Raw genomic sequence first — 173,040 nt, 5'->3', positions numbered from 1 at the left:
CGGGCCACCGGCGCTTCGCCCGGGCCGGGCGCCGGGACGACCTCCGAGTCGGCACCGGCTGAGCAGGCCCCCGCCCAACGCCTGCTGGTCTACTCCGCCTCGCTGCACATGGCCGTCTACCAGGTCGACACCGTCCAGCAGGCCGCCCTCGCTCTCACCGAGCGCCTCGGGGGCTACGCCTCCCGGCGCACCACCCAGCAGCTCACCCTGCGCATCCCGGCCGAGCACTTTCGCCAGGCCCTCGACGAGCTCTCGCGTCTGGGAGAAGTCTCCCACACCCAGTGGCAGGCCCACGACGTCTCCGAGGCCTACCGCGACCTCAACATCCGCCTGCAAAACGCGCTGGAGGTCCACGCCCGTATGAGCGCCATCCTGGAGCGCGCCCAGACCGTCGAGGACACCCTCCGCGTCGAAGCCCAGCTCGCGCGCCTCACCCAGGAGATCGAGCAGCTGCGCTCCCAGATCGAAAACCTCTCCCAGCAGATTGCCCTCTCCACCATCGACATCCACTTCCAGGTGCGTCAGCACGCCGAGCTCCCCGCCGACGACTACCTCTTGCCCTTCTCCTGGCTCAATGAGCTCGGCCTGGAGTCGCTCTTGCGCGCCCCGGAGGCCACGCGATGATCACACCAATGAGACGACTGCTGCACGCCGCTCTGCTGGCCACGGCCCTGAGCACGGTGGCCTGCGCCGACTTCCACATCACCACCCCCGATCAGATGGTGGAGGTCTCCAAAACAAAAGACACCGCCGCCGATTACGTGGCCATGACCCACAACGGCGTGGTCATGCGCGCGCAGACCTTCGAGGTCGGCGAGTCGCGCAGCGCCGATGCGCCCCCGGCGTCGCTGGCGTTCTGGGAGCAGGCGGTGATGGAGCGCATGCGCACCCGCGGCGGCTACGCGCTGCTTTCGACCTCCGAGGTGCAGGCGGCCAGCGGCGAAGAAGGCCTGCGCTTTGAGTTTGGACGCGACCAGAACGGCGCGCCCTACCGCTACACCCTGGCCCTCTTTGTCACCGAGAAGCGCATTCACCTCATCGAAGCCGGCGGCCGCCAGGATCGCTACGAAGAAGCCAGCGCAGCCATCGACGACGCCCTGGCCTCCTACCAGATCAAACGCTAACCCTCCCTGCTCACCACAGCCCTTCACCTCGCCAACCAGGAGTTTTCGATGCGCCCTCATCTCTCCGCAGATCCCACCGCCTCCGTGACCGCCGACACCGTCAAAAAAAGCGGCGTCCCCTGGTTCCTCCTCCTCTCCGGCTGTGGCTGCCTCCTCCTGGTGCTCGTCGTCCTGGCCCTGGCCTGGGCGGGCTACTTCTTCTTCAACACCAACGACATGATGGGCGACCACCACGGCAACCACATGCACTCCGAGCAGGCCGACGACCAACGCGGCGGGCTCCTGGGCACCCTCCTCGCCGCCGTCGAGAACCTGGGCGACGATAACCCCAAAGGCGCCGGCGTCGGCATCAACGAGCAGACCGGCAACACCCCCACCGCCGCCGACGCCTCGACCGCCTCCGACGAGCGCACCCTCGAAGAGCTCTTCGACGCCCTCGACACCCCCATCTCCACCTCGCAGGCCCGCGCCTACATCGCGGCGATGGACGACTGGGCCAACTCCAACGAAGTCCGCCAGATCACCGAACAGCTCGACACCAACCAAAAACTCGAAGAAGACGGCGACGGCGTACTGGCCGGCCTCAAAAAGATGCGCGCCGTCAAGGGCACCCTCGACCGTAGCCAGGCCCTGGGCGTAGCCTTCAACAAGCATATCGACGCCCACGGCGGACGCGCCTTCGAAGAGCGCCTCCTCCAGTTCCGCCTCATCCACCGCGTCACCTCCCTGGGCAACAAACGCAACGCCGGCAAAGAACCCTGGAGCGAGAGCGTCGCCGACGCCCTCCTCAAGGATCACGACGAGCAGCGCCCCGAGTTTTTAAAATTTCGCCAGATCATCGTCGACGCCCACAAAGACGCCGGCTTCGACCCGAGCAAGCTCTCCGAAGAAGAACGCAAGGCCTACTCCGACGCCCTGGCCAACCAGTTCCTGCTCATCACCGGCGCCATCAACCGCGACACCCTCGAGACCTGGAAGGCCCTCTCCACCGAGGAGCGCAAAGAGATTCACGACCAGCTTAACGCCCCCCATCACCTCATCTCCTCGTCGATGGCCGTGGTCACCGGCGGGGAGCGCTCCGGACTCCTTTTCTACGGTTTCTTCGGCCTATGAGCATCCAGCCTGACATCGCGATTTTTCAGGGCCATCGCCCTCCGCTGGGCCCGGCGCAGGTGCGCATCGTCATCGACACCATCCGCGCCTTCACCCACACCCAGGTCGCCTTTGAGCGCGGCGCGCGCCAGATCCTCCTGGTCGCCTCCATCGACCAGGCTCGCCAGCAAGCCCGCGCCCATCCGGACTGGCTCCTGGCCGGGGAACGCGACGCCATCAAGCCGCCGGACTTCGACCTGGGAAACTCCCCGGCGCTCACCGCCCGCGCCGACCTTCAGGGGCGCACGCTGGTCTTAACGACCTCCAACGGCGTGCAGGCCGTGGCCCACGCCGCCCACGACTTTAAGGGTCTTTTGCTCGTCACCGGCCTGGCCAACGCTGGCAGCACCCTTAAGTCCACCCGCCACTACCTGGACGCGCTCAACCTCCCCAACCCCCGCGTCCAGATCCTGGCCAGTCACCCCGAGGGCGACGAAGACCTGGCCACCGCGCAGTGGATCCACGCTCGCCAGGCCAACCTCCCCCACCCCGACGACGAGGAGGCCATCCGCCGGGTCTGGGAGTGCCGCGCCGCCCAGAAATTTGCCGACCCCACGCGCCCCGAGTACCTCTCCGAAGACATCCCCTTCTGCGCGCGCCGCGCCGACGCCCCCTTCGCCATGGTCGTCGAGCGCCAGGGCGCCGATCTCTGGCTTACTCGCCAACCCCTTTAAGCCCGCGCGCCCTGCGTCTGGCCTTGCCACTCATCGCGCAGCATCGAATAGACCACCAGATCGGTCCACCCATCGACCAGACGCTCGGCGCGCCGCAGCACCCCCTCCTCCACAAGCCCCAGGCGCTCGACCACCTTGCGGCTGGCCAGGTTCTCGCGCCCGCAGCGCACCTCAACCCGCTCCAGCCCCTCATCCTCAAACGCCCAGCGCAGCACCTCGGCGGTGGCCCGCGTCATGATGCCCTCCCCACGGTAGGCCGAGCTGAGCCAGTAGCCGATCGAGGTGCTCGCATTGGCGCGGTCGACGCCGTGCACCCCGATCATCCCCGCGATCTGCCCCTCCACGGTGATCGCCGCCTGAAAACCATTGCCCTCGGCCAGCTGCGTGAGGGTGGAGCGAATGTACCCGTCGTAATCATCGACGCTCGTGATGGCGTCAACCCAGGGGAGCCAGCGCCGCAGCTCCTCGCGCTCCCGGTCGACCACCTCGAAAAGCTCCTCTTTGTCACTGACCTGCAGCAATCTCAGCGCCACGCGTTCGTCCAGTCGTCGCTCAAACATCGTTCACCCTCGGGTTTAAATTCATCACCCACGCCTCCGTGGAGCTGACGCATAACAAAGCGAGCTACCGCGTGACAATCTGGCGAGTTGCGGGCAGGCTCCCCCTCGTAACCCCGTCATCCCCTTCGCATCGCCCCGAGCTGTCTTTGCGCCCCCTCCGACTCGCCAGCCTACTCGCCCTTGCCACCCTCCTGACCTTCAGCGCGGGCTGCCTGCCCGTGGCCTGGGTCACCCCTCCCATGCAGATGGAGATCGGCGTGGGCGCCAGCGCCGGGCTCCCCGAGCGCGACGCCCGCATCTCCATGCCCCTGGCCCTCACGGCCAACCCCTTGCAGATGATTCACGGTCAGGGGGCGCGCCGCTTTGATGCGGGCGTGGGCTACAGCGCGCATGTTCTATTTGCCGATCCGCTGGCCGCCCACGGCCCGCATCTTGACTTAAGCTACATCCCCCTTGTGCGCACCGAGGGGGGCGGCACCTTCGGGGGCCGCCGCGCGCTGCGTTTGATCGTGAGCGCGCGGCCCGCCTACCGCTTCGCCGGCGAGGGGGTCGGGCGCGGCCCCTCGCTCGGCCTGCGCCTGACTCTGGAGTCGGCGAGTTTTACGGACGCGGTGAGTTCGGAATGCGAGGCCCGCTCCGATGGGTCCTTCTTCTGCGGCAGCTCCCTGAGCTATGGCGAGGACGCCTACGGGCTTTTTGTGGAGGCGACCCGCGGACTGACGCAGCCGGGCTACAGCGCGATCAGCATCGGGCTGAGCTTTCGTATCCCGGCCAGCGCCGGCGCCGGCGTCATCGGCCAGTTCTAAAGACGATCTCCCCAGCACCCGATCGACCTCCTCGCCGGCGAAACCTCGCGCGATCACCTCCTGATCTCGTGTCGCCACGCTGCAGAGAGACGCGATCACCTCCTGATCGCGCGTCGCCACGCTGCAGAGAGACGCGATCACCTCCTGATCGACCTTTCTCCAGATTAAAATTTGCCCGATCACCTCCTGATCGACCTTCCTTCAATTTAAACCTCGCGCGATCACCTCCTGTTCTCGTGTCGCCACGCTGCAGAGAGACGCGATCACCTCCTGTTCTCGTGTCGCCACGCTGCAGAGAGACGCGATCACCTCCTGATCGCGCGTCGCCACGCTGCAGAGAGACGCGATCACCTCCTGATCGCCCTTTCTTCAGAATAAAAATTGCCCGATCACCTCCTGATCGACCTTCCTTCAGATTAAAAATTGCTCGATCACCTCCTGATCACTCTTCCTTCAATCTCAACCACACGCGATCAGCACCTGATCGCGTGTCGCCACGCTGCAGAGAGACGCGATCAGCGCCTGATCGACCTTCCTTCAATTTAAACCACACGCGATCACCTCCTGATCGACCCTACTTCAATTTAAAATACTCGCGTTCAGGCGCATCCATACTGGCCCACCGCCGATTCGCCCCTTCGAGACAGGCGCCGCCAAAAGTTGGGCGTTGGCGCCCCGTGCCGATCTTCGCCTTGAGTTCACACGACCTTCTTCGGCCCGGGAGTCGACGATGTTCAAGCACGCCCTGCGCCTGCCTTTTCGCCTGCTGGGCATTCCGCTCTACCTCGATCTGACCTTTCTCCTCATCCTGCCCCTCCTGGCCTGGCTCATCGGCAACCAGCTCGTCCCCTTCATCGACCTGGTCGGGCTCCCCATCGATGCCGACGCCCTCGACCAGGGTCTCCTCCCCTACGTACTGGGCCTGATCGCCGCGGTGGCCCTCTTTATCAGCGTCGTCATCCACGAGCTCGGCCACGCCCTCGTCGCCCGACGCTTCGGCGTGGAGACCGAACGCATCACCCTGTGGCTTTTGGGGGGCATGGCCCACTTCAAAAAAATCCCCCGGCAGCGCGGCGCCGAGGCCCTGGTAGCCATCGCCGGCCCCATCACCAGCTTCGCCCTGGCAGCCCTGGGCGCCCTGGCCCTCTTGCTCATCCCCACCGACTGGGGTGCCCTCTACTTTGTGGTGGCCTACACCACCTTCATGAACGTGGCCCTGGCCACCTTCAACCTCATCCCCGCCCTGCCCCTGGACGGCGGGCGCGTGCTGCGCTCGCTGCTGGCCCTGCGCATGGACCGCCCCCGCGCCACCCAGATCGCCGCCACGATCAGCCGCGTGCTCGCCATCATTCTGGGCATCTTCGGGCTTTTGAGCCTCAACATTTTCCTGATCCTCATCGCCGTCTTCGTCTACATCGCCGTGGCCGCCGAGGCCCGCTTTGAGCTCGCCGACGACCTGCTGCGCAACGTCCCGGTGAGCGCCCTGATGAGCTCCCCCATCGAGTCGGTCCCCGCCGAAATGCCCGTCGAAGTGCTCCTCAAACGCATGCTCCGTGACGCGCGCCATGCCTACCCGGTGCACGATGAGAGCGGCTCGTTCCTGGGCCTGATCACTCTCAACAACCTCCAGCGCGCCGCCCCCGAGGACACCATCGCCGAGCATATGAGCGACCTGCCCGAGAGCATCGATCCCGACGCCTCGGCCTCGGAGCTCCTGGAGATGATGTCGCGTCAGGAGTCCCCCCGGGTGCTCGTGCGCCCCTCCGGAGGCCCCTTTCTGGGCATCATCACCCGCACCGACCTCTTCCGCGCCCTGCAACTCTTGACCGGTCGGGCCCCGGCCTCCGAGAGCTGACCTTTCACCGGCGAACTTGCTATCCTCGGCGCCCCGGCGCGCACGCGCCGGGGCCCGGCCTTCCCTGATGTATATGCCTCTCTCCGGATGCTCTTTTTATGGTGTTGCATCGCCTCGTTCTCCTGGCCCTCAGCGCACTCTTGCTGCTGAGCGCCTGCGCCCCCGTCGCCCACCTGGGGCTCGGGCTCACCCTGGGCCGCTTCACCCCCTGACCCACCAGCCCCACAAAAAAAGCCCCGACGCATAAGCGCCGGGGCTTTTTTAATCGCACACGTCACGCACGCTCATCAGGGCGAAGCGGGCTCCACCAACACCTCGACCTCCTGCTTGACGGCGATGGTGATCTCCGAGCCCGGCGCTCCGCCCTCGATCGCCATGCGATTCAGACGCACCACCTCAAACTCGTTATCCTCCACCTCGTGAAGCTCACGCTCCAGCTGCGCCGGCTCCACCACGTAACGCATCGCCCCGCTCACCTGCACATCGTCAAACGCCTCGCCATCAACCCAGGTCTCATCGGCGTCGCCCTCGGCCTGCCACGTCAGCTCCACCGCCTGCTCGCCACCCACGCGCAACCCCGGCTGCGGCGACGTGATCTGGTGGAGTGCGGGCCCGGCCAGGTAAACCCCCTCGACCCGGTCGCCGCCGGCGACGACGTCGACGCGGTAGGCGCGGTGATAGCCGCGGACCTCACCCTCGTACTCCCCATCGTCATCCCGCTCCAGCGTCCACTCCGGCCCCTCGTAGGCCGAGAGCGTCACCACGGCATCGCGCACCGGCACGCCAGCGCGCAGCACCCGGACCTCGACCTCGGTCTCAAAGTCCTGCGCGGTGGCACCGGGCCGCTCGGCCTCGGCCTCGATCTTCACCTGCACGCTCAGCTCGCCAGTGCCGCTGCCCTGGCGCCGCAGGTCCTGAATCTCGCTGGCGCTGATATCATCAAACGCGCTGCTCATCGCCGGGGCGCAGGCCGCGATCGTCGCCACCAGCACCGCCCCACCCACTCGCCACTGAACCTTCTTCGCCTTGCCCATCACTCGTCCTTTTGTTCAGGTTGGTCTTCGACGTCATGCCGCGATAGTAACCCGAGTGCCAACACCGACAAGTCCACGTCCCTTCCCCTCCCCGGGTCGTCCGATGCCCCCTGACCGACTCTACCTCCTCGCCAGCCTCCACCCGACTCCCGACGACGCGCTCGACGCGCACCTAAAGCGCCTGGAAGACGCCCTCGCGCCGCTGGCCGCGCTCGACGCCGGTCCCACCTCTCTCAAAGAGCGCGCTCCCTGGAGCGACACGCCGCTTACCGAGCGCCCCGACACCCCCAACACCCCGCTCACCACCGAGGCCGCGCTGGCCAACGCCCCGCACGCCCACCAGGGCTTCTTCGCGCTTCCTCGCGTGCTCTCCGACGACTCCTGACGCTCCCCCCGGCCCACCCGACCATGACCGCTCCCCGCACCTTCGATCAGTGGCGCGCCCTGCCCGCCCCCTGCGCCCACTTCTTCGCGCAGGCCCGACACGACCCCCTCGGCGCCCTGCTGGCCTCGGCCGACCCCGCCACCTTCCCCCGGGTCTCCCCGGCCCCCGGCGAACCCGCTCCTCCCCTGCAGGGCCTCCCGATCGGCATCAAGGACAACCTCTGCACCGCCGATCTCCCCACCACCGCGGGCTCTCGGCACCTCGAAGGCTTTCAGCCCCCCTTCGACGCCACCTGCGTCGCCCGGCTGCGCAGGGCCGGCGCCTGCATCGTCGCCAAAACCAACCTCGACGAATTCGCCATGGGCGACACCGGCAGGCTCTCGGCCTTCAAACCCACGCGCCACCCCCACAGCGCCGACCACAGCCCGGGCGGCTCCTCCAGCGGGTCGGCCGCCGCGGTGGCCGCCGGCTGGCTTCCGGCCGCCCTGGGCAGCGACACCGGCGGCAGCCTGCGCCTGCCAGCGAGCTTCTGCGGGATCGTCGGCTTTAAACCGACGTATGGGATGCTGAGTCGCCACGGACTCATCGCCCTGGCCTCCAGCCTGGACCACGTGGGCCTGCTCACCCACTCGGTGGCCGACGCCGCGCTCCTCTTTGAGCTTTTGGCCGGCCTCGACCCCCTCGATCCCACCTCGCTGCCCCCCGGCCCGCCCGCGCCGGCCCCCGCGGGCCCCGCGCTCCGACTGGGCATCCCCACCGAGTTCATCGCCCACGCCACGCTGCACCCGAGCATCGCCCGCGCCTTTGAGCAGCTCCTCGACCGGCTGCGTCAGGCCGGCCACACCCTGGTCGACGTCGCCTCCCCACACCTGGAGCTCGCCACCCCCGCCTACATCGCACTCGCCACGGCCGAGGCCGCCTCCAACATGGCCCGCTTCGACGGTCTGCGCTTTGGCCGCCGGGCTCCGATCACCGCCGCCGACACCCCGGCCTCTTTTGACGACCTGGCACGCCAGACCCGCACCCTCTTGCTCGGCCCCGAGGTCCGCCGCCGCATCCTCACCGGCACCTACCTCCTGGCCGGCGACGCGCCCCACCTGCGCCGGGCTCGCCAGGCCCGCGCCCTCATCCACACCGAACTCACCGCCGCGCTCACCCGGGTCGACGCCCTCCTCACCCCGACCTCCCCCGAACTCCCCCCGCGCCAGGACGCCCCCCTGACCCACGATCACCGCCGGGATCGCTTCACCATCCCGGCCAACCTCGCCGGCCTGCCCGCCCTCTCGCTCCCCCTGGGCCACACCGAGCAACGCCTGAGCTTTGGCCTCCAACTCATCGGCGCCCACCGGGGCGACCGCCACCTCCTCGCCATCGCCCGGACGCTCGAAGACCTCATCGATGCCCGGCCTCTCCCCGCCTCGCCAGCCTCCCCCGCGCCAGGACGATGATGACCACCTACGACACCACCCGCTGGCAGGCCGACATCGGCCTGGAGATTCACTGCCAACTCCTCACCCGCACCCGTCTCTTCAGCGCCGGCCCCCTGCCCGCGCGCACCGACCAGGCTCCCAACAGCCTGCTCACCCCCTACGATCTGGGCCTGCCCGGCACCCTCCCGCGCCTCAACGACCAGGCCGTCGATCTGGCCATCCGCGCCGGCATCGCCCTGGGCTGCGAGCTGCAGCCCTGGAGCCGCTTCGACCGCAAACACTACCTCTACCCCGACCTCCCAAAGGGCTATCAGCTCACCCAGCAGAGCCACCCCATCTGCCGCGGCGGCGCGCTGCCCTTTACGCGCCAGGACGGCTCCCCGGCGCGCCTCCCCCTGGAGCGCATCCACCTCGAAGAAGACGCCGGACGCTCCCTCCACGAGCGCCTGCCCGACCACACCCTGGTCGACCTCAACCGCGCCGGCACCCCCCTCATCGAAATCGTCACCGCCCCGGCCCTCCACTGCCCCCTGGATGTGGAGCGCGCCCTGCGCACCCTCCATCGCCTGCTGGTCTGGCTCGAGATCGGCGACGGCAACCTCCAGGAGGGCTCCATGCGCTTTGACGCCAACGTCTCGGTACGCCCGGCCGGCGACCCGGCCCCCGGGGTGCGCTGCGAGCTCAAAAACCTCAACTCCTTTCGCTTCGTGCGCGAGGCCCTCACCCTTGAGATCGATCGCCACATCGACGCTCTCCAGGCTGGCACTCCCCTAACGCCCCAGACCCGCGCCTACGACCCGCGCCGTGGCCAGACCTTTGCGCTGCGCGCCAAAGAAGCCTCGGTGGATTACCGCTACCTCCCCGATCCCGATCTCCCGCCCCTGCACCTCACCCCCAAACGCATCGCCGAGCTGCGCGCCGCCCACCCCGAACACCCCGACGCCCGCGAGCAACGCCTGGCGCGCACCCTGGAGCTCAGCGCCGACCTCGCCAGCACGATCTGCGACTCCCCCTCCCGCGCCGACTTCTTTGAAGACGCGCTCGCTCAACGCCCCCCCGAGCTCCCCGACGAGCGGCTCCCGGCCTTTGCCACCATCCTGGCCAACCTCCTGGTGCAGAGCCTGCTCGCTTGCCTGGCACCCGAGCGCGGCCTGAGTCGGGTGCGCGATCTCCAGATCACCCCGGCCCAGCTCACCAGCATCGCCGCCCTGCAGCTTCACCAGACCCTGAGCGCCACCGGCGCCGACACCCTGGCAAAAGAGGTCGCCGCCACCGGGCACGACCCTTTCGCCGTTGTCGAGCGCCTGGGTTTGCGGCAATGTCGCGACCCCGAAGCGCTACGCGCCCTGGTCGACCGCGTACTCGCCAGCCACCCCGACCAGGTGCAGGCCTACCGCGATGGGAAAACAAAACTTTTGGGCTTCTTTGTGGGCCAGGCCATGAACGCCGCCCCCCAGAAACCCGACCCTCAACTGCTGACCACCATCCTCCGGGAGCGACTCCATGACTGATGCCATCGCCTCCAACGTCGTGCCTCTGAAATGGGAGGGCGACCGTGCCTCCGGAACCCTCCGGATGCTCGACCAGCGCCGCCTCCCCACCGAGGAATACTGGCAGACGCTCCACAGCGCCGAAGAGGTCGCCAGGGGCATCCGCGACATGGTCATCCGCGGGGCCCCGGCCATCGGCATCGCCGCGGCCTTTGGCATGGCCCTGGGGATGCGCGCCTTTGACGGCGAACACACCAGCCGCGCCCTCGAGCTGCGCCGCCTCCACGACCTGCTCGCCAGCACACGTCCCACCGCCGTCAACCTCTTCTGGGCCCTGGAGCGCTGCCGCCAGGTGGCCGAGCGCCTCGAAGACGCCGACAACGCCGCGCTCACCGACGCCCTCTTCGACGAGGCCGAGCGCATCTTCCAGGACGACCGCGATAACAACCTGCGCCTGGGCAACTTCGGCGCCGCTCTCTTCGAGGGCCCCACCCGCATCCTGACCCACTGCAACACCGGCGCGCTGGCCACCGGGGGCTACGGCACCGCGCTGGGGGTGATCCGGGCGCTGCACGCCCAGGGCAAACTCACCCACGTCTGGGTCGATGAGACCCGCCCCTACCTGCAGGGCGCGCGCCTCACCGCCTGGGAATGCGTCCAGGAGGGCATCGACGCCACCCTCATCACCGACTCCATGGCCGCCCACTTCATGAAGCTCGGCCAGGTCGACGCGGTCATCGTCGGCACCGACCGCATCGCCCGAAACGGCGACGTCGCCAACAAGATCGGCACCTACATGCTGGCCGTGCTCTGCAAGCACCACAACATCCCCTTCTACGTAGCCACCCCCCTCTCCACCATCGACCTCTCCACGGCGAGCGGCGACGACATCGAGATCGAGCAACGCGATCCCGCCGAAGTCTCGCATATCGGGGAGCGTCAGATGGCCCCTGAGGGCGTCGGCGTGGCCCACCCCGCCTTTGATGTGACCCCGGCCAACCTGGTCACCGCCATCATCACCGAGGCCGGCGTGGTTCACCCGCCCTACACCCGCTCGCTCCCCACCCTCTTCTGAGCCAGGCGATTCCCCGCCAGGCCTGCGGACACAAAAAAAGCTCCCCTTTCGGGGAGCTTTTTTACTTTCGCGCGGCCTCAACCTGCCCACGCCAGGCGCCCTCGCTCAGTGCAGGTACTCCGAGCGCCGCGCCCGAAACGCCGCCAGCCCCAGCGCCCCGAGCAACCACCCCAGGCTGGGAGCACCGTCCACCGGCGCCTGCGCGCACCCGCTCTCTTCCGGCACCTCGCTCCCATCATCGTCGATGCGCTCGCCATCGGTGGTATCTCCGCCCCCGCCGTTGTCGTCGCCTCCGGGAGTACCCGGCACGGGCGCCTCGCAGTTCAAGACCACATCGCCATCGCCGGCCACCGCCTGAAAGTCGCTGCCCGGCAAAAAGGCCGCCATCATCACGTTGACCTCGCCAGCCTCCACGCCTCCCAACGCGCCGGCGCTCTCGGTATCACAGCTGGTGAACACGCGATCAAACCCGCGCCCCACCCAGCTGGATCCGGGCACGCGCTCCTCGCCAACCCCGCTCATCGGTGACCAGCGCTGCCCCTCCACCCGCGTCTCAAAAAAGAGCGCGTCGGCCCAGGGCTCAGCCTCGGCGCTGAGCTCCACCTCCACCTCCACCCAGGTCGCCGCGATCTCCTCCGAGCACGAACCGTCGGCCATCACGGTCAGCTCCCCGCTCTCGGGCTCCGAGAGCTTCAGCGTCCCCAGGCTCTGCGGCAAGGGCGCTTCCTCGACCACATCAAACACGAACTCCGGCAACTCCGAGAGATCGCACTCCGCGCCCGGCGCCAGGCGATAGCTCTCCCCGGGGGTGAGCTCCCCGTTGAAGTACACGTAAAACCAGCGTTCCTCACGACCGGGCAACGCCACCGATTGCACCGCAATCGGCACCTCTTCGCCGCTGTTCACATTAAAGAGCTGCAGGTTAGTCGGGGCCGTCCCATCGTAGCTGGCCGCGTACACCCCGGCGCTGATGTTGGCCGGCACCGTGGCCCCGGCCAGCGAAAATCCCTGCTCCCCTCCCGGACACGCCACCGAACAGGCCCAGGCTGCCCCTCCCACCAACATCATCCCCGTGCCGACCATCGCGGCACATACCACCAGGCGTTTGCGCATCACCGCACTCCTTCGCTTCATTCACATGTTTGTCAGAACGCTTGTCACGGCGACGCTACCCGATCTCCCCGCTGCACTTCAACGCCGGCCCCTAGTTCATCCCCACCAGGGGCTCGCCATCGTAGCTGCAGAACTCGCAGCGCCCCGAGTACTGCACCCCGCAGCGCGTGCAGACCTTGCGCCGCACGCCAAACCCGGTGGGCGGAAACGCGGTCAGACGCACGTTGAGTTCGGGCATCATCAAGGTGTCATCCACCTCGCAGCGCACCTGACCGGCCTGGCCATAACGCCCACAACGCCGACAGCGCATCAGGGGCACCGTCGGCGCAATCTCCGCCCGCTCCGGCGACTCCAGAGGCACCAGGGGATGACCATCCTCCGGACAGGTTTGCTCCTCGCCATGCGCCTCATAACCGCACGTGCGACAGACCCGAAAGCGCGCGTTCACCGACCCCCGACTCGCCGGCAGCCGACTCAACGCCAACCCGTCGACCGGGCAATAGGCCGCCCCGGCCTCGTAACGCCGCCCACAACGCGCGCAGCTGCACCGCCCCCGGGCCCGCTCCGCCGACGCCTCCCCCCGCTCCAGGGCCTGACCATCGTAAGGACAGCGCTCAAAGATCGCCGGAAAGGTGCGCTGACACCCCGGACACACCCGCACCTCGCTGGCCAGCCCCACCAGCAGCTCCCCGGAGTGTCCCTCCGTCGTCGCGACCTCCCCCCTCACCCCTTCGCTGACGCTTCGCCAGGCGACCTCCCCCGTAGCCCGCGCCCCCTCGCCAGGCTCCGGGCTCGCCGCCAGCGCCTGTGCCACCTCCTGAGCCTGCGCGCCCTGACGGCGCGCGCGCGCCAGCCGCCAGGCCCACCACAGCGACAACGCCCCCAGCACGCCGCTGAGCAGCGCCGCCCACCCCCAGCCGGGCAGCGCGCTCAGCAGCCCCACCAGCAGCATTCCCGGGCTTGCTCCCTCTTCACCCATGATCGCCTCGCCACACCGAATCAACCGACCGCCTTACACCACCTCTTGAATATAACAACCAGGGCGCGCTCGAAAAAAACCCGGCAACTTCCGACACATAGCCCTTCTACATTATACCATTTGTTACAACATCCGGTGCACCTCCCCGTTGTGATCCCTTTGCATTTGCGCCAACATACCCCCAGACACCTTGTCTAACATCTTGCCCCCTGGAAGTTCGCTCGACGCTACGCGCAGGAGAGATCCAATGATGACGCGACGTTCCGCATTGACTTTATGCTGTTCTCTGATGCTCACCCTCGGCGCAGTCGCTTGCTCCGACGACCCCAAAGGCGGTCCCGACGAGGGTGATACCTCGCTCCCGGACTCGGGCGGCCCCGACGATTCGGGAGATCCCGGCGACACCAACGATGGCGGCCCCGACACCAACGATGGCGGTGGCGAGGTCCCCGATGGCGGCGACGGGGGCGACACCCCCGACGGGGGCGACGAACCGACCAACCCCACCGAACCCGTCGAAGACCCGGATCTCTTTGCCTGCGCTGGCGAGTACCAGCTGATCTGCGACGAGGTCTGCACCAGCCCCAAGGTAGACCCGGATAACTGCGGTGGATGCGGCAACGTCTGCGGCGAAAACGAAGCCTGCTCCGGCGGCTTCTGCATGCAAGAGTGCCGCCCCGGCGAAAACATCTGCGATCGCGCCTGCGTCGACTTCCAGACCGATAACAACCACTGCGGCGGATGCGGTATCGCATGCGGCGAAGGCGAAGGCTGCGTCGAAAGCGCCTGCGTCCCCGCCCTCACCTTTGAAGAGCCCGACTTCTGTGCTGGTGGAGGCCCCCCGATCCGCTTCGATGAAGTTGACGGTGATCTCTGCGCCGGCGACGTCGCCGAAGAGACCTTCCGCTGGGCCATGTGCTCCTGCAGCGACTCCCGCTTCACCGCCGGCCTGACCACCGACGCCTTCGACAGCCGCGAAGGCCCCTACCTGCCCGGCTCCCTGGGCGGAAGCGTCGGCTCCAACGGCGACTTCAACACCAACAGCTTCGTCGACGTCGGCGGCTCGGTCTGGTTGGGACCCAACGGCTCCATGGGCTTTAACGCCGCACAAAACACCATCCGCGGCGAGCTGCACGTGGGCGGACCGAACGCCTCCAGCTCCGCGCTCACCACCGTCAACGAAAGCGCCTTCATCGCCCACTCGATCGGGGGCTCCATCGCCATCGACAAGCGCCTGACCATCCCCCAATCCGGCATCATCGGCGGCGGCGTCTCCTACAACGATCTCGTCCGCGCCCCCGTCTCGGTCCCCGACCCCTGTGGCTGCACCGAAGATGAGCGCGTGCCGGTCGAAGCGCTGGTCGCCCAACGCTCTACCTTCAACGACAACGACGTCATCGGCCTGCAGCCCAACGCACTGATGGGCAGCAACTACAACCGCCTGGAGCTCCCCTGCGGTCAGTACTACCTCGACGGCATCAGCGTCGGCGGTGAGCTGGTCATCTACGCCACCGGCCGCACCGCCCTCTTCATCGGCGGCGATGTCGACGCCGGCCGCCTGGTGATCAAAGCCGCCCCCGACGCCGAACTCGACGTCTTTATCGACGGCGCCATCAACGCCAGCGGCATGGAGCTGGGCTCGGCCAACTACCCGGCCAACACCCGCTTCTACATCAGCGGAGAGCGTCTCCAGATCACCAGCGATGTGCTCGTCGGCGGCTTCATCTACGCCTACCCGGGCCGCATCCAGATCGTCGATAACGTCGAGATCTTCGGGGGCCTCTTCGCCAACGAGATTCAAATCACCGCCCCGGTCGCCATCCACTACGACCGCCAGGTCCTGCGCTCCGGCGATGTTTGCGAGATCCCCGTCGTAGATCCCGACCCCGACCCCGATCCCGCCGACCCGGATCCCGACGCCGGCGACACCGGCACCCCCGGCGACGTTGACCCGCAGCCGGATGCCGACACCGACCCCGAGCCCGAGCCGGTCTGCTCCAGCCTCGACGACGCCTGCTCCGAGAGCAGCGACTGCTGCGCTCCGCTCACCTGTGAGCAGGGCTTCTGCGGCGCGGCCGTCTGCAACAACGTCGGCGAGTCCTGCGTCTACAGCAGCGACTGCTGCAGCGGCCTCTGCGCGCGCAACAGCGGTGGCGGCGTCTGCATCGTGCCCTGACGCTCAACGCAGCGCCTGAAGGCGCTGCGTTAAACTCAAGCCGCGCCCCTTCGGGGGCGCGGCTTTTTTACTCTGGGCCCACTCTCCGCGCGGCCCCGGGTCCGCGCGGCCCCGGGCTTTCCCCCTCGTGCAGAACCCGAGCGCCTGGAGCATCTGACCTCTCCGGAGCGCCACGCCCCACTACGCCCGTCCCTTCCTTCCGTGCTAGCATCCCCCTCCCACGCCCGACCGCCGCCCTCCCACCCGGCAACCCCTCCTCAGGATCCCGGCGATGACGCCTTCCCAGCCCCCGGCCGCCCACCTCCTCCACCTCGCCAGGCCCCTGAGCGCCCTGATGCTCGGCCTGGCCACGCTCTGCGCCTGCGAGCGCGCTCCCCAACCTCCCGCCGCGCCTCCCGAAGCAGCCCGCGCGGCCACCGCCTCCTTTCTGATGAGCACCCACCACGCCTGCGCCCTGGCCGACGACGGCCAGCTCTGGTGCGCCGGCGCCAACGACGCCGGACAGCTCGGCGACAACACCACCCAAACCCGCGGCGAACTCCGCCCGGTCGAGGGCCTCAACCACGTGGTGGGCGTGGCCCTCTCCCCCCTCCACGCCACCTGCGCCTGGGAAGAAGAGGGCGCCCTCTGGTGCTGGGGCGGCAACGAGAGCTCGCTGCTGGGCCCCGGCGTTGAGCAGGATCACAGCCCCTTGCCCCTCAAAATCCAGGGCCTCCCGCCCGTCACGCAGGTGACCCTGGGCGCCTACCACGCCTGCGCCCTGACCACCGACGCGCAGGTCTACTGCTGGGGCGAAAACCGCCGCGGACAGCTCGGCCGGGGCCAACCCTCCTTGCCCGATCCGACCCCGACCGCGGTCCCCGGCCTCACCGACGTTCGCGCCCTCAGCGCCGGGCTGGAGCACACCTGCGCGCTCACGAACCGGGGCGCCATCCATTGCTGGGGTCATAACCGCCACCACGCCCTGGGGCTCGGCCCGCAGAGCCCGAATCTGGTCAGCGCCCCCACCGAGCTCCCCCTCTCCGAACCCGCCCACGCGCTGGCCGCCGCCGGCTACCACACCTGCGCGGCCACCGGGGCCCAGCGCGCCCTGGTCTGCTGGGGCGACAACAGCTTCGGTCAGCTCGGCTTAGGCGACCGCCTCACCCGCGCCGAGCCCTCCCCGGTCCCCGGCGCCTTCGGGCTGGCCGAGCTCGCCACCTCCGGCGCCATCACCTGCTTTCGCGACATCGAAGCCCGGGTCTACTGCGCCGGCGGCTCGCCAGACGCTCCTGTAGAGCCTACAGCGAGCTTCCAGCTCGCTGCGGGCCTCTCCTCCACCCGCGCCATAGGCGCGGCCATGGGAGGCGTCTGCGGCATTCATGGCGACCACGAGATCGTCTGCCGTAAACTCGACCTCGCCACCGAGGAGTAAGCGCCGCGCCACCGGCTCCCCACGCTTGTCATCGACCCCGGGGCTCCAACCTTTCTAGCCCACCCCCGCGCGTTGCTACCCCGGAGCTCGATCATGCGAAATACACTCGCCACACTTTTGCTTCTCACTCTGGTCGCCCCCGGCGGCTGCGCCTCCTCCTCCCGGGCCGATCGCCCACCGGCCCCTCCCCCGCCCTACACAGACCCCTGGGAGGGCCACCAGGAACCCGACGTGGAGCCAGACCCCGCCGAGCAGCCCCCCGAACCCGAAGAAGACACCCCCATCGAAGTCGAACCCCTGGAGCTCCCCCGCGCTCCGCTTTGAACTGAGCCCCCAAGACCTAACCCGCAGGCCCGCTGATGTCCCCCTCCCCCCGCTCCCGGCTCGCCCTCCCCGGCCGCCTCCCCCTCTCCCTGACGCTGACCCTCGCTCTGGCCCTGGCCAGCTCGGCCCTCGGCGGCTGCGCCGCCACCGCCTCCGAGCGCCCCGCCACCCAACAGGCCGCCGAGCAGCCCTCCCCTCCCAAACGACGCCGCTTCTACGACCCCTGGGGCCAGCCCCAGGAAGAAAACACCCCCGACGACACCATCGTCGAACCCGAGTTCGAAGAGCCCAGCGATCTCTAAAGCCCTTGCCGGCTCACCCCTCCACGCCAAACTCCTTCATCCGCCTCCAGAGCGTGGTGCGGCTGATGCCCAGCGCCTCGGCCGCGTCTTCCCGGCTGCCTCCGGCGGCCCGCAACGCCGCCACGATCCGCTGCCGCTCGCTTCGCTCGCCATTGCCCTCCTCCTCCCGCTCTCCCCGTCCGGCCCGCGGCCCCTCCCCCCGCAGCTCCGGAGGCAGGTCTTCATAGGCCAGCGCCTCCCCCTCGCCGACCACAAAGGCGTACTCAATCACGTTGCGAAGCTCCCGGATGTTCCCCGGCCACGCGTAGCCCAACAACGCCTGGTAGGCCTCCGCGCTGATCGCCTCAATGCGCCGCGGCATCCCCGCTCGCTCGTTGAACTTCTCGATAAAATGCCACACCAGAAGCTCCACATCCCCCTGACGCTCGACCAAGGGCGGCAAAAAAATCGGCACCACCCGCACCCGATACATCAAATCCTCCCGAAAGCGCCCCTCCTCCACCTCGCGGCGCAACGCCTTATTGGTCGCCGAGATCAGCCGCACGTCCACCTTCACCGCGTCGGTGCCCCCCACCGGCACAAAGCGCTGCTCCTGAAGCACCCGCAACAGCCGCGCCTGCACCTCCAGCGGAATCTCGGCGATCTCGTCGAGAAACACGCTCCCCCCGTCGGCCAGAGCAAACAACCCGCGCCGATCCCGTACCGCCCCGGTAAACGCCCCGCGCACATGCCCGAAGAGCTCGCTGGCCAGCAGCTCCGAGCTAAAACTGGCGCAGTTCACCGCCCGAAACGCGTTCTTTTGACGCGGCGATAACTCGTGAATCGCCCGGGCCACCAACTCCTTGCCCGTCCCGGTCTCCCCCCGCACCAGCACGCTCACGTTGGCCCGCGCCACCCGCTCCAGGAGCCGAAAGAGCGCCTCCATCTGCGGCGCTCCGCTGATCATCCCGTGAAAGTTCTGCCCTCGCCGCTGTGGTCTTCGGATCATAAGATGTCTCCGCCTGGTTTCAGCCCTGTTGCAGCCGTTGCATTGCGTTTCGTTTCAACATTTAAACAATTTCGAAACAATAGTGGAACAAAAAACCGTCTCGCCCCCCTTCCCGAAACGAAGAGAATCGCGTTTCCCCCCCATTTTACGGGCTCAGACAACTTTTTCGAAACGTTGGCACGGCTCTAGCAATCCTACCCTGCGAAATCGCCTGATAGTGCCGGCGAACCCTGTTTCTAACTCGGAGGACATCCCATGAGCACGAACCTCAAAATTCAGCCCTTCTACGATGCCCGCACCTACACCCTGACCTACGTCGTCTACGATCCCCAGACCCGCGACGCGGTGCTCATCGATCCGGTCCTCGACTACGAACCGCACGCCTCGGCCATGTGGACTGAGTCGGCCGACCGCGCCGTGAATTTCCTCAAGGAGCACAAGCTCAACCTGCACTACATCCTGGAAACTCACGCCCACGCCGACCACCTCTCCGGGGCCCAGCACGTCAAGGTTCACTATCCCAAGGCTCGCCTGGCCATCGGCGCCCGCATCACCGAGGTTCAGACGATCTTTAAGCAGGTCTACAACCTGCCGGAGAGCTTTCCCACCGATGGCAGCCAGTTTGATCTCCTCCTCGAAGAGGGCGAAGTGCTGGAGGCCGGCTCCATCAAAATCGAGACGATCTACACCCCGGGACACACCCCGGCCTGCTCCACCTTCCACATCGACGACGCCGTCTTCACCGGCGACACCATCTTCATGCCCGACTTTGGCACCGGACGCTGCGACTTCCCCGGAGGCTCCAGCCAGGCGATGTACGACTCCATCACCAACAAGCTCTACAGCCTCCCCGATGAGACCCGCGTCTTTGTCGGACATGATTACCAGCCCGGCGGCCGCGACGTGGCCTTCATGACCACCATCGCCGAACAAAAAGCGAGCAACGTGCAGCTTCCCCAGGGTCGCAGCGAAAAAGAGTTCGTCGAGATGCGCGACGGACGCGATAAGACCCTGGCCGCGCCCAAGCTCCTCTTGCAGAGCCTGCAGGTCAACATCGACGCCGGCTCCCTTCCCCAGCCCGAGGCCAACGAAAAGCGTTACCTGCGCATCCCGGTTAACGTCTTCCGTCCGGCCTCCACCCCCGACGCCGACCTGACCCTCGAGGAGGTCTAATCCCATGCTTGTCGAATTCACACCCGTGAGCGCCGCCCTGGGCGGCATTATTATCGGCCTGGCGGCCACCCTGCTTCTGGCCACCGAAGGACGCATCGCCGGCATCAGCGGCATCGTCGCCGGACTCTTCAAAGGCGGTTCCGATAAACTCGGTCCCCTTCCCTGGCAGGCCTTCTTTGTCGCCGGCATGGTCGGCGGCGGCATCCTGCTTCGCTTTGTCGCCCCCGACCTCGTCACCACCGGCGTAGAACTCAGCGCCGCCTGGCTCATCCCCGCCGGCCTCATCGTCGGCATCGGCACCCGGGTGGGTAACGGCTGCACCAGCGGGCACGGCGTCTGCGGGCTCTCCCGCTTCTCGGCCCGCTCCCTGGTCGCCACCCTCTCGTTTATGACGGCGGCCATGATCACCGTCTTCATCACCCGTACCTTAGCCGTTGGAGCTTTCGGATGATTCGCCATATCGCTATCGCCCTCTCCGGGCTCCTCTTTGCCATCGGTCTGGGCGTCTCGCAGATGACGCGCCCCGAAAAAGTCCTGGGCTTCCTGGATGTCTTTGGAAACTGGGACCCCTCCCTGGCCTTCGTCATGGGCGGCGCGGTGCTGGTCTACACCATCAGCTACCCCCTGATCTCCAAGCGCCACCGTCCCCTCTTTGCGCCGCGCTTCTACCTGCCCACGCGCAAAGACATCGACAAGCGCCTGGTCATCGGCGGCGCCCTCTTCGGCATCGGCTGGGGTCTGGGCGGCTTCTGCCCCGGCCCGGCCCTGACCACCGCTTCCAGCGGGCTTACCTCGGCCCTGATCTTTGTGCCGGCCATGCTGGTGGGCATCCTCTTCGCCGATAAGTTCCTCAAGCCCAAGACCGCCTGAGCGTCAACGCACTCCCGCTCCGGCTCCCCTTGAAAAGCCCGCGACCTTCTCCAGGTCGCGGGCTTTTTTTGTGCCCTTCTCCGGCCCCTGGCATATGCCTTGCTCTATCCATAAAATCCCGGGCGCCCGGCGCCCCTGATCTATGAATGCTCTGCTCCCATCTCTTGGAGGATTTCGATGAACGCATACCCTCGTGTCTGGCCCCTCTTACCCCTGAGCCTGGCCCTGCTCATCGCCTGTGGCGAGTCTGAACCCACCCTGGTGTCCTACGAGGACGAGGGGGAGGTCTGCCTCAACCGCAGCCTCCAGGCCGACGACGCCCCCCTCCAGGAGGGGGCCCCCTTAAGCGTGCGGGTGGAATTGCCGGTCTGCCTCTCCTCCAGTTGCACCAGCGCCCCCGTGACATCCTGCGAACTTAGCCTTGAGGACCACACCATCACCCTGAGTTCCCACGCCTCCTACCTGGACACCAGCCAACCCCTGGGAAGCTGCACCGCCGACTGCGGTCTGCTCTTCGCCGAATGCGAGCTCCCCGCGCTCGCAGCCGGTCAGTACACCCTGATCCACGGCGAACACACCTACACCTTTGCGATCCCCTCCGAGCCCGTGGGCTGCCTGGAGCCCACGGCCGACTGAGCCCGGCTCCCCTCATCTTTCTGAGTCCGCTCCCCACTTTTCTGAACCATGCTGATTTAGGAGTTCACGATGCGCCCCCTTTCCACGACCCTTCTTGCCCTGCTCTCCCTCCCCCTGATGGCCGCGGCCTGTGGCAACGACGACGCCTCCCCCGAAGACGTCCGCTACGAGAACCAGGGCCAGGTCTGCCTGCACCTGGCCGAAGACGCGCAGAACACCAGCGCCATCGAGATCCCCTCGATCAGCGTCACGATCCCGATCTGCCTCTCGTCGAGCTGCTCGCTCAACCCCGAGGCCAGCTGCACCGCCAGCGTCGAGGGCACGACCATCACCCTGAGCTCCGAGGCCTCCTTCCTCGACTACAGCGTCACCGACCGCGCATGCACCGAGGACTGCGGCCAGCTCCAGGCCCGCTGCGCGATCCCCGCGCTGGAGGCCGGCGAGTACACCGTGATCCATGGCGAGGAAACGTTCACCCTGGAGGTGAATCCTGCCGAAGAACCCACCACCTGCCATGGCGCGCGCTTCCAGTGATCGCGCGCCCCGCGCTTAAGCGGGGGTGAACTAAAAAAACGCGTCCGCGCTTAAGCGCTGGACGCGTTTTTTTGGGCGAGCCCCTCGCCACCCCACCGCCAACTTGAGCCCCTTACCTCCACTTCTGGACGTCCAGAACACCCACTTAAGCCTTCGACCGCCCACTCTCTCGTCTGCAGAAACCCCACTTGAGCCCCTTACCAGCACTTCTGGACGTCCAGAACACCCACTTAAGCCTTCGACCGCCCACTCTCTCGTCTGCAGAAACCCCACTTGAGCCCCTTACCAGCACTTCTGGACGTCCAGAACACCCACTTGAGCCCCTTACCAGCACTTCTGGACGTCCAGAACACCCACTTGAGCCTTCGACCGCCCGCTCTGTCGTCGGCAGAAACCCCACTTGAGCCCCTTACCTACCCTTCTGGACATCCAGAACACCCACTTGAGCCCCTTACCTACACTTCTGGACATCCAGAACACCCACTTGAGCCCCTTACCTACACTTCTGGACGTCCAGAAACACCACTTGAGCCCCTTACCTCCACTTCTGGACGTCCAGAATGCTCAGCGCTTCCGCGTGGAGGCGGTGTTCGAGAGCATGATCAGCACCTCGGAGTCTTCGGGCTCAATGCGCTCGGTATGCGACTGCTCCACCATCAGGAACTCGCTGGAGCGCTCCTGCGGAAGGTAGCCGGTCAGCGCCGCCGGAATGGTGTAGCTCCCGGTGTTGCGCACCTCACAGATGATCGTGCGGTGGGTGCCATCGCTGCCGCGGGCGTCCACGTCGATGCGCACCACCGAGGCGCCCTCCGCCGGCGTCCAGCGCACCTGTAGATCCTCGCCAGGCACCAGCGCGTCGTGCTCAAAATCATCGGCCACCAGCGTCTGCATCGTGCGGTCAAAGCCCGGGAACGCAAACTCCCCCTCGCTCCCCGGCGACATCACCCGCAGCTCGGCCCCCTGATCAAAGAGGAACTGCCCGCCCAGCCCCTGGGGCGGGTGATAGCAGGAGCCCTGACCGCTCGGCGCCGTAAACGCCGCCGGATTCATGCCGTTGAGCCCGAAGAGCGTGATCGGTCCGGCGTCGTAATACGTGGTCTCGGGCACCTCGCTCCAGTACTCCCCGTACACCCGACAACGCTCCCCCTCGTCGACCGTCTCCCGGGGCAGGCGCCCGGCGCTCTCGCTGAAGCTGGAGCACACCAGCACCCCGCGCATCTCCGAGCTCAGCTCCTCCCCCACATAGGACTGCAGATCCTGGGTGAACACGAGCAACGTGGGCACGCTCTCGCACTCCCCGCTCTCTTTGTTCACGCGATGCCCCGACGGGCAGGGCCAGGGCTCCTCCCCGGCGTCGGGGTCGGCGTCGGCATCGACCTCGGCGTCGGCGTCGGGTTCAGCGCCCCCGTCGGCATCCTCCCCATCCACATCGGGGGCATCAGCATCGAGGTCCCCCAGATCCGCGGCGTCTTCCGGGCCCCCGTCGGTGGTGTCGGTATCAGGAGCATTCACATCGGAGTCGGTCCCCTCGGCCACGGTGTCCGTACCACAGCCACCGGCCCACAGGGCCCCACCACAGAGAAGGGCCATCCACCACATCTTGTCTCGCATCGCTTACTCCGCTTGCCAGAGAGTCTCTGGGTCGTCCGTCAACAAGGCGCTCAGAGTGCTTTGAGCCGCCCAAAAGTCAAGCCCCCTGCCGGGGGTCCGCCACTCACCTAACCTCTTGTCAAAGAAGCCGATCCCGGGAATCGGCGGCCAGTGCAGGGGCCTTGAGCGGCCTGGTGGCGCGGCTGGCCCCGGGGCTCGCTTCGTGGCAGGTTGGGCGCGTTTGCCCGCCCCGGCCATTCTCCCCCGGAGTCGCTCCGATGCCCCACCTTTCGCTCCTCTCCCCTCGAACCTTCGCGCTGACCCTGAGCGCCGCGCTCCTGCTGAGCGCCCCGGCGCTGGCCACCGCCGCGACCAACACGCAGTGCCAGACCCTCGACGACATGCCCGCGGCCAGCACCTTTGCGCCCCTTGTAGAGCGCCTGCCCGCCGAGCACCCGGCCGGCCCGGTCCTCGAATCCTGGGAGGCCCGCCGCCACCAGGCGCTCCAGGCCTGCACCCGGGGAGAGCAGCCCCTGGACGACGCGGCCTTTAAAACCCTGAAGCAGCGGGCCGACTTCTTCCGCGAGGCCACCGCCGCCAGCCAGCGCCTGGACCACTACAGGGAGCGCCGCGCCGAGCTCATCGATCAGGCTCTGGCCGAGGCCGAGATCTCAAAGCCCACCCATCAGCGCCTCCAAGACCGACTCCGCGCCTGCATGGAACACGCCTACCAGGAGCTGCCCACCGGGGAGGGCGGCGCGCCGCAGTACCACGCCTGGAACACCCCGATTGAGCGCTGCCTGAGCACCCTGGACCTGGAGCTGCGCGACCTCGCCAGCGCCGAGGAGGGAAGCTCCTGGGGGACCTTCTTGCTCTTGCTCCTGGTCATGCTCGGGCTCTCGGGGGGCGGCATCGCGCTGGCCCTGCTCAAGACCCGCAACGCCGAGCCCGGCGACACCCCGCCCGCCGCCGACGGCTGAGGCGCGCCCCCCCAACTCGCCCTTTCTTCAGGGGGACTTTCGCGGCATCATTCTGCGCGAAGCGACCACAGAGCCCGATCCCTGAAGGCGCCCCTTATCCCGTAGAGGCGCCCTCCCGGCCTTTTTGTCTCCCCGGAGGAGCCCCATGCCCCGTACCCCTGCCCTTATCCCCCTGGCGCTCCTGATGCTGGGCGTCGCCTGCTCGGAGCCCGACGCCACCGAAACCCCGGATGGCGGCACGCTCGACGCCGACGCCGAGGCCGACGTCGGCCCCCTGCCCACCGCGCGCACCACCGACTGCGACGCCTTGATGCCCTCGTACTGCGCGCTCCCCTGGCCCTCGAACCTCTACCTCAAAGAGGACGCCGCTCAACAGACCGGCTACGCGCTGGACTTCGGCGATTCCAGCCTCCCCAAAAGCCGCCAGGACCATATCGCCCCCGACGCCTACCGCCGCCTCGACGGCTACGGGCCGGGCTCCCCGATCATCACCCTCTTCCCCGACATCGACGTCTCGCAGATGGCCGGCGAAGACTCCATTGAGCGCTCCCTCGAGGATGAGGATCGCCAGATCTTCTTGCTGCGCGTCGCCGACCAGGGCGTGGAGCACGTACCCTACTGGGCCGAGCTCGACTCCCAGGCGCCCTCCAGTGACAAGCAGGTCCTCTACATCCGGCCGGCGGTGATCCTGGAGCTCGACAGCCGCTACATCGTGGCCATGCGCAACCTCACCACCACCGGGGGCCAGCCCATCGCGCCCTCGGCGGCGTTTGAGGCCTACCGCAGCGGCCAGGCCGCCGACGATCCGGAGCTGGCCTGGCGTCAGGAGCGCTTCGACGAGATCTTCGCCCTGCTCCAAGACCAGGGCGTGGCCCCCGAGGAGCTCACCCTGGCCTGGGACTTCCACACCTCCAGCTCCCAGGCCCTCCACGGCCCGGCCCGCTCCATGGTGAGCGACGCGCTCCACGCCATCGAAGAGACGCCGGTCGAATTCACCATCGACATCCTCACCGTCAACACCCCGGAGGAGCACCCCCACATCGCGCTCGACATCCTGGGCACCTTCACCGTCCCCAGCTTCGTGACGCGCTCGGAGCGCGCCCCGGCCGAGGGCTACCTGCTCAACCGCAACGACGATGGCACCATCTCGCAGCAGGGCACCCATCAATCGACCTTCTGGCTGCGCATCCCCCACTCCGCCCTCGATGGCACGCCCCACGGGCTGGTCAAGTACGGCCACGGCATGCTCGGCAGCGGCGAAGAGGTGACCTACGGCTCCAATCACGTGGCCAAAATTGCCCACGAGAAGCACCTGATCTTTTTTGCCACCACCTTCGCCGGCTTCTCCCAGCGCGATATCCCCCTGGCCGGCTATGCCCTGCAACACGCCACCTACTTTGAAGAGCTCGTCGATCGGATGCACCAGGGCCTGGTCGACTACGCCGTGCTCACCCGGGCGATGCGCGACGGGCTCACCGAGATCGCCGAGCTGGCCGACTACAATCTCCAGGTCAACCCCGAGGAGCTCTACTACATGGGCATCAGCCAGGGCGGGATCTACGGGGTGAGCTTTCTGGCGCTGACCCCCGACGTGGAGCGCGCCCACCTGGGCGTGCCCGGCGCCAACTACGCCATGCTCCTGGAGCGCTCGGCGAACTTTGCCACCTACTTCACCTTCTTAAAGCTGGGCTACCCCGATCGCGTGGACCAGGAGCTGGCCATCGCGGCCATCCAGCTGCTCTGGGACAGCGTCGATCCCATCAGCTACCTGCGCCACATCGACCAGGAGCCCTTCTATCCCGGCGACAAGCGCGCGCTCTTTGCCCCGGCCAAAGGCGACTACCAGGTGGCCGTGGTCACCAACGAGATCGCCGCTCGCACCGACATCGGGATTCCCCTGATGCGCCCCTACGACAGTGAGCGTGAGCCCTGGGGAGTGCCCACCGCCGAGTATCCCCGGGCGGGCTCCGGCGTGGTGCTCTACGATTTCGGCAACCCCTGGCCGGCCCCGGGCCCGCAGCCTCCCGAAGACGAGCTGGGCGACCCCCACACGCTGCCTCGGCGCTTGACCGAGCACCAGGAGCAGATGGTCCACTTCTGGCGCACCGGCGAGATCATCGACGTCTGCCAGGGAGGCCCCTGCGTGTTCGGGAGAGATTGAGGGCGTGTTCGGGAGAGATTGAGGGCGCCCCCGGGCGCAAAACCCGCAACACCCCCGGGGCGCCCGGCGCCCGGGGGGGCTCTGAGGGCCGGAGTCTCCTCCGGCCCTCGGGCGCTTTGAGGCGCCGGCGAACTCGCGCGGCACCCCGGGGCGCGCCCCGCCCCGGCTTGGGACAACTCCCATGGTGCGCACCTTTTGGAGTGCCATGCCCGGCTCGCCACCCGATCAACGCCCCGGAGCGTGCGGGCCCGACGCACCCTGTGCCGATCCGAGTCCCCCAGCCGAGGCCTCCCATGAACATTCTTCTGGCCACCGACCTCTCCCTCGAAGCCGAAGGCGCCGCGCGCTGGGCGCTCGCACTTCGAGACCGCATTCATCAGGCCGACCATCAGGCCACGCTCCGCGCGCTCTACGTCTCGGAGCCCTCCTGGCACGCCATGAAAGGGGAGGCCCAGGTCACCGACATGCCCGGCCTCAACTACCAGACCACCCACGAGGTGCGAGACTGGCTCAAAGGGGTCGACGACGACACCGCGGACGTCGACATCGTCGTCCGCGAGGGCAACCCCTCACGCGAGATCACCGAGTACTGCAAGCAGAACCCGGTCGACTGGTTGATCACCGGCACCAGCGGCGCCGGCGCCTTCGGCCGCGCGTTGCTCGGCTCCACCTCGCTCAAACTCGCCCACCGCGCCCCGACCCGCACCGTGCTGGTCAAACCCGATCACCAGAGCCTCCCGGATCACCCGCGCATGGCGGTGGCCGTCGACTTCTTCCCGGGCTCCCAGTCCGCGCTCTTCAGCGCCGCGCAGCTGGCCCACCTCAACGAGGGAACGCTGGAGCTGGTCCACGTCCTGCAAGACCACCCCACGCCCACCCTCAACACCGGCCTGGTCAATTACCTGGCGCCTCGCGACATGGAGGAGTTGAGCGCCCGCACCCGGGACAGCCTCAACGCGCTCTGCGCCCAGGTCCAGGCGCTCTACGCCGGGCTCAAGGTCGAGGCCCACGTCTTCTCGGGGCGCGCGGCCCCCACCCTGATTCACTTCTGCGAACACAACGCCATCGACCTTGTGGTGCTGGCCAAACGCTCGCGCTCCGCGCTCCAGGACCGCGCCCTGGGCTCGGTCGCCGGCGCCGTGGCCCGCAAGCATCCCACCACCGTGATGCTGGTGCCCATCGACGAGGAGAGCGAGGACTGAGCCTCAGACCTCCTCGGGCTCCCGGGCTCGCCCCGGGCCGGGCGCCGCGATGCGGCGCGGGGTGGCCATCTCCAGGGTGACCTCCAGCGCCAGCCCCTGACGCTCGGGCTCCGGGGCCGGCGCCCCCGCCGGCATCAGGCGCTCGCCATGCTCCTCCCACCACCGGCGCGCCCGATGCTCGTCCCAGGCCTGGGCCGCCCCGCATCGCTCCAGCGCCTGGCGAAACTCAGCCATGGTCTGCGGCCGCTCACCGACCTTGCGACTCAACGCGCGCATCACCAGAGCTTCGAGATCGGCGTCGATGGCACGTCCCACCTGCGAGAGCGGCGGCGGGTCGTCCTGGACCTGCTTGAGCATCAGTTTCACCGGCGAGTCCTCCTCGTAGGGGTTGCGCCCGGTCAGGAGCACGTAGGCCACCGCGCCCAGCGCGAAGACATCCACCCGCACGTCATCAGCCCCCTGCCCCAGAATCACTTCCGGCGCCATAAAGCCCGGCGAGCCCTGCAGAATGTCGCGTCCGGTAAGCTGCACCTCCTTCGGGGCGTGAATGTCTTTGACCAGCCCGAAGTCGAGCACCTTCACAAAATCGCCGAGCCCGCCCCGCATCCCCACCACCACGTTGCCCGGCTTGATGTCGCGGTGAATCAACCCCACCTCGTGCGCTTCCTGCAGGGCGCCGCAGATCTGCCGCAGCAAAAAGATCACTCGCCCCTCATCCAGCGGACCGGCGTACGTGCTCAGCTCGGCCAACGTCACACCTTCCAGGTACTCCATCGCGTAATAAAACACGCCCTCGGTGGTGCGCCCGTAGTCGTAGATCGTGATGGTGTTGGGGTGGGTCAGCCGGCAGGTCAACTGGACCTCGCGCTCAAAACGACGCACCGACTCCCGGTCGTAGAGCTCGGGGCGCAGCAACTTCACCGCCGTGGGGCGCTGCAACATCGCGTGATGCGCCCGGTACACGGTGCCCACCCCGCCCTCCCCGATCTTCTGCTCCAGGGTGTACTGCCCCAGCCGGCGGGCCGCGTCGACCATCGCCTCAAAGCGGCGTCGGTACGAACGGGAGGTGCGCACGCCCACCAGCACCGCCAGCCCCAGCGCCAGTAGGGTCAGCGCCAGGGTGATGTTGCGCTGACGCTCGATCACAGCGGTGAAGTCACTGCGGGGCACCACCGTGGCAATCGTCAGCTCGCGCGGCCCCAGCCGGACCGGCCGAAACCCCGCCCAGTAGCGCTCGCCAGCGGTGTCGACCTCCACCAGCTCCGCCCGGCTCCCGGCGTCTCGCCAGGCTCGCAGCGCCTCGCCAAGCGGCCACAACCCCAGCGCATCGATCGACTTGAGCACGTCGGCCCGAATGGCCTCCGGGGCTTCGTAGCGCCCCCGGGCCGGCAGTCCCATCACGGTCTCATCGCCGGCGAGCACCGCCACAAAGCCGTGCTCAGTCGGACGCACCCCGGTGGTGAACGCCGAGATGTCGGTAAGCCTCACATCCAGGGCCACCACCCGGGCCGGGCCTTCGGGCGACGCAAAGCGCAGCGAGGCGGTGATGCCCGGCTCTTCGGTGGTGTAAAAGGTGTAGGGCTCGGTCCACTGAATCTGGCGCGGGGGCGCAGACATCGCGCCGACGTACCAGGGCCGCTTTCGGGTGTCGTAGTCCAGCGCCTCCTCCCAGCGCTCCACTACCTGAGCGCGGGCATCCCAGCGCGTCCAGCGCACCTGCTCGCCCCAGCGGGCGCGGTCCACCTGGCGGTTTACCCAGCCCTCGCCCTGCTCCAGCAGCAGGTACTCGCGCCCCTGATTGTCGGCGTAGAGCAGTGAGGTGACCTGGGGCAGGCGACGCAGCACCGGCACCAGGCGCGCGTTCATCGCCTCCAGGTTGCCCTCTTCCAGGCTCAGGTCCCCGGAGCTGCCCCAGTCGGCGACCACGTCGAGCTGGGTGGCCACCGGCTCAAAGAAACGGGCGAGTTCGGCATCGGCTCGGGTGACCGCCTGCGCGATGGCCTGCTCCGAGAGCTCCTCGACGGCCCGGTAGGACCCGACCAGAAACACCGCCGCGACCGCGCCGGCAGTGAGCAGAGTAAGGAGCACCAGGTTGCGCACCAGCTGGTGGCGCAACGTGGTGTCGTGTGGACCTCCCGGACTGCTCTCCCTTCCGAACATCGTACTCCCGGGGGCGTCGCCGGCCTCCCGACTACACCCGCTTCAAGCCTTCTTCCCACAACTCCAGATGTTGATTGCGGCGCTGCTGACTCATCGCCGGGCTAAAGCGTTTCGCCTCGCGCCAGGTCTCCCGGATCTCGTCGAAACCACTGAAGAGCCCCACGCCCAGCCCGGCCAGAAGCGCGGCGCCCAGCGCCGTGGTGTCGGTCATCTGTGGGCGCACGATTTCGCGGTTCAAGAAGTCGGCCTGCATCTGCATCAACAAATCGTTGGCGCTGGCGCCACCATCGACCCGCAGCACTTTGAGCTCTTCGCCCAGGTCTTGCTCCATGGCCTTGAGCAAGTCCACGTTTTGAAGCGCGATGGCCTCCAACGCCGCCCGGGCGATATGCGCGCGCGTGGTCCCACGGGTCAGCCCCCACAACACACCGCGAGCCCCGGGGTTCCAGTAGGGCGCGCCCAGCCCGGCCAGGCTCGGGATCAGCACCACGCCCTCGCTGGACTCGACCTGCCCGGCAAGCTCCTCGATCTCGGCGGCAGTCTTAAAGAAGCCCAGCCCATCGCGCAGCCACTGCACCAGGGCCCCGGCGATAAAGGCGCTTCCCTCCAGCGCGTAGGTCATCTTCTGGTCGATCTTCCAGGCCGCCGTCGAGAGCAGCCGATGCCGACTCATCACCGGCGTATCCCCGGTGTTCATCAACAAAAACGCCCCGGTCCCATAGGTACACTTGGCCTCGCCCGGCGAGTAGCAGACCTGACCGAAGAGCGCCGCTTGCTGGTCGCCGGCCATCCCGCAGATCGGGGTCCCATCGGCCAGCCCTTCGATTCCCTGCACTTCGCCCAGGACCTCGGCGTTGCCCACGATGGTCGGCAACATCGACTCGGGTACCCGAAAGAGCTCCAGAAGCTCCGGATCCCACTCCCCGGTGTGCAGGTTCATCAGCAGGGTACGCGAGGCGTTGGACACGTCGCTGGCGTGCACCTTACCCCCGGTGAGGCGCCAGAGCAGGAAGCTGTCGATCGTGCCAAAGCGCAGCTCCCCTTGCTCGGCACGCCGACGCGCGCCCGGCACGTGGTCGAGGATCCACTCGATCTTGGTGCCCGAGAAGTAGGGGTCGAGAATCAGCCCGGTGCGCTCGCGAACCATCGGCTCATGACCATCGTCGGCCAGCTGCTGGATGCGCCCGCGGGTGCGCCGATCCTGCCAGACAATGGCGTTATGAATGGCCTCCCCGGTGCGCGCATCCCAGACCACGGTGGTTTCGCGCTGGTTGGTGATGCCCACCGCCGCGATCTCCTCGGGCTTGATGCCGGCCTGGGCCACTGCCCGTCGGATCGTGCTCCGGGTCGAGTTCCAGATCGCCTCCGGGTCGTGCTCCACCCACGAGGGCTTCGGAAAGATCTGCTCAAACTCTTCATTCACCTGCCCCACCACTTTGAGCCGATCATCGAGAATAATGACCGTCGTGCCCGTGGTGCCCTGATCGATCGCACAGATATAGCGCGCCATGCTCTCCCTCGAGTTGGTGGCCTGAATGACTCACACCGCTTTTGATGTCCTTCGATATACCAGAACCGGCCCCGGACTGACCACGCCGGCGATGACCCGACACAAAAAACACGCCCCGAAAGCCCACCTGGGGCTCCCGGGACGTGCGCAGGTCCTGGATGCGGCGAGCTGCCGCTCCAATGAGGAGAACTTACTTCGCGTCGGCGATCTCGAAGTTCTCCGGATGTTTATCGCGCTGACCGCGCAGGTGAATCGTCTTGCCAAACGTCTTTTCCAGATCCTGCACCGTCTTGCGCTCGGCGCTGAGCATGTAGGAGACCACGTCGGCGTTGGCCTCCACATAGATGTCTTTATGGCTAAAGGTGCGGGCCTCTCGCCGAATCTCGCGCACGATCTCAGCGCTGACCGTCTCCGGCGACTTCACATGCCCCAGCCCCTTGCAGCGCTCGCAGGGGTCGCACATGTACTGGACCAGCGACTCACGCACGCGTTTGCGGGTCATCTCCACCAGCCCGAACTCCGAGATGGCCAGCGAGTTGGTGGTCACGCGGTCTTTTTTAAGCGCGGCCTCCAGCGTGCGATAGACCCGCTCCCGGTTGCGGGCATCTTCCATATCGATGAAATCGATGATGATGATCCCACCGATGTTGCGCAGACGCAGCTGGTAGACGACCTCTTCGGCCGCCTCCAGGTTGGTGCGCAAAATCGTCTCTTCGAGATCGCTGCCGGAACCCACAAATTTGCCGGTGTTCACATCCACGGCGGTCAGCGCCTCGGTCTTATCAAAGACCAGGCTTCCCCCGCTGGGAAGCGGCACTTCCCGCGCGAGCGCCCGGTCGATCTCGACCTCAATGCCGTAGGCATCGAAGATGGGCTCATCGGCGGTGTACATCTCAATATTATCGGCAAACGAAGGCATGTAGTGCTTCGTAAACCCGCTCACCCGCTTGTAGGCCTCTTCATCGTCGACGATGAGCTTGCCCACATCGGTGGTAAAGAGGTCGCGCGCGGCGCGCAGCAAGAGGTCGGGCTCCTCGTTGAGCAGGTAGGGCGCCTTAACCTGATTGGACTTGTCCAGGATGTCGGTCCACAGCTTGACCAGCAGCTGCATATCCCGCACCAGCTTATCCTCGCTGATGCCCTCGCTGACGGTACGCACGATAAACCCGGTGCCCGGCGGTCGGTTCTCTTCGACGAGCTTGCGCAGGCGCTTGCGCTCCTTCTCCGACTCGATGCGGCGGCTGATGCCCACATGCGAGACCGTGGGCATGAACACCACGTAGCGCCCCGGCAACGAGATATGCCCGGTCAGGCGCGCGCCCTTGGTGCCCATCGGCTCCTTGGCCACCTGCACCAGGACCTCCTGCCCCTCCTTGATGCAGTCGGAGATGTTGATCTTGCGGCTGATCTTGCCCCGGGAAGGCGGCGGCCACTGGTCGCCGTCCTCTTCCAGCAGGTTGATGTCTTTCTCAAAGTTGTAGAAATCGCTCACATGTAAGAACCCGGCCTTCTCCTGGGCCACGTCCACAAACGCCGCCTGCATCCCGGGCAGCACGCGCAACACCTTACCTTTGTAGATGTTGCCGGCCACGCCCCGGTCGCGGCGGCGTTCCATGTAGATTTCGCTCAACAGCCCGTCCTCGATCAGCGCCACGCGCGTCTCCGAACGGGTCGAGTTGACCACCAGAATGTTGGACATATCACCTCATCGCGAACCTCGGGGACCTTCCATGACCAGGTCGCCGTCCGGGGGCACACGCTTCAAAGACCTGCGCCACCTGCGTCACAACCTCCCGCGCAGTGCCACTGCCCGGTTCAGACCTCGCCACCTATAAAAAGGCCGGCGCCTGCCACCGTGCGCAACGCTGCTCAGACACCGCTCAGGGCACCCAAAGGCTCATCTCTACTGGGTTGAAAAATGCTCGAATGCTCAAAAAATCGCTCTCGCTCCTGGAGGCTCCACCGCCTGGCCAAGCCCGGGAGGCTCGCCGCAGAGAACGCCTCTCCGGGCGTATCTAACGCGTTCAAAACGTGGGTGTTCACACTGGCTACTCGATCCGTACCGCTCGCCATCACGGGGGGCCGCACGGTCTCGGCAGCGCGCTTAGCTCTTCGCTCAAAGCTATATCACAGGCCCAGATCGCCGACTAGCTGCGATCCTTATGCCCTAAGTTTTTGCCACCTCTGGAGCAACGCTTAACCACTCGGTCGACGCCCTCCCCGCTTCGCCCCGCCAGTTCCGGCCTTTGTGCAGATGGCACGGCTTCTGCATTGCCCTCCCACACCTGACACGGAGCGGCGAATGTTCCCCAACACTCCAGAGCGCTCCCAGGTTCGCGCCGGGCGCCCCGCCATCACGGGGCGCCCGCGCACCTTTCTCGCCATCCTGGCCCTGCCGGTGTTGACAAGCGCCGGCCAACTCTTTACACACTGGTCCATCGTCTTCGCGAATACTTCGCCGCTCGGCGGTGTTCACCTCCCGAACACCCCGAAGCTGCCTGTGGTCTATCGCGCTCGTTGACGATCTGCCTGCGCTTCACCCCTCCGCGCATCTGCGTCGCCCTCCCCGGGCCACGTCCAGGCCCGCGCCCATCCCCGCTCTACTTCTCACCACCCCGGCACCATCCTCGCCACGCGCCATAACTGCCGGTCTGCCGACCTCCGGGTCCATGCCCTTGCCTGCGGCGCCTGAGCCCCCTGCCCCTGTTCTCAACGTCTGAACCTACCTCATCTTTTTCAAACCTCCCCTCAAGGAGCACCCCCAAATGAACCTCAAAGAACTCAAGGAGAAGAAGATCGGCCAGCTTACGCAGATGGCCAAAGAAGCCGGCATCGACGGCGCCGGTAACCTGCGTAAGCAAGAGCTCATCTTCGCGCTTCTTCAGGCTCAGGCCGAACAAGACGGCTCGATCTCCGGCGAAGGCGTCCTGGAAATCCTCCCCGATGGCTTCGGCTTTCTGCGCGCGCCGGACTACAACTACCTCCCGGGCCCCGACGATATCTACGTCTCGCCAAGCCAGATTCGCCGCTTTAACCTGCGCACCGGCGACACCGTCAGCGGCCAGATTCGCCCGCCCAAAGAGAGCGAGCGCTACTTCGCGCTGCTCAAGGTCGAGCAGGTCAACTTCCAGGATCCGGAGCACGCCCGCGAGAAGATCCTCTTCGACAACCTCACCCCGCTCTACCCGGAGGAGCGCCTGCAGATGGAGACGGCCAAAGACGGCTTCTCCACCCGCATCATCGACCTGCTCACCCCCATCGGCAAAGGTCAGCGCGCCCTGATCGTCGCCCCCCCGCGTACCGGTAAGACCGTCCTGATGCAGGACATCGCCAACGCCATCGGCGACAACCACCCCGACGTGGTTCTCATCGTGCTGCTCATCGACGAGCGTCCCGAAGAGGTCACCGACATGCAGCGCTCGGTGCGCGGCGAGGTTGTGTCGTCGACCTTCGACGAGCCGGCCCAGCGCCACGTGCAGGTCGCCGAGATGGTCATCGAGAAGGCCAAGCGCCTGGTCGAACACAAGCGCGACGTCGTCATCCTCCTCGACTCCATCACCCGTCTGGCCCGCGCCTACAACACGGTGGTGCCCCCCTCCGGCAAGATCCTCTCCGGTGGTGTCGACTCCAACGCCCTGCACAAGCCCAAGCGCTTCTTCGGCGCGGCCCGTAACATCGAAGAGGGCGGCAGCCTCACCATCATCGCCACCGCGCTTATCGACACCGGTAGCCGCATGGACGAGGTCATCTTCGAAGAGTTCAAGGGCACCGGTAACTCCGAGCTGCACCTGGACCGCAAGCTCATGGAAAAGCGCATCTTCCCCTGCCTGGACATCAACCGCTCGGGCACGCGCAAAGAAGAGCTGCTCATGGAAGACAGCCAGCTCAACCGCGTCTGGATTCTGCGCCAGCTCCTGCACCCGCTCAACGTGGTCGACTCGATGGAGTTCCTCATCGACAAGCTCGGCAAGACCGACTCCAACGCCGACTTCCTCCAGTCGATGAGTGGCTGATTCTGGCTTCGGGCCGGCCGGGCCCCACCGCTCGGCCGGCCCTGTTACGCTCCTCCTCTTTCCCTGTTGACCGTCGGGCTGTGAGCCGATCCCATGTTCGAAAAACTTAAGGAAGTCGAGGCGCGCTACCACCAGCTCAACAGCCAGCTTGCCGATCCCCAGGTCGCCTCCGACCCCAACACGTTTCGCAAGCTGGCCAAAGAGCACGCGCTGCTCCAGGAAGTCGTCACCACCTTCCAGCGCTACAAAAGCGTCGAAGGCGAAATCGCCGAAAACCGCGATCTCCTCTCCGAAGACGATGACGACGCCATCCGGCAGATGGCAAAAGACGAGCTGGAGCGGCTGAACCCCGAGCTCGACGCGCTGGCGCTGACGCTTAAGCGCCTGCTCCTGCCTCGCGATCCCCTCGACGATAAAAACACCTACCTGGAGATCCGCGCCGGCACCGGCGGGGAAGAGGCCGCGCTCTTTGCGGCCGACCTCTTTCGGATGTACGCCCGCTACGCCGAGCGCATGGGCTGGAAGATCGAGATCGTCTCCACCAACGAGACCGACCGCGGGGGATTTCGCGAGGTCATCGCGTTGATCGAGGGCGACAGTGTCTACAGTCGACTCAAATTTGAGGCCGGCACCCACCGCGTGCAACGCGTGCCCGATACCGAGAGCCAGGGCCGCATTCACACCTCCGCGGTCACCGTGGCCGTCCTCCCCGAGGCCGACGACGTAGAGATCAACATCAGCGACAACGATCTCAAGATCGACGTCTACCGCTCCTCCGGCCCGGGCGGCCAGTCCGTCAACACCACCGACTCGGCCGTGCGCATCACCCACCTGCCCACCGGCCTGGTGGTGACCTGTCAGGACGAAAAGAGCCAGCATAAAAACCGCGCCAAGGCCCTGCGGGTGCTCCAGGCTCGGCTGCTGGAACGGGAGCGCGAGGAGCAACGCCAGGAGATCGAAGCCGAGCGACGCGGTCAGGTGGGCTCCGGGGACCGCTCTGAGCGCATCCGCACCTACAATTTCCCGCAATCGCGCATCACCGATCACCGCATCGGGTTTACCACCCACCGGCTCGACGAAGTCCTGGGGGGCAACGTCGATGAGCTCATCGACCCGCTCATCGCGCATCACCAGGCCGAGGCCTTGCAAAACCTCAACTGAGCCCGACCGGCGCCGCTCCAGGCGCCGCTCCCCCGAGACTACTTCAGGCGCAGTTTCAACCGCCCCATCTTGCCATCTTGCGCCTCGACCTGACCGGCCCACCTCACCCAGAGCTGCTCGGCGGCGGCCTGCGCTGCCTGATTGTCCACGGCGGCCTGAGGCCGGCGCACGTCAAGCACCAGCGGAAAGCTGGCCTCGTCGACCTCGTTGCCCAGGCAGAGCCCGCCACCGCGCGCGCCGCTGACGTTGTGCGTGATATTGACGTCTTCGATCACCACCCGGAAGGGAAGTTCGTAGCCCGGCTCTGTCACCCGGCGCGCGAGCTCAAGATCCGGGGCCGTGATGGCCAGCACCCCGCCTCCGTTCTCACCGGCGCGGTTTTTAAAGATGCCGCAGCCCAACATCACCTTCAGGCTCCCGTTGATCGCGGCGATGCCCCCTCCGGACCCCGTGGCCAGGTTGGCACTCACAACCACGCCATCGAGCTTCGCCTGCCCGCCTCCGCGTACCAACACGCCGCCGCCATGCCCGGCCCCCGCCCGGTTCTGACTGCACTCCCCCCCCTCCATCTTGAGCACCGCCCGGCCCACCACCGCCAGGCCGCCACCGTGGTCGGTGGCCAGGTTGTTGACCACGGACACACCACTGATCTTGACCAGGGCCGCTTTCCCGTCGCGGCCGATGGCCACCAGGCCACCACCGAGCTGCGCGCGATTCTCATACATCAGACCGCGCCCCTCTCCGGTGCATCTTAAGATCAGGCGAGCCCCCATCACCGCGATGGCGCCGCCGGCCCCGCGGGCGTCGTTGCCCTCCAAGATGGTGTCGGTCACCCGGGCCAGCCCCCCATCAATCGCCAGTGCCCCGCCCCACCCCTGGGTCGCCTCCCGGTCTTCGGGGCCCCCAACAGCACCGAGCGCCCGGTTGCGTTGCATCATGCAGCGCTCCACCACCAGCGGCCGCGAGAGATCTTCGGCCCAGATCGCGCCACCTCGACCGGCGCGATTGCTATCGAAGATACTGGCCACGACCCGCACCACGCTGCGCGCGATGCGCAGCGCTCCGCCACGTCGGACCGAGGCGTTCCCCTTCCAAATGCACCCCGAAAAGTACACGTCACGCCCGGGGATATCGTCCCCGGCGTCGCTGACTTTAACCGCCCCCCGGGAGAAACCCTCAAACGCACAGTTGACCACGGCCAGCGCCCGACTCCCGGCGATCTCCATGCCCCGCTGAGCCACCCCCTCTCGCCCCACCAGATAACAACCGACGATCCCCTGGGTCTGTCCCGCACGCACCCGCAACGCGCAGGGCGCCTCGCCAGGCGCCAGAAGGGTCACGCGCTCCGGATGATCGGGCAAGGTCTGTGCGCGCAACCACGCCAGACGCTCATCAATGCTCTCGATCCCCGGAGTGCAATCATTCACCAGCACCACACGGTCTGGAAGCTCCACCGCCTCCTGATAGACCCCGGGGCATACCCGGACCACGACCTCTTTTTTTTCGGCGAGCACCTGCTGAAACGCCCGCCGGGTGCCCTCTTGAATCGTTCGAAATGGCCGTTCCCGGCTGCCGTCAGACGCCTGCCCTGGCGCTGCCTCAAACGCCGCGTCCACATACACCACCGGCGCCAACTCCAGACCCGACGGCACATAAAATTCATGCTGGCGAGCACTCTCACGCACCCGTTCACGCTCGGCCTGCTCAAGCTCCTGCCGATGCTTTCGGCCCTGCTCCCCCTGCACAAAAGCCATCACGGACTCCTGTGCCCCTTCTTCCGCCATCATCACCTCCGGCGGCGGCGCACCAAAGTCGAGAGGCTCGCTGACCTCAATCTCCTCGGCAGATGCCCCCTGCTCCGCTCGCCTGGCGACCTCAGTCATCGCCGGCGTCAGGTGCACCTGACGCCCGAGCCCCTCCACGCGACGCTCCATGTCTTCGTGTTCACGAGCGCGCTGTCGGGCAACATCTCGAAAGATGACCCCGACTCCCAGACAGAGCATCCCGCCGAAGAACAAGAGCGCCGCGTGGCCGATCGACTCCCTGCCAACGCACTCACGCCAGTCGCCTGCCTGCATCTGGAGGTAATCCCCACCAAAGTTGGTCACAACCTCCGGAAGAATCCCCTGGCTGCCCAGCCCGCACACGAGCACCGGAACCAGCCCGGCGGCCATCAAGAGCGCGCCCAGGATCAGAAAACGCCGCATCCATGCTCGCGCTCTGTGTTCTGCCTGATTCATCGCCGCCTCGTGCTCATGATCATCACCACCGCCGCCTGGCCAGCACCCATCCGGCCAGGATCATCATGACCACGCCGTGCATCCCCAGCATCACCAGACGCCCGGCGCCGACAAACACATCGCGCAACGGTGCGCCAAACGCCTCCAGCGCACCGTAGGCCGTGGCCATCGGCACCCACCCGACGGCCCAATCAGCGCCGGGAGAAAGCGCCATCAGAGCCGCCACTCCCCCCACCGCAACCAGCGCGCGGCGGGTCGTTCCAGTCCCGAGCGCCGCCATAACGCCCAGCCCCACCCCACTCCACGCGGTGGCCAGAAGCGTCAGGGCCAGCCACCCCACCGCCGCCCCCGCTCCACCGCCGAGCTGCACCACCGCCCCCACTCCGGCTACGCCCACCACAGCCACAGGAATCACCGCCCGCACCCTGGCTACGACCATCGCCCCGGCATGCACCCCCAACGACAACTCGCGCATCAATCGCCCCCGCTCCACCGCCTCACAGGCCAACGCGGCCGCCCACACGTACACCCCCACAGCAAGGCCCACCCACAGATGCGCCGGCTCCGCGACGAACCGGCCCCCGATCAGGGCGGCCACCGGCGCGACCAGCACACGCCCCAACAGCCCCCACCCCCGACTCAGGGTGCCCTCCAACTCCCGGTCGGCCAGCACTGCCACCTCATAGGCCTCGGGCCACCATCTCCCGATCATAACGCCTCCCCGGCACACGTCCGCCACCGGGCTGCATTCCCCCAGAACCCCATTCCCTCAGGTCCCGGCACACACACGTGCTCGGTCGCCTCCACCAGCGCCACCGCCGCATCCTCGTCCATGCATACCACCGCCGCCACGCCCCCACGCACCAGCCCGCGCATCACCTCGAGTTTAGCCCCGGAGTCGGCGCCGGCGATCTCCACCAGCCATCCCCGCGCTCCCAGCAACATCGCCTCGCCAAGCGTCACCTTCCACCGCGCGACCTCATCCAGCTCTCGCACCTTCGCCTCACGCACCTCGGCCAGCCCCAGCTCCTGAATCACGGCCTCGATCCGCGCCCCCCGCGCCTCCACATCCAGCGCGCGCAGCCCCAGCTCCGCCGCGTAGCCCAGCAGCCGTGCCACCTTCATCCCTCCGTACACACACTCCCCCTCGGGAACATACCCCACCGCACCCTCCAGCCCGTCCAGGCCACAGGCCCCGCTTGCCGCCTTTTTTCGCCCCAGAAGGGTCATCATCAACGCGCGACGAGCCTCACTCCTCCCCTGCGGCACGACCACCAGCACGCCCGACTCCGCGCGCAGAGTCACCCCCGCCCACACCTCGTTGCGCCCCACACGCACCGCGAGTTTCTCTGCCCAGATCGCCATGCTACCCTCACGCCTTCGCCAGCCCCGGCGAGCGCCTCTCACAAAACGTTACCACCACACCATGCCTGCCATGACCTCACGCGACCAGATCTTTCGTAACATTCACAGCGCCATCACCTCCTGGGAAGCGACCACCGATCCTCTCAGCTGGCCTGCCACGCGCTTTGCCTCCCTGGCGCGCGAGCTCTTCGCCTACCAGTATCAGACCAACGCCGCCTACCGCACCCTCTGCACCAACCGCGGCGTAGCGCCGGCCGACGACCTCGATCTCAACCTCATCCCGGCCGTCCCCACCGATGCGTTCAAGGTGCTCGACCTCTTCCACGGTCCCTCGATCGCGCGCACCTTTCGCACCAGCGGCACCACCCAGGGGCAGCGGGGTCAGCACCACTTTGCGACCCTGGAGCTCTATCGCGCCTCCCTCCACCCAACCTTTGAGCGCTTCTGCAACCCCTCCCAACAAGCGCTGCGCCTGATCGTCCTGGCCCCCTCGCCAGACGATCTCCCCGATAGCAGCCTCTCCTTTATGCTCGGCGAGCTGATGGAGCGCTGGGGCAGCCCCGAGAGCACCTTTGTGATCGGGCTTCGGGACAACGCCTGGCACCTGGATCTGGCAGCTCTGGAACACGCGCTCGACCAGGCCGAGCAAGACGACACCCCTACCATGCTGCTGGGCACAGCCTTTGGTTACGTGGAGCTGCTCGACCGCACCACCCGTTCCTGGCGTCTCCCCCCGGGCTCTCGCCTCATGGAAACCGGCGGCTTCAAAGGGCGCTCGCGCACCCTGGACAAAGCAGATCTCTACGGACTTTTCGAAGAGCGCCTCGGGGTGCCGGCCCAACGCTGCATCAGCGAGTACTCGATGACTGAGCTCTCCAGCCAGACCTACACCGACGCCCTCAACGGCCCCGACGCCACCGGTCGCCTGGCCGCGCCGCCCTGGCTGCAACTCTCCGTGGTCGACCCGCTCACGCTGCAGCCCCTGACCGCCCCCGGCGCAACCGGCCTGATTCGCTTCATCGATCTGGCAAACCTCGACAGCGTGCTGGCCATCCAGACCTCCGACCGAGGCACCCTCTACCCGGACGGCACGCTCGAATTGCTGGGTCGCGCTCCCGAAGCCGAACTCCGCGGCTGCAGCCTGACCATCGAAGAGATCGCCGAAGGGCTCGACCCGCGCTAACCCACCTCCGACACCTCCACCACGCGAGCCCACCCCAAAAGGTTGGCTCGCCCGTCATGCCACCATGCAAGAGGCGGCGCCTGCATCTGCCCGGCCGGCGCCACCCGCGTGGCGCCCAGCCTGACGACCTCTTCCAGCAGGTCCTCCCGACCTGCCCACGCGCCACCCAACGCCACGCCCTGCACCTGCCCTCGCGGCTGCACCACCGCGGGTGCCAGGTCAGCGATCCCCTCAACCCGATGCACACTCACGGCGTGCGGTCCACGCTCGCCACCCTCAAAGGCCTCGCGCGCCAGGCGCACATACCCCACGCCTTCGCTATAGACCTCTCCCTGCATCTGGGCCAACGCCAGCCCCTGCGCGCGGGCGGCCTCCTGAACCTCGTCCATCTTCCCCGCCCCCAGGCGCGCTTCCTCCGCGGCGATACATCCGGCCAGCGCCTTGCCAAAGGCCCGCCAGCGCGCCTCCTCACCCACCACCACGATCGCTCGCACCGAGAAGCAACCGGACTGCCGCCACATCACCACGTCGCGCGCAAAGCGGCGAGCTTCCTCCTGAAGATCGACCTCCACTCCATCGACCAGCACTCCAAAACTCACCCGATGCCCGTAGCCCACCACCCGCGCCCCGGGTGCCAGGCGACCGATCTCGTGGAGCGTCGCATCACTGCCACTGACCACCACCACCTCGGCCTCCCCCCAGCGCTCTCCCTGGAGCACCTCCCAGCCCGCCAGTTCACACACCTTGCGGCCAAAACACGCCCCGCGCCTCGATAAGCGCACCCCCTGTTTCACCCCGATCATCTCCCCCAGCAGCACAGGCCCCACGCCGGCCCCCGGTAACATCGGCCAGATATGGCTGACCATCTTCGGCCACACCACTCGCTGCCCCGGCCCCACCGCCGCCAACTCCCGCTCCAGGCGCCCGGCGGCTTGCTCCACATCCCAACTCTGAAGGTGCAGAGCCAGGCCTTCACGCGCCATCGCCTCCGGCCACCCATCGGCGACCATCGCCTCGACCAGCCCGCGCTCCTCCCGCGCGAACCTCTCGACCACCCGACGCCCCACCTCCACATCCACTCGCCACGACTTACTCACGGTGCCACCTCCGCGGCAGCACTCACCTCACCCGCTTCCGACGGGCCTCCGGCCCAGGCCTCGCCCAACCACAGCCTCACCTCCGCCCGATCGGCGCGCCCCTGCTCTCCGGCACGCACGCTGAGCGCCTCGACCGGTGTCAGCCAGCGCGCCAAATCCTCACGCCCCTTCTCTTCAAAGATGCCCCGAAGCGCCCCTAACTCCACATACACTCCGCCGCCTTCCACACCTTCGAGAAGCGCATCCACACCGCGACGGGCCAGCCCCTCGCCCAGCGGTTGCGCGCTGCGCTCCCAGCGATTGGCATGATCAAAAGCCACCACGCTATCGACCAACAACACATGATCATCGCCCAGGATCAACGCCCACTTCAGCTCGCCATCCTCCAGCCAGGCGTACTGGATCATATGCCGAATCACCTGACGCTGGAGCTTCCCCCGACTGATCTGCGTAAGCGAATTGAGCATATCCTCCACCGGCCGACGCTCCTTAATCGGCAGGAGCACCGCATCACGTGTGGTCTTCAACCGCACCAGCGACGCCCAGGCCTCCACGCCCTCCTGCTCAAAAAACGCATTCTCCAGGCCATACACCACCACCATCGCCTGTCCGGCGAGCTGACCGATCGCGTCGTTCATCACATCCACACGAAGATCTTCTTCGAGGGCTTTGACCCAGCGCTCCCACCCCTGACGATCTTCAGAAGAGAGCGCCCCGAGCACAAACCTCACAACCTCTCCCGGGTCTCCCGAGAGCCGCGCCACCCCCAGCACTCCCGGACGCACCAGCCCGCCCACCATGGGCAACTCCCCCTCGGCTCGACCAAAATCGATCATCCCCGACGCCAGCCCGGGCGCTCCCGGCGTGGCAACCTCCAACTCCACCCGCTCGCGAGTCTCATCCAGACCGCCGCGCACATGCACCCACCCCAGCTCCCGGGCCAGGCGCTGTGCCAACACCCCGGCATGCCCCTCCCCGCCCAACCCTCGGGCGAGCGCTCCCGCAGCGATCATCGCCGAGAGCCGACGCTCCGCACTGCTGGCCAGAAACTCCCGATGCGCCCCCACTTCCAGCGCCTGCGTCCCGAGCGCCATCACGATCTCATCAAGGCCCCGGGCTCCCTCTCCCGCGCCCTCGGCGTCGATAAACCACCCCACCGCCCACCGCCGCCTGTCGATCACCGACCAGCCCCGAAACCTCCCGGCATCATCGTACCAGCGCGCTCCCCGGGCTTTCTCGTGATCCTGCTCTTTCGCCTCCAGCCCCCAGATCGCCCCGGGATCGGGCACCCTTCCCCCCTCCTGACGCCAGCCCGCGACCACCAGCTGCCCGTGCGCCACATACGCCACCGCCGGCAACTCTTCCCCCGCCCCCACCACCTGCCAGATCTCCCCGAGTTCCCCGGCATCCTCGGCGAATCCGCCCTCCTCCACCACCCCTTCCAGGCGTACCTTGACACCCTCCAGCATGGTCTCCAACCAGGTGAGTTTCTCCGCAAATACCACCGCCTGGGCACTCTGCGGCACCACCTTCCCCAGCGCCAGCGCCCCTGCCTCCCCCACCGGAGGCGCCTCCGGTGCGCACCCATCACAGCCACCGAGCATCGCCAGAATCACCATCAGAAGCGCCCCCAGACGCCACCGCCAGACCTTTGCCGCTCGCTCGCTCATCTGCCGCCCTTCAATCGCTCTTGGGACCATCTTGCTTTCAGACTATACTACAGCGGCCAACAACCCGACTACCGGACAACTCCCTTTTACCCCGCGAGCCTCCTGTGAAGAGCACCCTGATCGAGCTGCCCCCTGACTCCCAGGGCCTCGACGAGGACAGCATCGACTTCATTCGTGCCAGCTCCGTCGAAGAGCTCGCCAGACGTACTTCCATCAACTCCCAGGCGGTACTCAACCGCGTCCTCCTCCCGGGAAAACGCTTCGGCTCCTACCACATCCTGGGCTTTGTGGCCGCCGGCGGCATGGGCGAAATCTACGCCGCACAACGCCTCAAAGACGACGGCTCACGCTCCAGGCCCGTCGCCCTCAAAGTCATCACCGCCGAGTTCGCTAACGATTGGCGCATCATCGAGCGCTTCAAGCGCGAAGCCCGCATCTCCAGAGCCATCCGCTCCAAACACGTGGTGCGCGTCTACGAATTCGGGGAATCTCCCGACGGTCACGCCTTCCTCTCCATGGAGCTTCTGACCGGCGAGGAACTCTTCGACAGGCTTCACCGCAATAAAGCGCTGCCCACCGAGGAGCTTGCACACCTGGCGCTCCAGATCCTCAAGGGACTTCACCAGATCCACCTCTCGGGCTTCGTCCACCGCGACATCAAACCCGAAAACATCTTCCTGGCCCGCGCCGAAGATGGCTCCGAAGCCGTTAAAATTCTCGACTTCGGCATCGCCAAACGCGCCGATCAGAAGTCCGATCCCCTCTTAAGCGTCGTCGGCCAGATCTACGGCACCCCCCAATATCTCGCCCCCGAACAGGCCATAAATCCCGACGTCGACCACCGCGCCGATCTCTACTCCCTGGGCGTCGTCCTCTACGAATGCGTCACCGGCAGCCTCCCCTTCGACGGGGACTCCTCCTACGCCCTGATCCTCGCCCACCAGAACCAGGCGCCCCCGCCGCTGCCCTCTTCGGTGGATCCGGAGTTCGCGGCCATCATCACCCGGGCCCTGGCCAAAGACCCCGACAAACGCTTCCAAACGGCCCTGGAAATGGGCCAGACCATCAAGCGCTGGCTCGACGACAATCAGTGGTCTCGCCGGCACGCTCCCCCCCAAGACCCCGCCCCGATCATCGACACCTCCATGGATGATCTTCTCTCCACCTCCCCGCGCTCTCCCAACACCGACGAGATGATTCCTCCGGCCATCTCGCCACCTCGGCCCCACCAGAACACACCGCGCCCCGCCGCGGTGGCCGCCCAGCCGAGCGCCGCGGCCCCCGACTCCGCCGACCTCATCATCGCTCCCCCTCCTGAAGACTCCACCGAGCTGCGTTCCCCCAACGCCGCCGCCCCACTCTCCGCGGCCGACGCTCAAAAAGCCCAGATCGTCACCGGCATTGCCCTGGGACTGATCATCCTGGCCATCGGCTGGGCACTGCTCACCTGGTCGTGATCAGCGCCGTGTCGCAAAGGTCGCACTCCCGCCCGGCGCCACAAACACCTCCGAACGGTAGAACTTGAGCTCCTCAATCGAATCCTTGATATCGTCCAGCGCCCGGTGGCTCTGTTCCTTGCGCGGAGGCATCGCCACGCCGGCGGGATACCACCGGCGTACCACCTCCTTGACCGACGACACATCGATGATCCGATAGTGGAGAAAGGCCTCCAGCTGCGGCATGTACTCCGCCAGGAAGCGCCGATCTTGCCAGATCGAGTTCCCGCACAGCGGCGCCGAACCTCGCGCACAATGCTCCTGCACAAACGCCAACGTCTGCGCCTCGGCCTGCGCCAGACTCACCTTCGAGGCCTTGACCGCCGCGGTCAGCCCAGACCTTCCGTGATGCTCGGTGTTCCACGCATCCATCGCATCGAGCACCTTATCGGGATGATGCACCACCAGGCTGGGCCCCTCGGCCACAATCTGAAGCTGCGAGTCCGTCACGATCGTCGCGATCTCCAGAATCGTGCACGTCTTCGGGTCCAGCCCGGTCATCTCCAGGTCAATCCACACCAGGTTTCGATCGCTCGCCATGCATCCTGCTTTTGTAAAATTTGAGTCTCGTTCGCCGCCACAGCGACCACCGCCAGGCATCCGCCGCACTGCCTACCAGTCGCCGCACTCCCAACGCAACCTTCGCCCATTCCCTGGGGCTTCTCCTTACTCTACACTTAGTAACACCAACGCCGTCCCCCCCTCGTCCCCGGAAGCCCCATGACCATCACCCTGGCAAATTTCCTTCTCAACCGCCCCCTGGGTCGCGGGGGCATGGGCGAAGTCTGGCACGCGACTCATGTCCCCACGGGCACCGAACTGGCGATAAAGATTATCACCAGCAAACGCGCCGTCGACCCCCACTTCCTCCAGGGATTCCACCGGGAGGTACGCGCCGTCGCTCGCCTGGCTCACCCCGGCATCATCCGGGTCTTTGACACCGCCATCATCACCGAAGAGGAGGCCCGCCAGGCCCCCGAACTCCTCACCCTGGATTCCCCCTACCTGGTCATGGAACTGGCCGGCGGCTCGCTGCGCGATCTCTCCGTTCGCTCGCTACGCTTCTCCCAGCAACGCGCCATCCTCCTCAACATCCTCGAAGCCCTCAGCCACGCCCACGCCCGGGGAGTGATCCATCGCGACCTCAAACCCGAAAACGTCCTGATGGTGCATGGCCCCGACGGACCCACGCTGAAACTCTCCGACTTCGGCCTGGCCCATGCTCTCGACGAGCGTCCCACCCCGGAACAAACCTCACGAGTAGCCGGAACGCCCCGCTTCATGGCCCCCGAACAGATCCTCGCGCAGTGGTACCACCAGGGCCCCTGGACCGATCTTTACGCCCTGGGCTGCCTGGCCTTCTGGCTCGCCAGCGGCAGCCCCCCCTACTCCGGGACCACCACCGAAGAGATCCTCCACGCCCACCTCCACCGCCCGCTGCCGCCCCTGGAGACCGACATCGATCTCCCGGCCCCCTTCGGTGCCTGGATCGGGCGCCTCCTCGCCAAGCACCACGACGATCGCTACCAGTTTGCCGCCGACGCCGCGTTCGACCTCCGCCAGCTCACACCCCACTCCGAGTCCCCCGCCGACGCCACCCACGTCCCCCCGCTGCCTCCACTCCCCATCGCCTCCTCACACACAGCCGCCGAGGACGAAGCCTCCCGCACCCTCCTCATCAGCCCCCACCCTCCCCACACCTTCACCAGACCCGCCACGCCCAAAACCCCGGCCTCCTCCACCCACACCCACGGCCCCCCCTTCCCCCAGACCTGGGAATCTCCCCTCGATCGCATCGCCCTGGCCCCCGACCACCTCCGCGGAACCGGACTGGGCCTCTTTGGCCTGCGCCCCATCCCCATGGTCGACCGCATCCCCTGGCGCGACGCCCTCTGGCGCTCTCTTCGTCAGGTCCACACCCAGCGCACTCCCCGCGCCGTCTTGCTCGAGGGCCCTTCCGGCGTGGGCAAAACCCGCCAGGCATCCTGGCTCTGCCAGCGGGCCCACGAACGCGGCGTCGCACACAGCGCTCTGGCTCCGCACAGCCCCATCGCCTCCCAGACCCAGGGCCTGACCGCCCTGCTCAACGACCTTCTCCAGACCCACAACCTCCCCCACGAACAACGCCTGGCACACCTGCGCGATCTTCTCAGCCGCTCCGGCCCCCTCGCTCCCGACGACCTCCTCGACTGCATCGAGCTCGCTCATCTCACAAACCCAAACCTTCACCCCGAAGCTTCCCGGGCCACCCCGCAGCAACGCTACGCGCTGATCGCCCGCGTGCTCAAACGCCTCCACCCGCATCGCCCCCTGATCCTACACCTGGATGATGTGCACTACGGTCTGGACTCCCTGGCCCTGGCCCTCTTCCTCCTCGACCTCCCCGAAAACCTCGCCCCGGCTGTCCTCATCGTCGCCACCGCCAGACCCGATCTCATCATCACTCGCCAGGCCGAAGCCGAACTCCTGAACCGACTCAAACATCACCCGGCCACCACGCACCTCCCCGTCGACCCTCTCAAAGATGAGGACCACCGCACCCTGGTAAAACACCTCCTGGGCCTGCACTCCGAACTCGTCGATGACCTGGTCGAACGCACCCGCGGCAACCCCCTCTTCGCCGTCCAACTCGTCGGCGATTGGGTCGCCCGCGATATCCTCGCCCCCTCGCCAGAAGGCTTTAACCTCCGCGCAGGCGCCCGCGCACCCCTGCCCGACTCCATCGACACCCTGCTACGCGATCGCATCTCCTTGCTGATCGACAGCATCACGTCTTCCTCCCATCAAGCTCGCCACGCCCTCTTTGCTCTAGAGATCGCCGCCGCGCTGGGACAGGACATCGACCTCCGCGAATGGACCGCCGCCTGCCGCCTGGCCAACGTCGCCATCCCCCATAACCTCCTGGAAACCCTCACCCTGGCCAGACTCGCCAACACCGAAGATCACCGCTGGCGCTTCCTCCACGGCGCCCTGCGTGAATCCCTGCAACGGCTGGCCTCCGAACACCAGCGCTGGAACGACCACCACCGCCACTGCGCCCGCGCACTGCAAAACCTCTACCCCGATCTCCCCCCCGAGGTCGCCGCCCGCGTCGGCCACCACCTCTTCGCCGCTCACCAGTTCGAAGACTGCCTCGATCCCCTCCTGCTCGCCGCCGACCACTTCCGCCTCACCAACGACTTCAAACGCGCCATCCAACTCTTCGAACAGTACCGCCAGGCCCTCGATCACCTCTCCACTCCCCTGAATCACCCCCGACGCCTCCACCTGGCTACCCACCTGGCCCGCACCCTGGCCAAACAGGGCCGCACCGATGAAGCCATGGCCCTCATCGATGCGCTGCCCCCCTGCGACGACCCCACCCTCGACGCCCAACGCCTCTTTGCCGCCGGAGTCATCGCCCGATCCCGGGGCGATATCCTCCATGGCCTGAGCCTGGCCACAGCCTGCCTCGAACGCCTCCGCCCCCTGATCCACGCCGCCTCCTCGCCCGACCCCGCGCTGACCCACGACTACGCCAAAGCCCTCCAGCTCTTCGCAGATCTTCACTACTCCCGGGCCAACCTCGACACCGCCGCCAGTGCCTACCGCGACTCCCTCTCCTGGACCCGCAAAGCAAACGCCCCCTCCGATATGGCCTCCGCCTGGCTGGGCCTGGGCGCCATCTCCCTGGCCCGCGAGAACCCCGAACAGGCCGCCTCCGATATCGAGCAGGCCCGACACCTCTACCTCAAGGCTCAAAACCTCTACGGCGTCGCACACTGCGACAACGCACTGGGCGAAGCCCATCGCCTCCTCAAAAATGCCCCCCGCGCCTTACACTTCTACCAGCGCGCCCTGGAAGCGCTTCAACGCCTGGGCGTCTCACAGACCGGCGCCATCCGCTTTAACATCGGCCTCTGCCTGGCCTCTCAAAACGACCTCCCCGGCGCGCAACCTCACTTCGAAGACGCCCTACGCGCAATGCTCGCCGCAAACTCCACCGGCTACCAGGGGGTCGCACACACCGCCCTGGCCGCCTGCGCCGCCCATACCCCCGACTGGAACGCCTTCGATCACCACCTCCAGCAGGCATCACAGACCCTGGAATCCTCCGGCATGGTCAACCTCGACACCGCCACCCTGGCCGAGATCGCCCTGGATCAATGCCTGCTCCACCGCCAAACCACTCGCGCACGCCAGGCCGGCAACATCGCCCTTGACCAACTCCAACGCCTCAACCTCCTTGAGCGCCTCGACGCCCTGCGCCTTAAAATCCCCCCCTCCCCCTGACCTCAGAATCCCGGAAAGTCCGACAACACCCGATCACGAACCTCAATCGTGCGTTCCGGCCACATCACGTCCGCAACCTCCCAGAACTGATGGTGTGTCAAACGACGCCGACGCATCTCCAACTGCAACGTTCCTCCCAGATAGAGACGTACCGTCGCAAAACTCTCCCCGAATCCGTGGTCCGAGAAATAATACACCCCCACCCGATACCTCACCCCGTGCTCCGGCTGATCCAGGTTGATATTCTCCGGTCCCCACCCATCCACCTTATCAATATCCAACCCCGGATTATCGCGAAGGTCTCCAGGCACACCCCAGTCCGGAGTCTTGTTCTGCCAGAAACAGTCCCACGGATCAGTATTCCACCGCGCCCCGGGCCCATCTCTTAATAAATGCAGATCCACATCGCTCCCGCTGCGATCAGTGCGCGAGGAGTCACTGGGCGTATCCCAGACCAGCTGCACGTGAATATCCCGATCCGTGCGCGTATCCACCACCATCCGCGCCGGTTCACACGAACGCGTCCCCTCGGCATCGATCACATGCAGCTCCACCACATATCGCCCCACAAGCTCCAGATAGAGCTGACGCCAGGCCTCATCCCCCACCTCTGCTAACTGCACCTGCGTATCACCAGGGCGCTCCACCAGCGTCCACTCATACGCCACCACCGCCTGCCCATCATCGGCGCGACTGCCTTCCCCACTCAGCCCGATCGTCTCCAGCGGGCGTCCCACCATCTGCCCCTGCGGCGCAGCCTGAGCCTGCCCTTCCACTCCCTGCGCATGAATCACCGCGGTAGGACACACCGGCGGCGCCCCCTCGCCAACCAGCGCCAACTCCCGCTCCGGCACCAGCAAATCATTACTCTCCAGCACCAGCCGCCCCCGATACGGTCGCGACTCCGTCGGCAAAAAACTCACCCCCAACAACATCGTCTCCCCGGCCGCAAGCACGTGCTCCTGCCCCTCTTCAGCCGCCTGCTGCGACATCCGGAATCCACCATCCCCCTCCAGCGAAGACACCCTCACCCGCGTCTCCACCTCCCGACTGCAATTCCTCAGCCGTACCTCTCGCTCCACCTGCTGCCCACGCGCCACCATCCCGAACCGCACCCCTTCGGCCGGCTCAACCTCCAGACAGGGAAGATCAGTGTTCGCCAGCAGATGAATCTCGTGCACCTCCTTCTGCGGATCATTCGTTCTTACCCGCATCACCCCCTGCACGGCCTCATCGGTCAACGCCTGGTAGCTCACCTGCACCAGAATCGACTCTCCGGGCATCAACTCGCCAGGAAGACCATCGAGAAACTCTGGATAATCCACATCAAATGGACCCTCCAGCTCGATCCCGAACAACGCCAGACGCGTCCGCCCGACGTTGATCAGCTCCGCCTCACGAACCTCAACATCCCCCGGAGCCACGTCCTCAAAAATCAAACGCTCGGGCGCCTCCAACATCGGCTGCCCATCAAACTCATAGGGACTCATATCCCAGGGCTCAAAAAAGTCGCTATACGAGAGCACCGGCTCATCTTCCGGACAGCCGGCAACCGCCAGCGCCAACACCCCCATCATCACAACGTGCCAGATTCTCTGCTCAAACATCGCTCTCTCCGCGATTCTTGATGATTTCGGCCCCGCGACACATCCCTCCCTCGGAGTTGCACCGCGCGCGAACGAACACATTCCAAAATTCAATGCAACGAACGTTCCTACACACACCACACGCACCAGCCTTCCCGCCTCAACCTTCGTTTAGTAAGCTCTTATACCACATTGATACCCCAAGGGATAAATCATGCCACACCCCGGGCCTTCCCCCATCTTCACGATCGCCTTCCTGACCCTGGCCCTCACCCCCCTGCTCCACGGCTGCACCCCCTCCTACTCCAACCAACGCGACGACTCCGCCTCAAACCTCGCGCTGCTCCAACTCAACGTCTCCCCGGACACCGCCGAGATCTTCCTCAATGACGATTACCACGGCATCGTTAACCGCTGGCAGGACCATACCCTCTCGCTGACGCCAGGGAACTACCGCCTCGAACTCCGCGCTCCGAACCACATCCCCCAACGCTTCGATCTTCAACTTCCTCCAGACCAGCTCACTCGTCTGACGCTGACCCTGGAACCCCTGCTCCACAACCCCGATGAACCCGCCGCTCCCACCCAGAGCCCTCTTGAGCTTCCTCCCGGACAACCCCGCGCCCCACAGCTCCCATGACCTCTTCCGCTCTCGACGCCAGCATTCGCTCCCTGCCCGCTCTGACTCAGGCCCTGAACGACCCGGCGACCTCGCTGGTCATCCTGCGACCCGATGGCCACTGGCACCTTGAGCGCTCCGGCACTCTGACCTTCCAGGATACGCCGCTCCCTCCGGCCACCGTAAACGCCATCCTCAGCCACCTTCACACCGCCGGCCCCACCGCCTGTCTGAAACGCTGGTGGCTCGAACCCCTCCAGGGGGCGGCGCTCCCCCTGGCAATCTTCAAACCCCGCGCCGATCTCACCCGAAATCCCCTCTCCAAACACACGCTAGAACTTCTCCGCCCCCGCCTCTCCACGCCCATCAACGGCCTGATCTTTTGCCCTCACCAGGCCCCCCGTCAGAGCCTCCTCCTGTGGCTGGCCACCCAACTCCCCCATGAGCTCACCCTCTACATCTCTGCAGTCCCCCCCATCGCCCCCTCCAGCGTCCCCCTGATCCACCTCTTCCCTCCCGAAGACCACCGCAGCCGCTGCCGACTCGCAGACATTGCAACCCGCGCCACCACCCTGCTCTGGGACGCCCCTCTCACCCCCGAAGACCTCCCACTGCTCTTCTCCCCCCTGGCCCCTCGTCAGCGCTGGCTCGCCGCCGATATCGATCTTCTCCCCGATCACCTCCTCCAGGCGATCCTTCCCCACATCAGCATTCAGCTCGGCCTGCACACCGATCGCCAGATCGCCACCCTCTCTTACCTGACCCTACGCACCCCCAGAGGCTGGAAAACCCTGCTCGACACCGAAAACCGTGACTCCAGCAGCCCTTTTCTCTCACGCGCCACGGAAGACCCCACCATCCCTCTTCCCCACGTCAATCAGCCCTCCCCCCACCGCCAGCGCAACGCCCCGACCATCCCACTCCAGAGCGGAGAAATCGCTCTCGATACCATCTTGCCCGAACCCCTCGATCGCCGGCAAACCCTCCAAAACTATCGCCCGCCTCCACCGGACCTCCACGGCGAACGCGTCGACCGCGCCCTGGCGAACCTCCACGCCGAGGCGGATATCGACGCCATCGAGATCCCCCGGATCGAACTCGACCAACTCCGCCAAACCGTCGAAGTTGACTCGGATGAGGCCCTGAAATCCCTGCGAGATCTCCGCGCCCAGAGCCTCCTTAAAACGCGCCCCCCCTCCGACGATACGCCGAACGAAACCACCAACGAACTCCGTGTCCCCAACGCCATCGCACGCCTGCACCGCGACCGCTCCGATGACAACGACCAGACCTAGGTGCAAACACGCTCCACGCGCACGCCCAGACGCCCCTCAACCTCCACAAGCTCACCGCGGGCAACCTCCTGGTCGCCCACCAGAAGCCGCACCGGCCCTCCCACCGCAGCCTCCGTCTCAACCACCTGCCCCGGCACCAGCCGGGAAAGCTCCCCCACCGTCAACTTCACTCGCCCCACCTCAACCACAACCTCAACCTCCGCCCCCTCAACTGCCGTAGCCTGCGTCATCTGCTCCTCCTCTTCGCTCTCAATAGCCTCAGCACGAATCGCGCCGCCTTCTTCACCTGAGGCAGCCAACGCCTCGTTGATCACCAGTTGCCAGCACCCGCTCGTTCCAACCTGCAGCCGCCCCCCAAACCCGACGGTGGCCCCTGCTCGCAGCTCCGCCCCAACCCCCTCCCCATTGACCTCGCCACACAACACCACATCGCCCACCCCCAGACCGCGCACCTCCCCCAGCGAAAGCCTCACACTGCCCGCTGTCAGCCTGCCCCACACCGGCCATACCGCCGCCCCCTCTGGCACCTCCCGGCTCCGCGGCAACTGCCCCTCCACTCGCCTCACCAGCGTCCACGGTAAGACCACCCGAATTAACCCGCGCCCCCGCGTCCACCCCACCTCCAACACCCACTCCACATAGGGCGGCCGCGACGCCCGCATCAGCTCAACCTTCGCGCGCCCGGGCAGCGGATTCACCCCCCAGCTCACCTGCGGCCAACCACAGCGCTCCAGTGCACCGCCCATCACCTCCCCGATCGCACAACATACCGCGCCGTGCGCCTCATCTCCCCCCAGATCCCCCAACCCCAACGCCCGCAACCAGGCTCGACCCAACTCCGGGTTCACCCACACCAGACCTCGCTCCCAGCCCGGCATCACTCGCCACCAGGTCGACACCCCTCCCGCAAACGCTCCCGCCTCCTCCTCCCAATGCACTCCCACCCGACTGCTCCCCCGTACCTGCCAGCCCTTCCCGAAGACGCCCTCCAGCCCCTGCAACACCTCCTGCCTTAGACGCTCGCCACCGGTGATACGGACCAGGCCCCGAAGCGCTTCGGCATCCCCCTGAGTCACTGACGCCAGTTTCATCCGAGACCAGACCCGCACCACACGCTCCCTCATCACCGGAGCCGGCACATCGATCGCAGGGCGCGTCTTCGCATCAAACGCCGGCATCACCGCCGTCTCCTCCTCCCCCTCGGCACCTCCCTTCTCATGCCGTGGCTTCGCTTCACGACCGCCTCCGACCGCCTCCACGCGCAACGTCTTCGCTTCACGACCGCCTCCGACCGCCTCCACGCGCAGCGTCTTCGCCTCCAATGTCCTCGAAACCACCACCGTCGGCTCCAACGCCTCGGCCTCTCGGGCTCGATGCTCCTCTCGTAGCTCCTGAAACCATCCGGGCAACTCCAACAACTGCGTCTTCTCATCCACCCCAAACCTCGCTCATCCAGACCCTGGATCCAATCATCCCAACCGACTCCGCTCTCCCAGCCTGCCTATTCGCCTCAACACACCACCGCCACGCCATTCAACTTCACCCCTCGCTCCCCGGCCGCCCGCACCATCTCCCCCTTCCAGCGCAACAAATCCCGGGCCAAACCCTCATCACTGGCACGCATCCTCACCGAAAACCCGTCATGCTCCCGAAGCAACCTCACCTTCAACATCCCTCGCCCCGGCACCTCCAACTCCAGAAACATCACCCGTCGCCCCTGCGCGTCCTCCCCCACCTGGGCCGCTCGCACCATCTGCTCCACCACCTCCCCCAACTCCGGCCCCCCACCACCACCCGCCGCCAACTCATTCACGCCGCCCCCCGGGCGCTCTGGCCCCCTCACCACCTCCGACACCGCAGGCCCCTCCACCGCCTCTTCCAATCGCCGAACATCTTCAGCCTCACTCTCCCCTCCCTCCTTCTCTTCCCCCGCCATCGCCCCCGGCTCGGGCTCCTCCCCACGCTTGAGCCGCTCCCCGTCGGATGCTCCGGCCCATCCCTCCTCCCCTCGCTGGACCGCCCCCTCTTCCAGAGCACGCCCGTAATAATCCCCCTCCAGACGCTCATCACCCGACTCTTCTCCCCCCCTTAGCAACGCCTCAAACACCCCGCCCCCCTCCTCCAACGACACCCCTCCCGCACCGGAAGCCTCCCCTCCCACACCACCCATTGCGCCCACGTTGGATTCGATCTTCATCGCGCTCACCCGCCAGAGTCGTCCCCTTGCCCACACAAGAACTTCACTCCTCCTGTTATCGAGCGTTTTCGACACTCTTTGCGTCCCCTCCCCCTTTTTCCCCGACCTTTCTTTCAAAAAAAAGCGGCGCCCGAAGGCGCCGCCCTGAAAACAGGTGAGACATCAAGATCTTAAAGAAGGTTGATCACAAGCCCGCTCAACACCTTCGGATAAAAGAAAGTCGACTTCTGCGGCATCTTCCCACCCGAGAGACAAACCCGATTCACCTGCTCCACCGGGGTGGCGTTCATAAACACCACCATCTGATGACCCGGCTCATCGAGCGCCGCCCGCGCCTCGGCCCATCCCTTCACATAGCCCAGATTCGACTTGGCCTCCTGCGCCGCGCGGTCGATCCCCAGCATCCGATCGAAGATCGCCTCATGCAGCACCGCAACATCCAGGCGTCGCACCTCCTCGGGGGTCTCCTCATCAAAGACCGGCGAGTCCACCCCACCCACATACTGCACCAGCAGCAGGCTGCCGCCGACCATCCCCACCACAAAACTCGGATACTCCCCTCCCGCCGCCTCCAGACGCTCACGCAACGCGTCCAGATCATCAAGCAGCCCCCGGCTCAGCTCTTCAACCCGGTAAACCCCGGCCTCCTCCAACTGCGCCCGGAGCTTCTCCCCATCAAACCCCGCCACCGAGTGCACCACCCGATGCGTCGGAAACACCTGCAACCCCGGATCGTGCATATTGACCAGAAACCCCATCACATACTCATAGGGCGCGTCTCCATCGGGCTCCTCGGCCACCTGCCGGCGAAACTCCCGATACGCCAGCGCCGTCTCGTAGCGATGATGCCCATCCGCAATCAGCAGCGGACGCTCCTTTAATCCGGCCTGCACCGCCTGCTGCACCGCCTCATCGCGCACCGCCCAGAGCTGATGTCGAATCCCATCCTCCGTGCGAATATCCAGCGCCGCGGCCTCCCCCTCGATCGCCCCGTAAAGCGGCCGATCCACATCCCCTTCTTCATCATCATACAGAAAAAAGATCTGACTCAGGTTCGCATCGGTGGCCTTCATCAACTCCAGCCGATCGGCCTTAGGCCCCTTGAGCGTTCGCTCATGCGGCAGCACCACCCGCTCCTCATAATCCGCCAGCCGCACCAACGCCATAAACCCCTGACGCCGATACACCTGACCGGCCTCATCCTCAAACTCCTGCACATGAACGTAGATCGCCGGCTCCGGCTCCACGATCATCACCCCCTGCGCCAACCAGTCGAACATGTAGCGCCGGGCCCGCGTATAGCGATTGTTCTCCGGGCTATCACTCGCCTGCCGACGGTTCAGATCAAGCCGCACCACATTCTGCGGGTGACGCTGGTAGAGTTCCTCCAACATCGCCTCGTCGATCACATCATAGGGCGGCGCCACCACCTGCGAGGCCTCCTCCCCATGCATCGACTCCCAGCTGTACCGCACACCCCGAAACGCTTTTACTTCCGCCATCGCCTCTACCGTCCTCGCTACAGTTCGTCTGGACACCCCGATCTCGCGCAACCAAGCGCCCTTCGCTACCTCGCCACTAACACACCCCCTCCCACCCCGTCGACACCCGCTGCCCCCCCCCACGCTCTCCCAGGTGCCAGGCCTTCGATCACATCCTCCACGTCCCGGGGCCACCCAACGAAAAAAGACCGGCCCTCCCGGGCCGATCTCTATCTCTCCTCCGCTCGCCAGCCACGTCAGGTCACGTCACACACCGACGCCCTCCCAATCAATAGGGCCAGACGACCGGCTGCGCATCAGACACCGCATCCTCCCCCGCCACTCCCACACCCAGCTGCCCCTGAGAGTTATCTCCCCAGCACCACAGGCTCTTATCGTCGAGCTTCACCCCACAGATATGCTGCGCCCCGGAAGCCACAACTTCCCAGCTCTCCTCCCCCACCGGCGCCGGATACACCATCTCCCCTACCAGGGTCGGGTCATAGCCCAGCTGACCCCGGGCGTTATCTCCCCAGCAATGCAGCGCGCCGTCTACGGTCAATCCACAGGTGAACGTACGGCCGCTGACCACCGATACCAGCGAAGTCGCGCCTGGCGCTCGCGGAGAAGGAGAGACCTCACGACGCGTCTCACCGGTCCCGAGCTTATACATCGCCCCATCACCCCAGCAGTAGACGTCATCATCCGCATCCAGGTCCACAACGCCACAGGCGTGACTGCTGCCAGCCGAAAGCGACAACGCACTCAGCGCCCCCTCATACGCCCGAGGCTCGTAAACATCCGTGTTATTCGCCCCCGTAACGCCGGCATCCGTACGCCCCCAGCAGTAAAGCGCCCCCTCCGCCGTGAGCGCGCAGCTAAATCCCTCCCCGGCACTCACATCCAGCCAGCCCGTCACGCCCGCAACCTCCACCGGCGCCGGCTCCGCAAGCACATCCTCTCCATTCCCCACCCCCACAGCCCCCCGGGCGTTATCTCCCCAGCAGTAGAGCGCTCCTCCCTGCCGAATCCCACAACTATGCGTAGCTCCCGCACTCACCTTGAGCCAGTCACGGGCCTCCCCCACCTGCTCCGGAGCCGCCACAAGCTCTTCGGCCTCCGCACCCAGCCCCAGCGCTCCGCTCGGTGAACTCCCCCAGCAATAAAGCGCTCCATCCTCGGCGATCGCACACGCATGCATCCCTCCGGCGTCCACCTCCGCCCAACGCCCCGCCACAACCACAGGCTCCAGCCGGCTCACCGCACCGCCATCACCGAGTTGCCCGGCTTCTCCGGCACCAAAACATACCAGATGCCCATCCTGCAGCACCGCACAGCTAAAGCCCTCCCCACCACTTACCTGCGCCCACTCCGGAGGATGAACCTCAAAGGAGCGCTCCGCCACAACCGTCTCCCCCGAACTCACCTCAAATCGATACGCTCCGTACGCCAGCCCCTCCAGCGCAAATGCCTCCCCTTCCGCGCACGTCACCGCTTCCACCGCCCCTCCATCCAGCGAAAGCCCACACGCGATCTCGCAAGACTCCTCACAGCTGACCACCACCTCACTCACGCTGCGAAAATAGGTCTTCCCTTCCGGAATCCCCGCCACCTCCACACCGAGCTCGCCACCCCCGACATCCCCACTGTCCTCTCCGCCGTCATCTTCCCCTCCCACATCACCGCCATCTTCCCCTCCCACATCACCGGCATCCTCCCCTCCCACATCCTCATTCACCCCCACATCATCTCGCCCATCCCCATCCCCATCGCCGCCACAACCCAACACCCCACACAACCCCAACGAAAGTCCCAACGCCATCATCCAACTACGCTTCGCCATCATTTCGCCTCCCAAATGGGTTCATCGCCACGACCACATAATTCCACTGCCCATCTTATCCCGGTCTTCCATCCACCACACAAGTTTTGATTCGTAACCGCACCGCGCCCCCCTCTCCAGGACGCCTGCCTAAAACCCCGCCACGCTCACCCGGCCCCCGTACACCCGCCGATCGCTTACCTGGCACCCGTGCACTCCCTCCCGAGACTCCCCGCCCCTTGCACTCCCCGAATCCTCCCCTATGGTCAACGCCCCCTTCCGTGGTCAACTTACTCCTCAACACCGACTGCGGCACCCACTCTGAGGTACACCATGGCGCAACAGCTCCAGTTCTACTGGCCCCCCTTCACCCGCAATATCAAGATCACGCTGCTGGCGCTCTTTGTGCTCTGGTTTGCCTCGGTCATGATCGCCCCCCTGGCATCCTTCGTCGATCACTACATGCTCATCTCCCGCCAGGCGGTCCTGAATCAGGGGCAGGTATGGACGCTGCTCACCTACGCCCTCTGGCATGCCGACTTCACACACCTGCTCTTCAACGGCTTCGTGCTCTGGATGTTCGGCGCGGAACTCGACCAGAGCTGGTCCTCCCGGCGCTGGTGGACCTTTAACCTCTTCTGCGCGCTGGGCGGCGGGGTGACGATCCTGCTCAGCCAGATCCTCTTCTCCACCAACTTCCCCACCCTGGGTTACTCCGGCGCGGTTATGGGGGTGGTGGCCGCCTACGCCTGGCGCCACTGGAACGAGCGCCTCTACCTGCTATTCTTTCCGGTCACCGGCAAGACCATGCTGCTGATCTTCATCGCCCTGGACATCCTCTTTGTCCTCACCGGCCGCGAAGCCATCTCGATCGCCGGACACCTGGGCGGCATGGCCACCGGCCTGATCCTGGCCACCGGCCTGTGGCGTCCCTCCCGCATCAAACGGGCGTTCATACGTCGCCGTCAGCGCCGAAACCTCAAGCTCCTACGCTCCCGCGACCCGGACCCAAAAAAGTCCGATCGCTCGCATCTAAACTGACCCGAATGCTCCCCAGTGAGCGCTCCACCACCCGCTAAAAACGCGCTACATCCTTTGACGATGCCTCGGGAATCTTCGCTGAACCTCACTCCTTCTTCCCTCTAACCCGGGCCCGGCCCTGCCTCGCTGCGCGCTCGACAAATCCCGGTACTATCAGTAGAACTCTGCAACTTCGCGACGCGCCCGCGCCCCCGCGCACGCCGGCCCGCACTTTAGAAAAGGATGGCACTATGAAAATCACTCGTGACTTTATCCACCGCATGCCCAAAACCGACCTGCACGTCCACCTCGACGGCAGTATGCGGCTCTCCACCATCCTTGAGTTGGCCGAAAAAGAAGGCATCGCTCTGCCGGGCAACCCTCAGTCCGAAGACGAACTGGCCCGGGCGATCAACATCGGCGCCATCTGCGAAGACCTCACCGACTACCTCAAAGCTTTCGACGTCACCTTAAGCGTCATGCAGACCGAGGAGTCCCTCTACCGCGCGGCCTTTGAACTGGGCGAAGACGCCGCCCGCGAAAACGTCAAATACATGGAGGTGCGCTACTCACCGCTCCTCCATACCCGCAACGGGCTCTCCTACCCGGTCATCGTCGAAGCGGTCGCCGAGGGCCTGCGCGAAGCCAAGCGGCGCTACGGTTTGATGAGCGGACAGATCATCTGCGGCATCCGACACATGACCCCGGAGAGCTCGCTGCGCATGGCCGAACTCTGTGTGGCCTTCAAAAACCGCGGCGTCGTCGGCTTTGACCTCGCCGGCGCCGAAGCCGACAACCCGGCCAAGGACTACCGCGAGGCCTTCTACCTGATCCGCAACAACAACGTGAACCTCACCATTCACGCCGGCGAAGCCTACGGCCCGGAATCCGTCCACCAGGCCATTCATATGGGCGGCGCCCACCGCATCGGTCACGGCACCCGCCTTCGCGAAGACGGCGACCTGCTCAACTTCGTCAACGATCTGCGCATCCCGCTGGAAGTCTGCCTGACCAGCAACGTGCAGACCCGCGCGGCCAAGAGCTTTGAATCCCACCCGCTGCCCTTCTACATGAGCTACGGCCTGCGCTGCACGATCAACACCGACAACCGCCTGATCACCGATACCACCATGACCGACGAGTACTGGCGCGCGGTCCAGCACTACGATCTCAACATCGGTGACCTGCGCAAACTGATGATCGACGGCTTTAAATCGGCGTTCATGCCCTACCGCAAAAAGCGCACCGTCACCGCCCAGGCCTGCGCCGAATTCGACGCCCTGGTCCGCGACTTCGAAACCACCTCGGGCGAAAAGGCCATCACCGATCCTCGCGTCGCCCAGGAAATCGCCTTCCAAAAAGCCAGCGCCGACGCCCGCACCCCCACCATCTACCCGATCCAGCCCGAGGATCAGCGCGCCGAAGCCCCCGACACCGACGCTCCGAGCGAAACCGACACCGAGCAGCCCACTCCGGCCGAATAACACCTGTCTTCAGCGCCCTGGCGCTTGCATCTAACCCACCGTCGGGCAGCGGCCGTCGAAGAGCCCGGCGCTTTTCCTACACGGGAGAGCCATGACCCCTTCGACCCCCTTTCAGTCGCTGATCCTCGCCGCCGGCATGGGCACGCGCATGCGCTCGGACACCATCAAGGTGCTCCACCCTCTCCTGGGCACGCCGCTCCTCGGTCACGTCACCCAGGCGGCGTTGGCCGCCGGCTCCAGGCAGATCATCCCCATTCTGGGGCATCAGCGCGAACGGGTCGAAGCCTGGCTCAACGCCCAACCCTACGCCGATCAGATCCGCGTGGCCGTGCAGAACGAGCAACTCGGCACGGCCCACGCGGTCGCCTGCGCCCTGGACGCCCTGGACCCCGACCTCCCCTACACGCTCATTCTCTCGGGCGATGTTCCCAACCTCGACGCCCAAACTCTGCGCGACTTCATCAACGCTGCGGCCGCGTCGGGTTGCGACCTCGCGGTGATGACCGCGATCCTCAAAGATCCGGCCTCCTACGGTCGCATCATCCGCTCGACCAACGGGCACTTAAGCGCCATCGTCGAGTACAAAGACGCCTCCGAAGATCAGCGCCTCATCACCGAGATCAACGCCGGCATCTACCTGGCCCGCACCTCCTTCTTGCGTGAAGCCATCCCGGCCATCATGGAAGCCGGCACCAACAACGCCCAAAACGAGTACTACCTGACCGATCTGGTAGCCCTGGCCGCCCGCAAAGAGCAAGCCCGGGCCTGGCCGGTGCCCACCCCGGAGCTTATCCAGGGGGTCAACGACCGCCTCGATCTAGCCCGCGCTACCGCCTACGTGCGCACCCGCACCCTGGAGCGCTGGATGAAGGCCGGTGTCACCCTCATCGACCCGGCGCGCACCCTCATCGAGCCCACCGCCACGCTGGAACCCGACGTGGTGCTGGAGCCCGACGTCTCCATCTGCGGAACCTCCCACATCGCCTCCGGCGCCTACATTGAGCAGGGCTGCCGCATCACCGACAGCCACATCGGCCCCGGCGCGCGCCTGCTCGCTCACTGCTACCTCAATCAGGCCCGGGTTGAGGCCGACGCCAGCATCGGCCCCTTTGCGCACCTTCGCCCCGGCGCCGACATCGGCCCCGGATGCAAGGTTGGCAACTTTGTCGAAATCAAAAAATCCCGCATGGAAGAAGGCGCCAAAGCCAGCCACCTGACCTACCTGGGCGACGCACAGGTGGGCGCCGGCGCCAACGTCGGAGCCGGCACCATCACCTGCAACTACGACGGCAAAAACAAGCACCGCACCACCATCGGACCCGGCGCGTTCATCGGCTCCAACACCGCGCTGGTTGCACCGATCTCGATCGGCGCCGGCGCCTACGTAGGCGCCGGCTCCACACTCACCGAAGACGTCCCTGACCGCGCCCTGGGCGTGGCCCGCGGCCGCCAGCGCAACATCGAAGGCTGGGCCGAACCTGATCCCGAATAACCGCCAGCGCCCCCTTCGGATCGGCTCTCCCCGGGGAACAAATCTCCAAACAGTCCCCGTTGCTTTTCTCAGGTGCCCGCACCGCGTCTTTCGTTGCCCTGCCGACTGGAACTGACGCCATCGCCGCTTAGGTTCAATCCTGGCATTGCATGCCTGCCGCGGGCACCTCTCAGAGAAATGCGCCCCGCAGTTTGAGTTAACTCGGCCATTCCTCTATCTTTTTAAGGTCGCATCGCCGGCGAGTTCTGGACCCAGTTAGCGCAAGGAGATTTGGCTATGGCTATCACCCCTCGGACGATCCTCACCAGCGCGGCGCCAGCCACCGTCGCTGTCGTCTCGCTCTACGTTTTTACCGTCCTGGGAACTGCCGCATACCACTCGGCAAAATCCTCCGACCTTAACCGGGCCGACCTCTCGCCGGACCAGACCATCGCGTCCAACGCCTCCTGCGATGTGGTCTTCGATCACTTTGGCAACGATCAGCATAACTGGTCTGAGAACGCCTGGATCCACTACGCCCTCTGCTTTGAGCAGCAGGCCCAATCCAGCAGCGTCGTCGAGATTACTCAGGAAGCGCTCACCCACTACCCACGCTCCGAAGTCCTCTTCAACATCCAGGGCTACCACCTCATTGAGCAAGGGCTCTACGGCCAGGCCATCGACACCCTGCAACGCGGCCTCCAAAACGTGCAGGTTCAGCGAACCGGAACCATGGCCAACAACCTGGCCTGGGCGAGCCTCTGGGACCAGCGCGCCATCCCCCTCAAGGATGCTCGAAGCCTCTACCTGCGTTCCCTCTCGCTGAGCCCCAACACCTGCGAGACCCTCCACACGGGCCTCTTCGTGGAGTACGCTATCGCCCAGAAGGCTCATGGTCTGGACCGTTTCGAAGCCCTCAAGCGCTTTGCCGATCTGCGCCAGCAGTACAATGGCTGCCTCAACCGGATGAACCATGCTGATGAGCACACCGCCCTGGAAATTGCGGGGGCCACGGTGCTCTTCGAAAGCATCGATTCCGGCAACCCGGATAACGTCTCCGCGTTGACCCGCCAGAGTGTCGCCAAACTCTCCGACCACTTCCGCGGCGAAACCATTGACGAGATCTGCCGCCAGGCCATGCCCATGGCTGACATGCATCATCAGTGTGTGGAGACGGTCACCTCCGCAGCCCACACCAACCGCCTGATGAAGCAAAACCACGTTGAGCGAAATCAGAAGGCGCAGCGCCAGATCGAAGTGCTCAATCAAAATGGGCAGAACATCCGCGTGATTCGCTCGCCCCATTCCGAGCCCCGTCCCATGGGCTTCGAATGCAACCATGGCATCCGATAATCACGCCGTCGCCCATCGCGGGCACTTCATAAGATAAAAGAAAGGCCGCCCTACAGGGCGGCCTTTTTTTTATGCGCGACCGACGATCGCTCGCCTGGCACCAGATCCTCACGATCGCACGCCTGGCACCAGGGCCACACCAGACTACGCTTCGAACGACAGCCCCATCCCCTGCCCTCCCTTGCTCACAACATCACCGGCACCACGGTCCTGACGCCGGAACACCACCTCGCCATTCACCCAGGTCATCACCGGCCACCCTGTCAGATCGCGCCCGGCATAAGGACTCCACCCGCAACGCGTACGCTGATCATGATCGTACACCCGTCGCATCATCCGCGGGTCGATGAGCACCAGATCGGCATAGGCCCCCGCCTCCACTCGCCCCCGATCGAGGATGCCGTGCACCGCCGCCGGCCCCTCGCACATCCACCGCACCACATCTTCATAACGGCACAACCCTCGAAATGCGGCATCCAGCATCAGCGGCAGGCTCAACTCCACCCCCGGCACCCCGCTGGGCGCCTGCCCGTAGGGATGAGCCTTCTCTTCGGGCGTATGCGGCGCATGGTCGGTGGCAATCATGGCGATCTCCCCATGCTCAAGGGCCTCCCACATCGCCTCACGATCCTCGACCTGACGAAGAGGCGGATTCATCTGCACGCGTGTGCCCCACAGCTCGTAATCGTGCACATCCAGAAACAGATGGTGCGGGCAGACTTCGCCGGTGATCCGGGCGCCACGCCCCTCGGTCAGTGCGCCCTCCTGGGCTTCCCGCAGCGCAGCGAGCTCCGCGCGCGTCGACACATGAAGCACATGAAGACGCCTGCCGTAGTGACGTGCCAGATCGCCGGCCTGCGCCACCGCCCGCGCGGCCGTCTCGGCGTCGCGAATCTCCGAGTGCACGCTCGGCTCTTCGTGCCCGGCAAAGAGCGCCTTGCGCTCCCGCATCCGACGCTCATCCTCGGCATGCACGCTGATCCGCCCCTCGTACACCTCAAAGATCCGCTCCAGGTCTTCGGTGCGATACACCAGCAGATCTCCGGTGGAATCGGCCATAAAGATCTTTAACCCGGCCACCGCCTCTTCGTCGCGCGAGGCCACGATCTCCTCCAGATTATCCGGCCCTGCCCCAAAGAAGAGCCCCACATTGCAGCGGGACTTCGCCAGCGCCCGCCTCCGCTTCTCACGAAGCCGGGCCACCGTGGTCGTTGCCGGCCTGGTGTTGGGCATCTCGATCACGCTGGTCACCCCACCGCTGACCGCCGCCGCGCTCCCGCTCTCCCAGTCCTCTTTATGCGTGGGCCCCGGCTCACGAAAATGAACATGGGCGTCGATCACCCCCGGCCACAACCACAACCCCTGCCCGCCAACCTCCTCGGCCGCACCCACATCCCCCACATCCCCCACCCGGGCAATACGCTCGCCATCGATCAGCACATCGGCCTCTCGACGCTCGCCATCACCAAAAACCATCACGTCTCGAATCACCCAGCGCGTCATCTCACCCCCTCCGGCTCATGCATCATCGCTCAAAAGCGCCTCACCCATGGTCTCCCACCAGGCGCTGGCCTCCCGAGGCTCCCCGAGCAAATACCCCTGCCCCAGCGCCACCCCCAAAGACTCCAGCACCTCCAGATCATCAAAGGTTTCAATCCCTTCGGCGATCAGCTCCGCCCCGCTTCGTATCGCCAACTCCTGGAGGTAGTGCGCCAGCGCCCGCTTGCGCTCGCTTCGGGCAATGCCGCGGGTCAGCTCCAGATCCATCTTGATGTAGTCTGGCTCCAGCTCGGCCAGAAGACGCAGGTTCGCCGCTCCGGTGCCCACATCATCTAGCGCAAACCGATACCCCTCCTCTCTCAAGGTACGCACCGTAGGCATGATCCTTACAAACTGCTCGTAGGTGATCTGCTCGGTCACCTCAAAAACCAGTTGCTCCGGCCGCATCCCGGACTCCCCCCACCCCTGCAGCAACGCTTTCAACTCCGGATTCGACGCATAAAAGGTCGGCGGAAGGCAATTCAAAAAGAGCCGCCCCTCCTCCCCGATCGGCGGGCGACGCTCCACGGAGAGCATCCGGCAGGCCTGATCAAGCTCCCCCTCCAGCTCCGCCCGAGACGCCGCCACAAAGAGATGCACTCCCAAACGCTGGGCCTCTCCGCCATCGGCGCGACTCAGCGCCTCGTACCCCTCCACACGCCGGTCCTTCAGACGCACCACCGGCTGATACAACGTCCTGATCTTCCGCTGCGCGATCAGATGCCCTACCACCCGGCTGCGGCGACGCTGCTGATCATGGTAGGCCTCCTGCGCCTCGCCCCGCGCCCGACGAATCGCCCGATAGACCTGTCGCCGGGGATCCACCGACGCATTGGGCAACACCATGGCGCTTCCCAGCGCGACCCGCTCCAACGCCTGTTCCATCACCATCTGGCCCCGTTCAAACCCGCCGAGCAGCTCCGTGCTCAGCCGCGCCATCTCCCGCTCCCCCAGAAATGCATCCCCCATCACAAACACGACCACCGTATCGCCGCCCTCTCCCTCCAGGCAGACCACATCCCGCTCCCCCTTCGCCCGCTCCACGGCCTCAAATAGCCTCCCCATAAACCCATCAAACGCTCCCGCCCCCTGCTGACGCTCCCACCCCTCAAGCTGCGTGGTATCGATCAGCCACAACCCGGAGCATCGCCGCTCGGCCACCGCACAGCTCACCTGCCCTATCACCTGGCTGAGCACCCCCGGGGTACTCCACGCCTGGGAGGCATCTTCCTCGCGCACCGCCTCCGAAAGCTCCTCCAGAGCCTGCTGCTCCATGCCACCAAAGGGATCGTCTTCCCACATCAACCCAACTCCCGCTGCGCATCCACCCGTCACCCCCGGCCTGCAGGGACCACCTCGGCGACGCTAAGAACCACACCCTTCCCTGTCAAACCGCGCCCGCGCGCCACGCCACCTCCTTGTCACATTTGGCGCGCTCGGCTACCTTCCCCCTGCAAACATACCGCCCCTTTTTCCTTCGCTTTCTCCATCCCAGGGTGCTCCCCCATGACCAACTCCTTTGTGGTCCCCCGCGTCCCCTCGGTCGACGCTGTCGCCGTCGAAGAACGCGCCGCCAGGTTCAAAACGCGCAGCATCAAAAAAGACGCCAAGATCAAAGGCCTTAAGCTCGCCGCCTCCATGATCGACCTGACCACCCTGGAGGGCATGGACACCCCGGGCAAAGTCCAGATGCTCTGCCAGAAGGCCCGCTCCCCGCTGGCCGGCTCCGACTGCCCTCAGGTCGCCGCGGTCTGCGTCTACCCGACCATGGTCCCCATCGCCAAACGCGAGCTCCAGGGCACCGCCATCAAAGTCGCCTCCGTGGCCACGTACTTCCCCAGCGGACAGGCCTCCCTGAAAGAACGCACCGATGAGGTCCGCCGCGCCGTCGAAGCCGGCGCCGACGAGATCGACATGGTCATCAGCCGCGGCGACTTCCTGGCCGGCCACTACCATAAGATCGACGAAGAAATCCGCGCCATCCGACAGGCCTGCGGCCCGGCCCACCTCAAGGTCATCCTGGAAACCGGCGAGTTGCAGACCTATGACAACGTGCGCCTGGCCAGCCAGATCGCCATTGATGCTGGCGCGCACTTTATCAAAACCTCCACCGGAAAAGTCTCCCCCGGCGCCACCATGCCGGTGACCCTGGTGATGCTGGAGACCATCCGCGATCACTTCATCAAAACCGGAAAAATGGTCGGCATGAAGCCCGCCGGCGGCATCCGCGAAGCCAAACAGGCCCTGCACTACCTGGCCATGGTCAAGGAAACCCTGGGCGACGCCTGGCTCTCTCCGGACTGGTTCCGCTTTGGCGCCTCCTCGCTGCTCAACAGCGTGCTCATGCAACTCGAAAAGCAGCGCACCGGCCGCTACCACTCCGATCGCTACTTAAGCCTGAGCTGAGACCGCTCCCTTTGATTTGCTTCGCCCTGACTGCGAAGTCCCCGACCTTTTGCTCTGCCTGACACGCCACGGAGAACGATCTTATGGGTAAGACGGCCAACACCTCAGTGCGCGACCTCCTCTTTGGTGACCTCTGGGATTACGCCCCGGCGCCAGAGTCGCGCGACCATCTCACCATCAAAGAGCGCTACGGCCACTTCATCAACGGCACCTTTGTCGAAGGCGAAAACCACTTCGACTCCATCAACCCGGCCACCGAAGAAAAACTCTTCGAAGTCGCCGCCGCTGATGAGGCCACCGTCGATACCGCGGTCAACGCCGCGCGCAACGCCTACGACAAGCACTGGAAGACGATGCCCGGCGCCGAACGCGCCAAGTACATCTACCGCATCGCCCGCATGATCCAGGAGAAGGCCCGCGCCCTGGCCGTCGCCGAAACCCTCGACGGCGGCAAACCCATCCGCGAGTCCCGCGACATCGACATCCCCCTGGCCGCCGCCCACTTCTTCTACTACGCGGGCTGGGCCGATAAACTCGATTACGCCCTGCCCGGCGCCCGCCCCTCCTCCCTCGGCGTGGCCGGCCAGATCATCCCCTGGAACTTCCCCCTCTTGATGGCCGCCTGGAAGATCGCCCCGGCCCTGGCCGCCGGCAACACCATCGTCATCAAGCCCGCCGAAACCACGCCCCTGACCGCGATGATGCTCGCCGAAATCATCCAGGAGGCCGACCTGCCCCCCGGCGTGGTGAACTTCGTCAACGGCGCCGGTCAAACCGGGGCCGCCATCGTCAACCACCCCGACGTCGATAAGATCGCCTTCACCGGTTCCACCGGCGTCGGCAAAATCATCCAGCGCTCCCTGGCCGGCTCCCGCAAACGACTCACCCTGGAGCTCGGCGGCAAAGGCGCCAACATCATCTTCGACGACGCCTCCATCGATCAGGCCGTCGAGGGCATCATCAACGGCATCTTCTTCAACCAGGGGCACGTCTGCTGCGCAGGCAGCCGCCTCCTCGTTCAGGAAAACATCGCCGACGAGGTCCTGCAGAAGCTGCGTCACCGGGTCTCCACCCTCATCGTCGGCGACCCGATGGATAAAAACACCGACGTCGGCGCCATCAACTCCCGCGAGCAGCTCTCCCGCATCCAGGAGCTGGTCGCCGCCGGCGAGCAAGAGGGCGCCCAGATCTTCCAGCCCTCCTGCGCTCTTCCCGAAAAGGGCTTCTTCTTCCGCCCCACCGTCTTCACCGAAGTCACCCCCTCCCACCGCATCGCCCGCGAGGAGATCTTCGGCCCGGTCTTAAGCGTGCTCACCTTCCGCACCCCGGAGGAGGCCATCGAAAAGGCCAACAACACCCCCTACGGCCTGGCCTGCGGCATCTGGACCGACAAAGGCTCGCGTCTCTTCCGCGTGGCCAACGCCCTGAAGTCCGGCATCGTCTGGGGCAACACCTACAACCGCTTCGACCCGACCAGCCCCTTCGGCGGCTACAAAGAGAGCGGCTTCGGCCGTGAAGGTGGTCTCCACGGGCTTCTCCCCTACCTGGAGGTGCGCTAATGGCCCCATCGAACTCCCCCCGTCTGCGCGTCCTCAAGACCTTTAAGCTCTACATCGGCGGCGCGTTCCCCCGTACCGAGAGCGGACGTTTTCTCCAAGAACACAACCCGAAGGGGCAGCTTGTGGCCAACTTCTGCCGCGCCTCGCGCAAAGACCTGAGAAACTCGGTGGTCGCCGCCCGTAAAGCCCAGGCCGGCTGGGCCGGACGCACCCCCTTTAATCGCGCCCAGATCCTTTACCGTATGGCCGAAGTGCTCGAATCGCGCCGGGAGAGCTTTGAGCACGCCCTCACGGAACGTGCCGGCATCAAGGGCGCAGCCGCCCAGGCCCAGGTCAACGCCGCCATCGATCGCCTCGTCTGGTACGCCGGCTGGGCCGATAAGTTCATCCAGATCATGGGCACCACCAACCCGGTGGCCTCTCCGCACTTCAACATCACCAGCCCCGAGCCCACCGGCGTGGTCACGGCCTTTGCCCCGCGCAATGCTCCCCTCCTGGGATTGATCACCGCCATCGCCCCGATCATCGTCTCGGGCAACGCGCTGGTGCTCGTCGTCGAAAATGACCACCCCTCCATCGCCATCGATCTGGCCGAGGTCCTCCACTGCAGCGACCTCCCCGGCGGCGTGGTCAACATCCTCACCGGCCAGCGCGACGAGCTCATCGAACACGCCGCCAAGCACATGGACATCGACGCCATCGCCGCCTTTGACGCCACCGACGACGAGCGCAGGCTCATCGCCGTGGAGGCCGCCGAAAGCGTCAAGCGTACCCACTTCTTCGAGACGCCCGCGGCGGATAACTGGGCCGATGTGAGCGCGCAGAGCCCCTACCACATCCTCCCCTTCGTCGAGTTCAAAACCGCCTGGCACCCCATCGAAAGCTCGGCGGCCACCAGCGCAAAATACTGAGCGCACACCTGGCACCGCCTCCATCCCGGTGCCAGGCCACCGCACACGGGCACCGCTCCTACAAAAACGCCTCCGCAGAACTGCGGAGGCGTTTTTGTATTCGCATCCTCACTGCCCGACCGGTGCCAGGCCTGCGAGCTTCACTGCCCGACCGGTGCCAGGCCTGCGAGCTTCACTGCCCCTCGACGATCACCCGAACACCGCCCAGGCCCGCCGCACCTTCTCGGCAATCTCATGTGCCGAGGGCTTACCCCGGTAGCTCGACTCCCCCAGCGGACTGCCAATCCAGGGCAACACCGTGCGCGCGGCCACGATCGAAGCCTCGCTATAGCGCTCATGCTCCTCATCGGCCCCGGTCGACTTGAGCACATCCACCAGAAACTGCCCCAGCACATGCAGCGTCAGCCTCGGCGCGAGCTTCGCCGCAAACACAGCAGCCTGCGGCGCGTAGCGATCCCCTTCGACCACCATCGCCAGCAAACCACTGGCCATCTCGCTCATCTCCTGACGCGCGGCCAGGGCGCCGGCCACCAGCTTCGCCTCGCTGTTCTTGCCAGCCAGCGTGCGCCGCACCACAGGCTCGACCCGCTCCAGGCTCGCAGCAATCCCGGCGAGCAACGCATCGAGACGCTCCCCAACCTCCCCGGCCTCTTTCTCGTCAAACGCCAGCAGCTCCAGCACCTCCTCGCCGCATAGGAGAGCCTGCTCCTCACCACCGAGCAACGCCTCCGCCCGGGTGAAGGCCTCCGGAAACCTCTGCCTCATCTTCCGCTCAAAAAGCGGCGCCGGCGAGGTGTCCAGGTAACTGGCCAGCACCCGCGCTGCCGACGCGACCGGCGCCGGCGCCACATGATCACAGACCAGCTCATACTTGCGCAGCTCGGCATCATAACGCTGCCGTAAACGCTCGGCCTGCTGCGGCAAAGGCGCCACCATCCACCTCCCGAAGAGCGGCGCCAGCGCAGCCAGCGCGTCGGTCATCGTGGCCTCTAATTCCGCAGGCACTCGACCGCAGCGCAGCGCCTCGGCCACCACCGGATGCTCCACCACACAGAGCACCACCCGCACATCGCGACCGGCCTCCGCACCGCCGGAGCCCAGGATATCGATCAACGCCGCACTCGCCACCGCATCCAACGCCCCCCTTCCCAGCACCGCGTCGACCGCCTCCATCAACGCACGCGCATCCGCCTCGTACTTCACCTCGACCTCTCCCATTGGACTCATCTTCACCGCTCGTCTCTTCTCGTCCTCGCCTCTGGATGCGGCGCCAGGCGTCCATCACGCACCGAAAGGTCGCTCTCTTCATAAAAATCTACGGCCATTTACGCAACATCGTCCCACCGATTGCGACAACAGAGAGCACCAGAGCGCCGACTCAACCCGCGCTCTCACGCCAGGGGCGCCTTCGCCGTACGCCCTTTATCCCAATCGCTCCCGCGCCAGCGCGCGTTGCCTCTCCCGAGGATATCCAATGCCACAAGCCCTCTCCGCTGACCGACTCCCCCTCCGCCCCACCGCCGCACCGAACCCGCTGCGACGGCGCTGGCGACTGACCCTGGATCGCCTCCGCTGCCTCACCGCCCGCCTTCACCCCGAGGGCCCGGATTGCCCGCACCGCCTGGACCACCTGGCCCTGGACGGCCCTCGTCGCCAGGCTTCTCTCCCCGCACTCGTCCTGCGCCACGCGGCCTCCCTGGATCCCACCGACCGCCTCCTCCTGGCCGGCCTGACCACCGCCTGCCTCGACCTCTACATTATCGAGGGCATGCGACGCGGTGCCCCGGTCATGCGCAGAGTCATCGACGACCGCCTCCTCGAACTCGCCGACTGGGAACACGATCTTCCCCTGCACCCGGGCCAACTTCTGGCCACACGCGCCCTGCGCTGCCCCGATCACGCACTATGGCTAACCACTCGCCCCATTCGCATCGACGCCAGCCTCATCGACGATCTGCTCTCGGCCCTCTGGCGCGCCTTCGCCCGAACCCCGCACCCGGGCTGGCGCCCCTTTATGCGCGATCAGGGCGCCCACATCCTCCTGAGCTACCTCGATGCATCTCCGGCCCCCGACGCGCCCCACACCCCGATCGTCGCGGCGGACTGGGCCGCGCTGGAGCAGGCCTTCCACCGCCTGGAAGCCTCCCTTTTCAACCGCCACCTTCCCGCGGATGCACTCGCGCCCCTGGGACACAGGCGCCTGGCGCGCATCATCGACCAGGCCCCGGGCCCCCTCCTCATGATTCAACCCCACCTCGGCGCTGGCGAGCGCTCTCCCTGGCTGCGCGCGCGCCGCTGCCACCCCGACCACCTCGACCCCGACGCGCTCGATGCCCTGCTCGACGCCGGGCTTGCCCCCCACGACCAGGGCGCCCTGATCGTGGAGGCCCGCGACGATCTCGGATACCGCCGCAACATCACCGCCGATGACCTGCGTGCGCTCACCGCCGCCTGCCTCACCCTCTGCGCCCGCGCGCCCTTCCTCACCACCACCGGCCCGGAGGCATTCACGCCCCACCGACGTCACGCGGCCTGAGTCCCAAACCTATCGCGTGTACGCGCACCGAAACCCCACATCGGTGCGCCGCGCATCAGTCTTCTGCTCCACCCGCGCCGTAGCTCGAAGCTCAAAAGGATGGCTCACCCAGCTCCCTCCCCGCACCTCCCCACGGAGGGGATCGCCACCGGCAACCCACTCCGCCACATTCCCGGCCATCTCCCACACCCCGACCGGACTCACGCCCTGCTCCAGACGCCCCACCGGCGCCGTCCACGCGTATCCATCCAGCGCCCCGGCCACCGGACCGCCCACAACATCACGCTCCCCCCAGTTCGCAACGCCACTCTCCCAGTGATCGCCCCAGGGGAAGATCCCTCCCTCCGCCCCCCGCGCCGCCCGCTCCCACTGATCGTGGGTTGGCAACCCGCCGCCCCGCCACTCGCAATACGCCTGCGCCTGGGCGCGCGTCACACACACCACCGGATGCGACGTCTCCTTCAGCACTCGCGGCACCCGCAGGCTGATCTGCAGTCCCCGCGGCGTCCACACCTCACACCCCTGATAATCAATCGCCTCACACGCCCCCTCTTCCACGCACGCCTGATACGCCCCGACACTCACCTCCAGACGGTCGATCGCGTACGCCTCCACCGCCACGGTCCGCTCGGGATACTCCCCTTTGAGCAACACCTCCTGCTCACAACGCTCGGGCTCATCACGCTCGATCTTATGGCAACTCAACATCATAAAGGACTGCGCCTGCTCGCTGAGCCCGCGCACGTAGGGCCCGCCCTCCACCTCGACCGGCCCCTGCTCCACCCCCGCCACCGCATCCCCCTCTCCCCCCAAATCCCGGGCCCGCTCAACATGCAACCAGCTCACCCACGCCAGCGCCACCGCACATACCGCCGCCGAGCCCCAGACCACGCCCGAGACCTGCCAGCGCGTCGCTTCCCCCCCACCCTGTACCGTACTGACCTCCTCGACCGGCAGCTCACGCTCCGGCCGCGGGCGCTCCCGAGCATCGATCGCCCGCATCCCCTCCATCACCGTGCGCCCCTCCTCCTGCGCACCTCCCCAGCGTTCGGGCTCCTCTCCCCCTTTGACCAGCGTCCCCGCCATCCCCGCCCGCTCCACCACCTCCGGGGTCAACGCCGACATGCCCTCGCGCACCGTCTCCGCCGGGCGCACCCGGTAACCACAACGCTGACAAAAGGGCGCCCGGGCATCCTGCTCCGCCCCACACTCCGGACAACTGATCTGACTAACTTCGCTCATCGGCTCATCGCTTGCGCCCCTGTGGGCGACCGTCTACCATACCGCCCGGCTCTCCCGGACCTGATTTAATCCCCTGATTCCCCGGACAGAGCCCTCTTTCGTTGTAAAACGTGTCTGTAGCCCGCGGCAACCGCCGCCTCTGCTTATCAGGAGCCCCCATGCGACTCCCGCTTCGTGCCCTCGCCATCGCCCTGGCCCTCGGTCTGGCCTCCGTAGCCTGCGACAGCAAGCCCCCCGCCGACCAGAACCCCGAGCAGGCTGCCGAAGAGGCTCCCACCGAAGGCACGCAGGAGGAGACTCCCGAAGCCAACGAAGAGAGCGAGGAAAGCGCCCAGGCCGACGCCGAAGGACAGTGGGTCCGCAGCGATCTCTACTCGGTGCGCTTCCGCGTGCCCACCGACTGGGACATCCGCCGCACCGAAGAGGCCGTCTCCGCCACCGCCCCCGACGGCTCCACCACCGTGCTGCTGGCCGGCTCCGAGTCCGACAACACCATCCAGGCCGCCCTCAACGATCTCAAAACCGAAGTCGAATTCAAAGACATCAACTTCGATAACAGCGGCCTGACCACCATCAACGGCCTGCCCGGTACCCGCGGCACCGGCTCGGCCGTCATCGTCGAAGACGACGGCGACCGCGAAATCCAGTTCCTGGGCTACGCCGTGCGCGTGGGCACCCAGAACGTCACCATGATGATCTTCAGCGACGCCGCGATGTACGAAGCCCAGAAAGACATGATCGACGGCATCGCCCAGACCCTGACACGTCTCTAATCACACCGCCGGTGACCTGTGCGCCGGCACTTTCTTGTCCCTAAAAGGCATACCCCCATGTCCGAACTTTTTGCCCGCATCAAAGACGATCTCAAAAGCGCCATGAAAGCCCGTCAGACCGAGCGTCTGAGCACCCTGCGCATGCTGCAGTCCAGCCTCAAAAACAAAGAGATCGACCTGAAACGCCCCCTGACCGACGACGAGATCATGGACATCGTCACCACCGAGGTCAAAAAGCGCCGCCAGTCCGCCGAGGCCTTCGAGTCCGGTGGCCGCCCCGAACTCGCCGAAAAAGAACTCCGGGAAATCGACACCCTCCAGGAGTACCTCCCCGAGCAGCTCTCCGATGAGGAGGCCGCCGCCATCGTCCAGGAGGCCATCGACCAGCTCGGCGCCGAATCCCGCAAAGATATGGGTAAGGTCATGGGCGTGGTCATCCCGCGCCTCAAAGGCGTCTACGACACCACCAAAGTCAAAGACCTGGTGCTCGCCCGCCTGAGCTGAGCCCCGACGCTTCTGCCGAGCGTCCCCCGCCCGAGTGCCGCTGCGCGCTCGGGCGTTTTTTTTGCCCGGACTGCGCTCGTTGCGATGTCCGAACGCCTGGCACCCGCACACGCTTGCAGCTCCTCACCTCACCAGCCTCCCGCACACACAAAAAAACGCCCGGTGACCACCAGGGTCCCGGGCGCAGTACTTAAAACCACGGTGAAGACCGCTCCCCCAGCATGCCCTTAATGCATGCCGTCATCCCCGTACTCCGGCGTGCGAAAGTTCACGTCATCCAACAGCCCAAAAATCTCCGACGTGCACTTCAACCCGCTCGACGGAAACTGAACCCCGTTGTCGCCAAAACGCGCCAGAAACAAAATCGGATCCGCTCCCCGCGTATACCCCAGCTGCACCAGGGTCGACTCCGGGATGAACTCATCGCGAGAGATGTGGATCCGCTCCCCCAGCACATAGAGTCCCTCGGGCTTCAGCGGCGTGAGTGTGGAGACATAAGAAGGGTCTCGAATCAGATACCCCTTCTCATGAAAACTCCAGCGGTTATGCGCGTTTGCCGCCGGCAACAGGAGCAGTGGGGGGCCCTGCTGAGAGTGGTTATGAAAATAAACCAGCAGATTCTCCCGAACCCACTGCTCCTTACCCGGCAGTGCCTCGGTGGTGCGATACAACCCGCAGGGGGGTAGGCTCAGATGCATCAGTAATATTCTCGCTCAGAGTCGGTGGGGATAGCGCCTTAGCGCCCGCCGCGCTTGTTCACCAGCGACTTGGCCATGCGCTGGACCTGGTGAGAGACGTTCCGGTTGCGCGTCAGATCGCGAAGATCTTTGGTGCGCAGATGATTCAAAAAACTCATCACGTCGCTCAGCGGCGTCTTCGGATTCATGGTCAGGCTGACCATCACATCGTAATGCCGCGTCCAGTCGCGGTTCATTGCGATGTATTTAATGACACCCTCGGGGATCGATTTATTCGAGGCCAGCTGCCGGATGTCCGCCGGACGCAGACGCGGGGAGCGAATCGCCGCCATGTGCACCAACTTATTGGAGTCCCGCACCAGGATGTTGATCGCCTCCCGACTGCCCACAGACGACAGGCGGATCTTCTGGGCCAGATTCATCTGCCCGATCTGGCTGAAGAGACTGCCCTTGCGGCGACGCTCCTCCACAACCTCCTCGTCTTCATCCCCACCACCGATCTCGCGCTGAAGGCGCTCACGCTCCGAACGCGTCAGGCTCGGATCGTCGAGCTTTGAGAGCATCTCTTCTTCGCCCCGCGTGCGGACCCGCTCCTTCTCCAGCACCCCGGCAAACGCAGCATCATCCAGCCCCCCCTCCGCATCAAGCGCCTCTCCGCTCCGCAGCGCCTCGGCCAGACCGGGCAGCCCTCCGAGCTCGACCCCGTTGCGCTGCGCCAGATCGATGAGCTTATCCACCGTCGCCATTCGCGCGTGCGAGTTGGTGTAAAGCGCCTCAATGATCCCCGGCGTGCGCAGCACACGCACCTGGTTGTTGGCGATCACATCACACACGTCGGCACTGGCCTGGCCGGCCAGCTGTACAACCGTGCGGTCATCGGTGCCCTTATTCAGCACCACCGCCTGCATCACCGCCGCCTCCTGCCGCAGCTCAGCAATCCAGTCGAGCACCCCGGCCGGCTGCTCAGTCTGCAACGCCGGCACCAACACCGCCTCGGGCATCCCTCCCAGGGCATCTGCAACCGCCTGCGCCAACGCCGCATCGAAATGCAGCTGATACAACACCCGCACGAGCTGCTCGGGCGGCGCCGGCACCATCCCGCGCGCGGCCATCATCTTCATCGGCGCCGGAGCCTGAGGCCCCACATGCATCCTCAAATTCGGCGCAAAACTCTCAATCGCCAGGGGCTGGCGTTCAAACTCCTCACTCATGGAGCGTCCCGTTCATTAGAAGGTCTGTGCGTGATCACCGGGTGGCATCTCCCACCTTAGGTGCGCCCTCTACCTTTGGCAACGTGCCATCATTGCTGCCCGGGGTGTCAGGCCTTGGTACGCACCGGTGCCTGGCCTTCGTACGCAGCAACACGCGTCACGGAGCCCACGCGTCACGGTGCCTGGCCTTCGTACACCTCGCGGGCCTCCTCACGGTGACAGCGTGCTCTTCTTCGCCCGCCGCCTTCGCAACCACCCCAGTATCCCGACCACGCCCACCCACCCCGCAGCCCCCTCGCCACGGCTCCCGGCGACGGCACAACCGCCGCCCTCAGCCCCGGCCCCCTCATCGCCCGATCCGGTGCCAGGCGACCGATCCGACGCATCTCCCAGGCGCAGCTGATACTCCCTCAAACTCTCATCGGTCGGAATGTAGGTCAGCGCTACAAACGCGCCCTGCCGATCTCGCACCAGCCCCAACACCAGCCCCGGCGCCAACCGATCCCAGAAACTGACCGCTAGCCGGCGACCATCCTCAGCCGAAAGCAACTCAAAGATCCGCGGCCCCTCCCTCGATATCCGAAACACCCCGAGCTGCTCGCCAGCGACCCAGCCGCGCGCCACATCATCAAGCTGACGCACTCGACCGTCGAGCTCCGCCTCGTTGTCAAACACCCGATCGAACACCACCTCGTCGCCCTGCAAACGCGTCACCCCGCTCTGCCCCTGACCGCGAACCCTCCAAAAAACCGCGATCGAGCCGTCCGCCAGCGCGCGCACCGGCCCCACCACCTCGCGCTCCTCCCACCCCGAAATCCGGGGGACCACCGCCTGCCATCCGCCAGCGCCATCGTAGCGATGAAGGCGACGCGTTCCCTGCTGCGTCGCGACAGCCGTCACGAGAAAGCCCCCCTGAGGATCAGCATCAACCCGCTCCACCAACTCCCCGAGCGCCTCCAGGGGCCGCTCCCCCACCGCGCGAAGTGCGCCGCTCTCCGCATCGATCGCGTGCAACTGTGCGCTGGAACGCACACTCCCTCCCACCGACTCCCGAGCCCGCGTCAGCGCCACCACCAGCCCGCTGCGGGGCTCAAAGGCCACCGACGCCAGCGTCGCCTCCCAGGCCCCCACATACGCCCCGATCTCTTCCGGAGCATCCAGAAGCTCGCGATCTTCAACCGCCCACAACTCCTCACCCGACCGCGCGATCCGAGCCACAAACCCGGCGGGCAGATCCGGCGGAAGATCGCGGCGCTCCCCCCGCACCACAAACCCTCCCCCGGGCATCACCACCGCATCCGCACAACTTGAGGGCGCCCCGGCACGTCGGAAACGATAACTCAACGCCTCCTGCGGATCGGCCACCACCACCACACAGCGCGCGTCTGCTCCCTCCCCTTCGGTCATCACCAGCAGCGTGGTGCCCTCCCCGTCCTCGCGCACCTGCGCCAGTCGGGGATCGACGCCCTGCGGCGAGTCCCACACGCGGTAGCTGCTGGCCAGGATCGACTGTGCTGCCACCTCGCCAGACAGGCACAGCGCCCCGACGACCAGCCCCAGCAGACACACCCCATACCCGACTCCCGCACCACCCCTTTTTGCTCTCCACGCACCCATACTCGCCTTCCCAAACAAAAAAAGCCCGCTGCACCACACGCAGCGAGCTTCTCAAATGCGTCTCCGGTCTTCACGCCGGAGGCGACTCACTGGCGATAATGCGCCACCCATCCGTCCTTCGACTCAAAGACCCGAATGCAGGTGATCGTCTTATCCTCGCAAAGATCAAACCAGTGCCAGGTCCCACTGGGCACCACCAGAAGATCGCCCGGGTGCACCTCCACGTCAAAGACCCTGTCGTCTTCGCCGTGAATCGTGAACACACCGCTGCCATCGACCACAAAGCGCACTTCATCTTCGCTATGCTCATGCTCTTTGTCGAACTTCGCCAAAAGCGCTTCCAGATTGGGCGTCTCGGGCGTCAGCGCGATCACGTCCGCCGACTGATAACCACCGCGCTCTTTAAGCGCTGCGATCTCTTCAGCAAACACCTTCAGAATGCGCTCCTGCTCGGTCTCGGCCTGGATCGCCCGAGCCTCATCACTATGCAACCGGGAGATATCCCAGCGCTCATAGCCCAGCCCGTACCCCTTCACAAAGGCATCGATCTCGGCCGCGTCTCTCAACACTTCATCCGTCCCACGTACTCGCAACTCGGCCATGGCCGTCCTCCTCGTTCAATTCACCGCCCCGCAACCCACGGGGCCACACGAAGCCCCAAAGGGCCACGCCGGGTTAGTCCTACCTCACAGCCGGGTTTTACCCGCAGCGAGCCTTCCACCGCAAGATCTGCGCTCCAACACGTCGGTCAAGCACGCGCTTCTCGCGCTCCTACAAAAAAACGCGCCGCTGGCCAACCTCCAACAGCACGCTTTCCCGGAACCGCGCGACGCTTCTATCCACGGCTCACAATCGGAAGATCAGAAACTCCAGAATCCGCTGCATATCTTCCCCCAGATCGCTCTGCGCCTTGTTATGAAACGAGGTAAAGACCACCGTCCCGTAATTCGGCTGCTCCCGACGGCTGACCAGCAGCGGCGAGTCCTCCACAACCGCCCCCGCAGAAGGAGGATTGGTGCACTGCGAACCAGCACACTTCGTCACATCCGCGCTAAAGTGCACCACCGACCCCGGCCCCGCCGAGCGTGCCACCACCCAGGCGATATCACTCTCACCAAAGCGAATGCTCGCGCTGGTATCGCTGAGCAAGGTCTGCATCTCACTTGATTCCACGGTCGCATTGAGCTGCTGAGGCGCAAACCCCACCCGAGCTCCATCAAAGGTGGTGCCCTCAAACTCAATCATCCCCTCAAACACCTCGCTGATAAAGGGATGCGCCCAGTCCGAGGCGTAAATGCTATTTCCGTTGGCGACAAACTGACGCAGGTTCTGCGCAATCAACCCCATATTCGCCCCCCGACTCTGAAGATCGTACCAGAGCGTACCGCACTCAATGAACAGAATGCGGAAGTAATTAAGCTGCGCCGCATTCTCCAAAAAATGCTGCGCCCGCTCCACGCCCGCACCTCCCAACGTGCTGGCATCTCGCCCCATCAACTCGTAGCTCAAGTTCAGCTCACCCAGGATCTCACGTACATTATCATACTGCCCCTGCAACACCGCGATCCGCACCGAACTACCGTCGACGCAGAGCTTATCAGCATCTGCCGTCAGATCGGTGGTTTCCCCCTCGTACACAGTCACCGCCGACGTCCTGGAAAACGACCCCGAGCTGACCACGATGCTGTGCGAGCCCGCCGGCACCGCGTCAAACTCAAAAGTGCCACTGCTGTCCGTGCGCGTGCTCATCTCAAAGGGCTGCCCCTCGCAGTCAACCCCGCTGATCGTGGCATTAGCCGCCGCCAGCACCTGACCATTGGTCGCGCAAACACGCGCGATCACATGGCCCGGCCCACAGTCTTCCGGCGGCTCCACAGACGCATCGGCATCAGGGGTACTGCCACCATCGGGAGAGGACCCCACATCTTCCGGCTCGCTGCCATCGGGTTGATCACCACCATCCGGACGCCCCCCTGTATCCGACGGCTGCCCGGCATCATCATGCTCGCCAGGCCCCTCATCACCCGCGGCCAGGCAGAGACCCGTCACCGGATTGTAGCGCAACCCTTCCGCGCACGGCCCAACCCCCTCTTCAACAACATCCTCGGCACATCCGGCCACCAGCCCTCCCACCACGACCAGGCAGAGCACCCACCATTTCATTGCATGTACAGGAGTCATCGCTTCCTCAGGTCTATCCCGCATCCGAGCCCCGCATAGGAGTGTCGTTGTTGCACCTACATCGGGCCCGACGCAGCAGCACGCGCGCTGATTTTTTCTTAAAACAAGTCGAGCTACGCAGCTTAGCAGCTCGTCGCTGCCGGCGCAAAGCTCCAGCATCCTGAACCACTTATCCCTCCCACCTTACCGAACGGTAAGTTCTACTTGAAACCTCTCGCCAGCGACCGCACCATGCTCTTCTGCCCGGATCGACACCTTCACTCCGCGGACCACCCCAGGCTTCGAGCTCCCGATGTCTCCCAACACCTCCTTCCTTTTCGCGCTCTGTGGGCTGCTCGCCAGCGCCCCTCTCCTCTCCTGCTCTGCGGACTCCCAGGTCTGCGCGCCCGACGACGTCGCCTGCCTGCTCGATCTCACCCCAGTCTGCACCTCTCCCTCCGCCTGGTCGCCTGGCACCGCGATCTTCGAAGACGTCTCCGAACTTGCCGGCACTCAAGAAGCCGGCGCCATCGGCACCCGTCTCTCCGTGGCAGACGTCAATCACGACGGCCTGCCCGACATCATCGCCCGACGCCCCGGTGGCGGCGCCGATGACTTTTCCGAAAACGGGACCCGCCACACCTGGCTGTTGATCAATCAGGGCGATGGAACTTTCGAGGATCGCACCGAATCCTCCGGACTGCTCACTCCCCGCCAGCTCACGTCGCTCACCCGCCCGGTGGAAACCGTGGTCTTTGGTGACATTAACAACGACGGAAACCTCGACGCCGTCACCGCGTTTACCAACACCACCGCGCCCCTCTCCCCCGAAGGCGCCGAGGTACTGCTCGGTGACGGTCAGGGCGGCTTTATCCTGGCCGAGCCCTCACCCGCGCTCCAACGCGCCGGACTTCCCGCCGTGCGCGGCGGCTTAAGCCTCACCGACGTAAACCGCGACGGAAACCTCGACCTCTGGGTCGCCAATGGCGCCGCCGGGGCCAACGGGCCACTCGCCGACCAGCTTCTCCTGGGAAATGGTCAGGGAACCTTTACCGAAGTCACCGCCACCGCCGGACTCCTCACCGAGCCCTGGTCCTCCATCGCCACCCTCAACCAGGCCCGCGCCCACTCCAACGCCTGGTCCGGCGCCGCCTGTGACCTAAATGGCGACGGCACCCCCGAACTCCTGGCGGCATCCTACGGCCGCGCCCCCAACCACCTCTGGCGTGGCGAGTTCGATGGCCAACAGACCACCTACACCAACCACTCCCTTGCCTCCGGATACGCCTTCGATCAGCGCATCGACTGGAGCGACAACGAATCAGCCCGCTGCTTCTGCAAGCTCAACCCCACTGCCGACGACTGCGCGGGCGTGCCCGCTCCCCGCGTACGTTGCCAATCCCCCGACGACGTCCTGCGCTGGAATCACGCCCAGGACCGTGAACCCTTCCGCCTGGGTGGAAACAGCGGCACAACCCTCTGTGCCGACCTCAACAACGATGGCTACCTCGATCTCCTCACCACCGAAATCGTCCACTGGGATGTCGGCGCCTCCTCCGATCCTTCCGAGATTCTCTACAACGCCGCCGATGCCGAACTCGTCTTCGCGCGCCCCGGTCCCGGGGCGACCGGCCTCGATCGCCCCCGCGAGACCACCTTCGACGACGGCGACATCACCGCCGCCACTCTGGACTTCGATAACGACGGACGTCTCGACATCCTCATCGCCTCCACCGACTACCCGCACACCCGCGCCCACCTCTACCACCAGAAGCCTGACGGAACCTTTGAGCGCGTGAGCCCCTCCGACGGCATCGACCTCACCAGCGCTCACGGCGTCGCCACCGCCGACTTCAACCGCGACGGCGCCCTGGATCTTGTGATCGGCCACTCCCGAAATCGCTGCTCCGCAGGCGACCACTGTCAGGACTCCGCCCACATTCGCGTCTTTCAAAACAGACTTCCCCCAAACAACTGGCTTCAGCTTCAACTCGAAGGGGCGCCCGGCACCAACCACAACGCCATCGGCGCCCACATCACCGTCAAAACTCCCGCCCTCCACCAGCTCAGCGAAATCCAGGGCGGCCACGGCCACTTCGGTATGCAGAACGACCTGACCCAACATTTCGGCCTGGGCGATGCCTGCCAGGCCGAGGTGACCATTCGCTGGCCCGACCTTGACTTGACCCCCCAGACATTCACCCTGCCCGCCGGCTACCGCTACCTCATTCAACAGGGCGCCTCCCCCCGGGTCATTGAATAGTCCCTCGCCTTCGAACACCTGGCACCAGCACTCCAATGCAGACACTCACCACACGCCAAAAGCCGATCGAGCACCAGCGCTCGAGGGCGTGCGGACGTCTGGCACTGAGACTCGGCACTGAGACTCGTTCGGACATCTGGCACCGAAACTCACTCGGGCACCGAACACCGAAACTCACTCGAGCACCGGGCACCAGCGCTCGAGGGCGTTCGGACGTCTGGCACTGAGACTCGGCACTGAGACTCGTTCGGACATCTGGCACCGAAACTCACTCGAGCGCCTGGCACCAGCGCTCAAGTGCGTGCGGACATCTGGCACTGAGACTCGGCACTGAGACTCGTTCGGACATCTGGCACCGAAACTCACTCGGGCACCGAACACCGACACTCACTCGAGCACCGGGCACCAGCGCTCAAGTGGAACCAGCGCTCGAGGGCGTTCGGACGTCTGGCACTGAGACTCGGCACTGAGACTCGTTCGGACATCTGGCACCGAAACTCACTCGCCCCCCCTGCCTCACGTCGACCTCACCCAGATCCCTTCAAACGAATCCCCCTCCACAAACCCTTTGAGCTGCGGATAATCCGGCCCCGGCCCGGCCTCCTTCCACTCCGATAACTTCCTCCCGGCATCGGCCGCCGCGGCTCGCACCAGCTCCCTCAACCCGACGCTACGCTTGCGATCGTTTCGACACACCAGCATGGAGCCCCCGGGCTTGAGCGCCTCAAAGCACTCCGCCAACAAGGCCTGATAGTCCTTGCGCACCGACCAAAACGCCCCACTACCGGCCGCCGCAGTGGGAGGATCGACAATAATGCCGTCAAACACCTCGCCATCATCCACCGCCCGGCGAAGGTAATCGCGCGCATCCACGGCCTCGTTTTGATGCCCCTCCAGCCCAAATCCGTTGAGCTCCAGATTCTCATCAAGCCAACGCAGATAGCGCTTGGAAAGATCCACATTGACCGTCTTTGCTCCGGCCCGCGCCAGTGCCACACTGAACGCCCCGGTATGACAAAAAAGGTTCAGCCAGCGCTGCCCTGGTCTCGCACGCCGCTCGGCCTCCAGACGATTGGCCCGCTGATCGGCAAAGAAGCCCACGTCAATCCCCTCCCAGGGCTCGGCCCAGTACTTAAGCCCCGACTCCTTGACCACCAGCCGCCCCCCGGCCTTGAGATACCCACCTCCGCGACGCACAACCTGAGCCTGAGGCAATTTCCCCTCGGCCTCACGCACGTCTCGCACATGCTCCACCGCCAGAATCATAACGTCCGGATCATGCGCCCCCAGCGCTTCATACACCGCCGGCGCCAGCCCCTCCCCACAACGCGCGGTCAGCGTCACCCGCATCGCCGGACCGAGCTGATCCACCAGCACCCCGGGCAGCCCGTCGGCCTCCCCGTGCACCACCCGAAACACATCGGTGCTCCCGATCTCGCGATACAGCTCCCCGCGTTTGGCCACTGCCTCATCCACACGCAGCGCGATCTCCTCATCGATCTTCTGGGCGGCCTCGGCCTCATTGCCCCAGTACCGAGCCACCACCTCACCGGTCCCATCGACTACCGCATACACCCCCGACGGCCCCCGGGGCCCCACCAGCCGAACCGGCGCGCCGGGCTCCATGCCTTCAATCGACCCGGTGTGTTTATCGCGCAGCACCCAGGGATGCTTACCCGCTTCCAAAAACTCCAGACTCCGGGCCGAAACCTCCAGCTTGCGCACCTGCGATGTACTCTTAACCCCCTTCTGGAACGCCTGAGGGGTCGGACACACCGGAATCGAAGGCCGCCAGGAGCGCAAACTCGGCCAACTATTCGCAAAATCCTCCCCACCGTAGAGCGCTCCCAGACGCAGGCGCACGCCTCCATCCACCGCAAAACCACCACGCGCCACATCCCCCAGAGCCGGATATCCCCCCTGCGCCAGCGCCTCCAGCACGCCTTCATAGATCCCGCGCTCCGGCGCCTTCTCAAACGCCACACTGAGCTGCACCTCGGCGATCCCCTCCCAGGTCATCGTCACCGCGTAACTGACCTTCGCCCCCTCGGCTTCCCAGACACCGGTAGCGTGCAAAGGCCGACGCACAATCGCCACCCAGGTCGACTGCACATCTCCGGCGGCCAACGCCCCGGCCAGCGCCTCGGCCCGGGCCTGACCGGTGGCCAGCAACCAGGGCCCGCCCGCGCCGGCAGGCGCCTCCCACACCGGGGTAAAGCCCTCGCGAGCAATCCCCAGCATGTCGGCCAAAAACAGCACCGGATCCATCGGGTCCTCAGGGTCAATACTCCCCTTCAAACCCACCGGCTTCTCCACGACAACCCAACCGTCGCCCCACAGCAGCGCCTCGGCCTCCGGCAAGCCGTACACCTCCTCGCCAGCGCCCACCTCAACCTCCACTTCGGCCTCATACGGCAACACCTGGTCGGGCTTAAAAAGGCTGGCGCCGTCCACCTTGACCGCCCCCTGCGCAAAGAGCTCCTCCACCTCTTTGGCACTCCCCTGCGGCCAGGCCCGCTGCACATAGGCCCGCGCCGTAGTGCTCTGCTCCTCTCCCTCCAGGGGCACCCGAAACTTCAACTCTTGTCCCATCGCCTGACCTCGAACCCTTCACCGGAATTCCAACCAAACCCACACCGACGCACAAAACGCACGAGCGCTCAGCGCGCCATACTCCTCGTAAGCGCCTCCAACGACAAGCGCCCTTAAACCATCATCCCCCATCACCGCACCATCGCCTGGCACCGCACCATCGCCTGGCACATGCACCATCGCCTGGCACCGCACCATCGCCTGGCACCGCACCATCGCCTGGCACCGCACCATCGCCTGGTACCGCACCATCGCCTGGTACCGCACCATCGCCCGGCATCTGCACCTTCGCCTGACACCGCACCATCGCCTGGCACCGCACCATCGCCTGGCACCGCACCATCGCCTGGCATCTGCACCTTCGCCTGACACATGCACCTTCGCCTGGCACCGCACCATCGCCTGGCACCGCACTGGTGCCCCCGACACTCTCGACACTATCTTTTAAACGGCCCCTTCTTCGGACTCGACGAAACGCCTCCGAAGACAGCTCGGCTCTGCGCACGCACTGCATTACACTACCCCGGCCATTCGCCGGCCCGATCGCTCTCTCGCTCCCGACACCAAGTCCCCGGATGCCAGCGTCGCTCGCCATACAGCTCAACACCTCCTGCTCCTCCCGCCCACGCCCCGGCCTTGCCCATGACTCCAGAAGAAAAACGCATCCTTCGCTGGCGCCCCATCGCCCTCTTTATCGCCGCGTTTATTGGCCTCAACGCCTTCGGCGTACTCGGCTACCTGACCCGCCTCAACACCTACCTGGTGCTGATCCTCTCCCAGGTCCTGGTCGTCATGGGCATTGCGATTCTCTACCGTCGCACCCTGGCCCGCGACGCCTCCGGCTGGCCTTCGCTCTCCCCTCGTGGCCTCTCACCGCTGGCCATCGTCTTGACGGTGCTCGCCGCCGTGACTCTTGGCTTTTTCTCCAACGCTCTGGGCGCCCTGATCGTCGAGGTGTTCCCCGGCATGCGTGAACTCGCCGAAAGCTACCAGGAATCCGTCAAAGACCTCCTGCTCACAGATGACCTCCTCTCCCAGATCCTCGGCGCGATCTCCGTCGCGCTCATCGCCCCCATCTGCGAAGAGTACCTCTTTCGCGGCACCATCCTCCCGGAACTCGCCCGCACCCGCCGGGCCCGAAACGCCATCATCCTCAACGGCCTTCTCTTCGGTGCCATGCACGCAAACCCCATGGCCTTTGTGCCCCTGTCCATCGTAGGCATCTTTTTAGCCCACCTGACCCTGAGCAGCGGCGGCCTCTTCCTTGCCATCCTCGCGCATGCCGCACTCAACACCGCCAACGGCGTCGTCCTCCCCCGCGTAGCCGAGGTCATCGAAGCAGCCCCCGAAGACGCCGACATCTGGAGCACCCTCAAAGCACTGGCGATTCTCACCCCCATCGCCACCTTCTTCTGGTGGACGCTCTCCAGAGAACTGCGTCGACTCAAAAACTCGCCACCGTCACAATCCCACTAGAAATCGTCGCGGGCTTCATCAACCGCCGCGCGAACCTCATCGAGTTCCAGCCACTCCACGTAACGCGAGACCAGAAAGTCATCGGCCAGAACATCGCTGAGCCGCTTTACCCCCCCCGTCCAGCGCCGCGCTCCGCACAACCACAGCGGCGCGCCCTCCTGCTCCTCGCACAACCCCAAATCTACGAGTTCGGCATACGCGTAGCGCGGCTCCATCTCGCCGGCCGCATCCACCACCCCCAGATAGGGGAACGCACGCTCGTCATACGCCTCCCGATCCCCAAATACGATGCGGCAGGTCTTCAGCCACCGGTATTGCACATACTCATCGGTCGGCCGCATGGCCACCTGCGCGATCTTCGCCAGACGCTGTGCCGCGTCATCGCGCACCTCAGGCTCCGGCGAGTTCATCAAGCGGCACATCGAAAAAAGCGCCCCCTGACGAAGATCGACATCGTAATCAGGTAACCCCGCGGCTTCATGCACCCGCCAGTCCTCCGGCTGCCCGACAAGTGCCAGACGCCCCAACGCCGCACTCATCTCCAGGATCACCTCCACCTCCGGGTTCCCCTCCAGCTGCCGATCGATCATCTCCAACACATCTCGCCCCTGCCCCGGCGAGAGCTGCCGGACCATCTTCAGACATCGGCGAGGCAGTTGCCCGACCTGACGCGCCGCACACCCCCGAAGCCAGGTATAGAAGCGCTCACTTTCTGGCCGGCGACGCTCCTCACGCATCTCATCGACCACACCGGCCACCACACCCTGATGCTCGCCCTTCTCCACCTCGTCCCAGAACCCATCCATCTCGCGCACAAGCTGCGCCGGCGCCTCCAATCCCCCGCCCAGATACCCCCGCACCAGACACGTCCAGGGCGCACGCTCACTGCGACGACTCACCACATCCCCCAGTGCCGCCCACAGCTCGTCCTCCGGCGCAGCGTGCTCCAGCCCCCACTCACAGAGCGCTTCACCAAGCGCACGCGGTCCGTACGTCACCGCCCGCGCACGCTCGCCCCCTTCGAGCGCACCAACATCAATCGCCCCGAGATCCCACCCCTCATACTCCAACTCCGCCTCACGGTCCTGCCGCTCCGCAGGCGAGAGCTCCGCCAGCGGATCAACCTCCTCGCCCTGCTGAGGCACCACCCACAGCGCCCATCCGAGCACAGCAAACACCGCTGAAAGTGCAAGTCCTCCCCAGAGCCCCGGATCAAGCTCCCCCTCCCTGCCAGGCGCTTCGCCCGGAGCAGGAATCACCAACTTCGCCATCGATGCGTCCTCTCCCTTGTCCTCGTCTGCGACCCCTTAAGAGCCGAGCGGCCATCCTATCGACTGCGCCCCGGACTGTCGACCAGGCGTCCCTTCCAACGCGTTCGTACACCTGGCACCCGCGTTCGCACACCCCGCGTTCGCACATCTGGCACCCACGCAACCATCCCCCGGTACGCCCTTCTTTTCTTGCCCCTTTCTCCCCACACCTCTACCATTAAAACCTCTCATCTTTCTCTTAAACCGCCATCCAACGTTCGCCGTACGGATACTCATGGCCTCTTCGAAGTCGGCGCCCGATGCTCCCGGGACTTCGCAACACGCGATCCTTGACCTCGACGCCCTCCGTGGATGGCGCGAGCACCGAGATCCCGCGCTAAATCAACCTCATGAACTCCCGGCACTGGCCTACCTGCATCAACTTGACTCCCGGGAAGTCATCCAACGAACCTACCCTGTCCATGGTCTCAGCATCCTGGTCGGCCGCTTCCACTCTCAACATACCCCGGTAGACCTCCTCCTGGACGGTCTCCAGGATCATCAGACGTACCGCCTCGGCTCACCGCACGCCCAACTGGAACGCTCCCCCTCCGGCACCTGGACCCTGCAGGCCCTGAGCACCCAGGCCCCGACGCAACTCAATCAAAGCCGTCTCGCCCCCCTCGATACGCCTCAAGAGTTGCAGCGCAGCGACGTCATCACCTTCGGGGTCACCTCCTTTCGCTTTGAACCCTTGAACCTCTCGCTCGACGCACACCAACACTCCCTGCAGACGCTCCTATCCAGATGCCCGCACCCCGCGCTCTTCCTCGCTCGCGCGGGCGCTCCCTGCGGCCCATTCATCGCTCTCGATCCCAAACACCCACTCACCCTGGGGCGCTCCTATCCCCCACCCGGCACCCTCCCCCGCTCCGAGCAGTGGCCTGCTATCCCCGAGCCCTTCTGGGACCTGAGCGGGCTGCCCGACGTCGAACGAAAATTCATCGCCTTTCAACATGCCCGCTTCTCACTCATTCGCGAGCGCTGGCACATCGAACCTCTCTCCACGCGCCAGCGCACCTACGTCAACCGCATCCCCATCCATGCCCCAGCCGCACTGGAGTCCGGCGACGAAATCGGCCTGGGCTCGGCCCTTCTACATCTACAACTCCCCGATCAGCCCTCCTGGCCTCGACGTAGCATCACCCCGCCGAGCCCCCTGGACTGGAGCGAGGGCAGACCTCCCAGCGAAGAGTTCTAACCCATGTGCTCCCATCCCGACCCTCTCCTGGCCAAGCTGCCCTCGGAGCCCGACGCCCCCACCGCCGAGCTCCGACTCAACGCCGAGGAGCACCCCTACCTCCTCTGGTCTGGCCCCTCCGACTGGCACGCGAACGTCTGCGAAGCCTTCGCACCGGCCGCACACCCTCTTCCCTCCTCGTCCCCATACTCCCTACGCCTTCTCCTGCCGAACCCCCGACTTCGTCCCTTCGACACCTGGGCCTGGCGCAACCTCCCGGTTGCCAAAGCCGTCGACGCCCTGCTGAACCTCGCCAGCACCATTGGGCGGCTCCACCAACGGGGGTGGACCCTCCAAAGCCTGCACACCTGCGAACTCCTCCTCGACCCGGAACACGGCAACATCCACCTGGCCGCCGCCCCGCGCCTGATTCCCATGCCTCGCCATCCAGGCAACGAAGCTGTCTGGAGAGACATCCGCATCTTTGCAGAACTCGCCTACGAAAACTTCCTGGGACACGAATACCCCGGCGGTCACCACCTGGTCACTCTGCTCCAGGACCGCAACGCCCTGCGCGAAGTTGGCCTCACACACCCCGCGCTTCCCCAACTTCTTGCCGGCTGCGTCACCCCCTACGGAGATCTGGCCTACCACCACGCCGACGAACTCCTCGAAGGCCTCCAACACCTGCGCGCCGAACTCACCACCGCCCTGCACCTGGAAGTCGCCTCTCGCTCCACCCAGGGCAACTACCTCTTTCGCCAGAACAACCAGGACAGCTGCGGACATCTCCTCATCGACACCGTCTGCGACGCCCGCACTCAACGCCTGGGCTTCTTCTGCGTCGCCGATGGCATTGGAGGCATCCAGGATGGCGCCGCGGCCAGCACCGAAGCCGTCCGCGCCTCTTGCGCCGCGTTCCTGCGCGCCTGGGAACACTACCCCGCCCACACCCTCCTTAACGCCCCCAACTCCGTGGCACGCGCCATCGCCCGGATCACCAGCCAACGCCTGGCCCTCTATGGCGAATTCTCTCCCAACCACAACCGCGGCGGCACAACCTTCACCGGACTCCTGATCGCCGGACAGCGCGCCGGACTCTGCCATGTGGGCGACTCCCGCGCCTGGTTGCTGCGGGAAAACACCCTTTTCCAACTCTCCGAGGACCACACCCTGGCCAACATCTTTAAAAAGCTCGATCACACCCCCTCCCCCACCGAACGCGACGCCTCCAACCGCACCATTGCCCGCTTCCTGAGTACCGGCACCGAACTCGACGCCGGCCGCATCGACGCCTTCCACCCCGACCTCCCCGACCTCCTGAATCAACCCGATCTGCACACCTCGGGACTGCTCATCCGTTCCGGTGACCTCCTCATTCTGACCACCGACGGAGCCCACGGCGAGCTCTCATACGAACTTTTACAATCCCTGGCCTGTACACATCGCGACGCGCCTCAGGAACTCTGCGACGCCATCGTCAACAACGCCCTGAACCGCGTCGGCAAAGACAACATCACCGCCCTGGCGATCCGAGTCCGCTGATACAGGCAATTTTTTTACTTGCCCGCGAGCAACCCGCTCTTAGCTTGCCTGTACTTTAGAACAGCAGGCCCTTGTCCCGGGAGCTCGTATGCGTGGGGAAACCACCCGTCGCCCGGCCACCGATCGTACACCACCGATCGATGCGCTGGTCGATCGATACCATCTTGTACGCCAGACCACCGAAGAGCTCTGCGCGCCGATCTCTGTCGAGGCTCAACTCGTTCAGTCCATGCCCGAGGCAAGCCCCACGAAATGGCACCGCGCTCACACATCCTGGTTCTTTGAAACCTTTATCCTGACCCCGCACCTGCCCGATTATCGCCCCTTCGACGAGCGATTCTCCCTCCTGTTTAACTCCTACTACAAAGGCGTCGGTCCCTACGTTCCACGCCAGCAACGTGGCACCCTCGCTCATCCCAGCTGCGAAACCATCTCGACCTACCGGCGCCACATCGACGCGGCACTCACCACCCTTGTCGAACGCCATCCCCAACGCGCCGCGCAGGCCGCGGCACTCATTGAAATCGGTCTGGAACACGAACGCCAACATCAAGAACTCATCCTCACCGACATCAAACATGCGCTGGGCACCCACCCCCTTCAACCGACCTATCTCCCGCAATCCCCGCCGACGTCCCGGGAGCATCTCACGCCCCTGCGCTGGCTCAACTACAGCGGCGGTGTCTATCGCATCGGCCACGGTGACCACTCCGACGCTTTCGCCTTTGATAACGAGAGCCCCCGCCACAGCGTCTTTCTGGAACCCTTCTCTCTGGCTGACCGCCTGACCACCAACGGAGAGTTCCTCAAGTTCATGGAGGACGGCGGCTACCAATCCCCTCACTGGTGGCCCGTACTGGGGTGGGACACCCGGGAACGCGAAGGTTGGCAAGCCCCGCTCTACTGGCAAGCTCATCCCGACGGCTGGCGTACCTATACCCTGGGCGGCCCGCGCCCGCTCAACCTTCATGAACCCGTGTCTCACCTGAGCTACTTCGAAGCCGCCGCCTACGCTCAGTGGGCCGGAGCTCGCCTGCCCACCGAGGCCGAGTGGGAGGTCGCCGCCGCGGCGCTCCCCATAAAAGGCAATCTGCTCGACAGCGGCCTCTATCATCCCCAACCGGCGTCAAATCACGCCTCCGCATCCATGTCCCAGCTCTTCGGCGACCTCTGGGAGTGGACCTCCAGCCCATACACCCCTTACCCGGGCTTCGAACCCTGGGAGGGCATCCTGGGCGAATACAACGCCAAATTCATGTGCAACCAGTTCGTACTTCGCGGGGGCTCCTGCTGCACCGCCGCCGATCACCTGCGTCACACCTACCGCAACTTCTTTCCCCCCGAGGCACGCTGGCAATATTCCGGCCTGCGTCTGGCACGCTGATCCCAATCGCTCAGAGCTACCCTGCTGCGAATACATTCTTTCTGTGAGTCTTTCATGACCCTGGACACGACCCCTATTCCCGAGCCCAATGGGCAGTTTCTTGCCGATGTCATCGACGGGTTAAATCGCCCGCACAAGCAGCTCCCCTGCAAATACCTCTACGATGACCGCGGATCTCAACTCTTCAACGCCATCTGCGAACTCCCCGAATACTATCCAACCCGCGTCGAACTCGCCCTCACCGAGCGCTTTGCCCCCGAGATCGCCCAGCGCGTGGGAGAAAGGGCCAACCTTATTGAGCTAGGCTCCGGTAGCGGCCTCAAAACCCGCACCCTGCTCACTCACCTTGAAGACCCATCGGCCTACATCCCGGTCGACATCTCGCCACACGAACTCAAGCGCTGTGTGCGCGCAATCTCCGAGAGATTCCCCGAGCTTCACGTCGAGCCCGTCGTCGCCGACTACACCTCCGACTGGTCTCTTCCCAGGCTCCCGCGTAGCGCTCGCTCCCTCTTCTATTTTCCCGGCTCCACCATCGGAAACTTCGAGCCGCGCGCCGCACAGACCTTCCTCACCCAACAGGCAGCGCTGGCCGGCGAGCAAGGCGCCCTCCTCATCGGAGTCGATCTCAAAAAAGATCGCGCCATCCTGGAAGCCGCCTACAACGACCGTGCTGGCGTCACCGCAGAGTTCAACCTCAATATATTGCGTCGTATCAACCGCGAGCTCGGCGCAGACTTCGCCCTCCATAACTTCCGCCACCAGGCCGTCTACAATGACCGTGCCGGCCGCATCGAGATGCACCTCATCAGCGAACGTGAGCAACACATCTCACTCGCGCACCACACCATCGCACTGAAGCCCGGCGAATCCATTGTGACGGAGCACTCCTACAAATACGCCATCAACGAATTTGCCGATCTCGCGGAAAACTCAAACTGGCGTACTCGCGCATTCTGGGCCGACCCTCAGGGGCTCTTCAGTCTCTGGTATCTTGAGACCAGCGAACTCCACTGAGAAAGCCTCTACCCCGCATACTCCGGCCGCTTCTCGCGGCCTTCACCAAACGCATCGGGCATCCCACGGGGCCAGAACACACTGTCATTCGGATATTCATCTATTCTACGCTCTCGCCAGCTGCCCCCATGACGTATCGGCCAGAGCCCTCGCCGCAAGGGCGTCGCTCCCTCTTCAGGCAACGCCAGCAACCGATACTCCATCTCCGGGCTTACAAAACGCTGCTCAATGACCTGTTCCCAGATCGCGGTCTGCAATGTGGCAACATCATGAGGCCTCACAACGTGGTCGCCATCTGCCGGGCCCGTGGGCTCCCGCGTGGCGTCGGCCACATACGTCGCCACCCACTGGCCCTGCTCCTGACGCCACTTCACCGAGAGCCCACGCGACTCCTCCACCGCCGGCTCCACGCGCATCCGCCACTCCATCGCCTTGCCACCGAGTTCCCGAGCCCCCTCCACCCACACCCCGGGCCCCACCTCGCCAGTGGCGTACACCCTCAACACAACTCCCTCCCGCCCCGCACTCTCACTCATAAAGAAACTCAGCTCAAAACGAGTCTCCTCCCGTTTCGGATCAAGCACCATCAGCGCCATCTGCACCGCATCCCCCTGAGCCTGCGGCACATCCAACGACAAGAGCACACGAAAAATCGCATCCCAGGCGTGCTCGCGAAACCCGTCATCCACCACCTCCCAGGCCTCGAACACCACCACATCGTCCTGCCCCTCCATCCCCAGGGGCCACATCTGGCGAGCAGGCACCGCGGTCCAATCCATCCAGGGAGCACGCGTCGACTCCAACCCCAGCAAACCTCCCTTCAACCGCCCCGACGAACGCGGAGCATCCGAAGGCGTCGCGCAGGCAACGGCTCCCAGGGCCAGCCCACCGAACAACATCCACCTCAACCAGTCCCGAAAATGCTGACCATCCATCGCACTACTCCTCACTTCCGAAATCATAGGCCAGACTTACCCCTGCTACCTGACGACGATACGACTCCCCCACACCAAACTCCTGCGCATAAAGATGGTAGCGCACTTCCACCTCCCAGCGACGTCCCACTCGCCGAGCAAGCGCGACCCCGAGCGCATTGCGATTCTCATCATCCAGCACAAAAGTCTCGTCGATCAGCACCGGATCTTCGTAACGGGTGCGCTGCACCTCGGCCCGCAGCGATACGAAGAGCTCCCAGGGCCCCGGCACGGTCAACTCCAGCTCCGCCTGATGCCGATTCAACGCCTGTCCATACGAATTGGAACGGTTGCGCTGATACGCGTATCCCAGCTCAGCGATCCACCACCAACGATGCGTCAGTCCCAGTCGGACCACATCAAACACATCCCGACGCCTCTCTCCGTCCCCCCAATCCAATGTCCGCGTTGCATCCAGTACCAGCGGCGCAACCTCAAATCCTCGCCAGCTCCGCATCCAGCTGGCATCCAGCAACAGATCGTCGCGCGCCCGCAGCGCCCCTCCCACCTGCACGACAGCCCCCTGGCTGCTCACCTCCGGCTGCGGCTTGAACCCGAAGAAGCGAAACCCACCGCCAACCCGCCCCTGAAATGGACCACCGGTATAACTGAGCTGAACCTGCGTCCCCCCGCGGGTGTAATCGCGCAGACTGACCCTTTCACTGCGATCTTTGACATCCCCCATCACTCGGAGCGCAACCCCCGAATCCCACCAGCGCGATGCCATAAGAAGTCCGGCACTTACAAAGGCATCGGCATCTCGCTCCCCAAAAAACACCTTGCCGCCATGCTGCATGCGCCCCAGCACCCGCCCCCGCACACCAACCGGCGCCTCCAACTCCAACTCCCCATAATAGCGCATCAGCCCATCCGCCTCCCCCCCATCCCCTTCCCGTCGATACGGGTTATCATCCAGCTCCCCGCTCGCACGCACCTTCCCCTCCCAGCGCACCTCCTGAGCCTGAGCAGGCTGCACAACAGTCACAGTCAACACGAGCATCCATAATAACCCGCGCATCCCCCGGTTTGAGTTCGCCCATGGCGAGCACTCCTTGATGGCAACCACCCTCAACTCATCCTATGCTGGCTCCGTAAGACCTTTACCGGATACCTTCCTCGCTTCAGATTTCGCTTCTCAGACCCCAGACGACCATGTTCCCTGGCGCTTTTCAACGCTCCCTCGTCATGTTCCTTTTCTTCGGCGCGCTTTTTGTCCTGGTGGGCTGCCCCCGGCAGATCCCTCCCCCCGACAACGCCCTCGAAGACCCGTCGGAGCTTCGCGCCGCGATTGAACAGCGTCACGCTCATATCGATGACGCACGCTTCAAAGAAGTCACCCTGGAGTACTTCGGAGATGGCGAACGCGTCCGCGTACGCCAGCTTATCCTCGTGCAAAAGCCGGCCAGTCTGCGCGTACAAACACGCCTGCCAGGCTCTGATGAGATCCTCAACCTCCTGGTTAGCGATGGCACGACTTTCGCCATGCACCAGCGTGATACCAATGACTTTTATACCGGCGCCCCCACCCGCGAGAACATCAACCGCCTGCTCCCGGTAGATCTCTCCGGCGCCGACGTCGTCCGGGTGATGCTCGGAGGCGCTCCCTGGGACCGCTTCAACAGCGAACCCGGCACCGACACCCTCGCCTGGGATCGACGCCGGGGCCTCTATCAACTGAGCCGCCAGACCACCTCCGGCGGTACCCTCTCCCTCTTTGTTCGACACACCGATTTTGCCGTCATCGAAGTCCTCGAACAGGACGCCGAAGAACGCGCCCTCTACCACTACACCACCGATGGGTGGCGTGACCTGGGCGGGCTCGCCCTCCCCGCATTTCGCCGCTTCGTCTGGCCGGACCGTAATCTTGACTTCTCACTGGATGTACGTGAGACTCAACTTAACATTTCGCTGCAACAACGCCTGTTTATGCTTGCGCCGCCCGCCGGAAGTCGCATCATCGAAGTCAATGGCTGAGCCCCTTACCACCAGGCTCCGCCCACCGTTGCGACACCGCCTTCTCCCCTCCTGAGGCCGCGCCCCTCCTCCGCTACCAGGACAGCGTTCTCAATGATTGACGACGCCCAGCTTATCCCCCAGCTGCTGGCCGCGGGCCTGGTCGACCAGGCCCGTCTTCAACGCGGCCTGCGCCTCGCCCAACAAGAGGCTGCTTCCCTCTACGACGTCTTAATCTTCCACGGGCTTGTTGAAGAAAGCTCCGTGGTAGAGATCGCCTCCAGCCTCCTGAATGTCCCCTGCGTCCACCTGGAAAACACCGCGATCAGCCTGGAGATGGCCCATCAAGTCCCCCTTGCCATTGCTCGCCACAGTCGCACCCTGCCGCTGAGATTCATCGAAGACGGTGATAACCGGGTTCTCCTCCTGGCGATGGCCGACCCCATCGATGTGATGGCCATGGACGAGATCGCCAGTCATACCGGCGTCAATATTCGACCGGTGCTCGTGGGACCGGCAGACCTGCGTCGCGCCATCGAAGAGCTCTACGCTCGCGCCGACGCACAAGAAGACCCCCTGCCCAAACCCACCACCGTCGAGCATCACAGCGGACTCTTTGCCGCCTTCGATCAGCCTGAAAGCTCCCCGGTCATCGACGACGCGATCCTCGAATTGGACGCCCCCATAGTCCCGCCTCCCAACGCCGGCGCCGACGACAGCTGGGCAGCCTTTTTCGATAACGCTCAAGATCTGGGCGCGGAGGAAAGCTCGGTGATCTCACAGGAGATGCGAGACCGGCCGCCCACCGACGTCTTTGAAGTCGTCGACGACGATCTCGAAGAACTCGATATCGAGGCCGGGTTCGACTTTGGCGTCGAACCTCTGCCCTCCCTCCTCGAAGAGTCCGTAGGCACCTCCCTGGGCCACGCCCTGCCACTTGAGGAATGGGAACTCGACGAGGACTTCGACTCTCCGGCCCCGAGGACTCCCGATTCCGACCTCTCCCGGCCTCCGACAGGCTTCACCCAGGACGAAGCAAACCGCACTCAGATGGGGCTGGGACTCCGCGGCCTGGGACTCAACTTTAACGCCCCCGCCGACGACGACGAGGAAATGCCCCTGCGCACCCTCGACGTAGAGTTACTCTCCATTGAAGAAGAACTCGACGCCCCGGAAGACGAAGCGATTCCTCCACTCCCCGACAGCGAAGTCGAAGAAAACGACCGCGATGACCAGGCCGCCGGGGATGAATGTGACGCACAGGCCGTCGAGTCCCCGGACCAACGTCCCTCGTTATCTCTCCAGGAGAAGCTCTCACAGAAGCAGCCCATCTCTCAAAGCATCCGCGACGCACTCCAAAAGCACGCCCCCGATAAAAAAGACAACGCCCCCACAAACGCCTCCTCCTCACCCCAGAAGCCCGACGAACGTGACGCCAGCAACACGCTGGGACGCATTCAAGTCAAACGCATCGCCGTACCCCGCTTTGGCGGCGCCATCGAAAAACGCAGCGACCTGAGCACCACCCCCGTCGAAGACCAGGACTCCGACGGCCTGAGCATCCCCGACGATATCGACGCTGCCATCCTTGCCCGAGCAGCCCTCAAGTTGCTCGTCGAGCACAACCTGGTCAGCGCGGAAGACGTCCAGGCACTCATAAACAGACTTCGCAGCTAACGCCTGCTTTCCGCCCGCCGCCCCCGTGGAATGCCTGCTTGCCAGCAGACGTTTTGTGGCTGTGACCTGCCTTGACGCCATCCCGGCTCAATCTTAACTTTCACGATGACGCCCACAGGCGTACCCCATACCACTATCGACGATCCCCGGTGGTTTTTCTCAGGAGCATCTATGATCGGCATTACCCCCCTGGCCGCAGAAAAAGCACGCAAAATGATGTTGGACAACAACCTCTCTCCGGAGTCCTCCAATGGCATCCGCATCGGTGTAAAATCCGGCGGCTGCTCCGGGCTCAACTACGTGCTCGACATCGTCGACAGCCCCTCCGACAACGATCGCGTCTTTGAACGCAACGGCGTCAAGGTCTACTGCGACCCGCGCAGCTACCTCTACCTCAACGGTACCGAGATCGACTTCGAAGACTCGGTGATGGGCGGAGGGTTCAAGTTCAACAACCCCAACGCCCGCCGCTCCTGCGGCTGCGGCACAAGTTTCGCGGTCTGATCGAACGCCTGGCACCCGGACTCGGCTGCACATCCCTGATCGAACGCCTGGCACCTGAACTCGGCTGCACATCCCTGATCGAACGCCTGGCACCTGAACTCGGCGTCTCGACACGATCACCCAATCGAGTCATGTTTAAGAGCGCAGCCTCCGGGCTGCGCTCTTTTCGTTTCTCCTGATGAGCCCTCCCGATGCGCCGCGTTCTTCCTCTTCTCCAGCGCCCCCTCGTCTATCGTAGCGCGATCGGACTCTATGTCCTGATCATGATCAGCCTGATCACCGCCTCGGTCGCGATCGGGAACCGCGATGTGCGTTCCGCGCTCTACCTCACCGGTTCATCCACCTGGCAGCCCCATCAACCCCAGGCCTTACGCGCGCTTTTCTTCGACGCGGCCGTCGGCACCAATCTGGCGCCCGACCACTTTGAAGTGCACTGGAACACCCCGAACGCTCCCCCCCTGGCTAAGGGCGAAGCCGGCCCCGGCTACTTTATTCACCTGAACATTCCCCCGATCGATCGCCTGGCACCCGAACAACATGACTCCGAACAACACGAGGTCTGCGCCCTGGCAAAGCGCGATACCTTTCCCGATATGAGAGCCTGCTGGGAGGTCGACCTTCTCCCACCGGCAGAGACCCTCGACGAAGCACTAAATCGAGCCATCGGTACGACGACCTCCCGTGACCCAAACCAGCACACTCGCCACCCCGTACTTCAAGACGACAATCCCGCCTCCGAGCTCGTATTGCAGCTGGGTCCGGCCGACGGAGAACTCGTGCGCAGCCTGCCCGACCGCATCTGGCTCCGCGTGCTCGAACGCTCGTCCGGGGCCCCGGTGCAGGCCCGCATCGAACTCACGCGAGTACGCGGCCTGGCTCAGGGCCCGCTGACAACATCCCTGACCACCGATCCTCTCGGGCTGGCCAGCCTCGATCTGACCGTCCTCACCGAACTCGAACTCACCGCTCGCCTCTACCACCTCGATGAGGAGCTCTCCCCCGAGGCTTCTCCCCGGGAACCCGCAACCTTTACGCTCCGCCTGACCACCGTCCCCGCCCAGCTCTCCCTCGCTCTGCCCAAACCCTACATCGTCGCCGGAGAGCCCCTGGAAGGCCTGGTCCACACCATCCGTCCCGGCGCCCCCTTTATGGCCGACCTCTTCGAGGGCACCTCGATGATCGCGGCCAATGCCTACGGAACTTCACAGAGTCGCGGTGGCTTCTCCCTTCCCACCCCTCCGACCGATCAAATCGGCCCCCTGGCCCGCGTCCAGGTCTACTCGAGCTTCTTCAATCCCGGAGACGCCTGGGACGTCGCTCACGTCCTGGTACTCGACGACAACAGCTCACAAACCCTCTTCCGCACCACCTTAGCCCTGCTCCAACATCTCCAAGAACTCGAGCCTAATGCTCACTGGGCCCCTCTCATCGCTCGCCTTCAGGAGCCCTCCTACCGCAAATTCCAGAGCCTTGACCGCCTCCGCCCGCTGCTCACCTATGCGCTGAGCCGACTTCCACGGGACTTCTACGCTCCCCAGCCGCTGCTCAACACCCGGCAGCAAGACCGCCAGGCCCTGCAGCTCTGGAAAGATGAGCTTCAACAAGACCTCTACCGCATGATGCTCCTGGTCTTCGGCTTGGGCCTGCTGATCGTCTGCTACTTCGTGCTGCTCGGCGTACGCCGCCACCGCCATGAAAGTCGTCTACTGGCGGAAGTCGAGCTGGAACTCGAGGGCCCGATCCACACCAACCGCGCCGCCAAACTCGAAGACCTCGTCACCATGATTCAGGTCATCATTGTCCTGGCCACCGCCGCCCTCTTCGGCCTTGGAATCATCCTGGTCGTCAGCTATCTATGAGCCACACAGGGCCTTGAGGAGCGCACGCTTCACGCGTCAGTCTCCCCCCCTTGGCGCTCCCCCTGAAGTAGCCTTTTTTCCCTCCCATGTTGCAGGATCTCCGATGCCCAAGACGCCCGAAGATACCCCCCAGTTGAGTTTCGCTGACCTGGCCCAACACACCAACCTGGACGGCAAAACCCTCTACTTGGTCGACGGCTCCTCGTACATTTACCGGGCATTCTACGCGATCCGTAACCTCTCCAACTCCTCCGGGATGCCAACCAACGCCATCTACGGATTCACCCAGATGCTCAAAAAGCTCATCGAAGACGAGGACCCAGACCTCATCGCGGTGACCTTCGACGCCTTTGACGCCGACGAGCACACCTTCCGCAAAAAGCTCTACGACGACTACAAAGCCAACCGCAGCGCAATGCCCGACGAACTGCGCATTCAGATCCCCTACTTCCGAAAAGTCGTCGAAGCACTCAACATCCCCATCATGGAGCAGGCCGGCGTGGAGGCCGATGACCTCATCGCCACGGCCACCCTTCAGGCACGCGACATCGGCCTCGGGGTGTGCATCATCAGCGCCGACAAAGATCTGATGCAGCTCCTGGGCGATGGCGTCACCATGCTCGATACCATGCGCGGACGCCGCTACTCGCCAGATGACGTCATGGAGCGCTTTGCCGTCACCCCCGACCGCGTCAAGTACGTGCTGGCCCTGGCCGGGGATACCTCCGACAACATTCCGGGCGTGCCCGGCATTGGCGAAAAAACCGGGGGCAAACTCATCGCCGAATTCGGCGACCTGGAGACTCTCCTGGCCAATATCGACAAGGTCTCCGGTAAAAAACGCAAAGAAAACCTCACCGAATTCGCCGATCAGGCGCGCCTGAGCCTGGAGCTAGTGACGCTGCGCGAAGACTGCCCCATCATCTTCGACACCGAGCACCTGCACCTCTCCCCACCCAACTTCCAGGCCCTCACCGAACTCTTCCACGAGCTGGAATTTGAGAGCGTCCTCCAAGACCTCAACCGCTGGTTCAAGGCCCGGGGCTGGCTGGACGACCGCACCATCGAAGATCTCAAAGACAGCCTGCGCGACGAAGAAATCACCCGCACCGACGAAGAGCGCAAAGATTACAGCGCCATCTATACCCTCGAAGCACTCGACGCCCTCCTCGCCGACATTAAAGCCGCCGGCCGGGTTGCCTTTGACCTCGAAACCACCAGCGTTGATCCGCTCCAGGCTCGCATCGTCGGGATGTCCTTTGCCTACAAACCCAACCACGGCGTCTATATACCGGTCGCCCACACCTACGAAGGCGCCCCCGAACAACTCAGCCTGAAGGTCGTGCTAGAACGTGTGGCTCCGCTCCTCGAAGACCCCGACTTCCCGAAGATCGGCCAGCACTACAAATACGAATGGCTGGTACTTAAACGCCACGGCGTGGCCTTCCGGGGCGTGACCTTCGACACCATGCTCATGAGCTACGTGCTCGATCCGGGTAAAAACTCCCACGGACTCGACACCATCGCCTTCGACTTCCTGCACCACCGTAACATCAAGTTCACTGATGTCGCCGGGCGCGGGAAAAATCAGCTCACCTTTGACCAGGTCCCCCTCGAAAAGGCCACGCCCTACGCCAGCGAAGACGCCGACATCACTCTGATGGCCTGCGACGTCCTCCTGAAACAGCTCCAGGAAGAGCCTAAGCTGCTTGAACTCCACAACTCGCTCGAGATTCCCCTCTCCCGGGTACTCGGCATCATGGAGCTCAACGGCGTGAAGGTCGACTGCGACATCCTTCGCCTGCTCAGCCAGGAGTTCGAGGTTGAACTCGAGAAACTTCAAGACGAAATCAACGTCCTCGCCGGAGGGGAGGTCAACCCGAACAGCCCGACGCAACTGCGAGAAGTTCTGTTTGAGCGCCTGGAACTCCCGGTTAAAAAACGAACCAAGACCGGCCCCTCCACCGATCAGAGCGTGCTGGAGCAGCTCTCCGAGCTTCACCCGCTACCGCGCCTTATCCTCGAGTACCGCTCCTTTTCTAAACTCAAGGGCACCTATGTGGATGCGCTGCCGGAACTGATCCACGAAGAAACCGGGCGCATTCATACCGACTTTAACCAGGCCGTGGCCGCCACCGGACGTCTGTCTTCTTCAAACCCCAACCTGCAAAACATCCCCATCCGCACCGACCGTGGACGTGAAATCCGACGCGCCTTCATCGCCGACGAGGGGCACCTACTCCTGGCCGCGGACTACTCCCAGATCGAGCTGCGAATCATGGCTCACCTCTCCGGCGATCCCGTCCTTCTCGAGGCCTACCACAACGGTCAGGACATCCACGCCCTGACCGCCTCCCAGATCTTTGACGTCGCACTCGACACGGTCACCTCCGAGCAGCGGCGAGCCGGCAAGACGATCAACTTCGGCGTGATGTACGGCATGGGACCTCGACGACTGGCCCGTGACCTGGACATCTCCATGCCCGAGGCCAAGAGCTACATCGACAACTATTTTGAACGCTACAAAGGGGTGGCTGCCTACTTCGAAAAACTCGTGGCAGACGCCGTGGAGACCGGCTACGCCCTGACGATGTTCGGGCGTAAACGCCTGCTACCCACCCTGGAAAACAAGGGCGCGGGACGCGCCTTTGCCGAACGAGCCGCCATCAACACCCCCATCCAGGGCACCGCCGCCGATATCATCAAGCTGGCCATGATCGACATTCAAAAGCGCATCGAAAAGGAGCACTGGCCGGCGCGCATGCTCCTACAGGTGCACGATGAGCTGATCTTCGAGATTGCTGAAGACGCCATGGCGGAACTCCGCCCGAAAATCTGCTCCATGATGGAAGATATCGTCTCGCTGAACGCTCCCCTGATCGTCGAAAGCGGCGTAGGCAAAAACTGGCTTGATGCCAAATAACCTGCGCACACGATCAGGCATGTCGAGCACCCGGGCGAATGTTTTCTCGTGCCATGGGTTGGATGCCTGGAAGCATCACCCGGTCGGGGCATCCAACCCGGCGCTTGCCAGACACGTCTTCTGAAACAGCCGTCATTCCTCGTATCGGTACCGGGTGTCAGACGACCGATCGGCGGTACCGGGTGCCAGACGACCGATCGGCGGTACCGGGTGCCAGACGACCGATCGGCAGACTCGCCACCTGATCTTCGCAAACAGGTGCCTGGCGAGCGATCGTCTGGCCACCTGCCTACCCGCGCATTCTCTTTCAATGTGTCTTTTCAACCCTAACCAGTGGAGTACCCTGCCATGGCCAAAAACCCCAAACTCTCCGTAGGCGACAACGCCCCCGACTTCACGCTCCCCTCCGATACCGAAGGTGAGGTGAGCCTCTCGGCTCTCCAGGGCCAGAAGTTCGTCCTGTACTTCTACCCCAAAGATATGACCCCGGGTTGCACCAAGCAGGCCTGCGACTTCCGCGATAACCTGGATGCCTTCGCCCAGAAGGGCTACGCCGTCTACGGCGTCTCGCCAGACCCGGTCGAGCGCCACGCGAAGTTTCGCGAGAAGCACGACCTGAACTTCCCGCTGCTCGCCGACACCGATCACCAGGTGGCCGAGGCCTTCGGCGTCTGGCGCGAGAAGACCAACTACGGGCGCACCTACGAGGGACTGGTGCGCTCAACCTTCTTTGTCGATGCCGATGGTAAGATTGAGGCTATTCACGACAACGTGCGCGCGACCGGTCACGTCGGCCGACTGATTCGTGACCTCTAAAGCCTCCTCCCGATGCGCCGGACGCCTGCGTCCGGCGCATCGGCCGGACCATCTTGAACAAGCATCAGCTGAGACGTTCTGTGAACGGTCGCCTGGCACCCCGGCTTGCCGCGGCCGTTCTACGAACGGTTGCCTGGCACCCGAGAGCCCCTGGGAGCGTAGCGCATCACTTTTGCGCGATGTGAACAGAAGGCTCTCGCCAGTGGTTGACCCTCCTGCGACGATGGTCCATGGTGGCCGCCCCCTCGCGCCGGCCCGTCGACGCGACCATCTCTTGTGTTTCTGGCAACCAAGCATCAATCCATGTCCATTCAGATCGTTTTCCTTGGGACGGGCAGCGGCAAGCCTATGCCGCAGCGAAATGTCTCCTCGGTCGCCCTCTTTCGAGAGGGCGAACTCTTTTTATTCGACTGCGGAGAAGCCACGCAGCTGCAGCTAACCCGATCGGGACTGCGGCCCGGGGCGATTCGAGCGATCTTCTTGAGCCACTTCCACGGCGACCATGTCAACGGCCTGCCCGGGCTCATCGGTTCGCTCACGCTCAATCAACGCGAAGAGGCGCTCGACATTTACGGACCGCGAGGGCTGCGACGCTGGTTCAAAACGCTGCACGAGCTCCATATCCTCCGCCCGGGATTCCGCGTACGCCTGCACGAGGTCGCCGGCCCGGGTAAGGTCTTTGAAGGCGACGGATTTCATGTCGCCACTCAAGCGCTGAACCACCGCGTGGAGACCTGGGGCTATACCCTGATTGAAGATCAACGCCCCGGTCGTTTTGACCTCGAACAGGCCCGTGAACTCGGCATCCCCTCCGGCCCACTCTTTGGTCGACTTCAGCGAGGGGAAACCATCACCCTGAGCGACGGTCGCCAGATCACCCCCTCACAGGTCCTGGGACCGGCACGCCCCGGGTTAAAGATCGCCTACTGCTGCGACACCATCCCCTGTGAAGGGGCGCTTGAACTGGCCCGCGATGCCGATCTGGTCATTCATGAAGCCACCTACGTTGCCGGCGAGGAACGTAGTGCCCATCAAAGAGGCCACTCCACCTCCGCAGACGCTGCGCGCTGCGCGCGCGAAGCAGGGGCTCAGCGGCTGATTTTGACGCATATCTCTCAAAAGCACCTCGACCTCCACGAAGTACTCCGAGGAGCTCGTTCGATCTTCCCCAACACCGAGATCGCCAGAGACCTGGCCGAATTCAGCGTTGAGCGAAAGGATCAGTAAGCCCAGAGCACGCCTCACATCGCCTGGCACCGACACACAGCCTCGGTTCGAACGCCTGGCACCAGAACTCGCACGGCCTCAGTCCGAACACCTGGCACCCAGACGCAGCCTCAGTTCGAACACCTGGCACCCAGACGCAGCCTCAGTTCGAACGCCTGGCACCAGGACACGGCACCGAGACACGTAGCCTCGGTCCGAACGCCTGGCACCAGGACACGCGCGGCCCCATCTCATCCATACGAAAAAGCCCGGGCTTATTAGCCCGGGCTTTTTCGTGTGATGCAGCAGCCTGACGCACGTCAGGCCACCTGCCTTATTTGGGCTCGCGATAAACGAACACGCTCTCGGTGGTCGACAAGCCGGACTCATCACGGGTGACCAGCGAAATGCGATTCATCCCTTCAAAGAGCGGCACACTGGCATCAAAGCTGACCTCGTCGCTATCGACGCGCTCATAATTGAGTTTGCGCGTCTGCACATCGCGCGGCCCGCCCTGGCGTTGAACCACCATATAGTAGTCCTGAATCAGGGACTCATCACGGATTATGCCCTTGAGCTGCACGTTCGCGCTGGTGGTGAGCATCTGCTCGGGGGCCAGCGACACCAGCGGCTTCTGGAAACGATACCAGCTCGTCACATTTGCCTCCTCAGCGGCCTGTCCCTGCCCCGTGGTCACATCGGAGCGCTCCACCCACACGCCACGCTCCCCAAGTGCAACCTTCACCCAGTCTCCGCTGCGCGCGACGATCGGCAGCTCCGCGCCGGCGGCCAGCTGCGCCACCTGGGCGCTTCGAACATCGGCGCCCACGCGGGCCACCGCCCCTTGCTCGCCTACCAAAGCCACCCCGGAGGCACGCTCCACGTTCGCTCCTTCCTCCACAATCGGAATTTCGAGGAACTTCTGAACGAACTCGCGATAGGCCATGTCGTAGACATCGATCTCCAGCTTCGCGCTCCCGCTCTCGGGCACCCGACGCACTCGGAACTCAAAGTCGATCTGAGTCGAGCCCTGAGCCTCCAGATCGTTGACGGTGCCCCGACCGCGATTCAGGTAAATCGCGTCTCCAGAGAGATTCTTGAGATAAAGCATCACCTCTTCACTCGACACCGCACCAACGTTATCGAGATGCATGCGCAACGTCACCTCTTCGTCGACCTGGAGCAGGCCATCGTCGTTTCCACCGAGAATCTCATACGAGAACGCAAACTGCGGGCGATCCTGACTGGCCACCTGAAGATCGAAGTGATGCTCCCCGGTAAACTCGCGCTCATCATCGCTGACCACAAATTCAATGCGATCATGTCGGCTGACGCTGTCTTTGGGCACCTCCATGGTGACTGCCCATTCTCGGGATTCTCCGGGCTCCACCTTGCCGAAGATGAACTCGCGATGGCGCAGCAGAAGATTGTCGGAACGCGTCAGCGCCTTGACCCGGTACAGCGGCTCGGTGCCCCGGTTGGTAAGCACCGCGGTAAGTTCAACGCTATCGCCAGCCGCCACCGGTCCCGGCTTCGATGCCTGAACCGTTAACTCGTAATCGGCCGTCGCCGGCGACTGCCCATCACTCCAGTCGACTCCCAGCTTGTCCAACTCGCCCTTGATCGAGACCAGCTCGCTATCAAAGACCGTCTGCAACTCGCCCTGAAGCTTATCCAACAGCACCTGACGCCGATATTCTTCGCCCGCTGCAACAAGCAGGCGCTGAGCCAGGCGAATCTCAAAGTCTTCGCGAAACTCATCCGGATTGACGAAGGTCTCCTCGTCCTGCTCCGAGGCCTCTTCATCCAGATAGCGAATCTGGCGCACCACACCACCGGCATCGGGCTGCGTCGAGGGGTTGGCCAGCGACATCGCCAGGTCGCTCTCGCGCTGCATCGACTGCGAGAGGAACATATTGACCGAGTCCGGCGTCACCACCACCGGGATGGTGCGCAGGTCGGGAACAATCCCCTCGTTCTGAATCGAAATGCCCCCCGGCGTCAGGTACTGCGCCACGGTGAGCTTGAGCGCCGAGCTATCCGGAAACTCGTAGAGAATCTGCACGGTGCCCTTACCAAAGGTCGTATCCCCGAGCACCACCGCCCGATCGTTCTTCTGAAGCGCTCCACTGACAATCTCGCTGGCCGAGGCACTCCCGCCGTTCACCAACACGATGATGGGATACTTCGACTCGGTCCCGGCGCGGTTGGCCGATTTGGTCTCGCGCAGCTTATTGCCTACGCCCACCGTGCTCACAATGGTGCCTTCTTCCAGAAAGAGGTCGCTCACCCGAATCGACTGCTCCAACAGCCCGCCCGGGTTGTCGCGCATATCCAGCACCAGGCCCTGCAGCCCGCCCATCTGCTCCTTGAGAAGCGCCAGGTGGTTACGCACGTCACTGTACGTGTTGGCCTGAAAGTTCTTGATGCGCAGGTAGCCCACTTTATCGGCCAGCGCCTTGGAATCGACGCTTTCAATCTTAATGACCGCCCGGGTCACCGTGAACTGGCGCGGCTCCGGCCAGTTGGCGCGTTGAATCCAGAGATCGACATCGGTCCCCGGCTCTCCCCGCAGCAGATTCACCGCTTCGTTGAGATTCATGTTAATGGTCGACTCCTCGCCGATACGCACAATGGTATCCTGAGCCTTGATCCCGCGCTGAGAGGCCGGCGTGCCATCGATCGGGCTGATCACGGTAAGCTGACCGTCGCGTATGGAGATCACAATCCCCAGACCTCCAAAGCGCCCGCCCGTCTGGGTCTGCATCTCTTCGTAATACGTGGGCGGGAGCAGGTTGCTGTGCGGATCGAGGGTCGAGAGCAGCCCGTTGATCGCCGCGTACTCAATCTCCTCATTCTTGCGCTCGGGATCCTCGGGCAGGTTCTGCTCGACAAACAAAAAGATCTCGCGCAGGCGCAGGCTCATCTCCCAGAGACTCTCCATGCCGCTGACCGCGAACTCGCGGCGCTTATCCGCGACCTGAATCTCAACCGTCTCCGGCGTGGTCTCCGAATCGGTGACCTGAGCGCTGAGCACAAACTCCGGAATTTGATTCTGCACCGCCTCTAACGAAGCGATGAGCATCCCGGCCGGCTCAATGCGCTCGGGCTCCACGTAGTTATCTTTAAGCTGCAAGAGCACGCGGTTGAGAATGCGCAGGGACGAGAGCTGATAGGCCCCCTCCTCCCCTTCCTGAGCTGAGACCGTGGCATGGCGCAGATCGAACTGCACGCCCCGCTCCCCCAGCTGCACACTCAATGCAAAAGCAACCGCCACGGCGACCGCCGCTACCACGTAACGGCCCTGTCGTTTCAAAAAACTCATGAATTTCCTGGTCGTCTCCGCTCACGAGAGTCGTGAGCAGGTCACGTTCAAACTCGATAGCCCCGATCATAGGTCAGCGGCGAGTGTGCCGACAACCGCCGAGACCGCCCCCCTGTGGCTCTGCCTTTGTGGTCGCTCGCCGGTGGGATACCCATCAAAGATGGTCCCCTTTCGTCGTGATTCAACGTCAGGCAAGCACCCTACCATTCCCGCGCGAATTGTCCCACATTTTCGCCCCCGCGAATCACCCCCACCCCCACCGCCCACTTCCCCCAGCCGTCCCGGGTGCCAGGCCACCAAACATCCCCCTCGTTACCACGCCCGGGTGCCAGACCACCGAACATCGGGTGTCAGGCCGCCGAACATCGTCCACACCATGGAGCACCGGGTGCCAGGCCTCCGCGCATCACCCTTGCCACTGCGCCACGAAGGGGCCATCATAATCGCGTTTTAGCCCACTGATTCTGCCTGTTCTTCGAGTCTTATCCATGGCCCTGATGCCCGTTGCCGGCGATATCGTCGACGATGTCTTCCGCGTCGAAGAAGAGATCGATAGTGGGAACTTTGGCGCTGTCTACAAAGTGCGCGACCTGCTGGAGCACCGCACGCTGGCGCTTAAAGTCCTGAAACCCGGGCCCCATGATGAGAACGAGCTTCGCCAGCGCTTTGAGCGCGAAGCCAGCCTCATCTATAGCCTGCGCCATCCTCACGTGGTGCAGGTCTATTACTACGGCCAGACCCAGTCGGGCCTGCCCTACATGGCGATGGAGTACCTCCAGGGCACCGATCTGCGCTCCCTGCTCGCGCACCACGGGGGGCTCTCCGAGGCCCTGGCGCGTCGGATCACCATCGAGGCCCTGGCCGCCCTCCACGCCGCCCACGCCACCGACATCGTCCACCGCGATTTGAAACCGGCCAACATCTTTCTGGTCAACGACGGCGATCGCGGGCACGTCAAGGTGCTCGACTTTGGCTTTGCCAAGGCGCTTGATGGAGACACCAACTTCGAGATCACCAATGCCGGCACCCTGGTCGGCACCCCGGCGTATATGTCACCGGAGCTGGTGCATAAGAAAAACGTCGGCCCCCAGGCCGATATCTACGCTCTGGGGCTGATTCTGGCCGAGATGCTCACCGGCGAAAAAGTCGTCGACATCGCCAACGTCTACGACACCATCGTTTATCAGGGCTCAAAGAAAGACATTAAACTGCCCCGCGAACTCAAGCATTCGATCTTTGCTCCGATCATCGAAAAAGCCATCGCCAAAGACCTCGACCGACGCTACGTCAGCGCCATCGAGATGATCGATGCCCTGCGCGCCCTCCAAATCGAAGGCGTCGGCGGCTACACAGATGATGTCCCCCTGACCAGCGCCCCCCCGGCGCTGGGGAACGCCGATCCCGCAGCACACACACGCCCCCGCTCCGACGGACGCCCCACGCTGATCGAGGTCGAACAAGAACTGGCCGACGCCTCCACCCACCATCTGATGTTCGATCATGAGCCCACCATCGACTTACCGCGCGATCGGGAAGCTCCTCGTCATCACGCGACCGCCCAGATGCCGGCCATCTCACGCTCAACCGCGGAACAGCTGCCGGCGGCCACCCGCTCGATTACCGCGACCATGGCCACAGCGCTTCCAGACCCTCCGGCCGAGAAAGAGCGCCCGGCCTGGGTCGATGTGCTCTCCGGAATCCTCGTGGGTGGTATAGCGCTGGCCGCGATCATCTACTGGCTGGGATGATCCTGCCATCTCCGCAAGGATTCAACGATCGCTGGCCTGACACCTGGCACCGATCGCAATCTCTCAGCGCAGATTCAACGTTCGAGCACCTGGCACCGGTTCGCAGGATGATCCTGCCATCTCCGCAAGGATTCAACGATCGCTCGCCTGACACCTGGCACCGATCGCAATCTCTCAGCGCAGATTCAACGTTCGAGCACCTGGCACTGGTTCGCAACATCTCCATCGCGAATTCAACGTTCGGGCACCTGGCACCCGACTTGAGATGAGCCGGTGATACGATACTCTCGGTGGTCTGGCACTCCCACACTAGCCTCGCTGCCAGGACCACAGTCCTCCAGGGTGGGGGGCGCTCCCATGAACCTCATTGCAAAGGTTGCCGGCGTGGAAATTTGTGCTCAACCCCTACCAGATACGCGCTCATGGCGCCCAGCTCGTCTCCTGCTGGCAGCGTCTCTCAGTCTCATGATGTGCCTGCTGAGTGCTGCCCCTGCTCGGGCCCAGTCGTCTCAGGATCAGATCAGCGCGCAGGGACGAAACGCTCAGTTCATGATTGTCGTCGACGACTCCGGCTCCATGCGCATTCGCACGCAAGAGGGACCGGCTGCCGATCCAGAGCGCCTGGCAATTTTTGCGACCCGCTCACTCCTGAGCATGCTCGACGACGGCGACGAAGTCAGCGTGATGAGGCTCAATGGCCCACGCGACGGCGAGTCGCCGATGGCCATCGCACCGCTGGCGGAGAACCGCGAGCGCCTCAACCGAATGCTCGCCAACGACGGGCCAATCGCCGCCTACCCCGGAAAACTCACCCCCTGCGGCACGGCCCTGGAGGCTCTTCAACAAGAACTTAATCGCGCTCGTCGACCGGGCGTAGCCCAGGTGGTGCTCTTTCTGACCGACGGCGAATGCAACGACACCCGGCTCAACCCCGAGCGCTACCTCCAGGGCATCGACGCCCATAAAGACAGCCTCTTCCAATTTTACCTCCTGCGCTGGCGCGGCCGGATCTACTCGCAGTACCTGGTCGACCTCGCTCGCCAGAGCGGTGGCAGCGTCAGCGAGGTAGGCTCAGATGACCCGACAGACCTGCTGGGCCCCTTTGCCAACGCCCTCTCACGCTCCCAGGGCTATCGCGCTCACCTGCTGGGACCGGCCCAAAACACGCTCCCGGCCCACCGTGGCGCGCGACGGATGCGCCTGCTCGCCGTGGCCCCCGACCAGGGCCAACCCCTGCACCTGCAACTTGAGGCCGATGGCACCTCCCCAGAACTGCTGAGCCTCCCACGAAGTGGGCTGCATCAATACGAAGACGGCAAGCGCTACCGCTATGTGTCGCTCACCTACCGACCGGACGAATCTCCGGTAAAGGTCCGCGTCACCGGCGGCGGACAACACTGGCGAGTTGTGGCCCTTCCCGACTACCGCCTCTTTGTAAACACCCGGGTACAGCAGGGGCGCTGCGGTCAGGCCGGCGAAGATACGAACTTTGTCGAGGTCGGCGCTGCCATCTGCGTAACCCTCTCGCTGGTCAACGAAGACGGCCAGGCCGTCAGCGCCGACGTAGCCCCCCGCGGCACCGCGGCCGCAGTGAGTTACCAGGCTCCCGGGCAAAGCGAACGCCAACTGCCGGCGACGCACACCCCACAGGCCGCGATCTTCCAATTCGAGCGCGTCAACCTGGGGGAAGGTGACCATATCCTCTCGCCACGCATCACATTGCCCTCCTCCGAAGGCCCTCCGATCACCCTGCGCGGACCGGCGCGCACCCTCCAGGTGTCCACTCGCCGGGTCAGCGCGACGCCGGCCAGCTTTGAATTCGGCGATCTATTGCCTGGCACCGATCACTTCTTCGAGGTGACGATCGACGGCAACTTCCCGGCCACCCGCGCGCGCCTTGTCGCCGCGCGCCCCGACGCGCTTCCCGAATGCGTGAGCTTTGCCCTGAGCGGCGTGGCGATGGGCCAGGCCCAGACAATCTCACCCGGGCAAACCTACACTCTGGAGGCGCGCATCGCTCCCTACTGCGCTCCGCTCACCCTTCGACGCGACCTCGACAACGCGCTGCGTCTGGAGTTTGACCGCGGCGCCCACTCCATCCCGATCCCCACGCTGGTGATGCCGGTACGCGGCAAACTCATCAGCGAGCTGGCCGCTCCGGCAAAGTTGACCACCACCCTGGTCGGCGGGCAACAGCGGGATCTGCGTGTAAGTCTCAAGGGCAATCACCGGCGCCCCCTCATCTTCGACGCAGTGATACTCCCCGAAGAGGAACGCCCGGACTGGCCCGATGCCCACCTGGATGTCACCTTCCTTGATGCCGATGGCAACGAAGTCCTCCCCGGCGATCAGGGCCAGCTCACCACCGAGGTGGTTCGCTCGCCAGGCACCGATTCACAGCCTCTGCTGAGCCTGCGGATACGCGCCGGGGCCTGCTGTGAGGCCGGCACCTACCTCAGCGAGATCGCGCTGGTGCCACGCAGCGGGGCCACCGCCCCGCTGCGCCTCCCGCTGGAAGTGACCGTGGAGCCGGCCGGGCTATGGCGCTGCTGGGGCACGACCCTGGCCCGTGGCCTGGCACTGCTCCTGATCCTGGTACTGCTGGCGTACCTGGTTAACATGTGGCGCTCCAGCCACTTCATCGACCGCGACCGCCTGGCCGATCGCCTGGTCCCCCTCTACTGGAGCGACTATGGCGAGACCCGTCCCCAGACCCGTTCGGCTCAGGATGTGCGACGCATGGTACGAAAAAGCCTGGGATTTTGGCCGCGTGCCCGCGCCTGGCTCAAGGCCAACCCCCTGGTCTTCGGCCTTCCCGGACACGACTACTACGAGACGGCCGAGCTGGTCCTCGACGCCACACGGAACGTCCACCGCAGCCGCCTACGCCTGAACCACGAGCGCGAGTGTATCGCGACGCTGCGCGCAAATCCGCGCCGCGGCCTGGCAAAAATTTACGCCACAGCCCAGGGCGGCATCTCGTTCTACGCGATACCGGCCGAGGGCAACCGCATCGGCGTCTTTGAACTTCAGCGTGAGTTTGACGACTTCGGCGCCCCCGACGAGGCGTTTGAGCCCTCCCTCATCGCTCTTCGTCGGCGCAGCGAACTCATCGCGATGCACACCGACCGCGAGCCCGATACCATGGCCGGGTGGCGGGTGGGTTGATCGGGTGCCAGGCCACCGATCGCCTCAGCACCCGCGTTACTGGGGTAAGCGGGTGCCAGGTCTCCGCGCGCAGACGAACCGGCGCCAGGTCACCGCAGACGCACCGGTGCCAGGTCACCGATCGCACACGCCCCGGCGGCGCACGCAGGTGCCAGGTCTCCGCGCGCAGACGAACCGGCATCGCGCAGGTGCCAGGTCTCCGCACAGCCCCTCCTGAGTTTGAGTGTCAGAGATCGAGTGCCAGGCGTGCGCACGCCTGGCACTCGATCTTTTGCCCTAGAGCGGGCCGTTGGCGTGACGGCGCGGCAACGTCCACTCACGCTTGTTCAACAGCACCCGAAGATGCCGGTAGAGACGGCGACGTGTCTCACAGGGCTCGATCACAGCATCGATATAACCGCGTTGCGCGGCGATATCGGGGTTGAGAAAACGCTCCTCATAGTCGGCTCGCAGTTCGGCCGCTCGACCTTCCGGATCTTCGGCCGCAGCGAGTTCACGACGATTGAGCACTTCCACGGCCCCGCTGGCGCCCATGACCGCGATCTCCGCACGGGGCCAGGCCAAGTTCACATCACCGCCCACATGCTGCGAACTCATCACAATGTAGGCCCCACCGTAAGCCTTGCGCAGAATCACGGCCAACTTGGGCACGGTGGCCTCGCAGTAGGCGTAGAGAAGTTTAGCTCCGTGATCGATGACCCCGCCGTACTCCTGCTCTCGCCCCGGCAAAAAGCCCGGCACATCCACCAGGCTCACCAGCGGAATCCCAAAGGCATTGCAGGTACGTATAAAGCGCGCCGCCTTGCGACTGGCATCAATATCGAGAACGCCGGCTTTGACCAGGGGTTGGTTCGCGATGATCCCGATCACGTGTCCCCCCAACCGACCCAGCCCCACCACCACATTGCGGGCCCAGCCGGCCTGAACCTCCATAAAGGAGTCGCGGTCCACCACCAGCTCCACCACCGCACGCACATCATAAGGTTTGCGAGGATCACCCGGGACGATCGTGCCAAGGGCCGCGTCCATACGTTCAACATCATCTGTCGGAGCGACAAAGGGCGGCTCCTCCCGATGGTTCGAAGGCAGATAGCTCAGCAGACGACGCACCTGGGCGATGGCTTCTTCATCATTGCCCCAGCGAAAATGACTCACCCCAGTACGCTCGGCATGGGTACGAGCACCTCCGAGTTCCTCGACGGTCACATCTTCAAAGGTCACCGTTTTAACGACCTTCGGCCCCGTCAGAAACATAAAGCTCGACCGATCCACCATACCCACAAAATCGGTGAGCGCCGGCGAGTAAACCGCACCACCAGCGCAAGGCCCGGCGATCACGCTGATCTGGGGGATAACGCCGGAGGCCGCCACATTGCGCCGAAAGATCTCGCCATAGCCCCCCAACGCATCCACGCCCTCCTGAATGCGCGCACCACCAGAGTCGTTGATGCCCACAAAGGGCGCTCCCGCGCGCAGCGCCAGATCTTGCAAGCGCGCGATCTTCTGGGCATGGGCCTGTCCCAGACTCCCCCCCAGCACCGTGCGGTCCTGAGCGTAAGCAAAGACCGGCCGCCCCTCTACCAGACCGCTGGCCGTAACGACCCCGTCGCCGGGGATGCGACGCTTCTCCAGACCGAACCCCTCGGCGCGGTGGGTGACCTCCGCGCCAATCACCTCCAGAGTCCCCGGATCAAACAGACGCTCCAGCCGAGCCAGGGCGATGCTGACTTTCGTGCGGGCCGCCAGCACACGCTCGGTGCCGGACCTTTGCTCTTGCGGCGTCTCCGCATCGGTGCCAGGCGTTCGCGCAGATCGCGGAGGTGACGCAGTATCGGTGCCAGGCGTTCGACGGACGCTCACGGAAGTCGACGTGACGGCCTCCAACCTCAACATCTCTTGAGTCTCACTCATACCTGCTCCTTCATCGGCATCGCGTTACCGAGGTTTCCGGCACTCCAGCGAATCAGCTCCTGGCCACGACGCACGGTCTCTCCGGCGTTCACGCAGATCTCCTCGACCACCGCCTCATGCGGCGCGTAGAGGGTGTTCTCCATTTTCATCGCCTCTACCACCACCAGCGGATCCCCCCGACGTACCTGCTGACCGGGGCGAACGCTGACCTCAAGGACCACCCCGGTCATGGGGCAGAAGAGAGTAGCTTCCCCTGACTCCCCTTCTCCCGTGCCCGGTGGCGCCAGAACATCCGCCGCCAGCACCACATCAGCGGCCGAACTCACCCGAACTTCTCGCGATCGCTCACCTGGCACCCGAACGATGCGCGACGCGACTCCCCGCGATCGCTCACCTGGCACCGCGTCGAACTCCAACGTGTGCTCCACACCCTCCAGGCGAACGCACACCCCGCCCTCTGGCGATCGCCCCACCAGCTCCAGTTCGACCACGCGGCCCGAATCAAGCTCGGCCACCCAACGCGCCCGACCGCTCTCACGCAACTGCACAAGACGCTGCGATCTGCCATCGATCTCAACCACATACTGTGTCATGCGCTGCTCCTGCTCATGGTTCAAATACGTTGTTCATCACAAACGCCTCAAGCGTCCCAGACGCCTTGCTCAACGTCACAATCACCGCAGAACTCAGGCCTTCCAGGAACTCAACGAACGCGTGGCCGACGGGCTCTTTGATGTTGACGAGGTCTGCTCCCAGAGACCTCGATGGCGAAGAAGCGCCGCGATCGCAGCCACACCCTCATCATCGAGCATCCCGCCAGACAAAGGCTCGGTGCCAGGTGTGCGTACGGCGTTCCCCCCTGCTCCGGTGCCAGACCCTCGATCGTATCCTTTCCCCTTGGGCAGGCCGGCAACGCGTTCCCGTCCGGGCGCTCGGATGAGATCTTCGGGAAGTGCCCTGGCGATGGAGACCACCGCCCCCTCCTGGAGTTTCAGCTCCACCGCCGGAGTCTTGATATCGAGCTCCAGACGACGCTCCTCCGCCTTGCCGCAGAGCCGAACCCGCGCCTCGAAGCATGTACGGTCGCCTGGCACCGCAACGGGCCTGGGACTCACCGACACGACCTCGATTTCGGCCGCTGCCAGCTGCAACCCAACTCCCAGCGCCTTGGACACTGCCTCCTTAATCGTCCACAGCGCGGTCTCACGTTGCCCCGAAGCCAGCTCTCCCACGCCCAGAGCGCGTTCTTGTTCGGTGAAGTACGCGCGACCAAAGGCTTCTGAGCGCGCCTCGAGCGGCTCCATGTCAACACCAATCCGCTCTCCGCTGCCCGGCATCGTAACCACAGCCAGGGCGCGGCCCGACGCGTGGGTCAGACTCAACGCCGGTAGCGACCAGGCCCGGGAAGCATCCCGCCAGCACAGCTGAGGCTCCCCATCGTCGGTCTTATGCACAAAGACCTCCTCCAGACCTACCCGCTCGCCATAAAAGCAGAGCGCATATCGTCTGAGCAGCTCTCGGGCGGCCACCCGGGCGGCAAGCCACTCCCCGCGGCGCTGCTCGCTGCGAAGTCGATCTCGAGCCTCGCGCTCAGACGCCGTCAGCACCGCCTCCTCCGACTGCCCCGCACGGCTCAGCAGCACACCGGCCATCTCAGCGCTCAGACCCACCTCCAGAAAACGGGCCTCGCCCCCGGGTGCCAGGCGATCAGACGAAGCGAGCGGCGAGTGCGCGATCATCTCGACTTTCTCCATCACCTGGAGTCTGCGTCCGTCTTCCCCACGCACCTCCACATCAAAAGCGATGGTATCCGCCGAAGCATCGGCGCGTCTCTTCGCCCGCACCGTCAGCAGCTCCCCCGGCTGCGAGGTCCCCAGGGTGACGCTTCGCCCGATTCCCAGCGGCAAAAAGGTGCGCTGATGATGCAAGAGCCCCCACAGCCCCACCGACTGCATGGCGAGCTCACGGACCAGCGGCTCGCTTACCCAGCGCTGAACCTTCGCGCCGGTCATGAGCCTGTGCGGAGTCAAACGCCCAAAAGCAACGATGGCATCGTCATGATGAAGCCCCCCCGATTCCAGAAGTTGAAAACTCCCCGTATGAAAAAATCGCCGGTAAATCGCGTCGCGATCGGGTGCCTGGCACCAGCGCGGAGCATCTCCCCCCACCCCACCACACTCACCCACCGGCGATGGCATCTCGGGCGCCGCGCCGCAAATCACCCGGGCCCGAAAATGCTCCTGACGAATCATCCGCCCGGTGCGGGCCTCGCGCTCCGAGCGCACGACCACCTCGACTTCCACGCGCCCCGCCTCGCGCGCAACCACTCGGGCCACTGCCATTGCCCGAATGGGCTCGGAGTGAGCTAACTTCAACGCGCGCTCAAATCGCACATCTCGCAACTCCGCCACCGGCTCGCCGCTCAGCTCCATGGCTGCTGCGCTCATCAGCTCGTAGCCCATCACCCCCGGCACAAGTTCACTGCCCTGATAGCGATGATCCCGGAGAAAGAGATCGCGCTGCGGATCGAAGATGCGCTCAACGCTCACCTCGTCCCTCGACTTCGCCACCACCCGATCCACCAGCGCATAGCTCGTCACGGTGCCAGGCGATCGATCGCGGAGCATCGGCGTCACGGTGCCAGGCGATCGATCGCGGGGCATCGGCGTCACGGTGCCAGGCGATCGATCCTTGTGCTCCCCACCCAGCGCTCCCAACTCGCCGGCCACCACAAACTCCCCGGTAAGCCCTCGGGCCAGCGATTCGCCCACCATCGGCGCCCCCACCGCTGGGGGTAAAAACTCCACCCCCCTGGCTTCCAGAATCGTGCGCATCGACCCTTCCACTGCCATCCCGACCTCATCCCAGGCAGTCCAGTCGATGGCCAGGGCCTGCACCGGGCGTCCGCTCTGACGCGCAAAGGCGTTGATGCGCATCACCTGCCGGGCCAGGGCGTCGTTGGCCGCGGCATAGTCGGTCTGCCCGGCATTACCAAAGCGACCGGCCACACTGGTGAACGCCACATAATGGCGAAGCCCCCGATCGCGCAGCGCGCGCCAGAGATTTACGCCTCCCAATGCTTTGCCCCGAAAGACGCGATCGAAGGCGGCGACATCCTTGGCGCCGAGCAACCGGCTGTCCTCGACTCCGGCGCCGTGAATCACACCGGTCACCGGCCCCAGCTCCTGCTCAACCTGGCCGATCAACGCCTGCACACCGGCGGCTTCGGCCACATCACAGCTGAAATACTGCGCTCGTGCTCCAACCTGACGCATCCGGCCGAGATTACGAGCGATCTCCTGCTGCGCCACCAGCCCGCGCAACTCCCGCCGCACGGCCACCGGCGTCACACGCTTGCCGGCGGCCTTGAGCTCCGCTTTGACTCGTACCGCCTCTTGCTTGAGATCGACACTGAGCGGATCGGGATGATCAAGCGGCGTGCGCCCCACCAACGCCAGGGCACAACCAAAGCGGCGCGCCAGATCAACGCAGACCTCGGCCGTAATTCCACGCGCTCCTCCGGTGACCAGAATCACCGAGTCGGCATCAGGCCCGCGACAACTCCCACTCGGCGCGCGCACATCTTCGGGCTCCAATACCACCGGGCGATGGCGCATCCCTTCGGCCAGTCCCACCTCCACCCGATCACTGCCACCAACCAACTCTTCGAGCACCCGCGTTGCCATCCCTTCATCAAGCGCTCCGGGCGCATCGACGACCTTGACCTGGGCCCATTCCCACTCTTTGGCCAGGGCTTTGGTAAATCCGCTGACCGCCCCCCCGGCCACACTCGGCGAGTCTCCCGGGCTAAGCCCAAAACACCCGCCCATCAAGGTGAGGCTGACAAAGGCGGGGCGCACATCCGTCACGGTGCCAGACGACCGATCCTCGTGAAGCGCGGCAAAAGCCCGGGCCACATGGAATGTGTGTCGCGCGGCCCAATACACCTCGGCAGCCTCATCATCGCCGCTGCCGACTCCCAACAGATTGATCACCGCATCGACCTCACGCGCAGCAAAGAGACGCAAGATCTCATCTTCATCCCCCAGATTGACGCCCTTCTCATCCAGCGGTCCACGCTGACGATCGCTGGCCAGGCGTACCACTCGGGCGCCGGCCCGCTCCAACAGGCGCCGCAACAACTCCGCCACCAGCACCGGACCTCCCACCAGCGCCACACCTCGTCCGGCGAGCTCTCGCCGTATCCCCAGGACATCGGTCGCAGGCGCCGCAGAAGCTTCGATGGCAACGGGCCTCATGGCGAAACTCGAAGCCGACGTCGCCTGCAGCCCGGCTGCAGACGCCACCGCTTCGGCTCGAAGCGCTGGCACCCGGGTCTGCGTCTGCCCCGGACCCCGCGGAGGATCCATCGGGCGAGCCGGCCGAAGACGGAGCACGCGATCTTCAAGCGCGAGTTCAAAATGCTCCATCTCGCTGACTTCGCTCAGCCAGGCCCGATAGCGCGCGGGCGCAAACACCCGCGCCTCACAACGTGCGCGGTAGCGAAAGAGCGCCAGCGCCAGCTGGCTCCCAAAGCCCGCCGCCAACCTCAACGCATAATCCACCGGGTAGCTCCCGCCCTGGCTCAGACGAAGATCCCCAAGCTCCGGGTCGGGCTCGGCAAAATTCGCGATCGGCGGCACCTGCTGGCGCTGCAAAACCTTCATCGCCAGCACATCTTCAATACCAGCCGCCATCGCATGGCCGGTAAACCCCTTGGTGTTGGCGATCACCACCTGATTGGCGCGCTCGCCAAAGGTCTGGCGCAACGCGGCGATCTCGGCCGCCGCGCTCCCTCCTCGCGCCGGCGTGTACGTCTCATGCGAGATAAAAACGGTGCGATCGGCGATCTCCTCCCGCTTCAGCTCAAAGCGCCCCTCGACCTCTTTTACCAGCGCCGCCACCTCACCGGCGATATGATCCACGTCGAGGCGAGTGGGGTGATACGCGCTGTTCACGAAACGAGTGGCCAGCACATCGGCCACCGGTTCGATGCCCCGGGCCTCGGCCTGTCCGGCCTCTTCGACCACCAGTGCCAGCGCGCCCATCCCGATGATCATACCGTGACGACGCCGATCAAAGGGAAGCGCCGCGCGGGCCACATCATCCTCAGTCGTCGCCGCACCGGTCGCCAGAAAACCACTGCCCACCCACTCCATCAGCGTATCACCGCTGGCGTCATCGGCCGCCAAAATCAGTACACGCCTACACCGCCCGGCACGAATCCAGTCCTGAGCCATGGCCACTGCGGTAGTCGTCGAGGCGCAGGCATTATTGATTTTGGTGTTCGGCCCGCGCGCGCCCACAAACTCGGCAAAACGCGAATTGGCAATCCCCAACACCCGAAGCAAAAAGCGGTGATTGAAGCGATAATCGTGCTCCCGCTGCGCTCGCAACTCCTCAATAAGCGCATCCTGCCCGGCAAAGGCCGACGCAAAAATCACCCCGGTCTCCCGGCCGACCGCCTTGGGCAGCGCCCAGCCAATGGTCACCCGCTTGCCCGTGGTCGTCTCGCGATAGCGGGGCACCAGGGGAAGCCCGGCATCACGCAGCGCCTCAAACCCGGCGGCAAACGCCAGTTGGCTCGTACGATCGAGCGACGCTCTCAAACGCTCGGGCACTCCCCACTCGCCAAGGTCGAACTCTCCCCCGACCCCGGCCAGCTTAATCACCTCCTCCAGTTCGGTGACCGGGCGCATCTCACCGCCGCCGCCCTCGTGCTTCTGAAGGCGCACGATGTGATTGTCGACCATCGCCTGGCGGGCCTTCTGGGGCACCTGCCCGATCATATTGTCGCCCGCCAGCAGCTCGTCTAGCGCCCGGGAACGAAAGATGGCTCCGGCCCCGGGAAGCCCGGCTGCACAGCCGGTAATTTCCACGTCGGCAGCGATGGCGTGGCGATGAGGCGTGTAAGGCCGCATATCGCTCAGTGACACGCGCGGTATCTGCTCGCCAGGCACTGCCGCATCAGCCCTCTCAGCCTCCGTTCGCTCACCTGGCACCGGGGCATCCCGAAGCTCCTCATCAGAACCGGTCGACTCCGATCGCTCGCCTGGCACCCTCCCCTCGCTCAGACGCGCCTCCACGTAATCCCCCATCCGACCCAACGTCGGATACTCCGAGAGCCGAAAGCTCTCATCGCGCGCCAGACCATAGAGCTCGCGTACCCGCGCCATGATCTCGGCCTGCTTCACCGTATCGACGCCAAGGTCCGCCTCCAGCTCAAAATCCTGCTCGATCTCCTCGGGCTCATAACCCGTCTGCTCGCACAGCACGCGTAAGAGCTCCGCATCGATCGAGGCTCGATCCACACTACCGGCCCCCTCTGCCTCCACTCGCTCACCTGGCACCGGGGCATCCCGAAGTTGATCCGCAGCACAGGCCGCCTCCACTCGCTCGCCTGGCACCCCGCCCTCACTCAGACGCGCCTCCACGTAATCCCCCATCCGACCCAACGTCGGATACTCCGAGAGCCGAAAGCTCTCATCGCGCGCCAGACCATAGAGCTCGCGTACCCGCGCCATGATCTCGGCCTGCTTCACCGTATCGACGCCAAGGTCCGCCTCCAGCTCAAAATCCTGCTCGATCTCCTCGGGCTCATAACCCGTCTGCTCGCACAGCACGCGTAAGAGCTCCGCATCGATCGAGGCTCGATCCACACTACCGGCCCCCTCTGCCTCCACTCGCTCACCTGGCACCGGGGCATCCCGAAGTTGATCCGCAGCACAGGCCGCCTCCACTCGCTCACCTGGCACCGGGGCATCCCGAAGTTGATCCGCAGCACAGGCCGCCTCCACTCGCTCGCCTGGCACCCCGCCCTCACTCAGACGCGCCTCCACGTAATCCCCCATCCGACCCAACGTCGGATACTCCGAGAGCCGAAAGCTCTCATCGCGCGCCAGACCATAGAGCTCGCGTACCCGCGCCATGATCTCGGCCTGCTTCACCGTATCGACGCCAAGGTCCGCCTCCAGCTCAAAATCCTGCTCGATCTCCTCGGGCTCATAACCCGTCTGCTCGCACAGCACACGCAAGAGCTCCGCATCGATCGAGGCTCGATCCACACTACCGCCCCCCTCTGCCTCCACTCGCTCACCTGGCACCGGGGCATCCCGAAGTTGGTCCGCAGCACAGGCCGACTCCGATCGCTCGCCTGGCACCGGCACAACCCGAAGTTGATCCGCAGCACCGGCCGCCTCCACTCGCTCACCTGGCACCGGCACAGCAACCACCGCTCGCTCGCCTGACACCCACACAGCAGCCAGCTCCTGGTCACACTCCGGGCGCCACACTCCGGATGCCCACATCGTCGCCAGCGCCTCGTACAACGAGGCGACATCGCCCTTCTTCGGATGATTCGTATGCACCGCCAGGTGCTCTCTCCCCTCCAGAATGCTGCTCACAAACGACGTCTGCGCGCGCTTGGGCCCCACCTCCACAAAGACCCGCGCGCCGGCTGCGTACATCGTCTCCACAACCTTGATGTACTCCACCGGCGCGGCCACCTGTTCGGCCAAAAGATCGCGAATCGCGTCCTCCGCACCTGGCCCCTCTGGATAAAACCCTCCGGTCACGTTGGTCAAAATCGGCGTCGCTGGCGCATTCACCTCAATCGTCGCCAGATGCCGGCGTAAGGGACCACTGGCCGCGGCCACAACCTCGGAGTGAAAGGCATGACTCACCGGGAGCAACGGAGCCTGGTAACCCATCGCCTCAAAGGTCTCCACCGCCCGGCGCACCGGCTCCCGGAGGCCGGCAATGATCGTCTGAGTGGGACAGTTGATATTGGCGCACACCACGTAGCCATCAATGCCGTCGAGCACCGGCTGCACCACCTCGACCGCCGCGTTGATCCCGGCCATCAGCCCGGTATCGCCGTTCATCGGCGTAACCCGCGCCATCTCGGTGCCACGCGCCGCGACCGTGCGCAGCGCATCTCCAAAACTCATGATACCGGCGGCCACACACGCCCCGTACTCACCAAGACTATGCCCGGCCACAACGTGCGGAGCAATGCCCAGTCGCCCGAGCAAACGGTACAGCGCAATATCCGCCGTAAGCACCGCGGGCTGAGTGATCTCGGTCTGCGTCAGCGCTTCAAACGCAGCTTTTTGAGCCGCCGCATCCCCCAGCGGCCCGGGATCGATCACATCGCTGAGCCGCCGCCCGATCACGGGCATCATCACCTCATCGGCCTCCTCGAACGTGCGGCGCACCACATCGAAACGCGACTTTAACTCCGAGAGCATCCCCAGATACTGCGTCCCCTGCCCCGGAAAGAGCATCCCCACCTTACCCGCCAGAACCCGCTCTCCGAGCACAATCCCCTGATGGGCCAGCACCCTCCAGCCTTTGTCACGCTCCGCAGCGTTTCGGGCACGCTCCAGACGAGCGCGAAGCTCATCAACGCCCTCAAACGCAATGGCCAGGCGCACTTCCTTCTCCGCCCCCCGGACCGGCTGCCGAAGCCCCGCCCCCTGCTCGCGTACCGGCAAGAGCCAGGGCGTCAGCGCCCCGATGCCACCGCGCTCCAGATGTTCCTGCGCCCGGGTGATCTCTTCCTCCAACTCACGCTTCGACGCCGCCCACAGCCCCAGCACCCCTTCGCCTGGCGGCACCGCTTCCCTGGCACCGCCACGCTCCTCCAGCGCACCACAAGCGCTCGCCCCCCTGGCACCGCCACGCTCCTCCAGCGCGACGACCTCCCCACCGACCGCCAACATCACCGCTTCGCCCGGACCTCCGACTTCACTCCCGTGCTCCCGGCTCGCGATCGAACGCCTGGCACCCGGTCCGCCCGCGCCCCCTTCAAACTCCTCGAGCACCACATGAAAATTCGTTCCGCCGAAACCGAACGCGCTCACCCCCGCGCGACGTGCCTGCCCCTCATACACCTCCCAGGGCTGCGCCTCGGTCTGCACCCGCACCCGCGAGCCCTCCAGCTCCAACGCCGAGTTCACCTCCTCGACCCCCAGCGTCGGTGGCAGCACACGGTGCTTGAGCGCCATCGCCACCTTGATCACTCCGGCCGCCCCGGCCGCTGACTTCAGGTGCCCGATCATCGACTTGACGCTCCCCAGCGCCACGGTCTCGGCAGCCCACTCACCGCCGTCGGCATCCAACACCGCCCTCAAACTCGCCACCTCCGCCGGATCCCCCACCGGCGTGCTGGTCCCATGCGCCTCGATCAGGCTCACCGAACGCGGCCCCACCCCGGCATCGTGATACGCCCGCTCCAGCGCCCGGCGCTGACCCGCGGGGTTGGGCGCGGTAATCGCCTTGCCTTTCCCATCGCTGGAACCCCCGACCCCGCGGATCACCGCATAAATCTGATCGCCATCGGCGACCGCATCACTCAGGCGCTTAAGCACCACGATGCCCGCCCCTTCCCCCATCACAAACCCGTTGGCCCCGGCGTCAAAAGGTCGCGACCCATCCGGCGAAAGCGCACCGATCTTGGAAAACTTCACAAAACTGGTCGGCCCCATCGAGCGATCCGCGCCCCCGCAGACCACCATGTCGTACTCTTTGGCGCGAAGCCCCCTCACCGCCGCCTCGATCGCCGCCAGACTCGACGCACACGCCGCGTCCGTCACAAAATTTGGCCCCCGCAGATCAAAGACCTGCGCCACTCGCCCGGCAATCACATTGGCCAGCTCGCCCGGCATCGAATCTTCGCTCACCTCACCAAGCGTCGCCTTAAAACGCGCCTCCACTTCCTCCAGCAGGCGCTCCCGCTCAGCAGCCCCCATCGCGGCACTGGAAAGCTCCATCAACGCGCCACGCAGCGCCTGATCCATCTTCGGATACAGAATCCGCAGCGTTGATTCGTCCCGCAGATCACCTCCCAACGCATTCCCCAGAATCACCGCGCACCGATCGCGATCAAAGGTGCGCTCCAGATACCCGGCATCTTCCAACGCATCATGCACCGCCTCCAGGCACAGCAACTGCGTCGGATCCACACTGGCCACAACCTTCGGAGGCATCCGATAACGGCGCCGATCGAACTCAAACCCCTCAACCCACCCGCCAATTTTACTGTACGTTTTGTCCGGCACCCCCGGATCTTCATCGAAATATAGCGCCGGATCCCACCTGTCAGCCGGCACCTCTTTGATGGCCGACACCCCAAACAAAATGTTCTCCCAGAACTTCATCGCACTCAGCGCCCCCGGCATTTTTGCGCCAATGCCAATGATCGCCACGGCGCGCTCGCCATCAATCGCCTCAACCTTCGTCGAATGCCGCATCCCTGCTCCTTCGCTCGTGGTCATAGTCCGCTCCTGACTCGCCGGTGCCATCGCCTGGCACCCCATCGCGATATCCGCCCGTTCACCTGGCACCCCATCATCGAGCACCTCCACCCGATCGCCTGGCACCCGCACCAACCTCTCGACGTCCCAACTCCGACGAAGACGCGCCTCCACCCAGCGCCTCGCCCCCTCCGTAACCTCCTCATGCAACTGCGCGATCGTCTGCGCCTGGCACAGCACCACCCCCTGACCGCAATGAAAAAGCCCCGCCTCAAGCTGCTCCTCCCGGCTCAACGTCTCAAAACGAGCTCCCACCCCGGCCACCACCTCGGCGATGCGCTGTGACTTCGCCGCAGCGCGCAACCCTCCCAGATTGTCGCGCTCATACAGATGCTTGCGCTCCCCCAGCTTGATCCCCTCAGCCAGCCGCTCCACTTCACGCCCTAACACCCACCGGGCTGCCGGACTCATCAACACCCGCGTCGGAGTGTTCACCGTCTCCCCCATGATCACGGTGCCAGGCGAGTGATCGGCCATCTCCTGATACGTCGCGCTCACCGCCCCACTCTCCACCGCCTCCCGACACATCAGATACGCCGTCCCCATCTGCACCCCTACCGCCACCCCGCGGCGATGCAACCCGAAGAGCATCGCCGCCGCGGCCGCCGCGCTCGCGGCACCGCTGATCCCCCCGGCGACCACCACGGCAAACGCGTCGGCCGCCTCCCCTCCGGCAAGCGCCTCTTCCATGGCGATCACCCCCAGCTGCCACAACGCCAGCGATCCCAGCGTTCCCACATGCCCCCCGGCCTCCGCGCCTTCCCAGATAAAGCGACGATGCCCCTGCCGAAGCGCCGCCGCCAACACCCCGGGCGTGGGCGTATGCAGATAGCTTGGCACCTGCCCGGCCTCCAGCATCATGGCCTGCTCGGCGCTACCGGCGGCCACCAACCCCGAAAAGTTCCCCCGACGCCCTCCCTGCTCGATCATCATCTCGATATGGCCGTCGCGATACGGGTTGGCCTCCAGCCCGATGATCCCCGCTCCAAAGGGCGCCGCCCCCAGCGCATTTGCTGTCTCATCCACCACCCGGCGCGCCACCTCAGTCGGCATATTCCCCAGCGCCAACCAGGGCAACGCCCCGGCCTCCACCACCGCCCGGGCAAACCCGGGCGTATCGCTGACCTGAGCCATCGGCCCCTGATGTATCGGAAAGCGCGTGCCATTGACCCGCGCCACTCCCGCTCCCTCACGAAGCGGAAAATCAGCAGCCAACCCGCCCATCACCTCAGTCACATGCTCTTGCACCCCGCGCACCGCCCGCTCCACAGTGCCGTAGCGCTCATAAAAGACGCGCGCCAGCGCCGCCCCCTGCCCCATCGGCCAGATCTCGCGCTTCGGATCGAGCTCCTCCCACCTCCCGAACACCCGCGCCTCCACCTCCGCCAGATACCCCCGGGCATCTCCCCCCTCCAAAAACTCAACCTCTTGTGCGGCGAGCTCCCGGGTGGGCCGAGTCGCGAGCAACGACCAGGCCCGGTAGCGTGCTCCTAGCGTCACCCCGAGACACCGGGTATCGGTCGCCCCCACGCGCTCCAACACCTTTCGGGCCGCCGGCGACGGCGCCATCCCCTCACACAGCCACAACGCCTCCTCCAGCACGTAGCCCGAAGCCCCGCACGCCATCACCGCCGCCGCTGCATCCGGCCCCATCCCTCCCCGCACCACCGCCGACAGCCCCACCTCGCGCTGCACTCGCCCCAGCAGCACCAGCCCGGACTCTTCTCCACAAAGCCCCCCGCTTTCCAATCCGCACAGCACCACCCCGTCGGCATCAAAGCGCTCGGCCTGCTTCGCTTCTTCCAGCGAGCAGACCTCCACCCAGACCGCCACACCACCCGACTTCAAAATTTGCACTTTGCGACGCAGTGCGTCGACATCGAAACGATGCCCCGCCGCGAGAATTACCCCCGAGACCGACCGAAACGCGTCTGGACGTTCATCGGCGAGAATTCTCCGCCAATCACCGGACTCCATTGTGATTTCAGGTTGTGTTTGCGACGCCCACACCACCGTCGCTCCCGCCTCCCGTGCCCCTTCAGCCGCCTCCAAACCCGACACAACCGACTGAAAATAAACAAAAACCTTCGCTTCAACCGTCGTCCAGTTATCTCGCACAGGTTCCTCGTCTCCTGGTGGTTAGTCTCCTCCCCCGGTCTAGCTGAGCGTCTACTCACTAGAGGACTAAATTCATCATGACAAGCAATAAATATTGAAAAACATTGAATGAACAACCATTCACAAACCCACAAAAACAGAATGACACGCCAGTCACTACAAACCCTTACAACCGACTCACCGTTCAGTTAAACCAAGGCAATCAAATGAATGAATCATCAGTCAGCAACAAACATCCCTCATGAATGAATCTTCAGTCAGCAACTGACTAGAAGATGAATGAATCTTCAGTCACCTAGAAGCCCCCACCTCTTCAATCGCGTTCGCGCGCCTGGCCCCCATTCGCCTGGCCCCCGAGCACGTACACTCACCTGGCACCAGATCCCTCCCCTTCCCCCCGAGCACGTACACTCACCTGGCACCAGATCCCTCCCCTTCCCCCCGAAAATCTCTTGCCCCTCCTCCCCCCTTCACCGATACTCTCCCCATTCTCATCTCGAGACGTCACGGACGACCTCTCGCCAACACCACGGACGGACATCGCTGTTCACGCGAGGGGCTCCACCGCTGCGCCGTATCCCTATCCGGACCGGCAGCACCGCACCCCTATCCCGCTCCCCTGGAAGGCACCCGACCATGGCGAACCGTCAAAACCTCGTTGTCGACGAGCTTCTCACGCGCCCCAGCAATGTCTGCCCCACCCTCTTTGTCGGCCTGGGCGGATGTGGCTGCCAGATCGCCATGCGCATCGCTCGACACCTGAAGTCGCGCCCCGACTACTCCGAGCGCTTCAAAGACCTCACGAAGTTCGCCCTGGTGGATACCAACATCAACGACCTCGAACTCCACCGCGAAGACGCCGACGAATCCTTCCTGATCAGCGACTTCGAAAAAGAGGCCTACGCCAACCTCGCCAGCGGCAAACTCTTCCTGGAAGCCGACGAATATTTTACCCAGTGGGTCCCCAGAGATTACCGCTTCCGCGCCGGGGACACCGCCGGCGCCGGCCAGATCCGCATCGAGTCTCGCCTGGGTTCCTACTACCAGATGAAACATGGCGATCTCGTCCCCCGCTTTCGCCGCCTCCTCGAAGCCCTCAAGCGCCACGAACATGGCCACCGCCGCCTGGACACCTCCGAGATCCGCATCATCCTCTGCTTCTCCATCGCCGGTGGCACCGGCTCCGGCTCCTTCCTCCCCCTGGCCTACATGCTCCGCGACCAGGCCCGGGCCCTGGGCAAACCCAACATGCTCGGCGTCTGCGTGCTCCCGGCAGTCTTCGAAGACAAAACCGGCGCCAATAAAGATGGCACCTTCGCCAACTCCTACGCGGCCCTCAAAGAAGTCGAACACCTGATGAAACTCGGCTCCCCCGAGTCCAGCTTCTTCCCGACCGACGGCATCGAATTCCACTACGATCCCTCCGACCACTCCAAACGCCGCGTCCGCCAGAAACCCTTCGAGTTCCTCTACCTCATCGACAAACCCGAGAGCTTCACCGTCGACCGCCCGGTCGATGCCGCCGCCGACGGCCTCTACCTCCAGCTCTTCTCCCCCCTCTTCGCCGTACAGGCCGGAGACTACGACAACTACACCCAGCACCAACGCTTCCTCGTCCCCCATGACTTCGAAGCCAAGGGCATCCCGGGATTCACCAGCTTCTACGGCTCCTACGGCGCGGCCGTGCTCCAGGTCCCCGTCGACGGCCTGGCCGACTACTGCAGCCGTGCCGCCGCGCTCAACATCATGCGCCAGAGCTTCCTGGGCGCCATCCCCGCCGACCCCATCTACAGCTCCCTTCGCTCCCACCCCGAGCCCTTCTACGAAGTCACCGAGCGCGACGACGAAGAAAACGCCCGCCCCGTCAAAACCGCCGACTTTATTAAAAAAGAAGAGGGCATCCGACAGGTCCTCCGCGACCGCCTCTTCCAGAAACGCGTGCGCCTGCTCGCCAGATGCGAAGCCGACGAAAACGCCGCCGGACGCTTCCTCGCCATCTTCCGTCACGGCCACCGCCTGGGCGAAATCCCCCGAGAAAACGCCACCTGGGCCCTCGACCCCGAGCGCGTCACCCCCGACCGCGAACAACTCGCCGATCGCGGCATGAACTTCTCCATCGGCGCGCTCACCCTGGAGGCCCTCTGCGGCCCCAAAGCCGGCGCACAACCCGGACTCCTCTCCGCCGCACGCCGTGCCATGGACGCCGCCAGTGAAGAGCTCGAAGCCGAAGTCTCCATCGAGCGCAACACCCTGGCCCGCGATCTCGTCGGCCGCGCCATGTACTGGGCCGAAGATCTCAAACGCCGCGGACTCCGCGTACTCGAACAGGGCTACACCCAGCACGGCATCGCCTTCCCCGGCCTCGAAGAACTCCTGGAACTGAAGTTCCTCGCCCAGGACACCGAAGACGTCAGCCTGGCCGCCAAACGCTTCGCCGTCCTGGCCATGCGCGACGAACTGCGCACCGAGATGCGACAGCCTCCCGCGCCGGTCCCCTTCGAACTCGACGGCATCGAAGACGACGACAAAATCAAAGAAAAAGACGCCCCCGATCTCATCCGGCGTCTCATCGACCAGGCCATGGAGCGCGCCTCCCGCGAACTCCTTACCCACTTCATCGAACAACGCACGGCTCTGCGCGACAAACTCGCCGAGTCCGTACGCATCCTCCGCGTGCTTGAACTGGGCTTCGACGATTTCCAGCGCGATCAAACCCGTCAGCTCGAGCGACTCCGCGAGCAGGGAGACCACTCCACCAACCAGTTCGTCCTCGACGCCGAGGCCTTCCAGATCGAAAACGGCCGGCGCATGTGGGACTTCTTCTACGCCGACCGCATCGCCCCGATGCCCGAACTGGCCATGAGCAACCCCCGCATCCAGGCCAAACTCAGCGGCACCGTGCGCGACTTAAGCCTCCGCGGCTCCGGCTCCACCACCGCCACCCTCAACCAGCTCTTCGATGCCCTCAAAGGCTACGCCCACCTCCACCTGATGCGCACCCTCTGCGGTGACCCCAAAAGCACCGACCCCGCCCGCCGCGACGGCCTCACCCTGGCACAGGCCCTGGAACTGGAGGTCGCCTACCGCGCCCTCTACATGAGCAACCTGGAAAAAATTCAGGAGCGTAAAGACGCCGCCATCACCGAAGTCGTCGCCCGCTACCGCGCCCAGCCCCGAGAGCGCCAGCTCGACCTGATGGAGCCCATCCACCAGGACTACCTCCGCGACAAAATCCGCCGCGTCGTCAACGAGCGCGCCGATCTCCTCGTCAGCTACGACGAATCTCGCGACCAGCACGGTGGCGTGCGCCCCAACCACGTCTTCCTGGCCGCCATCTCCCCCGACTTCAAAGACACCACCGTCGAACGCGCCCTCAACGGCGCCAACCTCGGCGGCATGCGCTGGGTTGATAAAGGCTGGCACAACCCCCGCCAGATCGTCTTCTACCGCGCCGTGCTCAACGTCCCCCTTTACGTCTTCGGACGCATGGACGAGATGAAGGAGCACTACCACCGCTTCAAAAACCTCTCCAAACGCTCCAAAGTCCTGCACGTCGACCGCAACTGGGAAGACTCCCTGCCCGACCTCGACCCGGACACCGCCCAGGAACACCACCGCCAGGAGCAGATGCGCGCAAACATCGTGAACTTCGCCGCGCTCTGGACCCTGCGCGATCCCCTCTCCGCACAGAGCTACATCCTGCTCCGCGACGGACACTACTGGCTCCGAGAGCCTCAGCTCTCCAGCCCCCTGCAAAGCGCCACCGCCTCCGGTACCAACCATCTCAAAGCCCTGGGCGATCGCCTGGCACCGGCCATCAACACCCTGCCTGAGCTCCTGGACGCCGAGCGCGTCAAATACCTGCCCTACCTCCAACTGCTCGCCGCGGTACGCGAAGGCATGGCTCCGGCAGTCCTCCAACAGATCGTCAAACTCCCCTTCCAGTGGCGAAAGAATCGCGACGAGTTGCGCACCCAGTACGGCAGTTCCCCCTCCCCCAACCAACTGCTCAAACTGCGCGACTTCACCGACGCATTCAACCGCCTCCGTGAAGCCCTGGACGCCCTCCTCGCTCACCTCCGCAACATCGAAACCGAGCGCCTGACCCTGGGCGGCGACGCCGGCGAAAACGCCGCCGGACTCCACCCGACACAGGCCGGAGAAAACCTGCGACAGAGCGTCGAAATCCTCCGCAGCTTTCAAGAAGGCTGGCGCGCCATGGAAGAGCCCGAACGCTCCACCTCAGTGCCGCCCTCCTTCCGCTCCCTCTTCCGCCCCCTGGCCGAAGAAGAACTCCACCAGACCCTGGAGACCCTGCGGATCGGCACCACAGAGCCCGTGCCCGGAGCCCCAACTCCCTCCACCGAAAAGCTCGACTGACCAGGTGGCCCATTTCCAGACGCCTCCCCTTGCCTGACACCGAACTCCGCGACTCGCACAGCCCCCCCGGTGTCAGGTGAGCGATCGACGCACAGCTCCCCGGTGTCAGGTGAGCGATCGCCAACGATCGCGCACCTGGCACCAATTCTATGATCGTTCACCTGGCACCGAAGCATCGATCGATCACCTGGCACCGGCACTCCCCTCCTTGCAGAACTGATCTTCTATGGCCGAGCGCTCTCCCAACTCTTCCCACATCTACCCCGAGCCCACCCTGGTCATCGGGGTGGGACGCTTTGGCCTGGCCCTGCTCGAAAAACTGGGCCAGGAATGGCGCGGGCTCTCTCAGGCCGCCAGCGACGATCCCTCAATCAAAAACCTCCGACTCCTCTCCGTCCTCCCAGACCCCACGAGCGAAGAGCACCGCTGGCGCCTCCCCGAAGCCCCCCTCGCCCGCATCGCCCTGGCCGCCGGAGAAGACGACCTGCCCACTCTGGCCCTTCACTTCGCCATCATCCGCGCCCTGGGCCTCATCCGCTTCCACAACGGCACCTACCAACTCGCGGTCCCCCGCGATCACGGCGCGGTCGAGAAAAATGACAGACACTCCATCCGTCGACGACGCTTCTTCTCCTGGCATCCCCTCGACAGCGATCCTCGCCGCGCCCCCGAACGCCTCCACCGCCTGGCCACTCGCGACCCGGAAGTCGACCTTTTCCTGACCCCCATCGTCGAACGCGTTCTCCACGGCCAGAGCCCTCGCCTTCTGCTCAACCTCATCGCCCGCTACCGTGCCTACACTCAGGGCCGCGACCCCTCGCCATGGCCCTGGCTGGCCCCACACCTGCCCCACGATCGCACACCTGGCACCGACACCCATCTTAGCCTCCCCTTCTCCCACACCTGGTGGCACGAAGATGACCATCACCCCTCGCTCCTGGGTCACCTCCCCCCGGCCGCGCTGCCCGATGACTCACAGCCCCCACCCCCCATCCACATCCCCTCCATCTTCGCCCCGGTGCCAGGCGATCTCACCTCGCCACTCTCCCCGCGGCGCCTGCTTAGCATCGACTGGGAGACCTCCGGCTGGGTCGCCGGCGAACTCCAAAAACAAGAATCCGTCGAGTTCTTCCCTCTCGACCTGAGCCCCTATCGCCTGGGCCTCTTCGACCACGACGACTCCCCCGGACTCGATCTCAACGCCTCCGCCTCCGCCCTCAAAGAACTCGGAGAACTCGTCCACCGGGGGCTGCTCCGCATCTGGCTCGACCTGCAACGAGAGCGCCACGAAGATCCCATGCTCTCGCTACAAGAGCGCCGACGCGTCGACGCCGAAACCTCCGCAGAGCAATGCCTGGAACTTCTGGGCGAACTCGTCCTCCACCCCCTGCTTCGCCACGAAGGCGACCTCGAACACACCCCGGTGTCTCACCGCCCTAACCGCTGGGTCGACGGCCCCCCTCTCCCCGCCACTCCTTCGCCCGCGCTTCAAAAGACCCTCGTAGATATCGAAGCCACCCATGCCGCTCGCGAGCGTCCTCTCCTGCAGCGCCTGCGCTCCCTGGGATTAAACTTCGAACTCGACGAACTCGGTCACCGACCGCTCCTCCAGAGCATCTCACTCCATCCTGATGACCTCCGCAGTGAAGCCCGTCTCACGAAGCTGCGCAGCGCCGTCAACGAAGAAGCCCGGCACCTCCTGAGCTTCGATCACCTGACCTCCTACCGACGTCGGGCATCGCGTCAACCCCCACGCCTGACCGTCTACCTGGTCGCCGAAGCCAAAGATCCCTTCACTCGACGCGCCCTGCGCCCAATCCTGCGCGCGATCCATCAAGAACTCATCCGCGCCTATCGCCCCCTGCTCGATACCGGCCGCCAGGGCTTTGATCGCTCCCTCTCCATCGTCCCCATCCTCTGGACCCCGCACCCCGCAGACGCCTTCGGCGCCGATCACCCCGACGCGAACCTCACCGAAGAGGCCGCCATCCTGGCCGCCGTCCACGACCTCCGCCGCTGGGTCGAAGCCCTCCCGGCTGGACACCGCTGCGTACCCCAGATCTTCATCAACAGCCGCGTCAACGCCGGCGCCGTCCTGGGCCTGGACGATGCCCTGCGCCAGACGCACGACTTTATCTCCCTGCAGATCCGCAACGAGCTAGGCCGCGACCCCTGGCTTCGCCAGACCGCCGAAGGGTTCGGCGACCACGATATCTTCGCGACCTTTAGCTGCGTAAAAATCGAATTCCCGGCCGAACGGGCCCGCGAATATCTGGCCAATCGCCTGGCACGCGAAGCCCTCCTCCGCCTGCGCTCCTCCACACCTCGCCAGACCGATACATTCGAAACCTCCCCGATCCTCCCCCTGGAGAGCATCCCTCCCTTGCCCGATGCCCTCCTGGAGCCGCCCCGCCAACGTCTCGACCACCTGGCTGCCGCCACCGCCGACCGCCTCGCCAGCGACGTTGACGACCGCATCCATCTCTCGGCCCATACCACCACCGCCGAGCTTGCGAATCGCTTCGATAACACCTTCGAAGATCACCTCTTCGACCGGGTCCACTCCGCCTGGAAAGGCCTGACGCGCCAGCGCGGAGAAATGGATCAGATGATTGATAGCCTCCGCCAGCAGGCCGCCGCCCACCTGCACCGCTCCCTTGCCTTAAGCCGAAAAAACGCCGACGTCCTCATCGACGAACGCGCCTCCAAAGGCGGCCTCGCCGCCGCGCTGGCTGGCTTTAATCTCCTTCACCAACACTCCCGAACGCTCCTCGATGAGGCCGAGCATCAACGCATCCAGGCTCAACGCCTCTGCCTCCGCCACAGCCTCCCCGACCCCACTCCCATCGCCCAGGCTCGACGCGATCTTCTAACCGCCGCCGAATCAAAACCCGATCTGCGTCCCCTGCTCGTCGGCGCCATCTTCCTCGCGATCATCGCCCCGGCCCTGGGCGCCCCGCTGGCCCACGCCCTCGCCCGCGCGCTCAACCTTCACCAACAGCCCAACCTTATCGAACCCCTCCTGGGCCCGGGAGGCTGGCTGATCGGTGGCCTGGCACTCTTCCTCCCCGCTGCCTGGCTTCTACACCGCCATCTGCACCAGCACCTCGACCGCGTTCGCAACGCCATCAACGCCCTCAACCAGGCGGTCCGAAACGTCGTCCACGGACGCTCCCGACAACTTTTTAGCGAGTCCCCCTCCATCCATTCGTTCTTCGCCGCCCGCCTGCTCCTGAGCCACGCCCTGGCACAGCGCAACTTCGCCGATCGTCTCCACGACAGCGTCGACGCAGACCGCAACCGCGCCTTCCGCCTCATCCAGAGCGTCGAACTCCAGGAACGCCTGCTTCGCCAACACGCAGAATCACTCGGAGCTCGCCCCTCCTCGACTCCCGAACTCGCGCCGCAAACCCGCCTCGACGATGATCTCCGCGCCCTCTTCCAATCAGACCCAAACGCTCCAGACGCACCGCTCAGCCTCCTGGCCCCCGAGCACCTTCTGGAGCACTACCTGCGTCACTTCCCGGCCTGGAACGACATCGATGCCACCCTCCCCGCACTCCTCAGCCAGGCCGGCGGCTTCCAGCGTTGGCGACATCAAGCCTGCCTGGCCGACACCCACGCCCTCCTCGCCTTCGGACGAGACCACTTCGAAGAACTCCGAGCCACCCCGCTGGGCGCTCAACCGGCTTTTGAAGCCCGAGTCGGCACCAACCTGACCCACTTCGTCGCCTTCCACTACGCCAATCTGGGCTTCGGTGCCCGTTTCACCGGCTTTGAGGGCTTCGACACCTCGGGCATTCGTACCCTCGCCAACACCGCACTTCTCATACACCCCCAACTGCTCCCGGCATTCGAGCGCGCTCGCCTGGCACCCAACGCCCATCCCACCACCGAAACCCTCGATCTTATCGAAGCCAACATCCTGCCCAACACGGCCTTCATGATCTCACTGGTCCAGGGCATCAACGCACGCAGCATCCAAACGCTGCGTCGTCACGAAACCTTCTTCGATCGTCTGGAACTCCCCGACAGCGCCTCACCCTGGCAGAAGCACTCGCTAACCATTGCATCCCGTCACGCGCTCGAACCATCCCCTGACGTGACCTCCCCCTCCCTCGACCGATCACCTGGCACCCATACACATCCCCCCCTCGATCGATCACCTGGCACCGGTAAGACCGCTCCACTGCCGTCCGATGAAGAGCATTCATGATCACCCTGGCCCTCCTCACAGACGTTCGATTCCTGCTGTCCCTGACGTTCGAGCTTGCCTGGCACGCCGCCGCAGCCACGCTCGATCTGCTCAGCACAGCATCGCCAGGACTGGTGGCACTTCTCATCCTGACGCTGCTTTCCACCCTGCTCGGGTCAGCCCACATGATGCAACGCGAGCTCAACCATACCCTGGCTCGCACCCCGGACACTCGCCTCAACCCTCTCAAACTCGAGCTTCGCTACACCTTTCTCGGCATCGCCCTGCGCGCGCTCTTCTGGATGATATCCCTGCCTCTTCGCATCGTCCGGGCCCTGTTCAACCTCCTTCGGGGCAGCAACGCAGACACTAACAAAAGCGCCTCGCCAGCGCCGCCCCCCCTACTTGTGCCCTCTCTCGGCCCTAGCTTTCTCTGGGCGACACTCATCACCACCGCGCTCTATCTGGTGTCTTGGGTACTTGAACCCCTGATCCGTTGGCACCTCGACCTCCCGCCCAACTTCCCCACCTGGACCTACCTGGCCATTGGACATCGCCCCGAACTAGCCCCCTTTCTTCCGCTCCACAGTTACCCCTGGCTCGAAGCTCTCATCGCCACCACCGGCTGGCTCCTCCTCTGGTGGACCATCGCCCGCTTCGTTCGCCTGGCACACTGGAATGACATTGGTCTCAACCTTATCGCCCGCGTCCGCACGCCTGGCACCTTGTCATCCTGGACTAACACTTTCGGCGTCACCAACCTCGCGGAGCTGGACCCTTCCTTCCGGGCCTGGGCCCGCTGGCTCCCGCTGGCAGTACTGCCATTGCTGGCCCTTAGCTTTGTCGCGTTAGCCGGCTCTCCTTATCGCCCTGCACTGGCCTCATTTGCCCTGGCACTGGTCGCCATCTCCTCCTGGGGGCTTCACCTCTCCCTCAAGGGCATCTACCGCCCGGCATCCCCCGAAAGCCCAACCGATGACCTGGCACCGCGCACGAACACCACCCCCGACTGGAACGACGTTCTGGCGCATCTCCAACGCTCCTTCAACCTGGCCCCCCCTCCGCTAAGCGCGCCCCCGCGAGCGATTCCACCGCTGACGACACACAAGATTTCTACCCAGGCCACCGAACTCATCTCTCCACTGCTCCTCGAACTTCTCCCCCAAGCAGGCGGCCTCACCGACATGCAGCAAGATGTGCTCCTGCACCTATCCCGCGCCTCTTTTGTCCACCTGGAGCCCCCGGCCGACACTCGCACTCTTGCCCTCGGCGAGCACAAGTCATCCCTCCCCAAACAACTGCGCCACCGCAATCAACTCATCATCGCACCGGAGGGGGCTGGAAAATCCACCCTGGGCATGCTCGCCGCGATCAACACCGCGCTCATCCATGCACAGAGCACTCTCTTCATCACCCGACGCTCCGAAGACGTCCATCGCACTCTCGAGCAACTGCGACACCTGGTCACCCCTTCAACTCTGCGATGGAACGTACGTGTGCGAAGCCTCGACGCTCGCCTCATCGAAGATCTCGCTACTGGCATCATCCCCGACGTCCTCATCTGCGATCTCCAACAACTGACCACCCATCTGCTGGCCGACGTCGAAACCTATCGCCGCCTTCTCTCTAACCTGGGACTCATCGTCGTCGATGATCTCGAAAACTTCTGCGGCCCCATCGAAACCCATGCTCAACTCGCCATGCGCCGCCTCGATCTGCGCCTGCGCTCTCTGCGCGAGGTCGAGACCCTGGGCGAACCAATGGCCCCCGTATTCTTGCTCCTCGCCGCCGCGTCCATGGACAACCTGGCGTCCTTTGCCCGCTCCATATGTGGCGTCGACGCCATCCCCCGTATCTTTACCCTTACCCCACCGACGTCCGAACGCCTGGCACCCACCGACATATCCACCCACCAATCCGCTTCTTTAGGCCGACGCCAACTCTTCTACAACCTCAACGACTTCACCCTCCCAGACGGCTCCGCTCTTAACGCTAACGAGCTCATCGAAGCCTGCGAATCTCTGTCCGTACCCTGGCACTGGCGCACCGCCGGTGACGACCGCCGCCACCTCGGTCGCGCTATTCTGCCCCTGCATCAGGAGCCCCTGCATCACACGGACACTCCCCTCGACGCTACCGTCATATTCATCGAAGGCCACGCTACCGCCGTAGCACGCGAAATCGATCGTCTTCCACGCGCTGGCGCACACCATCGGCCTACACTCCCACAACAGTCCCAAGATGCTCTCACCACCCACCAGAAGAGGCCCTCAGTTGCGTTGATCACGCTCTCCAACCCGATCGAACGCCTGGCACTCTTCTCATCGATTCCTCCCGAAGACACATCGCCTCCCATCTCAGCACCTGCAACTCCCTCTCCGTCCGATAACCTGGCTCCGCTCCCCCCTCACCAAACCGAATCTCCCGCCTGGCTCACACACCTCCCACGCCCCTTCCTGCGCCCGCCCTCCGGTGCCATCATCCGTCGGCACCTTGCCAGCGAACTCACTCAACACTGGACCGAAATCGAAGAGCTCCTGCACATCTTCGGAAATGACATCATTCCCCTGCTACGCGAACTCACGCGCCGCGGTGAGATACTCCTCGATCCACGCAAAACACTTCGTTCAGACTCGCGCCACTATCAAAACCAACTCTATGCTCGCGCGCTCGAATCAGCTCTGAGTTCGTCCGACGCTCCCGCCGCCACCCTACTTCCTCCTCCGGTTGCGAATGTCGACGTTGCCTCCCATGACCACGTCGCTCTGCGCGAGCGCTCCACCCTCTTAGAACTCGACCGCATCGACGCCCAGAGTGCCCGCTTCCTTTATTACCCGGGACGCATCTTCGACTCCGCACACGGCCGCCATATCGTCATTTCCTACTCCGACGATAACGCAACCAGAGGTGCCTTTGATGTTGGCGACATCATCGTAGAGCCCTTCCTGGGCGACGATATCACCTCCCCTCAGCGTAGAGTTGTCGTCGAGCTCATCGCCAGTCCAAGCGCCTCTCTAATTCCTGAAAAACGCTTCCTGGGCGACCTCCCCATAGGACTGGGACACTTCCCCGTACAGTGCATGCTCCACCACCGCGCAACCCTTCGCCTGGCACCACACACACATACTATCCGCCAGCGCATCTACTCTCGCGACGAAACCTCTCAGGCTCCACGCCTACGCACTCGCGCACTTGGTATCTTCCCGAACATCGACCCCGCATCTGCCCTCACGCTGGCCGAAGCTCGACTGCTCTGCGCAGCCCTTCGGGCAGTGCTCCCACTGCTCTACCGCGGCTCCGATACCGCCATCGGAACCACTCTCCATCTCTGCGACCTTCCCCCGAATACCTCTCCCCCATCAAACCACCTGTTGAGCCCCACCGACGCCATCTACGTATTCGATCTCCATAGCGACGGTAACGGTGCCAGCCAAACGATCGAACGTGACGGCATCACGCCTATGCTCCACCTTGCTCAAAACCTTCTAGCCAACCTCTCCTCTCCGGCCACATTGCTAAACATCTATGATGAATGGGATACACCACTCTCTCCTGACACTCTCGACGAGGCACTCACAGGGCTGCTGACGTGGCTGACAAGGCACTTACACGCTCATATCGGAGGTGCCCCTTGAAACATCACTTGTTCATTCTTTTTTGCGCGCTAACCACCGCTTGCTCCCCTTCCGATAGCCCGCGCGCGCTGCCCATCCCCATCCTTGATGCGGCTGCAATCTTCCCTACCTCCGTCCCCTCACCTGGCACTGAATCATCTCACATAGATTCCACGCACACTAAAAATCGCTACCGCCAACTCGCTCAAACTCGCCCTGAAACCACCTTCAGTTCACGCGTTCGCGTTTCTCTTGGCGCAAACCTAACCGCCGAACTTCCCGATAACCCCCAACGCTGGCACTGGTCCCGTAAGCAGGACCTCACCCTGATTTCCTATCAACAGCCCAAACAACCACCAGAACTTCTCATTATAACTCAACCCTTCTCAACGAAGCGCCACGACTCACCATCCCGCGCTCTGCGCTCGTTTCTCTCGACCAGCATCCTCGAACTTACAGCTACCAACACCTCAACCCTCCCTTCCCCCTCCTCTACACTGCTCTCATCTAACGAACATCTGGGAGCCATTCAGACGCTTCAATCATTTTTTACCACAGGCCGCGGACTCGGATTTCTTCCATCACCAAACACTTTTTCTGGCTGGCGCCACATCGGCATCACCTCCGAAGGCCTCCTCGTTCGTCTTGGCCACTACCAAGGCACCTGGAGCCCGCAACTCTCCTCCCCCTCGAATCTATCTTCCGAAGACATCTCCTCTCTCCCTAAAGTTCTCTCTGACAAACCTGCAAACAACCTGGAAGAAACCGACATAGCCTCGATTGTTCGCAACGCTCTCCCCCTGACAACCTCTCCCCAGCCTTCATCTCTCCGCCCCGCCCGACTGTACCTGGGAACAGTGGAGAGTTCCCCAACGCAAGGCATACATCTGGTGCTTATCTGCACGAACCGCACCTCAACCTGCCCCCAGGCCTTATCTCTTCGACATCTTCTAAATTCACTTTCCAGCATCGCAGCCCCAAGCGCTGAACCCACGCTGGCATTCACCGAGCACATCCGCGCCGTCTTCTGAAACGGTGCCAGGCGCTCGATCGCGTCTCTTCCACGTCAGACTTCTCGTTCGAAGCTACTGCTGACTCCTGGTTCTACAGAAACCGACTTTCAACTCTCTCCTCACACCTTATCCATCCCCCGGTGCCAGCCCACCCGACGTCCCCGCTTTCAAATTTCTCTGCCATTCAGGCAAACCTACATCTCCCCACACGATAATAAATCTCATGAAGTCTCTCAGAGTCCTTTTCCACACCTTGAGGCTACCATGGGACGCCCCCTCCGCATTCAACATCCCGACACCTGCTACTTCATCACCAATCGCTGCTTCCAGGAGCGTTTTCTTCTGACCCCATCGCCCGAGGTCAATAACCTCATCCTGGCCTGGCTTGCCCGCTCAGCCAAACGCTTCGGCGTCGAGATATTTTTCTACGTCTTCATGAGCAACCACTTTCACATGGCGGTGCGCGCCCCCCGCGAAAACCTCCACAGATTCATGGCCTACTTCCAGTCTAACCTGGCAAAGGATATCAACCGACAACTCAACCGAACCGGCGCACTCTTCTCCCGACGCTACAGCGCGGAACCTATCCTCGACGACACCGCCATGCTTGAAAAATGGCGCTACACCATGAACAACCCGGTTAAAGCCGGCCTTGTCTCTCATATTCGCTTCTGGCCAGGCGTCTCTTCCTACCAAGCCCACCTCGGAGACGCCCAGATCGACGCACTTTGGCTCGATCGCACGCACCTGCGTGCACTGCGCCGCCGCAAAGATCACAGCGTGGATGACGAACTCCAGGCTCAACACCTTATCGAACTTACTCTAACCCCCTTTCCCGCACTGGCTTCCTACCCTCCCCACCAGCGTCAACGCTTCCTCCGCCGTGCATTAAAGCGCCATACTCGTGACCAGCCCCCCTCGACTCGCGCCACCCCGCCCCTCGGCGCGCACAAGGTCCGTACCCAAAATCCTTTTGCCCAGCCTGAGCAATCCGCCCGCTCCCCACGTCCCCTCTGCCACACCCGCTGCCCGCTCAAACGAGAGACTTATCGCCAACACGTTCGCCAGGTTACCGACGCCTACCGCGCAGCCAACGCGATGTGGCGTCAAGGCCAGCCCTCTATATTTCCCCCGGGCACCATTCCTCCCGGCTGGACACAAACCACCAACAGACACCGTGATTTGACACTGGTCTATTCCTCAACATCAGCCTCCTCAGTCCAGTACACAAAGTTCCCCCGATAGATCACAGCCTCTGCATGCGTCTGCCCAAAGTGATAGGTCAAATAGCGATAATGTGGCACATCAAAACAGGCCACATCAGCCCGAGCACCTGCTCGTATGCTCCCGATATCTTCCCGACGCAACGCTTTTGCCGCCCCCGCGGTAATTGAGCGCAGGGCCTCACCCGGAGTCAGCTTATACAATGTGCAACCCAACATCAGAATCGTCCCAAGATCCTGTGTCATTGCACTCCCCGGATTAAAATCCGTCGCCAACGCCACTTCACATCCCGCATCCAGCAACGACCGCGCAGGTGCCAGGTGATCGATCGTTCCCAGAAACAGATTGACCGCGGGCATCAACACCCCCACAACCCCCGCCTCCGCCATGGCCTCAATCCCCTCCTGGCTCACAAACTCGAGGTGATCCGCGCTCGATGCTCCAACTTTCGCCGCCACAAGCGCCCCGCCGGCATCGGTAATCTCATCAGCATGAATCCGAGCCACCATACCGTGTTCCTGACCACACCGGAGAATTCGCTCGGCCTCCTCTGCACTAAACGCTCCGCGATCACAGAACACATCGCAATACGCCGCATAGCCCCCGCGCGCTACTTGAGGAATCATCTCCTCGCATACCAGCTCAACATACGCCTCTCGGCGCTCTCGATACTCCCTGGGCACCGCATGTGCTCCCAGAAAACACCCGACCAGCTCACAGGGCACATCCTTCTGAGCGCGCTGCACTGCCTTCAAGCTCTTGATCTCGTCGGCGGTGGTGAGGCCATATCCGCTCTTCACCTCCAGTGTCGTTACCCCTTGCCGTACCGACAGAAACGCTCGTCGTATCAGCTCTTCGGCCAACGCCTGCCCGGATGCCTCCCGAACCGCATCAACGGTATTTAAGATCCCTCCCCCTTCCTCCAAAATCTCCACGTAGGGCTTGCCCGCGTTACGCCAGGCGAACTCCCGCGAACGCTCCCCCGCAAACACCGCATGCGTATGACAGTCGATCCATCCGGGCATCGCCACCGCCGTCTCAAACACATCGACCCCATCCCTACGCACCTTCGCAGGGCGTTCATCCCAGCGCCCTACCCACGCGATCTTCTCCCCATCCACCACCACGCAACCATCCTCGATCAATCCGACGATGGAATTGTCGCGCTCCTCCCCTCCATCGCCATAGCTCGCCAACTCCGCTGCGTCCTGTGGCATGGTCAAAAGCTGCTGTGCCCGAATGATATATCCCATATTCACTCCTTCGCTCTTCATATCTACCGCAGATCTCAACGCCACTTCGCGATGATTTATCGCGCTCAAGCCCCTAACTCTTCCTCGGGGCAGCTTCAAACATTCATTCGTCTGGCACCACAACGTAGATGCAGCGACAACCAAACACCTGAGCATTCACACTCTCAGGGCACGTAGCCTCCTCCCGCTCAAGCCAACATACGCAGACTAAAACGCTCTGGATACGACTCCCCCACTTGATGAGTACCAGCTCCCCATGATCGCTAACCTGGCACCCATCCCATACTCGCTACATCACTCCGTCACCCCGGGAATCCGCACCCCGCGCTGCCTCGCCACCTCTTTCGCACGCTCGTATCCTGCATCCGCGTGCCGCACGACACCCATCCCCGGATCGCTCGTCAGGACCCGCTCCAACCGGCGCGCCGCCGCTTCGCTGCCGTCAGCAACAATCACCTGTCCCGCGTGCAGGCTGTATCCCATACCCACGCCCCCCCCATGGTGGAAACTCACCCAACTCGCCCCGTTTACGGCGTTGACCAGCGCATTGAGAATCGGCCAATCCGCGACCGCATCAGTTCCATCAAGCATGCCCTCGGTCTCTCGGTTTGGGCTCGCCACACTCCCCGAATCCAGATGGTCACGCCCGATGACAATCGGAGCCTTCAACTCCCCGCGAGCCACCATCTCATTGAACTTCAATCCCGCCTTCGCTCGCTCGCCATATCCAAGCCAGCAGATACGTGCCGGCAAGCCCTGAAATGCCACCCGCTCTCGAGCCAGGTCCAGCCACCGGTGCAACGACACCTTTTCCGGAAAAAGCTCCTTAAGCGCCTCATCCGTACGAAAAATGTCTTCCTCATCTCCAGACAGCGCCACCCAACGAAAGGGCCCACTCCCCTCACAGAACAGCGGCCGAATAAACGCCGGCACAAATCCCGGAAAATCGAACGCCCGCTCTACACCGGCCTCTTTTGCCTCCTGGCGAATATTATTGCCGTAATCAAAAACCACCGCACCGGCATCCATAAATTGAACCATTGCCGCAACATGACGGCCCATCGACGCCTTCGACGCCTGCATATACGCTTGAGGCTCTGTCTCACGTATCACCAACGCATCCGCCAGCGTCATCCCTGCTGGAACATATCCATAAAGCGGATCATGCGCGCTGGTCTGGTCGGTCACAACGTCTGGCACCACACCACGCGCCAGCAAACCCTCGTAGACATCAACCGCATTGCCAACCACCCCCACACTAAGAGCCTCCCCGGCCTCTTTGGCGGCAAGAACCCATCTGAGCGCCTCTTCCAGATCTTCGCTGACACGATCCAGATAACGTGTCTCCACGCGTCGCTGAGCTCGCTGCGCATCAACCTCCGCAACCAGACACGCCGCACCGTTCATCGTTGCCGCCAACGGCTGCGCGCCGCCCATTCCTCCCAGCCCGGCCGTCAGCACAAGTCGCCCTTTTAAATCCCCTCCGAACTTCTGCCGTGCCGCCTCGGCAAACGTCTCATAGGTCCCCTGCAAGATCCCCTGCGTCCCGATGTAAATCCAACTGCCGGCCGTCATCTGGCCATACATCATCAACCCCTGGCGCTCGAGCTCTCGAAAGTGCTCCCAGTTCGCCCACTTCCCCACCAGATTGGAGTTCGCGATCAAAACGCGTGGCGCATCCGCATGAGTCCGAAACACCGCCACCGGCTTACCCGATTGCACCAGCAGCGTCTCATCTTCTTCCAATGTCTGAAGCGTCTCTACAATGCGATCGAAGCTCTCCCAGGACCTGGCCGCCCGACCATTACCCCCATATACCACCAGCCGATCCGGATCCTCGGCAACCTCCGGATCAAGGTTGTTCATCAACATGCGCAGAGCCGCCTCCTGCACCCAACCTTTGCAACTCAGCTCCGCGCCCCGGGGCGCCCTTACCGTCCTGGCTTTCGACATTCTCGACTCCTTCCTTTGCTGAATAAGCCTGTCCATTCGTTCGACCCCTGCGCGCGCTCCCAAGCAGGCACCGTCCTCGCTCGCCTGGCACCATACCAGTCTCCCCCACACGCACGACACCCCACTCCATGACTCGACACCACATGCCGGAGGCAACCCACTAGCCGCGAGCCCACAGACACATATGATCTCAGCAGATGACCTGCACCCAGCAGAACTCACATACGCATCCGTCATTCAGAAATGGGGTGTTACACCTACGCCTGGCACCAAATCCCTACGCTTCCGACTGCATACGCATACTGCTCCAGACGCTTGGCACCGAAGCCCCTCGCTACCACGAGCGTACACGCGTTAATCCGCTCACCTGGCACCGAACATCCAGCACCGAACATCCAGCACCGAACATCCAGCCTCCCCACAGACTCCACAGTCACCATGAAACGCTGCTCGAGCACCTGGCACCGAACACCGCCCCCCCCCACGAACGCTCAGCGCGCCTCATCGCGAAACGTAAACAGAATATTCACGTTGAGCGTCGCCGTCCCCGACTGCGCCCCGGGGTACGTCCCACGCTCCAACGCCTGACGAGCACAACGCTCCACCTGCCCATCACCCACGTCGCTGTGCATCTGCATCACGTCTTTGACCTTGCCATCCTCCCCCACCGTCAGCTGCACAATCTGTCGACCACTGCCCGCGTACGCATTGCTACGCAGGCGGCTGGCGTAACACTGACTGATGCGGTCCCCAATGTCCCGCACCGCCTGTTGCGCGGCCGCGCTATCCTCGAATCCGTTCGCATACACGCTGGCCAGATCCGCAAAGGGCACTCGCCGGTAACGTGAGGCATCAGCGCTGTAGTCGCGAACCCGCACGCCCTCCTCGCCGTGGTCAATCACGTAAATCCTTTCCTTGCTGACTGCCACCAGCGTCGCGCCACCACCCTCATCAAGCTCCTTGATGAGCGCCGCTTCCACCTTCCCACGCGTCGAAACCTCAGCCAGCGGCGCATCCTCCCCGGCCGCCCCCACGACCTTCAGACTCCCCTCCTCCACCACCAGACGCTCCTCCGCCTTGCCGTCCCCATCAAAATCAAAACGCCCCCCCTCCTTCAACAGCGCATCCGAGGAGGCCTGCGCCTGGTTGACCGCCGGCGCCTCCCCGCTCATCCCGGCCTCGCCGACGGGCTCACCAATCGGCTCCCCGCTATCCGAGATGCGCACATACTGCTCACGCCCCCGCACCTTGCACTCGAAGTCCGCCTTGGAGTTGCCGGTCACATCTTCTGCCTGGCACCACTCCAGGCGCACGCCCGGCTCCACCCCCCAGGCAAACTGTCCGTCACCCGTATACGCCCGGATCTCTCGTCCCGTCACACACGCCAGATCCAGCCCCCGACTCGCGCTGATATCGGCCACGATCACCTGATCACAGCCTTTCTCAATCTCAAAAACCGGCTCCCCGTTCGCCCGCAACACAAACGTCGGACGCCCCGCTCCCACAATCTCCGGCGTCCCATCGCCTAGCATATCCACCAGCCGCAGCGCCTGATCGCGCTCCCCCTCGTTGCCGCGCCACGAAAACGCCCGCATCGGCGCCCCGTCCTTCCCCAGCAACACCACCCCCGAACCGGCATCCACCAACACCGGCGTCTCCAGATCCGGCCAGTCGTAGACCGCGACCTCCGCCGTCGAAACCGCCGGAATCATCGCCGCACCCAACACGCTCGCCACTACCGCTTTCCACTTCATCATCGCCCTCGCTTTGGTCTGAATCGCTCGTTCTTCCCCCTTGTTCTAGGCGTCACCGCCAACGCCGACAAGGCGCCCCCCCGTATCACTCAGCGCGCCATGCGCGCCTCGATCATCTCGCGCAACACCTTCACCCGCTCCGGACGCTCCCCGGCGAGGTTCGTCTGCTCACCAGGATCGACACTCAAATCGAAGTACTCTTCCAGTCCCAGGGTGAAGTTCACAATCAACTTCTCCTCCCCATAAATCACGGCGCGATGATGCTCCTTCCAGTTGGTATAGGGCAGCAACTCCGAGAAAACCGGCCGCTCGGGCACCTCGCCACGCCCCAGCATCACTTCCGTAAGACTCCGACCACCAAACTCCGTGGGAATCGTCAATCCAAAGAGGTCCACCACGGTCGGCGCCACATCAATAATCGAGACCGGCCCCTCCACCTGACGTCCAAACCACCCGGGCACGCGCACCAGCAACGGCACATTGATCACCGGGTTGTACAGTGTCTGACCGTGGAAGTAGTGCCCGTGTTCATTAAACGCCTCCCCGTGATCGCTGGTGATCACAAAAACCACCTCATCATAAAGCCCTTCCTCCTTGAGCTTATCGATCACACGTCCCACGTAGGCATCGGTAAACGCGATCTCCGAGTCGTAATTGTTAATATGACGCTCACGTGTCGTCTCCCCACGCCCGAAATCATACTCGTCATGACCGATCCAGCGCGCATGCGGCTCAAAAAAGTGCACGAATAGCGCAAAGGGCTTAGCCTCCTCGCCTTGCTCGCGATGCGCCTCTCCCAGCTGCTCGATCACCGGCTCCAGCTTCGCCCAGGTGCGCGGCGCGGCGATATCATCGTTGGACTCCGCAATCGTCAGCGCGCCCTCGTTGTCCCAGCGCTCAAAGCCCTGGTGCACATTGCGTTTCTCCTCAAAATAGAAATGGCTGGAGAACCCCAGGTTACGCCACCCCCCCTCCTCAAGCACCTCAAACAGCCCCAGATTCTCGGGCCGAACCTTGGGGTAATTATACTGCGCCCCTCGCCACTTCATCTCACTGGCATAATTACTAAACAGCAGCGGCGGAACCGAGCGCGGGGTATGCGGCGAACTGGCGTACGCATCCATAAACACGGTGGCATCCTCGGCCAACTCGTCGATGCGCGGCGTTGTCGGCCTCTCATATCCGGCGTAGCCCATATGAACCTGACGCAACGTATCCACCAGAATAAACACCAGGTTTTTCGGGGGTTTGGGGATCGACTCAAAGCGATCGTTCTGCGCCTTATCACCGGCGGCCACTGCCAACTGCACCGCCCGACGCGCCGGGTGCTCCGGTGAGGTTACCGCCACCGCCTCCTGCTCCACGTCGCAGTCTTCACCCTCTTCACAATCATCAAACGCAAACGCATCTCCCCCGCCATCGCCCACACTCACCAGGCGCGGCGCAATCACCGACACCAGCGGCCCATCACGCAACGTCGCCTGACGCATCGCCGCATCCGACACCGACCACCCCGGTGCCAGGCCACCGAACACGACCGCCAGCATCGCCCCTACCAGAGGCACACCGTAGACCCACCCCCGGCGCTCCGACTGCACCTTCGCCGTCACAGCCATCACCACCGGCACCAGTGCCACCGCCATCACCCCCATACGCAACGTGGTCACATCCCACACGCTCAGCCCCACCGCCCAACGGTACCCCAGCACCAACGCGGCAACCGCCCCCACCGCATACCCCCCCGTCACAAGCCGGCTCCATACCACCTTCGCTCCGGCGCGCTCCAGCATCCACAGCACCGCCCCATACAGCAGCGGCCAGACCAGCAGCAGCCCGGCCAGCACTCCCGTAGCGACAAGCCCCAGACCCAGAGCCTGAAAACTCACCCGCACCATCTTGGACGTCACCATCAGGTGCGCCCCCATCACTCCGCCGCCAACCCCTGCCAGCACCATCGGCGCCGTGAGCAACCCGGCGGCCACGCGACGATCCACATCCGGACGTTTCACGCCTTCCGACACAGGCCACACGCCCATCCGCCGACACACCCCGGCGGCAATCGCCACCACTGCCCCCAGACCCGCGCCGTAGAGCACCTGCCACAGCCCCAGAAGCCCGTACGCAACCAGCGCGTACTTCAGCCCCGCACCGTCGACACTGCCCCAGACCACCGCGGCGCTCCATAGCGCCAGCACAACCCCACCAATCACCCCTGCACGTACACCTTCAACGATCGCTCGCATGGCCACTCGCCACTCCTGGTCTCTTCGACTCTCCCACCCCGGACTGCCCGCACCCGCGCGCACCCCGGCTCAGGGCCTCTCGACCCCAGGCGCCAAGGCTGCCACGAAATTTTCATGCTTAAAATAAAAAATCCCGAGCCGGAGCTCGGGATTTCGTCCAGTTTACTGGACTTTAAAAGAAGTGTGCCCCCGGAGGAGATAGACTAGTCATAGGACAAGCACCTGACTAACGGCCTGGGGGGAGTGCATGCCGACCGTCCTCCGTAGGACACATTGGGTACTATAAGCCTGTTTGAGAGAGCGTCAACCACTTTCTGGAAAAAACTTCGTGACAGTCTCCTCCCTCTCCCTGCTCTCTCCTACCCCGCCCTCCCTCCAGCCAGCACAACATTCCCCCGCGATTAGGATCGCTCACCTGGCACCAGACCGATACTCCGTCGCCGAGCGCGCCACCCCCGCGATTAGGATCGCTCACCTGGCACCAGATCGGCACCAGACCGATACTCCGTCGCCGAGCGCGCCCCAACCATATCACTGTCGACGCCCGAACAACCCCGGCTCCACAGCGATCTTCTCCCTCAAACGCCGATCCGCCTCCAGCACCCCCAGATAGTCCGGAGGGCCTTCCCACGCGCGCCCCGCACCGGAGCGCCCCCGTGGGGCCAGCGCCCGAACCCGTCCCAACAATCGCTCCACAAACCCCACCGGGAGTTGCTCCAGAACCTCACTCCCATGGGCCTCATCGGCCAGCCGATCGATCGCCTCGCGATCCAGATGGCGCCTACGGATCAAGTCCTGAAACGAATTGGCCAACTCTCCCACGCCATATCCGTGCTCCAACATCATGCCGGCGGCCACTCGAAACACCGGCTCCACCGCCAGACTCTCATCGGCGTAGAGCACCAGCGCCGCCTGAAAATAATTCGTGATCGGCACTACCCGGGGACCGTACACCCAGAAACGTCCCGGCGCGCTGTGCCGATCCAGGTGAATAAAAATTCGCCCGACATTGCCATCCACCCGCATCCGCGCAAACCGCTCCAGAATCGACGCCCGCGTCGCGCTGTAAACCTGTGCCCGATCCAGAATCTCAAACAACCCGTCCCGCTCGACTTTCCCCCCGGCCAGATCGGCATACAGCGAATAAATAAAAGCGTCCTGCTCGGCATCATCGCCAAACAGCGTCTCCGGCGCCGCCGGCCCCCCCTCTCGCACCTTGAGCAAATTCTCCAGTTTGTAGCCCACCTGCCCCCGCACCGCCCGAAAACGCCCTTTCAAAATGTTCTGCAGCGTCGGCTTGAGGATAAAGACATCCGGACGAATCCCGTCGATCTCAAACTTGCGCTCCAACTTCGGACGCATCTGCGAGGGGCTCCCGCTGATAAACGTCACCATCGCCCGGCTGCCATCATTCTGATGGGTCAGCTCTTTGAGCAACGTCACCACCCCCGGCACATTGACCTTCTCCTCCGGTGTCTGCAGCGCAGTGCGGATCAAATCGCGCAACGAGTCGAACTCGGTACGCAGGTACGTTTTATCCAGATCCCACCGATAAATATGACGGATCGACAACTCGGACACGTCTCTACCCTCGTCGCGCCCGGGGCTCCCCGCTCAACGACGCCGCGATCGCCTCGGGAAGCTCGGCGCGTACATTCTTGATCGCCAGTCTGAGCGCATTACCCACCGCCCGACGCCCGGAGCGCGGATGACACAGGATCACAACCTTATCGAGCCCCAGCAGCGGAGCTCCACCATACGCCTCAAAATCAGTGAGTTGCTTGAGCTTTTGCAGCCCCCCGCTCAAAAGACTGAGCCCCATTCGCCAGGCCATTTTCTCGTGATAGGCCGAGCGCGCCAGGTCAAACGCTGCCTCGCTAACCCCCTCCAACATCTTGATGACCACATCCCCCACAAATCCCTCGCAGACCACCACATCCGCCAGACCCCGCGGGATCTCATGCCCCTCAATATTGCCGTAAAAATTGATCCCCTTATGCCGACTTAAAAGTTCATGGGCTTCCACAACCTCCGGCGTGCCCATCGTACTCTCCCTGCTCGTCGACAACAGCGCCACCCGCGGACGCTCATTCCGACTGACAATACGTGCGTACGCCGAGCCCATCAGCCCGAAGCTCAGCAGTTCATCCGGCGTCGCCCGCAAACTCGCCCCCACATCAAGAATCAGACTAAAGGGATCCGCGGCCTCTCCTCTTAACCGCGGCGTCGGATACACGCTTGCCAGCGCTGCATGCCGTGCCCCTGGCACCAGCCCGAACTGACGGCTTGCGCTTAACACCGCCGCCCCGGGATGCCCCGCCGAAATCAGGGCATCGGCCTCTCCCTGCCTGACCAGGCTGCAGGCCTGCACCACCGACGCATCCGGGCGAGCCTCCACGGCGGACCGCGCACGCTCCCCCATCCCGATCACTGTGGGCGCGTGATACAGGTGAATGCGCTCCGAATTATGATCCAGCTCAAAGAGCGCCTCGGTCATGGCGATCTCATCGCCCACCAGCAAAAAGTTCACCGCCGCCCCCGCCTCTCGGCGCAGGCTGGCCTCGGCCACCGCCGCCACAATCTCTGCCGGCGCGTGATATCCCCCCATCGCGTCAACCGCGATCGTTATGGACTCTCTGCCTGCCACGATCTTCGCCACTCCCTCACACCCGTTTCTGCCCTTGCCAGAAAACCGACCCTATCACAGCGCTCCACACTCCTACCACGACCACCGGAATTCGATCGCCTGGCACCCGCCCCTCCTCAGGGACGCAACTCCAACTGCGTCATCACCTGCTCTCCGTGCACGTTAAAGTCGATGATATTAAAGCGTAACGCATTAGCAAAACCTCCCGGATTCCCCACCTGATGGCTGCCGTATGAATAATCCACCGGCATCACATCATGCTTATGGCCATGCAAGATTACCGAGTACGGGTCGATAAGTTCGATCGCCTCGACCAGCCCTTCGACCCCATCTGCCGGCTCCATCAACCCACCAAACGCTCCGGTCGCCGTACGTGGATACCAGTCCGAGCTGATATGGTGATGCAACAACGTCACCAGGCGGCGCCCCTCCACCCGGCTACGATTGCGCTCGATCCAGTCCAGCGCCTCCGGATAGATTCGCCCCACCGTATTGGGCAACCATCGCTCCAGATAATGTCGATCGTCGATCGGATCGCGATTGCTATCGAGCGCCAGCAATGCCACCCCGCCGGGCAACTCCTTGAACATCGGCTCCTGGGGCGTCACCACCGGAAAGAAATGCTCCATCGGCTCCGAAGGGTAACTCTCATAGATGTTAAAACGATCGTGATTGCCAGGAATCACCGTCAACCGCTCCTCGCCCCACCACCCGCTAACCTCCAGCGCCGCGCGCACATCGAGAAATTCTTCGGCCAACCCGCAATGCACCAGATCACCGGTGATCACCAGGTGATCCACCCCGAGACGATGTAGACCCACCAGCGTCTTCTTAACCAGATTATTGTAGAGCCTGCGCGTCGAGCGGTAGTGATGCCCCACCTCGTTAGAAATCGCCGAAATCTCATGAGAGATATTCTGCAATGACACATGCGGTGAGATCAGATCGCGAAGCCGGCTGACCAACTCGACCTCTCCCGGGACATGCAGGTCTGTGAGCTGTGCCAGACGCACAATTGTGCCCTCCGGCCGTCGCAGATCCCGCGGTCGCGTCTTATCGGTGCAGTCGATCCATTTAAAAAATGCACTGGGCATCGTCGCGCCTCGATCGTCAGTTTCACATTACTCCCATACCACAGGGCCCGTCGTTCACCCGAAGCCCAGGCCACCGCTGCGAACACCAGAGCGAACGCCTGGCACCCGAACCTAATCCCGCCGGTCTGACCATTCTCACCACATCGCCGGGCCCTGCACAGGTTCGGTCGCCTGGCACCAGAGCGCAACAACACCCTGCGATCCTCCACCGTCCTCCGCCCCACTCCCCCCTTTCCAGCTGTCTCAACCGGCCAGGCTCTCCGACGACTCCTCAAGCCCGATCTGCCGCAACCACTCCGGATACTTGCGCTCCAGAAAGCGGTCGGTAAGTACCGCCTGTGCCGCCTCCACCAGATCGTAGATCAGCGCCGCGTTTAATGACGCCCCCAGCAGCGCCCCCACCACCGGAAGCGTTTTCGAGGGCACCGCTTCCACCGCGCGGCGCTGCAGATTGCGCGTTACCGCACGCCGCGCCAGATCGCCGGCCTGACGCGCAGCCTTCTGCCCCAACTGCCGCTCCACAACCTGGGCCAGACCTCGCCCCGCCAACTGGGTCAGCCCACCGTGCGCCACCGCCCCCACCATCACGGACTTGCGCAACACGTACTCGTTGAGGTTCTGACGCACCAACATCGGCTCCACCGCCGAGGGACGACTGCCCCCCAGCGCCACCGCCAGAATCTCCATCGGCAGATCACGGTGCTCACGCGGATCAAACCCAAAGTACCAACAAAAACGACTGGATATATCCGCCGTAATCGTCAGCAGCACCGGCACATCGGCCAACGACAACACTCCCCAACTAAAGGGTGCCAGCCCACCGAACACGCCACCGGCCACCGCCCCCAACAACAGGCGACGCTGACGTCGCCGACGCAACAACCCGAAAATGCGCTCCACCGGCAGTTCGGCGATCGCCTCGAAATTCTCAACCTCAACCCCGGCATCGCCAAATTCCTCAAGCACCTCCGCCCTCAAATCCTGCGATGCCACATGCGCCTCAAACCGCTCCATCCCCCGCTCAACAGCCTGGCGCACAATTCCAATCTCACTGAGCCCGCTCCCCAGCCACTCCACCGGCGTAAACACCCGCTGCACCAGGCGATGGACACGATTCGGGTCCAGACGACGCTGGACAAAATACTTCACCCGGGCGGCCGCATGCTTATCAGCATGCGACATCGTCACCCCATCAAACTTGCACGTCAGCTGATCAAACGCCCGCTCATAATCGCTGACCACCAGATACATCGACAGGTCCTCGGCCTCGGCATAGGGATTCACCTCCCAGTCAACCCGGTCCCCGGCCCGACGCACCAGCTGCGCGGCATGGCTCTCTAACGCCAGATTGCGCACATAAAGCCCGATCAGCTCCTCCTCAAAGCGATCCAGGTGCTCCCCCAATCCCAGCTCTTCCACCGCCAGCCGCACACGATACGCCCGGGACCCCACCCCTCGCCGACGCCGGCCCCGACGCGCTACCACAAGCTCCAGCAAGCGCTGCGCTCGCGCCGGATGATACTCCGCCGTGCGACGCACTTCCTCTAAAAGCCACGTCTCCGCACGCCCTGTTTCCCGCCACAGACTCGAAAGCCAACTCTCATAAAGCGTCTCCAGACGCCCGTAATCCGCATCAAACGCCCGCCGAGACAGATAATCGCGTAACCGCTGCTGACGCTCCGGCGTCTCCAGACTCAGGCGCACCGCCGCCTGCATCGGACGCTCCAGCCAGGCAAAACTAAGCTGCCCGGCGATCGTCGCATCCGCCATCACCTGTAACCACTTCGCATGCTCCTGAGGATGCACCTCGGCGGCCTCGTCACACGCCCGGACCAGATTCTCCACCGTCGGAGAAAAGCGCCGCCCCCGGAGCCGAAGTACCATCAACGCGCTGAGCAACGCGCTCAACTCCCAGTACGAGCCCTCCACACACAGCTCGACCAGCTCCATCAACCCGCGCCCCTCCACCTCATCTTTTCCCGCACGAGTACGGCGCTCATCGCGCTCAAAAATCACCACAACTTCATACAGCCAGGCCAACTCATCGGGCAGCGCGCGCCCCAGCAATCGCTGACGAGACTCCTCCACCAACGCCTCGCTCTTGCTATGACGCCAGATCGCCAGCGTCGCCAGAGCCGCCATCGGATGCAAATACGTGCGATGCGGACTCATCGACCGCCCGATCATCGCCAGGGCTTCCTCTCCACGCGCACTCAACTCGGCGTAGCCCCGGGCCGATAACACATCCCAGAGTGGCTCCGATACCAGGGTCTTCTGCCGGCGCCACACCCGCGAATACCCCAGCGTCTGCGCCATCCAGGCCGTGAGCACCTCACGCCGACGATCCGGCGCATCCGAGAGCTGCTCGGCAACCACCTCCAAAATCTCATCCACCGGGAGCCGCCCCAGCACCTGCCACAAGGCCTTAAAGTCATCCAGCGGAAGCTCAGCGGCGACCTCCGCCAATGCCAACGCCTCGACATCTTCTGGCGCCCCACTGAGCCCCACCTCCACAGCCCCCGCCTCCGCCAACTCCTCGCTCTCAGGCCTCACAAACACCGGGCTCATCTGGCCAACCCCATCGCTGAAGTGCTTTCCGTCCTCGCTCTCAGACGCCCTCGCGCGCCATGCTTAACTAACACATCGCCACGCAGGATTGTTCGCCCCTGAGCGCATCACTTGTACGTCTTTCTCTTCCGACACCCTCGCCGGCCTGTCCCCGCAAACCTACGATCCTGCGCCGTGTTGACCAGGACGCCCGGCTCGATCGCCTGGCACCCCGACGCCTCGCTCAGGGATTCACAAAATCCACCGTGTAATGCGCCCGCCCGCGCTTCCGTACCGTACGCCCGCCCACTTCCACCTCCAGCGCGTAGTCACCATGCACGGTGTACTCCCAGGGCTTGCTCAACGCCGAGGCCACCAGCCGGGCTGCCCGCCCGTAACTCGCCAGCAGATCCTTTTTCTTGACCCGATCGCCTCGCATCACAAAACGCATCTGCCCCTGACCGCTCTCCCCCTCGATCTGCACCGCCTGAGGCACCTGGTAGCCAGTCTCACTGTCCGCATTCACATTGCCCGGACGCAGCGTCGCCGCCGCATCGCTGAACACAATGCGATCGCCCACCCCCACCATCGCCCAGGTTAGCGTCCGACCGCCGAACTGCTCGGTCAACTCGATCTCACGCCAGATCACAAACACATCGTCGTTGTAGTCGCGAAAACGCGAGAACCGTTTGGCAAGATCGTAGGGGGCCACATTGGTTGCCACATGATCGGCATAGCCCGCGCGCTCCGCCCGCACCTCATGCCAGGTCCCGTCGATCTGCACTCGCCCCTCCACATTGGCCCGCGGGGAAATCAGCGTAAAACGGTAATAATCCTCCCCCTGACGGATCTGACCGGTGCCCGGGCGCCACATCGGCATCGTGTTGCGAAAGGTCAACTCGACCTTCACATCGCCATCATGGCGCAGCACGAAACTATCCGCTCCCTGGGCCTCGACCTGCGTCCTGGCGATATCCAGCGCAAAACGATCACTGGCCGTCGTCCAATCGCCCCGCCCCACCCGCTCGCCATACTCATAGCGCTCCTGACCGGGCAGCCTCACCCGCACCTGCGCCGCCCCGTAGCCGCTGCGGATCCCTAGATTCGAGATCGTAAAATCCATCCCGATATGCCCCCCTCCCTCCAGATCCACCGAAAACCCGTAACGCTCCGAATAGGCCTGCCCCGAACTCATCCGCGGAATCAACTCCCGCATCGAGACCTGACGCGCTGCCGACCCCTCGCTCCACCCCTGCAGCTGAGCCTGAGCCGTCGCCGGCACCGCACTCATCGCCCACACGGCCAGCATCGTCACCACCCCGGCATACGCTTGTCTCTGTCCCATCCTCGCTCCTCAGGCCACATCGTGGCGCGGGTTATATTCAACAGTTGGCCGACAGCGCCGACCCCAGATCTACGACGCCGCCTGACCACCGGACATTCAATCGCGCGCGCGCCCCAGCACCCGCTCCCATCCACGACGCTCGGCCAGCCACAAAAAGGGCGGCAACACCAGCACCGTAGCTAAAAACGCTGCCCCGATCCCCACAATCGCCAGATACCCCAGCGACTGCAGCCCGGCGTAATTGGTGATCGCCAGCCCGCCAAACCCGATGATCGAGGTCACCGTCGTCATCCCGATCGCCGAGCCCACATGATCGATCACCTCCGGCAACCTCCCTCGTCCCTCCTCCAGGTAGTGATGATAGAAATGCACCCCATCATCCACCCCGATGCCGATGACTACCGGTAAGATCACCACATTAAAGAAGTCGAGCTTAATGCCAAACCACCCGCAAAATCCAAACATCCACACCGCCCCCACACCCAGCGCGCTGAGCGCGATCGCAGAACGCAGCGCGCTGCCAAAAAAGAACGACAGGATCACAAACACGATCACCAGCGCGATCCCCAACATCCGGGCCCCGTCCTCCTTAATCTCATCGAGCATCGCCGTATAAATATACGACTGGCTGGCCACCCTCACATCGATCCCCTCCAGGTCGGTGGCCTCCTCCACCTCGCCAAGAAAGCGTCGCGCCTGCTCCCCGACCATATGATCGATGCGTTCATTGACGTAGATCAGGTACTCAAACGCAAACGCTTCGCCCGCGGCAGGCTCCCGCGCCTGCGGCCCGGCCTCCCGAAACAACCTCTTGGTCCACTCCGGAAGATCGTGGATCGTAATCGCGTCCACCTCCAGGCTCTCGCGCATCTCATCGATGCGCTCTCGCTGAGACGCGCTCAAAAAGCTCAGATCCTCATCAAGGGTGGCTCGCATCGCCTCGATCACTTCCAGGCGCTCAGCCTGCTCCCGGGCGCTCCCCGGCATAAACGCATAAATCGACGCCACCGAACTCACCGTATCAAGCTCCCCCTCGGCTTGCTGCGCCTCCATATGTGCGTAGAGGCGGCGAGTATCCTCGGCGTCATCCAGCAGCAACAACGTCGGTGTGGAGGACTGCTGCCCCTTGAGCGCGCTGGTGTACTTGGCCCCGGTGCTCAACTGCTCGCGATCGGCCACATAGGTCTGCGGCGCAATCTCCTCGCGCACCTCCAGCGCCCGCTGCGCCACTCGCCGCGCCTGCTGACGTCCCTTCGCCCGCGCCTCGCGATCGGCCACCTCTTGCGGCGTCGCCTCGCCACGCTCCCAGGGCTTGATCACCTGTCCCACCCGGCGGAAATTCTCCTCAAACCTCACCTCGGGGATCTGCGTCACGGCCCACACCGTCACCACTCCGGCCAGCCCCAACGCCCACGGCGAGTAGCGCAAGATCTTGCCTTGACGCACCGCTTTCTCGATGAGGCGCTCGCCCTTGACCTCCCCGGGCTCATGGGGCCACCAACGCTGCAGCGTCAAAATCAGCGCCGGCATCGTCACCACCATCGCCAGCACCGTCATCAAGACCCCCACCGCGGCGACCTGGCCAAACTGACTCAGCCCCCGAAACTGAGCAAAAGAGAGCACCACAAAGGTGGCAAAGGTCGTCGTCGCCCCCATCACCGTCGCCCGCCCCACCGAATTATAGCACGCCCAGAGCGCATCGACCGGCGCCAACCCCTGCGCCCGCGCCCGGTCGTAACCGTTGAGCAGATGGATCGAAAAGTCGATCCCCAGCCCCAGCAAGATCGCAAAGATGAACACCGTCACCGTGGTCAATTCACCATGCACCACAAAGGCAAAAGCTAGCGTCCAGAGCACCCCCATAACCAGCGGCCCCAGCACCAAAAACACCGCCCTGATCCGGCGGAAATAGAGCGCAATCACCAGAAATAGCCCCAGCATGGTAAAGAGCGCCGAGGTCTGAATATCCCCCACAATCGAGGTATACTCTGCCTGACGCGATACCAGCCCGCCCCCGTACTCCAGCTTCATATCCGGATGATAACTCCCCGGATCGAGTTCCTGCCCCAGGCCCCGCACCTGATCAAGCAACTGGTTGGTCGCCGCCAGATCGGTCGAGGTCTCCACAAAACGCACCACGATGGTCAACGAGTAGCCATCGTCGGCCATCAGGTACTCTTTGTAGCTCTGATGGGCCAGATCTTCGTAGCGCGCCTCGATCTCCGAGGTATCAATCAACTTATCATCGCGCTCTCGCGGCTTGCCCAGGGGCACAAAGAGCGGGTTCTGCGCGCGTTTCTCCTCCCGAATCCGGCGCTTGATCTGCCGGTGCAGCTCCTCCAGATCTTCCACCTCCATATAAAGAAGGCGATGCTGCTCAAAAAAAGCCTTGTCGTTGTGGTAATGAGCCAACGCAATCTGCGGCAGCTCGCGCAGACGCTCGGCATAGACCTCGGCAAAGGCCAGGTTGGCCTCTTTATCCGGCGAATCAATGACCACAAACAGTGACGATCCCGAGCCCACCCGCTGACCGACCTCTTCCATGGCCTGGGCGGCCTCCGAGCTGCTCGGCAGCAGCGCCCGAAAGTCGCTGTTGATGTTCCAGCGCGTGGCAATAAGCGTCAGCGACACAAGCGTGAGCACCAGACTCATCAACACCAGCCAGCCCGGCCATCGCCCCACCACCCCGCGCATGTACCGCTCGGCCAACTTCACTGCCCTGCTGCTCATTATTGCCTCTCCAACCATCGTCTCCAACGCGCTCACCCGCCGACGCCTCACGGCCGCCTTGCCCTTAACAGGCTTCGTGCTATGAGTGCTCCCGGAGTATCGCACCATGACCCAAAAAACCACATCTTCCGCCCCCACCGATGCCTGCATTATGCTGGATGCCCGTTACTTGAACGGGCGCCACAGCGGTATCGGGCGCTACACATACAACCTCATCCTCGAGCTTCTCCAGCTCGACGAGAGCTTGCGCCTGCGCCTGCTGACCCACCCTGACAACCCGGTCCCGGTCGACCACCCCCGGGTCAGGTGCCAGACGTTTGCCGCCGCCCCCAATTCATTTTCCACACGACTGCTGCTGCCGCGCACCATCGACTTTCGCGACGTTGATCTCTTTCACTCCCCCTTTAACATCTTACCCGGCCAGCTGCCGGTGCCCGCGCTCTTCACCCTCCACGATATCATGTGGCTGCTCAACCCGGACTACTGCACCGACGTGTGGTGGCGAAAGCTGGTCACCGGCACCTTTTATCAAACCTTTATTCCACGCTCGGTAGCCCGCGCCGACCACATCCTGACCGTCTCCCACACCTCGCGCCGGGCCATCGAAGAGCATTTCCCCGCGATGCAAAGCCGCGTCAGCGTGACCTACAACGGTCTCGATCCCTTCTTTTCCCCTATGCCCGCCCCACAGGCCTGGCCTCTCCTGGGCCGCTGGCTGGCACCCCGCTCTCGCTTTGTCCTCGTCGTTGGCCAGGGCTCGCCATACAAAAATCACCCCGGGGCGCTGCGGGCCTTTATCGAAGCCTTTGCCGACGACCCGACCATCTACTTTGTGCTGGTGCGACGCCTCGACGAGAGTTCAAATCAAGAGCTCGGTCAGCTCCTGGCCGATCCTCGCCTGGGGTCGCGTGTCATTCGCATTGGCTACGTCTCCAGCAACGAGCTGCGCGCGCTTTACAGCACGGCGATGGCCTTCCTCTTTCCCTCCTTCTACGAGGGATTCGGCCTGCCGGCACTCGAGGCCATGGCCTGTGGCGCGCCGGTCATCACCTCCAATCAGGGCGCGCCGGCCGAAGTCTGTCAGGGCGGCGCGCTGATGGTCGACCCCCATGACACACACGCCATCGCCAATGCCCTGCGCCAACTCCGCGACGACCCTCAACTCGCCACGGATTTAAGCCACCGAGGCCGCCAGCGAGCGGCAACCTTCACCTGGCGCGCCTGCGCCGCCTCGGCCCTCGCGGCCTACCGCCGCGTACTCGGCCTGAACCACGACCCCACCCCCTCGCCGGGAGCCTGACCGATGGCCCGTATTCTCATCGACGCCCGCTGCCTGAGCGCCAACCCCACCGGTGTAGGCCGCTACGCTCGAGCCCTGATCGCTCACCTGGCACCGCGCGCAATCCAGGCCGGTCACGAGCTAACGCTACTGCGCCACCCCTCGCATACCGCGCCCCTGCACCCCGAACTCGCGTTGCCCCAGGTCACCAGCGAGTGCCCCCCCGACAACCTCAAAAACCACCTCATCGGCCATCGCGCCCTCGAAGACGCTGTACGCCAGCTCGGCCAGCCCGAGCTCTACCACAGCCTCTTTCATATCTTGCCCCGCTACGCCCACCGGGTGATGCCGCAGGCCCGTATCGTCACCACCCTCCACGACCTGGTCTGGCTGGATCATCCGGACGCCTCTCAGCCCACCTGGCTCAAGGCTCGTTCCATCCAGACCTTTGCCCGGGCCGCCATCCCTCACGCGCTGCGCGCCAGCGACGCCGTCATCGCCATCAGCCGCCCTACCGCCGAACGCGCCCATCAACTTCTGGGCCGCCATCAGATCCCGGTCCCCGTGATCCACCACGGCGTCGACCCGCGCTTCTTCGACGCTCCGCCCCCCATCACCGGCCCACTTCGCTGGCTCGGTCAGCCCGAAGCCCCTCCCTTCTTTGTGGCCATCGGCAACCACAAGCCCTACAAAAATCTCCACACCCTCATCGACGCCTTCGCCCGCCTGCCACGCCACACCCCGCAGCCTCAGCTCGTCCTCATCGGCGACTGCGAGGGACTCTCCGCACACATTGGCCCCAGCCAGGTAAGCGAGCATATCCACCTGACCGGCCTGATCGACGACGACCAGCTACGTGCCCTCCTGGGCCGCGCCACCGCGTTTGTCTTTCCCTCACTTGTCGAAGGATTTGGCCTGCCCATCCTGGAGGCCATGGCCATGGGCCGCCCCACCCTGGTCTCCGACCTGGAGCCCATGCGTTCCATCGCCGGCGAGGCCGCGCTGCTTTTTCATCCCCACAGCCCCGACGATCTCGCTCGCCTGCTCCAGCGCCTGCTCACCGCGCCTCCCCTCGCCAGAAACCTCGGAGAACGAAGCCTGGCCCGCGCCCGCACGTTTTGCTGGGACAAAACCGCCGACGAAACCCTGCGGGTGTATGAAAAGACAATGGCGACACAAACCCACACGGCGTAACTGAGCCGGTGCCAGGTGTTCGTACGCTACCCTGGCACAACACTACGCGTCGCAAACGATGCGCCCGGGTTCCAGGCCACCGTTCGTATCTGCACACGGGTGCCAGACCACCGATCAGGCACGGAGTGACTTCATCTCCGCCCCCTCAACCGAGAAGACACATCCGCACCGTTGTCCCCCTGAACCGGTGCCTGGTGTTCGGACGCTACCCTGGTACAACACCATGCTTCGCAAACGATGTGCACAGGTGCCAGGCTACCGTTCGTATCTGCGCACAGGTGCCAGGCCACCGATCAGGCACGGAGTGACTTCATCTCCGCCCCTCAACCGGGAAGATGCGACTGCACCACTGTCCAGATAGCCTCGGAGATCTCCTCCCGCTCCAGCCCCGCATCCAGCCGCACAATCGGCTGCCCCTCAGCCGAAAGCATGGTCAACACCTCATCGTAGCGCCGCTCCAGGCGTGCGAGCTTTTCGCGCGTCTCATAGAGATCGCGACTTCCACGCCCCGAAAGCCGTGACATACACAGCTCCACCGGCGCCTCCAGAAAAATCGTCACATCCGGCACCCGCGCTCTTGAGTTGAGCTCGCGCACCCATCCGTAGTCGACTCGCTCTTCCCCGTCGATATCGCCCTGATAGACCAGACTGGAGTGGTAGTAGCGATCCGAAATCGCGACCTTCCCGGCCCGTAGTGCCGGCTCGATCTGCGCCTCGATATGATCGAGCCTGTCCGCCGCAAAAAGCAGCGCCAACGTCTCTCGCCCCACCGGACGCGCCCCATCCTCACCGGGCACCACCACGCGACCGGTGAGCATCTGCCGGATCAGCGTGCCGATCGGCCCCTCCGAAGGTTCGCAACTCGTCGAAACCTCCCACCCCTCGGCCCGCAACCGCGCGGCCAGCGCCGCACTCTGCGTCGTCGTCCCTGCGCCATCCAACCCTTCCAGCACCACAAAAGGTGTACCCTGCTGCAACATCCTCTCCGCCTTGCTCGCCATACCCACACCAACTCACGCGCGTTCGAACGCCTGGCACCCGGACCAGGCTTCCCACCCATCCCACGGAACTCCCCTGGAAGCCAGATTTGCGCCTGGATTCTCTCCGCTGCGCCCCGGTTCGCTTGCCTGGCACCGGAACACGGTTCGCTCGCCTGGCACCAGAACTCGGCTGCGTTCCTACTCCCGCGTGACCACATCGCCATACTCGAACGCCAGGCACCTGCCCCCGGAGCACACGACCGAACATGGTCCTAGGACTCCTCCCGGTGCCTCCCGATTCCCCCCCGCTCGCTCACCTGGCACCGGAACACGGCACCGGAACAAAGTTCGCTCGGCTGGCACCAGAACTCCTCCGAGTGCCTCCCGATCCCCCCCGCTCGCTCGCCTGGCACCCGATCAAGCTCCCCGCCCCCCTTACACTCGCTCTTTCTTCTTCCGCGCCATAAAGCGCTCCACCCGCTCCCAGTGCGCTTCCGCCGCCCAGAGATCGCAAAACGCCTCGAACTCTCCCGCCATCGCGCGCTCGCGCTCCTGACGCGCCGCCCGCCCGGCCCCTACCTTCAGCGCTCGCCATACCGCCGGGTCGCTCTCCAGAAAGCTCTCGGCCAACGCCATCACCCGCGCATCCAACGCCTCATTCGGAACGACTTCCTCCACCAGCCCGCAGCGCTGGGCCTCTTCAGCCCCGACCACCGCGGCCAGCCCCAACCACTGCAGCGCGCGATGTCGCCCCACCTTCTCAACCAGCCTCGTCAACCCGCCCCACCCCGGCGTCAACGCGAACCTTCCCTGCGTCAGCCCCAGCTGCGCCCCGGCCGCCACCACACACAGATCAAAGGCCAACATCAACTCCACCCCGCCGCCGTAGGCGTCGCCATTGACCCGGGCCACGGTCCAGCACGCCAACGCCTCCAGGCGCTCCAGAATCCGACGCATCCGTCCCGACATCGCCTCGGCATCCTCACGCGTCCGAAGGTCGGCGAACGCCTGAAGATCCCCTCCCGACGCAAACGCCCGCCCAGACCCGCCGACCACCAGAACCCTCAACGTTGCACAGCGCTCAGCCCGATCCAGCAGCGTCTCCAACGCCTCCATCACCTCAAAATTGACCGCGTTCAAACGCTCCTCGCGGGCGATCTCCACCCACCACACCGCACCGTCTGCCCGCTCCTCGCATCGCACCACCATCGAACTCACCTCGTCACCCATCCTCTCCCGTCTTCGGCGTCGCATCGGCCTGGACCTGCTCTCGCCGAACTTCCAACGCCTGCCGGGCCTGCTCCCGAACCCGGGCCACATCATGCGCCTCGGCCAGCGTCTCCAGATACACCGCCACCCAGGGCGTCGACAATGTCGCAAGTCGGGGCAACAGACCGATCAAGTCATCATAGCGCTGCTCCCGACTCATCCGCTCGGCTAACTCCGTCAAGGCCCGCGCCGCCCCGCGCGACTCCAGCTCCCATAACGCCTCGGCCGCCGCAAAAGCCACCTCCTCATCGCTTCCCCGCGCCGCCTCCGCCAACGCCTCCTCGGCCTGCATCACCGCCCCCGCCACCACACGCTGCACCGCCAGTAGCCGTGCACTGGCCTCCGCTCCGTCATCCGCGCACCACTTCCCAAGCTCGCCGGCCGACGCCTGATAGACCCGCGCCTGTGCCCTTAACCCCGCCATCACCTCCTCAACTCCCCGACGCAAGAGCGTACGCCCCAGCGCTCCCAACAACGCCTCCGGCGGCCGATCACTGACCAGCGGATGCCGCACCACATGCTGCGCCCGCATCGACACCGCCTCTTCCCTCTCGCGGCTCACCGCCGGCTCGGCTTGCCCCTCCACCCGCACCACCAGCACCGACCCTTCCAACGCCTGCGCCAGACGCACCTGGTAGCGCACCTGACTCTTCAATCCCTTGACTCCCCCCTGTCCGCTTAACCCCTGCTCGCTCTCGCGCAACGCTCGCAACCACCACTCCTCCACCCGCTGCGCCTCCGGCACCCACCCCGGTCGCTGCGCGACCTCCCCGCTTACCTCCTCCAGCACCTGCACCGACTGCACCCAGTAGGGGCCGCTCTGCGCCTCCTCCGCCTGCGCCTTTGTGCTGCACCCCCACCCGCTCGCACTTGCCCACATCAGCCCCAGCCACACGAGTAGCAGCCGTCCCCCCAGACGCTCCATCGTCTCCCCCTTCTCCCCAGGTTGTCGCGGATCTTCCCGGCTCTAAACCTGAGCACCCCACCCGGGACTGTCGAACAACGGACGCCTCAAACGTGCGAATGCCTGGCACCCGGCGGCAGCTCCCTCACACGTGCGAACGCCTGGCACCCTCCTCCCGCTTAGTACACCAGCTCAAACATCCACATCCCCCGCCACTCCTGCACCCGACGCTCCCGATCATCAATCCTCCCCAGGCGCCCACGCCGCTCCAACACCGTCCCCAGGCGCACACGCTCCACAGGCCACGAACTCATCAGCTCCAACCGCCCCACATCAACCCTGTCGTAGAGTTCAAGCTCATCCTCGATCGACTCCTGCAACCGATCGACGCCCTGAATCGACCAGACCCGATGCTGCCGCCAATCCGCCCGAACATGGACCCGGGCAATATCCAACTCCAGGCCCAGCTCCTGAGTCAGTCCCCACCCAAAATAGTAACCCTCGGCCAACGACCCGCGTTGTCCCTCCATGTTGCCATCCGGCGCATACTCCGGCAGCACGCGCGAATCGATCGCCGAAAAATCCGGCGAGATCCCATAGCGCAGCCGCCACCCCACCCGCCCACGCGCGCCCCAGTGCTCGGCGACAACCCCGGGAAGATGCATCATCCCAAAACGATCGAGTTCGTCTCCATAAACATGCTCCTCGTGACGAAACCCCATCCCGGTGCCCAGAAACGCGCCCAGCCCGCGCCCGCCATCTTCACCACGCAACATCGACTGCCCATACCACCCGGCCAGATCCACGCCCCCCTCAAATCCCCATCGATGCACTCCGGCCGTCCCCCCGGCAAACTCCCCTCGCAACCGGGTCGCCAGGGTCCCCACCTCCCAGCCGAACTGCCGCCCGGCACTCCGATAGCCCGGCAAAAACACCAGCTCCGAACCCGCCTCCAGGTGCACATCCTGACGCGCCCCCTCCGGCGTTCCCCCCTCCCAGCGGGCCCGCGGCGTGGCGGCTCCCGCCCCCAGGCGCAACCGAAACCGCCGCCACGAATCACTCGGCCACCCCATCGCGTCGAGTTCTCCCGAAGGCGATACACCTCGTCCATCAGCCCAGTCATGAAACTGTGAGGGCGCCCCAAACACCCAGGCCAACGCCCGATTGACGGGCGTCGCCGAACTGCGCCTGAAATAATGCCCCAGCTGGTAGTATGCCTCCCCCAACGGCACCCCGGCCACGCCGGTCAACACCAGATCGTTGAGACTGACGATCTCCTTATACTCAACCGCGACCTCCCAGATCAGTGTCGCCAGCATCGCGGCCACAAACGACTCCCACAGCGGCAGGTCATTGGCCCGTGCCAGCGTGTAGTACACGCCTCCCGCCACCGGATGCAGCGGCGAGTTCAGGTACATCTCGTTGGAATCCATCCTCCAGCCTGCAAAGCTGCGATGGCGTTCCACCTGCGTAGACAGCGTGTAATCCCAATCCGTCGCGTTAATATCGGTGTTCAACCAATACCAGGCCGTACCAACCCCCAGCGCCGCGCCAACCTCCAGCGTCGCTCGCCCGTAACGGGGCGAAGCTCCCCGGGGCTCCTCCACCGGGCTCTGCAGTACATGGTCGTACAGGGTGCGCTCTACCCATCCCAGCTCGCCACCCTCCCCCGGCAGACGCATCGCCTCAAACACCACCGGCTCATCGCGCTCATACAGGGCCCAGTCCAACACCTCCACACTCAGCGCCCCGTCTTCCAGACGTTCCAAACGCACGTGATAGCGGTAGCGCCCCGAACGCCGCGCCAACCTCACCCCCCGATCCATCTTAATAAGCTGTCGTTGCGGCAACGCCAGACACTCCGCGGCCACACTCGTCTGCAGGGCCCCGCAGGTGCGCGCCGCCCACCCCGGCTCGCGCTGACGATCCCGCACCGACACAAAAAGCTGGGTCCCTTCTGCACCCGGCGCCGCCTCGCCCTCCCGGATCGCCATATCCCCGGGTTCTGCCGGCTCCGCCACCAGCCCCTCTTCGGCCTGCGAAGCACTCCCGGGGGCCAGCATCGCCAGCATCACCCCTACCCCGATCCACCATCTATTCAGGCGCCCTCCGCGGCTCAACCACCGCACACCTACCTCACCGCACACTGCGCCCATACAACACTCCAACTACCACCTGTCTCGTCACGAGACAGGCCTACGCACCTACGTGCACCACAAGCTCGCGCTGCATCGGGCCATCCCGATGCTCCCACAAAAAGATCCCCTGCCAGCGCCCCAGCACCAGACGCCCCCCGTCAATCGGGATTCCCAGACTCGTTGACGTCAGAGCCGCCTTAATATGCGAAGGCATATCATCGGGCCCCTCGGCCGTATGCGTGTAAAGCGAATCATTTTCCGGCACCAGCCGCTTCAGCCACCGCTCCAGATCGCGGCGTGCCGAAGGGTCGGCGTTCTCCTGAATCGTCAAACTCGCCGAGGTATGCCGCACAAAGAGCGTGCAAAGCCCCTCCTCCATTCCCGAGCTGGCCACCACCCGCGCCACCTCGTCGGTGATCTCATACATCCCCTGCCCCTGCGTCTCGTGCACCCATCGTACGATCATCACGCCTCCACTGAGTTCAACGTCCATTCATCGCGCCAAACGATCGCCCGGCACTCGTTCGTTCCACTCATGTTCGATCACCTGGCACCCGAGGCGCCCAGATGCCCCCCCCTACACCACATCCCACATCCCCGCATCCCTGATCATCTGATGCCCGACATACCTATCCACGTTCGTTCGCCTGGCACCCGAGCACACGACACCCGATCGTCTGCCTCCCACTCACGTTCGTTCGCCTGGCACCCGAGCACACGACACCCGATCGCCTGCCCCCCACTCACGTTCGATCACCTGGCACCCGAGCACACGGCCACCGACACTCCACTCACGTTCGTTCGCCTGGCACCCGAGCACGTTCGCTCACTCGTCACCCCGGAACCTTACTTCCCCTTGCCCCGGCGCCGACACTCCCTCGTCAACCGCCCCAGCCGCTCATAGACCGGCTCATCTTCCAGCATCGCCTCGCTCATCCGCCAGTTCCAGTTGTCCTCGGCTACTCCGGGCACATTCATCCGCGCCTGACTCCCGAGCTCAAAGAGATCCTGCACCGGCACCACCACCAGATCGGCTTTCGACGCCCACAACATCTCGATCATCGCCCACACAATCCCCTCATCGGCATGCGAGACGTACGTACGCACACCATGCTTCCCCAGCTCATCCAGACTCTCATACCACCCCTGCGTCGTGTCATTATCGTGAGTGCCGGTATACGCCGCGCAATGGCGCGGATAGGTATGCGGCAAAAAGGGATGATCCTCCTCCCCCTCAAACCCAAACTGCATCACCCGCATCCCCATCAGCCCCAGCTCGTCGCGAAGCGCACGAACCTTTTCGGTGATGATCCCCAGGTCTTCGGCCACCATCGGCACCTCCCCCAGCGCCTCTTCGATCGCCTTAAACACCGCGCCTCCCGGCCCCTTGACCCACCGTCCATCCACCGCCGTGGGCGCGTCCGCCGGAATCCGCCAGTACGACTCAAACCCCCGAAAATGATCGATGCGCAGCGCATCCACCATCGTCATCACCTGCCTCACACGCCCCACCCACCAGTCGTACCCCCGCTCCGCCATCCGCCCCCAGTCATAGAGCGGGTTGCCCCAGCGCTGCCCGGTCTCCGAAAAATAGTCCGGCGGCACCCCGGCCACCGCCTCCGGAGCCCCATCGGCGCCCAGCTCAAACAGGTCGCGACTCGCCCAGACCTCCGCGCTGTCCATCGCTACAAAAATCGGCACATCGCCCAACACACAGACCCCGCGCTCGGCCGCATACGCCTTTAACGTCTTCCACTGCTCCGAAAACACCCACTGCTCAAAACGCACCCGCTCCATCCGCGCCGAAAGCCCGCGCTGCGCCTCCTCCACCGCCTCCGGATCTCGCCGCACCAGCGGCGCCGGCCACGCCTGCCAGCTTCGCCCCTCATGACGCTCCTTCAACGCCGTGTAGAGCGCATAATCCTCCAACCACCCCGACGCCCCCTGCACAAACTTCTGATACCCCACCCCCGACTCGCCCCCGCCACCTCGCCAGCCCCGATACGCCAACTCCAGAAGCTCCCCCTTGGCCTCCCCGATCACATCCACATCAAAGCGCTCCGACTGCCCCCGCGCGCACAGCGCCCGATACACCTTGAGCTCCGACGACGCCAGCCACCCCGCCTCCACCAACGCCTCCAGATCGATCAGCATCGCATTGCCCGCAAACGCCGAACTTGCCGAATAAGGCGATCCCCCGTGCCCCGGCGGGTTCAAGGGCAACACCTGCCACCAGCGCTGCCCGGCCTCCTCCAGCCGATCCACCCACCGACGCGCATAACGCCCCAGGCTGCCCACCCCATCCGGCCCCGGCAAACTCGTCGGATGCAACAACACCCCCGATGATCGCTCCCACGAACCCATCTCACCCTCCTCATTCACCCACGCATCCATTCCAGCCTACCCCCGGCACCTCGCTATGACTCTGCATTTTTCCGGAGCACGGACCCGCAAAGCTAGTCCCCACGGGCCCGATCGCAAACCTCATCCCCCTCTTTTCTTTCCTCTCCCCTGACCCTGCCTTACCCTGAGCCCTCTTCGCGTCCTGCCACACCTGCCCATCGGCCTCGGCACGCGCCCGGACCCGCGGAACAAAACCACCTCCCCTGCATGGTTGACCTCATATCGGCTCCGCCCCCCACGCGCTGACACGATCTCTGTTGCCCCCTCTTTACGAGTTACGAGCTCCCATGATCCGCCTCATCACCGCGCTCACCCTCCTGACCACAGGCCTCCTGGCGCTCCCCCAGGCCCACGCCCAGCACGCCCGCGGCGAGGCACCGCCCACCCGGCTCGCTCAGTCCACACCGCGAGAGGCGGGCAACAGCGCGCGCTTTCGTGTCATTGAGCGCTTCCCCGGCAGCGAACCCGAACCGCTCGAGATCCCCACCGTCGCCCCGGGAACCCCTTTCGCTCCGGTCATCGAAGAGGTCGAGCGCGACAACTGGACTTCCGCCCACCGAAAGCTCCAGGAACCCCGCCTCCAGGAACTTCTGGCCGACGAACCCCGCATGACCTTTCTGGCCGCCTACGTCGCTCTAGAGGCCGGCCATCCCCGCGTCGCTCTCCAACATCTTCAGAACCTGGACGACGACCTCGAAGTGCTCGCCGACTATGTGCACTTCCTCCACGCCCGCGCGGCGCTCAAAGCCGATGACGCACACACCGCCACCCTCCAGGCCGCGGCCGTCCCCCCCGAGAGCCTCCTCTTCCCCGACGCACTACGCCTTTTGGCCAGCGCCCTTCAGAAGGCCAACCAGCCCGAAGATCGCGAACGCGCCATCGAAGTCCTCTCCCTCTACATTAAGTCCTACCCCCGCACCGCCGGCGCCCTGGCTGCACGTGAGGAGCTCGCCGGACTGCTGGAGGCCCGCGCTGAACCTCAAAAAGCCATCGAGCACTACCTGGCCATCCGCAAGCACAACCCCTTAAGCAACGCGGCCACCCGCGCCACCGCGCGCCTTCAGGCCCTCGATGCCCACCTCTCCCAGGCCCAGCGCCGCCAACTCGACGACGCCTCCCCCGCACGCGCCCTGGCCCTGGCTCAGGCTCGCTTCGACCGCCACCAGAGCGAGCGCGTCATCCGCGACCTCAACGCCGCCCTCCCCCGCTGGCCCGAAGACGCCTCCCAGCGCTGCGAGGCCCTCTACCTGATCGGCCGCTCCCACACCAAGCTCCGCCAGCACTCCGACGCCATCCCCGTCTACGAGCGCATCCTCAACCAGTGCAAAGACACCGAGTGGGAGCTGCGCGCGCTCTACCTGGGCGGCCGCGCCCGCTGGAACACCGGCGACCGCATGGGCGCCCTCTCCCTCTTTGAGCGCATCTGGGAGGAACACCCCGACCACTCCTACGCCGATGACGCCATGTACTTTGCCGGACGCATCCTGCGCTCCGAAGATCGCCTCGACGAGGCCCGCGCCCGCCTGACCGCGCAGCTTCAACGCTACCCCGAGGGCGACATGGCCAAAGACGCGCACTGGCTGCTCGTGCGCGAGTTCTTCGATAAAGACGACTTCCAGTCCGTCATCGACCACGTCGATAACCTCCAGGACACCGGCGAAGACGACCTCTACACCCGGGGCCGCCTGCACTACTTCCGTGCCCGCGCCCTCCACCAGGCCGGACGCACCGACGAGGCCACCCGCGCCTGGCTCCAGGTCGCGCAAGCCCACCCCATGAGCTACTACGCGCTCTTGAGCTTCAACCAGCTCGCCAGAGTCCGGGGCGACCACCCCCGGGCCGATCTCTGCACCTCCCTGGGACCGGCCTGCGCAGACACACTCCCCCCCCGTCAGGACGCCGCCCCGCTGCCCCTGCCTGACGCCCTCAAAGACGACC

At 64.5% G+C, this 173,040-nt stretch carries 116 protein-coding genes (1 of these 116 only partly in view); 63 read left to right on the top strand and 53 right to left on the bottom strand.

Features of this window, described 5'->3' with window-relative positions; translation table 11 throughout:
* The 4 genes from DL240_RS07480 to DL240_RS07465 form a co-directional block, all read left to right on the top strand.
* Nucleotides 1–624 (top strand): DUF4349 domain-containing protein (locus DL240_RS07480; RefSeq protein ID WP_111729239.1); only part of this gene is annotated, 624 nt, incomplete at its 5' end.
* Nucleotides 621–1,124, top strand: coding sequence for a hypothetical protein (locus DL240_RS07475; RefSeq protein WP_146618164.1), 504 nt, complete (start codon nt 621–623; stop codon nt 1,122–1,124). The genes DL240_RS07480 and DL240_RS07475, both read left to right, overlap by 4 nt.
* A 48-nt stretch (nt 1,125–1,172) precedes the next feature.
* Nucleotides 1,173–2,237, top strand: coding sequence for a hypothetical protein (locus DL240_RS07470; RefSeq protein WP_111729237.1), 1,065 nt, complete (start codon nt 1,173–1,175; stop codon nt 2,235–2,237).
* Nucleotides 2,234–2,950, top strand: a complete 717-nt coding sequence (locus DL240_RS07465) for a 2-phosphosulfolactate phosphatase (protein ID WP_111729236.1) — start codon at nt 2,234–2,236, stop codon at nt 2,948–2,950. Before DL240_RS07470 ends, DL240_RS07465 begins: the two co-directional genes overlap by 4 nt.
* Here DL240_RS07465 and DL240_RS07460 read toward each other — a convergent pair.
* Entirely contained in the window at nt 2,947–3,510 is a 564-nt protein-coding gene (locus DL240_RS07460) for a GNAT family N-acetyltransferase (protein ID WP_111729235.1), read from the bottom strand. The two genes, DL240_RS07465 and DL240_RS07460, sit on opposite strands and share 4 nt — an antisense overlap.
* Nucleotides 3,511–3,656: 146 nt before the next feature.
* Between DL240_RS07460 and DL240_RS07455 the strand changes: the two genes are divergently transcribed.
* Nucleotides 3,657–4,316, top strand: coding sequence for a hypothetical protein (locus DL240_RS07455; RefSeq protein ID WP_111729234.1), 660 nt, complete (start codon nt 3,657–3,659; stop codon nt 4,314–4,316).
* Nucleotides 4,317–5,046: 730 nt separating this feature from the next.
* Nucleotides 5,047–6,171 (top strand): site-2 protease family protein, encoded by a 1,125-nt coding sequence (locus tag DL240_RS07450; protein ID WP_111729233.1) that lies wholly within the window; start codon nt 5,047–5,049, stop codon nt 6,169–6,171.
* A 287-nt stretch (nt 6,172–6,458) separates the two neighbouring features.
* On the opposite strand, the gene DL240_RS07445 is transcribed toward DL240_RS07450, so the two are convergent.
* The gene (locus tag DL240_RS07445) at nt 6,459–7,205 is read right to left on the bottom strand and encodes a hypothetical protein (RefSeq protein ID WP_111729232.1); all 747 of its coding nucleotides are present in this window, start codon (nt 7,203–7,205) and stop codon (nt 6,459–6,461) included.
* Nucleotides 7,206–7,308: 103 nt separating this feature from the next.
* Between DL240_RS07445 and DL240_RS07440 the strand changes: the two genes are divergently transcribed.
* The 4 genes from DL240_RS07440 to mtnA are packed head-to-tail and all read left to right on the top strand — an operon-like array spanning nt 7,309 to nt 11,585.
* Nucleotides 7,309–7,590 (top strand): Asp-tRNA(Asn)/Glu-tRNA(Gln) amidotransferase subunit GatC, encoded by a 282-nt coding sequence (locus DL240_RS07440; protein ID WP_111729231.1) that lies wholly within the window; start codon nt 7,309–7,311, stop codon nt 7,588–7,590.
* 23 nt (nt 7,591–7,613) lie between these two features.
* A complete protein-coding gene (locus DL240_RS07435) occupies nt 7,614–9,038 on the top strand; it encodes an amidase family protein (RefSeq protein WP_111729230.1) in 1,425 nt (474 codons plus the stop codon).
* Entirely contained in the window at nt 9,038–10,531 is a 1,494-nt protein-coding gene (gene gatB / locus DL240_RS07430) for an Asp-tRNA(Asn)/Glu-tRNA(Gln) amidotransferase subunit GatB (RefSeq protein WP_158542425.1), read from the top strand. Before DL240_RS07435 ends, gatB begins: the two co-directional genes overlap by 1 nt.
* A gap of 4 nt (nt 10,532–10,535) precedes the next feature.
* Complete coding sequence (gene mtnA, locus DL240_RS07425; RefSeq protein WP_430673506.1) at nt 10,536–11,585, top strand: S-methyl-5-thioribose-1-phosphate isomerase; 1,050 nt, start codon at nt 10,536–10,538, stop codon at nt 11,583–11,585.
* Between the two features lie 105 nt (nt 11,586–11,690).
* Here the strand turns inward: mtnA and DL240_RS07420 are convergent, their stop codons facing one another.
* Nucleotides 11,691–12,698, bottom strand: a complete 1,008-nt coding sequence (locus tag DL240_RS07420; RefSeq protein ID WP_111729227.1) for a hypothetical protein — start codon at nt 12,696–12,698, stop codon at nt 11,691–11,693.
* Between the two features lie 91 nt (nt 12,699–12,789).
* The gene (locus DL240_RS07415) at nt 12,790–13,677 is read right to left on the bottom strand and encodes a UbiA family prenyltransferase (protein ID WP_146618163.1); all 888 of its coding nucleotides are present in this window, start codon (nt 13,675–13,677) and stop codon (nt 12,790–12,792) included.
* A gap of 247 nt (nt 13,678–13,924) precedes the next feature.
* Here DL240_RS07415 and DL240_RS07410 point away from each other — a divergent pair, with 247 nt between their 5' ends.
* From DL240_RS07410 to DL240_RS07395, 4 genes are all read left to right on the top strand, one after another.
* Nucleotides 13,925–15,853 (top strand): DUF7305 domain-containing protein, encoded by a 1,929-nt coding sequence (locus DL240_RS07410; protein ID WP_146618162.1) that lies wholly within the window; start codon nt 13,925–13,927, stop codon nt 15,851–15,853.
* Nucleotides 15,854–16,124: 271 nt separating this feature from the next.
* Nucleotides 16,125–17,267, top strand: coding sequence for an RCC1 domain-containing protein (locus DL240_RS07405; RefSeq protein WP_111729224.1), 1,143 nt, complete (start codon nt 16,125–16,127; stop codon nt 17,265–17,267).
* A 93-nt stretch (nt 17,268–17,360) separates the two neighbouring features.
* The gene (locus tag DL240_RS07400) at nt 17,361–17,591 is read left to right on the top strand and encodes a hypothetical protein (protein WP_111729223.1); all 231 of its coding nucleotides are present in this window, start codon (nt 17,361–17,363) and stop codon (nt 17,589–17,591) included.
* Between the two features lie 35 nt (nt 17,592–17,626).
* Nucleotides 17,627–17,893: a hypothetical protein gene (locus DL240_RS07395; RefSeq protein WP_111729222.1), complete on the top strand. Its 267-nt coding sequence runs from the start codon at nt 17,627–17,629 to the stop codon at nt 17,891–17,893.
* Nucleotides 17,894–17,906: 13 nt separating this feature from the next.
* On the opposite strand, the gene DL240_RS07390 is transcribed toward DL240_RS07395, so the two are convergent.
* Nucleotides 17,907–18,881 carry a sigma-54 interaction domain-containing protein gene (locus DL240_RS07390; protein ID WP_111729221.1) on the bottom strand — a complete coding sequence of 325 codons (975 nt, stop codon included), beginning with the start codon at nt 18,879–18,881 and terminating at the stop codon, nt 17,907–17,909.
* A 255-nt stretch (nt 18,882–19,136) separates the two neighbouring features.
* Between DL240_RS07390 and DL240_RS07385 the strand changes: the two genes are divergently transcribed.
* From DL240_RS07385 to DL240_RS07365, 5 genes are all read left to right on the top strand, one after another.
* A complete protein-coding gene (locus tag DL240_RS07385; RefSeq protein ID WP_111729220.1) occupies nt 19,137–20,054 on the top strand; it encodes an MBL fold metallo-hydrolase in 918 nt (305 codons plus the stop codon).
* Between the two features lie 4 nt (nt 20,055–20,058).
* Complete coding sequence (locus DL240_RS07380; protein WP_111729219.1) at nt 20,059–20,505, top strand: YeeE/YedE family protein; 447 nt, start codon at nt 20,059–20,061, stop codon at nt 20,503–20,505.
* Nucleotides 20,502–20,924 carry a YeeE/YedE family protein gene (locus DL240_RS07375; protein WP_111729218.1) on the top strand — a complete coding sequence of 141 codons (423 nt, stop codon included), beginning with the start codon at nt 20,502–20,504 and terminating at the stop codon, nt 20,922–20,924. Before DL240_RS07380 ends, DL240_RS07375 begins: the two co-directional genes overlap by 4 nt.
* Before the next feature lie 177 nt (nt 20,925–21,101).
* Complete coding sequence (locus DL240_RS07370) at nt 21,102–21,560, top strand: hypothetical protein (RefSeq protein ID WP_111729217.1); 459 nt, start codon at nt 21,102–21,104, stop codon at nt 21,558–21,560.
* Between the two features lie 69 nt (nt 21,561–21,629).
* Nucleotides 21,630–22,094 (top strand): hypothetical protein, encoded by a 465-nt coding sequence (locus tag DL240_RS07365; RefSeq protein ID WP_111729216.1) that lies wholly within the window; start codon nt 21,630–21,632, stop codon nt 22,092–22,094.
* A gap of 564 nt (nt 22,095–22,658) precedes the next feature.
* Here the strand turns inward: DL240_RS07365 and DL240_RS07360 are convergent.
* The gene (locus DL240_RS07360; RefSeq protein ID WP_111729215.1) at nt 22,659–23,705 is read right to left on the bottom strand and encodes a hypothetical protein; all 1,047 of its coding nucleotides are present in this window, start codon (nt 23,703–23,705) and stop codon (nt 22,659–22,661) included.
* Between the two features lie 257 nt (nt 23,706–23,962).
* On the opposite strand from DL240_RS07360, the gene DL240_RS07355 reads away from it, so the two are divergent.
* From DL240_RS07355 to DL240_RS07345, 3 genes are all read left to right on the top strand, one after another.
* Entirely contained in the window at nt 23,963–24,664 is a 702-nt protein-coding gene (locus DL240_RS07355; protein ID WP_111729214.1) for a hypothetical protein, read from the top strand.
* A gap of 145 nt (nt 24,665–24,809) precedes the next feature.
* Nucleotides 24,810–26,825, top strand: coding sequence for a hypothetical protein (locus DL240_RS07350; protein ID WP_111729213.1), 2,016 nt, complete (start codon nt 24,810–24,812; stop codon nt 26,823–26,825).
* A 293-nt stretch (nt 26,826–27,118) separates the two neighbouring features.
* A complete protein-coding gene (locus DL240_RS07345) occupies nt 27,119–28,027 on the top strand; it encodes a universal stress protein (RefSeq protein WP_111729212.1) in 909 nt (302 codons plus the stop codon).
* Between the two features lie 3 nt (nt 28,028–28,030).
* On the opposite strand, the gene DL240_RS07340 is transcribed toward DL240_RS07345, so the two are convergent.
* The 3 genes from DL240_RS07340 to DL240_RS07330 form a co-directional block, all read right to left on the bottom strand.
* The gene (locus DL240_RS07340) at nt 28,031–30,187 is read right to left on the bottom strand and encodes a protein kinase domain-containing protein (RefSeq protein ID WP_111729211.1); all 2,157 of its coding nucleotides are present in this window, start codon (nt 30,185–30,187) and stop codon (nt 28,031–28,033) included.
* A 31-nt stretch (nt 30,188–30,218) separates the two neighbouring features.
* Nucleotides 30,219–31,697, bottom strand: a complete 1,479-nt coding sequence (gene glpK, locus DL240_RS07335; RefSeq protein ID WP_111729210.1) for a glycerol kinase GlpK — start codon at nt 31,695–31,697, stop codon at nt 30,219–30,221.
* A gap of 190 nt (nt 31,698–31,887) precedes the next feature.
* Entirely contained in the window at nt 31,888–33,396 is a 1,509-nt protein-coding gene (locus DL240_RS07330; protein ID WP_111729209.1) for an Rne/Rng family ribonuclease, read from the bottom strand.
* 603 nt (nt 33,397–33,999) lie between these two features.
* Here DL240_RS07330 and DL240_RS07325 point away from each other — a divergent pair.
* The 3 genes from DL240_RS07325 to prfA all read left to right on the top strand — a co-directional run bounded on the left by DL240_RS07325 (nt 34,000) and on the right by prfA (nt 36,871).
* Nucleotides 34,000–34,218 carry a hypothetical protein gene (locus DL240_RS07325; protein ID WP_111729208.1) on the top strand — a complete coding sequence of 73 codons (219 nt, stop codon included), beginning with the start codon at nt 34,000–34,002 and terminating at the stop codon, nt 34,216–34,218.
* 244 nt (nt 34,219–34,462) lie between these two features.
* A complete protein-coding gene (rho, locus tag DL240_RS07320) occupies nt 34,463–35,710 on the top strand; it encodes a transcription termination factor Rho (RefSeq protein ID WP_111729207.1) in 1,248 nt (415 codons plus the stop codon).
* Between the two features lie 93 nt (nt 35,711–35,803).
* Nucleotides 35,804–36,871: a peptide chain release factor 1 gene (gene prfA, locus DL240_RS07315; RefSeq protein ID WP_111729206.1), complete on the top strand. Its 1,068-nt coding sequence runs from the start codon at nt 35,804–35,806 to the stop codon at nt 36,869–36,871.
* Nucleotides 36,872–36,909: 38 nt separating this feature from the next.
* Here the strand turns inward: prfA and DL240_RS07310 are convergent, their stop codons facing one another.
* Genes DL240_RS07310 through DL240_RS07300 form a run of 3 tightly spaced genes read right to left on the bottom strand, consistent with a single transcriptional unit; the run spans nt 36,910 to nt 40,476 of the window.
* Nucleotides 36,910–39,111, bottom strand: coding sequence for a hypothetical protein (locus tag DL240_RS07310; protein WP_158542424.1), 2,202 nt, complete (start codon nt 39,109–39,111; stop codon nt 36,910–36,912).
* 22 nt (nt 39,112–39,133) lie between these two features.
* Nucleotides 39,134–39,823 carry an ABC transporter permease gene (locus tag DL240_RS07305; RefSeq protein ID WP_111729204.1) on the bottom strand — a complete coding sequence of 230 codons (690 nt, stop codon included), beginning with the start codon at nt 39,821–39,823 and terminating at the stop codon, nt 39,134–39,136.
* Nucleotides 39,820–40,476, bottom strand: coding sequence for a P-loop NTPase family protein (locus DL240_RS07300; protein WP_111729203.1), 657 nt, complete (start codon nt 40,474–40,476; stop codon nt 39,820–39,822). The genes DL240_RS07305 and DL240_RS07300 overlap by 4 nt, the downstream gene beginning before the upstream one ends.
* 70 nt (nt 40,477–40,546) lie before the next feature.
* On the opposite strand from DL240_RS07300, the gene DL240_RS07295 reads away from it, so the two are divergent.
* On the top strand, nt 40,547–41,659 hold the full coding sequence (locus DL240_RS07295; RefSeq protein ID WP_158542423.1) for a LuxE/PaaK family acyltransferase: 1,113 nt from the start codon (nt 40,547–40,549) through the stop codon (nt 41,657–41,659).
* On the opposite strand, the gene DL240_RS07290 is transcribed toward DL240_RS07295, so the two are convergent.
* Complete coding sequence (locus DL240_RS07290) at nt 41,656–42,756, bottom strand: acyl-CoA reductase (RefSeq protein ID WP_146618161.1); 1,101 nt, start codon at nt 42,754–42,756, stop codon at nt 41,656–41,658. The genes DL240_RS07295 and DL240_RS07290 overlap by 4 nt on opposite strands.
* Nucleotides 42,753–44,426, bottom strand: coding sequence for a hypothetical protein (locus DL240_RS07285; protein ID WP_111729200.1), 1,674 nt, complete (start codon nt 44,424–44,426; stop codon nt 42,753–42,755). Before DL240_RS07285 ends, DL240_RS07290 begins: the two co-directional genes overlap by 4 nt.
* Before the next feature lie 104 nt (nt 44,427–44,530).
* Between DL240_RS07285 and DL240_RS07280 the strand changes: the two genes are divergently transcribed.
* On the top strand, nt 44,531–45,883 hold the full coding sequence (locus tag DL240_RS07280) for a serine/threonine-protein kinase (RefSeq protein WP_111729199.1): 1,353 nt from the start codon (nt 44,531–44,533) through the stop codon (nt 45,881–45,883).
* Here the strand turns inward: DL240_RS07280 and orn are convergent, their stop codons facing one another.
* Nucleotides 45,884–46,462, bottom strand: a complete 579-nt coding sequence (gene orn / locus DL240_RS07275; RefSeq protein WP_111729198.1) for an oligoribonuclease — start codon at nt 46,460–46,462, stop codon at nt 45,884–45,886.
* Between the two features lie 180 nt (nt 46,463–46,642).
* Here orn and DL240_RS07270 point away from each other — a divergent pair, with 180 nt between their 5' ends.
* Nucleotides 46,643–50,194, top strand: coding sequence for a serine/threonine-protein kinase (locus DL240_RS07270; RefSeq protein ID WP_111729197.1), 3,552 nt, complete (start codon nt 46,643–46,645; stop codon nt 50,192–50,194).
* A 2-nt stretch (nt 50,195–50,196) separates the two neighbouring features.
* Here DL240_RS07270 and DL240_RS07265 read toward each other — a convergent pair whose 3' ends face one another.
* Nucleotides 50,197–51,801 carry a hypothetical protein gene (locus DL240_RS07265; RefSeq protein WP_111729196.1) on the bottom strand — a complete coding sequence of 535 codons (1,605 nt, stop codon included), beginning with the start codon at nt 51,799–51,801 and terminating at the stop codon, nt 50,197–50,199.
* A gap of 193 nt (nt 51,802–51,994) precedes the next feature.
* Between DL240_RS07265 and DL240_RS07260 the strand changes: the two genes are divergently transcribed.
* Together DL240_RS07260 and DL240_RS07255 are read left to right on the top strand one after the other, a co-directional pair.
* Nucleotides 51,995–52,420 (top strand): hypothetical protein, encoded by a 426-nt coding sequence (locus DL240_RS07260; RefSeq protein ID WP_111729195.1) that lies wholly within the window; start codon nt 51,995–51,997, stop codon nt 52,418–52,420.
* Nucleotides 52,417–53,694, top strand: coding sequence for a hypothetical protein (locus DL240_RS07255; protein WP_111729194.1), 1,278 nt, complete (start codon nt 52,417–52,419; stop codon nt 53,692–53,694). The genes DL240_RS07260 and DL240_RS07255 overlap by 4 nt, the downstream gene beginning before the upstream one ends.
* On the opposite strand, the gene sctQ is transcribed toward DL240_RS07255, so the two are convergent.
* From sctQ to DL240_RS07235, 4 genes are all read right to left on the bottom strand, one after another.
* A complete protein-coding gene (gene sctQ / locus DL240_RS07250; RefSeq protein WP_111729193.1) occupies nt 53,691–55,130 on the bottom strand; it encodes a type III secretion system cytoplasmic ring protein SctQ in 1,440 nt (479 codons plus the stop codon). The two genes, DL240_RS07255 and sctQ, sit on opposite strands and share 4 nt — an antisense overlap.
* Before the next feature lie 74 nt (nt 55,131–55,204).
* Entirely contained in the window at nt 55,205–55,891 is a 687-nt protein-coding gene (locus tag DL240_RS07245) for a hypothetical protein (RefSeq protein ID WP_111729192.1), read from the bottom strand.
* Between the two features lie 170 nt (nt 55,892–56,061).
* Nucleotides 56,062–57,393, bottom strand: a complete 1,332-nt coding sequence (locus tag DL240_RS07240) for a DUF1015 domain-containing protein (RefSeq protein ID WP_111729191.1) — start codon at nt 57,391–57,393, stop codon at nt 56,062–56,064.
* 268 nt (nt 57,394–57,661) lie between these two features.
* Entirely contained in the window at nt 57,662–59,215 is a 1,554-nt protein-coding gene (locus tag DL240_RS07235; protein ID WP_158542422.1) for an RCC1 domain-containing protein, read from the bottom strand.
* A gap of 312 nt (nt 59,216–59,527) precedes the next feature.
* On the opposite strand from DL240_RS07235, the gene DL240_RS07230 reads away from it, so the two are divergent.
* The 4 genes from DL240_RS07230 to DL240_RS07215 all read left to right on the top strand — a co-directional run bounded on the left by DL240_RS07230 (nt 59,528) and on the right by DL240_RS07215 (nt 64,522).
* The gene (locus tag DL240_RS07230) at nt 59,528–60,235 is read left to right on the top strand and encodes a rhomboid family intramembrane serine protease (protein ID WP_111729189.1); all 708 of its coding nucleotides are present in this window, start codon (nt 59,528–59,530) and stop codon (nt 60,233–60,235) included.
* A gap of 230 nt (nt 60,236–60,465) precedes the next feature.
* Entirely contained in the window at nt 60,466–61,698 is a 1,233-nt protein-coding gene (add, locus tag DL240_RS07225) for an adenosine deaminase (protein ID WP_111729188.1), read from the top strand.
* A 91-nt stretch (nt 61,699–61,789) separates the two neighbouring features.
* Nucleotides 61,790–63,190 (top strand): bifunctional UDP-N-acetylglucosamine diphosphorylase/glucosamine-1-phosphate N-acetyltransferase GlmU, encoded by a 1,401-nt coding sequence (gene glmU / locus DL240_RS07220; protein WP_111729187.1) that lies wholly within the window; start codon nt 61,790–61,792, stop codon nt 63,188–63,190.
* A gap of 276 nt (nt 63,191–63,466) precedes the next feature.
* Nucleotides 63,467–64,522 (top strand): hypothetical protein, encoded by a 1,056-nt coding sequence (locus tag DL240_RS07215; protein WP_111729186.1) that lies wholly within the window; start codon nt 63,467–63,469, stop codon nt 64,520–64,522.
* Nucleotides 64,523–64,666: 144 nt separating this feature from the next.
* On the opposite strand, the gene pyrC is transcribed toward DL240_RS07215, so the two are convergent.
* Together pyrC and DL240_RS07205 are read right to left on the bottom strand one after the other, a co-directional pair.
* Nucleotides 64,667–66,025, bottom strand: coding sequence for a dihydroorotase (gene pyrC, locus DL240_RS07210; protein WP_111729185.1), 1,359 nt, complete (start codon nt 66,023–66,025; stop codon nt 64,667–64,669).
* A 15-nt stretch (nt 66,026–66,040) separates the two neighbouring features.
* Nucleotides 66,041–67,363: an EAL domain-containing protein gene (locus tag DL240_RS07205; protein WP_111729184.1), complete on the bottom strand. Its 1,323-nt coding sequence runs from the start codon at nt 67,361–67,363 to the stop codon at nt 66,041–66,043.
* 204 nt (nt 67,364–67,567) lie between these two features.
* Here DL240_RS07205 and deoC point away from each other — a divergent pair, with 204 nt between their 5' ends.
* The 3 genes from deoC (at nt 67,568) to DL240_RS07190 (ending at nt 70,937) form a co-directional block, all read left to right on the top strand.
* On the top strand, nt 67,568–68,467 hold the full coding sequence (gene deoC / locus DL240_RS07200) for a deoxyribose-phosphate aldolase (protein WP_111729183.1): 900 nt from the start codon (nt 67,568–67,570) through the stop codon (nt 68,465–68,467).
* 83 nt (nt 68,468–68,550) lie between these two features.
* Nucleotides 68,551–70,026, top strand: coding sequence for an aldehyde dehydrogenase family protein (locus DL240_RS07195; RefSeq protein WP_111729182.1), 1,476 nt, complete (start codon nt 68,551–68,553; stop codon nt 70,024–70,026).
* Complete coding sequence (locus DL240_RS07190; RefSeq protein WP_111729181.1) at nt 70,026–70,937, top strand: aldehyde dehydrogenase family protein; 912 nt, start codon at nt 70,026–70,028, stop codon at nt 70,935–70,937. Before DL240_RS07195 ends, DL240_RS07190 begins: the two co-directional genes overlap by 1 nt.
* Before the next feature lie 189 nt (nt 70,938–71,126).
* Here the strand turns inward: DL240_RS07190 and DL240_RS07185 are convergent, their stop codons facing one another.
* Nucleotides 71,127–72,164, bottom strand: coding sequence for a hypothetical protein (locus DL240_RS07185; RefSeq protein WP_146618160.1), 1,038 nt, complete (start codon nt 72,162–72,164; stop codon nt 71,127–71,129).
* 247 nt (nt 72,165–72,411) lie between these two features.
* On the opposite strand from DL240_RS07185, the gene DL240_RS07175 reads away from it, so the two are divergent.
* On the top strand, nt 72,412–73,473 hold the full coding sequence (locus DL240_RS07175) for a hypothetical protein (RefSeq protein WP_158542421.1): 1,062 nt from the start codon (nt 72,412–72,414) through the stop codon (nt 73,471–73,473).
* Nucleotides 73,474–73,482: 9 nt separating this feature from the next.
* On the opposite strand, the gene DL240_RS20950 is transcribed toward DL240_RS07175, so the two are convergent.
* Nucleotides 73,483–74,475, bottom strand: a complete 993-nt coding sequence (locus tag DL240_RS20950) for a formylglycine-generating enzyme family protein (protein WP_488253866.1) — start codon at nt 74,473–74,475, stop codon at nt 73,483–73,485.
* 398 nt (nt 74,476–74,873) lie between these two features.
* On the opposite strand from DL240_RS20950, the gene DL240_RS07165 reads away from it, so the two are divergent.
* Nucleotides 74,874–75,488 carry a hypothetical protein gene (locus DL240_RS07165; protein ID WP_111729177.1) on the top strand — a complete coding sequence of 205 codons (615 nt, stop codon included), beginning with the start codon at nt 74,874–74,876 and terminating at the stop codon, nt 75,486–75,488.
* A 57-nt stretch (nt 75,489–75,545) separates the two neighbouring features.
* Entirely contained in the window at nt 75,546–75,992 is a 447-nt protein-coding gene (locus DL240_RS07160) for a GatB/YqeY domain-containing protein (RefSeq protein ID WP_111729176.1), read from the top strand.
* A 227-nt stretch (nt 75,993–76,219) separates the two neighbouring features.
* Here DL240_RS07160 and DL240_RS07155 read toward each other — a convergent pair whose 3' ends face one another.
* The 5 genes from DL240_RS07155 to DL240_RS07135 form a co-directional block, all read right to left on the bottom strand.
* Nucleotides 76,220–76,690 carry a hypothetical protein gene (locus DL240_RS07155; RefSeq protein WP_111729175.1) on the bottom strand — a complete coding sequence of 157 codons (471 nt, stop codon included), beginning with the start codon at nt 76,688–76,690 and terminating at the stop codon, nt 76,220–76,222.
* 38 nt (nt 76,691–76,728) lie between these two features.
* Nucleotides 76,729–77,901, bottom strand: a complete 1,173-nt coding sequence (locus DL240_RS07150; RefSeq protein WP_111729174.1) for a hypothetical protein — start codon at nt 77,899–77,901, stop codon at nt 76,729–76,731.
* A gap of 210 nt (nt 77,902–78,111) precedes the next feature.
* The gene (locus DL240_RS07145; RefSeq protein ID WP_146618159.1) at nt 78,112–79,518 is read right to left on the bottom strand and encodes a hypothetical protein; all 1,407 of its coding nucleotides are present in this window, start codon (nt 79,516–79,518) and stop codon (nt 78,112–78,114) included.
* Nucleotides 79,519–79,604: 86 nt separating this feature from the next.
* The gene (locus DL240_RS07140) at nt 79,605–80,120 is read right to left on the bottom strand and encodes a 1,2-dihydroxy-3-keto-5-methylthiopentene dioxygenase (protein ID WP_111729172.1); all 516 of its coding nucleotides are present in this window, start codon (nt 80,118–80,120) and stop codon (nt 79,605–79,607) included.
* Nucleotides 80,121–80,364: 244 nt separating this feature from the next.
* On the bottom strand, nt 80,365–81,699 hold the full coding sequence (locus DL240_RS07135; RefSeq protein ID WP_158542420.1) for a carboxypeptidase-like regulatory domain-containing protein: 1,335 nt from the start codon (nt 81,697–81,699) through the stop codon (nt 80,365–80,367).
* Between the two features lie 292 nt (nt 81,700–81,991).
* On the opposite strand from DL240_RS07135, the gene DL240_RS07130 reads away from it, so the two are divergent.
* Nucleotides 81,992–83,941 carry a CRTAC1 family protein gene (locus DL240_RS07130; RefSeq protein ID WP_111729170.1) on the top strand — a complete coding sequence of 650 codons (1,950 nt, stop codon included), beginning with the start codon at nt 81,992–81,994 and terminating at the stop codon, nt 83,939–83,941.
* A gap of 516 nt (nt 83,942–84,457) precedes the next feature.
* On the opposite strand, the gene DL240_RS07125 is transcribed toward DL240_RS07130, so the two are convergent.
* Nucleotides 84,458–86,533, bottom strand: coding sequence for a class I SAM-dependent rRNA methyltransferase (locus DL240_RS07125; RefSeq protein WP_111729169.1), 2,076 nt, complete (start codon nt 86,531–86,533; stop codon nt 84,458–84,460).
* A 642-nt stretch (nt 86,534–87,175) separates the two neighbouring features.
* Between DL240_RS07125 and DL240_RS07115 the strand changes: the two genes are divergently transcribed.
* Nucleotides 87,176–88,009: a type II CAAX endopeptidase family protein gene (locus tag DL240_RS07115; protein ID WP_158542419.1), complete on the top strand. Its 834-nt coding sequence runs from the start codon at nt 87,176–87,178 to the stop codon at nt 88,007–88,009.
* On the opposite strand, the gene DL240_RS07110 is transcribed toward DL240_RS07115, so the two are convergent.
* Nucleotides 88,006–89,280: a hypothetical protein gene (locus DL240_RS07110; protein WP_146618157.1), complete on the bottom strand. Its 1,275-nt coding sequence runs from the start codon at nt 89,278–89,280 to the stop codon at nt 88,006–88,008. The genes DL240_RS07115 and DL240_RS07110 overlap by 4 nt on opposite strands.
* Before the next feature lie 274 nt (nt 89,281–89,554).
* Here DL240_RS07110 and DL240_RS07105 point away from each other — a divergent pair, with 274 nt between their 5' ends.
* The 4 genes from DL240_RS07105 (at nt 89,555) to egtD (ending at nt 94,445) form a co-directional block, all read left to right on the top strand.
* Nucleotides 89,555–90,520: an FHA domain-containing protein gene (locus DL240_RS07105; RefSeq protein WP_111729165.1), complete on the top strand. Its 966-nt coding sequence runs from the start codon at nt 89,555–89,557 to the stop codon at nt 90,518–90,520.
* A 3-nt stretch (nt 90,521–90,523) separates the two neighbouring features.
* Nucleotides 90,524–92,044 (top strand): PP2C family protein-serine/threonine phosphatase, encoded by a 1,521-nt coding sequence (locus DL240_RS07100; protein WP_111729164.1) that lies wholly within the window; start codon nt 90,524–90,526, stop codon nt 92,042–92,044.
* Between the two features lie 88 nt (nt 92,045–92,132).
* Entirely contained in the window at nt 92,133–93,428 is a 1,296-nt protein-coding gene (egtB, locus tag DL240_RS07095) for an ergothioneine biosynthesis protein EgtB (protein ID WP_111729163.1), read from the top strand.
* Nucleotides 93,429–93,482: 54 nt separating this feature from the next.
* Nucleotides 93,483–94,445: an L-histidine N(alpha)-methyltransferase gene (egtD, locus tag DL240_RS07090; RefSeq protein ID WP_111729162.1), complete on the top strand. Its 963-nt coding sequence runs from the start codon at nt 93,483–93,485 to the stop codon at nt 94,443–94,445.
* 8 nt (nt 94,446–94,453) lie between these two features.
* Here the strand turns inward: egtD and DL240_RS07085 are convergent, their stop codons facing one another.
* Both DL240_RS07085 and DL240_RS07080 read right to left on the bottom strand, forming a co-directional pair.
* Nucleotides 94,454–95,380, bottom strand: a complete 927-nt coding sequence (locus tag DL240_RS07085) for a hypothetical protein (RefSeq protein ID WP_111729161.1) — start codon at nt 95,378–95,380, stop codon at nt 94,454–94,456.
* A 4-nt stretch (nt 95,381–95,384) separates the two neighbouring features.
* A complete protein-coding gene (locus DL240_RS07080) occupies nt 95,385–96,410 on the bottom strand; it encodes a hypothetical protein (protein WP_146618156.1) in 1,026 nt (341 codons plus the stop codon).
* 194 nt (nt 96,411–96,604) lie between these two features.
* On the opposite strand from DL240_RS07080, the gene DL240_RS07075 reads away from it, so the two are divergent.
* The 7 genes from DL240_RS07075 to rnz all read left to right on the top strand — a co-directional run bounded on the left by DL240_RS07075 (nt 96,605) and on the right by rnz (nt 106,378).
* On the top strand, nt 96,605–97,393 hold the full coding sequence (locus tag DL240_RS07075) for a hypothetical protein (protein ID WP_111729159.1): 789 nt from the start codon (nt 96,605–96,607) through the stop codon (nt 97,391–97,393).
* A gap of 93 nt (nt 97,394–97,486) precedes the next feature.
* On the top strand, nt 97,487–99,049 hold the full coding sequence (locus DL240_RS07070) for a GspE/PulE/PilB domain-containing protein (protein ID WP_111729158.1): 1,563 nt from the start codon (nt 97,487–97,489) through the stop codon (nt 99,047–99,049).
* A 171-nt stretch (nt 99,050–99,220) separates the two neighbouring features.
* Nucleotides 99,221–99,553: a HesB/IscA family protein gene (locus DL240_RS07065; RefSeq protein ID WP_111729157.1), complete on the top strand. Its 333-nt coding sequence runs from the start codon at nt 99,221–99,223 to the stop codon at nt 99,551–99,553.
* A gap of 191 nt (nt 99,554–99,744) precedes the next feature.
* Nucleotides 99,745–101,412 carry a hypothetical protein gene (locus DL240_RS07060; RefSeq protein ID WP_111729156.1) on the top strand — a complete coding sequence of 556 codons (1,668 nt, stop codon included), beginning with the start codon at nt 99,745–99,747 and terminating at the stop codon, nt 101,410–101,412.
* A 103-nt stretch (nt 101,413–101,515) separates the two neighbouring features.
* A complete protein-coding gene (gene polA, locus DL240_RS07055; protein ID WP_199589763.1) occupies nt 101,516–104,335 on the top strand; it encodes a DNA polymerase I in 2,820 nt (939 codons plus the stop codon).
* 348 nt (nt 104,336–104,683) lie between these two features.
* Nucleotides 104,684–105,151 carry a thioredoxin-dependent thiol peroxidase gene (bcp, locus tag DL240_RS07050; protein ID WP_111729155.1) on the top strand — a complete coding sequence of 156 codons (468 nt, stop codon included), beginning with the start codon at nt 104,684–104,686 and terminating at the stop codon, nt 105,149–105,151.
* A 303-nt stretch (nt 105,152–105,454) separates the two neighbouring features.
* Nucleotides 105,455–106,378, top strand: a complete 924-nt coding sequence (gene rnz / locus DL240_RS07045) for a ribonuclease Z (RefSeq protein WP_111729154.1) — start codon at nt 105,455–105,457, stop codon at nt 106,376–106,378.
* Between the two features lie 313 nt (nt 106,379–106,691).
* Here rnz and DL240_RS07040 read toward each other — a convergent pair whose 3' ends face one another.
* Nucleotides 106,692–109,682, bottom strand: a complete 2,991-nt coding sequence (locus DL240_RS07040; RefSeq protein WP_111729153.1) for an MXAN_5808 family serine peptidase — start codon at nt 109,680–109,682, stop codon at nt 106,692–106,694.
* Between the two features lie 488 nt (nt 109,683–110,170).
* Between DL240_RS07040 and DL240_RS07035 the strand changes: the two genes are divergently transcribed.
* Both DL240_RS07035 and DL240_RS07030 read left to right on the top strand, forming a co-directional pair.
* On the top strand, nt 110,171–111,430 hold the full coding sequence (locus DL240_RS07035; RefSeq protein WP_111729152.1) for a serine/threonine-protein kinase: 1,260 nt from the start codon (nt 110,171–110,173) through the stop codon (nt 111,428–111,430).
* Between the two features lie 468 nt (nt 111,431–111,898).
* Nucleotides 111,899–114,598, top strand: coding sequence for a vWA domain-containing protein (locus DL240_RS07030; RefSeq protein WP_158542417.1), 2,700 nt, complete (start codon nt 111,899–111,901; stop codon nt 114,596–114,598).
* Between the two features lie 276 nt (nt 114,599–114,874).
* On the opposite strand, the gene DL240_RS07025 is transcribed toward DL240_RS07030, so the two are convergent.
* From DL240_RS07025 to DL240_RS07015, 3 genes are all read right to left on the bottom strand, one after another.
* Entirely contained in the window at nt 114,875–116,509 is a 1,635-nt protein-coding gene (locus tag DL240_RS07025) for an acyl-CoA carboxylase subunit beta (RefSeq protein WP_199589762.1), read from the bottom strand.
* Nucleotides 116,506–117,102, bottom strand: a complete 597-nt coding sequence (locus DL240_RS07020; RefSeq protein WP_111729150.1) for an acyl-CoA carboxylase biotin carboxyl carrier protein subunit — start codon at nt 117,100–117,102, stop codon at nt 116,506–116,508. Before DL240_RS07020 ends, DL240_RS07025 begins: the two co-directional genes overlap by 4 nt.
* A 93-nt stretch (nt 117,103–117,195) precedes the next feature.
* Complete coding sequence (locus DL240_RS07015) at nt 117,196–128,802, bottom strand: type I polyketide synthase (protein ID WP_111729149.1); 11,607 nt, start codon at nt 128,800–128,802, stop codon at nt 117,196–117,198.
* A 777-nt stretch (nt 128,803–129,579) separates the two neighbouring features.
* On the opposite strand from DL240_RS07015, the gene DL240_RS07010 reads away from it, so the two are divergent.
* The 5 genes from DL240_RS07010 (at nt 129,580) to DL240_RS06995 (ending at nt 143,390) form a co-directional block, all read left to right on the top strand.
* Nucleotides 129,580–133,323, top strand: a complete 3,744-nt coding sequence (locus tag DL240_RS07010; protein ID WP_158542416.1) for a tubulin-like doman-containing protein — start codon at nt 129,580–129,582, stop codon at nt 133,321–133,323.
* Nucleotides 133,324–133,549: 226 nt separating this feature from the next.
* The gene (locus tag DL240_RS07005) at nt 133,550–137,539 is read left to right on the top strand and encodes a hypothetical protein (protein ID WP_111729147.1); all 3,990 of its coding nucleotides are present in this window, start codon (nt 133,550–133,552) and stop codon (nt 137,537–137,539) included.
* On the top strand, nt 137,536–141,153 hold the full coding sequence (locus tag DL240_RS07000; RefSeq protein ID WP_111729146.1) for a DEAD/DEAH box helicase family protein: 3,618 nt from the start codon (nt 137,536–137,538) through the stop codon (nt 141,151–141,153). The genes DL240_RS07005 and DL240_RS07000 overlap by 4 nt, the downstream gene beginning before the upstream one ends.
* Nucleotides 141,150–142,163: a hypothetical protein gene (locus tag DL240_RS19590; RefSeq protein ID WP_146618155.1), complete on the top strand. Its 1,014-nt coding sequence runs from the start codon at nt 141,150–141,152 to the stop codon at nt 142,161–142,163. The genes DL240_RS07000 and DL240_RS19590 overlap by 4 nt, the downstream gene beginning before the upstream one ends.
* Before the next feature lie 246 nt (nt 142,164–142,409).
* A complete protein-coding gene (locus tag DL240_RS06995) occupies nt 142,410–143,390 on the top strand; it encodes a transposase (RefSeq protein ID WP_111729145.1) in 981 nt (326 codons plus the stop codon).
* Here DL240_RS06995 and hutI read toward each other — a convergent pair.
* From hutI to DL240_RS06940, 10 genes are all read right to left on the bottom strand, one after another.
* On the bottom strand, nt 143,339–144,622 hold the full coding sequence (gene hutI / locus DL240_RS06990) for an imidazolonepropionase (RefSeq protein ID WP_158542415.1): 1,284 nt from the start codon (nt 144,620–144,622) through the stop codon (nt 143,339–143,341). The two genes, DL240_RS06995 and hutI, sit on opposite strands and share 52 nt — an antisense overlap.
* A 294-nt stretch (nt 144,623–144,916) precedes the next feature.
* A complete protein-coding gene (hutU, locus tag DL240_RS06985) occupies nt 144,917–146,575 on the bottom strand; it encodes a urocanate hydratase (protein WP_111729143.1) in 1,659 nt (552 codons plus the stop codon).
* A 491-nt stretch (nt 146,576–147,066) separates the two neighbouring features.
* A complete protein-coding gene (locus DL240_RS06980) occupies nt 147,067–148,329 on the bottom strand; it encodes an AgmX/PglI C-terminal domain-containing protein (RefSeq protein ID WP_158542414.1) in 1,263 nt (420 codons plus the stop codon).
* An 89-nt stretch (nt 148,330–148,418) separates the two neighbouring features.
* A complete protein-coding gene (locus DL240_RS06975; protein WP_158542413.1) occupies nt 148,419–150,572 on the bottom strand; it encodes a sulfatase family protein in 2,154 nt (717 codons plus the stop codon).
* Between the two features lie 531 nt (nt 150,573–151,103).
* Nucleotides 151,104–152,153: a phosphatase domain-containing protein gene (locus DL240_RS06970; protein WP_111729140.1), complete on the bottom strand. Its 1,050-nt coding sequence runs from the start codon at nt 152,151–152,153 to the stop codon at nt 151,104–151,106.
* A gap of 4 nt (nt 152,154–152,157) precedes the next feature.
* Entirely contained in the window at nt 152,158–153,219 is a 1,062-nt protein-coding gene (gene plsX / locus DL240_RS06965; protein ID WP_283808352.1) for a phosphate acyltransferase PlsX, read from the bottom strand.
* 116 nt (nt 153,220–153,335) lie between these two features.
* Nucleotides 153,336–154,313 carry a metallophosphoesterase family protein gene (locus DL240_RS06960; protein WP_111729139.1) on the bottom strand — a complete coding sequence of 326 codons (978 nt, stop codon included), beginning with the start codon at nt 154,311–154,313 and terminating at the stop codon, nt 153,336–153,338.
* Between the two features lie 243 nt (nt 154,314–154,556).
* Nucleotides 154,557–156,881, bottom strand: a complete 2,325-nt coding sequence (locus DL240_RS06955) for an EcsC family protein (protein WP_158542412.1) — start codon at nt 156,879–156,881, stop codon at nt 154,557–154,559.
* Nucleotides 156,882–157,104: 223 nt separating this feature from the next.
* Nucleotides 157,105–158,205, bottom strand: a complete 1,101-nt coding sequence (locus tag DL240_RS06945) for a hypothetical protein (RefSeq protein WP_111729136.1) — start codon at nt 158,203–158,205, stop codon at nt 157,105–157,107.
* 96 nt (nt 158,206–158,301) lie between these two features.
* Nucleotides 158,302–160,935, bottom strand: coding sequence for an efflux RND transporter permease subunit (locus DL240_RS06940; RefSeq protein WP_158542411.1), 2,634 nt, complete (start codon nt 160,933–160,935; stop codon nt 158,302–158,304).
* A 106-nt stretch (nt 160,936–161,041) separates the two neighbouring features.
* On the opposite strand from DL240_RS06940, the gene DL240_RS06935 reads away from it, so the two are divergent.
* Nucleotides 161,042–162,235, top strand: coding sequence for a glycosyltransferase family 4 protein (locus DL240_RS06935; RefSeq protein ID WP_111729134.1), 1,194 nt, complete (start codon nt 161,042–161,044; stop codon nt 162,233–162,235).
* Nucleotides 162,236–162,238: 3 nt separating this feature from the next.
* Nucleotides 162,239–163,408, top strand: coding sequence for a glycosyltransferase family 4 protein (locus tag DL240_RS06930; protein WP_111729133.1), 1,170 nt, complete (start codon nt 162,239–162,241; stop codon nt 163,406–163,408).
* Between the two features lie 323 nt (nt 163,409–163,731).
* On the opposite strand, the gene tmk is transcribed toward DL240_RS06930, so the two are convergent.
* The 6 genes from tmk to malQ form a co-directional block, all read right to left on the bottom strand.
* Nucleotides 163,732–164,388 carry a dTMP kinase gene (gene tmk, locus DL240_RS06925; RefSeq protein WP_158542410.1) on the bottom strand — a complete coding sequence of 219 codons (657 nt, stop codon included), beginning with the start codon at nt 164,386–164,388 and terminating at the stop codon, nt 163,732–163,734.
* A gap of 435 nt (nt 164,389–164,823) precedes the next feature.
* Complete coding sequence (locus DL240_RS06920) at nt 164,824–165,618, bottom strand: enoyl-CoA hydratase/isomerase family protein (RefSeq protein WP_158542409.1); 795 nt, start codon at nt 165,616–165,618, stop codon at nt 164,824–164,826.
* A complete protein-coding gene (locus DL240_RS20220; RefSeq protein ID WP_199589760.1) occupies nt 165,611–166,582 on the bottom strand; it encodes a hypothetical protein in 972 nt (323 codons plus the stop codon). The genes DL240_RS06920 and DL240_RS20220 overlap by 8 nt, the downstream gene beginning before the upstream one ends.
* A 158-nt stretch (nt 166,583–166,740) precedes the next feature.
* Nucleotides 166,741–168,717 carry a DUF3943 domain-containing protein gene (locus tag DL240_RS06910; RefSeq protein ID WP_111729130.1) on the bottom strand — a complete coding sequence of 659 codons (1,977 nt, stop codon included), beginning with the start codon at nt 168,715–168,717 and terminating at the stop codon, nt 166,741–166,743.
* A 40-nt stretch (nt 168,718–168,757) separates the two neighbouring features.
* Nucleotides 168,758–169,165: a secondary thiamine-phosphate synthase enzyme YjbQ gene (locus DL240_RS06905; RefSeq protein ID WP_111729129.1), complete on the bottom strand. Its 408-nt coding sequence runs from the start codon at nt 169,163–169,165 to the stop codon at nt 168,758–168,760.
* Between the two features lie 380 nt (nt 169,166–169,545).
* The gene (malQ, locus tag DL240_RS06900) at nt 169,546–171,063 is read right to left on the bottom strand and encodes a 4-alpha-glucanotransferase (RefSeq protein ID WP_158542408.1); all 1,518 of its coding nucleotides are present in this window, start codon (nt 171,061–171,063) and stop codon (nt 169,546–169,548) included.
* 326 nt (nt 171,064–171,389) lie between these two features.
* Here malQ and DL240_RS06895 point away from each other — a divergent pair, with 326 nt between their 5' ends.
* Nucleotides 171,390–173,040 carry the 5' portion of a transglycosylase SLT domain-containing protein gene (locus DL240_RS06895; protein WP_111729127.1) on the top strand. The gene runs 734 nt beyond the window's last position, so 1,651 of the gene's 2,385 nt are visible here — the first part of the coding sequence; it begins with the start codon at nt 171,390–171,392; its stop codon lies beyond the right edge, outside the window.

The sequence above is a fragment of the Lujinxingia litoralis genome (assembly GCF_003260125.1).
Taxonomy (GTDB): domain Bacteria; phylum Myxococcota_A; class Bradymonadia; order Bradymonadales; family Bradymonadaceae; genus Lujinxingia; species Lujinxingia litoralis.
Note: the sequence above shows the minus strand (reverse complement) of the source record. Positions and strands in the feature narration are given on the sequence as shown.

Coding starts and splice junctions, on each gene's coding strand:
- DL240_RS07475 (WP_146618164.1), top strand. CDS start 621: ATGATCACACCAATGAGACGACTGCTGCACGCCGCTCTGCTGGCCACG.
- DL240_RS07470 (WP_111729237.1), top strand. CDS start 1,173: ATGCGCCCTCATCTCTCCGCAGATCCCACCGCCTCCGTGACCGCCGAC.
- DL240_RS07465 (WP_111729236.1), top strand. CDS start 2,234: ATGAGCATCCAGCCTGACATCGCGATTTTTCAGGGCCATCGCCCTCCG.
- DL240_RS07460 (WP_111729235.1), bottom strand. CDS start 3,510: ATGTTTGAGCGACGACTGGACGAACGCGTGGCGCTGAGATTGCTGCAG.
- DL240_RS07450 (WP_111729233.1), top strand. CDS start 5,047: ATGTTCAAGCACGCCCTGCGCCTGCCTTTTCGCCTGCTGGGCATTCCG.
- DL240_RS07445 (WP_111729232.1), bottom strand. CDS start 7,205: ATGGGCAAGGCGAAGAAGGTTCAGTGGCGAGTGGGTGGGGCGGTGCTG.
- DL240_RS07440 (WP_111729231.1), top strand. CDS start 7,309: ATGCCCCCTGACCGACTCTACCTCCTCGCCAGCCTCCACCCGACTCCC.
- DL240_RS07435 (WP_111729230.1), top strand. CDS start 7,614: ATGACCGCTCCCCGCACCTTCGATCAGTGGCGCGCCCTGCCCGCCCCC.
- gatB (WP_158542425.1), top strand. CDS start 9,038: ATGACCACCTACGACACCACCCGCTGGCAGGCCGACATCGGCCTGGAG.
- DL240_RS07420 (WP_111729227.1), bottom strand. CDS start 12,698: ATGCGCAAACGCCTGGTGGTATGTGCCGCGATGGTCGGCACGGGGATG.
- DL240_RS07415 (WP_146618163.1), bottom strand. CDS start 13,677: ATGGGTGAAGAGGGAGCAAGCCCGGGAATGCTGCTGGTGGGGCTGCTG.
- DL240_RS07410 (WP_146618162.1), top strand. CDS start 13,925: ATGATGACGCGACGTTCCGCATTGACTTTATGCTGTTCTCTGATGCTC.
- DL240_RS07405 (WP_111729224.1), top strand. CDS start 16,125: ATGACGCCTTCCCAGCCCCCGGCCGCCCACCTCCTCCACCTCGCCAGG.
- DL240_RS07400 (WP_111729223.1), top strand. CDS start 17,361: ATGCGAAATACACTCGCCACACTTTTGCTTCTCACTCTGGTCGCCCCC.
- DL240_RS07395 (WP_111729222.1), top strand. CDS start 17,627: ATGTCCCCCTCCCCCCGCTCCCGGCTCGCCCTCCCCGGCCGCCTCCCC.
- DL240_RS07390 (WP_111729221.1), bottom strand. CDS start 18,881: ATGATCCGAAGACCACAGCGGCGAGGGCAGAACTTTCACGGGATGATC.
- DL240_RS07385 (WP_111729220.1), top strand. CDS start 19,137: ATGAGCACGAACCTCAAAATTCAGCCCTTCTACGATGCCCGCACCTAC.
- DL240_RS07380 (WP_111729219.1), top strand. CDS start 20,059: ATGCTTGTCGAATTCACACCCGTGAGCGCCGCCCTGGGCGGCATTATT.
- DL240_RS07375 (WP_111729218.1), top strand. CDS start 20,502: ATGATTCGCCATATCGCTATCGCCCTCTCCGGGCTCCTCTTTGCCATC.
- DL240_RS07370 (WP_111729217.1), top strand. CDS start 21,102: ATGAACGCATACCCTCGTGTCTGGCCCCTCTTACCCCTGAGCCTGGCC.
- DL240_RS07365 (WP_111729216.1), top strand. CDS start 21,630: ATGCGCCCCCTTTCCACGACCCTTCTTGCCCTGCTCTCCCTCCCCCTG.
- DL240_RS07360 (WP_111729215.1), bottom strand. CDS start 23,705: ATGCGAGACAAGATGTGGTGGATGGCCCTTCTCTGTGGTGGGGCCCTG.
- DL240_RS07355 (WP_111729214.1), top strand. CDS start 23,963: ATGCCCCACCTTTCGCTCCTCTCCCCTCGAACCTTCGCGCTGACCCTG.
- DL240_RS07350 (WP_111729213.1), top strand. CDS start 24,810: ATGCCCCGTACCCCTGCCCTTATCCCCCTGGCGCTCCTGATGCTGGGC.
- DL240_RS07345 (WP_111729212.1), top strand. CDS start 27,119: ATGAACATTCTTCTGGCCACCGACCTCTCCCTCGAAGCCGAAGGCGCC.
- DL240_RS07340 (WP_111729211.1), bottom strand. CDS start 30,187: ATGTTCGGAAGGGAGAGCAGTCCGGGAGGTCCACACGACACCACGTTG.
- glpK (WP_111729210.1), bottom strand. CDS start 31,697: ATGGCGCGCTATATCTGTGCGATCGATCAGGGCACCACGGGCACGACG.
- DL240_RS07330 (WP_111729209.1), bottom strand. CDS start 33,396: ATGTCCAACATTCTGGTGGTCAACTCGACCCGTTCGGAGACGCGCGTG.
- DL240_RS07325 (WP_111729208.1), top strand. CDS start 34,000: ATGTTCCCCAACACTCCAGAGCGCTCCCAGGTTCGCGCCGGGCGCCCC.
- rho (WP_111729207.1), top strand. CDS start 34,463: ATGAACCTCAAAGAACTCAAGGAGAAGAAGATCGGCCAGCTTACGCAG.
- prfA (WP_111729206.1), top strand. CDS start 35,804: ATGTTCGAAAAACTTAAGGAAGTCGAGGCGCGCTACCACCAGCTCAAC.
- DL240_RS07310 (WP_158542424.1), bottom strand. CDS start 39,111: ATGAATCAGGCAGAACACAGAGCGCGAGCATGGATGCGGCGTTTTCTG.
- DL240_RS07305 (WP_111729204.1), bottom strand. CDS start 39,823: ATGATCGGGAGATGGTGGCCCGAGGCCTATGAGGTGGCAGTGCTGGCC.
- DL240_RS07300 (WP_111729203.1), bottom strand. CDS start 40,476: ATGGCGATCTGGGCAGAGAAACTCGCGGTGCGTGTGGGGCGCAACGAG.
- DL240_RS07295 (WP_158542423.1), top strand. CDS start 40,547: ATGACCTCACGCGACCAGATCTTTCGTAACATTCACAGCGCCATCACC.
- DL240_RS07285 (WP_111729200.1), bottom strand. CDS start 44,426: ATGAGCGAGCGAGCGGCAAAGGTCTGGCGGTGGCGTCTGGGGGCGCTT.
- orn (WP_111729198.1), bottom strand. CDS start 46,462: ATGGCGAGCGATCGAAACCTGGTGTGGATTGACCTGGAGATGACCGGG.
- DL240_RS07270 (WP_111729197.1), top strand. CDS start 46,643: ATGACCATCACCCTGGCAAATTTCCTTCTCAACCGCCCCCTGGGTCGC.
- DL240_RS07265 (WP_111729196.1), bottom strand. CDS start 51,801: ATGTTTGAGCAGAGAATCTGGCACGTTGTGATGATGGGGGTGTTGGCG.
- DL240_RS07260 (WP_111729195.1), top strand. CDS start 51,995: ATGCCACACCCCGGGCCTTCCCCCATCTTCACGATCGCCTTCCTGACC.
- DL240_RS07255 (WP_111729194.1), top strand. CDS start 52,417: ATGACCTCTTCCGCTCTCGACGCCAGCATTCGCTCCCTGCCCGCTCTG.
- DL240_RS07245 (WP_111729192.1), bottom strand. CDS start 55,891: ATGAAGATCGAATCCAACGTGGGCGCAATGGGTGGTGTGGGAGGGGAG.
- DL240_RS07240 (WP_111729191.1), bottom strand. CDS start 57,393: ATGGCGGAAGTAAAAGCGTTTCGGGGTGTGCGGTACAGCTGGGAGTCG.
- DL240_RS07235 (WP_158542422.1), bottom strand. CDS start 59,215: ATGGCGAAGCGTAGTTGGATGATGGCGTTGGGACTTTCGTTGGGGTTG.
- DL240_RS07230 (WP_111729189.1), top strand. CDS start 59,528: ATGGCGCAACAGCTCCAGTTCTACTGGCCCCCCTTCACCCGCAATATC.
- add (WP_111729188.1), top strand. CDS start 60,466: ATGAAAATCACTCGTGACTTTATCCACCGCATGCCCAAAACCGACCTG.
- glmU (WP_111729187.1), top strand. CDS start 61,790: ATGACCCCTTCGACCCCCTTTCAGTCGCTGATCCTCGCCGCCGGCATG.
- DL240_RS07215 (WP_111729186.1), top strand. CDS start 63,467: ATGGCTATCACCCCTCGGACGATCCTCACCAGCGCGGCGCCAGCCACC.
- pyrC (WP_111729185.1), bottom strand. CDS start 66,025: ATGACGCGCTGGGTGATTCGAGACGTGATGGTTTTTGGTGATGGCGAG.
- DL240_RS07205 (WP_111729184.1), bottom strand. CDS start 67,363: ATGTGGGAAGACGATCCCTTTGGTGGCATGGAGCAGCAGGCTCTGGAG.
- deoC (WP_111729183.1), top strand. CDS start 67,568: ATGACCAACTCCTTTGTGGTCCCCCGCGTCCCCTCGGTCGACGCTGTC.
- DL240_RS07195 (WP_111729182.1), top strand. CDS start 68,551: ATGGGTAAGACGGCCAACACCTCAGTGCGCGACCTCCTCTTTGGTGAC.
- DL240_RS07190 (WP_111729181.1), top strand. CDS start 70,026: ATGGCCCCATCGAACTCCCCCCGTCTGCGCGTCCTCAAGACCTTTAAG.
- DL240_RS07185 (WP_146618160.1), bottom strand. CDS start 72,164: ATGAGTCCAATGGGAGAGGTCGAGGTGAAGTACGAGGCGGATGCGCGT.
- DL240_RS07175 (WP_158542421.1), top strand. CDS start 72,412: ATGCCACAAGCCCTCTCCGCTGACCGACTCCCCCTCCGCCCCACCGCC.
- DL240_RS20950 (WP_488253866.1), bottom strand. CDS start 74,475: ATGCGGGCGATCGATGCTCGGGAGCGCCCGCGGCCGGAGCGTGAGCTG.
- DL240_RS07165 (WP_111729177.1), top strand. CDS start 74,874: ATGCGACTCCCGCTTCGTGCCCTCGCCATCGCCCTGGCCCTCGGTCTG.
- DL240_RS07160 (WP_111729176.1), top strand. CDS start 75,546: ATGTCCGAACTTTTTGCCCGCATCAAAGACGATCTCAAAAGCGCCATG.
- DL240_RS07155 (WP_111729175.1), bottom strand. CDS start 76,690: ATGCATCTGAGCCTACCCCCCTGCGGGTTGTATCGCACCACCGAGGCA.
- DL240_RS07150 (WP_111729174.1), bottom strand. CDS start 77,901: ATGAGTGAGGAGTTTGAACGCCAGCCCCTGGCGATTGAGAGTTTTGCG.
- DL240_RS07145 (WP_146618159.1), bottom strand. CDS start 79,518: ATGGGTGCGTGGAGAGCAAAAAGGGGTGGTGCGGGAGTCGGGTATGGG.
- DL240_RS07140 (WP_111729172.1), bottom strand. CDS start 80,120: ATGGCCGAGTTGCGAGTACGTGGGACGGATGAAGTGTTGAGAGACGCG.
- DL240_RS07135 (WP_158542420.1), bottom strand. CDS start 81,699: ATGACTCCTGTACATGCAATGAAATGGTGGGTGCTCTGCCTGGTCGTG.
- DL240_RS07130 (WP_111729170.1), top strand. CDS start 81,992: ATGTCTCCCAACACCTCCTTCCTTTTCGCGCTCTGTGGGCTGCTCGCC.
- DL240_RS07125 (WP_111729169.1), bottom strand. CDS start 86,533: ATGGGACAAGAGTTGAAGTTTCGGGTGCCCCTGGAGGGAGAGGAGCAG.
- DL240_RS07115 (WP_158542419.1), top strand. CDS start 87,176: ATGACTCCAGAAGAAAAACGCATCCTTCGCTGGCGCCCCATCGCCCTC.
- DL240_RS07110 (WP_146618157.1), bottom strand. CDS start 89,280: ATGGCGAAGTTGGTGATTCCTGCTCCGGGCGAAGCGCCTGGCAGGGAG.
- DL240_RS07105 (WP_111729165.1), top strand. CDS start 89,555: ATGGCCTCTTCGAAGTCGGCGCCCGATGCTCCCGGGACTTCGCAACAC.
- DL240_RS07100 (WP_111729164.1), top strand. CDS start 90,524: ATGTGCTCCCATCCCGACCCTCTCCTGGCCAAGCTGCCCTCGGAGCCC.
- egtB (WP_111729163.1), top strand. CDS start 92,133: ATGCGTGGGGAAACCACCCGTCGCCCGGCCACCGATCGTACACCACCG.
- egtD (WP_111729162.1), top strand. CDS start 93,483: ATGACCCTGGACACGACCCCTATTCCCGAGCCCAATGGGCAGTTTCTT.
- DL240_RS07085 (WP_111729161.1), bottom strand. CDS start 95,380: ATGGATGGTCAGCATTTTCGGGACTGGTTGAGGTGGATGTTGTTCGGT.
- DL240_RS07075 (WP_111729159.1), top strand. CDS start 96,605: ATGTTCCTTTTCTTCGGCGCGCTTTTTGTCCTGGTGGGCTGCCCCCGG.
- DL240_RS07070 (WP_111729158.1), top strand. CDS start 97,487: ATGATTGACGACGCCCAGCTTATCCCCCAGCTGCTGGCCGCGGGCCTG.
- DL240_RS07065 (WP_111729157.1), top strand. CDS start 99,221: ATGATCGGCATTACCCCCCTGGCCGCAGAAAAAGCACGCAAAATGATG.
- DL240_RS07060 (WP_111729156.1), top strand. CDS start 99,745: ATGCGCCGCGTTCTTCCTCTTCTCCAGCGCCCCCTCGTCTATCGTAGC.
- polA (WP_199589763.1), top strand. CDS start 101,516: ATGCCCAAGACGCCCGAAGATACCCCCCAGTTGAGTTTCGCTGACCTG.
- bcp (WP_111729155.1), top strand. CDS start 104,684: ATGGCCAAAAACCCCAAACTCTCCGTAGGCGACAACGCCCCCGACTTC.
- rnz (WP_111729154.1), top strand. CDS start 105,455: ATGTCCATTCAGATCGTTTTCCTTGGGACGGGCAGCGGCAAGCCTATG.
- DL240_RS07040 (WP_111729153.1), bottom strand. CDS start 109,682: ATGAGTTTTTTGAAACGACAGGGCCGTTACGTGGTAGCGGCGGTCGCC.
- DL240_RS07035 (WP_111729152.1), top strand. CDS start 110,171: ATGGCCCTGATGCCCGTTGCCGGCGATATCGTCGACGATGTCTTCCGC.
- DL240_RS07030 (WP_158542417.1), top strand. CDS start 111,899: ATGTGCCTGCTGAGTGCTGCCCCTGCTCGGGCCCAGTCGTCTCAGGAT.
- DL240_RS07025 (WP_199589762.1), bottom strand. CDS start 116,509: ATGAGTGAGACTCAAGAGATGTTGAGGTTGGAGGCCGTCACGTCGACT.
- DL240_RS07020 (WP_111729150.1), bottom strand. CDS start 117,102: ATGACACAGTATGTGGTTGAGATCGATGGCAGATCGCAGCGTCTTGTG.
- DL240_RS07015 (WP_111729149.1), bottom strand. CDS start 128,802: ATGGAGTCCGGTGATTGGCGGAGAATTCTCGCCGATGAACGTCCAGAC.
- DL240_RS07010 (WP_158542416.1), top strand. CDS start 129,580: ATGGCGAACCGTCAAAACCTCGTTGTCGACGAGCTTCTCACGCGCCCC.
- DL240_RS07005 (WP_111729147.1), top strand. CDS start 133,550: ATGGCCGAGCGCTCTCCCAACTCTTCCCACATCTACCCCGAGCCCACC.
- DL240_RS07000 (WP_111729146.1), top strand. CDS start 137,536: ATGATCACCCTGGCCCTCCTCACAGACGTTCGATTCCTGCTGTCCCTG.
- DL240_RS06995 (WP_111729145.1), top strand. CDS start 142,410: ATGGGACGCCCCCTCCGCATTCAACATCCCGACACCTGCTACTTCATC.
- hutI (WP_158542415.1), bottom strand. CDS start 144,622: ATGGGATATATCATTCGGGCACAGCAGCTTTTGACCATGCCACAGGAC.
- hutU (WP_111729143.1), bottom strand. CDS start 146,575: ATGTCGAAAGCCAGGACGGTAAGGGCGCCCCGGGGCGCGGAGCTGAGT.
- DL240_RS06980 (WP_158542414.1), bottom strand. CDS start 148,329: ATGAAGTGGAAAGCGGTAGTGGCGAGCGTGTTGGGTGCGGCGATGATT.
- DL240_RS06975 (WP_158542413.1), bottom strand. CDS start 150,572: ATGCGAGCGATCGTTGAAGGTGTACGTGCAGGGGTGATTGGTGGGGTT.
- DL240_RS06960 (WP_111729139.1), bottom strand. CDS start 154,313: ATGCCCAGTGCATTTTTTAAATGGATCGACTGCACCGATAAGACGCGA.
- DL240_RS06955 (WP_158542412.1), bottom strand. CDS start 156,881: ATGAGCCCGGTGTTTGTGAGGCCTGAGAGCGAGGAGTTGGCGGAGGCG.
- DL240_RS06945 (WP_111729136.1), bottom strand. CDS start 158,205: ATGGGACAGAGACAAGCGTATGCCGGGGTGGTGACGATGCTGGCCGTG.
- DL240_RS06940 (WP_158542411.1), bottom strand. CDS start 160,935: ATGAGCAGCAGGGCAGTGAAGTTGGCCGAGCGGTACATGCGCGGGGTG.
- DL240_RS06935 (WP_111729134.1), top strand. CDS start 161,042: ATGACCCAAAAAACCACATCTTCCGCCCCCACCGATGCCTGCATTATG.
- DL240_RS06930 (WP_111729133.1), top strand. CDS start 162,239: ATGGCCCGTATTCTCATCGACGCCCGCTGCCTGAGCGCCAACCCCACC.
- tmk (WP_158542410.1), bottom strand. CDS start 164,388: ATGTTGCAGCAGGGTACACCTTTTGTGGTGCTGGAAGGGTTGGATGGC.
- DL240_RS06920 (WP_158542409.1), bottom strand. CDS start 165,618: ATGGGTGACGAGGTGAGTTCGATGGTGGTGCGATGCGAGGAGCGGGCA.
- DL240_RS20220 (WP_199589760.1), bottom strand. CDS start 166,582: ATGGAGCGTCTGGGGGGACGGCTGCTACTCGTGTGGCTGGGGCTGATG.
- DL240_RS06910 (WP_111729130.1), bottom strand. CDS start 168,717: ATGGGCGCAGTGTGCGGTGAGGTAGGTGTGCGGTGGTTGAGCCGCGGA.
- DL240_RS06905 (WP_111729129.1), bottom strand. CDS start 169,165: ATGATCGTACGATGGGTGCACGAGACGCAGGGGCAGGGGATGTATGAG.
- malQ (WP_158542408.1), bottom strand. CDS start 171,063: ATGGGTTCGTGGGAGCGATCATCGGGGGTGTTGTTGCATCCGACGAGT.